At 38.3% G+C, this 230,686-nt stretch carries 246 protein-coding genes, 1 other RNA gene, 1 pseudogene and 2 riboswitches (2 of these 250 cut by a window edge); of the genes and pseudogenes, 183 read left to right on the top strand and 65 right to left on the bottom strand.

Annotation, left to right across the window (positions count from 1 at the left end; all coding sequences use genetic code 11):
* Positions 1 to 945, bottom strand: the 5' portion of a protein-coding gene (locus tag MKY07_RS05690; protein WP_339264057.1) for a 4-hydroxy-3-methylbut-2-enyl diphosphate reductase. Its footprint begins 24 nt before the window's first position; 945 of the gene's 969 nt are visible here — the first part of the coding sequence; its start codon is at positions 943 to 945; its stop codon lies beyond the left edge, outside the window.
* Between the two features lie 196 nt (positions 946 to 1,141).
* On the opposite strand from MKY07_RS05690, the gene MKY07_RS05695 reads away from it, so the two are divergent.
* Together MKY07_RS05695 and MKY07_RS05700 are read left to right on the top strand one after the other, a co-directional pair.
* The gene (locus tag MKY07_RS05695; RefSeq protein ID WP_339264058.1) at positions 1,142 to 1,420 is read left to right on the top strand and encodes a DUF1450 domain-containing protein; all 279 of its coding nucleotides are present in this window, start codon (positions 1,142 to 1,144) and stop codon (positions 1,418 to 1,420) included.
* Positions 1,421 to 1,530: 110 nt separating this feature from the next.
* The gene (locus tag MKY07_RS05700; protein WP_014824394.1) at positions 1,531 to 2,403 is read left to right on the top strand and encodes an SDR family oxidoreductase; all 873 of its coding nucleotides are present in this window, start codon (positions 1,531 to 1,533) and stop codon (positions 2,401 to 2,403) included.
* A gap of 132 nt (positions 2,404 to 2,535) precedes the next feature.
* Here MKY07_RS05700 and vrrA read toward each other — a convergent pair whose 3' ends face one another.
* Positions 2,536 to 3,060 carry a VrrA/YqfQ family protein gene (gene vrrA, locus MKY07_RS05705; RefSeq protein WP_014824393.1) on the bottom strand — a complete coding sequence of 175 codons (525 nt, stop codon included), beginning with the start codon at positions 3,058 to 3,060 and terminating at the stop codon, positions 2,536 to 2,538.
* A 158-nt stretch (positions 3,061 to 3,218) separates the two neighbouring features.
* Between vrrA and MKY07_RS05710 the strand changes: the two genes are divergently transcribed.
* The 4 genes from MKY07_RS05710 to MKY07_RS05725 all read left to right on the top strand — a co-directional run bounded on the left by MKY07_RS05710 (position 3,219) and on the right by MKY07_RS05725 (position 7,662).
* Positions 3,219 to 4,529: a DEAD/DEAH box helicase gene (locus tag MKY07_RS05710; protein ID WP_008408017.1), complete on the top strand. Its 1,311-nt coding sequence runs from the start codon at positions 3,219 to 3,221 to the stop codon at positions 4,527 to 4,529.
* A gap of 69 nt (positions 4,530 to 4,598) precedes the next feature.
* Positions 4,599 to 5,486: a deoxyribonuclease IV gene (locus tag MKY07_RS05715; RefSeq protein ID WP_008408018.1), complete on the top strand. Its 888-nt coding sequence runs from the start codon at positions 4,599 to 4,601 to the stop codon at positions 5,484 to 5,486.
* Positions 5,487 to 5,612: 126 nt separating this feature from the next.
* Positions 5,613 to 7,031 carry a D-alanyl-D-alanine carboxypeptidase/D-alanyl-D-alanine-endopeptidase gene (gene dacB, locus MKY07_RS05720; RefSeq protein WP_339264059.1) on the top strand — a complete coding sequence of 473 codons (1,419 nt, stop codon included), beginning with the start codon at positions 5,613 to 5,615 and terminating at the stop codon, positions 7,029 to 7,031.
* A gap of 13 nt (positions 7,032 to 7,044) precedes the next feature.
* Positions 7,045 to 7,662, top strand: a complete 618-nt coding sequence (locus tag MKY07_RS05725) for a pyroglutamyl-peptidase I (protein WP_339264060.1) — start codon at positions 7,045 to 7,047, stop codon at positions 7,660 to 7,662.
* A 130-nt stretch (positions 7,663 to 7,792) separates the two neighbouring features.
* Here the strand turns inward: MKY07_RS05725 and MKY07_RS05730 are convergent, their stop codons facing one another.
* Positions 7,793 to 8,026, bottom strand: a complete 234-nt coding sequence (locus MKY07_RS05730) for a hypothetical protein (RefSeq protein ID WP_008408021.1) — start codon at positions 8,024 to 8,026, stop codon at positions 7,793 to 7,795.
* Positions 8,027 to 8,322: 296 nt separating this feature from the next.
* Between MKY07_RS05730 and MKY07_RS05735 the strand changes: the two genes are divergently transcribed.
* From MKY07_RS05735 to MKY07_RS05790, 12 genes are all read left to right on the top strand, one after another.
* Positions 8,323 to 9,069 carry a metal ABC transporter ATP-binding protein gene (locus MKY07_RS05735; protein WP_008408022.1) on the top strand — a complete coding sequence of 249 codons (747 nt, stop codon included), beginning with the start codon at positions 8,323 to 8,325 and terminating at the stop codon, positions 9,067 to 9,069.
* 15 nt (positions 9,070 to 9,084) lie between these two features.
* Positions 9,085 to 9,951, top strand: coding sequence for a metal ABC transporter permease (locus MKY07_RS05740; RefSeq protein ID WP_008408024.1), 867 nt, complete (start codon positions 9,085 to 9,087; stop codon positions 9,949 to 9,951).
* Positions 9,948 to 10,358, top strand: a complete 411-nt coding sequence (locus MKY07_RS05745) for a Fur family transcriptional regulator (protein WP_014824390.1) — start codon at positions 9,948 to 9,950, stop codon at positions 10,356 to 10,358. The genes MKY07_RS05740 and MKY07_RS05745 overlap by 4 nt, the downstream gene beginning before the upstream one ends.
* Positions 10,359 to 10,409: 51 nt before the next feature.
* A riboswitch (cobalamin riboswitch) is annotated at positions 10,410 to 10,592 on the top strand.
* A 159-nt stretch (positions 10,593 to 10,751) separates the two neighbouring features.
* Positions 10,752 to 11,309, top strand: coding sequence for a hypothetical protein (locus MKY07_RS05750; protein ID WP_339264061.1), 558 nt, complete (start codon positions 10,752 to 10,754; stop codon positions 11,307 to 11,309).
* Positions 11,299 to 12,252 carry an ABC transporter substrate-binding protein gene (locus MKY07_RS05755; protein ID WP_339264062.1) on the top strand — a complete coding sequence of 318 codons (954 nt, stop codon included), beginning with the start codon at positions 11,299 to 11,301 and terminating at the stop codon, positions 12,250 to 12,252. Before MKY07_RS05750 ends, MKY07_RS05755 begins: the two co-directional genes overlap by 11 nt.
* A 198-nt stretch (positions 12,253 to 12,450) precedes the next feature.
* Complete coding sequence (locus MKY07_RS05760) at positions 12,451 to 12,993, top strand: bifunctional adenosylcobinamide kinase/adenosylcobinamide-phosphate guanylyltransferase (protein ID WP_339264063.1); 543 nt, start codon at positions 12,451 to 12,453, stop codon at positions 12,991 to 12,993.
* A gap of 12 nt (positions 12,994 to 13,005) precedes the next feature.
* Entirely contained in the window at positions 13,006 to 13,779 is a 774-nt protein-coding gene (cobS, locus tag MKY07_RS05765; RefSeq protein WP_339264064.1) for an adenosylcobinamide-GDP ribazoletransferase, read from the top strand.
* Positions 13,752 to 14,357, top strand: coding sequence for a histidine phosphatase family protein (locus MKY07_RS05770; RefSeq protein WP_339264065.1), 606 nt, complete (start codon positions 13,752 to 13,754; stop codon positions 14,355 to 14,357). Before cobS ends, MKY07_RS05770 begins: the two co-directional genes overlap by 28 nt.
* The gene (locus tag MKY07_RS05775; RefSeq protein ID WP_065217003.1) at positions 14,300 to 14,728 is read left to right on the top strand and encodes a bifunctional adenosylcobinamide kinase/adenosylcobinamide-phosphate guanylyltransferase; all 429 of its coding nucleotides are present in this window, start codon (positions 14,300 to 14,302) and stop codon (positions 14,726 to 14,728) included. The genes MKY07_RS05770 and MKY07_RS05775 overlap by 58 nt, the downstream gene beginning before the upstream one ends.
* Positions 14,715 to 15,209, top strand: a complete 495-nt coding sequence (locus MKY07_RS05780; protein WP_339264066.1) for an ECF transporter S component — start codon at positions 14,715 to 14,717, stop codon at positions 15,207 to 15,209. The genes MKY07_RS05775 and MKY07_RS05780 overlap by 14 nt, the downstream gene beginning before the upstream one ends.
* Positions 15,206 to 15,880 carry a hypothetical protein gene (locus MKY07_RS05785; RefSeq protein ID WP_065217001.1) on the top strand — a complete coding sequence of 225 codons (675 nt, stop codon included), beginning with the start codon at positions 15,206 to 15,208 and terminating at the stop codon, positions 15,878 to 15,880. Before MKY07_RS05780 ends, MKY07_RS05785 begins: the two co-directional genes overlap by 4 nt.
* A gap of 142 nt (positions 15,881 to 16,022) precedes the next feature.
* Positions 16,023 to 17,093 carry a branched-chain amino acid aminotransferase gene (locus MKY07_RS05790; RefSeq protein WP_339264067.1) on the top strand — a complete coding sequence of 357 codons (1,071 nt, stop codon included), beginning with the start codon at positions 16,023 to 16,025 and terminating at the stop codon, positions 17,091 to 17,093.
* A 58-nt stretch (positions 17,094 to 17,151) separates the two neighbouring features.
* Here the strand turns inward: MKY07_RS05790 and MKY07_RS05795 are convergent, their stop codons facing one another.
* The 3 genes from MKY07_RS05795 to MKY07_RS05805 all read right to left on the bottom strand — a co-directional run bounded on the left by MKY07_RS05795 (position 17,152) and on the right by MKY07_RS05805 (position 20,806).
* Positions 17,152 to 18,690: a flotillin family protein gene (locus tag MKY07_RS05795; RefSeq protein ID WP_014824381.1), complete on the bottom strand. Its 1,539-nt coding sequence runs from the start codon at positions 18,688 to 18,690 to the stop codon at positions 17,152 to 17,154.
* A gap of 18 nt (positions 18,691 to 18,708) precedes the next feature.
* Positions 18,709 to 19,239 carry a hypothetical protein gene (locus MKY07_RS05800; protein ID WP_339264068.1) on the bottom strand — a complete coding sequence of 177 codons (531 nt, stop codon included), beginning with the start codon at positions 19,237 to 19,239 and terminating at the stop codon, positions 18,709 to 18,711.
* 124 nt (positions 19,240 to 19,363) lie between these two features.
* Positions 19,364 to 20,806: a bifunctional UDP-sugar hydrolase/5'-nucleotidase gene (locus tag MKY07_RS05805; protein WP_339264069.1), complete on the bottom strand. Its 1,443-nt coding sequence runs from the start codon at positions 20,804 to 20,806 to the stop codon at positions 19,364 to 19,366.
* 120 nt (positions 20,807 to 20,926) lie between these two features.
* On the opposite strand from MKY07_RS05805, the gene MKY07_RS05810 reads away from it, so the two are divergent.
* From MKY07_RS05810 to MKY07_RS05820, 3 genes are all read left to right on the top strand, one after another.
* Complete coding sequence (locus tag MKY07_RS05810) at positions 20,927 to 21,259, top strand: heme oxygenase (RefSeq protein ID WP_008408043.1); 333 nt, start codon at positions 20,927 to 20,929, stop codon at positions 21,257 to 21,259.
* Between the two features lie 120 nt (positions 21,260 to 21,379).
* Positions 21,380 to 22,081 (top strand): O-linked GlcNAc transferase, encoded by a 702-nt coding sequence (locus MKY07_RS05815; RefSeq protein ID WP_339264070.1) that lies wholly within the window; start codon positions 21,380 to 21,382, stop codon positions 22,079 to 22,081.
* A gap of 28 nt (positions 22,082 to 22,109) precedes the next feature.
* The gene (locus tag MKY07_RS05820; RefSeq protein WP_339264071.1) at positions 22,110 to 22,541 is read left to right on the top strand and encodes an iron ABC transporter substrate-binding protein; all 432 of its coding nucleotides are present in this window, start codon (positions 22,110 to 22,112) and stop codon (positions 22,539 to 22,541) included.
* 527 nt (positions 22,542 to 23,068) lie between these two features.
* Here the strand turns inward: MKY07_RS05820 and MKY07_RS05825 are convergent.
* The 8 genes from MKY07_RS05825 to MKY07_RS05860 all read right to left on the bottom strand — a co-directional run bounded on the left by MKY07_RS05825 (position 23,069) and on the right by MKY07_RS05860 (position 28,126).
* Positions 23,069 to 23,959, bottom strand: coding sequence for an IS3 family transposase (locus tag MKY07_RS05825; protein WP_339263328.1), 891 nt, complete (start codon positions 23,957 to 23,959; stop codon positions 23,069 to 23,071).
* Complete coding sequence (locus tag MKY07_RS05830; protein ID WP_014822792.1) at positions 23,956 to 24,258, bottom strand: transposase; 303 nt, start codon at positions 24,256 to 24,258, stop codon at positions 23,956 to 23,958. Before MKY07_RS05830 ends, MKY07_RS05825 begins: the two co-directional genes overlap by 4 nt.
* A gap of 162 nt (positions 24,259 to 24,420) precedes the next feature.
* A complete protein-coding gene (locus MKY07_RS05835) occupies positions 24,421 to 24,735 on the bottom strand; it encodes a hypothetical protein (protein ID WP_008408046.1) in 315 nt (104 codons plus the stop codon).
* Between the two features lie 12 nt (positions 24,736 to 24,747).
* A complete protein-coding gene (locus MKY07_RS05840) occupies positions 24,748 to 25,377 on the bottom strand; it encodes a response regulator transcription factor (protein ID WP_065216994.1) in 630 nt (209 codons plus the stop codon).
* The gene (locus tag MKY07_RS05845) at positions 25,370 to 26,395 is read right to left on the bottom strand and encodes a sensor histidine kinase (RefSeq protein ID WP_065216993.1); all 1,026 of its coding nucleotides are present in this window, start codon (positions 26,393 to 26,395) and stop codon (positions 25,370 to 25,372) included. Before MKY07_RS05845 ends, MKY07_RS05840 begins: the two co-directional genes overlap by 8 nt.
* Complete coding sequence (liaF, locus tag MKY07_RS05850; RefSeq protein ID WP_008408058.1) at positions 26,392 to 27,066, bottom strand: cell wall-active antibiotics response protein LiaF; 675 nt, start codon at positions 27,064 to 27,066, stop codon at positions 26,392 to 26,394. Before liaF ends, MKY07_RS05845 begins: the two co-directional genes overlap by 4 nt.
* Positions 27,067 to 27,133: 67 nt before the next feature.
* Positions 27,134 to 27,760, bottom strand: a complete 627-nt coding sequence (locus tag MKY07_RS05855; protein WP_065216992.1) for a PspA/IM30 family protein — start codon at positions 27,758 to 27,760, stop codon at positions 27,134 to 27,136.
* 12 nt (positions 27,761 to 27,772) lie between these two features.
* Positions 27,773 to 28,126, bottom strand: coding sequence for a hypothetical protein (locus MKY07_RS05860; RefSeq protein ID WP_008408060.1), 354 nt, complete (start codon positions 28,124 to 28,126; stop codon positions 27,773 to 27,775).
* A 237-nt stretch (positions 28,127 to 28,363) separates the two neighbouring features.
* Here MKY07_RS05860 and MKY07_RS05865 point away from each other — a divergent pair, with 237 nt between their 5' ends.
* From MKY07_RS05865 to MKY07_RS05880, 4 genes are all read left to right on the top strand, one after another.
* The gene (locus tag MKY07_RS05865) at positions 28,364 to 28,585 is read left to right on the top strand and encodes a YneF family protein (protein WP_008408061.1); all 222 of its coding nucleotides are present in this window, start codon (positions 28,364 to 28,366) and stop codon (positions 28,583 to 28,585) included.
* A 145-nt stretch (positions 28,586 to 28,730) separates the two neighbouring features.
* The gene (locus tag MKY07_RS05870) at positions 28,731 to 29,204 is read left to right on the top strand and encodes an S-ribosylhomocysteine lyase (RefSeq protein WP_065216991.1); all 474 of its coding nucleotides are present in this window, start codon (positions 28,731 to 28,733) and stop codon (positions 29,202 to 29,204) included.
* 387 nt (positions 29,205 to 29,591) lie between these two features.
* Positions 29,592 to 30,089 (top strand): GrpB family protein, encoded by a 498-nt coding sequence (locus MKY07_RS05875; RefSeq protein ID WP_014824373.1) that lies wholly within the window; start codon positions 29,592 to 29,594, stop codon positions 30,087 to 30,089.
* Between the two features lie 604 nt (positions 30,090 to 30,693).
* Positions 30,694 to 30,978, top strand: coding sequence for a hypothetical protein (locus MKY07_RS05880; RefSeq protein WP_014824371.1), 285 nt, complete (start codon positions 30,694 to 30,696; stop codon positions 30,976 to 30,978).
* A 205-nt stretch (positions 30,979 to 31,183) separates the two neighbouring features.
* On the opposite strand, the gene gshAB is transcribed toward MKY07_RS05880, so the two are convergent.
* The 4 genes from gshAB to gfa form a co-directional block, all read right to left on the bottom strand.
* Positions 31,184 to 33,451: a bifunctional glutamate--cysteine ligase GshA/glutathione synthetase GshB gene (gene gshAB, locus MKY07_RS05885; protein WP_014824370.1), complete on the bottom strand. Its 2,268-nt coding sequence runs from the start codon at positions 33,449 to 33,451 to the stop codon at positions 31,184 to 31,186.
* A 110-nt stretch (positions 33,452 to 33,561) separates the two neighbouring features.
* Positions 33,562 to 34,395, bottom strand: coding sequence for an S-formylglutathione hydrolase (gene fghA / locus MKY07_RS05890; protein ID WP_065216990.1), 834 nt, complete (start codon positions 34,393 to 34,395; stop codon positions 33,562 to 33,564).
* A gap of 5 nt (positions 34,396 to 34,400) precedes the next feature.
* Entirely contained in the window at positions 34,401 to 35,516 is a 1,116-nt protein-coding gene (locus MKY07_RS05895) for an S-(hydroxymethyl)glutathione dehydrogenase/class III alcohol dehydrogenase (protein ID WP_014824368.1), read from the bottom strand.
* 218 nt (positions 35,517 to 35,734) lie between these two features.
* The gene (gene gfa, locus MKY07_RS05900) at positions 35,735 to 36,313 is read right to left on the bottom strand and encodes an S-(hydroxymethyl)glutathione synthase (protein WP_014824367.1); all 579 of its coding nucleotides are present in this window, start codon (positions 36,311 to 36,313) and stop codon (positions 35,735 to 35,737) included.
* A 124-nt stretch (positions 36,314 to 36,437) separates the two neighbouring features.
* Here gfa and MKY07_RS05905 point away from each other — a divergent pair, with 124 nt between their 5' ends.
* The 9 genes and pseudogenes from MKY07_RS05905 to MKY07_RS05945 all read left to right on the top strand — a co-directional run bounded on the left by MKY07_RS05905 (position 36,438) and on the right by MKY07_RS05945 (position 46,429).
* Entirely contained in the window at positions 36,438 to 36,800 is a 363-nt protein-coding gene (locus MKY07_RS05905) for a helix-turn-helix domain-containing protein (protein WP_014824366.1), read from the top strand.
* A 793-nt stretch (positions 36,801 to 37,593) separates the two neighbouring features.
* Positions 37,594 to 39,075, top strand: coding sequence for a spore germination protein (locus MKY07_RS05910; protein WP_014824365.1), 1,482 nt, complete (start codon positions 37,594 to 37,596; stop codon positions 39,073 to 39,075).
* A 4-nt stretch (positions 39,076 to 39,079) separates the two neighbouring features.
* Positions 39,080 to 40,192, top strand: coding sequence for a GerAB/ArcD/ProY family transporter (locus MKY07_RS05915; protein ID WP_065216989.1), 1,113 nt, complete (start codon positions 39,080 to 39,082; stop codon positions 40,190 to 40,192).
* A gap of 5 nt (positions 40,193 to 40,197) precedes the next feature.
* Entirely contained in the window at positions 40,198 to 41,286 is a 1,089-nt protein-coding gene (locus tag MKY07_RS05920; RefSeq protein WP_014824363.1) for a Ger(x)C family spore germination protein, read from the top strand.
* Between the two features lie 422 nt (positions 41,287 to 41,708).
* Entirely contained in the window at positions 41,709 to 42,269 is a 561-nt protein-coding gene (locus MKY07_RS05925; protein ID WP_339262563.1) for a helix-turn-helix domain-containing protein, read from the top strand.
* Positions 42,230 to 43,096 (top strand): annotated as a pseudogene (locus MKY07_RS05930) (IS3 family transposase); the annotation flags it as partial. The gene MKY07_RS05925 and the pseudogene MKY07_RS05930, both read left to right, overlap by 40 nt.
* A 619-nt stretch (positions 43,097 to 43,715) precedes the next feature.
* A complete protein-coding gene (locus MKY07_RS05935; RefSeq protein WP_041865902.1) occupies positions 43,716 to 44,039 on the top strand; it encodes a metalloregulator ArsR/SmtB family transcription factor in 324 nt (107 codons plus the stop codon).
* 19 nt (positions 44,040 to 44,058) lie between these two features.
* On the top strand, positions 44,059 to 45,024 hold the full coding sequence (locus tag MKY07_RS05940; protein WP_014824361.1) for a TIGR03571 family LLM class oxidoreductase: 966 nt from the start codon (positions 44,059 to 44,061) through the stop codon (positions 45,022 to 45,024).
* Positions 45,025 to 45,403: 379 nt separating this feature from the next.
* Positions 45,404 to 46,429, top strand: a complete 1,026-nt coding sequence (locus MKY07_RS05945) for an LLM class flavin-dependent oxidoreductase (RefSeq protein ID WP_014824360.1) — start codon at positions 45,404 to 45,406, stop codon at positions 46,427 to 46,429.
* A gap of 969 nt (positions 46,430 to 47,398) precedes the next feature.
* On the opposite strand, the gene MKY07_RS05950 is transcribed toward MKY07_RS05945, so the two are convergent.
* Together MKY07_RS05950 and MKY07_RS05955 are read right to left on the bottom strand one after the other, a co-directional pair.
* Complete coding sequence (locus MKY07_RS05950; RefSeq protein WP_197494740.1) at positions 47,399 to 47,728, bottom strand: hypothetical protein; 330 nt, start codon at positions 47,726 to 47,728, stop codon at positions 47,399 to 47,401.
* 624 nt (positions 47,729 to 48,352) lie between these two features.
* A complete protein-coding gene (locus tag MKY07_RS05955) occupies positions 48,353 to 49,306 on the bottom strand; it encodes an alpha/beta hydrolase (protein ID WP_008408063.1) in 954 nt (317 codons plus the stop codon).
* 172 nt (positions 49,307 to 49,478) lie between these two features.
* Between MKY07_RS05955 and MKY07_RS05960 the strand changes: the two genes are divergently transcribed.
* Together MKY07_RS05960 and MKY07_RS05965 are read left to right on the top strand one after the other, a co-directional pair.
* Positions 49,479 to 50,657 (top strand): acetyl-CoA C-acetyltransferase, encoded by a 1,179-nt coding sequence (locus tag MKY07_RS05960; RefSeq protein WP_014824358.1) that lies wholly within the window; start codon positions 49,479 to 49,481, stop codon positions 50,655 to 50,657.
* Between the two features lie 21 nt (positions 50,658 to 50,678).
* Positions 50,679 to 50,933 (top strand): YqkE family protein, encoded by a 255-nt coding sequence (locus MKY07_RS05965; RefSeq protein WP_014824357.1) that lies wholly within the window; start codon positions 50,679 to 50,681, stop codon positions 50,931 to 50,933.
* Between the two features lie 357 nt (positions 50,934 to 51,290).
* Here MKY07_RS05965 and MKY07_RS05970 read toward each other — a convergent pair whose 3' ends face one another.
* Together MKY07_RS05970 and MKY07_RS05975 are read right to left on the bottom strand one after the other, a co-directional pair.
* Positions 51,291 to 51,770, bottom strand: coding sequence for a VanZ family protein (locus MKY07_RS05970; protein WP_065216987.1), 480 nt, complete (start codon positions 51,768 to 51,770; stop codon positions 51,291 to 51,293).
* Positions 51,767 to 52,657: an aldo/keto reductase gene (locus MKY07_RS05975; protein WP_014824355.1), complete on the bottom strand. Its 891-nt coding sequence runs from the start codon at positions 52,655 to 52,657 to the stop codon at positions 51,767 to 51,769. Before MKY07_RS05975 ends, MKY07_RS05970 begins: the two co-directional genes overlap by 4 nt.
* Before the next feature lie 88 nt (positions 52,658 to 52,745).
* On the opposite strand from MKY07_RS05975, the gene MKY07_RS05980 reads away from it, so the two are divergent.
* The 3 genes from MKY07_RS05980 to MKY07_RS05990 all read left to right on the top strand — a co-directional run bounded on the left by MKY07_RS05980 (position 52,746) and on the right by MKY07_RS05990 (position 54,399).
* A complete protein-coding gene (locus tag MKY07_RS05980) occupies positions 52,746 to 53,291 on the top strand; it encodes an NUDIX hydrolase (RefSeq protein ID WP_014824354.1) in 546 nt (181 codons plus the stop codon).
* Positions 53,292 to 53,357: 66 nt separating this feature from the next.
* Positions 53,358 to 53,867, top strand: coding sequence for a hypothetical protein (locus MKY07_RS05985; protein WP_008408069.1), 510 nt, complete (start codon positions 53,358 to 53,360; stop codon positions 53,865 to 53,867).
* 64 nt (positions 53,868 to 53,931) lie between these two features.
* Positions 53,932 to 54,399, top strand: coding sequence for a Fur family transcriptional regulator (locus tag MKY07_RS05990; RefSeq protein ID WP_008408071.1), 468 nt, complete (start codon positions 53,932 to 53,934; stop codon positions 54,397 to 54,399).
* Between the two features lie 452 nt (positions 54,400 to 54,851).
* Here MKY07_RS05990 and MKY07_RS05995 read toward each other — a convergent pair whose 3' ends face one another.
* The 3 genes from MKY07_RS05995 to MKY07_RS06005 all read right to left on the bottom strand — a co-directional run bounded on the left by MKY07_RS05995 (position 54,852) and on the right by MKY07_RS06005 (position 57,081).
* Positions 54,852 to 55,196 (bottom strand): general stress protein, encoded by a 345-nt coding sequence (locus tag MKY07_RS05995; protein ID WP_008408074.1) that lies wholly within the window; start codon positions 55,194 to 55,196, stop codon positions 54,852 to 54,854.
* Between the two features lie 136 nt (positions 55,197 to 55,332).
* Positions 55,333 to 56,649: a hemolysin family protein gene (locus MKY07_RS06000; protein WP_339264075.1), complete on the bottom strand. Its 1,317-nt coding sequence runs from the start codon at positions 56,647 to 56,649 to the stop codon at positions 55,333 to 55,335.
* Between the two features lie 36 nt (positions 56,650 to 56,685).
* Positions 56,686 to 57,081 (bottom strand): MerR family transcriptional regulator, encoded by a 396-nt coding sequence (locus MKY07_RS06005; RefSeq protein ID WP_306460343.1) that lies wholly within the window; start codon positions 57,079 to 57,081, stop codon positions 56,686 to 56,688.
* A gap of 190 nt (positions 57,082 to 57,271) precedes the next feature.
* Between MKY07_RS06005 and xerD the strand changes: the two genes are divergently transcribed.
* The 10 genes from xerD to MKY07_RS06055 all read left to right on the top strand — a co-directional run bounded on the left by xerD (position 57,272) and on the right by MKY07_RS06055 (position 68,022).
* Positions 57,272 to 58,174, top strand: coding sequence for a site-specific tyrosine recombinase XerD (xerD, locus tag MKY07_RS06010; RefSeq protein WP_014824352.1), 903 nt, complete (start codon positions 57,272 to 57,274; stop codon positions 58,172 to 58,174).
* 141 nt (positions 58,175 to 58,315) lie between these two features.
* Positions 58,316 to 59,494, top strand: coding sequence for a phosphopentomutase (deoB, locus tag MKY07_RS06015; RefSeq protein ID WP_014824351.1), 1,179 nt, complete (start codon positions 58,316 to 58,318; stop codon positions 59,492 to 59,494).
* A 14-nt stretch (positions 59,495 to 59,508) separates the two neighbouring features.
* A complete protein-coding gene (locus MKY07_RS06020) occupies positions 59,509 to 60,813 on the top strand; it encodes a pyrimidine-nucleoside phosphorylase (protein WP_339264077.1) in 1,305 nt (434 codons plus the stop codon).
* A gap of 152 nt (positions 60,814 to 60,965) precedes the next feature.
* On the top strand, positions 60,966 to 62,738 hold the full coding sequence (gene sulP, locus MKY07_RS06025; protein ID WP_339264078.1) for a sulfate permease: 1,773 nt from the start codon (positions 60,966 to 60,968) through the stop codon (positions 62,736 to 62,738).
* A 232-nt stretch (positions 62,739 to 62,970) separates the two neighbouring features.
* Positions 62,971 to 63,333 carry an anti-sigma F factor antagonist gene (spoIIAA, locus tag MKY07_RS06030; RefSeq protein WP_008408083.1) on the top strand — a complete coding sequence of 121 codons (363 nt, stop codon included), beginning with the start codon at positions 62,971 to 62,973 and terminating at the stop codon, positions 63,331 to 63,333.
* Positions 63,318 to 63,758 carry an anti-sigma F factor gene (spoIIAB, locus tag MKY07_RS06035; RefSeq protein WP_008408084.1) on the top strand — a complete coding sequence of 147 codons (441 nt, stop codon included), beginning with the start codon at positions 63,318 to 63,320 and terminating at the stop codon, positions 63,756 to 63,758. Before spoIIAA ends, spoIIAB begins: the two co-directional genes overlap by 16 nt.
* Before the next feature lie 12 nt (positions 63,759 to 63,770).
* Positions 63,771 to 64,538 carry a SigF/SigG family RNA polymerase sporulation sigma factor gene (locus tag MKY07_RS06040; RefSeq protein WP_008408085.1) on the top strand — a complete coding sequence of 256 codons (768 nt, stop codon included), beginning with the start codon at positions 63,771 to 63,773 and terminating at the stop codon, positions 64,536 to 64,538.
* 61 nt (positions 64,539 to 64,599) lie between these two features.
* Positions 64,600 to 66,045: a spore germination protein gene (locus MKY07_RS06045; protein WP_087618244.1), complete on the top strand. Its 1,446-nt coding sequence runs from the start codon at positions 64,600 to 64,602 to the stop codon at positions 66,043 to 66,045.
* A gap of 103 nt (positions 66,046 to 66,148) precedes the next feature.
* Positions 66,149 to 67,468 carry a diaminopimelate decarboxylase gene (lysA, locus tag MKY07_RS06050; RefSeq protein ID WP_014824349.1) on the top strand — a complete coding sequence of 440 codons (1,320 nt, stop codon included), beginning with the start codon at positions 66,149 to 66,151 and terminating at the stop codon, positions 67,466 to 67,468.
* Between the two features lie 194 nt (positions 67,469 to 67,662).
* Entirely contained in the window at positions 67,663 to 68,022 is a 360-nt protein-coding gene (locus tag MKY07_RS06055) for a GNAT family N-acetyltransferase (protein ID WP_008408093.1), read from the top strand.
* Position 68,023: 1 nt separating this feature from the next.
* Here MKY07_RS06055 and MKY07_RS06060 read toward each other — a convergent pair whose 3' ends face one another.
* Positions 68,024 to 68,524 carry a DUF309 domain-containing protein gene (locus tag MKY07_RS06060; protein ID WP_339264079.1) on the bottom strand — a complete coding sequence of 167 codons (501 nt, stop codon included), beginning with the start codon at positions 68,522 to 68,524 and terminating at the stop codon, positions 68,024 to 68,026.
* Between the two features lie 148 nt (positions 68,525 to 68,672).
* Here MKY07_RS06060 and MKY07_RS06065 point away from each other — a divergent pair, with 148 nt between their 5' ends.
* From MKY07_RS06065 to brnQ, 13 genes are all read left to right on the top strand, one after another.
* A complete protein-coding gene (locus tag MKY07_RS06065; RefSeq protein ID WP_014824347.1) occupies positions 68,673 to 69,455 on the top strand; it encodes a segregation/condensation protein A in 783 nt (260 codons plus the stop codon).
* Positions 69,424 to 70,011: an SMC-Scp complex subunit ScpB gene (scpB, locus tag MKY07_RS06070; RefSeq protein ID WP_173364559.1), complete on the top strand. Its 588-nt coding sequence runs from the start codon at positions 69,424 to 69,426 to the stop codon at positions 70,009 to 70,011. Before MKY07_RS06065 ends, scpB begins: the two co-directional genes overlap by 32 nt.
* Positions 70,012 to 70,023: 12 nt before the next feature.
* Entirely contained in the window at positions 70,024 to 70,998 is a 975-nt protein-coding gene (locus tag MKY07_RS06075) for a D-alanyl-D-alanine carboxypeptidase family protein (protein ID WP_008408099.1), read from the top strand.
* Between the two features lie 361 nt (positions 70,999 to 71,359).
* Positions 71,360 to 72,103, top strand: a complete 744-nt coding sequence (locus MKY07_RS06080; protein WP_014824344.1) for a pseudouridine synthase — start codon at positions 71,360 to 71,362, stop codon at positions 72,101 to 72,103.
* Between the two features lie 106 nt (positions 72,104 to 72,209).
* A complete protein-coding gene (gene resA / locus MKY07_RS06085; RefSeq protein WP_008408103.1) occupies positions 72,210 to 72,743 on the top strand; it encodes a thiol-disulfide oxidoreductase ResA in 534 nt (177 codons plus the stop codon).
* A gap of 13 nt (positions 72,744 to 72,756) precedes the next feature.
* Positions 72,757 to 74,415: a cytochrome c biogenesis protein ResB gene (locus MKY07_RS06090; RefSeq protein WP_065216982.1), complete on the top strand. Its 1,659-nt coding sequence runs from the start codon at positions 72,757 to 72,759 to the stop codon at positions 74,413 to 74,415.
* Positions 74,412 to 75,596: a c-type cytochrome biogenesis protein CcsB gene (gene ccsB, locus MKY07_RS06095; protein WP_008408105.1), complete on the top strand. Its 1,185-nt coding sequence runs from the start codon at positions 74,412 to 74,414 to the stop codon at positions 75,594 to 75,596. The genes MKY07_RS06090 and ccsB overlap by 4 nt, the downstream gene beginning before the upstream one ends.
* 188 nt (positions 75,597 to 75,784) lie before the next feature.
* The gene (locus MKY07_RS06100) at positions 75,785 to 76,501 is read left to right on the top strand and encodes a response regulator transcription factor (protein WP_014824342.1); all 717 of its coding nucleotides are present in this window, start codon (positions 75,785 to 75,787) and stop codon (positions 76,499 to 76,501) included.
* Complete coding sequence (locus MKY07_RS06105; RefSeq protein ID WP_014824341.1) at positions 76,494 to 78,272, top strand: ATP-binding protein; 1,779 nt, start codon at positions 76,494 to 76,496, stop codon at positions 78,270 to 78,272. The genes MKY07_RS06100 and MKY07_RS06105 overlap by 8 nt, the downstream gene beginning before the upstream one ends.
* 162 nt (positions 78,273 to 78,434) lie before the next feature.
* Entirely contained in the window at positions 78,435 to 78,968 is a 534-nt protein-coding gene (locus MKY07_RS06110; RefSeq protein WP_065216981.1) for an RNA polymerase sigma factor SigX, read from the top strand.
* Positions 78,965 to 80,188 (top strand): hypothetical protein, encoded by a 1,224-nt coding sequence (locus tag MKY07_RS06115; protein ID WP_339264080.1) that lies wholly within the window; start codon positions 78,965 to 78,967, stop codon positions 80,186 to 80,188. The genes MKY07_RS06110 and MKY07_RS06115 overlap by 4 nt, the downstream gene beginning before the upstream one ends.
* Positions 80,189 to 80,292: 104 nt before the next feature.
* Positions 80,293 to 80,466, top strand: a riboswitch (FMN riboswitch).
* Positions 80,467 to 80,710: 244 nt separating this feature from the next.
* Positions 80,711 to 81,286, top strand: coding sequence for an ECF transporter S component (locus MKY07_RS06120; RefSeq protein ID WP_014824338.1), 576 nt, complete (start codon positions 80,711 to 80,713; stop codon positions 81,284 to 81,286).
* 177 nt (positions 81,287 to 81,463) lie between these two features.
* Positions 81,464 to 82,816 carry a branched-chain amino acid transport system II carrier protein gene (gene brnQ, locus MKY07_RS06125; RefSeq protein WP_339264082.1) on the top strand — a complete coding sequence of 451 codons (1,353 nt, stop codon included), beginning with the start codon at positions 81,464 to 81,466 and terminating at the stop codon, positions 82,814 to 82,816.
* A gap of 52 nt (positions 82,817 to 82,868) precedes the next feature.
* Here the strand turns inward: brnQ and MKY07_RS06130 are convergent, their stop codons facing one another.
* Positions 82,869 to 83,726, bottom strand: a complete 858-nt coding sequence (locus tag MKY07_RS06130) for a YitT family protein (protein ID WP_014824336.1) — start codon at positions 83,724 to 83,726, stop codon at positions 82,869 to 82,871.
* Between the two features lie 306 nt (positions 83,727 to 84,032).
* Between MKY07_RS06130 and MKY07_RS06135 the strand changes: the two genes are divergently transcribed.
* Both MKY07_RS06135 and glnA read left to right on the top strand, forming a co-directional pair.
* On the top strand, positions 84,033 to 84,428 hold the full coding sequence (locus tag MKY07_RS06135) for a MerR family transcriptional regulator (RefSeq protein ID WP_008408113.1): 396 nt from the start codon (positions 84,033 to 84,035) through the stop codon (positions 84,426 to 84,428).
* A gap of 40 nt (positions 84,429 to 84,468) precedes the next feature.
* A complete protein-coding gene (gene glnA, locus MKY07_RS06140; RefSeq protein ID WP_173364558.1) occupies positions 84,469 to 85,815 on the top strand; it encodes a type I glutamate--ammonia ligase in 1,347 nt (448 codons plus the stop codon).
* Here the strand turns inward: glnA and MKY07_RS06145 are convergent.
* The 5 genes from MKY07_RS06145 to MKY07_RS06165 form a co-directional block, all read right to left on the bottom strand.
* Positions 85,812 to 86,246 (bottom strand): hypothetical protein, encoded by a 435-nt coding sequence (locus MKY07_RS06145; protein WP_339264084.1) that lies wholly within the window; start codon positions 86,244 to 86,246, stop codon positions 85,812 to 85,814. The two genes, glnA and MKY07_RS06145, sit on opposite strands and share 4 nt — an antisense overlap.
* A 132-nt stretch (positions 86,247 to 86,378) precedes the next feature.
* Entirely contained in the window at positions 86,379 to 86,792 is a 414-nt protein-coding gene (locus tag MKY07_RS06150) for an ImmA/IrrE family metallo-endopeptidase (protein ID WP_339264085.1), read from the bottom strand.
* Between the two features lie 86 nt (positions 86,793 to 86,878).
* Complete coding sequence (locus tag MKY07_RS06155; RefSeq protein ID WP_339264087.1) at positions 86,879 to 87,637, bottom strand: hypothetical protein; 759 nt, start codon at positions 87,635 to 87,637, stop codon at positions 86,879 to 86,881.
* Positions 87,638 to 87,928: 291 nt separating this feature from the next.
* On the bottom strand, positions 87,929 to 89,194 hold the full coding sequence (locus MKY07_RS06160) for a hypothetical protein (protein WP_339264089.1): 1,266 nt from the start codon (positions 89,192 to 89,194) through the stop codon (positions 87,929 to 87,931).
* Positions 89,195 to 89,432: 238 nt separating this feature from the next.
* Positions 89,433 to 89,798: a helix-turn-helix domain-containing protein gene (locus tag MKY07_RS06165; RefSeq protein ID WP_339264091.1), complete on the bottom strand. Its 366-nt coding sequence runs from the start codon at positions 89,796 to 89,798 to the stop codon at positions 89,433 to 89,435.
* Between the two features lie 178 nt (positions 89,799 to 89,976).
* Between MKY07_RS06165 and MKY07_RS06170 the strand changes: the two genes are divergently transcribed.
* The 14 genes from MKY07_RS06170 to MKY07_RS06235 all read left to right on the top strand — a co-directional run bounded on the left by MKY07_RS06170 (position 89,977) and on the right by MKY07_RS06235 (position 98,751).
* Positions 89,977 to 90,207, top strand: a complete 231-nt coding sequence (locus tag MKY07_RS06170; protein ID WP_339264092.1) for an XRE family transcriptional regulator — start codon at positions 89,977 to 89,979, stop codon at positions 90,205 to 90,207.
* 30 nt (positions 90,208 to 90,237) lie between these two features.
* Complete coding sequence (locus tag MKY07_RS06175) at positions 90,238 to 90,501, top strand: group-specific protein (RefSeq protein ID WP_339264093.1); 264 nt, start codon at positions 90,238 to 90,240, stop codon at positions 90,499 to 90,501.
* Between the two features lie 109 nt (positions 90,502 to 90,610).
* Complete coding sequence (locus MKY07_RS06180) at positions 90,611 to 90,892, top strand: helix-turn-helix transcriptional regulator (protein WP_339264095.1); 282 nt, start codon at positions 90,611 to 90,613, stop codon at positions 90,890 to 90,892.
* A 147-nt stretch (positions 90,893 to 91,039) separates the two neighbouring features.
* Positions 91,040 to 91,243, top strand: coding sequence for a hypothetical protein (locus MKY07_RS06185; RefSeq protein WP_339264097.1), 204 nt, complete (start codon positions 91,040 to 91,042; stop codon positions 91,241 to 91,243).
* Positions 91,244 to 91,308: 65 nt separating this feature from the next.
* Entirely contained in the window at positions 91,309 to 91,959 is a 651-nt protein-coding gene (locus MKY07_RS06190) for an ORF6N domain-containing protein (RefSeq protein ID WP_339264099.1), read from the top strand.
* Positions 91,956 to 92,765 (top strand): conserved phage C-terminal domain-containing protein, encoded by an 810-nt coding sequence (locus MKY07_RS06195; RefSeq protein WP_339264101.1) that lies wholly within the window; start codon positions 91,956 to 91,958, stop codon positions 92,763 to 92,765. Before MKY07_RS06190 ends, MKY07_RS06195 begins: the two co-directional genes overlap by 4 nt.
* Positions 92,762 to 94,042 (top strand): replicative DNA helicase, encoded by a 1,281-nt coding sequence (locus tag MKY07_RS06200; protein WP_339264103.1) that lies wholly within the window; start codon positions 92,762 to 92,764, stop codon positions 94,040 to 94,042. The genes MKY07_RS06195 and MKY07_RS06200 overlap by 4 nt, the downstream gene beginning before the upstream one ends.
* Positions 94,039 to 94,536 carry a hypothetical protein gene (locus MKY07_RS06205; RefSeq protein ID WP_339264105.1) on the top strand — a complete coding sequence of 166 codons (498 nt, stop codon included), beginning with the start codon at positions 94,039 to 94,041 and terminating at the stop codon, positions 94,534 to 94,536. The genes MKY07_RS06200 and MKY07_RS06205 overlap by 4 nt, the downstream gene beginning before the upstream one ends.
* A complete protein-coding gene (locus MKY07_RS06210; RefSeq protein WP_339264107.1) occupies positions 94,529 to 94,651 on the top strand; it encodes a hypothetical protein in 123 nt (40 codons plus the stop codon). The genes MKY07_RS06205 and MKY07_RS06210 overlap by 8 nt, the downstream gene beginning before the upstream one ends.
* Before the next feature lie 75 nt (positions 94,652 to 94,726).
* Positions 94,727 to 94,954, top strand: a complete 228-nt coding sequence (locus MKY07_RS06215) for a hypothetical protein (protein WP_339264109.1) — start codon at positions 94,727 to 94,729, stop codon at positions 94,952 to 94,954.
* Entirely contained in the window at positions 94,951 to 95,190 is a 240-nt protein-coding gene (locus tag MKY07_RS06220; protein ID WP_339264110.1) for a hypothetical protein, read from the top strand. Before MKY07_RS06215 ends, MKY07_RS06220 begins: the two co-directional genes overlap by 4 nt.
* Positions 95,191 to 95,948: 758 nt before the next feature.
* Positions 95,949 to 96,146: an XtrA/YqaO family protein gene (locus MKY07_RS06225; protein ID WP_339264112.1), complete on the top strand. Its 198-nt coding sequence runs from the start codon at positions 95,949 to 95,951 to the stop codon at positions 96,144 to 96,146.
* A 286-nt stretch (positions 96,147 to 96,432) separates the two neighbouring features.
* A complete protein-coding gene (locus MKY07_RS06230; RefSeq protein ID WP_339264114.1) occupies positions 96,433 to 97,650 on the top strand; it encodes a Fic family protein in 1,218 nt (405 codons plus the stop codon).
* 690 nt (positions 97,651 to 98,340) lie between these two features.
* Positions 98,341 to 98,751, top strand: a complete 411-nt coding sequence (locus MKY07_RS06235; protein ID WP_339264116.1) for a VOC family protein — start codon at positions 98,341 to 98,343, stop codon at positions 98,749 to 98,751.
* Positions 98,752 to 98,885: 134 nt separating this feature from the next.
* Here MKY07_RS06235 and MKY07_RS06240 read toward each other — a convergent pair whose 3' ends face one another.
* A complete protein-coding gene (locus MKY07_RS06240) occupies positions 98,886 to 99,062 on the bottom strand; it encodes an aspartyl-phosphate phosphatase Spo0E family protein (protein ID WP_014824333.1) in 177 nt (58 codons plus the stop codon).
* A 375-nt stretch (positions 99,063 to 99,437) separates the two neighbouring features.
* Here MKY07_RS06240 and MKY07_RS06245 point away from each other — a divergent pair, with 375 nt between their 5' ends.
* The 3 genes from MKY07_RS06245 to MKY07_RS06255 are packed head-to-tail and all read left to right on the top strand — an operon-like array spanning position 99,438 to position 102,705.
* On the top strand, positions 99,438 to 100,553 hold the full coding sequence (locus MKY07_RS06245) for an ABC transporter (protein WP_339264117.1): 1,116 nt from the start codon (positions 99,438 to 99,440) through the stop codon (positions 100,551 to 100,553).
* A gap of 10 nt (positions 100,554 to 100,563) precedes the next feature.
* Positions 100,564 to 101,778: an ABC transporter permease gene (locus tag MKY07_RS06250; protein WP_339264119.1), complete on the top strand. Its 1,215-nt coding sequence runs from the start codon at positions 100,564 to 100,566 to the stop codon at positions 101,776 to 101,778.
* Positions 101,779 to 101,793: 15 nt separating this feature from the next.
* Complete coding sequence (locus MKY07_RS06255; RefSeq protein WP_339264120.1) at positions 101,794 to 102,705, top strand: ABC transporter ATP-binding protein; 912 nt, start codon at positions 101,794 to 101,796, stop codon at positions 102,703 to 102,705.
* Between the two features lie 102 nt (positions 102,706 to 102,807).
* On the opposite strand, the gene MKY07_RS06260 is transcribed toward MKY07_RS06255, so the two are convergent.
* The gene (locus MKY07_RS06260; RefSeq protein ID WP_339264121.1) at positions 102,808 to 104,052 is read right to left on the bottom strand and encodes an MFS transporter; all 1,245 of its coding nucleotides are present in this window, start codon (positions 104,050 to 104,052) and stop codon (positions 102,808 to 102,810) included.
* Positions 104,053 to 104,117: 65 nt separating this feature from the next.
* Positions 104,118 to 104,855: an SDR family NAD(P)-dependent oxidoreductase gene (locus MKY07_RS06265; protein WP_339264122.1), complete on the bottom strand. Its 738-nt coding sequence runs from the start codon at positions 104,853 to 104,855 to the stop codon at positions 104,118 to 104,120.
* Positions 104,856 to 104,990: 135 nt separating this feature from the next.
* Between MKY07_RS06265 and MKY07_RS06270 the strand changes: the two genes are divergently transcribed.
* Positions 104,991 to 105,872, top strand: a complete 882-nt coding sequence (locus MKY07_RS06270; RefSeq protein WP_339264123.1) for a LysR family transcriptional regulator — start codon at positions 104,991 to 104,993, stop codon at positions 105,870 to 105,872.
* A 517-nt stretch (positions 105,873 to 106,389) separates the two neighbouring features.
* Here the strand turns inward: MKY07_RS06270 and MKY07_RS06275 are convergent.
* Complete coding sequence (locus MKY07_RS06275; RefSeq protein WP_008404968.1) at positions 106,390 to 106,899, bottom strand: DUF3231 family protein; 510 nt, start codon at positions 106,897 to 106,899, stop codon at positions 106,390 to 106,392.
* Between the two features lie 318 nt (positions 106,900 to 107,217).
* On the bottom strand, positions 107,218 to 107,721 hold the full coding sequence (locus MKY07_RS06280; protein WP_008404966.1) for a CarD family transcriptional regulator: 504 nt from the start codon (positions 107,719 to 107,721) through the stop codon (positions 107,218 to 107,220).
* A gap of 173 nt (positions 107,722 to 107,894) precedes the next feature.
* Here MKY07_RS06280 and MKY07_RS06285 point away from each other — a divergent pair, with 173 nt between their 5' ends.
* Positions 107,895 to 108,308 (top strand): MarR family winged helix-turn-helix transcriptional regulator, encoded by a 414-nt coding sequence (locus MKY07_RS06285; protein WP_008404964.1) that lies wholly within the window; start codon positions 107,895 to 107,897, stop codon positions 108,306 to 108,308.
* A gap of 84 nt (positions 108,309 to 108,392) precedes the next feature.
* Here the strand turns inward: MKY07_RS06285 and MKY07_RS06290 are convergent, their stop codons facing one another.
* A complete protein-coding gene (locus MKY07_RS06290; protein ID WP_008404962.1) occupies positions 108,393 to 108,956 on the bottom strand; it encodes a nitroreductase family protein in 564 nt (187 codons plus the stop codon).
* A 359-nt stretch (positions 108,957 to 109,315) separates the two neighbouring features.
* On the opposite strand from MKY07_RS06290, the gene MKY07_RS06295 reads away from it, so the two are divergent.
* The gene (locus MKY07_RS06295) at positions 109,316 to 109,516 is read left to right on the top strand and encodes a cold-shock protein (protein WP_008404960.1); all 201 of its coding nucleotides are present in this window, start codon (positions 109,316 to 109,318) and stop codon (positions 109,514 to 109,516) included.
* A 390-nt stretch (positions 109,517 to 109,906) separates the two neighbouring features.
* Here the strand turns inward: MKY07_RS06295 and MKY07_RS06300 are convergent, their stop codons facing one another.
* Positions 109,907 to 110,182 (bottom strand): hypothetical protein, encoded by a 276-nt coding sequence (locus MKY07_RS06300; RefSeq protein WP_014824327.1) that lies wholly within the window; start codon positions 110,180 to 110,182, stop codon positions 109,907 to 109,909.
* Between the two features lie 217 nt (positions 110,183 to 110,399).
* Between MKY07_RS06300 and MKY07_RS06305 the strand changes: the two genes are divergently transcribed.
* A complete protein-coding gene (locus tag MKY07_RS06305) occupies positions 110,400 to 111,110 on the top strand; it encodes a DUF421 domain-containing protein (protein ID WP_339264124.1) in 711 nt (236 codons plus the stop codon).
* A gap of 197 nt (positions 111,111 to 111,307) precedes the next feature.
* Here MKY07_RS06305 and MKY07_RS06310 read toward each other — a convergent pair whose 3' ends face one another.
* The 6 genes from MKY07_RS06310 to MKY07_RS06335 all read right to left on the bottom strand — a co-directional run bounded on the left by MKY07_RS06310 (position 111,308) and on the right by MKY07_RS06335 (position 114,828).
* Entirely contained in the window at positions 111,308 to 111,826 is a 519-nt protein-coding gene (locus MKY07_RS06310; protein ID WP_014824325.1) for a YusW family protein, read from the bottom strand.
* A gap of 360 nt (positions 111,827 to 112,186) precedes the next feature.
* Positions 112,187 to 112,366, bottom strand: a complete 180-nt coding sequence (locus MKY07_RS06315; protein WP_008404951.1) for a hypothetical protein — start codon at positions 112,364 to 112,366, stop codon at positions 112,187 to 112,189.
* A gap of 221 nt (positions 112,367 to 112,587) precedes the next feature.
* Positions 112,588 to 113,286: a glycerophosphodiester phosphodiesterase gene (locus tag MKY07_RS06320; protein ID WP_339264125.1), complete on the bottom strand. Its 699-nt coding sequence runs from the start codon at positions 113,284 to 113,286 to the stop codon at positions 112,588 to 112,590.
* A 14-nt stretch (positions 113,287 to 113,300) separates the two neighbouring features.
* Positions 113,301 to 113,576 carry an excalibur calcium-binding domain-containing protein gene (locus MKY07_RS06325; RefSeq protein ID WP_065216968.1) on the bottom strand — a complete coding sequence of 92 codons (276 nt, stop codon included), beginning with the start codon at positions 113,574 to 113,576 and terminating at the stop codon, positions 113,301 to 113,303.
* Positions 113,577 to 113,663: 87 nt separating this feature from the next.
* Positions 113,664 to 114,443: an SDR family oxidoreductase gene (locus MKY07_RS06330; protein WP_269454591.1), complete on the bottom strand. Its 780-nt coding sequence runs from the start codon at positions 114,441 to 114,443 to the stop codon at positions 113,664 to 113,666.
* A 136-nt stretch (positions 114,444 to 114,579) separates the two neighbouring features.
* Positions 114,580 to 114,828 (bottom strand): ferredoxin, encoded by a 249-nt coding sequence (locus MKY07_RS06335; RefSeq protein WP_008404945.1) that lies wholly within the window; start codon positions 114,826 to 114,828, stop codon positions 114,580 to 114,582.
* Between the two features lie 102 nt (positions 114,829 to 114,930).
* Here MKY07_RS06335 and MKY07_RS06340 point away from each other — a divergent pair, with 102 nt between their 5' ends.
* From MKY07_RS06340 to MKY07_RS06550, 43 genes are all read left to right on the top strand, one after another.
* Positions 114,931 to 115,971 (top strand): helix-turn-helix domain-containing protein, encoded by a 1,041-nt coding sequence (locus MKY07_RS06340; protein ID WP_339264126.1) that lies wholly within the window; start codon positions 114,931 to 114,933, stop codon positions 115,969 to 115,971.
* On the top strand, positions 115,968 to 117,413 hold the full coding sequence (locus tag MKY07_RS06345; protein WP_339264127.1) for a RecQ family ATP-dependent DNA helicase: 1,446 nt from the start codon (positions 115,968 to 115,970) through the stop codon (positions 117,411 to 117,413). The genes MKY07_RS06340 and MKY07_RS06345 overlap by 4 nt, the downstream gene beginning before the upstream one ends.
* Before the next feature lie 81 nt (positions 117,414 to 117,494).
* Positions 117,495 to 118,205 (top strand): LysM peptidoglycan-binding domain-containing protein, encoded by a 711-nt coding sequence (locus tag MKY07_RS06350; RefSeq protein ID WP_339264128.1) that lies wholly within the window; start codon positions 117,495 to 117,497, stop codon positions 118,203 to 118,205.
* A gap of 180 nt (positions 118,206 to 118,385) precedes the next feature.
* Positions 118,386 to 119,144, top strand: coding sequence for a metallophosphoesterase family protein (locus MKY07_RS06355; RefSeq protein ID WP_339264129.1), 759 nt, complete (start codon positions 118,386 to 118,388; stop codon positions 119,142 to 119,144).
* Positions 119,145 to 119,185: 41 nt separating this feature from the next.
* Positions 119,186 to 120,151: a YpdA family putative bacillithiol disulfide reductase gene (locus MKY07_RS06360; RefSeq protein ID WP_339264130.1), complete on the top strand. Its 966-nt coding sequence runs from the start codon at positions 119,186 to 119,188 to the stop codon at positions 120,149 to 120,151.
* A gap of 12 nt (positions 120,152 to 120,163) precedes the next feature.
* Positions 120,164 to 121,129: an asparaginase gene (locus tag MKY07_RS06365; protein WP_008404935.1), complete on the top strand. Its 966-nt coding sequence runs from the start codon at positions 120,164 to 120,166 to the stop codon at positions 121,127 to 121,129.
* A 127-nt stretch (positions 121,130 to 121,256) separates the two neighbouring features.
* Positions 121,257 to 121,928: a glutamic-type intramembrane protease PrsW gene (prsW, locus tag MKY07_RS06370; protein WP_014824315.1), complete on the top strand. Its 672-nt coding sequence runs from the start codon at positions 121,257 to 121,259 to the stop codon at positions 121,926 to 121,928.
* 218 nt (positions 121,929 to 122,146) lie between these two features.
* Positions 122,147 to 122,935, top strand: a complete 789-nt coding sequence (sleB, locus tag MKY07_RS06375) for a spore cortex-lytic enzyme (protein WP_008404932.1) — start codon at positions 122,147 to 122,149, stop codon at positions 122,933 to 122,935.
* Between the two features lie 14 nt (positions 122,936 to 122,949).
* Positions 122,950 to 124,233, top strand: coding sequence for a PepSY1/2 domain-containing protein (locus MKY07_RS06380; RefSeq protein ID WP_339264131.1), 1,284 nt, complete (start codon positions 122,950 to 122,952; stop codon positions 124,231 to 124,233).
* A 108-nt stretch (positions 124,234 to 124,341) separates the two neighbouring features.
* The gene (locus MKY07_RS06385) at positions 124,342 to 124,995 is read left to right on the top strand and encodes a flagellar brake domain-containing protein (RefSeq protein WP_008404930.1); all 654 of its coding nucleotides are present in this window, start codon (positions 124,342 to 124,344) and stop codon (positions 124,993 to 124,995) included.
* A 176-nt stretch (positions 124,996 to 125,171) separates the two neighbouring features.
* The gene (gene cmk, locus MKY07_RS06390; RefSeq protein ID WP_008404929.1) at positions 125,172 to 125,846 is read left to right on the top strand and encodes a (d)CMP kinase; all 675 of its coding nucleotides are present in this window, start codon (positions 125,172 to 125,174) and stop codon (positions 125,844 to 125,846) included.
* 115 nt (positions 125,847 to 125,961) lie between these two features.
* Positions 125,962 to 127,104 (top strand): 30S ribosomal protein S1, encoded by a 1,143-nt coding sequence (rpsA, locus tag MKY07_RS06395; protein WP_008404928.1) that lies wholly within the window; start codon positions 125,962 to 125,964, stop codon positions 127,102 to 127,104.
* A 34-nt stretch (positions 127,105 to 127,138) separates the two neighbouring features.
* The gene (locus tag MKY07_RS06400) at positions 127,139 to 127,351 is read left to right on the top strand and encodes a hypothetical protein (RefSeq protein WP_339264132.1); all 213 of its coding nucleotides are present in this window, start codon (positions 127,139 to 127,141) and stop codon (positions 127,349 to 127,351) included.
* A 135-nt stretch (positions 127,352 to 127,486) separates the two neighbouring features.
* Positions 127,487 to 128,797, top strand: coding sequence for a ribosome biogenesis GTPase Der (gene der / locus MKY07_RS06405; protein ID WP_008404927.1), 1,311 nt, complete (start codon positions 127,487 to 127,489; stop codon positions 128,795 to 128,797).
* A 113-nt stretch (positions 128,798 to 128,910) separates the two neighbouring features.
* The gene (locus MKY07_RS06410; protein WP_008404925.1) at positions 128,911 to 129,924 is read left to right on the top strand and encodes an NAD(P)H-dependent glycerol-3-phosphate dehydrogenase; all 1,014 of its coding nucleotides are present in this window, start codon (positions 128,911 to 128,913) and stop codon (positions 129,922 to 129,924) included.
* A gap of 143 nt (positions 129,925 to 130,067) precedes the next feature.
* The gene (locus MKY07_RS06415; protein ID WP_148271517.1) at positions 130,068 to 130,337 is read left to right on the top strand and encodes a DUF2768 domain-containing protein; all 270 of its coding nucleotides are present in this window, start codon (positions 130,068 to 130,070) and stop codon (positions 130,335 to 130,337) included.
* Between the two features lie 20 nt (positions 130,338 to 130,357).
* A complete protein-coding gene (locus MKY07_RS06420; RefSeq protein WP_008404923.1) occupies positions 130,358 to 131,080 on the top strand; it encodes a hypothetical protein in 723 nt (240 codons plus the stop codon).
* A gap of 97 nt (positions 131,081 to 131,177) precedes the next feature.
* A complete protein-coding gene (gene spoIVA / locus MKY07_RS06425) occupies positions 131,178 to 132,692 on the top strand; it encodes a stage IV sporulation protein A (protein ID WP_008404922.1) in 1,515 nt (504 codons plus the stop codon).
* A 199-nt stretch (positions 132,693 to 132,891) separates the two neighbouring features.
* The gene (locus tag MKY07_RS06430; protein WP_004232618.1) at positions 132,892 to 133,164 is read left to right on the top strand and encodes an HU family DNA-binding protein; all 273 of its coding nucleotides are present in this window, start codon (positions 132,892 to 132,894) and stop codon (positions 133,162 to 133,164) included.
* Between the two features lie 465 nt (positions 133,165 to 133,629).
* Positions 133,630 to 134,199, top strand: coding sequence for a GTP cyclohydrolase I FolE (gene folE / locus MKY07_RS06435; RefSeq protein WP_014824310.1), 570 nt, complete (start codon positions 133,630 to 133,632; stop codon positions 134,197 to 134,199).
* Positions 134,200 to 134,254: 55 nt separating this feature from the next.
* Positions 134,255 to 134,470 (top strand): trp RNA-binding attenuation protein MtrB, encoded by a 216-nt coding sequence (mtrB, locus tag MKY07_RS06440; RefSeq protein ID WP_008404919.1) that lies wholly within the window; start codon positions 134,255 to 134,257, stop codon positions 134,468 to 134,470.
* Between the two features lie 69 nt (positions 134,471 to 134,539).
* Entirely contained in the window at positions 134,540 to 135,280 is a 741-nt protein-coding gene (locus MKY07_RS06445) for a heptaprenyl diphosphate synthase component 1 (protein WP_339264135.1), read from the top strand.
* A gap of 25 nt (positions 135,281 to 135,305) precedes the next feature.
* Positions 135,306 to 136,007: a demethylmenaquinone methyltransferase gene (locus tag MKY07_RS06450; protein ID WP_087618202.1), complete on the top strand. Its 702-nt coding sequence runs from the start codon at positions 135,306 to 135,308 to the stop codon at positions 136,005 to 136,007.
* Between the two features lie 22 nt (positions 136,008 to 136,029).
* Entirely contained in the window at positions 136,030 to 137,004 is a 975-nt protein-coding gene (gene hepT, locus MKY07_RS06455; protein WP_008404916.1) for a heptaprenyl diphosphate synthase component II, read from the top strand.
* 291 nt (positions 137,005 to 137,295) lie between these two features.
* Entirely contained in the window at positions 137,296 to 137,715 is a 420-nt protein-coding gene (ndk, locus tag MKY07_RS06460; RefSeq protein ID WP_008404915.1) for a nucleoside-diphosphate kinase, read from the top strand.
* Positions 137,716 to 137,868: 153 nt separating this feature from the next.
* On the top strand, positions 137,869 to 138,084 hold the full coding sequence (locus tag MKY07_RS06465; RefSeq protein ID WP_008404914.1) for a hypothetical protein: 216 nt from the start codon (positions 137,869 to 137,871) through the stop codon (positions 138,082 to 138,084).
* Positions 138,085 to 138,123: 39 nt separating this feature from the next.
* Positions 138,124 to 138,345: a hypothetical protein gene (locus tag MKY07_RS06470; protein WP_014824306.1), complete on the top strand. Its 222-nt coding sequence runs from the start codon at positions 138,124 to 138,126 to the stop codon at positions 138,343 to 138,345.
* Between the two features lie 21 nt (positions 138,346 to 138,366).
* The gene (locus MKY07_RS06475) at positions 138,367 to 138,606 is read left to right on the top strand and encodes a hypothetical protein (RefSeq protein ID WP_008404912.1); all 240 of its coding nucleotides are present in this window, start codon (positions 138,367 to 138,369) and stop codon (positions 138,604 to 138,606) included.
* Positions 138,607 to 138,686: 80 nt separating this feature from the next.
* Positions 138,687 to 139,457, top strand: a complete 771-nt coding sequence (locus MKY07_RS06480) for a CheR family methyltransferase (RefSeq protein ID WP_014824305.1) — start codon at positions 138,687 to 138,689, stop codon at positions 139,455 to 139,457.
* A 265-nt stretch (positions 139,458 to 139,722) separates the two neighbouring features.
* Positions 139,723 to 140,904, top strand: a complete 1,182-nt coding sequence (gene aroC, locus MKY07_RS06485; protein WP_008404909.1) for a chorismate synthase — start codon at positions 139,723 to 139,725, stop codon at positions 140,902 to 140,904.
* A gap of 1 nt (position 140,905) precedes the next feature.
* Entirely contained in the window at positions 140,906 to 141,991 is a 1,086-nt protein-coding gene (gene aroB / locus MKY07_RS06490; RefSeq protein WP_065216959.1) for a 3-dehydroquinate synthase, read from the top strand.
* 2 nt (positions 141,992 to 141,993) lie between these two features.
* On the top strand, positions 141,994 to 142,356 hold the full coding sequence (gene aroH / locus MKY07_RS06495; protein ID WP_008404905.1) for a chorismate mutase: 363 nt from the start codon (positions 141,994 to 141,996) through the stop codon (positions 142,354 to 142,356).
* 25 nt (positions 142,357 to 142,381) lie between these two features.
* A complete protein-coding gene (gene hisC, locus MKY07_RS06500; protein WP_008404904.1) occupies positions 142,382 to 143,482 on the top strand; it encodes a histidinol-phosphate transaminase in 1,101 nt (366 codons plus the stop codon).
* Positions 143,479 to 144,576 carry a prephenate dehydrogenase gene (locus MKY07_RS06505; RefSeq protein WP_065216958.1) on the top strand — a complete coding sequence of 366 codons (1,098 nt, stop codon included), beginning with the start codon at positions 143,479 to 143,481 and terminating at the stop codon, positions 144,574 to 144,576. Before hisC ends, MKY07_RS06505 begins: the two co-directional genes overlap by 4 nt.
* Before the next feature lie 12 nt (positions 144,577 to 144,588).
* Positions 144,589 to 145,875 (top strand): 3-phosphoshikimate 1-carboxyvinyltransferase, encoded by a 1,287-nt coding sequence (gene aroA, locus MKY07_RS06510; RefSeq protein WP_339264137.1) that lies wholly within the window; start codon positions 144,589 to 144,591, stop codon positions 145,873 to 145,875.
* 153 nt (positions 145,876 to 146,028) lie between these two features.
* A complete protein-coding gene (locus MKY07_RS06515) occupies positions 146,029 to 147,273 on the top strand; it encodes a tetratricopeptide repeat protein (RefSeq protein ID WP_339264140.1) in 1,245 nt (414 codons plus the stop codon).
* A 15-nt stretch (positions 147,274 to 147,288) separates the two neighbouring features.
* Positions 147,289 to 147,837, top strand: a complete 549-nt coding sequence (locus MKY07_RS06520) for a ReoY family proteolytic degradation factor (RefSeq protein WP_014824302.1) — start codon at positions 147,289 to 147,291, stop codon at positions 147,835 to 147,837.
* 70 nt (positions 147,838 to 147,907) lie between these two features.
* On the top strand, positions 147,908 to 148,351 hold the full coding sequence (locus tag MKY07_RS06525; RefSeq protein WP_008404894.1) for a YpiF family protein: 444 nt from the start codon (positions 147,908 to 147,910) through the stop codon (positions 148,349 to 148,351).
* 175 nt (positions 148,352 to 148,526) lie between these two features.
* Entirely contained in the window at positions 148,527 to 149,033 is a 507-nt protein-coding gene (locus MKY07_RS06530) for a ubiquinol-cytochrome c reductase iron-sulfur subunit (RefSeq protein WP_008404893.1), read from the top strand.
* 22 nt (positions 149,034 to 149,055) lie between these two features.
* Positions 149,056 to 149,730, top strand: a complete 675-nt coding sequence (locus MKY07_RS06535; RefSeq protein WP_008404891.1) for a cytochrome b6 — start codon at positions 149,056 to 149,058, stop codon at positions 149,728 to 149,730.
* Positions 149,731 to 149,769: 39 nt separating this feature from the next.
* Positions 149,770 to 150,564, top strand: coding sequence for a menaquinol-cytochrome c reductase cytochrome b/c subunit (locus MKY07_RS06540; protein ID WP_008404890.1), 795 nt, complete (start codon positions 149,770 to 149,772; stop codon positions 150,562 to 150,564).
* 181 nt (positions 150,565 to 150,745) lie between these two features.
* Positions 150,746 to 151,345, top strand: coding sequence for a DUF1405 domain-containing protein (locus tag MKY07_RS06545; RefSeq protein ID WP_041865769.1), 600 nt, complete (start codon positions 150,746 to 150,748; stop codon positions 151,343 to 151,345).
* 49 nt (positions 151,346 to 151,394) lie between these two features.
* Entirely contained in the window at positions 151,395 to 152,075 is a 681-nt protein-coding gene (locus MKY07_RS06550) for a zinc metallopeptidase (RefSeq protein WP_008404887.1), read from the top strand.
* Between the two features lie 134 nt (positions 152,076 to 152,209).
* On the opposite strand, the gene MKY07_RS06555 is transcribed toward MKY07_RS06550, so the two are convergent.
* Positions 152,210 to 153,076 carry a YitT family protein gene (locus MKY07_RS06555; RefSeq protein ID WP_008404884.1) on the bottom strand — a complete coding sequence of 289 codons (867 nt, stop codon included), beginning with the start codon at positions 153,074 to 153,076 and terminating at the stop codon, positions 152,210 to 152,212.
* A 188-nt stretch (positions 153,077 to 153,264) separates the two neighbouring features.
* Here MKY07_RS06555 and dapB point away from each other — a divergent pair, with 188 nt between their 5' ends.
* The 20 genes from dapB to MKY07_RS06655 all read left to right on the top strand — a co-directional run bounded on the left by dapB (position 153,265) and on the right by MKY07_RS06655 (position 172,540).
* Positions 153,265 to 154,062 carry a 4-hydroxy-tetrahydrodipicolinate reductase gene (gene dapB / locus MKY07_RS06560; protein ID WP_339264141.1) on the top strand — a complete coding sequence of 266 codons (798 nt, stop codon included), beginning with the start codon at positions 153,265 to 153,267 and terminating at the stop codon, positions 154,060 to 154,062.
* A gap of 16 nt (positions 154,063 to 154,078) precedes the next feature.
* Positions 154,079 to 154,483 (top strand): methylglyoxal synthase, encoded by a 405-nt coding sequence (gene mgsA, locus MKY07_RS06565; RefSeq protein ID WP_014824300.1) that lies wholly within the window; start codon positions 154,079 to 154,081, stop codon positions 154,481 to 154,483.
* Positions 154,484 to 154,567: 84 nt separating this feature from the next.
* Positions 154,568 to 155,740, top strand: a complete 1,173-nt coding sequence (gene bshA, locus MKY07_RS06570; RefSeq protein ID WP_008404880.1) for an N-acetyl-alpha-D-glucosaminyl L-malate synthase BshA — start codon at positions 154,568 to 154,570, stop codon at positions 155,738 to 155,740.
* A complete protein-coding gene (locus tag MKY07_RS06575; RefSeq protein WP_339264143.1) occupies positions 155,700 to 156,869 on the top strand; it encodes a CCA tRNA nucleotidyltransferase in 1,170 nt (389 codons plus the stop codon). Before bshA ends, MKY07_RS06575 begins: the two co-directional genes overlap by 41 nt.
* Positions 156,847 to 157,833: a biotin--[acetyl-CoA-carboxylase] ligase gene (locus MKY07_RS06580; RefSeq protein ID WP_339264144.1), complete on the top strand. Its 987-nt coding sequence runs from the start codon at positions 156,847 to 156,849 to the stop codon at positions 157,831 to 157,833. Before MKY07_RS06575 ends, MKY07_RS06580 begins: the two co-directional genes overlap by 23 nt.
* Positions 157,834 to 158,146: 313 nt before the next feature.
* On the top strand, positions 158,147 to 158,983 hold the full coding sequence (gene panB, locus MKY07_RS06585) for a 3-methyl-2-oxobutanoate hydroxymethyltransferase (RefSeq protein WP_008404877.1): 837 nt from the start codon (positions 158,147 to 158,149) through the stop codon (positions 158,981 to 158,983).
* The gene (panC, locus tag MKY07_RS06590; protein ID WP_008404876.1) at positions 158,983 to 159,846 is read left to right on the top strand and encodes a pantoate--beta-alanine ligase; all 864 of its coding nucleotides are present in this window, start codon (positions 158,983 to 158,985) and stop codon (positions 159,844 to 159,846) included. Before panB ends, panC begins: the two co-directional genes overlap by 1 nt.
* Positions 159,839 to 160,222 carry an aspartate 1-decarboxylase gene (gene panD / locus MKY07_RS06595; RefSeq protein ID WP_339264146.1) on the top strand — a complete coding sequence of 128 codons (384 nt, stop codon included), beginning with the start codon at positions 159,839 to 159,841 and terminating at the stop codon, positions 160,220 to 160,222. The genes panC and panD overlap by 8 nt, the downstream gene beginning before the upstream one ends.
* A 193-nt stretch (positions 160,223 to 160,415) precedes the next feature.
* The gene (locus MKY07_RS06600) at positions 160,416 to 160,994 is read left to right on the top strand and encodes a 3D domain-containing protein (RefSeq protein ID WP_061550133.1); all 579 of its coding nucleotides are present in this window, start codon (positions 160,416 to 160,418) and stop codon (positions 160,992 to 160,994) included.
* A gap of 137 nt (positions 160,995 to 161,131) precedes the next feature.
* Entirely contained in the window at positions 161,132 to 162,469 is a 1,338-nt protein-coding gene (gene lpdA, locus MKY07_RS06605; RefSeq protein ID WP_339264148.1) for a dihydrolipoyl dehydrogenase, read from the top strand.
* Positions 162,470 to 162,582: 113 nt separating this feature from the next.
* Complete coding sequence (locus tag MKY07_RS06610; RefSeq protein WP_065216953.1) at positions 162,583 to 162,921, top strand: transketolase; 339 nt, start codon at positions 162,583 to 162,585, stop codon at positions 162,919 to 162,921.
* A 167-nt stretch (positions 162,922 to 163,088) separates the two neighbouring features.
* Positions 163,089 to 164,237, top strand: a complete 1,149-nt coding sequence (locus MKY07_RS06615; RefSeq protein WP_014824291.1) for a cation:proton antiporter — start codon at positions 163,089 to 163,091, stop codon at positions 164,235 to 164,237.
* Between the two features lie 236 nt (positions 164,238 to 164,473).
* Positions 164,474 to 164,671 (top strand): phosphomannomutase, encoded by a 198-nt coding sequence (locus tag MKY07_RS06620; protein ID WP_339264149.1) that lies wholly within the window; start codon positions 164,474 to 164,476, stop codon positions 164,669 to 164,671.
* 153 nt (positions 164,672 to 164,824) lie between these two features.
* Positions 164,825 to 167,605: an ATP-dependent DNA helicase DinG gene (gene dinG, locus MKY07_RS06625; RefSeq protein WP_065216951.1), complete on the top strand. Its 2,781-nt coding sequence runs from the start codon at positions 164,825 to 164,827 to the stop codon at positions 167,603 to 167,605.
* 76 nt (positions 167,606 to 167,681) lie between these two features.
* On the top strand, positions 167,682 to 168,164 hold the full coding sequence (locus MKY07_RS06630) for a DUF5590 domain-containing protein (protein WP_008404867.1): 483 nt from the start codon (positions 167,682 to 167,684) through the stop codon (positions 168,162 to 168,164).
* 13 nt (positions 168,165 to 168,177) lie between these two features.
* Positions 168,178 to 169,371 (top strand): pyridoxal phosphate-dependent aminotransferase, encoded by a 1,194-nt coding sequence (locus MKY07_RS06635; RefSeq protein ID WP_339264150.1) that lies wholly within the window; start codon positions 168,178 to 168,180, stop codon positions 169,369 to 169,371.
* Positions 169,372 to 169,403: 32 nt separating this feature from the next.
* On the top strand, positions 169,404 to 170,699 hold the full coding sequence (gene asnS / locus MKY07_RS06640; RefSeq protein WP_087618179.1) for an asparagine--tRNA ligase: 1,296 nt from the start codon (positions 169,404 to 169,406) through the stop codon (positions 170,697 to 170,699).
* A gap of 84 nt (positions 170,700 to 170,783) precedes the next feature.
* Positions 170,784 to 171,515, top strand: a complete 732-nt coding sequence (locus MKY07_RS06645; RefSeq protein ID WP_339264152.1) for a DnaD domain-containing protein — start codon at positions 170,784 to 170,786, stop codon at positions 171,513 to 171,515.
* An 18-nt stretch (positions 171,516 to 171,533) separates the two neighbouring features.
* Complete coding sequence (gene nth / locus MKY07_RS06650) at positions 171,534 to 172,193, top strand: endonuclease III (protein WP_339264153.1); 660 nt, start codon at positions 171,534 to 171,536, stop codon at positions 172,191 to 172,193.
* On the top strand, positions 172,190 to 172,540 hold the full coding sequence (locus MKY07_RS06655) for a YpoC family protein (RefSeq protein WP_008404857.1): 351 nt from the start codon (positions 172,190 to 172,192) through the stop codon (positions 172,538 to 172,540). The genes nth and MKY07_RS06655 overlap by 4 nt, the downstream gene beginning before the upstream one ends.
* A 98-nt stretch (positions 172,541 to 172,638) precedes the next feature.
* Here MKY07_RS06655 and MKY07_RS06660 read toward each other — a convergent pair whose 3' ends face one another.
* Together MKY07_RS06660 and recU are read right to left on the bottom strand one after the other, a co-directional pair.
* A complete protein-coding gene (locus MKY07_RS06660) occupies positions 172,639 to 175,326 on the bottom strand; it encodes a PBP1A family penicillin-binding protein (RefSeq protein WP_339264154.1) in 2,688 nt (895 codons plus the stop codon).
* Positions 175,313 to 175,996: a Holliday junction resolvase RecU gene (gene recU / locus MKY07_RS06665; protein WP_339264155.1), complete on the bottom strand. Its 684-nt coding sequence runs from the start codon at positions 175,994 to 175,996 to the stop codon at positions 175,313 to 175,315. The genes MKY07_RS06660 and recU overlap by 14 nt, the downstream gene beginning before the upstream one ends.
* Positions 175,997 to 176,177: 181 nt before the next feature.
* Here recU and MKY07_RS06670 point away from each other — a divergent pair, with 181 nt between their 5' ends.
* From MKY07_RS06670 to MKY07_RS06725, 12 genes are all read left to right on the top strand, one after another.
* On the top strand, positions 176,178 to 176,408 hold the full coding sequence (locus MKY07_RS06670) for a hypothetical protein (protein WP_008404851.1): 231 nt from the start codon (positions 176,178 to 176,180) through the stop codon (positions 176,406 to 176,408).
* A 98-nt stretch (positions 176,409 to 176,506) separates the two neighbouring features.
* On the top strand, positions 176,507 to 176,872 hold the full coding sequence (locus MKY07_RS06675) for a YppE family protein (RefSeq protein ID WP_008404849.1): 366 nt from the start codon (positions 176,507 to 176,509) through the stop codon (positions 176,870 to 176,872).
* Complete coding sequence (locus MKY07_RS06680; protein WP_008404848.1) at positions 176,865 to 179,141, top strand: DEAD/DEAH box helicase; 2,277 nt, start codon at positions 176,865 to 176,867, stop codon at positions 179,139 to 179,141. Before MKY07_RS06675 ends, MKY07_RS06680 begins: the two co-directional genes overlap by 8 nt.
* Positions 179,142 to 179,145: 4 nt before the next feature.
* Positions 179,146 to 180,408 carry a ribonuclease H-like domain-containing protein gene (locus tag MKY07_RS06685; protein WP_339264156.1) on the top strand — a complete coding sequence of 421 codons (1,263 nt, stop codon included), beginning with the start codon at positions 179,146 to 179,148 and terminating at the stop codon, positions 180,406 to 180,408.
* Between the two features lie 100 nt (positions 180,409 to 180,508).
* Positions 180,509 to 180,808: a cell division regulator GpsB gene (gene gpsB, locus MKY07_RS06690; RefSeq protein ID WP_008404845.1), complete on the top strand. Its 300-nt coding sequence runs from the start codon at positions 180,509 to 180,511 to the stop codon at positions 180,806 to 180,808.
* 63 nt (positions 180,809 to 180,871) lie between these two features.
* Positions 180,872 to 181,254: RNase P RNA component class B (gene rnpB, locus MKY07_RS06695), an RNA gene on the top strand.
* A gap of 196 nt (positions 181,255 to 181,450) precedes the next feature.
* The gene (locus tag MKY07_RS06700; protein WP_339264158.1) at positions 181,451 to 181,900 is read left to right on the top strand and encodes a PAS domain S-box protein; all 450 of its coding nucleotides are present in this window, start codon (positions 181,451 to 181,453) and stop codon (positions 181,898 to 181,900) included.
* A complete protein-coding gene (locus MKY07_RS06705; RefSeq protein ID WP_339264160.1) occupies positions 181,878 to 183,200 on the top strand; it encodes a bifunctional diguanylate cyclase/phosphodiesterase in 1,323 nt (440 codons plus the stop codon). The genes MKY07_RS06700 and MKY07_RS06705 overlap by 23 nt, the downstream gene beginning before the upstream one ends.
* A 4-nt stretch (positions 183,201 to 183,204) precedes the next feature.
* On the top strand, positions 183,205 to 184,344 hold the full coding sequence (locus MKY07_RS06710) for a class I SAM-dependent RNA methyltransferase (protein ID WP_008404842.1): 1,140 nt from the start codon (positions 183,205 to 183,207) through the stop codon (positions 184,342 to 184,344).
* 184 nt (positions 184,345 to 184,528) lie between these two features.
* Positions 184,529 to 186,430 carry an ATP-dependent DNA helicase gene (locus MKY07_RS06715; protein ID WP_014824282.1) on the top strand — a complete coding sequence of 634 codons (1,902 nt, stop codon included), beginning with the start codon at positions 184,529 to 184,531 and terminating at the stop codon, positions 186,428 to 186,430.
* A 244-nt stretch (positions 186,431 to 186,674) separates the two neighbouring features.
* Entirely contained in the window at positions 186,675 to 186,977 is a 303-nt protein-coding gene (locus MKY07_RS06720; RefSeq protein ID WP_014822792.1) for a transposase, read from the top strand.
* Positions 186,974 to 187,864 (top strand): IS3 family transposase, encoded by an 891-nt coding sequence (locus tag MKY07_RS06725; RefSeq protein WP_311774937.1) that lies wholly within the window; start codon positions 186,974 to 186,976, stop codon positions 187,862 to 187,864. Before MKY07_RS06720 ends, MKY07_RS06725 begins: the two co-directional genes overlap by 4 nt.
* A 222-nt stretch (positions 187,865 to 188,086) precedes the next feature.
* Here the strand turns inward: MKY07_RS06725 and MKY07_RS06730 are convergent, their stop codons facing one another.
* From MKY07_RS06730 to MKY07_RS06740, 3 genes are all read right to left on the bottom strand, one after another.
* Positions 188,087 to 188,551, bottom strand: coding sequence for a chemotaxis protein CheX (locus MKY07_RS06730; protein ID WP_008404839.1), 465 nt, complete (start codon positions 188,549 to 188,551; stop codon positions 188,087 to 188,089).
* Positions 188,552 to 188,862: 311 nt separating this feature from the next.
* Complete coding sequence (locus MKY07_RS06735) at positions 188,863 to 189,315, bottom strand: NUDIX hydrolase (RefSeq protein ID WP_339264163.1); 453 nt, start codon at positions 189,313 to 189,315, stop codon at positions 188,863 to 188,865.
* A 72-nt stretch (positions 189,316 to 189,387) separates the two neighbouring features.
* On the bottom strand, positions 189,388 to 190,377 hold the full coding sequence (locus MKY07_RS06740; protein WP_339264164.1) for a S66 peptidase family protein: 990 nt from the start codon (positions 190,375 to 190,377) through the stop codon (positions 189,388 to 189,390).
* Positions 190,378 to 190,522: 145 nt separating this feature from the next.
* Between MKY07_RS06740 and glsA the strand changes: the two genes are divergently transcribed.
* The gene (gene glsA / locus MKY07_RS06745) at positions 190,523 to 191,443 is read left to right on the top strand and encodes a glutaminase A (RefSeq protein WP_339264165.1); all 921 of its coding nucleotides are present in this window, start codon (positions 190,523 to 190,525) and stop codon (positions 191,441 to 191,443) included.
* Positions 191,444 to 191,495: 52 nt separating this feature from the next.
* Here the strand turns inward: glsA and abc-f (MKY07_RS06750) are convergent, their stop codons facing one another.
* Positions 191,496 to 192,956, bottom strand: a complete 1,461-nt coding sequence (gene abc-f, locus MKY07_RS06750) for an ABC-F type ribosomal protection protein (RefSeq protein ID WP_339264166.1) — start codon at positions 192,954 to 192,956, stop codon at positions 191,496 to 191,498.
* A 475-nt stretch (positions 192,957 to 193,431) separates the two neighbouring features.
* On the opposite strand from abc-f (MKY07_RS06750), the gene MKY07_RS06755 reads away from it, so the two are divergent.
* The 4 genes from MKY07_RS06755 (at position 193,432) to MKY07_RS06770 (ending at position 196,038) form a co-directional block, all read left to right on the top strand.
* Positions 193,432 to 194,169, top strand: a complete 738-nt coding sequence (locus MKY07_RS06755; protein WP_339264167.1) for a DUF2087 domain-containing protein — start codon at positions 193,432 to 193,434, stop codon at positions 194,167 to 194,169.
* Between the two features lie 11 nt (positions 194,170 to 194,180).
* The gene (locus MKY07_RS06760; protein ID WP_339264168.1) at positions 194,181 to 194,528 is read left to right on the top strand and encodes a DUF6176 family protein; all 348 of its coding nucleotides are present in this window, start codon (positions 194,181 to 194,183) and stop codon (positions 194,526 to 194,528) included.
* Positions 194,529 to 194,750: 222 nt separating this feature from the next.
* Positions 194,751 to 195,800: a YeeE/YedE family protein gene (locus MKY07_RS06765; RefSeq protein ID WP_339264169.1), complete on the top strand. Its 1,050-nt coding sequence runs from the start codon at positions 194,751 to 194,753 to the stop codon at positions 195,798 to 195,800.
* A 13-nt stretch (positions 195,801 to 195,813) separates the two neighbouring features.
* A complete protein-coding gene (locus tag MKY07_RS06770; protein ID WP_008404823.1) occupies positions 195,814 to 196,038 on the top strand; it encodes a sulfurtransferase TusA family protein in 225 nt (74 codons plus the stop codon).
* A 460-nt stretch (positions 196,039 to 196,498) separates the two neighbouring features.
* Here MKY07_RS06770 and MKY07_RS06775 read toward each other — a convergent pair whose 3' ends face one another.
* Positions 196,499 to 197,413, bottom strand: a complete 915-nt coding sequence (locus tag MKY07_RS06775; protein ID WP_339264170.1) for a LysR family transcriptional regulator — start codon at positions 197,411 to 197,413, stop codon at positions 196,499 to 196,501.
* A gap of 189 nt (positions 197,414 to 197,602) precedes the next feature.
* Here MKY07_RS06775 and MKY07_RS06780 point away from each other — a divergent pair, with 189 nt between their 5' ends.
* Positions 197,603 to 199,522, top strand: coding sequence for a penicillin-binding transpeptidase domain-containing protein (locus MKY07_RS06780; protein ID WP_339264171.1), 1,920 nt, complete (start codon positions 197,603 to 197,605; stop codon positions 199,520 to 199,522).
* Between the two features lie 77 nt (positions 199,523 to 199,599).
* On the opposite strand, the gene MKY07_RS06785 is transcribed toward MKY07_RS06780, so the two are convergent.
* Both MKY07_RS06785 and MKY07_RS06790 read right to left on the bottom strand, forming a co-directional pair.
* Complete coding sequence (locus MKY07_RS06785; RefSeq protein ID WP_339264172.1) at positions 199,600 to 200,325, bottom strand: metal-binding protein ZinT; 726 nt, start codon at positions 200,323 to 200,325, stop codon at positions 199,600 to 199,602.
* A 95-nt stretch (positions 200,326 to 200,420) separates the two neighbouring features.
* The gene (locus tag MKY07_RS06790; RefSeq protein WP_065217188.1) at positions 200,421 to 201,431 is read right to left on the bottom strand and encodes a DUF2332 domain-containing protein; all 1,011 of its coding nucleotides are present in this window, start codon (positions 201,429 to 201,431) and stop codon (positions 200,421 to 200,423) included.
* Positions 201,432 to 201,542: 111 nt separating this feature from the next.
* Here MKY07_RS06790 and MKY07_RS06795 point away from each other — a divergent pair, with 111 nt between their 5' ends.
* The gene (locus MKY07_RS06795; RefSeq protein WP_339264174.1) at positions 201,543 to 202,427 is read left to right on the top strand and encodes a LysR family transcriptional regulator; all 885 of its coding nucleotides are present in this window, start codon (positions 201,543 to 201,545) and stop codon (positions 202,425 to 202,427) included.
* 256 nt (positions 202,428 to 202,683) lie between these two features.
* Here MKY07_RS06795 and MKY07_RS06800 read toward each other — a convergent pair whose 3' ends face one another.
* Complete coding sequence (locus tag MKY07_RS06800; protein WP_339264175.1) at positions 202,684 to 203,145, bottom strand: DUF2691 family protein; 462 nt, start codon at positions 203,143 to 203,145, stop codon at positions 202,684 to 202,686.
* A 334-nt stretch (positions 203,146 to 203,479) separates the two neighbouring features.
* Between MKY07_RS06800 and MKY07_RS06805 the strand changes: the two genes are divergently transcribed.
* The 5 genes from MKY07_RS06805 (at position 203,480) to MKY07_RS06825 (ending at position 210,902) form a co-directional block, all read left to right on the top strand.
* A complete protein-coding gene (locus MKY07_RS06805; RefSeq protein WP_014824269.1) occupies positions 203,480 to 207,091 on the top strand; it encodes a dynamin family protein in 3,612 nt (1,203 codons plus the stop codon).
* A gap of 14 nt (positions 207,092 to 207,105) precedes the next feature.
* On the top strand, positions 207,106 to 207,906 hold the full coding sequence (locus tag MKY07_RS06810; RefSeq protein WP_339264176.1) for a sulfurtransferase: 801 nt from the start codon (positions 207,106 to 207,108) through the stop codon (positions 207,904 to 207,906).
* A 143-nt stretch (positions 207,907 to 208,049) separates the two neighbouring features.
* Positions 208,050 to 208,856 carry an MBL fold metallo-hydrolase gene (locus MKY07_RS06815; RefSeq protein WP_014824268.1) on the top strand — a complete coding sequence of 269 codons (807 nt, stop codon included), beginning with the start codon at positions 208,050 to 208,052 and terminating at the stop codon, positions 208,854 to 208,856.
* A gap of 391 nt (positions 208,857 to 209,247) precedes the next feature.
* Positions 209,248 to 209,868 (top strand): DUF47 family protein, encoded by a 621-nt coding sequence (locus MKY07_RS06820; RefSeq protein WP_008404805.1) that lies wholly within the window; start codon positions 209,248 to 209,250, stop codon positions 209,866 to 209,868.
* 17 nt (positions 209,869 to 209,885) lie between these two features.
* Positions 209,886 to 210,902, top strand: coding sequence for an inorganic phosphate transporter (locus tag MKY07_RS06825; protein ID WP_008404804.1), 1,017 nt, complete (start codon positions 209,886 to 209,888; stop codon positions 210,900 to 210,902).
* Here MKY07_RS06825 and MKY07_RS06830 read toward each other — a convergent pair.
* A complete protein-coding gene (locus tag MKY07_RS06830; RefSeq protein ID WP_339264178.1) occupies positions 210,882 to 211,124 on the bottom strand; it encodes a hypothetical protein in 243 nt (80 codons plus the stop codon). The genes MKY07_RS06825 and MKY07_RS06830 overlap by 21 nt on opposite strands.
* A 75-nt stretch (positions 211,125 to 211,199) precedes the next feature.
* Positions 211,200 to 212,015, bottom strand: a complete 816-nt coding sequence (locus MKY07_RS06835) for a serine protease (RefSeq protein ID WP_339264179.1) — start codon at positions 212,013 to 212,015, stop codon at positions 211,200 to 211,202.
* A gap of 389 nt (positions 212,016 to 212,404) precedes the next feature.
* Here MKY07_RS06835 and MKY07_RS06840 point away from each other — a divergent pair, with 389 nt between their 5' ends.
* The gene (locus MKY07_RS06840; protein ID WP_339264180.1) at positions 212,405 to 213,619 is read left to right on the top strand and encodes a malic enzyme-like NAD(P)-binding protein; all 1,215 of its coding nucleotides are present in this window, start codon (positions 212,405 to 212,407) and stop codon (positions 213,617 to 213,619) included.
* Between the two features lie 103 nt (positions 213,620 to 213,722).
* Here MKY07_RS06840 and pepF read toward each other — a convergent pair whose 3' ends face one another.
* Positions 213,723 to 215,528 (bottom strand): oligoendopeptidase F, encoded by a 1,806-nt coding sequence (gene pepF, locus MKY07_RS06845; RefSeq protein ID WP_065217182.1) that lies wholly within the window; start codon positions 215,526 to 215,528, stop codon positions 213,723 to 213,725.
* A 155-nt stretch (positions 215,529 to 215,683) separates the two neighbouring features.
* On the opposite strand from pepF, the gene MKY07_RS06850 reads away from it, so the two are divergent.
* Positions 215,684 to 216,544, top strand: a complete 861-nt coding sequence (locus MKY07_RS06850) for a patatin family protein (protein ID WP_041865898.1) — start codon at positions 215,684 to 215,686, stop codon at positions 216,542 to 216,544.
* 172 nt (positions 216,545 to 216,716) lie between these two features.
* Positions 216,717 to 217,856, top strand: a complete 1,140-nt coding sequence (locus tag MKY07_RS06855; protein WP_008404798.1) for a cation:proton antiporter — start codon at positions 216,717 to 216,719, stop codon at positions 217,854 to 217,856.
* A gap of 130 nt (positions 217,857 to 217,986) precedes the next feature.
* Here the strand turns inward: MKY07_RS06855 and MKY07_RS06860 are convergent, their stop codons facing one another.
* The 4 genes from MKY07_RS06860 to MKY07_RS06875 all read right to left on the bottom strand — a co-directional run bounded on the left by MKY07_RS06860 (position 217,987) and on the right by MKY07_RS06875 (position 221,625).
* On the bottom strand, positions 217,987 to 218,700 hold the full coding sequence (locus MKY07_RS06860) for a DUF2812 domain-containing protein (RefSeq protein ID WP_339264181.1): 714 nt from the start codon (positions 218,698 to 218,700) through the stop codon (positions 217,987 to 217,989).
* Positions 218,697 to 219,011, bottom strand: a complete 315-nt coding sequence (locus MKY07_RS06865) for a helix-turn-helix transcriptional regulator (protein ID WP_339264182.1) — start codon at positions 219,009 to 219,011, stop codon at positions 218,697 to 218,699. The genes MKY07_RS06860 and MKY07_RS06865 overlap by 4 nt, the downstream gene beginning before the upstream one ends.
* Positions 219,012 to 219,388: 377 nt before the next feature.
* Entirely contained in the window at positions 219,389 to 220,771 is a 1,383-nt protein-coding gene (gene nhaC / locus MKY07_RS06870; RefSeq protein WP_065217180.1) for a Na+/H+ antiporter NhaC, read from the bottom strand.
* 167 nt (positions 220,772 to 220,938) lie between these two features.
* Positions 220,939 to 221,625: a phosphoribosylaminoimidazolesuccinocarboxamide synthase gene (locus tag MKY07_RS06875; RefSeq protein WP_008404790.1), complete on the bottom strand. Its 687-nt coding sequence runs from the start codon at positions 221,623 to 221,625 to the stop codon at positions 220,939 to 220,941.
* 176 nt (positions 221,626 to 221,801) lie between these two features.
* Between MKY07_RS06875 and MKY07_RS06880 the strand changes: the two genes are divergently transcribed.
* Positions 221,802 to 222,224, top strand: a complete 423-nt coding sequence (locus MKY07_RS06880; protein ID WP_008404789.1) for a universal stress protein — start codon at positions 221,802 to 221,804, stop codon at positions 222,222 to 222,224.
* 53 nt (positions 222,225 to 222,277) lie between these two features.
* Here MKY07_RS06880 and gdhA read toward each other — a convergent pair whose 3' ends face one another.
* Positions 222,278 to 223,645, bottom strand: a complete 1,368-nt coding sequence (gdhA, locus tag MKY07_RS06885; protein WP_008404788.1) for an NADP-specific glutamate dehydrogenase — start codon at positions 223,643 to 223,645, stop codon at positions 222,278 to 222,280.
* Between the two features lie 171 nt (positions 223,646 to 223,816).
* Between gdhA and MKY07_RS06890 the strand changes: the two genes are divergently transcribed.
* The 3 genes from MKY07_RS06890 to MKY07_RS06900 are packed head-to-tail and all read left to right on the top strand — an operon-like array spanning position 223,817 to position 225,969.
* Entirely contained in the window at positions 223,817 to 224,275 is a 459-nt protein-coding gene (locus MKY07_RS06890; RefSeq protein ID WP_339264622.1) for a DUF188 domain-containing protein, read from the top strand.
* Positions 224,276 to 225,604 (top strand): D-serine ammonia-lyase, encoded by a 1,329-nt coding sequence (locus tag MKY07_RS06895; RefSeq protein ID WP_339264183.1) that lies wholly within the window; start codon positions 224,276 to 224,278, stop codon positions 225,602 to 225,604.
* 14 nt (positions 225,605 to 225,618) lie between these two features.
* Positions 225,619 to 225,969, top strand: a complete 351-nt coding sequence (locus MKY07_RS06900) for a DUF4181 domain-containing protein (RefSeq protein ID WP_008404785.1) — start codon at positions 225,619 to 225,621, stop codon at positions 225,967 to 225,969.
* Positions 225,970 to 226,011: 42 nt separating this feature from the next.
* Here MKY07_RS06900 and MKY07_RS06905 read toward each other — a convergent pair whose 3' ends face one another.
* Positions 226,012 to 226,833 carry a squalene/phytoene synthase family protein gene (locus tag MKY07_RS06905; RefSeq protein WP_339264184.1) on the bottom strand — a complete coding sequence of 274 codons (822 nt, stop codon included), beginning with the start codon at positions 226,831 to 226,833 and terminating at the stop codon, positions 226,012 to 226,014.
* A gap of 365 nt (positions 226,834 to 227,198) precedes the next feature.
* On the opposite strand from MKY07_RS06905, the gene MKY07_RS06910 reads away from it, so the two are divergent.
* From MKY07_RS06910 to MKY07_RS06925, 4 genes are all read left to right on the top strand, one after another.
* On the top strand, positions 227,199 to 227,330 hold the full coding sequence (locus MKY07_RS06910) for an RAxF-45 family protein (RefSeq protein WP_008404783.1): 132 nt from the start codon (positions 227,199 to 227,201) through the stop codon (positions 227,328 to 227,330).
* Between the two features lie 97 nt (positions 227,331 to 227,427).
* Entirely contained in the window at positions 227,428 to 229,041 is a 1,614-nt protein-coding gene (abc-f, locus tag MKY07_RS06915; protein WP_339264185.1) for an ABC-F type ribosomal protection protein, read from the top strand.
* Positions 229,038 to 229,478, top strand: coding sequence for an ASCH domain-containing protein (locus tag MKY07_RS06920; RefSeq protein WP_339264186.1), 441 nt, complete (start codon positions 229,038 to 229,040; stop codon positions 229,476 to 229,478). Before abc-f (MKY07_RS06915) ends, MKY07_RS06920 begins: the two co-directional genes overlap by 4 nt.
* Before the next feature lie 226 nt (positions 229,479 to 229,704).
* Positions 229,705 to 230,686, top strand: partial view of an LTA synthase family protein gene (locus MKY07_RS06925; RefSeq protein ID WP_339264187.1) — the 5' portion only. Its footprint extends 920 nt past the window's final position; the window shows 982 of its 1,902 coding nt (coding positions 1–982); the start codon lies at positions 229,705 to 229,707; its stop codon lies beyond the right edge, outside the window.

Below are 230,686 nucleotides of genomic sequence, written 5' to 3' on the forward strand. Positions count from 1 at the left end.
TGGTTTTGGAGCTTTAATTTTCGGTAAAATTTTGTCCAAAGTTACGGAGCGTACGATTTCATGTGTTTCAGGATCATTTTTGTCGAACTTTTCCAAGAATGAAATGACTTCCTTAACGATTGGTGTCGGTGTTGAAGCACCTGCTGTTACTGCTACTGTTTCAACGTTTTCCAGCCATTCAATTTGCAGCTCTGAAATATCTGAAATGCGGTAAGATGGTGTTCCGGCAATTTCTACTGATACTTGTGTTAAACGGTTCGAGTTGTTCGATTTTGGATCGCCTACAACGATTAATAAATCGGAAGCACCGGCCTGTTCAGCTACTGCTTCTTGACGGACTTGTGTCGCCAGGCAAATTTCTTTATGCACTTCGACATGCGGGAATTTTTCTTTTAAACTATCCATCAGAAAAGCGACATCCCATTGACTCATCGTCGTTTGGTTTGTTACGAGAATTTTTTCGTTTTCAAAAGCAAGATTATCGATATCGTTCATCGATTGAACTAGGTGAACATGGTCTGGTGCAACACCGATTGCGCCTTCCGGTTCAGGATGTCCCTTTTTACCGATATAAATAATATCGTAGCCTTCTGCTGTTTTTTCGCGGATTAAGTCATGTGTCACCGTAACGTCCGGGCAAGTCGCGTCAATTGATACGAGTCCTTTACGTTTAGCGATTTCACGGATTTCAGGTGATACACCGTGTGCCGTGAAAATAACTGTGCCTTGCTCTACCTGTTCAATTATTTCTTTACGGTTGTCGCCATCAAGTGTAATGATGCCATCTTGTTCAAATGCATCTGTAACATGTTTATTGTGTACAATCATACCTAAAATGTAGATTGGTCTTGGTAATGTAGGATCAAGTGCAGCATTGCGTGCAATGACCATAGCGTCTACTACCCCATAGCAGTATCCACGCGGATTAATTTTAACAACTTTCATTTATACGTAACTCCTTTCAAAGCCCTGTAATTTCATTATATAGGACGTGTATGCTTTATTCAAAGTTCGCTTACTGAAATCTCTAGTAAATTCGATGGAAATGTCGCGATATTGCGAAGTAATCGCATAAGTACAGAATTTTGTGAACGTTTGCTATAATAGCAGAAATAAATAAAACGTAAAGTGGGGAAATGGGATGGCGTTTTCTTTTTTTAAGAGGAATAAATCAGTAGCTTTAAAAAATCAGGTGGAGTTTTGCATGACGAATTTATCGCTCGGCGCAGCAGATGTATATGATGTGCTGCTGGAGCGGGAAGATATTGAATTAACGGAGTCCGGCTGTACTTCAAACTGTGAAATTTGCGAATGTCATCTATTTGCGATTGTAAATGGTGAACTGATCAAAGCAGAAGATGCCGAAACACTCCTACAAAATGTGGTAAATGAGCTGAAAGAAAATTCAGTCTTGTTTTAAATTGCCTTGCCGGGGAAAAATATTACATAAATAGTTTTATGTGAACGGAACAATCGAAAACTTTTCACTAAAACTTTATAACAATATTTCAATAGAGGAGTGTTTCTTTCATGACAAACGTTGAAAATAAACAAGTTGGCGGTACACCCGCACAAACTCAGCCATCACAACCTGGAATCGAAAGCAAAATGAACCCATTACCAACACAGCCTTATGAATATTCGGGAAGCGATAAGTTAAAAGGCAAAGTGGCAATTATTACTGGCGGTGATTCAGGAATTGGCCGAGCGGTTGCCATTGCCTACGCAAAAGAAGGGGCAAATCTTGTTATAAACTATTTGGAAAAAGAGCAATCCGATGCAGAAGAAACGAAACAACTGGTTGAAAAAGAAGGCGTTCAGGCGATTCTTGTTGAAGGTGATATCGGTGATTATGAAACAAGTAAAAAACTTGTAAAGACAGCACTTGACCATTTCCAGCAAATTAATATTGTCGTAAATAATGCAGCGGTACAATATCCTGTCGATTCATTTTTAGATATTACGGTCGAACAATGGGACAAAACATTCCGTACAAATTTGGATGGTATTTTTTATTTATGCAAAGAAGCTGTTCCGCATTTGGGGCAGGGAGATTCTATTATATGTACGACATCGGTCAATGCCTACCGAGGCCATTCGATTTTAATTGATTATACATCGACAAAAGGTGCGATTGTGGGCTTTGTCAGAAGTTTAGCACAAAATATAGCTGATCGAGGAATCCGCGTAAATATGGTCGCACCAGGACCGATTTGGACACCATTAATTCCTTCTACATTCGATGCGGATCAAGTAGCGGAATTCGGTACTGAAACACCATTAAAACGCCCAGGACAGCCGAGTGAGCTTGCTGGGGCATATGTGCTGCTGGCATCTCAGGACGGAACATATATTACCGGCCAATGTATCCATGTAAATGGCGGCGGCACTATGTGCTCATAAGCATGATCCAAGGAGTATATTGATTCAGTAAGTATACACGGTTAAAAATAGAAAGCTACTCCATTACGCATATGAGAGGACTCGTAATAGAAACGAATCTGCACTTATTTGCTTGGGGTAGCTTTTATTTTGTTATTCAAATGGAGGCTGAAATATCTTCGGTAATGATGGTTTTGTCGTAATTTTCTCCTCAACTGGCTCCTGTTCTCGCCGGTTGCCTCGTGGATTTCCTCTTTCTCTCACTCTTTCTCTCTCTCTTGGCCGTTCCTGCGGCATTGAAACAGTAGAAGACTCCAGCGGGTCGGAAGTTTCTTTAAATCCTTTATATAAACGCCATAAAGCGGGCAGATTTTTAAACATTGGGGCTGCCTGCTGAATATATGGTGTGAACTTTTGGGCATTACTAAATAAAGAGTTTGCTCCTGATAAAAACCCTTCGAGCTTCGGTGCACCTGCTGCACCTTGCACAGCTGCCTGAGGTGGAATTGGCATTTGGTTCATAAATTGACTAGCTCCAGGAATAGCTCCTATTCCAGGAATCGGACCTCCTCCTGGACTCGGGCCTCGCATCATGTATGGTGCATACATTGGAAAACGTGGTGCAACCGGCATTTGATTCATCATTCCTTGAGGTGGAAAGTAATAAGGTGGGCGCATAATAAACTCCTTTCTAAAAATCGACATGATATTTCAATTTTCTTTCATAAATTCGTCCCAACAGTTTGACGTTGAAACTATTTACCGTTATGATATGCAGATGGTCACTTAAATGTACGAATTATGGTACAATAGGAAAGATGTAAGGAGGTACGTGAATGTCAAAATATACTGATTATCAATTCAAGCCATTTTTGCAGGACGCCATTGCAAAGCTTGGATTTACAGAGCCGACACCCATTCAAAAAGAAATGATTCCACTCGTATTAAAAGGTAAGAGTGCAATCGGACAAGCTCATACAGGAACAGGAAAAACACATAGTTTTTTATTGCCGATCGTAGAGCGTATTGTAGAAGAAAAACAAGAAGTACAGGCGGTTATCACGTCGCCGACACGAGAACTGGCACAACAAATTTTTGATGCGTTAAACCAGCTTGTTGAAGGAACGGAAATTTCAACAAAATTATTTATAGGCGGTACGGACAAACAACGTACAATCGACCGATTAAAAACACAGCCTCAAATCGTTGTAGGTACACCAGGTCGTATTAAAGATTTGGTGAAAGAAAATGCATTGCTTGTTCACACTGCGCCGATTTTAGTTGTCGATGAAGCAGATCTGGCATTTGACATGGGCTTCATTGAAGATATTGACGGCTTTGCGTCGCATATGCCTGAAAAGCTTGAAATGTTCGTGTTCTCAGCGACAATTCCAGAAAAATTAAAACCATTCTTAAAGAAATACATGGATTCACCGATCCATATTCATATGAATGATAAACGTCCGGTGGCGGAAGGCATTGACTTTGTATTAGTACCTGTACGTTCGAAGGCACGTAATACACGTTTACTTGAAGTAATTAAGGGAATCAATCCATTCCTTGCTGTTATTTTCTGTAACACACGTAAAAATGCAGAATCGGTAGCGAGCTTTTTAGCAGAACAAGGTATCCGTGCAGGACAAATCCACGGAGATTTAAGTCCGCGTGACCGTAAAAAGATGATGAAGCAAGTACGTGATCTTGAGTTCCAATATATCGTAGCAACAGATTTAGCTGCACGTGGTATTGATATTCAAGGGATTTCGCATGTTATCAACTATGAAATTCCGGAAGATCTTGAGTTCTTCATTCACCGTGTTGGTCGTACAGCACGTGCCGGCTCAAAAGGAACAGCTATTACGTTATTCCAGCCGGAAGATGAGGATGCAGTAGTACGCATCGAAAAAATGGGGATTCCATTTGTACAAAAAGATATTAAAAATGGCGAATGGTCTGACTTAAAAGACCGTCACCAGCGTGCAAGCCGTAAAGGTGAGCGTAAAGAAGATGAAATCGATGCAAAAGCCAAAGCCCTAGTACGTAAGCCGAAGAAAGTTAAACCAGGCTATAAACGTAATATGAAGTGGGAAATGGAAAAAGTGAAAAAACGCGAACGCCGTATTAAAGCGCGCCGCAACAATAACTAATTACACAAGGGGCTGCTTAGAATGATTTTTCTATGCAGCCTGTTTATTCGTTAAATGGAGGAAAGTAGAATGTTATTAGGTTCACATGTTTCGATGAGCGGAAAAAAAATGCTGCTAGGTGCCAGCGAAGAAGCATTAAGCTATGGTGCCAATACTTTTATGATCTATACAGGCGCACCTCAAAATACGCGCAGAAAGCCGATTGAAGAGCTGAATATTATGAAGGGCCTGCTCCATATGAAAGAGAACGGACTATCCAACATTGTTGTCCATGCACCGTATATTATCAATTTAGGGAATACGACAAAACCGGAAACTTTTGAGCTTGGCGTAAACTTTTTGCAGGAAGAAATTAAACGTACTGCTGCATTGGAAGCGACACAAATCGTACTGCATCCTGGTGCGCATGTCGGTGCAGGTGTTGATGCGGGTATTGAACGGATTGTAGAAGGTTTAAATGAAGTGCTGACACAGGACTACCCAGTACAGATCGCATTGGAAACGATGGCGGGCAAAGGCACTGAAATCGGTCGTACATTTGAAGAATTGGCACGTATTATCGATGGTGTGACAAACAATGAGCGCCTGTCGATTTGTATGGACACATGCCATATTCATGACGCCGGCTACGACGTTACAGGTGACTTTGACGGAGTGTTAAATGAATTTGATAAAGTCATCGGGTTGGATCGTTTAAAAGTACTGCACATTAATGATTCAAAAAATGTGCGCGGTGCTGGAAAAGACCGTCATGAAAATATCGGTTTTGGTGAAATCGGTTTTGAGGCAATGCACTATATTGTTCATCATCCACAGTTAATGCATTTACCGAAAATACTGGAAACACCATTTGTCGGTCCGGATGCAAAAAACAAAAAAGCGCCATATTTACATGAAATTGCGATGCTTCGCAATAGTGAATTCCAGCCAGCATTAATTGATGCAATGCGCGAATAATAAGAATAAGTAAAACATACTTGGCACAAATTTGATGCAAAGTATGTTTTTTTGCGTTTTTTATGACATAATTTGTTATAATGAGTTAACTGTAAATTAGCAATATTCAAAAGGAGGTATCAGTTGATGAAAAAAATATTTCAGCTCGTCATTTTGTTAGCGTTATTCTTTTCATTGCCTATTCAAAGTTTCGCATCGATTAATGGTGCGGTTACAACACATTTAGGGAAAAGTAATGCAGCAGTGACGATTCGTGACGCAGAGAGCGGGAAAATCGTCTATTCCCAAAACGGGGACAAACTGATGCGACCGGCTTCCAATATGAAATTAGTTTCCGGTGCTGCAGCATTGTCGATTTTAGGCGAGGACTATCGTTTTAAAACAAATTTATATATCGATGGAATTATTGTCAACGATACATTAAATGGAAATGTTTACATAAAAGGCAGTGGCGATCCGACATTAAAAAAAGATGACTTTTTAGAGTTTGCAAAAGAATTGAAGCGCATTGGCATTCGTACAATCAATGGTCATTTAATCGGTGATGATACAGCATTTACCGGCAGTACATTGCCACCGGGTGTTCTAAAGTCGGATGAGACGTATTACTTCGGTGCGCGTACTGCTGCGATTACGATGTCACAAAACAATGACTTTGATGCGAGTACAGTCATTATTACTGCAAAGCCTGGTAAAGTTGGAGCAAAACCGAGCTATTCGATTGAACCGAATTTAAGCGGTATGGTCATTTCCAACCAAGCAAAAACAGTTAGTAAAGGAAGTCGTAATACAATCACAATCAAGCGTGCCTACAATACAAACCGTATTATCATTTCCGGAAACCTGCCACAAGGGAGCAGTAAGAAGGAATGGGTAACATTGCAGGACCCGTCGAAAAACACAATGCAGGCAATTAAGCAGACGCTGCAAGGGACAGGTTTAAAATTTGTGAAGAGTTCGAAAGTGGAATTAGGAAAAGTTCCGCAAAAGGCAACATTGCTTTACACGAATGAATCACGCACGTTGGCAGCCATTTTCCCGGCATTTATGAAACTGAGCAACAACAGTATTGCCGATATTCTTGTAAAGGCAATGGGTAAGCAGCAGCTAGGTGAAGGCAGTACGAACAAAGGTGCCACGTTACTGAAAAAGTACAGTGCTTCATTGGATATTCCTGTGAACAACTGGCGTTTTGCAGATGGTTCTGGATTGTCCAATTCAAACCGTGTAACGTCAAACGGACTTTCGCAGTTATTGTACAAAGTTCAAAAAGAATCTTATTTCGGTACATTTTTTGATTCGTTGCCAGTCGCCGGCAATAAAGATCGCATGGTCGGCGGTACATTAAAAAGCCGTTTAACAAACAGTGCTTTGCAAAATAGAATTTATGCAAAAACAGGCTATATCCCGAATGTATATACATTATCAGGTTATATGAAAGGCCAAAGCGGAAAACAATATATCTTCTCGATCCTACTGGAAAATAAATCAAGTGGAAATGTATATATTGACCGTACAATGGCAGCGCTTGTAAAAAACTTATAGAGGGGCAAGACAGATGGAGAAATTACTTTTAACAGGATTTGAACCGTTTTTATCAAATCCGATCAACCCTACAATGGAAGTGGTACAGGCACTGAACGGAAAATCAATCGGTCAGTATGAAATTGTTGGCCATGTATTGTCTGTCGATTTTGCAAAAGCACCGGAACAGTTTTTGGCACTGGTCGAAGAAGTAAAGCCGACGATTATCGTTTCATTAGGCTTAGCGGCGGGCATTACGAAAATTTCTCCGGAACGTGTTGCATTGAATGTAAAAGATGGGGAAAAGGACAATGCAGGGAATGCATTTGAGGATGCACCGATCAAAGAAGATGGGGATGTTGCGTATTTGTCGACATTGCCGATCCGTAAAATTGTCCACCGTTTAAATTCTGCAGGTTATCCGACAGCAATATCCAATTCTGCCGGAACATATTTATGTAATAATATTATGTATGAAGGTTTGTACTACGCTGCAAAGAATGAAGCAATCCGAGCTGCAGGATTTATTCATATACCTGCATCATTCGAGCTGGCGATCGAACACGGCCGGATTCCGGGCTGGTCAATGCGTGATTTAACAGCGGCCATTGAACTGGCACTCGATGTATGTGTAGGTAAGAATGCTGGATAAGGCATTTAAAGTAATGGGAAAATAATAAGACAAAAAAATCAGCCGTGTTGCGGCTGATTTTTGTTTTTATAAGTTTGGAAAATAATTTACGGAGCATTACAAAAAAATGTGTTCTGAAAAACCGTTTAAATTACAAACCGACTAACTTCATTAATTTTTTATAACGTCTATCCCCAAGCAGCTTCTGAATTTTTTTTAAAACTTCTTTTGGAACGCCGGTAAGAGCCCAGCTGATATTGGCATGCTTCAGAATTTTTTGCAGCTTCTGAACTTCTTCTATGCTCAATTCAAGTCCCTGCTGTTTGGCGAAATCCTGCAGTTGCCTGTCATTCATTCCTTTTAAGTTATCAAGCCATTGTAGCATTTGAATTATCTTCATCCTTTCAAGTTTATCCCGCATTAACGGGTAATAATTCATCTGCCTCTAAAGCGTAGCGGCAGAGCCAAGACTCCCGCCTCTAAACCTAATCAGATCGAAAAGGATAGGCGGGAGGTCAACTACCCGTAAAAGCCCGATTGGTTAAACTAACTTTCAGTGGGGGATGAAAAAAATCCCCACTGATTGAAGTTCAACCTTAATCCCTTTACATAAACAAAAAACTGCATTATACTAACTTGATGTAAATCGTAATGATTTTGAATTAGAAAGAAGCGAACGAAATGAAAAAACCATTGATAGAATTGAAGGATGTTTCCTTTCAATATGAATACACACAAGCATTGAAAAATATTTCACTACGTGTCAATGAAGGCGATTTTTTAGCATTAATTGGGCAAAACGGCTCCGGTAAATCGACACTTTTGAAATTGATTTTAGGACTGTTAAAGCCTATGTCAGGGGAAATTAAATTATTTGGCGAACAAGCAAGCCATTTTAAACACCGCGAATGGATTGGCTATGTTTCTCAAAAATCCAATGCCTTTAACTCGGGGTTTCCTGCAACGGTCGAAGAAGTCGTGAAAAGTGGTTTATCGCAAAAGGTAGGGCTGTTTAAACGCTATCCAAAAGATGCGGATATTTTAGTGAAAAGTGCTTTAAAAGATGTCGGCATGGATAAATTTCTAAAACGGAATATTGGACAGCTTTCCGGCGGGCAGCAGCAGCGTGTGTTCATTGCACGTGCTTTAGTATCCGATCCGAAGCTTCTTATTTTGGATGAACCGACAGTCGGAATTGACCGAGAAAATGTGCAGGCATTCTATGATATGCTCGCACATTTAAATAAGCATCACAATATGACGATGATTTTAGTTACACATGATGTGGACACGGTTTCGGATCGTGTCAGTCATGTAGCGTGCTTAAATCAGTCGATTCATTTCCACGGGTACAAAAATGATTTTGATACGATTTCGGAAGAACAGATTGCTAGCTGGAACGGCCACTCTGTTCGAAAGATTCACTAAGAGGAGCAGGCCGTTATGATAGAAGCTATATTAAACTATGAATTTTTGCAAAATGCCTTTTTCTCAGGGCTTGTTATTGGAGTAATTGCACCATTGCTTGGTGTATTTATCGTAGTAAGACGTTTATCGCTAATTGCGGATGCACTGTCGCATGTAACACTGGCGGGGATTGCCGGGAGCCTGTACTTGAGCCAATCGTTTGCAGCGCTGGCTTTGCTGAATCCGATTTATTTAGGGATTATCGCATCTGTAAGTGGTTCGATCTTAATTGAACGATTACGCCGACTATATAAACATTATGAAGAACTTGCAATACCAATTATTATGTCGGGCGGAATCGGTGTGAGTGCCATTTTAATATCACTTGCAAGCGGATTTAATACCGATTTAATGAGCTATTTATTTGGCTCTGTATCGGCTGTATCACGTCAGGATCTATATGTTGTGCTGGCAATTGCAGTCGTAGTTGTATTATTTTTAGTTTTATTTTTTAAAGAGCTTTTCGTATTGTCATTCGATGAGGAATATGCGAAAGCGAGCGGTTTACCTGCGAAATGGATTCATTTATTGTTCATGATCGTTGTCGCACTCGTTATCGCAGCAAGTATGCGTATTGTCGGGATTTTGCTTGTTTCAAGCTTAATGACATTGCCGGTAGCTGCAGCGATGCGTTTAGCTCGCGGTTTTAAAGAGGCGATTATTTTAGCGATTGTATTTGGAGAGCTGGCAGTAGTAATCGGACTCATTTCTGCATTTTACCTGAACTTGGCACCGGGTGGAACAATTGTTGTCACATCTATTTTGATCTTGCTATTAGTAATTTTAATCAAAAAGCTTGTTTTGAAATTCACAATTAAATCGGAAGGGGAAGAGATACTGTGAATGCAGCGCGCGCGTGGGAAATATTAAAGGATAATGGCTATAAAAAGACGGATAAACGAGAGTTGATTTTGGGTATGTTTGCAGCTACAGACAAATATTTGACTGCCCGTGATTTGTTATCAGTATTGAAAAAAGATTTCCCTGGGATGAGTTTCGATACAATTTACCGTAACCTCGCTACTTTCGTGGAGCTTGATATTCTAGAAGAAACAGAATTAAACGGTGAGCGTAACTTCCGTATGCATTGTGAGTCGGATCATCATCACCACCATTTTATTTGCCGTGATTGCGGGAATGTAAAGGAACTGTCTGTTTGCCCGATGGAAATGCTCGGTGAAAAGCTGCCGGGTTATGCTGTAGAAGCACACAAATTTGAGATTTATGGCAAATGTCCGGATTGTTTGTAAATTTCCATTGCATATTTCTGTTAATATGCTAAAGTGATTAAGACAAATTGAATAAATTTGCAGGAAAAAGATGCATTATGCATAAATGGGAATTCGGTGTAAATCCGAAGCTATTTCCGTAACTGTAAGCGTTGATGAAAATAAGTGTGAGACCACTGCTAATATAGCGGGAAGGTACTTATGAGTAAAGTGAAACGCAGAGCCAGGAGACCAATCTTTTTCTTATCGTAACATCCCTCTTCGGAATTAAAGAGAATGTACGGCAGTCACTGATCGAATGAGCATCCTTTTGCAGCACTCTTTTTTGATTTTTGAAGCCATCCATTTTCTTGGGTGGCTTTTTTTCGTACACTCGTAATTTCGTGAGGCACTACTTGAAGTGAGGAGAATTTTATGAAAAAGGATATCCGTTTTTCCTGTTATCCGTTTATGAGGGAAAAATCATGCTGCGTCGACTATGAAATCCGCACCGATTCTTTAACAACGCGAATCGGTACAGTCTTTCCGACGTTAGTTGATGATGCTTCCGGTCAGCTCGTTTTGGAAGATTTGAGGAGAATCCAACCGTTAGCTTATCATGTCAATGGTTCGGTAAGAGGTAAATTAGCCATTACATTTGAGGATTTGCAATGGCTAAGCGATCGATACGATTTTTATGTAAGTGAAGTTGGAGAAGCGATTCAGCAGTTTGTACTGCCACAAGGAATCGAAAGTGCAGCAAGACTGCATATTTGCCGCAGTGAGGCGAAAAAGTCTTACAGGGCATTACATAAAGTGAGCGAGGAAAGAGAAGTGGATGAAATTTTGTTTGATTTTCTCGGGCTGCTTGCCAATGTGTTTTTTGTCATGGCGGTCTATATGAATCAGCAGCATCAACAAGAGGAAATTCCATTTATCTCAAAATCTTATCCGACGAAAAAGAAAAAAGGGGTTACAACAAATGAAATTTAAGAACAAATGGATCGTTGCTTTAGCGGCAACATTCTTATTAGCAGCATGCGGATCAAATGATGAAAAGTCTGAAAATGATGTGAAAAAAGAAGAGCAGGCCGGTTCGAAAAGTGAAGGTGTACCGTATACAGTTGTTGATGATCGTGGTGTTGAAGTAACATTCGATGAAGTACCGGAAACGATTATTTCCCTGCAGCCTAGCAATACAGAAATTTTGTTTGAGCTGGGTGTCGGTGAACAAATTATCGGGGCAACAGAATATGATACATATCCGGAAGCCGCACAAAAAATTGAACGTGTGTCGACTTCTACTGTCATCGATGCAGAGCGAATTCTGGAATTGGATCCGGATGTCGTAGTTGCCTATACAATTGGGGAGGAAGCACAAATTGCCCAATTGGAAGATGCAGGTTTGAAAGTATTTGTAATTGCTTCGGCTGCGACATTTGATGATGTTTATACGGATATTATCCAACTGTCCGAAGTAATGGATGTAAAAGAAAAAGGCGAAGAAATTGTAGCCGACATTAAAGCACAAATCAAAACAGTACAAGAAAAAACAGCGACAATTGATACGAAGAAAAAAGCATATTATGAAGTTTCGCCAGCTCCGGATCTTTGGACTACCGGCAGCAGTACGTTCCAGCAGGAAATAATGGATCACGCCAATGTTGAAAATATTTTTGCTGATCAGACGAGCTGGATTAGTGTGACGGAAGAAGATGTCATTACTCGTAATCCTGAAATTATTATTACACCGGCAACCTATATGGAAAATGCAGTTGACGAGATTCTAGGACGCACAGGTTGGGATAAAATACAGGCAGTTTCAGAAAAGGCAGTTTATCTGGTCGATGGAGATATTATGTCCCGTCCTGGACCGCGTATTGGTGAAGCCGTTGAAATTATGGCACAATCAGTATACCCGGAACTATTTAAATAAGTATAGAATAGAAGGACATGCCTAAGTTTAGGCATGTCTTTTTCAATTAACTTCATTCAGCGGATATCGCTGAATGAAATTAATTGGCTTCCGGCGGATGTCACGACTTCGGCGATGAATTCTTTGCGCTTCAGCGCAAAGCCGAATACGGACGCAATTACGCCTCGGCGTAATTGATAAATATAAGGGGGGATACGATTGATTTTTATAACCGGTGGTGTGCGCAGCGGCAAAAGTGCTTTTGCAGAAAAATTTGCTAGGCAGTTAGGTGAAGAAAAGACGCTCTACTATGTCGCGACAGGTGTATCCTTTGATGAGGAAATGGAAAAACGAATTATCCGCCATCAGCAAGACCGCGAAAATCAGAACGCCCATTGGAACACAGTGGAAATGCAAGTACAGATTCCTTTTACGATCGAGCAGCTTTCAAATAATGATGTTGTGCTTTTTGAATGTGTGACAACATGGCTTTCGAATGTACTGTATACATATGAACAAAAAAATGAAAATAGCGAGTACATCGATAATTGTATCGAATCACTGCAAAAGCAATTGCTAACATGGCGGAAGCAAGGTGCTACAATAATAGTTGTATCAAATGAAGTGCTGGATGAACTGCCATCACAGTATGATGAGGTAAATTTGTATCGCAAATTGTTAGGTGAGCTTCATCAATGGATTGTCCAAAATAGTGATGAAGCATATGAAGTACAATTTCAGCTTGTACAGCGTTGGAAGTAAGGAGGAACCAAGTTGAAAAATAGTTTGAGCGGTTTTTTGTTAGCTTGGCAATTTTTTTCGGCAGTGCCGATAAAAAAACAGCTGGATATGAATGCCAAGTCTGTTACATGGATGTATGGATTTTTACCGATTGTCGGTTTACTTATCGGGTCCATCATTAGTAGTGGTGTATTTATACTATCTCGCTATAGTGAGGTTTCAGAGTTGCTGTTGGCGATTTTGATTGTGATCGGATTCATCGTTCTGACAGGTGGACTGCATTTAGACGGCTGGATCGATATGAGCGATGCGTTCTTTTCCTATGGAGAAAAAGAGAAACGGCTGGAGATATTAGATGATCCGCGAACAGGCGCATTTGGGGTACTTAGTGTTTTTGGTTTACTTGTATTAAAAATCGGCGTTATTTATGAAATGTTGACGTATGGGCAATTGGCGATTGTGCCATATTTAATCTTTATTCCTTTTATAGCGCGAATGGGGATGCTGCTCTATTTTGTAACGATGCAGCCGGCAAAAGAAAAGGGGCTCGCTGCTTATTTTAAAGGGATTGTCATTCGAAATAAGCTTGTTTTTTTAATTGTTTTTCAAAGTATTCTAGCATTTGTAAGCTGGTTTTACATTGGCGCACTCAGCTTATTTATTTTAGTTGTCGTGATGCTGGTAGCCGTTGTTTTTTACCGGAATTGGTCAAGGAAACATTTCGGCGGTGTAACAGGCGATTTGCTCGGTGCGCTCGGTGAAGGATTGGAGGTTGTCCTATGGCTCACGATATTACTGTGCATTTAATCAGGCACGAAAAAACGAAAGCAAATACAGAACGGAAATATATTGGCTGGACAGATGAGCCGATACTGAAAAAAGTGGAAGCCAAGATCGATCTACAGCCAGGTATCGTTTATGGGAGCGATTTACGGAGATGCCGTGAAACTTCACAATGTTATTTTCCGAATGCCGAATTTATCGCTTCCCGAAACTTGCGTGAGCTGCATTTTGGGGACTTTGAAATGTGTACATATGAACAATTGCAGCATAATGGAATATACCGGGCTTGGATTGATGACCCGATTAATCATCCGATTCCAAACGGTGAAACCTTTTTCCAGTTCAAGCAGCGTGTATTGAAAGGCTTTCGTGAAATTGTAAATGAAAAGAAAGAATATACGCTGATCGTACACGGAGGAGTGATTCGGTTATTACTTGCCGTTTACGGGGTGAAAGCGAAATTCTTTCAGCAAACAGTGGCCAATCATCGAACGATTTATACACTTGGCTGGAATACGATAGAGGAACTCATAGGAGGTGCGAGATGTACGTTATACTCGGAGGCGCACATAACGGTAAACGAAAATATGCAGAAAAAGTGATCGCGCAGTTACCGGCAAAAGAACTGATTATTTATGAAGGATACTTACCACAACCGGAAGAAATAAAAGAAAACGAGCGTTACATCGTAAGCAATTTTGAACAGATGATTTTACCGTATCTTCATGAATCCGAAGAAAAGGTAGCACAGCAAATTTTCGGACAGATTATGCAAATTGCTGAACAGGCAGAACTGATCTGTATTTTTACAGATACGAGCCGCGGTGTTGTCCCGCTTGAAAAAGAAGCACGGCAATTAAGAGATACTTGCGGTCGGCTATACCAGAAGCTTTGCAATGAAGCACAGACGGTCATTCGTGTATGGTATGGCATACCACAAATTTTAAAAGGAGATTCTCATGAACAAAACTAAATTACGTTTAATTATTTTAACAGCATTAATTGCGGCTATTTGTGTGATTGGCAGTTTTATTAAAGTGCCGGTAGGGGTCGTGGCATCAGCTGCACTCGATTCTGCTCCGGCTTTAATTAGTGCAATCTTTCTACCGCCAGTCTTTGCAGGCGCGGCAGGAGCACTCGGGCATGTCGCGACAGGATTTACATCCGGTTTCCCGCTAGGCATTTTACATCTTTTAATTGCGGCGGAAATGTTTGTGATTGTTGCGATCTTTGCAGTTATGCATCAAAAAGGCCTTCATATTTTAAAATGGATATTTGTCATTATCGCAAATGGTATTATTGCACCGATTCCATTTTATTTTCTTATTTCTACGGCATTTTACATCGGCTCGATTGCCTCATTAACAATTGCGACAGCTGTAAACTGCCTTATCGCAATACTTGTCATGCCTGTATTGAAAACAGTCGTACAGCGAGTAGGGGTTAATGTATGAGAAACTCGATAGAAGTAAACGGGTTAGTCGTTTCGATTGATAATTCGGGTTGTATCGGCACAAAAGAGCACGATATTGTACAGGTACCAAATGAAGTGACCGCCTATTTTACAGCACGTACTGCTATTTTAGAGCAACTATGCGCGGGTGCCATCCCGGTTCAATTATTAATGGCCAATTTCTCGGGCGATGATGTATGGTCAGAGTATGAGCAAGGGTTTAAAAGAGCATTTTCCGAAATGGGGTTGGAAATGCCTCCTTTAATGGGCTCGAGTGAAACGAATTTTCAGTCGCTTCAGTCGGCGGTCTCTCTTACGATGCTTGGAAAAAAACAATTCGAACGGAATACGAATCGTTGTGAGTTTTATGTTATCGGCGAACCGCTTGTTGGAAATGATGTGATAGAAAATCCACATAAAATTGCACAGTTAAATGAGGTGTATGAAGGACTGATCAATGGCATCATCCAAGCAATATGGCCAACAGGTTCTAAAGGGGTTGGGGCAGAAATTACACGTTTTGCCGGGGAAAGTTATACAACCGATGTCAATTTAACCAGTTCGGCAGGTCCATCATGTGCGGTTTTGGCTGCTGTGAAAAACGAACATGAAGAAACGTTCTTACATAGTATAACAGCACCTGTTAGAAAACTTATAAAAGCAAAAGAGTGATTGGGTAGAAATTTGCTCGAAAACTAATAAAACTGCTAGAATAAAATATTTTTTGACGGAAATTAAAAAATACTAAATTTTCTAAAAATAACATGGTATGATATAGTGTATCAACTTAAAATTAGTTAAGGAGCATGAGATTATGACAACATACCAAATTACAACTGAGTTATCAACAAATAGAAAAGAAAAAACACCTGCAGAACAGCTTGGTTTTGGTAAGATTTTTACTGACCATATGTTTGTTATGGATTATGAAGATGGAAAAGGATGGCATAATGCGACAATTACACCATATGCTCCGATTACATTAAGTCCTGCTGCGATGGTATTCCACTATGGACAAGCGGTATTTGAAGGTTTAAAAGCATATATGACAGAAGATGGGGAAGTCCAGTTATTTCGCCCGGACCGAAACTTCCAACGTTTAAATACTTCTAATGCACGTCTTTGCATTCCACCGATTGACGAGGATTTTGCATTAGAAGCATTAAAAGAGTTAATTCGAGTAGACCGTGAGTGGGTTCCGACATCACCAGGTACTTCTCTTTATATTCGACCATTTATTATTGCAACAGAGAGCTATTTAGGTGTAAATCCTGCGAAAAGCTATAAATTTATGATTATTATGTCACCGGTTGGCTCTTATTATAAAGAAGGCATTAATCCAGTCAAAATTTTAGTCGAACAGCAATACGTGCGTGCCGTAGTTGGCGGTACAGGTGAAGCGAAAACTGCCGGCAACTATGCTTCGAGCTTAAAAGGGTCAGAAATTGCTGCACAACAAGGCTATTCTCAAACATTATGGCTGGACGGGAAAGAAAATAAATACGTAGAAGAAGTCGGCAGTATGAACATCTTCTTTAAAATTTCAGGAAAAGTAATTACGCCTGCATTAAACGGCAGTATTTTACCAGGGATTACACGCGATTCGATGATTGAAGTATTAAAATCAAAAAATATCCCGATTGAAGAGCGAGCAATTGCCTTTGAAGAAGTTGTGGAAGCTGCTAAAAACGGCACATTGGAAGAGGCGTTCGGTACAGGAACTGCCGCTGTAATTTCGCCGGTAGGGGAGCTGAAATGGATGGATGATGTCATTTCTGTCAACAATGGCCAAATCGGTGAAGTAACACAAATGCTTTACGATACATTAACAGGCATCCAGTACGGTAAAGTTGCAGATACATTTGGCTGGACGGTTAAAATTTAATAAAAGAAAATACAGCATTTTCCTTTATGGAAGAATGCTGTATTTTTTATTGAACACCTTATTTTTCAAGTACTTCTTCAACTCTTGAGAAGTCTTCGCGAGGAATTATTGCCGATTTTTCAAATGCATTTTTTCCGACGTATGTTTCGATTAGTTCTTTTACATCAATACCGGAAGATGCTTTTAATGTTTCCTGCAAGCCAGCCATTAAATCCGTCGCATAGCCCGTCACTTTACCAGCACCGCCGTTTGTACCGCCTCCTGTATCAACAACTGTAATCTTGTCGATATTCGAAAGTGGACTAGCAACTTGTTTTGCGTATTCTGGTAACATTTTAACAATCATATCAAGGACAGCTGCCTGACCGTACTGTTCAAACGCTTCCGCAATTTTCTCTTTCGCTTCCGCTTCCGCAAGACCACGTAGACGGATAATTTCTGCTTCAGCCGTACCTTGTGCACGCTCTGCATCTGCTTTCGCAAGACCATCTAAACGAATGCGCTCTGCTTCAGCTTGTGCCTGTGCTTCAATACGGTATTTCTCCGCATCTGCCTGCGCAAGCTCTTTACGTTTTTGTGCTTCGGCATTTTGTTCGATCGCATAACGATCAGCATCTGCCTTTTTCTTCACTTCTGAATCGTATTGCTTTTCGCGACGCAGAATTTCTTTTTCTTCTAATTCGATTTGCTTTTGACGCTCAATAATTCGTACTTGCATTTCCTGTTCCGTTACTTCCTGTTTAGCACGTGCAGATTCCAATTCGTACGCCTGATCGGCACGGGCTTTTGCAATGTCCTGCTCGCGGCGGTATTCTGCCACTTTTAACTGATTATTTTTCTCGGCTTCTGCAATCTCAGTAGCGCGCTCTAATTCGGCCTGTTGCGCTTCCTGAGCTGCTTGAGCACGTTTAATACGTGTTTCTTTATCTGCTTCAGCAGTTGCGATATCGGCATCACGTTTCACTTGAGCGATTCGTGGTTTACCTAGAGAGTCCAAATAGCCGTTTTTATCGCGCACATCTTTAATTGTAAATGATACAATGATCAAGCCCATTTTCGCTAAATCCTGGGATGCGACACGTTGTACTTCCTGCGAGAATTTATCACGGTTTTTATAGATTTCTTCTACCGTCATCGAACCTAAAATCGAACGTAAGTGACCTTCCAGTACTTCGCGTGCTTCACTTTCGCGTTCCTGTTTATCTTTTCCTAAAAATTGCTCGGCCGCTGTTGCAATTTCCGAAATTGAGCCACCTATTTTAATGATTGCTGTTCCATCTGCCATTACAGGAACGCCTTGTTCTGTATAAACTTCCGGAGTCGTTACTTCTAATTTACTTGAAAGTAGACTTAATGGTTTTGCCTGCTGGAAAACCGGGAATACAAATGTACCACCACCGCGGATAATTTTAATACGATTTCCTGAATCGTCGGTATGTACATTTTTGCTGCCTAAATAACTACCTGTTACGATTAATGCTTCATCCGGACCAGCTGTGCGATATTTCATAATATAGACGGCTACAAGAGCGACAATTAGAAATACGACTACCCCAACTGCTATTAAAATTCCAGATATACCTGCTAAACCTGACATAAAAATTCCTCCCTGTTTCTAAAAATGAATTTCTTCTTTCTCATAAATCGCGACCATTGCTGTACCATCACGCATCTCAATAATTAAAACCTGTGTGTCATACGGTATCTCTACTTTATGATAACTTGCTGCACGCTTTGATATAATGCCGTTTGCCGTTTCAATCACCATTTCCCCGAAACCATCAAGAGGAACGGGAACAATCACTTTTCCTGTCTGACCTTCAAGCGATTCATCTGTATAGGCAAGGGACACTTCCGCTGAACGTAAAGGAACGAGCAGGAAAAAATAGAGAAGCGCTGTCAATAAACTTGCAATTAAAAGAGCAATGATGAATATGATGAAACTTGTTAATCCTGTAAACTGTTCCAGCAAGTAACCCGCAGCCGAAGTGAATGTAATAAACGATAGGATTACAGCTGGGTCAAAAAATGGCGTTCCATCGATGGACACATCTGCAATATCTGCAAAAAATAAGTAAAGAATAGTGCAACACCCGATAACGATTAAGATGAATAAATAAATGGTTTCAATGGAATAACCAAACAAGTTGCCACCTCCTTCATGCTATTTATATAAATTTACGGATGAATTGGGAAAAAGTTTCAATTTTTTCGAAAAATAAAAAATGTATGCCAATTTAAGTGATTGACATACATAATGCGCAGATCATTTACTTCATTTGGAACTCATTTTTAATCTGAGTCGTTAGCGGACTGGTTTGTTCTATGTAATCCATCATTAAATCGGGAATGAATTTATCCGCTTCTCGAATAGGCTGTTTTTGAAACATCGGCAACTGGTGCGCCCCTGTAGCACGGTAACTATTGACGGCAACTTCAAAGATCTCATTATCCTGAATGGGATTTCCTTCAAAAGTCAGCTTTGTGACGCGTTGACCTGTTTGTTGGCGTAAATCAATTGTATAATCAATGCCGCCCCACAGATCGTAAATATACGGCTGAGGCTCCGGATAGTACACAGCCATACTAAAATCGATTTCCCCTTGATCATTTAGCGCAAAGACGGCTGCACTTTGTTCAATCGCCCGGCGGATTTCAGCGCCTGTCATTTGGATGACGAGCAGTCGGTTTGCCCGGGGGAGGTTATGTAAAACATCTTCACGGGTTATTCTCTGAGGTAAGCCCCCTTGTGAATGGTAGGGCAGTTCAATAACAGAAATTTGGGCACCGGTGTAGTGAAGCTGCATATCATGTAGCATTTGTGTATATGCGGTCATTTTTGTTCGGGGCGTAAAAAAGTCTGCATAGGTCAGCGCTTTATCCGCTGTTCCGATTTGTTGCTTTTTCCAGGCATCAAATTGGGGAAAAGACTGTATTTTTAATGTGGAATCAACTTGGACGATAGATGGTTCAAAGGAAAATGTACCATCTTCCACAGTGACATCGATTTGCGCAAAGCAATGTGCATTTGCTCCAGGTTGAACAACACCGACACCATTTTGTACTGTGGCAATTTCCAAATGCTGATGTCCTGTAATAAATAGATCAATGCCTTCTATTTCTTGAAGCATACGATAGCCTTCATTTTCGCCTTGTTCCAGATCTATTAGGTGACCGCTATGAAGATCACGTTCAAAACCGCCGTGATAGCTTAAAATGACAAGCTGTGCTTGTTCAATTTCGCGGACGTGCTTAACGTTTTTTTTCGCACATTCAAATGCGTTTTCGAAGTGCAGATGCTTTGTCGATTCACATTCATCCCAGTTTTTTGTGAAATGAGTTGTGATCCCTATGACAGCAATACGTAGCCCGTTTATTTCCTTAATAACATATGGTTTGGCAAACCCCGGGATATTTGCGGCAATCCAAGGAAAACTGCATGCATCACGGATCGATTGTATTTTTTCGGAAGAATAGTTGAATTCATGATTCCCGAAAACTGCGACATCATAGCCGAGTTTGTTCGCAAGTTCGATTTGCGGGTGCTGTTTTTCGACAATATAATCATAATAATAGCTTAAATGACTGCCCTGCAAAAAATCGCCATTATCGATTAACAGCGCGGGCTGTCTAGCAGCAATCATTTGCGCAAGCTGTGAAAAACGTTCTGTATGTCCATGAATATCGCTCGTCGCAATAATAGTAAATTTCATTGAGATAACTTCCTTAATATTTGATTTTCCTTATTATAGCGTGAATAATTGCGCAACAGTTCTGAAAGTGCTTAAATAAATATATAAGCAGTTAACGCTAAATTATAGGAGTTGGTAATCATGATTACTGTAACAAACCGTATCCAAGTAAAAAAAGGTTTTGCCGAAAAAATGGCCCCACAATTTGTACAACCAGGTCCATTACAGGAATTTGAAGGTTTCCAAAAAGTAGAAGTATTAGTTTCAACGCAATTTGAAGAATATGATGAAATGAGCGTTGTTATGTACTGGGATTCAAAAGAAAACTTTGCTGTATGGCGTGAAAGTGATGCATTCAAACAATCTCATAAACGTCCATCTGAAGGTGAAGGCGGCGGCCACCACCAAGGTGAGTCACCAATGCTAGGTTCACAAATCGTGATTGCCGAAGTAGCAGGCACAATCTCAAAATAGTTCAAAGGGGTGTCCTAATGTTTTCGTTAGGACACCTTTATTACTATACATACTTTTGAATGAAATACATATTATCGATGCATTCACAAATAGTGAATGAAAAACAGAAGGGTGTTTTAAATGTCGAACATGGAGCAGTATTTTTATGACGGGCAGTTTTTGAAATGCTATGAAGAAGCGAAACGCCAATCACACAGCGGCGAAAATGAACAGGCAACTCAATTTTTAAAAGTCTTCGAAAAATACGAGTATGAAAAATTTCCGAAACCGACCGTACAGATTTCGCAAAGTGTCGAACGTGCGAATGAAAGCTATCCTGAAAATGATGAGCTTGAGCAATTGCGGGCAATCAAGGATGAACAGCAGTTTTCAGCAAAAGTCAAACAGCTTGAAGATGATGCACGAACAGCCGATGCGGAACGGAAAGCGCAGTCGTTTTATGTACAGGGGCATCTTTTTTTAATGGCGCACCATTATGATGAAAGTGTGCACTGCTTTATGGAAGCGGTGAAGCATCATCCGAACAAGGCGTTGTATTACGGGATAGCTGGACAGACGATGAACCGTTTTAACTGGTCGCCGTTTGATGTGATGGTCTATATTGAGCGGGCGATCGAGCTAGATCCCGCAAATGCAAGATGGTACTGGAATAAGGCGCTCGTGTTAACACAGCTTTACAAAGATTTGAATGCCGAGCCGTTTTTGGAAAATGCTTTGATTGCCATTGAAAAGGCAATCGAGACATGCCGCGAAGATCAAACATCGCTGCGTTCAGGCATCGACACAACATTGGAAAATTTGAAAGAATATCTTTTCAATTAAATAAGGACCGGCAGATGGAGGAAAAAGCATGAAGTTTTTATCTTGGAAAGGTATTTCGATCTACTTAACAATCATTCTATTTTTACTCATTTTTATTCAGATTCTGGACTGGAATAAAGGGAATGTTAAAGAGGCCCAATATGCAGTAGAACTGGAAAAAGCGTATATAGATCTGGTCGATTTTCAGACGTATATTTTGAACGATGAAGTGCAGATCGATGACAACAAGAATGTGTTGACGATGTATGAAAAAAACTTTCAATATCAGCTAAGCATGTTCATTGATATTTTCGGTAATAAAAAAGTGGATGATTTAAACCTATTTGATTCCTATAAACAAATCGATGAGGCATTATCATCATTTTATGAAGCGGAAAATGCGGAACAGCAGGGACATGCACATGAACAGTTAATCGATGCGAAACATGCACTGTTTACTATATTGAATGATTTGAAATAATATGGTCTGGGGCTCACGAACGCTTTGCAAGGAAGCGGGGCGTGGGCTTTTTTTAGCTGAAGTATTCATTAATACTACGGACGCTAATAAAACGCCGAAAGTTCTAATATCCATGCTGGAAGTTCTAATAAAACCGAAAAAGTTCTAATATATGGGCGATTTTCAAATATATGATGCGGTTTTTCTAATAAGTGTATCCGATTTTCTAATAAACCGAAAAAAGTTCTAATATAACAATGCCGGGGCATTCCATAGCTCCCCCGAAACCCTATAAAAACCAGTTCTAAGGCCAAAAACACCCGATTTTCTAATAAAGCCATCAGAAGTTCTAATATATCACTCCCATCTTCTAATAAACCGAAAAAAGTTCTAATAAATCAACGAAAGGAGTACTCTATCTGGTCTTCCGTCAATATTTCGGACAAACGTTAAGAGACTTTTTTTGCTACCGCCCTTCGGTTGCTCTGCTTTTCATCCCTCCATGCCCAGACCTGGGCATGGAGGGATGAAAACCCTGTAAGAGAACTTTATGAGACATTTTGACAAACTGACTCCTGTTGATTTCTCTCAAATTGGTTTGGTGATAAATAACCGATTGTTGAATGACGTCGTCGTTCATTGTAAAAGTTTACGATATATGACTCCACGCTCTTTCGTGCTTCTTTTTTGGATTCGAAACGGTGACGATAGATCCATTCTTTTTTGATTGTGGCGTGGAAGGATTCAATACACGCATTGTCATAGGGATCTCCTTTACGACTCATGCTAATTTTAATCCCATGTTCTTTTAAAGTGCTTGTATAGCTTGTGGCACAATATTGTGCGCCTCGATCTGAATGATGAACTAATCCCTTCTCGGGTTTTCGAACTGCTAAAGCATGCTTCAAGGCTTGATCTACTAATGTTTCTTCCATATGATCTGCGATGGCCCAGCCGACGATTTTACGAGAATATAAATCCATGATTGACGCAAGATACACCCACCCCTCCAGTGTTCGGATATAAGTTATATCTGCGACCCATACTTTATTTTTCTCTTTTACTTGAAATTGACGTTTGACTAGATTCGGATAAATAAATTGATGGTGATTGGAATCCGTTGTTCGTTGAACAGTTCTCGGGATTATGGCACTTAACCCAAGGTTTCGCATCATATTCGCAATTTTCTTTTGCGAACAGACATAACCTAAACTCGCTAAGTCTTGCGCAATTCGAGGGCTACCGTATGTACCAAAACTCCTCGCATACGATCGATGAATCTGATGGGCAATTTCTGTATCACGTACTTCTTTTTCCGATAAGGGCTGTATCTGTTTTTTACGCCAATCATAATAACCGCTTTTTGAAACCATCAATACTTTACACATCATCGCAATGCCAAAGTCGTTTTTATGCTTTTCAATGAATGCATAAATCACTCGGGGTTTTTCGCGAAGATGTGCATAGCCTTTTTTAGAATTTCATTCTCTTCTTCCAAATCACGTAACTTCTTATCAAACGCTGCCTGCAACTTATCTACTTCGCTAGAAGTAAAGTATCGTGTGACATCCTGATTTTTCGATTCACGATAATCTTTAATCCATTTATGGATCGTTGAAGACCCAATTTCAAACTTAAATGCCAGATCTGAAACTTTTGCGCCATCTTCTAAAACAGACTTTAAAATGTATTCTTTTGTTTGTGCGTCTAATCGCTTACGAGTTTGTTTTTCTTTCATCGGTTCCACGTCCTTTTTTAGATATCTTAATCTTAAAGTGTCTCTTAAGACGTGTCCATTTTTTATACTAACCTCAATCCCTCCTTAAAGCCCCTGCCACCCCCAAAAAAACCGCCCCAAAAGTTATCAACTAACCTTCAGGGCAGCTTCAGCCATTCGCTACTATTTCTTCTTTTTATCCTTCACAAACGCAAACACGATTAATCCTAACTGAATCACAACGATTGCGATAAAAATGTAAAAGTTTTTCGAAGAACTTGCTAAATTTAGTTCATCTGCCAAAATTCCTGCAATCGACTGCAATTGTGCACTTAATAAAATAATGAGTGCACCAATAAATAACATGATCTTAGGATTGATACTAAAGCCCAGCAGCACGATAATGAACAACGCTGAGAAAATCAGCAATAGGGTGAACAGGGGGTCAAGTAATGTGAGTGTCCCGTCTTTTGCAAAGTTTTCGTACGTAAATGTCATGAATAATTCTCCTTACTTTACTAATCCATTTTGAAATGCATAGACGACAGCCTGTGTCCGGTCCTGCACTTCGAGTTTACTTAAAATGTTGCTGACATGGGTTTTGACCGTTTTTAATGCGATAAACAGTTCTTCCGCGATTTCCTGATTGGCAAGGCCGCGAGCCATACATAATAGGACTTCCATTTCCCGGTCTGTTAAATGGTTATGCAGGGCAGGGGCGGTACCGCGCATACGTGCCATTACCCGAGTCGTTGCTTCCGGCTCAAGAACCGTTTCTCCGTCCATCGTTTTCCGGATTGCGTCGGCAATTTGTTTGGCGTTGCTCGTTTTCAGTATATAGCTGACAGCACCTGCTTCAAGGGCAGGGTATAATTTATCGTCATCGATAAAACTTGTGACAATCATTACTTTTGCTTGCGGCCATTGTGCCAGAATTTCTGCAGTCGCTTCAGCACCCGTTTTAATCGGCATCACATTATCCATCAGCACAATATCCGGCTTCAATGCCAACACTTTTTCAATCGCTTCCTCGCCGTTTGTCGCTTCACCGATGACTTCGATATCGGGTTGTGCCGATAAATAGGCAGCAACACCGATTCGAACCATTTCGTGATCATCTACTATGACAACTTTAATCATTCATTTGTTCCTCCTTTTTGAGCGGAACTTTCACCTCGACTATTGTTCCTTCATCCGGTACAGAGACAATCTTATACGTACAGCCAATTTCGACAGCGCGTTCGGCAATATTGCGCAGCCCGTAAGAAGTCGTTTTATCTCCCTCCAAATTAAAGCCAAGGCCATTATCCTGAATGCGCAAAATCGCAAGCTGATCACGTGCGATTAATAACAGCTCGACTTCAGTTGCTTTTGCATGCCGTAAAGTATTTGATAAAGCTTCTTGGGCAATACGGAATAAATGATCTTCCTCCGCTTTCGATAATCCGATTTCTTCAATCTGGTAATCAATATTGAAATACACTTTTTCCTGTAATTCTACAATCAGATCTTCTAAACCTTCTGCCAAGCTTTTATTATGCAATGCGACAGGTCGCAAGTGAAGGAGAAGGGCGCGCATTTCGAGCTGTGCCTGCTGGACGATTTTTTCCACCTGTTTGAGCTGCTTTTGTGCAAGATCATCTTGACGCTGTTCTGTAAGCGCGGAGAGAAGCATGGATGCCGCAAACAGCTGTTGGGAAACAGAATCATGCAGTTCCCGTGCAAGACGCTGACGTTCTGCAAGGAGCCGCTCCTGGACGATGGCGTCATTTGTTTCCACTTTTTCATTGGAAAGTCGCTGTAAAGATGTCCGCTGTGTTTCAATTAATTCGTTCGTTTCGCGCAAGGCCTTTTTTAACGAACCATTTGCTTTCTTGAATTTTTGTGCAAAATCAGGCTCAGCTACTTTTTTCACAATGCGGGTCATCTGATTTTCTTTTATTTTTAAAGAAATCGATATCCATAAAGAAATAAAGAAGCTGGTCGTTGTTGCGGTAATGGCGATCACAGCGACAATCGGTATTGAATACTCACCGCTTTCCCATAAAAAACGCCAAGTCTCTTCCTGCGGCTGACCGAGCAGGAAAACAAAAATATTCAGAGCAAATGTCGCAAAAACCATCATCAAAATAAAAAATCGTATTATAAATGCAATCATCCGCGCTGCACCTCCACATCACCAATCCACGATGTCACATAAAGGACAAGGACACGTTTTGCATCCATTTCTCCATCCTCAAAATGGAGCTGTTCATTAATACACTGCTTTGGCGCATAGTGCAGGCATGCTGCTTCACCATATAAAGTGGAATAATGAAGCTGAATCGTCACTTCATAAGGTACGATAACCCGTACTTTTCCAAGAGATTGATGGATCACTATAATTGATTTCCCGTTTGGTAAAATGGTTTCGGTCGTATCGATAGTAATATCTCCGATAAAGCGTTGAATATGAATATCCTTCCAATGATAGCTTTCTGTCGGAGCACCCGTTGTTCCGATTAATATATTTTGATTGGATGTATTGGCAAGCTGACTTTTGATTTCCATCACTTGCTCTTTTTTCGTTAAGTATTGGTATAAAATAAAGACAAGCACACCAATGATTAAAAGGCGCAATGTCCAAATATTAATTATGGCAAAGAATAATAGAACGAGTCCCGTCCATAATAAGTAACGTTTCTTCTTTTTAAAGCTGAAAAAGAGAAACAGTGCACCTAAAATCAGTATAAACACGGTGCCATTATTGAAAAGAGTTAATTCGATTAATACGACAAGTGCCATACTCATCGCGATAATTGCAAGCTGATCAGACGTGATTTTCGGCATAGTGCCTCCCCCTATAACGTACAAAATGGAGAAAGCACGATGCCTTCTCCTTTAACGCATTATATCATTATTTTTGCTGTTCTATGAGCTTTTGTTCTTTTTCAAGCTGTGCCAATCGAGCTTCAAAAGTAGTTATTTCATATTTACGCTCAATATTTTGTGATAATTCATCAATATAAGTTGATAGTTCATCGAAATTACCGGCATTGTCCGATGTAAGAACTTTATCCATCTGGTGGTTGGCACGCACAACATTTTCCTTGCCCATCAGCTGAAGTTGGCGCACTTTCATGTCTTTAATTTTATGTTTCATCGTTTCGAATTTGCGTTCCAGTGCAAAGTATTCAGTATTGGCCGCATCAATGCTTGCAAGAAGGGCATGCTTTCTGGCAGTGTAAGCTGTGACTTCTTCCTGTGCAAACGCAATCAGTTCAGCCTCTTCTGTCGAAAGTGCCAATTGAAGCTGTTTTTCACGCTTCTCAAGCATTTCGATTGTTTGGGAAAGCTGCAGTTCCAGTTCTTTTTTAAGCTGTGCCTGACGTGAAAGTAATTTACCTGTTTCTTCCGTTTGTTTTTCTGCTTCACGAATATAGTGGTTAAGCATTTTAATCGGGTTTTTGTCCACCTTTTTGTCAAACATATCATGTAAATCTGCCTGAATTGAATACTTAAATTTTGTAAATAAATTTTTCATTGTCCATCGCTCCTATTTATTTAAATTTGCCCATTCACGTTCAAAGTTTGTAAATGGATCTTCTTCCTCTTTTTTGCCTGGTAAAAATTCAATCTTTTCGTTTTTACGTGCTTTATAAAGATAAAACAATACGCCGATCGCAGCTAAACCGATAAAGCCTGGAATGTTTGATAATGCACTTACTAAACCGGCTAAAGCGACAACGAGGCTCATTACTTTTCCGAAAGTTGATTTACTTTCTGTGTAATAGTGCAGACCCGCTGCTAAAAGTGCTCCTGAGATTAATAAGCCGGCTACCGGTGCGAGCAGGCAAAGTGCGATGATCGCTGTGATAAAAGCCGCTGAATATAAGAAAAACTTTTTCATTATGTGTTCCTCCTTGTAGTTGATATGTTCATGTTACCGTGGATTTAAAAATCCGATAACGACCTGTTACTGTATTTTCATCTAGGTCTCGAGGCTGAGATGGACTCAGACGGCTATTTGCATGACTTAACTTCTGTCAGGAGAAGTTAAAATATATAGAAACGTAATAACTTTTATTGTATAATGCTTGTTGGAGAGTTTTTCTCGGTACATAAGTAGTGGAGGAGGTTGGACAAAATGGCTTTATGGTTAGGTATTACACTTATCGTCGTAGCTTTAATCGGGGGCGTGGCAATTGGGTTCTACGCAGCTCGTCAATATATGATGAAGTATCTAAAAGAAAACCCGCCAATTAATGAACAAATGATTCGCGTGATGATGGCACAAATGGGACGTAAACCGTCTGAAAAACAAGTGCGTCAAATGATGGCACAAATGAACAAGTTCCAAGATAAATAATAAAAAGTTGGACTACCTTTCGCATTCTATTGAGTGATGAAGGTAGTTTTTATTTCTTCTAAAACAAAATTCAGAATATTTTGTTGAAAAGAAAAATAATCTAGTCTATCCTTATATAGATTGTAAGTATTGGAGGGACAAATAAATGGCAACAGAAAAAACGAATGTAGAGAGCTTTGATTTAGACCATACGATAGTGGTTGCACCGTATGTACGGTTAGCAGGCACAAAAGAAGGGGCAAAGGGCGATGTCGTGACAAAATATGATATCCGGTTCAAGCAGCCGAATAAAGAACATATGGAAATGCCGGCACTTCATTCACTGGAGCATTTAATGGCAGACCGTATCCGCAATCATAGTGACGCAGTTGTTGATATCTCGCCAATGGGCTGTCAAACAGGCTTTTATGTCTCCTTTATGAACTATGATGACTACGAAGGTGTGTTGTCGATTTTGGAAAAGACTGTTCAGGATGTGTTGGCGGCGACTGCTGTACCTGCCTGCAATGAAGTACAATGCGGTTGGGCGGCAAGCCATAGTTTAGAAGGTGCACAGCAGTTGGCCAAAGAATTTTTAGCAAAACGCGATGAATGGCATATCGTTTTTAATAATGAATAGGTAATGTGAAGTGCCCTCAGATAATTTTTATTAAAAGTCAAGTTTTAATTATTTATACGTGTTTTAACAACAATAGAATATAATGTTACACATTATGAATATTCAAGACGGAATCCAACAGGGTTTCGTCTTTTTATTTTATTAGCACTTAGTAAATGGTGAAATTTTGTAGTTAGATAGAGAGTTTATTTTATTGTGGTTTTATAAGAAGATTGTTCATTTTATAAATTTCGATTATCATGAATTCCTTCTTATTCGACAATCGGACCATTTAATGGAATAACACCTTAAAAGGAATTCAGATATTTATGTTAAGATTTATGAAAGATTGTAAAAAATGCACTTAAGCTAACGGGGAAGGTTATTAAAGCAGAAAGGGGAATAACGATGGAAATAGTTAATTTCTTCTATAATAAATCACTTTACGAAAAAGCAGAGGTAACTTTTTTTATACACAAAGCATTAATTGAAGAGCTACTACCTGAATCTGATGTGCAGCATGTTGGTAGTACAGCTATTCCAAATAGTATTACAAAAGGAGATTTAGATATTCAAGTAAGAGTTAAAGCCAACATTTTTCCTAAAGCCGTTAAAGAACTTGCAAAGTTATATGAATTAAATGAGGGTAGTGTGAAAACTGAAACCTTTAGAGCCTTTAAGGATGATTCGACTGTACCTCCAGTGGGTGTTCAATTAACAGTCATAAATTCGGAATTTGATTTCTTTTGGAAGTTTCGCGATGTCTTACTAATGAATGCAAATTACCGAAAGGAATATGATAATTTAAAAAGGAAATACAAGGGAATGGAAATGGAAGATTACAGAGAAGCCAAGAATAAGTTCTTCGAAAAAATGATGGCTACTCTAGAATATAAAAATATTTAAAAAGGGGTTTTATGCTTTCTTGAACTAAAAAGGGCTATCCTTTAATAAGGTTAAATAAAAATGATTTTCTGTTAAGTGAAAATAAAGTTATTCCATTAAAGGGCCAGATTGTGGAATAACTACTTTGAAGAGAATATGTTACTTAAAGCGTATAATAAGGTAAGTTGAATTAGAGAGAAATCTTTGTTCTAATACTAATTAGATTTTATGTAGGTGGAAATCTTGAAAAGAAATGAATTAAAACACTTTTTATTAGGTGGTTATACAATTGGTTTTATTGTGGGATGGTTGGTAGTTCTTATATCTGTTATTAATCCCACTTTTAATTTAAGCTTTTCCTTTAAAAGTATCTTCTGTATTCTAGTGGTTTTACCCATATTATATTGGACGTATCGTTACTCAGGGATGGTTTTCAATGATCAAACAATGAAAGTAAAGTTGATATATTCTTTTGTATTATTTTTAGGTTTTTGTTTTGGAATATTCTTTACAGAATTGCTTTTAAATTAATAATAAAACTCAAAATTCAGATTATTGTAAATCAGTTTAAGTAGACGTCAATTCCACAATTAGGTGCAGTCCTGTAAGAAGGTAGGAGAAAATTTTGTCTAAAATGAATAGAAAAGTGTTCAAATTCAATCAAGAAGATATTTTAGAAATATTAACTGAGCATATTGCTGAAGAAAATGGTTTTGATACCTGGCAGTCAAAGGCCATATTGTTAGGTTTGCCAGATAAAGATATAAGGCTAATTGCTATTATAGGTGAAGATGACGACGATGATATAAGTGACATTGATTTGCACGAAATAGACATGAATATGGATTACAATGGTTCACATTCAGAAATAGATGAGGGATTTTATTTTAATCCTAATGATAAAAAATAAATAATTGTCTTATTAAACAATCGGGCGCGTTTATGGAGTAACGAAATGATCAAACTTTATTTCAAAGCTACATTTTGATCGGTATAATGAAAAATATAAATAGAAAAGGGGCTGTCCAACTTAGACGCCCCTTTTCTATTTTTATTTTTCAATCTTCATATAAATTAACCATCATTACACTATGATTATAGCTTCTTGTAATTCATCAATATGACTGTAATAGTTCGGGGAATAAATAGTGTATGATATGCATAGTTAAACGTCGTGATTTACCTTTATATGGATAAATGTGCATATACATGGATGGGTTAAAGTTCGCTTCAATAATTCCATAAGCATTTTTATTAGCAGCAGGAATTTCGGTATTTTCAATAATCAAATCAATACCGCAAATTTTAACTCCAAGCGCAGCTACCGCATCCACTGCTACTTTTTTATAATCATCAGGAATTTGATCTGTCACATCAATCGAATCTCCTCCTGTACTAATATTCGAGTTTTCACGCAAATAGATAATTTCATCATTCTTTGGAATTGAATCCATTCGGTATCCTTGAGCTTTTAGCATAAGGTTCTCCAATTCACCTAATTGTATGGTTTCTAAAGGGGTTCTATGGTCTTTACCTCTTAATATGTCACGATTCTTTTGCATAACTAACTCTTCGATTGTATGTTTACCGTCACCTTTAATATTCGCAGGAACTCTTAATAAAACAGCCTGAACTTGATCATTTAATACAAAAAATCGATATTCTGTTCCATTCAGAAACTCTTCTACTAATATGGAAGAGTCTTCTTGGAATGCCAGTGTAATAGCCTTTTGATAATATTCGTAATTGGCACCTTCTTTGAAAATCGATATTCCTAATCCATAGTTTGTTGTTTTTGGCTTCACAACAAAAGGTTTAGTGGAAAAGAGATCATAGGCACGTAAAGCCTGTTCAATCGTATGAAACTCCTCACCTTTTGGCACACGGAATCCATGTTGTTGAAGAATTTTTTTTGTTACTGTTTTATTTTCCATAATTAAAGTGGATATATAAGTATCTTTACTTGTCATATTACCATTTTTCACATATTCAACATGATCTTTTAATTTCAGCTTCAAAAATTGATCTTGTCGATCCAAAATTTCCACTTGGATTCCTTGTTGAATTGCATCAAACATTAAAATCTGAGTAGACAATTCCATGTCAGTAAATCCTGTTAATTGATAGGGCTTATCCCATGATTTTTTGTAATTTTCTTTAGCAATCAACTTTGCCACTTGACCTTGACTATTTTTTTCACTTTCTTTATAAAGTCTTCCAGCTAAAGTCTTGCTTGGGTCCATTATCATTTCCCTCAGATGAGAAAATAGCGTTTTGTAAGTTTCCAAATTTAAAATTGCTGCTAAACTTTCCATTTCATCAATCATATTTTTAGCTTCTATTTCAAATTGTGTATGCTCTAATGGGTGCTCAAGAGCCACTATATCATTGTGAATATTCCCCATTTTTACCCATTCATCGCAATCTTTCTCTTCATCTTTCCATAGTAAATAAATTAAGAAAAGATGGAGAAATTCTGCTTGTTCATAGCTAATTCCATACGCTTCAAATGGATTTAAATCTATATTTCGCAATTCAATATAACTAATGCCGTGATTTTCTAGGTCGGAAACATGATGACCACCTCTTAAACGGACAGGTGAATAAAATTCTCTCTCTGTTGAAAGAAGTCCCTTTTCTACCATCAAGGAAAGATCTGATACATATCTCTGTATACTACTATATGAAACTTGAACATCGTCTGAATTTGTATAACCATATTTACTACTTCTAATACTTCTTACTACACCTTTCAACGAATCTTCTTTAAAAAAATTCTTTTCACTACTAGGAGAAGCTCCATAAAAGTAAGTGACTAACCATCGATAGTGTAAATAGTTTCTTGTAGCTTTTAGATAAATCTCTGTTTTAAAATGCTGATAATCTTTAATCTCTGATTGTGCGTTAAATAGGGAGTGGATTAACTCATCTCCAAATTCAAAGTTAAAATGTACACCGCAAAGCATTTGTTTACGACGACCATAAGAATTTGATAAATATTGACGATATCGAACCTTTTCTTCTCTTTTTAATTTCGCAATTACAATTTCTTCTTCTTTCTCTGGTAGCTGTGGTGGCATACTTAAAGGCCAAAGCATTTCATTCTCACCCATAGAACGATAAGCAACATCATGAATCGCTGCCAAGTAATCAAATAGTTCCTCTAGTGTTTCGGTAACAGGTGTGATTATTTCCAACTGTAATTCTGAAAAATCTCGCTGAATATACGGATGATCATCTCGCATTGAAATACTCTTAGGATGATCTGTCTTAGCTAAATTCCCTAACAAATCAACACGTTTACTTTCTTTTTCAATCCCATATCGAGCTTTTAATAAGTATGGTTTAACACGTTCATCGACTAACATTTTTTTATAATCCACTTTAACGATACCCCCATCATTTTTTAGTTAATAACTATAGAAATATAACAAGATGTAGCCATCGAAAAATATCCACATTTAATTATAATGTGGATATTTTTCAAAAAAGGTTATCTTAAATACTTCATATGAAAGGCGAAATGTTCCTCTAAGAAAGTAGTAATGAAGAAATAGCTATGATCATAGCCCTCCATTTTCTTGTAATTTACTATTTTATTATTTTCCTGAGCAATCTTTAGGAATAACGTTTCGTCTAATTGTTCTGAATAAAACTCATCTTGAGTTCCTTGCGTAATGAGAATAGGTGGCGTACCGATTTCTTTGATTAGTTCTGAAGCATCCCATGGTTTCCAAATAGCTTGATCTTCACCTAAATATGCTGAGAAGGCTTTAATTCCCCATGGGACTTGGCTTGGACTTAATATTGGTGAAAAAGCAGAAATCGCTTTGAATCTTTCTGTATTTTTTAACCCAATTACTAAAGCACCATGACCGCCCATAGAGTGTCCCATAATACTTTCTTCACCAGAAAAATGAGGAACTAAAGATATCGCTATTTGTGTTAATTCATCTACAATATATGAATACATCTTATAGTGCTTTGACCATGGTTCTTGTGTAGCATTAACATAGAAGCCGGCACCTTGACCGAGGTCATAGCCTGCATCATTTGCTATATGCTCTCCACGTGGTGAAGTATCTGGAATCATAACAGCAACTTGATATTTTTCAGCCAATCTTTGGAACCCACTTTTTTGACTAAAATTATCATCTGTACATGTTAAGCCAGATAACCACCAAATAAGAGGGATTTTTTTCTCTTCTTTATTGGATGGTAAGAATATACTAAATGTCATATCACATTGTAAGGTTTTTGAATAATGGCGGTACTTATATTGTTCTCCGCCGAAAGAGCGATGTTTTTCAATAAGTTTAAAACTCACTTTTCTCACTCTCCATATGTTAACATTGTACGGATAGACTCACCCTTATGAAGCAACTCAAATGCCTCATTGATGTCTGTAAAGTTTAAATGGTGTGTGATAAATGAATCGATATCGATTTTACCGTTCATATAATCTTCAACCATTCCTGGAAGTTGTGTTCTTCCTTTTACGCCACCAAAGGCAGAACCACGCCATACTCGACCTGTTACTAATTGGAATGGGCGAGTATGAATTTCTTTACCAGCGCCAGCTACACCGATAATAACACTTTCGCCCCAACCTTTATGACATGCTTCCAAAGCTGATTTCATTACTTCTACATTACCAATGCATTCGAAACTGTAATCTACGCCTCCATCCGTCATTTCAACAATGACTTCTTGAATTGGTTTATCAAATTTAGAAGGATTTACAAAATCAGTTGCGCCCATTTTTTTCGCTAATTCAAATTTATCCTCATTTAAGTCTACAGCAATAATTCGGCTTGCTTTTGCTTGAACCAATCCTTGAATAGCAGCTAAGCCAATGGCACCTAAACCAAAGACGGCTGTCACAGCTCCTTCTTCTACTTTTGCAGTGTTGTGTACGGCACCAATCCCTGTAGTCACGCCACAACCAAATAGTCCAACTTTATCAAGTGGCGCTTCTTTGTCAATTTTCGCCAAAGAGATTTCGGGAACGACTGTATATTCACTAAATGTACTTGTGCCCATGTAATGATAAATAGGCTCTCCATTATAAGAAAAGCGAGTTGTCCCATCAGGCATTAAACCTTTACCTTGCGTTTCTCGTACGGCACTACATAAGTTTGTTTTGCCAGAACGACAGAATTTACATTCTCCACATTCAGCCGTGTATAGTGGAATAACATGATCTCCCGGTTTTACTAAAGTCACTTCATCTCCTACAGCAACGACCACGCCAGCACCTTCATGACCTAGTACGGCAGGAAATACGCCCTCTGGATCATTACCTGATAAGGTAAAAGCATCTGTATGACAGACAGAAGTATACAGAATTTTTACTAATACCTCTTTCGCTTTTGGCTCTTCTACATCGATTTCTACAATTTGAAGTGGTTCTCCTGGATTAAATGCAACAGCAGCTCTACTTTTCAAATGAATCCCTTCTTTCTGTTTTTCTATTTCTTACATTCCTCATAATTACATACCACCACATACAATACAATACTGACTTTTTTGTCGCTATAGACATAAATTTATATCGAACACCATTTAGAAAGATGGGGCAATTTATATCTATAAAATGGGGTGAAAAATACCTCATTCAGAAATATTCATTTTCTGAATGAGGTACTTCTAATATTTACTATGGTCTAATCTCTGTATGTCCCTTTTAATTTAGCTGTTTGGATTGAAAGCACATCCATTAACTCAGGTGACAAAGAATCATAGGTAGGTAAACCTATATTGTGTAAAGCATTTCTAACATCATTCATTTTTGAAGCTGGTGTTCCTGTCTCAATTACAGAAGAAACAAATGCTGCAAATTGAGGCACCGACCAGCCATTTTCATTAGATAATTCTGTGTGTACAAAATCTAATCCATAAAATGCATGGTCTTCATTTTCAATTCTTCCAAATAAATGGGTACCGCAATCTTTACAAGCATGGCGTTGAATTACTGCTGATTCATCAATCACTTTTAATTTATCCTCATTGCTTAGTACCTTAACATTATCTTTACCTACAACGGCAACAAGTGAGAAAATAGCTCCCTCTGGTTTCCAGCATTTAGAACAACCACATGCATGGTTATGCATTGTTTGGGCTGTCACCGCTACTTCTACAGGGTTATTTTCACATAAGCATTTTAATGTTCCACCAGAAAAATTTGAGTCTTCTTGATAGTGATATTCGTTATCTAATCTTGGATGAAGTGAAACTTTTGTCATAAAATAATATACCTTCTTTCTGTTTTTAATTGTTTACACCACTAAGATTACTCTCTATAATAAATATTACAATACTGACGTATTTGTCATTATAAACTTTTTTACAGAAGGGACCACAAATTTTATGGTTATTCATTATAAAGATAAGGAATTTTTCACTGGGAAAGATTTAGCTCTATCCGTAATAGGAGGTCGGTGGAAAATATCTATTATATGGTGTTTGTTGAATCAATCCCCATTGAGATTAAGTGAAATACAAAAAAAGCTTCCTGATGTGAATCAACGCATGTTAATTAGACAATTAAGAGAATTAGAAGACGATAAAATAATTACCAGATGTATTTATCCAGTAGTCCCTCCAAAGGTTGATTATAAACTTAGTGAAATTGGACATCGTTTAGAACACGTAGTAACTGCCATATGTGATTGGGGAGATAGTTTTAGTGAGTTTGTAGACAACACAACTGATAAGGAACCGGAGGAATGAAGCTAATGGTAATCTAAATCAGTTCTAATATGAGATATTTTGGACATATAAGAACAAGCATTTTAAATGCTAAATTTTGTACCTTTTGTTATCAATGTATCGAAACATATAAATGAGCGAAACCACAAAATGCTGTTATATAGCATTTTGTGGTTTTTGAATTAAAAAATATTCTCTAGTATATCGGTTCATTCTGAATGCATGTTAAAATGTGGTCTTTAAATAAAGATTGATAATTTATAATTAAGTTCGATCATTTATAAAAAAGTTTGATAAAAAACCTGTATGGAATGCAGTTTTCAACAATCGGGCCATATTATTGAATAACATTCATAATATGTAATATTCCGCGTTTCACAAGGTATAAACCGTCACAGCGGCAGTAGTGTACCGCCATCCATATAAGACATATAAGGAAGACCATTGTTGAGGCAACAGTTCTCCCTGTTTTCTCACTTGATATAAACAATATGTAATATATTTCCGAAAAATCGTTATTCAACTTAAATTGTTTTAAATCCTGCTATATCTTTGTTATTCATATCAATTTTAACTCCAGGGCTAGTAGATTCATGTTTTGGACAAAAAAGAGCATCCAAAGCTACAGTTAGCTTTTGACACTTCCTTATTATAACAATCTATTAAGATGAAGAAGGCCTAATCTATTATGAATTGCCTTTGTTCCTCTAAGGTCTTATGCTCCTCTACGTATTATGTATATTTTAAAATTAAATGGCTAATAATGTGTATAAATATGGAATATTTAAGTGCGACTAGAGATTAGAGGGGTAGGATGTACGTGTTTTGGAAAAAAAAACAAATTGAAAGTAAGCTTGTTGCTCAATCAATAACTGAATCAGAATTATCGATAGAAGCTCTGAAAAAAAGCCTCGTTCAAATGGATGATGCAGAATTTGTGGAATTTGACATTTCCGATATTCGAAAAATTCATCTTGTTTATATACGAACTCTCATTGATCAAGAAAAATTAAATGAAAGCATTATAAAACCTTTAACTAATTGTTCCAAACCGTCTATTCAAGATTGCATTGTGAATTCCTCAATTATTCACATTCCTATTTTTATAGAGGCAATAAAACAGTTGTTTTCAGGGTCCATTTTGTTATTTGATTCTTCGCAAAACCTTTGGTTAGCTGTGCCATTAAAAAATCCTCTTGGACGTGCCATTGAAACTTCCGAAACTGAAACCATCCTGTTCGGAGCAAAGGACAGCTTTAGTGAACAAGTGGAACAAAATATTACGCTTATTCGAAGACGACTCCCCATACATGAACTGAAAGCAGAGAAGTTTATTGTCGGTTCTATGAGTGAGACAAGTGTTGTTTTAATGTACATAGAGGGGCTGACTAATCCAGATTTTGTTTCAACAGTCAAAGAGAAGATTTCTGAAATTAATTTTGATCTCTTCTTTGACTCCTCTCAAGTTGCGGCATTCATGGAGGAACATCAAAACAGTATTTTTCCTCAGTTTCAGCAAACTGACCGGCCTGATGTAGTTGCTTATTCTCTGGGATTAGGAAAAATCACCCTTCTGGTAGATAATACACCATTTGCTCTTGTTGCACCCATTACTTTTTTCCATTTGTTCCAATCACCCGAGGACTATATTAATCGATGGGTAGTTGCCAGTTTTTTGCGCATCATCCGATATGTCAGTTTTGTTCTGTCAATCACATTGATTCCTTTCTATGTGGCATTGACAACTCATCACTATCAAATGATTCCTTTACAAACCCTTCTGGTCTTGGTCGACTCAAGGAGCAAGCTTCCTTTCACTCCTTTTTGGGAAGCATTTATCATGTTAATTTTTATTGAAATCATAAGAGAAGCAAGTTTAAGGATGCCTACAAAAACAGGTCAAACACTTGGGGTTATTGGTGGTATTGTAGTTGGTCAAGCGGCTGTTGAGGCTGGATTCGCTAGCAACGTATTAATTGTCATGGTTGGGATCTCGACGATAGCTTCCTTTCTTATTCCCAATTACCTTATGACAAAAGCAAATTCATTAATGCAATTGATGCTTCTTGTTTTTTCTTCTTTATTTGGGTTAATTGGGATTGCACTAGGAATTATTGCTATTTTAGCCCATCTTAATAGCTTGTCATCAATCAAGCAACCCTATTTTTCACCAGTTTCCCCTTTCTTTAGAAAGGATTGGATTGACTTATTCATTCGAGGACCATTAGTCAAAATGTTGGAACGTCCAGAGCATCTTAAACCTCTAAAACTGAAGAGATATAAAACTAGGAGATGACTTGATGGAAACCCACCAATTATTTGAAAAGAATGTAACCTATAATGGGCTCTATGCCATGTTGTTGGTAAATCGCCTCCAAATGCTATACTTTTTTCTTATTATGCCAAATATCTTGATCAATCCATATATGATTTGGGTGCTTATAGCTGTCGGGATATTATCCCAACTAAACCTTCTTCTTTTATCTAAGTGGCTTTCATCCCGATTATCTAGCAATGGATATAATGGATTTGTCCAATTGTTTGGAAAAAAACTGGTACGGTTTCTCTCTTTCATCGGATTGTTCTTTATTCTACTTAAACTTTCCGTCATAACCTTAGGATTCAGCGAAATTGTTCAAACATTTATGCTTCCATCAACAGATACAAATTTTCTTGTCTTTTTTATTTTGTTGTTCTGTTTTTATGTCGCAGCTAAGGGCATTGAACATACCATTCGTTTTGTGTTAATTTCTTTTTTCAGTACATTTTGGATGATTACATTTTTCGTTTTTTTCTTCTTTCCTCCAATAGCTCAACTCAGTGATTTGTATCCACTTATTCCAATGGAGTGGAAAGTAGAAAATTGGAAGGCTTTTTTTTTAATTTTGTCTTCCTATTCTGGTCCGGAATTTCTGGTATTTTTGGGACCATGGCTTAAAACAAACAATAAAACCTTTCGCTATTTGTCATACGGTAACGCTCTCACCGTTGTAGAGTATGTATTCCTATTTATAGCATCCCTACTTTATTTCGGTTCTAATTATTTAAGTAAAAGTCAATATCCAATTATTAATATGGCCCGTTATTTTCAAAACCCAGTGTTTGAACGAATTGATATGATCATGCTTTCCTTTGAATTATTTAACTTAGTTTTTGCGGTTTCTCTATTTCTACTATTGTTTTATGGAGCATCTAAAATAGCTTTTGGTAAAATGAGCAAGCCGTCCAGTGGAAAAGGTTTATTATTCAGTGTATTCCTTATTTTTATCGGCATGGTTCTTTTGAATGAATTATTTTGGAAACCCTGGGAGAAGCAGAACTTTTTACTTAATCTTCAAATTATAGCTGGAAGCCTAAGCTATTTTCTTGTTCCACTTGTTATTGTTTTAGTAATGAAAAAAAAGGGGGGTTAAAAAACATGTGTCTATATAAAAAGATATTTAAAAGATCGACACTCCTTTTTATGACAATTTGGTTAGCTGGCTGTGCCCCTTTTACCGAAAATAACCTTATTGAAGAGATTTCTCCCATTACTTTTTTGTCAATTAGTAAGGGGGATAATGGGAAATTAAAAGTTAGTACAATTTTGCCTTCTCTAAGTAAAAAAAATAAGAATGTTATGTCGCAAGAAGTCAGCTTATTAAAGGAGGGAGTACAGAAGTACAACTTAAACTTCTACCAGGAAGTTAAATCCGGACAAATGCGGATGCTGTTAATTAGTGATGAACTTGCAAAAGAGGGGATTATGTCCATTATAAATGTAATATTGACTGATCCGGATATTCCTTTGAGAATTTATTTAGTTATCGTAAAAGGAAATTTCGAAAAATACTTAGAAAGTCAATTGGACAAAGATGAAAACTTTGATTACTCGTTTTATCGAATGCTGAAGCATTATGAGGAAAAAAGTCAAGGAGAATTAACTGTCATTAATCTTCATCAATTTAAGCATTTGCTCTATTCTCCTTATTCAGATCCTTTCTTGCCTGTATTCAAAATACAAGAGGATGGGGTCAACTATGAAGGTACAGCCTTGTTTCAAGATGACAAGCTAGTTGAAACTATTTCATCTTTTGATGATCGTATCTTCCAGTTGATAAACAACAATCACTACTTAGACATTTTACCGATTTCAGAATTTGAAGTTGTACTGGGTCATGTTAGATCTAAAATAATAGTAGATATCGATAGCAGCTACTCTACAATGACCTATACCTTGAATATAGACACTAGGATTGAGGAATACCGGGGAGAGAAACAATTATTTGACCCAAAGGAGTTAGAAAATATGAAAGAAGATATCGAAACCCATCTTGAAAAACAAACACATGAACTATTTAAAAACATGCAAGAATTGAGAGTGGATCCATTACAGCTTGGCGTAAAAACAAAAAGACCATTCTCAAAACCAATGGAAGAAAAAAAATGGATTGAATTGTTTGAGGAGATGGACATTAAAGTAAAATACAATATAAATATTGATCCTTTGACGGATGCAAATTCATAAAGGTAAAACCTTTAATTTTTCCTATTGAATAACTTATAACGTAAACAAAATGCCCTAGAATCTAACGATTTTAGGGCATTTTATTTACAATCTATCACTTTTTGTAATTTGAATAAAGTTTTAATTTCTTGTTTTGAATACTTAAATAACTGGTCGTATGTGAAAAAGCTCGCATAATTTACCAAGTTATTAATAATGTATATCGGAAAGTCCTCGCTAAGCAGTTAAATTGATATTTGAGATGTTAGAAGACACTGTCATTATTCTCGATAAGTATAAACCGAGGAAAAATAATTTCCAATAACTAACTTGAGTAAGGACGATACAAAATTTGTGTATATCTTTTATTTAAGCAATCGGGCGCGATTCGGTGCTGCACCCCAAAAGTTAGAGTAAAAAACTAACCTTTGGGGTGATTTTTTATGACTAAATTTAATGAAGAATTTAAATTGATGGTGGTTCAAGAATATTTAAGTGGCTCACTAGGATATCGAGCGATCGCGAAGAAATATGCAGTCGGTGCTACACCGTTAAGGAAATGGGTACGTGCTTATAAAGAGTTTGGATGTAGTGGCCTATCTGTTAAGAAAACGAAGCAGTTTTATTCTGTTCAATTTAAATTAGATGTATTAAGCTATATGAAACGAACAGGTGCTTCCCATCAAGATACTGCGATTCATTTTAACTTGAATGATCCAACTTTAGTTGCTAGTTGGTATCATCGGTTTTTAAAAGAAGGGATAGAGGGCCTGCAAAGAAAACCAAAGGGGCGCCCATCCATGTCTAAGAAACAAAAATCAACAGTGAATAACCAAGAAAAAACAATGTCACGTGAGGAGCAGCTAGAACGCGAAAATGAACTGCTTCGTTTAGAGGTAGCTTATTTAAAAAAGTTGAAGGCTTTTCGGGAGAATCCAGATGCCTTCCTCGAAAAGCACAAGCTGCCATCGCATTCGAACTTAAACAAGAAGGATTTCGATTAAAAGATATTTTAAAACAAGTGGATATTCCTGAAGCAACGTATCATTATCATATCAAACTGATGAGGCAAAAAGATCCAGATTTAGAGTGGAAAGCCTTGATTTTAGAGACTTTTGAACAACATAAGGGGCGATATGGCTACCGCCGAATTCATGCGGAATTAAGAGTGCAAGGACACATAATTAATCATAAAAAGGTACAACGAATTATGAAAAACCTAGGGTTGAAATGTGTAAAATTCATACGTAAATCACGCTATAAATCCTACAAAGGAACAGTTGGAAAAGTCGCTAAAAACCTTTTGAATCGTAGATTCAGAACGTCATATGCCCTTCAAAAATTGGTGACTGATGTAACTGAATTTAAATGTACAGATGATGAAAAATTATATTTAAGTCCGATCATGGATTTATTTAATGGTGAAATTATTGGGTTTAGTATGTCAAAACGGCCGAGCCTAGATTTTGTGTTAAATTCACTTAGACAAGCACTACCAATTATTCAAAAGCGCGCAGAATATCGGACAACAATTCATTCCGATCAAGGCTGGCACTACCAACACAATACATGGGTGAGAACATTAAGACAGAACAGGATTTTTCAAAGTATGTCTCGTAAAGCAACATGCGCCGACAATGCGGCCATGGAGAACTTCTTTAGCTTACTAAAACAGGAAATGTATTATGGAGAACAAATCATCTCTTATGAAGCATTACAAAAGAAAATAAATGAGTATATCCATTATTATAATAATGTTCGTATTAAACAAAAACTGGCCGGCATGAGTCCGGTAAATTACCGAAAACATGCCAGCCAATTAGCAGCATAATAAAAACTCTAACTTTAAGGGGTCACTACCTTCTTCCATAAGAAGATCGCGTTTTTCTGTTATAGGGCCAGATTATTGAATAACACTTGATCGATAAGAAATATGTTCTACAAGTTTTTATGCAAATTTATGAATAAGCTCTGCTAGGATGAATGCAGCTATTTCAACTGTTTATGCTACCTGTATAAAAATTTGTATAAATAAAGTTACTCTAAAAAGAGACTAACGCTGTTACATCAAAGTTAGTCTTTTTATTTGTACTCCAAAACTTTGATTTGGGAACGTTATTATATTGTAACTCCAAGCAACTCAAGATTTATTTAAATTATAATTCATTTTAATTTTTGAAAGCAATCGATGAAAGAAATAAAGTTCCCCAAACGTCGTTTGGTAGCATTAATTATTGCCCAACCCTAAGCTGATTTGTTTAGTTCCTTTAAAACCGTTTCCTAGGCCTGTCTAAAGCATAAAATTTGATTTTGGGTATAAAGGAAATTAATATATAGAAATATCGGAAAGTATCGATATTCTTTCGTTCGATTAATTTATACGCATTCCAAGCAAAATAGATACTAATAAAATCAGAAAGAGGCGGGCAGCGTTGAATCGTGAATCAAATCTGATAAATGACGAACAGGCAGTTGAAATATTCAAGGCTCTGTCAAATCAAATAAGAGTAAATATTCTGCTAATGTTGAAAGAACCTGATAATAATTTTTCTCCGCAGGCCCATGTCATCAAAGAAAAGGGCTTTGATGGCGGGGTTTGTGTTAGTGATATTCACAGCAAAGTAGGATTATCACAGTCCACTACCTCCCAGTATTTATCTATCCTATTGCAAAGCGGACTGGTGGAAATGAAACGAATCGGACAATGGACTTATTATCGACGGAATGAGGAAACGATTAAACAGTTTGAAAAGTATATAAGCTTAAAAATATAACCTTTAAGGAGGACCAAGAGTGAGTTTTCAACATCATCATGCCTATAATAGCATGTACCAGAAAGACAAAATGACACTCGGATTTGTCCTTCCGACTGCCAGGATGTCTAAAAATCCAATTATGGAAAATCAGCTGGAGCTGGCCCGTAAAATTGAGGAATATGGCTTTGCTTCATTATGGCTCCGTGATATTACAATACAGAATTTGAATGTTGATGATAACGGCCAAATGTACGATTTATGGATTTATTTAACGTATCTTGCAGCCTATACGAAGCACATTGCGTTAGTGACAGGAAGTGTAGTTCTCCCTTTGCGCCACCCCGTCAGGGTAGCCAAGGAAGCTGCATCAATCGATCGATTATTTCCAGGTCGATTGATTATGGGAGTGGCATCAGGGGACAGGGAAAAAGATTTTACAGCTTTAGGGATATCTAAGCAAGAAAGTGGTCAACTATTTAAGGGAAATTTCGAAATTCTCGAACGTCTGTTAAAGGAGGATCAACCGACAATCCACACCCCCGCTGGACTGATCGATGGCACAGATATGAGGTTATTCCCAAAGCCTGTATCTTCGATTCCGACCATGGTGACCGGATTTAGCAATCAATCTATAAATTGGATAGCCGGGAATGGTGATGGGTGGCTTCAATACCCAAGAAGCATTATTCAACAGGCACAGCTTATCCAGGATTATCGTGCTTTAACTGAAGTTCATGCTCCGGGAGAGTTTAAACCCTTCTCTCAAAGCTTGTTTATCAATTTATTGGAAAATCCCGATGAAATGCCAGTCTCCATACCCTTAGGCTATTCCGTGGGAAGAAACCGTTTAATTGATCTGCTTCATCAATTTCACGAGATTGGTGTCAACCATTTGGCGTTTGTTCTTTATTTTTCCAAGCGCCCTCCAGAGGAAGTAATCCAGGAACTTGGAGAATTTGTTTTACCCCACTTTCCAACCCATAAAGGTGCTGGCCAGCTTTAATTAAATTGTATAAAAGGAGGATGAATGATGACAAAGAAAATAGAACTTTCAGTACTAGATTCCTCCCCCTATTGTCGGGGGGATCAGCCGAACTTTCCCTTTAAAACACGCTTAATCTAGCAAAGAAAACAGAGCAGTGGGGATATAAACGGTTTTGGCTTGCTGAACATCATAATTGGGCAGGAATGGCGAGCTCAATTTTTGCTCAAGCTGCATTAAATTAAACAGTGTCTAGTCTAATAAAGGATGTATTTTCTGCAGATATTAAATCAGTTAAATCAATGTGATTTAGATTTAGGCAATAAAAGAAGACAAAGAATACAACCTGTAAATTCATTTATAGGATTGAAACGAAATTTTAAAGGAAGAAGATGAGCATATGCCTGAAAATGATACAAAACAAATTACGGAAATTCCATTCTCGGTCCTGGATCTGTCTCCAATTACAGATGGAAGTACGCCGGCAGACTCTTTTCGCAATACTTTGGAGCTAGCCCAGCTCGCTGAAAAGCTGGGGTATAACCGATATTGGCTCGCTGAGCATCATAATATGCCGTTTATTGCCAGCTCTGCAACATCGGTAGTCATTTCCCATGTTGCAGCAGGTACATCAAAAATCCGGGTAGGTTCAGGCGGTATTATGCTGCCGAATCATGCACCTCTTGTTATTGCTGAGCAATTTGGGACTCTGGAAACATTATTTCCAGGACGTATTGATCTTGGCTTGGGCCGTGCACCAGGCACTGATCAGCTTACTGCACGTGCATTAAGACGGGACTTGAGAAGTTCAGGAGAAGATTTCCCTGAGCAGCTGGCTGAGCTCCGGAATTACTTTGCCCCTTCCCTGGCACAAGGACATAATCATGTTAAAGCAATTCCGGGTGAGGGATTGAACATACCTATTTGGCTGTTAGGTTCGAGCGGATACAGTGCCCAGCTGGCGGGAGAGCTTGGACTGCCGTTTGCATTTGCGAGCCATTTCTCGCCGCATAACACACTGCCGGCTATCCAGCTGTACCGCCGTTCGTTTAAGCCTTCTAAAATTCTGGATAAGCCGCATGCAATGGTAGGACTAAACATCATTGCGGCCGATACAGATCAGGAAGCTGAGCGGCTCGCTACAACTTTGCAACAGCAGTTCTTGAATTTGATGCGCGGGAAGGAAGTCCCATTGCAGCCGCCAGTGGATAATATTAATAGTTTAGCGAGAGACTATGAAATAGCTGCCCTTGAGAATCAATTAGGAACTTCGATTGTCGGCAGTCCTTTAACCGTAAAAGAAAAGCTGGAAAAATTTCTGGATGAAAGTCAAGCCGATGAAATCATGGCAATCGCCCAGGTTTACGATCATAAGGCACGCCTCCATTCCTATGAAATATTGGCAGAAATTACTCAGCTAAAATAGGTCAAAACTGGCCGATCCTTATGGCAAGCTTTTAAGGTATTCTGTAATTTTTTTGTATAGAATATAAAAAAGTTCTTGTCAAAGAAATTTTGTAGTCTATGTAAACCATTTGCAAAACCCTTTAACAAACTTGATGTAAACAAAAGGAGAAAAAAAGATGAATCCAAAATGATCAAAGAGAACTGGCTATTTCTGATAAAATGTGGGAGTACTATACTGGCATCCCTGGCTGGCTTCCTATTATATATGGAGTTTACTTTTCTAATCCCATCTCTGCTTCCTTGAATTGTTCTACAAAAAATGGGAATCGTGATGATAATTGTCCTTGCTCAGCAAGTATAAAAATATAGTTTATACTAAAAAAGGCGGAACATTTTAAAGGGAAACCATCTTAGTGGTTTCCCTTCTTTATTGAGTATTAGAGTAAAATCTGATGCCACCCTTATGCAACAATTGGGCGCTTTTCTTGAATGAACTGCACCCCAAATGTTAGACACAAATCTATCATTTGGAGGTGCTTTTTATATGACAAGGATTACTTTTGAACAAAAACTGGATACGATTTATCGTGTTGAAAAAGGTGATGAAGGTATTACTTCAATTGCTAAATCACTTAATTTTACTAATACTGAATTGATACATTTCTGGATTGGAAAATATCATCTTCATGGACCAGAATCCTTAAAAAAGAGCTATACACGTTATTCTGTTGAAGATAAACTATATATACTCAATTATATGAACGAGAATAGGTTGTCTGATATAGAGACTGCAGTTCATTTTAATTTACCTACTCCAGGTACAATAAGAAAGTGGCGAATTAGTCTTCAAAACGTAAGTGTAGATACCCTAGTTCTTAAGGAAAAGGGGCATAAAAAGTTACTATACGGATACTGTTTTAACCGTATCATAGATTTGTATAATGATTTTAATGCTGATAAAAATCGACTGATTGTGTTAGGACTCTTGTTAGTTAAATTTACAAAACGAAAGGTGTCTTGTGTCTTTATCACGAATCTTACACTTCATTTCATGCATCAAATAATCTTCAACCACAACACGTATTTTCTCTTCTGAATCATTCCATTGCACTCTGTTTCCTTGATAGTTACTTTCTTTCTCCAACCATTTAAAAAACGGAAGGAAACAATTCAAATATGATATTGCAGAGCTTTTATCAATTCTCCCTAAACAATCATGATAATAATCCGTCAAAGGAATAAATGGCTGGTTATCTTTAAAGACAAGTAACTGATATTTACTCTCAATATGCTTCGGACAATACTCAAACCAATACAATTATTCTCCCCCCTTATATAAGAATGTATGTTCCTACATTAATATCTTTCTTAGTCATTGTAAAGTGTTTAACCTTTTAACAAATGTACATGAAAAAGTTAATAAAAATAAAAAGCACATTACTAAAATTGCTATAATAATGTGCATTTTTATTTAATGTGTAACATTTTAAAAGAAACACTACTGAATAAGATTTAATGTACCATTACTTGTACTTAATCTTACAGAGTATGGGGGCTTTTTTGTTTGGGCGGGGGATGAATAAGGGGAATTAGTTCCCGTCCCTCAACTAAGTGAGGTTGGGACAGAAGTAGAAATTTCATTAAATAAGGAGAAAATCCTTATTAAGAAACGGATACTTTATAAAATTGATTGGAATGGAGGGCGAGTGTTCGTGCTGACGGTTTCACCTTTCGCACTGTGAAAACATTAGCTGACGGCTACGCCTTTCGCTACAAGCAAGCTTCCTGCGGGAATAGCACGACGCCTGAGACTACAGGCTCAGGCCGTGCCCGCGGAAAGCGTCCCGGAATGGAAATCAATTTTTAAGCATAGCAAAAACTTGCCACTTTTCTATTGGAGAAAAGTGGCAAGTTTGAATTATGTCCCAAATTCTTATTACCTTTATAGTAAAGAATCCGTTATATTGCGGTATGCCGGTACATAGTCGTGCAAGAACTTGGCAACCGTTTGCTCATAATCACCTGGGTTATCATTGAATGATTTCGCATGCTCTCCTTTTTCAAACAGTTTCAGCATTTTAGGTTCAGGTTTTTGTTCGTACAGTTCTTCGGTCATAGAGGAAGGAATGAAATCATCCGGTGTACTGTGAATAAAGAGGACAGGTTTTTGAATGTGTTTCACTGCATCAATCGGCATCACTTCTTTAACAGAATAGCCATCGCGAATCCGCATGAAAAAGTCGGCAAAAGGGAGTGTATATTTCGAATCAATTGGTACAACACTTTCAAAAATCCGCTTTAATAGTTCTGGGAAGTTTGAAAAAGCACAGTCGGAAACATAGAAATCTGCATTATCGGCCAGTGTACCTGCATAGAGCAGGGTTGTAGCCGCACCCATTGATTCCCCGTGAATACCTAGCAGGGCGTCTTCACCGGTAATAGTTCGGATTGTCTCGACTGCTGCCTGTAAATCGTATTTTTCATAATGGCCGTAACTTGTTGTTTTCCCTTGTGATTCTCCGTGACGGCGATGATCGTACACAAATGCATTAAAACCTAGCCGTTCAAACATACGGGCATATCGCATTGAGTTGATTTTATTTTCTGTGACACCATGACAGATAATCACTGTATTTTTCGTTTCCAGAGGTTTTAAATAGATGCCGCTTATTGTATAGCCATTTGGAGAATCGATCGTTAAAATTTCTTTTGGACAGCCTTCATACCATGCTTCGTCAAAGCGTTTTGCCGCAATTTCACGTTCACGGATGAAAGCATCGTCCTTTTTCTTTATATACATAATGTGATTTGTCATCACGACACCAGTGATCGTTGTAGCAGCTGCCAGCAGCGTGGTTACAATACTGCCAGATAAAAACAGTGTACGTTTTTTCATGAAAATCACTCCTTAATTAATTTAATATTCGATGAATTATTGTGATAAATCAACTAATATGTATCTATTTACTATTGGAAACTTTTGTGTGAAAAATACGAAATATTTGATAAAATCTTTGTAAGCTCATTTGCTCACAAAGGGACCATTCACAATAAAGGGGGATATATTCATGACAGAAGTTGTAATAGTAAGTGCAGTACGTACGCCAATTGGTGCTTTTCAGGGGGCATTAAAAGATATTTCAGCTCCGACTTTAGGGAGTATCGTAATAAAAGAAGCGTTAAATCGGGTTCAATTAGATCCGACGACAGTTGATGAGGTGATTATGGGGAATGTTCTCGCAGCAGGTTTAGGTCAAAACCCGGCAAGACAGGCAAGTATTCAGGCTGGTCTTCCATACACCGTTCCAGCGATGACAATTAATAAAGTATGTGGTTCAGGCTTAAAGGCCGTTCATTTAGCAGCACAAGCAATCATTGCCGGGGATGCAGATGTTGTTGTCGCTGGAGGCTTTGAAAATATGAGTCAAGCACCATATATTATGCGAAATGCAAGAGAAGGTTTCCGCATGGGCGATCAAAAAATTGTCGATACATTAATTCAGGATGGCTTATGGTGTGCATTTAATGATTATCATATGGGGATCACTGCTGAAAACCTGTGTGATCAATATAACATTTCGCGTCAGGAACAGGATGAATTTGCAGCACGATCACAGGCTCGTGCATCTGAGGCGATTTCTGCAAATAAATTTGCTGAAGAAATTGTACCGGTAGAAATTCCTCAACGTAAAGGGGATCCGATTCTATTTACACAAGATGAATATGTGAAACATGGAACAACAGCAGAAAAATTAAGCGGATTACGACCTGCTTTCAAGAAAGAAGGTTCGGTTACTGCAGGGAACGCTTCAGGTATTAACGACGGAGCTGCAGCGGTTGTTGTTATGTCAAAGCAGCGGGCTTTTGAATTAGGCCTTACACCACTGGCTACAATCGTCGCAAATGCGAGCGCTGGGGTTGATCCTTCTGTGATGGGGATCGGACCGGTAACAGCGGTCAAAAAAGTCTTGGCGAAAGCGAATGTAACATTGGATGAAATGGATTTAATTGAAGCGAATGAAGCGTTTGCAGCACAGGCGATTGCAGTTGATCGCGAATTGGCGTTCAATCATGATAAACTAAATGTAAATGGCGGGGCAATTGCTCTTGGTCACCCAATTGGGGCAAGCGGAACACGTATTTTAGTTACTTTGTTACATGAAATGCAAAAACAAGATGCAAAATTAGGTCTTGCAACTTTATGTATTGGTGGGGGACAGGGTGTTGCAACAATTGTACAACGCTAAAATTAATTGTAGGTGAAAATAATGGCAAAAAAGAAACAGCAAAGAACGACGAATGAATTCGAGCTTCCAAAGGATAAGGCGGTAACATTGGCCGATCAGCTAGGCGGCGATGTATTGGCCAAGCTAAAGGCAGCGAAGCAGGAAATGGTGGCAGACGAAAAGGCGAAAGAGGAAGAACGTCTGGCAAAAGCAGCATTCGAACGCAAACAACGCGAAAAAAATATGAGCTTTGAAGAACTGTTAAATCAATACGGTGATAAAGGTTCAAAATTTTAACGGTTATCCGAAACGGCCCGATAGAAGCTTAATATATTTGTAAGATGTTGAGAAAGAACAAAGATTTTATTAGATAAGGAGATAATCCTTATTAAGAAACGGATATTTTATAAAATTGATTGGAATGGAGGGCGAGTGTAGCTGACGGCTACGCCTTTCGCTACAAGCAAAGCTTCCTGCGGGAATAGCGTGACGCCTGAGACTAGGAACAAAAGCTAAGAACGCCACCTCCTGTGGCAACGCTTTTGTGACCAACATCCTGTTGGCCTCACGCCCGCGGAAAGCGTCCCGGAATGGAAATCAATTTTTAAGCACAGCAAAAAGCCATTTTTCTCCCGGAGAAAAATGGCTTTTTGGTTATGTCCTACCCTCTTTTTTGAATACAATAAGAATGAGTTTTGCGCATGCTAACAATGTCAACGCGCCACATGCATCGAGGACGACATCTTCGACGAGGCCGCTGCGTCCCGTAATCGTACTTTGGCGGTATTCATCGAGACTTGCGATCAGTACGGTAGTAATAAAGGCAAGCAATGCTGCAAAGCGCCATTTCAGTTTCCGATACAAAATATAGACTGTAACCGCTAATAAACCGTAGCCGAAAAAATGCGTTGCTTTCCGAATAAGAAATTCAAGGAATTGAAAGTAGCCGCGAGTTTCGACTGATATAATTTTTCCCCAATAAGGAATTTCAAATTGACTTAACCATGCTTCAAATGGCTTGTCTTTTAAAAGGTCTTTTAACGCCGGAATAATCGTTTGCTGTTCATAGCTCATATTGGACATGACAATGACCACCATTACCCCGACAATGACGAGAGCGATCCATTTTTTCATCTATGCTCAGTGTAACGGTCGGTTTTCGTCCATTTGTCGATCTCCGAAATATTTTGCAGCAATTGCGCTTTTTCATAGGCATCCAGATTTTGTTTCAGTTGTGTAAGTGTACGCGCACCGATGACTGTTGAAGCAACCGTTGGATATTGTAAATTGAAAGCGAGGGCTGCTGCATGAACATCGCCGAATTGCTGTTCGATTTTCTGCAATACATCGTTTGCATCCGCTTCATCGTAACTCATAAAGGGCTTTAAGCGTGTGCGCCATTCATTTGTCAGCAAGCCTTTTGCAATTGATCCGCGTGTTACGACAGAAGCGCCAGTCTGTTGAATCGAATCGAAGAATTCACTTGCACGTTCATCAAAAATATTAAACTGCATCATATTGCTGATTGCATCACTGTTTTGCAGAAATGGCATGAACACATTCGGCCGGATGGAGGAAATGCCATATTCGCGAATAAGTCCTTCTTTTTTCAGGCTTTCAAATGTGTCGGTAATTTCTTCCCAGTTATCTTCAGTCGTTCCTCCATGTAGCTGGTAAAGGTCCAGGTAATCGGTCTGTAGACGCTGCAGACTGTCACGTAAAGCTTTATTAATATAATTTGCGGACGTATCCCAGCCCCATCCTTCCTTTCCTTCTTCCCAACGATTTCCGACTTTTGATGCCAGGTAAATATTGTGGCGGTGTTGTTTCAGTGCAGTGCCAACAACTTTTTCATTTTCTCCTTTATTATACAGGTCTGCGGTATCAAAATAATTAATGCCTGCATCAATTGCAGCATGAATGACCTCTTCTGCTTCTGCTGGATTTGGAGGTAATGACATACAGCCTAGACTAATTTCAGAAATATGAAGATTGCTTGTACCTAATTGTCGTTTTTTCATCTTAATTTCCTCCCTGGTTCAATATTTTAGAAAAGCTCTTACTAATGGTACAATGAATATAAGCAAGAGAACAAGTGGAGGCATGGTCATGAAAAAATTTGAAGAAAAAACAATTCAATCCCAACCCATTTATTCCGGGAAGGTTATTTCATTAAAAGTAGACGATGTATCGCTTCCGAACGGTGAAACAGGGAAGCGCGAAATTATTAATCATCCAGGTGCAGTTGCAGTAATTGCCATCACAGAAAACAATAAAATTTTACTTGTGGAGCAATACCGTAAAGCTCTTGAACGTTCCATTATAGAGATTCCTGCCGGTAAGCTGGAAAAAGGGGAGGAGCCTATTGTAACGGCTCGCCGTGAGCTGGAGGAAGAAACGGGGTATACGTCTGATCATTTCGAATTTGTTCAGGCTTTCGCAACTTCACCGGGATTTGCGGATGAAATTATTCATATTTACGTAGCCGAAAAGTTAAAAAAATTAGACATTCCGGTTGATTTGGATGAAGATGAATTTGTAGAGTTAATGGAAGTATCGCTGGAAGAAGCTGAAGCGATGGTTGCGGACGGCCGTATTTACGATGCCAAAACGGCTTTTGCGATTTTATGGTTGAAGTTAAAAATGAATATTTAAATCAATAATTGTTTACGCATAAGGACAATTTATGTGCATAAGTTGTATGGACAAGGAGGCGTCCAAATGCGTAAATATCTATATATTCAATATACTTCGATGATTGTCGTATGTTTCATTTGTGGTGTGGTATGTTATCAGTTATTCGATATTGGACAAGTGCAGCAAATTATTAAATATAGTGATCGTAGACTGCTCCAAATGGAAAAACCTGAATTGCTTTGGAGTGTAGTTCCTTTCATAGTTGCCTTAAGTATTGTATTATTCTTTTCGACACATAAATATTTGCCGCGTATCGGCCTTATTTTTATTGCGATTAAAGTAACATTTTTAGGCTTTAGCTCGGTCTATTTACTCGTACAGCATGAATCTATTAAACTCTATGCATTTTGGTGGTTTCCGTTTCAGTTAATATATTGTGTATTGTTAATTATGCTTTACCAAATAACAACTAAAACTACGAATAGACGAGCATTGAAAACGGTGATGCCATGGAAAAAGGTAATTTTCCTTATAGTGGTGATGATAATTGTTTTTGCAGTCGAATATTTAGCAATTACTTATTTATTTAAATAATCATTATCTTGTAATGAGATTTACTCATTTGGTATAATGAAAAGAGTTTAGGAGGGCGTCACATATGGAGAGCCGTATTGATCGAATTAAAAAGCAACTGCATAGTGCGAGCTATAAGCTGACGCCACAGCGAGAAGCAACAGTAGCGGTTTTATTGGAGCATGAGGAAGATCATTTAAGTGCTGAGGATGTTTACTTATTAGTAAAAGAAAAGGCACCAGAGATTGGACTAGCTACTGTATACCGTACACTGGAGCTTTTAACAGAGCTGAAAATTGTCGATAAAATTAATTTTGGTGATGGTGTATCCCGTTATGATTTACGTCAAGAGGGCGCGAAGCATTTCCATCATCATTTAGTTTGTATCGAATGTGGCGCAGTAGATGAAATTCAAGAAGATTTACTAGAAGATGTAGAAGAAATTGTGGAGAAACGTTGGAACTTTATTATCAAAGATCACCGTCTGACATTCCATGGCATCTGCTGGCGTTGTCATGACAATAATGACAACTCTGGAGACAGCGATGCATAATCTATAATCAAAAAAAGAGCAGTGTATATAGCTGTTCTTTTTTTGTGTGTAAAAATAGAATTGAAGAATTCTATGTTCACTGGCTCGTTCGTGGAATAGACAAGAGAAATCCAATTAGTTCTCAGCAGACAGTAAAAAAGAGGTTGAGACAGAAGAAGAAATTTCATTAACTAAGGAGAAAAACCTTATTAAAAAACGGATATTTTATAAAATTGTTTGGAATGAAGGGCGACTCCTGCGGGAATAGCGTGACGCCTGAGACTAGGAACAAAAGCTAAGAACGCCACGTCCTGTGGCAACGCTTTTGTGACCAACATCCTGTTGGCCTCACGCCCGCGGAAAGCGTCCCGGAATGGAAATCAATTTTTAACGCTCAGCAAAAAAATGCCATTTTTCTCTCAGAGAAAAATGGCATTTCTGGGTTAAGTCCCAACCTCTTTTAATATTTTTATTTATTTCCCAGGATGATGGGCAACAATCAGGACCTTACCGGCATCCAGATCATTCTTTGCTGATGCATGTTCACTTTCGCCTACACCAATATCAGCAAGCTGGTGATGCAGATCTTCAGGAGTACTTTGGAAGAAGTTTTTGATTGATGCCAGGAATCCTTTGTCATCTTCCGTTGTTTCAGGCGTTTTGCTTGCATCCACATTGAAAAAGTCTGCAATGTCTTCTGCACGCTTGTTGCTGTTTGCGAAAACATGAATATGATCGCGATCATAGCCCTCGGTAATAAATGATTCGATTACTGATTTTGCTTGCACACCGTTTTCTACTGATTTGATAATTGCCATATATATACACTCTCCTTTTGTATGAATACTTATTGTATTCCCGAAGCTCTTACAATTAAAACGTTACGAGATTCATACTGTCGTATTAAACTTTCAGGAGAATGTGCATACAGATGAAAATTATCTTGTATACAGGTTACTGTTCAATAAGATCATGCACTTTTTTGATCTCTAAAAATTGTAGCTGATGACCATCAATTTCATGGATCTTAAATGCATAGTTTTCAAATATAAATGTATCTTCAATATTCAGGTCAGGCATGTTTGTGAAGTACCAGCCGCCGATTGTATCTACATTTGCGTCTTCGATGTCCAGAAAGAGCAATTTAGAAATATCTTCAAGCAATACTTTCGAGTAGACTAAATAATGGTCTTCACCGATTTTCCGAATATCTGAAACTTCATCATCGTCAAACTCATCACGGATTTCACCAACAAGTTCTTCCAATATATCTTCAACGGTAATCATGCCGCTCGTACCACCGTATTCATCGAGCAAAATGGCAATGTGAATACGTTTTTTCTGCATAATCTGAAGTAAACTTTGAATAGGCGTTGTTTCAATTGTATGGATAACTGGATTGATGAAGTCTTCAAGCTTAAATGTTACCGGGTCAATCCTGTTATTCATACCAAGTGTTAAAAAATCTTTAATATTTAAAAAACCTAATATATTATCGCGGTCCCCATTGTAAACCGGGTAGCGGGTATAGCGTTCCTCTGAAACTTGTGTTAACACTTCCTCGAATGTTGCAGTTACATCGAAACCGATAATATCTGTTCGGGGAACCATAATTTCACGTGCGATTTTATCGTCGAATTCAAACACATTGTTTACATATTTTAATTCATTGACATTAATCTCGCCGGATTTGTAGCTCTCCGATAGAAGCAGGCGCAATTCCTCTTCAGTATGTGAGAGTTCATGTTCGCTCGCTGGTCGCATACCGAACAATTTTAATAATAAACGTGCAGAACCATTTAATAGCCAGATTAAAGGGAACATAAGCTTATAGAATAATTGAATAGGCTTTGCGAATGCCAGTGTAATAGCTTCTGCTCTTTGAATAGCAATCGTTTTAGGTGCAAGTTCACCTACTACTACGTGGAAGAATGTCGCTAAAAAGAATGCGCCACCTAATGTAAACCAATGAATATATTCTGTGCCAATTCCGATCGATTCGAACAGTGGGTGAAGTATAAACTCAAATGTGGATTCACCGACCATACCGATTCCTAGTGCTGTTACCGTAATACCTAATTGACAGGCCGATAAATATTCATCAAGGTGGGTTGTTACATTTTTAGCTGAAATGGAACCGGCTTTACCTTCAGCTACAAGTTGGTCAATACGGGATTGACGTACTTTTACGATCGCAAATTCCGTTGCAACGAAAAAGGCAGTAAAAGCGATTAAAACCGAGAAAATAATTAAGTTAATGATTGTGGTCAAACGAGCGTCCTACTCACGAAGTAGAACGTTCACCTCCTAGTTATTTAAAATTAATAATAGTGATTGCATGAGTGCAACACTTTCAGGCGACACTTTTTTTCGAAGCTTCTGCCGCTCTTTGTCATCTAAATGCTCCATTAATACCGTTACATCATGTTCAAGCTTACGCATTTGCAATCGAATATCCTGAATATCAATTTCTTCGGGTTCTTCTTTAGAAGGGCCAAGTAAGCTGTGAATCTCTTCAAGGCATTTGCCAAGCTTCTTCTGCTCTTCAATCCAGTGTATACGCTCAATCATCTCTTTATCATAATAGCGATAATTGGATGCCGAACGTTCAACTTTTAGAAGGCCCAAATTCGTATAATAATCAATAGTTCGTTTTGTTACACCTGTTGCTGCAGCAAGCTCTCCGATTTTTAGTTTGTCGATCCCAAATTATCACCTCTATCTGTCACGTTTTACTTTCAAGAATACCGCAAATAGTACATTTTGTAAATGGAAGCTATTACATATGAACAGTGTGTTTTGTTGAAAGAATGGATCATCGAAGGATAAAACAACACTTCAATTGTACGAAAATGGTAATATAGATGTATAGAATGCAAGAGGGGCGATTTTTATGCAAGCTTTAAAAGATTCAATAGAAGATTATCTACATTTTATTAAAGTGGAACGGCAGCTTTCTGATAATACACTACAATCCTATAAGCGTGATTTAGTCGCATATGCCCGTCACATCCATTATGAACAGCAGATTATGGAATTTGATAACGTTATGCGCGAACATATTTTGCTTTATTTGGACAGCTTACGTTCTGTAGGGAAGTCATCGAAGACGATTTCAAGACAAATTTCATCGATTCGCTCCTTTCATCAGTTTTTATTGAGGGAAAAGGTGACAAATCAAGATCCTACCGTTCATTTGGAAATGCCTAAAAAAGAACTGTCCTTACCAAAAGTATTATCAATAGAAGAGATTGATGCACTTTTGACAGCACCGTCCGTTGAAAAACCACAGGGCACGCGGGATATAGCGATTTTGGAAATGATGTATGGTTCCGGTATGCGTATAAGTGAACTGATTGACCTGAACTTGGAGGATGTTCATTTGACGATGGGCTTTGTCCGTGTGTTTGGTAAAGGCGGTAAAGAGCGGATTATTCCACTCGGTCGAAGTGCGATTCAGGCATGTATCAATTATTTGGAACAGGCGCGGCCTCAGCTTTTAGGTGATGCATTAAAAAATGATGCGTTTTTCATTACACAGAGAGGGAAAAGATTCACAAGACAAGGCTGCTGGAAGATCATTAAAGAGCATGCAGCAACAGCAGGTATTTCCAAAGAGATTACACCGCATGTTCTGCGTCATTCCTTTGCGACACATCTGATAGAAAACGGGGCAGATCTACGTGCAGTACAGGAGCTTTTAGGACACGCAGATATATCGACGACCCAGATTTATACACATGTAAGCAAAACTCGTTTATCGGAAGTATATAAACAATTCCATCCGCGTGCTTAAAAACGGCATAAACGCGTAAGACTAATGGGAAGCTTACTTTTTTCTATTAAAAATAATTCTTTCTGAAATCGGATGTCTGACCTTTACTTTATTTAGACGTTTTATGTAAAATAGAATGAAAGAAGAGGAGTTGAAAGCATTATGCAACCGTTTAAAAAAATACATGTAATTGTAATGGACTCTGTTGGTATCGGTGAAGCACCGGATGCCGATAAATTTGGCGATGCTGGCTCAAATACATTAGGACATATCGCAGAAAAAATGAATGGCTTAAATATGCCGAATATGGAGAAATTGGGTTTATCGAATATTCGTGAACTTAAAGGGATTAATAAGACTGAAGAACCGGCTGCATTTTACGGCATGATGCAAGAAGCATCTGTTGGTAAAGATACAATGACGGGTCACTGGGAGATTATGGGGCTTAACATCGATACGCCGTTTAAAGTATATCCTGAAGGCTTTCCTGAAGAACTGATTTCTAAGTTGGAAGCTGCAACTGGCCGCAAAGTGCTTTGTAATTTACCGTACAGTGGAACCGCTGTCATTGACGATTACGGTCCGGAACATATGGAAACAGGTGCAATTATTGTGTATACATCGGCAGACCCGGTTATGCAAATTGCAGCACATGAAGAAATTATTCCAGTAGAAGAACTTTATAAAATTTGTGAAATTGCACGTGAACTAACGTTGGATGCTGAATTTTTAGTAGGTCGTGTCATTGCCCGTCCATTCGTTGGCCAACCAGGCAATTTTACGCGTACATCAAACCGTCATGACTATGCATTAACGCCATTTGGACGCACAACAATGGCTGAAATGAAGGACTCGAATCTTGATGTCATTGCAATCGGTAAAATCTCGGACATCTTTAATGGTGACGGGGTAACAGAAGCGATCCGTACGAAAGACAACACGGACGGTATGGATAAGATGGCGGAAGTTGTTCGTCGTGATTTCCATGGCATTAGCTTCTTGAACCTAGTGGACTTCGATGCGAATTTTGGACACCGACGTGATCCAATTGGCTATGGTCAAGCATTGGAAGAATTTGACCGTCGTTTACCGGAAGTTCTGGATGCTTTGTCAGCAGATGATTTGCTGATTATTACGGCAGATCACGGGAACGACCCGACATTCCCTGGTACAGACCATACACGTGAATACGTACCATTAATTGTTTACTCACCGCGCTTTACAGCTGGGGCAGAATTAGAGTTACGTGAAACATTTGCGGATATTGCAGCAACAATTGCAGATAATTTTAATATTGCGGCACCGCAGTTCGGAAAAAGCTTTTTAGCAGAGCTGAAATAAGGAGGATTTTCCACATGAGAATGGTAGATATTATTGAAAAAAAACGTAACGGCGAAGAGTTGACAACTGCTGAAATTCGCTTCTTTGTAGAAGGATATACGGATGGCACGATTCCTGATTATCAGGCAAGTGCGTTATGTATGGCTATTTACTTTCAGGATATGACAGATCGCGAACGCGCGGATTTAACAATGGCAATGGTTGAGTCTGGTGATCAAATAGACCTTTCTTCAATTGCTGGTGTAAAAGTAGACAAGCATTCAACAGGCGGAGTTGGCGATACAACGACATTACCATTAACTGCAATGGTAGCAGCTGTCGGTGTTCCGGTAGCAAAAATGAGTGGTCGCGGTTTAGGTCATACAGGCGGTACGATCGATAAGCTTGAGGCAATTGAAGGTTTCCACGTTGAGTTATCAAGTGAAGAGTTTTCAAAACAGGTAAATGATATCGGAATGGCTGTTATTGGTCAATCAGGCAACTTAACACCAGCAGATAAAAAGCTTTATGCGCTACGTGACGTTACAGGAACAGTTTCAAGCATTCCGCTAATTGCCGGTTCAATCATGTCGAAGAAAATTGCTGCAGGTGCAGATGCGATTGTCCTCGATGTTAAAACTGGTGACGGCGCATTTATGAAAACAGTTGAAGATTCAATTAAATTGGCTGAAGCGATGGTGAAAATCGGAAACAGCGTTGGTCGTAAAACAATGGCGATTATTTCAGATATGAGTCAACCTTTAGGATATGCAATCGGAAATGCCCTTGAAGTTCAGGAAGCAATCGATACATTAAAAGGTAAAGGTCCAGCTGATTTAAATGAACTTTGCTATACATTAGGCTCTCAAATGGTTGTTGTTGGCGGAAAAGCAAAAACAATCGAAGAAGCTCGAAAAATGTTGGAAGAAGTTGTTGCAACCGGAGCAGCATTGGAAGTACTGAAAAAATTCATCACTGCTCAAGGTGGGGATGCTTCAGTCGTTGATGACCCATCTCGTTTACCTCAGGCTAAATTCAAATTTGATGTGCCGGCGAAACAGGCGGGCTATATTTCAAAAATTGAAGCGGATGATATCGGAACAGCTGCAATGCTTCTTGGCGCAGGTCGAGCTACGAAAGAATCTGAAATTGACTTAGCGGTAGGACTTGTCCTACATAAAAAAGTAGGCGATGAAGTCAAAGAAGGCGAATCGCTTATGACAATTCATGCTAATACAGAAAATGTCGACGCAGTATTGGAAAAGATTTATGCACATATATTCATTTCTGCAGAAAAAGTCGAAGCTCCAAAATTAATCGAAGCAATTATTACACAATAACAAAAATTTTGAGTCTTTCACAGTCCGGGATGGATTGTGGAAGACTTTTTTGTCCTTTAAATATTCTACAAATATGTTAAACTAAGAGTTGTATTACTGCTTAAGGTAATAAAAATTCTGCTTTATGAATATTTATAAGAAGAAGGGATACTATGAGAGTTAAGTGGTATGGAAGGTTTGAAGGCTATTCATTTGCCCATTTCAAAAAGGATCTGTTATCTGGAACGATTGTCGGGATTATTGCTGTACCGTTAGCGATGAGTTTTGCTATAGCTTCTGGGGTCAAACCGGAATATGGAATTTACACAGCAATTATCGCAGGGATTTTAATTTCCTTACTAGGGGGTTCAAAATTTCAGATCGGCGGTCCGACAGGTGCGTTCGTTCCGATTTTGCTTGGGATTGTACTCGTTTACGGGTATGAAAACTTGCTCATCGCAGGTTTGATGGCAGGGATTATGCTGTTGCTGATGGGGATTTTTAAGTTGGGTTCACTGATTAAATTTATCCCGAGACCGGTTACTGTCGGTTTTACTGCCGGAATTGCCGTCATTATTTTTACTGGACAAATCGGAAATTTTTTAGGATTAACGAATATGGAGCAGCATGAGAAGTTCCATATGAACGTTTATGAAATCGCTTCCAATATTGATACCGTTAATTTTTATAGTTTACTTGTTGCAATGGTAAGTTTCGCATTGATACTTATGGCACCGAAAGTTTTACCGAAAGTACCGGGTGCTCTTATAGGAATTATTGTGTCATCCGTTGTGACGGTTCTTTTTTTACAGGGGCATGTTGCAACAATTGGCTCCACGTATGGTGCAATACCGAATACACTGCCACAATTCCACATACCGGAAGTTACATTTGAACGTATTTACATGCTTATCGGACCAGCATTTGTTATTGCAATGCTCGGTGGGATTGAATCACTGTTATCAGCGGTTGTTGCAGATGGGATGACGAACAGCAAACATAACAGTAACCGGGAATTGATCGGGCAGGGGGTTGCCAATATTGTTACACCGTTTTTTGGAGGGATACCTGCTACCGGGGCCATTGCCCGAACAGCTACGAATATTAAATCCGGTGCCGTGTCGCCATTGTCAGGGGTAATCCATGGGATCTTCGTTTTAATCACACTATTGTTGCTCGCACCATTAGCGGTACATATTCCACTTGCGAGTTTAGCGCCTGTCCTCATGATGGTCGCCTGGAATATGAGCGAACGACACCATTTCGTACACATATTGAAATTAAAATCCGGTGATTCGCTTGTACTATGTATTACCTTTTTATTGACAGTATTTATGAGTTTAACGGTTGCCGTAATGGCCGGACTTATTTTGGCGGTGATTCTTTTTGCGAAAAGTATGAGCGATAGCCTTACTGTTTCCAAAGTGCTGCCGAACTTGAAGAACGACAATGGAAAGGTGCAGCCTCTCGTCGTAGCGGATTTACATGAGTGTCCACAAATCAGTATATATACAATAGAAGGTCCTCTTTTCTTTGGCGCTGCCGAAAAGTTTGAACAGACGATGCTGAAGACGATACAGGAAAATCCGAAAGTATTTATCCTCCGTATGCGAAAAGTGCCGTATATCGATTCGACAGGGGAAGAATATTTCCGCAATATCCTTCAAAATATAAAGGCATCTGGCGGAATCGTTTTCTTAACAAATGTTCAGCCAGGATTAGAGCAAATGCTTAAACGAAGCGGATTGTATAATTTAATGGAAGAAGAACATTTTTATCATACGACAAATGAGGCGATTTCAGCAGCATTCCAGTATATCCAGCTAAATAAATGTATTGGATGCACTCATTATGAGTTAGAGGAATGCCGGTTGCTGTCTAATGGAGTGCCCCTGCCAGAGCAGCAATTGCTTGTACAGAAGAAATTGACCGAAGCAACAATATAGCGTGTATAAAATAATGAAAAAGCACAAATAATAAGAGACTGAATGGAAAGCTAAAAACTTTCTGTTCAGTCTCTTTTTTCATGTTTGAAATGATTAAAAATAGAACGCGCTACCTATACTGAATTTAGTTGTCGCAGGAGCACTACTTTTAACGAATGAGCACTAGTTTTGTCAGTTAGATAGGATAATTTCTGAACTTGCCGAATTTGCATGCAAGAAGGAGGCGATGTAGGTGAACTTTAATTTAACGATGTATCCAAATGATGTATTGATTGTCCAACTATTTGGCGAACTGGATCATCATGAAACAGAAAAAGTGAGAACACATATATCGAAAGCTATTTTACAAGGAAATGTAAAATTACTCGTTTGGAATTTAGAGCATTTGCATTTTATGGACAGTTCCGGAATTGGTTTAGTGCTTGGGAGAATGCGAGAACTCCGAGCTGTCGATGGACAAACAATTTTGTTAAATCCGTCAAAAACGATGCAGAAAATATTCCAGTATTCCGGTTTAGGAAATCTTATACAATTTGCATCTGAACAGCAAGTTATTTCACACAGCGAGGGGGATTGTCAATGGATAACGAAATGACGCTAACTTTTTTGGCGCGCAGTGAAAATGAAGGGTTGGCACGTATTGCCGTTACAAGCTTTATGGCACAACTCGATCCGACAATTGAAGAGCTATCGGAATGTAAAACAATCGTATCAGAAGCTGTATCGAATGCCATCATCCATGGTTATGCCGATAATCCGCATGGCATTATTACGGTTTATGCGGTTCGTTACGGTTCGGAAGTAAGTGTGACAATTAAAGATGAAGGTTGCGGAATTGAAGATATTGAACAGGCACGTGAGCCATTATTTACAACAAAGCCGGATCTAGAGCGTTCCGGAATGGGCTTTACAATTATGGAAAGTTTTTCGGATTTCCTGCAAGTAGAATCCGTACTAGGAAAAGGTACAGTCGTAACATTCACAAAACAAATTTTGCCAATAGGGACACTCGTGACATAACGAAATAAGGGGATGGGGAACATCGAGCAGTCATCTGAAACGTTATTAACGCAAGCTTATATGCGTGAACTAATCGCAAAATCACAACAAGGCGATCAAGTTGCGAGAAAAACGATGATTGAAGGAAATACTAGACTTGTTTGGTCTATCGTTCAACGCTTTGCATCAAGGGGTGTTGAACTGGAAGATTTGTTTCAAATTGGCTGTATTGGCTTAATGAAATCGGTTGATAAATTCGACTTGTCCTATGAAGTGAAATTTTCCACATATGCAGTGCCAATGATTATTGGGGAGATTCAACGTTTTTTAAGAGATGACGGTATGGTAAAGGTTAGTCGTTCTATCCGAGAGTTGAATTATAAAATTCGCCATGCGACAGATGACTATTTAAAAACGAATGAAAAACCTCCATCTGTTGCACAATTGGCTGAAATATTGCAAGTGTCACAAGAAGATATTTTATTGGCAACTGATGCGATGCGTGATCCGGCGAGTTTGCATGATCAGCTATTTGAAAATGATGGAGATTCCATAACGTTAATGGATCAGATGCGGGACGATAAGTCTGAGCTTGCATTTGATTATGTTCCATTGAAAGACATGTTGAAGAGACTTGGAAAACGGGAACAGTCAATCATTTATTTCCGCTATTACTTGGATTTAACGCAAACGGAAATTGCTGATCGTCTCGGTATTTCACAAGTACAAGTATCACGATTGGAAAAGAAAATACTAGCTCAGTTGAAATCATGGATGGATCAGTCTACATTAAGCAGATAAGTTAAGTGACCCGCAATTACTCCATGGTGTATTAGACTAAAAATGAATAAGCGGTGAAAAAATGACAAATCAGCTTTTTACATCAATGAAAATTGCAGAAGGATTTTTTAATTCACAATTTGAACCAGATAAAAATTTTGATTTATGTATTAAAGAAATTATGATCAAAAATTTGCCGACATTAACGGTATATGTGAGCGGGCTCGTAAATGGAGACAGTTTGACAGAAATTCTTTCGGAATTACAGCGTGACAATGAGGAAGAAGAAATTCTGGATGAACAGGACTATTTTCACGCCCACTTCAATTATTATGGGGTAGATTTAGCGAAATCGATTGATGACTTTATGCTCGGCGTATTAAGTGGCCGGGTAGGCTTTGTAACGAAGAGCGGTTATTGTTATTTGGCGGAATTCCGAAATTATCCTGGTCGGAATCCGGAAGAGCCGGATAATGAAAAGGTTATTCGTGGTTCGCGCGATGGTTTTGCCGAAAATATTATTTTGAACACGGCATTAGTTCGTCGACGAATTCGAAGTGAAAAGCTGCGATTTCAAATGCACCATGTAACGACCTATAGTCAAACAGATGTCGTTCTTTCCTATATGAGTGATTTAGTCAATGATAAGCATCTTAGTTGGCTTGTTGAACGACTTCAGCAAATTAGGCATGATGGGTTAACGATGAGTGACAAATCGCTGGAGGAATGGCTGTTTAAACAGAAATATCACCCGTTGCCTTTTGTGCGTTATACGGAGCGACCCGATATTGTAGCCGCGCATATTTTAGAAGGACATATTGCAATTATGGTTGATACATCACCTTCCGTCATGCTCGTCCCTGTAACAATGTTCCATTTGCTTCAGCATGCGGAAGAATATCGACAGGCACCGCTAGTCGGGACGATGATGCGGTTCCTTCGTTTTGGAGCGGTCATTTTAAGCTTTCTATTACTTCCTTTCTGGTATTTACTCGTTACACATCCGGAACTACTCCCCGATAAGTTAGCGTTTATCGGGATAAATGAAAAAGGTGAAATTCCTATATTTCTGCAAATATTGATTGCCGATATAGGAATTGAATATTTGCGGATCGCTGCGATTCATACACCGACACCGTTATCGACTGCAATGGGTTTAATCGCCGGTATTATCATCGGACAAATTGCAATCGACGTTGGATTATTTTCGAGTGAAATTGTATTATATACAGCAATCACCGCAATTTTTACGTTTGCTATTCCGAACTACGAATTGAGTATTTCGGTGAAGGTATTCCGTTTGATGTTATTAAGTGCGACGGCGTTATTTGGTATCAATGGATTCTTTATTGGCGGGTTCCTGATTTTTACGTACTTATGCTCATTAAAGCCGATGAATGTTCCGTATTTATGGCCTCTTGTTCCGTTTTTCCCAAAGGCGTTTGCACGTGTCATTATTCGGACACCAATGTCGGAGGATGCGCCAAGACCATTTATAGTGAACGCAAAAAAGCGAAAACGTGTATAAACATGAATTGCATCACTTTGACACCTATGTTAAAGTTCTCATATAATATTTTGTGATTTTTGAGAATATTAGCGAGGATTAGCTAAAGTCAGGGGAGAATACGATGCATTTATATGGAACACAGCAAATTAATGAACTCGGTCATTTAACAATTGGCGGAGTAGATACAATTGAGTTAGCAAAACAATACGGAACACCGTTATTCGTTTATGATACAGCACTGATTCGTAAACGTTCACGCGGCTTCATCGATACATTTGAGCAATTAGGTGTAAAAGCACAAGTTGCCTATGCTTCAAAAGCATTCGCCTGTGTTGCTGCATATCAATTGGCTGCGCAGGAAAACCTGTCGCTGGATGTTGTATCGGGCGGAGAACTCTATACAGCGATTAAAGCTGGTTTCCCGGCAGACCGCATTCATTTCCATGGCAATAATAAATCGATTGCTGAACTTGAATTGGCGTTTGAAACGGGGATCGGTTGTATTGTAGTCGATAACTTTTATGAAATTTCGTTAATTAAAGAAATCGCACAGCAGAAAAATCAAAAAATGAAAATCTTATTACGTGTGACACCAGGTGTTGAAGCACATACACATGATTTTATTACTACAGGTCAAGCTGATTCTAAATTTGGCTTTGACTTAAATAATGGACAAGCTGATGAGGCATTTAAGCAAGTAGTAAACGATGAACATATCGAACTATTAGGTTTACATTGCCACATCGGCTCTCAAATTTTTGAAACAGAAGGCTTTAGTTTGGCAGCGGGCAAAGTAATGCAAAAAATGGGTGCATGGAAAGAACAGCATGGATTTGTTGCACAAGTACTGAATCTTGGCGGTGGCTTCGGAATCCGTTATACAGAAGAAGATAAGCCTTTAGAACCACATGAATACGTGGCGGATATGATTCGCACAGTTCAGGATGAAAGTAAAAAGCTGAATTTAGCGATGCCGGAAATTTGGATTGAGCCAGGCCGTTCTTTAGTTGGAGATGCAGGTACATCACTGTACACAATCGGTTCTCAGAAAACGGTTCCAAATGTGCGTGACTATATTGCTGTCGATGGCGGAATGAGCGATAATATTCGACCAGCACTTTACGATGCGAAATATGAAGCGATTATTGCCAATAAAGCAAATGACCCAAAAACAAGTACATACACTGTTGCAGGTAAGCTATGTGAGTCAGGAGATAAGTTAATTATTGATGCGTCTTTACAAAATGCACATACCGGGGATATTTTAGCGATGTTCTGTACAGGAGCATACGGTTATTCCATGGCATCAAACTATAACCGTGTTCCAAGACCGGCAGTTGTATTCGTTGAAAACGGAGAGCACCAATTAGCAATTAAACGTGAAAGCTATGAAGACTTAGTGGTAAATGATTTGCCGTTAACATTAACAAAGGGTGAATAGTCGTTGAAATTATCCAAGCAAGCTAAATGGGGTTTCGGTCTATTAATTGGAATTGTGATTTGGTCGCTCTTGTTCATCTACATTATTAGTCCGCTAATTTACAAATTTTCAAACTGAACGTTGGAAAATTGTGTTATTGCATTTCAGTCAATCTTTTGATAGGATTTGCAATGGTAGAATTGAGGGAATGTAAAATGTTAGTTCGATATAAAAAAGCACTTGAAAAAATTGCAATGGGATTAATTTCGTTAATGCCACAAGAAAAAGATATTAAACGCTTAATGGAAACCATTCAACAATATGAACAAAACGAAAATTGGACACTCTTCTTATGGAAAGATGGCGAAGAATATGTAGGGGCTATAGGAATTGCAGAGGAAAATGATGCTGCAATCGTTCAACATATTACAGTCATCCCATCGTATCGCGGGGAAGGTGTTGCATTAAAAATGTTACACGAACTGCGGAATATGGGGTATGAGCATATTCAAGCGAATGAAGATACAAGTGCATTTGTCCAAAAGTGTATACCTATATTAAAAGAAGTCGACTAATTTACTGTCGACTTCTTTTTTTTAATTCTCTTGCTTCAAGTATTTCTGTACGGTCCCGAAGCATATGTTTATTGAAAATAAAGTGTGAATCCATAAGAGGAATCGTCTTTATTCTTTGCTGTACCAATTCTTGCAGCTGCCGATCTGTAATAGGGAGTTTGAAATGTTTAAATGATTCATTTTCCTGTATTTTTCGGTGCTGATTTTTCATTATCAGGAGCAGTTGTTTTAAATCAATAAACTCGAAAAATTCACTATTGCGATTGAGCTCAAAATTAAGAATGGCTTTCTCTATTATGCGTGCAGCGCCAGTTACGTTTGACCGCCGCCAATGGTACATACCTGTCGCAAGCTGGACATAGCCTACTAGCGGATGAAGCTTTTCTTTTGGTGCAAATTCCTTCCAATATTCTTCTAAAACTTCATGGCATTCAAAATAGTCATTATTGCCGTTGAAATAGGCGCAATAATCGATAAATAGTGGATGAAACAAAGGATGCATTGTTGTCCCCTTTCCTCTATACTAATTAAATAGGTTCTGCTATATTTTGTTGAATTTTGACGAATAAAGTAACTAGCAAAACGTAAAATTAATCATAGCGCGAATTAGATGCTAATGATAATTTCCGATTAACGATAGGTGGTATTTTATGTCTTACGAAGTGAAACTAGACGCCTTTAGTGGGCCACTAGATTTATTATTGCATTTAATTCATCGTTTGGAAATTGATATATATGATATTCCAATGGCGGAATTAACGGAACAGTATATTGATCACATCCATGCGATGCAAACATTGGAACTGAATGAAGCGAGCGAATATTTAGTAATGGCCGCAACATTATTGGCGATTAAAAGCCGTATGCTCATTCCGATTAATGAAAATGAAATCGATGCAGAGGAGCTCGAAATTGATGAGGTCGATCCACGGGAAGAGCTTGTTGCACGTTTAATCGAATATAAAAAATATAAAGAAGCAGCTGTCCAACTTCAGGAATTGGAAACAGAACGTGGGCAAGTGTTCACGAAAGCGCCAGCGGACTTGTCGGAATTTATGCCGGAAGAACAATTAGCGCTTTTTGATCAAAATGTAAATGTTTACGATATGTTAAGTGCGTTTCAAAAACTAATGCGTCGTAAACAATTGAAAAAACCGTTGTCAACGCGTATCGCAAGACAGGAAATTTCAGTGAAGGAACAAATGCGTTCCGTTGTAAACATTTTAAAAAATGCAGGCGGAAGAGTGATGTTCTCGCAATTATTTGAAGCAGAGGATAAGCCAATGCTTGTTTTGACTTTTTTAACATTACTGGAATTAATGAAGCGCCAAGTGATTTTTGTCGAACAACAAAACAACTTCGATGATTTATCCGTATTATTGACAAAGGAGGAGATCAATGATGAATACGAACAACTTACTGAGCCGAATTGAAGCACTGTTATTCGTAGCTGGTGATGAAGGTATGACCGTTAAACAACTGGCACAATATATAGAAGTAGAGCCAATGGATATTGAAGCAGGATTAAGCGAACTCCTGTCTCATTACAATGAGGAGGAAATGCGGGGGATTACATTAAAACAACTTGCCGGTACATATCAGTTAACAACAAAACCGGAAGTAACCGACACGTTAAAAAAATTAATTGAAAACCCGACAAATCAAGTATTAACCGCTGCTTCATTAGAGGTTCTGGCAATTATAGCGTATAAGCAGCCGATTACGCGCGCGGAAGTGGAAGATCTGCGCGGGGTGAAAAGCGAACGTCCGATTGCAACACTTGTTTCAAGGGCGCTTGTACAGGAAGTTGGCAGAGCGGAAGGAACAGGACGGGCAATCTTATATGGGACGACAAAAGAGTTTCTGAATTATTTTGGGTTAAAAAACATTAAAGAATTGCCGCCGTTACCGGAAGAAGTCGATCAGGAAGATGATCAGCCGACAGATTTATTTTTAACGAAGTTCCAGGAAACATTTAACCAAAATTAAAGGAGTGGCCTGTTGAAAAAGTGGTTTGTTTCTATTGTTGTAATGTTCGTATTTTTGAGTGGTTCGTCACAAATTCAGGCGGCGTCTAATAGCTATGTTGTTATCGACGCGGAAAATGGGCGGACATTAATGGGCGTGAATGAACATGCACGCCTTCCGATCGCCAGCCTCACAAAAATCTGGACTGCCCTAGTTGTTTTGGAAAATAGTGAGCTTACCGATGAAGTGGTTATTTCGAAGGAAGCCTCACTTGTGGAAGGCTCATCGATATATTTACTGGAAAACGAGACATATACGATTGATTACTTGCTTCATGGTTTAATGATGCAATCAGGGAATGATGCCGCTACTGCGCTGGCAGAGCATATTGGCGGATCTGTAGAAGGTTTTGTTCAGCTTATGAACGAAAAGGCCGAGCTTTATCAATTGCATGAAACAACTTTTACAAATCCTACAGGGCTGCACAATGAGGCCCATCTATCCTCTGCCTACGATACGGCAAAAATGCTGCAAATTGCGATGATGAATCCACAGTTCAGAAAAATTGCATCTACTCAAAATTTTTCGGATGGTAGGCAGTGGAAAAATAAACATCGACTTATGCATGAAAAGATAGGCGCCATTGCAGGAAAAACAGGCTACACAAAAGTGGCTGGACGAACATTGGCAACTTTCTTTGAACGGGAACAAAAATCATTTGTTGTCGTTACTATTAATGAAGGAAATGATTGGAATATCCACCGTAACTTGGCGGATTTTATCGACAATAATTTTGAGCAACAAACGATTGTGAAAAAAGGGAAGTATAATGCGAATGGATTGGCCATCGAGTTAGATGAACCGTTCCAAATGCTGCTTCATAAGAAAGAACGGCCGAATTTTGAGCATATTGTTAAAGTTTCACGGCTGAAAGGGTCAAATCGAGGGGTTTGGCTTTTATACGCAGATGAAATGCTCGTATCATCAAAACTTGTTACAGTAAAATAATCCGAAAAGTGAAATATCTTTAACTTCAGGATTGAAGTTAAGCCTCCGGCGGATGTCTTGGATTAAAAAAGGAGTTTTAAAAAAGGAAGCAAGCTTAAAAGCGTCGTATCTTGCGACAACAGCTGACTGACCCACATCTTGTGAGCCTCAAAGCCCAGTCCGGACGCAATTACACCAAGGCATAATTGATTAAGTTCTGAAAGTATGACATAATTTTTATTCGTTAAGGATTTATTTTCGCTCGTAATTGTGGATTGCAGCAATGATATTTAAAATTTAACAGAGCAGTAAACGAAAAGTGCAAAGGCGAATGCTGAAGAAGTATGCGTCTTTGCAGTTTATCAATCAATGAGGTGAACTTATGGAAAGATTACAAAAAGTGATTGCCTATGCAGGCGTTGCATCACGACGTAAAGCAGAGCAATTAATCGTAGAAGGTAAAGTAAAAGTAAATGGAGTCGTAGTAAAAGAGCTTGGAACAAAAGTATCCAACTCGGACACGATTGAAGTAGAAGGCGTAAAACTTGAAAAAGAAGATAAAGTATATTTCTTACTATATAAACCACGTGCCTATATTTCGGCAGTTACTGATGATAAAGGGCGAAAAACGGTTACAGACATTTTTAAAAAGCATGTTCATCAGCGTATTTTCCCGGTAGGGCGTTTAGATTATGATACGACAGGGTTATTGCTTTTAACGAATGACGGCGAGTTTTCAAACTTAATGACGCATCCAAAATTCAAAATCGACAAAACGTATATTGCGCGTGTTAAAGGAATTCCTACAAAGCAAGGTTTAATGAAACTGCAAAGCGGGATTAAGCTGGAGGACGGTAAAACGGCTCCTGCAAAAGTAAGCATGACTAGCTTTGATGAGAAGGCCGGTAAAGCAATTTGTGAGATTACCATCCATGAAGGGCGAAATCGCCAAGTCCGCCGTATGTTTGAAGCAATCGGTACACCTGTCGTGAAATTAAAACGCGAGCGCTTTGCATTTTTGGATTTAACAGGTCTTAGTCCAGGAGAATACCGTCAGCTGACTAAACATGAAGTAAAACTACTTCGTGTATTAGCGGAGACAGGTAAAGTTGATTATAACAATTAATTGTTTATGATATTCATAAGCCCTTCTGAAAGAAAAGAATTTAAATTTTGTAATAATTTGCTATAATAGGCAACAGTACTTGCTGAAGTGGAAGGGGGTTTTTTATTTGGAAAAAAAGAAACAACGTTCTGTGACTCGCGGCATCATTTTAACCATTTTAGCAATCGCAATCGGATATACAGTTTACGCTGCCGTAACGAAAGATAAAATAAATATTGTACAAGCCGGGGCACAGGCGCCTGATTTTGAAGTAGTAGATTTACAAGGGGAAAAACATAGATTGAAAGACTACGAAGGAAAGGGTGTCGTACTGAATTTCTGGGGTACATGGTGTGAGCCATGTGAACGAGAATTCCCTGCAATGACGCGTCAATATGCGGAATTTAAGGGCCAGGATGTTCAAATTATTGCCGTTAACTTCGCACAGTCTGAATTTGAAGTGAAAAAATATGTGGCGAATATGGGGATGACGTTCCCGGTTGCGATCGATAAAACGAAAAGTGTTTTCACTGCCTATAATATTGGACCCCTGCCTACATCAATTTTCATTAAACCCGACGGTACAATAGACCGTATTATTACTGGAGAAATGACCGAGAAGGAAATTGTGCAATATATGGAGTCAATCAAGCCGGAATAGGAGTTTTTACGCAATGAATAAACTACTTTGTGAATGCGGGCATGAAAATCCTGAAGGTACAACGCTCTGCCAAAAATGCGGTTCTCCATTATCCGCAGAAGAAAAAAGCAAAAAAATTGCAGATATGCGGTACGAAGGGACAGCCATACGTTCAAAAACTTATAACAAGTCAATTATTGATAAGATTTGGAATTTTTTCTCAAGTGTGAAAGTCGGAATTACGCTCATTATTATCAATTTAATAGCAGCATCAATTGGTACAATCCTGCCTCAGGAGTTTTACATAAGCGTAGCGACTGACGCTGAGAAGGAAAAGTACTATTCGGATGTTTATGGATGGTTCGGTGAAATATACTACGCGTTAGGTTTATCGGATCTTTATTCATCCTTATGGTTCCAATTACTTGTATTAATGTTAGGTGTGTCCATTATTATTGCAAGTATAGATAGAGGTATTCCATTACATAAATCTTTAAAAAACCAACGAGTTAAACGACATTCAAACTTTATGAAGCGTCAGCGAATTATTGGTGAGGGGAAACCAACTGAAACGCCCGATCAAACGCTTCAGCTCGTTGAACAATCTTTAAAAAATTTGAAATACAATGTTCGACGTGAAGACGATTCCATTTTAGCAGAACGCGGGCGTTTTTCGCGCTATGGTGCATACGTAAACCATGTTGGATTAATTGTCTTTATAATTGGGGTCATGCTCCATTTAGTCCCGGGCATGTACGTTGATGAATCGATGTGGCTTCGTGAAGGGGAGACGCGTGCCGTACCGGGGATGGACGGATATTTCCTGAAGAATGATAAATTTATTTTGGAGACTTACGATAATGTTCCGCAGGGCGAGCAGATCAAACAAGGGGTCAATGTAGTCGCAAAAAATTACCAGACAGACGTGACATTGTATAAACAGCAGGAAAATAGCGTACCAGGACAGGCGGAAAACCTGGAAAAAGTGAAGCAATACGGAATTCAGGTGAACCATCCGCTCAAGCATGAGGGCTATGCATTTTATCAGATGGATTTCCGATTAAATGAGATTAAAACAATGGTTTTTGATTTAATCAATAAGGAAACAGAACAATCGCTAGGCCAATTAAGCATTGATTTAACGAACCCGCAGGAAGTATATACGCTTGAAAATGGGGCACAGGTCGAATTAATGGGTTTTTATCCGGACTTTTCAGGTTTTGAAGATGGAGTACCGCAAACTGCTACCCAAACACCGAATAATCCGGCATTTATTTTTAAAATGACTACCCCTGAAACACCAGATGGTGAGACAAGCTTTGTTGCGATCCAGCAAACACTGGAGCCAGAAGGTGACAATATTTATAAAATGAAGTTTTCGAATGTGGAAACGCGACATATGTCGGGTTTAACGATCCGTTATGACCGGACAATCCCTATTTTAATTGTAGGGGGCATTATCTTTATGATTGGCGTTGTAATCGGTTCCTATTGGAATCATCGCCGTATATGGATTGAACAGTTGGCTGATGGAACAATACGCATGGCAGCACATACGAATAAAAACTGGTTTAGTATGAAAAAAGATTTAGATGCATTAACGAAGCATGCTCATTTACCACAATACGTAGATCAACAGGAAATAGAAAACAACGAACATGTTGAAACAGAAAAGGATGGTAAAACCTTATGAGTTTAATCGATTTAAGCGGTTATTTACTGTATGCGGCATTTATTAGTTATTTGGTAGGGACATTTTTATTTGCAGGCGCAATTAAAGTGAAAAATGACACAGCAGCAGCTCGGGCAGATAAATACGGTAAAATTGCCCTTGTTGTTACAATTATCGGTTTTGTTGCGCAGTTAGGTTATTTTATTACACGTTGGATTTATACAGGACATGCACCGGTTAGTAATATGTTTGAATTTACGACAGCATTCGGTATGTTCATCGTTCTATCCTTTATCGTTATTTACTTTACGTATAAAGTTGCAGCATTAGGGGTTATTGCTTTACCAATTGCATTATTGATTATTGCATATGCCTCTATGTTCCCGACAGAGGTAAGTCCATTAGTACCGTCACTGCAAAGTCATTGGCTGACGATCCATGTTACAACTGCAGCGTTAGGGCAATCGATTTTTGGGATTAGTGCGGTAGCAGGACTTATTTATTTGCTGAGAAATGTGAATATGGACGAGCGCTCAAAAGAAAGTTTTTGGCTGGAAGCAGTCATGTTCTGCTGTGTATTAGTTGTAGGATTCGTTGCGGCAACGGTTACATTTAATGCAATGGATTATGAAGCGAAGTATGAATATGTTGATACATTGGATCAGGTCAGTACTTCAACGTATTTGATGCCGGCTATTTTCGGTATGAATGAGTATGTGGAGCTGTCTGAAGACCGTATGACACCGATATTTGAGTTACCGGCATTGATCGATGCACGGAAACTCACAACTGTTTTTTGGTCTGCTCTATTCGGTACAATTATTTATATACTCATTCGACTAATCTTTAGAAGAAAGATAGCGAAAATGTTTCAGCCATTAGTTAAACGGGTGAACTCGACGCTGATGGACGAAATTGCCTACCGTTCGATTTTAATTGCTTTTCCGATTTTTACATTAGGCGCACTTATTTTTGCGATGATCTGGGCACAGGAAGCATGGGGACGATTTTGGGGCTGGGATCCGAAAGAAGTATGGGCCCTTATTACATGGCTGTTCTATGCAGCATTTTTACACCTGCGTCTGTCAAAAGGCTGGGAAGGAAAAAAGAGTGCTTGGCTAACGGTAATTGGTTTTCTAATCATCTTATTCAATTTAGTCGTTGTAAATCTTGTTATTGCAGGATTACACTCTTATGCATAATGTGACAATAACTGCTTTTCAACCTATCGTTAAAGCAATTATAATAGTTTCCAATTCTATACAAAATAATTAATAAACAGTCATAAAGTTCGAAAAGTTCAATCACAATGATTGGGCTTTTCTTTTCAATCGTTCACTAAAAAGGTACAATAGAGAAGAGAAATAGAGTTTTGAAAGGGGCAACACCAGTGTCTGAAAATATTTCTGTGTTGATAGTGGATGACGAGGATCGAATTCGTCGTTTGTTAAAAATGTATTTAGAGCGTGAGGGCTATTTAGTAGAAGAAGCGGAAAATGGAGAACAAGCACTTTCGATGGCACTTGAAAAAGATTATCATTGTATTTTGTTGGATATTATGATGCCTGAAAAAGATGGTTTGGAAGTTTGTGCTGAACTGCGCGAAAAGAAAACAACGCCTATTATATTGTTGACGGCAAAAGGTGAAGAAGCAAACCGTGTACAAGGATTTGAGCTTGGTGCGGATGATTATATTGTGAAACCATTTAGTCCGCGAGAAGTCGTGTTGCGTGTAAAAGCAATATTACGACGTTCAGCAGTATTTTCACCTGTTTCAAATTCTTCATCATCTAAAGATCTAGTTGTGTTCCCGCATTTAACAATTGATCATGATGCACATCGTGTGACAGCAGATGGAACGGAAGTAAATTTAACACCGAAAGAATACGAATTATTATACTTTTTGGCGAAATCACCCGATAAAGTTTTCGACCGTGAGCAATTATTAAAAGAAGTTTGGCATTATGATTTCTTTGGTGATCTACGCACAGTTGATACACATGTAAAGCGCCTGCGTGAAAAACTGAACCGTGTCTCTGAAAATGCAGCGAAAATGATTGTAACGGTTTGGGGAGTAGGCTATAAATTCGAGGTCGTAAATGATTAGAATAGCAACAAGTATTGTCGGGAAGCTATGGGGAACCATTTTGCTTCTCGTTTCATTTGTCCTGTTTATTTTCACCATTTTCATGTTGGAGTTTCTTGAAAACTATCATAACGAGCAGTCCGAGGCTTCATTAAGGCAAACAGCTGCAGCTATTGCGAGCATTATCGATGAGGAAGAAATCGATGATAAGCAGTTTGCGATTATTTCGGAATTATTAACGGAAACAACAAATGTACTTATCGCCAAAAATTCAGATGAAATATTGTATGCAAGACAAGAAGGAATCAATAAAGAAGAAATTCAGCAAAAAATCATAAGCAGTAAAGCATTTGAAGAAGTATATGCATCATCAGAGCCGATTGTAGAGGAACTGAAGCTGCCTTCAAATCGGGAAGAAGATGCGAGCGACACCAATTATATTGTATTAGGTTTCCCGCTGAAAAGTGTTGAAGACTTACATGGGGCCGTTTTTATATACAAAAATCCCGATGCGTTACACCAGACAAGTAATGAAACAACGAAAATTGTTGTTATAGCTGCAGCCATAGCATTTATATTGACGACAATTTTTGCATTTTTCCTATCTTCTAAAATAACGCTTCCATTGCGTAAAATGAGAGAGCATGCATTCGAATTGGCAAAGGGACGTTTCGATTCTAAAATTGAAACGAAGCAAAATGATGAAATTGGTCAGCTTGCCGTTGCGTTTAACCAGATGGGTCGCCAATTGAAGCATCATTTGGAAGTGATCAACCAGGAAAAAGAACAATTATCGAGTATTTTAACATCGATGACCGATTCCGTTATTACATTTAATCGTGATAAAACGATTTTAGTGAGCAATCCTCCTGCAGAGCGGCTACTGCAAAAATGGTTCGTCGAAAAAGGATTGGACAGCTCCAAGCCGATACCTGATGAACTTTACCAAATGCTTGATCATGTTTTGAATTTTGAAGATCAGCTGGACGAAGAGTTTGAAATGGGAAAATCCTATTACAGTATAACGATTAGTCCGCTGTACAGCAGGGACTCCATTCGTGGTGCAGTCGCTGTTATACGAGATAAAACCGAGGAAACAAAACTGGAAAAGCTGAAATCGGATTTTATCGCCAATGTTTCACATGAACTTCGGACACCAATCGCGATGCTACAAGGCTATTCAGAGGCGATTATTGATGGGGTTGTGACAACAGAGGAAGAACGTATAGATATGATCCGTGTAATATATGATGAATCACAGCGTATGAGTCGTCTTGTAACAGATTTACTTGACTTGGCGCGGATGGAATCGGGACATATGACCCTGTATAAGGAAGAAGTACCATTAGTTACAGTTATTGAAAGAATGACACATAAGTTTGACCAAACAGCGAAAGAAAAGCATGTGCAACTGCAGATTGAAACAGATTTTTCGGACGAAACGCTTATTTCGATTGATGAGGACCGCATCGAGCAAGTGTTAACGAACTTAATTGATAATGCGATTCGCCATACACCAGCCGATGGATCCGTGACTGTTTCAATGATAAATGAGCAAAATTACGCAAAAATTCAAGTAAGCGATACAGGGCAAGGCATTCCTCAAGATGATTTGCCATATGTATTCGAACGGTTCTACAAAGCTGATAAAGCACGTACTCGCTCAAAAGGCGGAACGGGCTTAGGTCTGGCCATTACGAAAAATATTGTGGAAGCACATAACGGAAGAATTTCTGTTGATAGTGTCGAACAGCAAGGTACAACCTTTACATTTTACTTGCCATTACCTTAAAAAAATGGGGTAATGGAATAATGAGTATGAAAAAGTTTATCATTTTGAATCGCTCAAAGTGATAAACTTTTCTTTTTAATTGACTAGTTCGTTTATAAACGGATGATTATTGTAACTTTTTTGTTTCGAAAACGACAAATTACGTGAATGGAGGTGGGATGGGTGCAGCAATCCATTTTCCATCGATTATACGATACGTATCATCAGGATGTTTTTAATTTTTTGTTCTACTTAGTAAAAGACCGTACCACAGCTGAGGATCTTGCCCATGAAGTGTATGTTCGTGTATTAAAATCATACGACCGTTTCGAAGGGAAAAGCTCTGAAAAGACCTGGCTGTTTTCAATAGCAAAAAATGTAGCGATCGATCATTTTAGAAAAAAACAAGTACGTGATAAGCATGCATTTACAGCATTTGATTGGGAGACAGAGCAACTCGTAAGCCCAATCCCTTCACCTGAACAATTTACCGAATTAAATGATCAGCTCCATCAATTATTGGTTGCATTGGAAGAATGTTCAGGAGATCAGAAAATGGTTATTATTATGCGATTTATTCAAGAACTGTCCATCCAGGAAACAGCTGAAATTTTAGGGTGGACGCCCGGCAAAGTTAAAACGACACAGCACCGTGCTTTAAAGAATCTGCGGCTGCTATTGGAAGCGCAAGAAGGAAGGGAGGCGAATCCATTATGAAAAAGGAGCATTGGGATGAAAAAGAGATTGAACTTTTTCTGAAAAAAGCACCGAAAGTAACCGATCATCGTTCAAAAGATGAGGTATTTAATCGATTAAAGGATGATGGAGCATTTAATGAAGATCCGCCTCATATACAGCAAAACAATCAAAAAGGCATCCGTTGGACACCGTTATTCGTTTCGATTGCATCAATATTTATTATTGTTTTAATCAGCGCACAATTTATAGGGAATAATGAGTCCGTCACAATGCAAAATGAAACATTTGACATTCAGACTCCAGAAACGGAAGAAAATATGACGATGAGTGCAAAAGAAGATGCGTCTACACAAAATGAGCGCTCCATGATTAATAGTTTTACGACGGAAGCTCAACCGGAGCAAACGTTAGTTTATGAAAATGAGCTTGCCGACAACACATTATTAGAAATTGGTCTTGCAGGGGATGATGCAGAAAGCGTACCAGTGAGCATATTGATTCCAAATGAAGTTGTTGCCGAAAAAACAGGTACAGAAAATCCGTCAAAGCTGGAACTTTATAATACATTCAGTCCGTTGCTTGATGAACAGTCGCTCGGGTTTAATGAATATCATCCTTACAAGGGTGAATTGCGAGAAGAAGGGAACACGCTAGTTCACATATTGCCGGAGGGTCACCAATATGATGCAGGAACAGCTTCCTTATCGAATTATCTTGGTTCACTTGTCGATACTTTCAGTGATGCATATACGGAAGTGCAAATAGAAAATATCTCCGGAAAACCAATTTACTTCGATCATATTGGCGATGTAAATGAGCCGTTTCTATTAAATGATGAGAACGCTCAATATAATTATTTTATGTATCAGATGCGCAATGGGGCGGTATATTTAAGTCCGAATTTCCGAATGAGCTTTACAAATGTCGAAGAAGCAATCAAAAATATGACGGTGGAAGCGAACGATATATATAGAACGGTTATATTGCCAGGTGTATATTTAAAAGTTGAAGACGCTGAATCAGTCGTTACGATTACATTTGAAGAGCCTTTAAACTTGGAGAATTACGAGCCTGCACAAGCAATGCGAATGATTGAAGGGTTAATAATGACAGCGGCAAGTTTTGATAAACAAGTCAAATTCGAAAATATTGTACAGGAACAATGGGGCGGTTTTGATTTCACAAAACCAGTGGAGAAGCCGATTGCTGCAAATCGTATCCATTATGAATTTCAATAATCCAAATTAATTTACTAGGAATTGTAAGCAATGGGCTTTACAATTCCTTTTTTTTATATATAATAAGAATTGTAGCAAGGTAATTGTTACATAATTTCATATTGATTCATCTTCGGGGCAGGGTGTAACTCCCGACCGGCGGTAATAAAAGTGATAACCTCTGACCATTTACTTGGAGGAAGTTATGTCAAACTTTTCGAGCCCGCGAGCCACTTTTGTGTGCAGGATTTGGTGCAATTCCAAAGCCGACAGTATAGTCTGGATGGGAGAAGGTGAAGGTACGGTCGTCATTTTTTTGAAAATGCCGTGCTTTGCAGTACTTATTTTCAAGTTCCTTATTTGTTGCGGAATATTTTTTCGTATACAAAAATCAGGAATTGCTGCAAATGCACTGATAGACCCTTTATTTAAGTGTGCCTATTTCTCCCTTATGCTCTATTTGAGTATAAGGGTTTTTTCATGAAATGATTTGATACGTCCTTTCTTCTTGCGAGATGGAATCAGCAAAGAGGAGAGATTTATATGCAAAAAAGAAGTTTAAAGTTACGATCATTCGTAACAATCGCAATGCTGAGTGGAGTTTCATTTGTTCTAATGTTGTTAAACTTCCCACTACCATGGTTCCCAGTGTTTTTACAAATTGATTTCAGTGATGTGCCAGCATTGATTGCGGCAATTACAATGGGTCCTGTTGCGGGTATTCTAGTTGAACTTGTCAAAAATGTGCTTGACTGGATTTACACAGGGGCTCCTGAAGGGATTCCGGTAGGTCATATGGCAAACTTTGCTACAGGTGTATTATTCATTTTACCAGCTTACTATATTTATAAAAAATTCCCTTCTGCAAAAGGGTTAATGACAGGCTTAGTGGTTTCTACGGTTGTTATGTCACTAGGAATGGCAGCATTAAATTATGTGGCGTTCTTACCGCTGTATACGTACTTACTAGGCTTCGAATATAATATGTACGAAACGATCGTACTGGGTATTTTACCATTTAATATTGTTAAAGGAATTATGATGATTGTTGTCGTGACGATGCTTTACCGTACAATGCGTGTATGGATTGAAAATCAGCGCCGACAATATTTGGCTTAATTAAATAATAAAATTTGGAGCGATGTCGTAAAAGTGTTAACTTTATGACACCGCTCCTTTTATATTTACTATTACTATTGTCATTCTGTTATAGGGCTGATATGATATTGTACATTGTTAAGAAAATTAGGACGTTTCATTAAAACACCATGAAATGACATCTTGGGAGAGAATATGATGGACAAAAAAATACCATTTTCAACCTATGCAGTAATCGGAACGATGCTGTTTGGTATGTTTTTTGGAGCGGGAAATTTAATATTTCCGATTCAAATGGGGCAATTGGCAGGAACGAATTATTGGTTTGCGCTAATTGGCTTTTTAGTTACGGCAATTGGTTTGCCGTTTTTAGGAATTCTGGCAATCGGATTGTCGGGAAGTAATGGATTGCGTGATTTGGCAAGTAAAGTACATCCGGTGTTTGGATTGTTTTTTGCATTGGCTTTATATTTAACAATCGGGCCGTTTTTTGCAATTCCACGTACAGCAACCGTACCGTTTGTCGTTGGATTTGAACCGTTTATCGATCCTTCACAGGCAACATTGTGGCTAGCGGTATTCAGTTTTATTTTCTTCACGATAGTTTTTTACTTTTCGTTAAATCCGGCGAAAATAATGGACATTATCGGAAAATACTTAACGCCAGCCTTTTTAATATTTTTATTTGTATTAATCGGAATTAGTCTATTTTCTCCGATGGGGAAATTTGTTGAGCCTGCTGGGGCTTATATTAACGAGGCGTTTATGACAGGATTTAAAGAAGGCTATAATACGATGGATGCACTTGCTTCACTTGCGTTCGGTATTGTAGTCATCCATGCGATTAAACGGACAGGTATTACAGATAAAAAAGAAATTGCAAAAGCGACTTGGAAATCGGGTATTTTTGCAATGGCATTAATGATGCTAATATACGGTCTGATTGCTTACATGGGAGCATCAAGTGTAACCGCTATTGGTACATTTGAAAATGGCGGGCAAATTTTTGCGGCTGTAGCTGATCATTACTTCGGCTCATACGGTGCGATTTTGTTGGCGATTATTATTGTACTTGCATGTTTGAAAACAAGTATTGGGCTCATTACTTCATGCAGTGAGTTTTTCCATGAAGTGTTTCCGAAAATCAGCTATAAGACATTTGTAGTGATGCTATGTGCTGTTTCTTTTATCATTGCGAACTTTGGGTTAACGAATATTATTACATATGCGGTTCCGGTGTTGATGTTCCTTTACCCGCTGGCAATTGTGTTAATAATCCTGGCACTTTTAGGACCGTTGTTTCACTATAAAAAACCTGTATTTACAGGTGCGATTGTGCTGGTATTCTTTATTAGTATAATTGATGGATACAATGCATTGATCGGTAGTATACCGGCATTTGAAGTAAGTTTGTTGTCATCTATTTCAACGATCTATGCGGACTACTTGCCGCTTTATTCAATTGGCTTAGGATGGATTGTACCGGCTGTAGTTGGAGCTGTTATCGGATTATGTATTCCGAATCGCAGCGGTGAAGTAAATACGAATTAAAAAAATGGGTGTGTAAGAGGAAAAATTTCCTTTTACACACCCGTTTTCTGTTTTAGTGGATATTTTGCTTTTTGAAGTTTCCGCCTTTAACTTCGACTACTTCGTACACCGTCACAAAGGCATTCGGATCGATTTCACGAATGATTCCTTTTATTTTGCTTTCCTCCATTCGGTTAATTACACAAGTGATTTCTTGGAATTCCTGATGCGAGTAAGCACCGTATACCGTATTGAATGTGGCGCTTCGTCCTAAGCGGTCCCGGATCGTTTCGACCATTTTAAGTGGCTCGTTCGTAATAATTTTGTATGTTTTAGAGCCGCTTAGTCCTTCTTCTACAATTATGATAACTTTCGATGCAATATAGTACGCAATTGCTGATAGCAAGGCACCTTTGAATCCGAAAACAAACGAAACGATAATGAAAACGAAAAAGTTTAAAAATAGAATGAGATCACTTGTACCAAAAGGGAGTTTTCTGGAAAGTAACACAGCAAGCATGTCTATCCCGTCGAGAGCCCCACCATTGCGGAGTGCTAAACCCATACCGATACCTAAAATGATCCCCCCTACAACTGTAATAAGCAACGCATCGCCAGTAATGATTGTTGGTACATGGTGCATAAGCGAAGTACCGATTGCTAATGATGCAATCCCGATAACAGAATTGATAGCAAATGTTTTTCCGATTTGTTTATATCCTAAATAAATAAACGGGATGTTTAGTAAGGCGATCAGCAGGCCTAATGATATTGGCGTTAGCTGAGAAATAACGATACTAATCCCCGTAATTCCGCCATCCGATACGTTATTTGGTATTAATACTGCTTCTAATCCATAAGCGGCGATTAAACCGCCAATAATAACAATGATTTTTTGTCCGATTGACTTTGCGATGTCTTGCTTCGACATAAAATTCCCCCTCAATTTGCATGGTAATAATTATACATGAATTTCGGCCAGATGACTTTTCAACGAGTAAATTAACCAACTTTTTTGCAAAAAAAATAGCATCAATGTATATAGTAATGAAATTTTACGTCATTTAATTACGGGATATGTACTGAAACGTAACATGGATTATAAAACCATTTAAGGGAATGTTCGAATTATGCGATAAGATCGTTCTAAAAAACGTATGTTAGTTTTTATAACATTGAATTGACAAGGGATATTACATTGGTTTAAAGTAAATGGTAAGAAGAGGGAGGCGAGATAATGAGTCGAGAGTTTCGAAGAGCTATGCCGTTACTGCCGATTAGCATGGTTATGCAATTGACAGAATTAACGGCCAGACAAATTCGCTATTATGAGGAACATGAACTAATCGTCCCTGCCAGATCAGAAGGGAATCGCCGGATGTTTTCTCTTGATGATATTGATGCATTGCTGGAAATAAGAGAGTTACTTGACCAGGGCATTAATATGGCGGGTGTCAAAAAGGTATTTGCAATGAGATCGAAAGAGTATGTAAAGAAACCTGACGTAGTACGCGTGACAGATACAGAATTGCGGACTATATTGCGTGAAGAAATGCTGCAGGCACAGCGCATGCAAAAAACATCGCTACGTCAAGGCGATTTATCGCGTTTCTTTCAATATAAAACTGAGTAGGACCAACTAAAAAGGAGAGTGTTGAAGTATGGCAAATGTAATGGTGAATGGAACAAGCAAAGCAACGAAAGAAAGCATTAAGAAAATTGTAGCAGATAAAAATGTTAAATTTATTCGTCTGCAATTTACCGATATTTTAGGAACAATTAAAAACGTTGAAATTCCGGTAAGTCAGTTAGACAAAGCACTGGATAACAAAATGATGTTTGACGGTTCTTCAATTGAAGGCTTCGTACGTATTGAAGAATCTGACATGTATTTGCGCCCGGACCTAGATACATTTATGATTTTCCCATGGACTGCAGAAAAAGGGAAAGTAGCCCGACTAATTTGTGACATCGCCCGTCCGGACGGCTCTCCTTTTGAAGGGGATCCTCGCTCTAACTTAAAAAGAATGTTAAAAGAAATGGAGGAATTAGGTTTTACAAGCTTTAACTTAGGACCTGAACCAGAATTCTTCTTATTTAAATTAGATGAAAAAGGCAACCCGACATTAGAGTTGAACGATGATGGTGGCTACTTCGACTTGGCACCGACAGATTTAGGGGAAAACTGCCGCCGCGATATCGTATTGGAATTGGAGGAAATGGGCTTTGAAATTGAAGCATCGCACCATGAAGTTGCTCCGGGTCAACACGAAATTGACTTCAAATATGCCAACGCGGTGGAAGCATGCGATAACATCCAAACATTCAAATTAGTAGTAAAAACAATTGCGCGTAAACATGGCTTACATGCGACATTTATGCCAAAACCATTATTCGGCGTGAACGGTTCAGGAATGCATTTCAACTTATCATTATTCCAAGGAAGCAAAAATGCGTTTTGGGATGAAGGGGAAGACTTACAGTTATCAAAAACGGCAAAACATTTCTTAGCAGGTGTATTAAAGCATGTTCAAGGATTTACAGCGGTGACGAATCCGACTGTCAACTCATACAAACGTTTAGTACCTGGCTACGAAGCACCTTGTTATGTGGCATGGTCACCAAAAAACCGTTCACCATTAGTACGTATTCCGGAATCTCGCGGTCTATCAACTCGTATTGAATTACGCTCAGTTGACCCATCTGCAAACCCTTACTTAGCAATGGCTGTTATTTTGGCTGCAGGATTGGATGGCGTAAAAAATGAAATCGAGCCACCAGCACCGGTTGACCGTAACATTTATGTGATGAATGCTGAAGAGCGTGCAGCTTATGGTATTGCAAGTTTACCAGGTTCATTGGATGCTGCATTAAGTACTTTAGCGAAAGATGAAGTAATCATCGATGCGTTAGGTGAACATATTTATGCAAACTTTAAAGAAGCAAAAGAAGTGGAGTTTGATATGTTCCGCACAACCGTTACTCAGTGGGAACGTGACCAATATATGAAGATGTACTAAGAGGGAAGCGTTGGGGCTGTTGGCTCCAACGCTTTTTTTGTTTTTACTGTCCACAAGCTGATTTTTCCTTGTCCACATTTGCCCACAAACTTTTTTATTACTAAGCCATTGGACAAATTTCCTGTAAGTACATATCTCCAAAAGCAAGGCCTGCATGATCGCGGAATTGTATTGCGGTATGTTTTATAAGTATTGGGCTTCAATTTATCTTTTACATAATTCTCAAGCCACATCTCTCCAAATACTTTAAAAAGCATTTTACCACCATAATGTTCGTTATTTTTTAATTCAACTTCTTTCTCCATGGCTGCTTTGCGAGCTTCTGGTTTCGAATGAAAGCCACTTTCCGAATACTCCGTCCACTCATCATTAAATCCTTTTACACGTATACGATAGGACCAATACTTGCCACGTTTGCGGAATGACGCCATACTACCATCTCCTTTACAAATTAAGCTTATATGTATTTCACTCATTAGAGAATCGAATTGGATATTCCAATTTGGCATATAATTTGTGTTGTGTTAAGTAATGCTGCAGTCGTTTCAATGCAAATTCATATTCTACATTGAAAAGTTTTTGTATTTCGTGACCGTCAAAAAATGTAAATCATAAATAGGTAAACGATCAAGCATGAAAGTAGGGATCGCTGCATGGTACATAAAACTGTTTGCCTTTGCTTCCTGGTACTCACGAAAGCTTGTAGGAATTTTGCTTTGGATGCCGGTATGAAATAGAACATGGGCGAGTTCGTGACAAAACTCCTGCCATTGTTGCTGAGGGGTTAGGGTTTCTTTTAATAATATAAATCCTTTATTGCCTGTAAAAAGAGCTTGGCTATCATCTGGCCAGTAAAACACATAAATCCCAAGTTGTTCGGCAATCGCTCGGAATTTTAGCTCCTGTGGCTTTGTAATGCCGATTTTCTCATAGAAGTTTTTGACGTAATCTTCGGTGTGCGTGTAATGCTGTGCCATCTAATCATCTCCAGTAAAACAAAGTAAGAACAAATGTTCGTAATTTAGTATATAATAAAACTCCACTATTTGGTAGTGGAGTTTTATTATTGAATATCACCGAATTTCTCTATTAATAGCTTTTCATGTCTACTGAATTCATTACTTGTTATTACACCTGCATTATGTAATTGGCAAAGTGAAGTATGAAGATTTTGGTTAAAAGGTACTGTAGCTTTTTCAAAACCAAAATCATCATTTGTTTCATGAAACAAACAATTATATTTTTGTTTCAATAATGTATAGAAATTATTAGTTTCTAAGCTTTTTAATTCTTTTAAAGTAAAACCAAGAATGATTGTTTCATCAGATAAAAACATTTTTCTTCTCTTTCCCTCACCAAGAGTCCACATATTTTTCCCTCGTCTAGAAAATGTCTTAATAGATGAAAATATTCCAGTACTACATTTGTTTCTTCTTAGTAATTCATTAAGATCTGCTACATCTCTTACAGAAATAGAATCTTTATGATTTTTAGATTCACAAATTATTTTATTACCTAAATGTTCCTTGATTAAAGCAGGTCGGAAAAAATCATTAAATGTAATTATATGATCGAACTGATTTCCGTTTAATATCACATTACTTTCAACCTCTGCGAAATTGAATTTTGAATAAATAAACGTCATTAAAGTTTCTAAAGAATTTCCTTTTAATTGTTTATTATTACTTTTAATCGAACTTTCTACATCTATTATAAGTTTGTTAAATTCGGGAAGTTCAGTATCCGTAAATGGAGACCAAAAAAAGCTGTCATCTGCATTATTAATAAAATCAATAATTTCTACATAATTATCAGGATTCAAACTATATCCTCCTTATTTAGAGGCAAAGTTTTAAAGAATACTTTTGTATTTTCAAAATTATATGTGCCATCACATCTTAAACATTGATATTTTTTATTATTTACGAAAGAAGCAAGTTTTTCTTGACTGTTAAAGCTAATGCTATGGGTCTCTTGGGTCTCTTCGTTACCCGTACAATCAATAACAAAAAATGGGGTAATTAATTTTCTATTAGATAGTTTGACTAATATCCCCTTTATGGAATCTAACTCAATATCTAATTCAAAAGCCAGATAACTAGGAGTTATAGTACTATTGGGAGGTATTATTGTTATTAATTCGTCCAACTGTTTCAGAAGGTTGGACGATAGCTTTAGATTCATCTCTTGATCTATACTTTTTAAGCTCGGATAATACATTATCTACAACCTCCTTTTTAGTTGTTTTATTTGATGTGTTTTTTAAGCACACATAATTATGTTCCTGAAAAATTTTATATGGATAACTTACTGATTCAAAGTTGTATATAATCCCTAGCCCAGAAGTTTGAGAGTTTGTAAGCATCATTTTGATAATTCTACGTGATTCATTAAATTCTATAGAATGTTCTTTGTTATTAGCAGTATAATTTGTTGTCCCTTTTTCTGAGAAATGCCAATAAATTTCAAAAGGTACATTATCACGGTGTGTATTATAACCATAAGCTAAAACAAGTTCATTTTCAATTAGCTCTTGTAACTCTTTTTTTACACGATTTCGAACACTTAGTTGTTTAAAAGCTTCATCTAGCTTTTGAAAACTATCTAAAAGGTTTGATATTTCAGTGGTAGTAATTTCCTTTGATTTCTGAGAAATTATATCATTGTGGTGATTATAATAATCATTAGTTATATGATGTAAGGTTTTTAATAACCACTTAGGTTGATTGAAATCTAGGTTACCTAATTTTATCTTTATAGATGAAGTTAGTATCGAAATAACAGTATCATATGCTCCTCTTTTTATATTTATGTTATTGAAAGTAACAATATTTGTTAAGGGAGGGAGAGACCAAATTAATTGATTTGTGTTTGCTAATACCCATGCATAGCAAAAATATTGTTCATTAATGAAAGTTGTTTCATTATCTTTAATGATAATTTTCTTTACAGGTACGATAAAAGTCATCAAAGTTTCATTTATACTTTTTTTATAATGAACTAATTCAATATTATTTAAATTAGATTTATTATAATCAAACAGATTTACTGTGTTAGATTTCAAATTTTTTTCTGTAAAAAATTTCTTGACTTGTGTTTGGGTAGCTTTACTTTCTGAAAGCTCAAATATAAATATATGATTGTCCCTGTTTAAAAAGTGATGAGAGCACCATTCATAATAATAATTTAAGTTTATAGTACCATTCATTAATTGATGTAATACATGTTGAGCTTTTATAGTTAAATTTTTCCCTTCAATTTTTAACTTAAAAGCACATTCTAAATCATCATAATTAGCTGTTTTCGCATTTAATGTTAATGCAGATAAATTGTCCTGTTGAGAATCAGTTAAGTCCAAGTATTTATCAATAGTATTCATGAAATTTTTCCTCCGAATTTATAGTAAGAAATTTAGTGAAAAAGAGATAAATAATATTTTGTTCTTTTAGGAGCGACAATCATTATAGTTTTACCTGGAAATGACTGGCGAACTATTTATTAATACCCATTAAATAGTTGTATTTTCCTGAGCACATTATACTACTTAGAAGCCAAAAAAAATTAGCCTTTCATTTATTTAATTTTGAAACAAATAGGCTGCCAGTTGACTGGTGAGCCTATTTGTTTTTTTCTGCTTTAATCATTTCCCAAATGGTACGTAACTTTCGAAGCTCTTCTTCATCTGATTTAGGGAGCTCCTTATACCAAACACCAAGCTCGGGATCATTAATAAATGCTTGGAACTCTTGTTCATCTTTTTCATGTGTTGAAAGTGCAGTGGTGTCTGTGCGGCCAAGAAGGTAATCTGTACTGACATCAAAGAAATCAGCTATCAATTGTAGGGTATCGTAATCAGGTTTTCGATCTCCACTTTCATATCTTGATAACACTGTATTGGAAACGCCAATTTTCTTAGCGAATTCAATTTGAGAAATGTTATTACGTTCACGTAAATATTTTATACGATAGCCTAATGACTCCAAATAATTCACCATCTTTAATTTTTTATTATTTAATATTAATTATTAGTTTAATATTACCATTTACCACAACGGTAAAAAATATAGTTACCAAAAAGGTAAAAATATATTGACTTTGCCAAATCGGTAATTTATATTTAAGTTAAAGTTACCGATAAGGTAATTGCGGGAGGTGTGTAATATGAAAAAACCTTTGGTAGTTAATCTTGATTTAATTAAACAAAAAAGAAGCAATAAGGATATCTCTATTGAAGAGATGTCAAAGTTCATGGGATATAAGGGTTATCAAGGTTACTACTATAAAGAAAATGGAATTCGGAAAATGAGTGCAGATGATATTGCAAAAATTAGTGCTATCTTATCTATTCCAATTAACGAGCTTTTTTTGAAATTTAAATTACCAAATCGGTAATTTTTATTGGTAAAGGAGGAGAGTGAAGCTATGTTCCAAATCGATAATAACTACGTAAAAGAAGTTTTTCGTCAGGAAGTTCGTAAAAAAATTGAGAACATTAGTCACACTACAATGTACTGGGATATGAAGGAACTTTGCAGACAGGTGAGCCTTAGCGAAACTACGGTTAAGGAAACCTTCTTTTACGAAGAAGGCTTTCCAAAATTCCGAGTCGGTATAAAGTGGCTTATTAATGCAAAACTCGCAGAGGAATTTCTTGCGAAGTGGTCAAGCCAGCAGCCTAACCATTAAGTGGGGTTAGTTGTGTAATTGTTGCTGTGTATTTCTTCTATATAAAAATTTTATACCAATTCATTCCATTTTAAAATTCCAATACGGAATATGAAAGGTGGTGAAATCGATGAATGTAAAGCTAGGTGCGTTATTAAAGGCATGCCGACAAAAAGCGGATATTTCGCAGTTTGAAATGGCAGCAAATATGAACCGATCTCAATCATGCATAAGCAAATTCGAAAATGATGAAAAGGTACCGGATGCTTATACACTGATGCAATGGGGCCAGCTCACGAACTGCTCGGAAGTTATTGTTGCATTCTTATATGGAATGGATGGGATTACGATTATTCAACAGTTGCTACCTATTATTGGAGCAATTGCAATGTGGACTGTAAGACTAATTTAAAGGAGTGTATTTCTTTTGGAACTATTAAAGAAAAACATAAAAAAGCCCAAGCGATCTAAAGAATCACTTGAGCGATATACTGAAAACTTTGGCGAGTCCTTCAGTAAATATTTATGTACTTCCATTATAACATATGGAGGAATGAAAATGGAAAAATTACAGCAATTTTTAGTGGACGAACAGGAAGTATTAGCAGACTTCTTATTAGATATGGAAAGTACAGAGGACAACAAGGAGTACGCGAGAGCTGCTGCTTTATGGTCGATGCAATCGGCGCGTGTTGGAGCGATTAAGGATGTACTGACTTTACTAGGTTATGGGTTGGATGAGGAACAAGGAGAACAATTATAACTCATTGAAGGTGTGCGACAAAATGTCGCCACCTTAGCTAATCCATATTTGAAAGGAGTTTAACCATGACACTACAAATCATTGAACGTGAAGGCAAACGTGTACTAATGACATCGCAAATTGCAGAAGCGTTTGGGGCCGATACCAAAACAGTGAATCGTAATTTTCAACGAAACCAGGAGCGATTTGTCCAAGGACTACATTTTTACGCTTTGACAGGAGAAGCATTAAAGCATTTTAAAGGCGAGCGACAAAATGACGCCACCCTTAAATTTGCATCTAACTTGTATTTATGGACAGAGGAAGGTGCGTTTATGCTAGCTAAGTCACTCAATAATGACAAGGCATGGCATGCTTATAATTTGCTCGTCAGTCAATATTTCCAGATGACGAAGCAACTTGCACAAGATCCTACAGCTAATGAATTGTCATATAATCCAGAAAGATTTATGGCATTGGAGCAACGTGTAAAAGAAATTGAACTACAGCTGCTGCTAGTCACGCTTCACACATGGGAACAGAAAAGACTGCAAAAAGCAATTAATGAACGTGTGTATGAATTGTGTGATGTGAAAGCGCGTCGCCCAGCTTATTTTAGCGAGTTATACCGAGCGATTAAAAAACGGTACCATGTGGACTCTTATCGGGATGTACCACAGTGTCAGCTACAAGATGCGCTGCTATTTGTTCAAAATTGGGGAGGTATACAAACATGAATCTATTAACCAATGAGCCTCCGTTACAAGTTTTGCCTAGTCTTGCAAAAAAGGTTGGGTTAAACGAGGCAATTTTTTTACAGCAACTGCATTTCAGGCTGCTCATTTCAACACAAGTACGTGACGGTCACAAATGGATTTATAAGTCATTGTGTGAGTGGAATGAGGAATTTCCGTTCTGGAGCTATGACACTTTAAAGCGCATTGTCTCAAAACTCGAAAAAGAGGGCTATATCGTTACGACAAATGCTTACAACAAACTCAAGATGGACAAGACCAAATGGTACCGAGTGGAGTACTCGAAAACGTTGATTTCACCGATAGGGCAAAATGCACTCTCGAATGGGGCAAGTTGCACTGATGGAACAGGGCAAAATGCACCGTTGGAAGAGGGCAGATTGCACCCATCTGATGAGGGCAATTTGCACCCAGCAATACCTAAAGACATTAAGACTAATAAAAACAATATTGTCGAGAAACTCGAAGTTGCAGATGAAATCATTGATTACTTAAATGTAAAAGCAAACAAAAATTATCGAGCTTCCACACCGGCAACGAAACGCTTGATCAGTGGCCGACTTGCAGACGGGTATGTACTGGAAGACTTTAAGCGCGTAATCGATTTAAAGGTTTCTCAATGGCTAAACGATGCTTACTGGAGCAAGTATCTTAGACCCGATACATTGTTCAACGCAACGAAATTCGAAGCCTACTTGAACGAAGCGCCAGTTAAACAACGGCAGACGGTAAAGAGCACATATCAGCCACCACAATTAGATTTTAGCAAGGGGGAAAACTTCGGATGATCATGGAACAAACAATCAGCTTGGAACTAGCGGAAAAAAGTATTTTAGGCTCAATGCTTGCTGAAAATTACTTGATTTTAGATAGCACAGTGAAGCTAGAACATTTCAGCTTAACACATCACCAAGCAATTTATAGTGCCATGCTGGAACTTGCAAGAGCCAATAAAAGCATCGATTACATCACATTACTAAGCGTACGAGAACCAATCGAACTAGGTGGAGCAAACTATATTGTTGACTTAAAAAACTATGCGAACCCTACGAAATTTAACGAATATGCAGAAATACTATTTGGTCATTGGCAGCACGTGACGAAGCAACAAATCTTGGCCCAAGCCCAGCAGGAGAATTGGCCGATTGAACAAATTCAAACCCAGCTTGATGCGATTACCGACAGTGATAGCTTGCAGGAGACAAGCATTACAAATGCTCTTGTGGAAGCTGCCAATCGTCCGTATGAACCGGAAAGCGCAAAAATAGGCATTAATTCCGAGTTGAGGGACTTTGACCGGATGACAAACGGCTTTCAGGATGGCGACTTGTTCATAATTGCTGCCCGTCCATCGATGGGGAAAACGGACACCATGAACCACTTTGCAGTACATGCAGGATTCCAAGGGTACTTGCCCATTATCTTTTCGTTGGAAATGAAAAAGGAACTGCTTATTGATCGTATGATTGCAACAACAGGCAATATTAACCGATTGTATTTACGTGATCCATATGCCACAATGTCGGATGCACAAAAAGCGAAATGGACACAGGCAATCGGATTGCTTAATAACGCAAAGATTCAAATCGATGATCGCCCAGCAATGACCGTACCGCAAATTAGAGCAACAGCACGGAAGCTCATTAAGCAGTTCCCGAATCGCAAGCCGTTAATATTAATCGACTACCTGCAAATCATTCGGGCCAATAACTTAAAGGACAATCAAACCCAGCAAGTCGCACAGATTAGCCGTGACTTAAAGCAAATGGCACGTGAATTTAATTGTCCTGTTGTATGTCTGTCACAGTTAAATCGTAGCGTGGAGCAACGCCAGGACAAGCGCCCGGTAATGGGTGATATTCGGGATTCAGGAAACATCGAACAGGATGCCGATGTAATTGCCTTCCTGTACCGTGATGACTGCTACGACAAAGAATCCGAGTCCAAGAACTTGCTAGAAATCATTATTGCGAAACATCGAAATGGACCGACTGGAACTGTACCGATCGCTTATGTAAAAGAGACAGGTCGTTTATTAAACCTTGATTGGCAACAACCGAAATGACAGCCATTACGGTTAAGGAGCTGTTGGAATATGCCATTGAAGGAGAGCACCGTGTGCTGGCACATACGATTTATTGGAGCATGACAACACAAGGGAGTGCGTTGACGGATGATTCACAAAAGTTATTGGATTTACCATTTGATCGTGACCACATTAGTCAGCTTGTTCAACAAAATATTTTAGGTATGGGGCAAATTAAACTTTACGTTGTGAAAGTAAAAGCCGATTTATTCGCCTTCTACTTTGCACGCAATGCCCTGGAAGCAAGCGCTTATCATAGTCGTTTATTTTTCCAAAAAGCTACGAGCATTGTTGATGCTGAGCGATTGCTATATAAGTACATGTATTTGGTCGATATCGATAAGCAAATGATGTTAATTGACTTTCGAAAAGAGTTGCTGCAGTTTCCGGCCTACCTTGGCCACGCCAAAGCAAATGACCATAAATTGTACCGTTTAGATCAGCAGCAGAAAGGAATGAATCAAGTTGTCTAAAGCCCAGCGTGAAGAAATTATTACGGTTCTGATGATGCGTAGAAATTACTCTTTAGAATTTTTGGATAGTTGTACAGATGAAGTGTTGTTAAAACTGTATGAGCGAGAAGCTTAATTTTTTTTAGAGTTAGATGTAAATATTTTTCATTTGAGGAGTCAACTCTATGAGATACCGAAAGGTGGAATTGAAATGTTGAATATGAATCTATTTGAAGAGATCGGTGTTGAATCAGATCCGATTTATCAAAAAATAGCGAAACTCCAAACAGGCGATGTCATTGAAATCGATGGCATCCAGATTCGCCGTCATAAATTTTATGAAATTGAAAATGAGTATGAGCACACACCTTTTCAAACATTAATCAGCTGTTATCGCCATGTGAGCGATCTGATTGTAAAGCAGGTGGCAACAGCATGAAGAAACTGGTGCAGCAACAACGCCATTTATTGCTCAAGCGTTTGGATGTGCTCTCGCCTCAATTAAAAATCGAGGTCGATTCTCTAAGAGCCGACGAAATTCTGCAGGAAATGCATAACATCGGAAATTTGCTTCAAGAGCTTGTGAATATACCAGTAGCTAACCATCCTTTTACACTTGATCCAGAATTTAAAGAACACGGGAAAACAGGCTATCAAGCAAAAATTGCAAAGTGAAAGGAGTACAATGAAAAAGCTTAGGATTTTTATAGATTGGATTGTTTATTTTGCAGATCGGATTATTAAGTAATTGAACTATTATATGTAGGAAGGGGAGTGTACGAAATGATGTTAGGGAAAATTAGCGTTGTAAGTGGACAAATAGCTTATTCTCGTTTAACTAGTAAAATGTCAGAAATTGAATATACTTAGGCGAAGGCTCATGTTTGAATGCACATGCTGAACGAAAGTCAAAATCCGAAGGAATGGCTAAAACCTAATAGCAAAGGTACGAAAGTCAACTTCCATTATATAGCATCCCAAGAAGAATACGAAAAAGGATTAGTAGATCTTAAGTGCTGCTTAACGGAAATAAATGTTCGTTTTGATTTGGATTACAAATTGAGAAAAGAAGGAAGTGTATGAATTGTGTGGTAGAAGAAGTGTCTTTCTTGGCTATACTGCCATGAATACCTGGTAGGAGGCACAATGATTTGTTATTTCTAATGGCTTTTGTTATACAAATTGTTATTTTTGGTTTAATCGTGTTATCGCTTTTTATAGTAAATGGATATAAGTTCTAAAACCCATAAAAAAAGACCTGAAATTCCAGTCCCAAGTCAGCAAAAATATACGTGATTATTATAGCACGTATGTCCGGTATATGCAGGTGTTTTGATATAATAAAGATAAAAAAAGCTACGGGTGCAACCGTAGCTTGGATTTAGAACAGCCCTTTGATTTGTACAATATTATTATATCAGAGAGGTGTCGAATTGAGAATTAAAAATTTGGAAATTAATAGCGAAGGGCTCCTGTCGGTTGATATAAAGGAGTTGCCTGAGAGCTGTGTCATCATTTTGTCGAATGGAATAGCAAAGTTTTCAGAACTACCAGCATTTGCTGAGACAAAAATAGTAACTCATCAAGGGCGAGTGAAAAGAATTCGTTGGGATGAGGTAGAAGAATTTTGATATTAGATGAGGTAAAAAATTTTATTAAATAGAACGCAAAATTCAATTATAAATAGAAATAAAAAATGAATTGTTCTTCTAAGTTCAAGGCATACTTTTTAGATATAGAAAATATATTTTTCTTATATACGAAAAAATAAACTTTCACAGAAAATACGAATATAAATGAAAAATTAAAATGTATAAAAATCAATAAGTAACATATTATATAATATTGATAATTAAATTAGACAAAACGTTACCTATATGTCAAAATTGGATTAAAGTGATACATAGGAGTGGTGATATGGAACCTTTATACAAAGTTTTTAATAAATATGATAATAAAACTTTTGAAGAAACTTCTAGAATAAGGCAAATCTCGCCATCAATTCAAAAATGCGGATTAATTATAAAACCTTTAAATAGCTTTAAAAGCCATGAGTTGTACTATATACCTTCAGTTGAAATGCTTAAGTTAACTGAAGAAATATTTGAAATTGATCAAAAAATTAGTGAAGAATTTAATTCACTTCCTCACGTAGCAAAAAAAAGATACATTATAGAATCAATTGTGGATGAGTTACAAAATACAAATGAAATCGAAGGGGTTAGGAGTAGTAGAGAAGAAATTGTTAGAAGTGCTAGAGCTTTAACAAACAATACGAATGAAAAAGAAAGATTTTCAAGTATGGTCGCATCCTATGCCAAACTAACTTCAAATGAATTAACAAAAATTAATAATCCAGAAGATATAAGAAAAATTTATGATTACCTTCTTGAAGGAGAAATTGAAAAGAATGAATTGCCTGATGGTAAAATATTTAGAAAAGATCAATGTGTAGTATATAAAAAAAGTGGGACCTTAAAGGAAATTCATAAGGGCGTCTATCCAGAAGAAAAAATAATCGAACATATAGTTAAATTGATTGAATTTGTCAATTCAGATTCTCATTCGTTACTAATCAAAATTGCAATAGCTCATTACTATTTTGGTTATATCCATCCTTTTTATGATGGTAACGGAAGGATATCAAGATTTGTAAGTAGTATGTACCTTAAAGGAAAATTTTCACCAATAACGAGTCTTTCGTTATCTAGAGGTTGCAATAAATTTGTTGAAAAATATTTAACAGCATTTGAAAATACTAATAAGTCAAGTAATCGTGGTGAAATGAATCAATTTATAGTATCTTTCTTAGAAATAATTAAGGATACTCAACTTGAAATGTTGGAAGAGATTAAAGAAAAAGTATATTTATTAGAGCAATTCATTGAACATATGGAAAATGATGAAATTGTTACTGAACTTTCTGAATTTGAACAAAATGTGATTTATGTATTAGGACAGAATTTATTGTTCTCATCTGATAAAGGTTTAACAGCGAAAGAACTTCATACAATATTTAATGAAAAATCAATCCAAAGCTTTAGAAGAATACTAAATCACCTTGAAGGATTGGGTATCGTTGGCGTTATTGGTGAAAAACCTAAAATTTACTATATAAGCGATGACTTTTTTTAATAAGTTCAACCAGCCATCTGGAGGACAACAATAGATTGCAGTGTGCAGCTGCATCTTTTGTTGTCCTTTTTATTTTGATGAAAAATGGAGGAAATCAAAATGAACACAAGAATTATTCAAAGAGTAGACGAAAAATTAACTCGCAAGGCAGTAGAAGAAAAAATGGATACGATCTTCGAATAATTTTATTTGGCCAGCCATTGCCTTCTTTTTTCCGAATCCGGCCATACTAATTGTTTCTTCTATTGTATTCAAAATATCATCTCCTCATTTACATTTTATTGGTAGAAGATAAATTAAACAATAGTATAAATAAGAAGGTTTATGTTGTATAAATACTTGTATAATTTTTGCCCACAAATGATTTTCTGCTTTGCCCACAAATTGCCCACAAACTTATAACTTTCTACAGTGTATTATAATGAACGAACTTCTCAAAACATTGATTTATCAACATTCCTAGTGAACTGAATTACCACCTATTATATAGGGACAGAATCCGTACAACCGTTACACAGTGGGAACGCGACCAATATTTGAAGATGTACTAAGAGAAAAGCGTCGGGGCTGTATGCTCCAACGCGTTTTTCATATTAACAGATATACGATATGTAGGATCTTGATTTCATCCGTATGTTGTAGAGTATTTTTCTCCTTTTCTATCTAAAATGGAAGAAGGAGGGGATGTAAATGAAACAGTGGACAGAAACATTACATGTAGCACAATTTCGTATCGCACGGCCAACTGATCAATTAGAACAAATCGAACGTTTTTACTGTGAAGGTCTTGGTCTTAAGAAGCTTGGTGGCTTTAAAGGGCATCGTGGATATACCGGCATCATGATTGGCTTACCGGATGCATCGTATCATTTGGAATTTACTGAGCATGTTGATGGAAGTCCATGTACTGCGCCAACGGAAGATAATTTGCTCGTTTTTTTTATGCCTAATGTCAAACAAATTCAAACTGTACAGTCTCGACTCGCTAATATGGGATACGATGAAGTTCCACCGGAAAATCCGTATTGGGCAGAAAAAGGTGTGACGATTGCGGATCCGGATGGTTGGCGTATTGTATTGATGAACACGGACGGTATTTAATTGTGTATATACAAAAATTTAATAAAAAGAAAGCGTTGGGGCTTATGCTCCAACGCTTTTTTAATAACAAAACATAAATACGGCAGGTCTACGTACAGAACCTGAGCGACATTATTTATGTATTCTCTCTATTGTTATGCAGCAGTATCCGAATACTTATTAAGTAATTCGTCTAACTCTTGACTGCAATGTACTACTTCAGGGTGTGTGAATCCTAGATCATTTGCTTTTTTGTACATGTCTTTTCTTTTAGATTCAATTCTTATTCTCAATCTTAGTCTAAATATTTTTTTGAAAAATAAAAATCTCATTGCTAAATTTATATTCCTTTCTGAAGTTTTACGATGTTTTACTATTTTTGAGTTAAATAAAACAGCGCTTATTCATCGTAACTTATTACAAAATAATACAGTGTCGAAACATGTTAGAAACAAAAAGTTCACAATTTTGTAAAAAACAGGTGTATTATATAAAAATAATTTTATCTCATATTGACTTCAGTTATGAAACGAAATAGTTAAAGGAGAGTAGTGAATTTAGAAGGGTTTTCTTCCTTTTTATTGAAAAATTACCTTTTAGTTTGAAAATTATTAATTGATAGATTATTCTAATAAAGTACCTGTTTTTGAACTTTAGGTTTGTAAACGTTTTCAATGTCGATATATAGAAGGGGAGGGAGATTATCTATGTTGCAGGCGTTAAAAGTAGGGTTATTAATCGAACGCTCCAACCGAAAAAATATTGTCGCGTTACTTGCAGTGATCGTCATTGTGTTCGGCTGTATGTTTTTTATTAAAGCACAGTCAGTAGGGGATCAGCTCAATGAAAAAAGGGGCGACTACTATAGTTCGCGTGCTGTATTATCCAAGTTCCAAGTGCAGGATGCCTCAAGGGACGGGGATGGCAGTGAATTATTTAAAAATCTGACACAGCAAAAAAGTGCCGTCGCTTTACAAATTGCCTCATTAACTGTAGAAAATTATCCGATGTATTATGAGGCGTCCTACCGTATTGCAGAACTGCGTCAACAAGCTTTTGATATGGAAGAGTATGAAAAAGTGGAGGATTTACTGCCTTCCAAGTTCCAAAATTCATTAAACTATTTATATTTTAAAACGATGTACGAATCGGGCAAAAATACGATTAGCGATTTATCTCATTACATACCATTTTTATTGTATTTCTTTAGTTTAGTAGGTGTTGGCTGGTACATATTCATGAGCTTCTATACGAGCTCGATTTTGCTGGATGATTTTGAGCATTCAAGTATTATTAAAGGCTATCCTGTTCGTTTTGACCAATATATGATATCCAAATGTATCATTGCCTTTTTATATGTTGTTGCATTTATTGTACTCATCTTTATTAGTGCGTCGCCATTGTTATTTAATGGTTTGGGAGATAGTTCCGCAAAAGTAGCTGTTTATTTAGGTGAGCCGGCATTAATTTCAAGTGTGTACTATATTGTACTATGTATTGTCTACATGATCGTCAGCTCGATATTTGTAATGCTCTTATCAATTATTTTAAATGTTCTGCTGAAAAATATGTATTTAACATTGTTTGTTCATTTTATTCTATTCTTTTTACCTATTATTTTCCCTTCAATTATTAGTATGTTCCCGTACAATCCGTTCCATTTTATGAACTTCAATGAAATTTTAAATGGAATGCCGTTAGATTTAGTACGTCCTGTGGATGTAACGATGAATTTTGGATTACTGATTATGAGTATTTGTATTTTAATCATGTTATTCGTCATTAAAACATTCTTCTCTACAGGAAAAATTAAAAGGGCCTAGGGGGAAAGAAATGTACGGATATTTTAAATTTGAACTGAAACAGTTTTTTACGAATAAGAAAAACTTGGCGATCTATTTTCTACTGGCATTTGCTGCGATATTTTATGCATTTAAAATCGCACCTGCCTATGATCCGATTGAAAAGGTCGATCGGGAGGAAATTGAAGCCCGCTATTTAACGCGTCAGGAATTTATTGATGATTTAAGTAAGAGGGATTTATGGGAAGTACATCCGACATCAGTTAAAGCATATTATGATTTTGCTGATATCAACCCGCTGGATAAGGCAAGAATGGATGCCCTTGATGCAAATGATCTGAAAAAGTATGCGGAAGTAACAAGCGCCTGGTATGTTCAAATGAACTATTTGACTTTTTATAATGAACAACTTTTCTATAATGACCGATATTATGTGGCAGACAGGGAATTTGCAAATGTTGAAGGTGCTTTAAATGCGATGGATCAACATTACCGGTACGGTGCTTTTGATGAGGCGAATTACGAGTTGTCGATTGGTGTTTTTGAACAACGTACGGCATTGCAGACGTTTGAGCGACTTCTGAAAGGCCCGCTTCCTTTAATATTAATTATTTGTACCTTATTACTGGCGATCGATATTGTGACGAAGGATCGTCGTCACCCGTCGCTGTTAAAAGGTTTTCCGATTGCCGACTGGAAGAAGCTGCTCGTAAAAATATGTGTTGCTTTTATCGGCAGTATTACATTATTTGTTCCTTTACTTATTGGTTTTATGATAATCGGGGCTCAATCAGGTTTCGGCCATCTTAAACTGCCATCACCCGAGTATGCTTTTAATTTCTTGCAATGGGGGAATGAGAGTTTAGCTAATATGATGACATTAGGTATGTTTTTGGGTCGGTCTTTATCATTACTGCTTGTATGGTTCATTGTCATTATCAATGTAGTTATTTTAAGCAGTGTACTGTTCCGCCAAGAAATGGTGAACTTGGCGGCCGGACTATTAGTCATTTTTGGCGAAAAGTTTTATCTAAGCCGCGGTATCGGGTATTTTTGGGGAGTGGAAAAAGTTCCTACAACGTATATCCATGTCGGAAAAGTTGTGTCTAGTTATCAGAACTATTATTTAGGAAGTGAGAATGTAGATTATCAATACGGCCTGCTGTTATTGTCAATATGCGCAGTTGTCCTATTGGTCATTACGCTGCTCATTTCATTTAATAAACGTTTTAAGCTTATAAAATAAAGGGGGGGACAACGAATGATTGCTATTGAAAATATTACCGTTCAATTTGCTGAAAAGAAAGTACTCAACGATATTTCAATCAAGTTTGGACAGGGCGAGATGATCGGGCTAGTTGCACCAAACGGAACCGGAAAATCCACTTTGATGAATGTCATAATGAACTATTTGCCGCCAACAAGCGGGAAAGTATCGTTTAACGGTAATCTTAGCTATTCGAGTAAATCAAACGAGGTGAAAATTCACGAGTTTGTGTCGATGATGCCGGATCAAAGTGATTTATATAACCATTTAAGCGGTCGTGCCCATTTAAAAATGTTCGCAACGATGTGGAAGTCCGATCCGAAAATGATCGACGAAACAATTGAAGCGCTGAATATGGGCCATTATGTAAATAAAAAAACGGGTACTTATTCACTCGGTATGCGTCAGCGTCTTTGTTTTGCAATGCAAATTGTAGCAAATACAGACATTATGATGATGGACGAAGTAATGAACGGGCTCGACCCGAATAATATTGAAATCATTTCTAAGATTTTAATGAAGAAAAAGGCCGAGGGGAAAATGATCATTATTGCTTCGCACTTGCTCGATAATCTGGAAAAGTACGCCGACCGGATTTTCCTGTTCAATGGAGGCAAATTGGTCGATACGAATGAAATTATTGAAGGGTTCAGCCAGGCGAAAATTAAAACAGTACGGGTAAAAAATATGGAGGAATCCGTTAAAGCGCTGCTAAAGGAGAAATATCCGCTAATTGAGCAGCAAACACTCGTTACAGATATGACACTGCTGCATCTTCCTAGTTCGGAACCGATGCTGTTAAGCGAGCTAACTGAATTTTTGGTGGATAACAATGTAATGGATTTTGCATTTGGCAAAGTGACATTGAATGATTTATATGCGCTTTACTATCATGAAGTTGTATAATAAAAAGCCTTCGTCAATCAATTTTGACGAAGGCTTTATTTATAACGAACACAAGTTTGAATGGTATGCTTGTAAGTTATTAAAGAGTAGAAATTTTACTTTTTAAACATTTAATTTTTTCTTCCAGTTCAATGAGAAGATACTTGAAGAAATAACAACTACAAATAACGTAATTACCGTAATAAATACGATGTAGTAAGAACCAGTTGTATCGAAAATATAACTGAATAAAGTAGTACCGACTGCAACACCTAATGTAGAAGCAGACATGATTGTAGTATAAATGGATGCATAGTCTCTACCGCCAAATACTTCACGAATAACCATTGGAGGTAAAAGGGTAGACCCTGAGAAACCGATACCGAATAATAATGCACCTAAATACACCATAGCGATGCCGAATGAATCAGAGAACAGTAGCGCAATCGTACCTAAAATACCACTGCCGATACCAGTCAACAATGCTAATTTAACGCCAAATTTATCGTTAACCGCACCGATCAGAAACTTCCCGCCTGTTTGACCGATCGTTACACATGTAACACCTGTAGCGGCCATTGCAGCAGAGAAACCAACTGATTGGATAAAGTTTGGTACGTGGAAGCCAACTGTAGATGCTAAACCAAATAAACCTGTAAATCCTAAAATTAAATAGAATGGAATTGTTTTGATGGCAACGTTTTTCATTACCCCAGTTTCAGGTTGTGCTTGTACAGCAACTTTATTTGTTGTTTCTTCAGCTCCATAAGGCTGTTTATTCATATCTTCTGGTTTTGAACGAATAACGAATAATGTAAATGGCAAAATTAATAGGGCGATACATACACCTAAAATCATGTATGTTGGACGCCAGCCGATTGATTCGATTAACGCACCAGTGATTTGAGCGAAAATCGCACCACCAATACCCATGAAGGCCATCGCAAAACCTAATGCTGTACCGGCTTTTGCTTTAAACCAATTGTTGATTAGTAATGGAATCGTACCATAAATCAGGAATGTACTACCGATACCAAGTGCAACACCTGAGATGTAGAAATTCCAGGCAGATGTATAGAAGCCCATTAATCCGAATGCGAGTGCATTTATAATACCAGCTATTGTTAAAATATAACGAACATCGAATTTATTTAAAAACTTCCCTGCAAACGGTAAGAAAATTGTTACTGTTAAATACATAATTGAAGTATACAAACTAATATCAGAAACACCAACACCGAAATCTTGTGCTACAGCGCGATATAATAGACCAGCACAGCTTACGATAATACCGACACTTGCCGCATAAATTGCAGCACTTGCGATCATGATCCACCAGGCATAGTGCATTTTCCCTTGTTTTTCCATGTTATCTCCTTTTTTATATCGGAGAAGCAGATGAATGCTTCTCCTCATAATTTATGCAAAATAATTTATTGAATTGTGAAACCGCCATCAATTGTTACCGCAGTACCGCTCATGAATTTCGCTTCATCAGATGCTAAAAATACAGCTAAGTCTGCTACTTCTTCAACTTGACCGAATGTACGTGTCGGTACAGCTTCTTTAGAAAGACCAGCTAAAACGTCTTTTACTAAAGGCGTTTCAATTGTACCCGGGCAAATTGCGTTGATTTTAATCCCGTAGCGAGCGTATTCGCTAGATAAATGTTTTGTATAACCAATTGCACCGTGTTTAGAAGCTGTGTATGCTGCTCCACCTTTACCTGCAACTAAACCGGCAACAGAACAAATGTTTACGATTGCGCCAGTTTGACGCTCGATCATGCTTGGTAATACAGCGTTACAGAATTCGAACATGCTTGTTAAATTAATATCAATTAAAAATTTCCATTGATCTAATGTAGTTTCAAGCGATTTTTGATATTTGTCGAATACACCGGCATTGTTAACTAGCACATCAACTGGACCGAAAGTTTCTTCCGTCACTTTGATACAGTTTAAAATATCCTCTGTTTTCATGACATTTACTGATACAGCGATTGCTTCGCCACCAGCTGCTTTAATTTCTTCTGCAACTGTTTGTGCACCCTCAAAGTTTAAGTCTGCAACAACGACTTTTGCACCTTCTTTTGCAAACCGAATTGCTTCGCCTTGACCCATTCCGGAGGCTGCTCCTGTAATAATGGCAACTTTATTTTGTAAACGCATAGTAGATCTCTCCTTAAATCAATTTTTAATAATTGCTTGTGCGCAATTTATATCTTAAACTTAGGACATATATAATTAAAAATACTTATTTTTTATTTTGATATAACTTAAAGTTATTAAGAGGAGGTGATTTGAATGGATTTAGTAAAACTGCGCTATTTTTATGAAACAGCCAAAGTGCAAAATATGTCGCATGCTGCAAAAGAACTTTTGATTTCACAACCGGCATTAAGTAAGGCAATTGCCCAGCTGGAAGAAGAATTGGAGATGGATCTTTTTTACCGAAACGGCAAACGTATTACACTAAATTCAAATGGTGAGTTTTTATTTAAACGAGCGGAGCGGATTTTTGCTGAAATACTGGATCTGGAGAGAGGTCTACGTGAATTTCGTGAGCAGGGGAATGGGGAACTGTCCATTGTTACAACGTTACCTTATACATTCACGAATATATTGAATGAGTTTTTGAATTTCTATCCAACCATAAAATACAAGCAAGTACCTTTATCGAAGGATAATCTTGAACAATTTATTGAATATGGAAAGTTTGATTTGTGCATCACAACGGAGAAGTTGAACCATCCGAATGTAGAGTGGCTTCCATTGTTCAACGAAGAAATATTTTTAACGGTACCTTCGACATACCCGGAAGCTAAATTGGCGTCGGTTCATCTTTCCGAATTGCGTTCTTTACCATTCATTGGTCTGACTGCTGAATACCGTTTCCGTCAACTGACGGATAATTTTTGCCAGGAGAACGGTTATACACCTGAATACCAAGTGGAAGTAGAAGAAGCAACGACAATATTACAGCTTGTAAAAAATGGTCGTGGAGCTGCCTTTACACCTGAAACGTCGATGAATATGTATGATGATAAAATCAAGCATGTTCGCATTGAAAATGGGGAATTTACTCGAACGATTGGATTATTAAAACATAAATATACTTATGCTACAGCCATTTCTAAAGCATTTATCCAGCATTGCTATGATTATTTCGAGAATACACATAAATAACACGATAAAAGACGAATTCCCCGCCTATTGAACATAGACGGGGACATTTAAATATTAGGGGGGAGTTGATTGTTTTGTCGAACAATGTATTGTAATAGTTTAGTAGTCATTCGTTGAGCAGAACTTAATAAACTATAATTCGTCCAAATTTCTTCCAAGAAATTTGATGGTTCTGAATTTTATAGTTGGAGGCTGTAAAATCCAGTAGTAGACTAAGTAAAAGTCCTGAATTAGAAAAATCATAATTTAAATTCGATTATTTGTGCTGCAAAATTAATCTTTTGCACAAGTAAAATATACACGCATTTCTATATCATTAAAAATACTTATTTTTTATTCTGATATAACTTATGGTTATTAAGAGCCTGCTACTTAAAAGCAAAACGCCATTTCTTTAATAAGAAATGGCGTTAATGATTGTATGGTGAATGGGGATCTGTATCACAGTGCAATATAATATTTAGTAAAAAAATATCTATTCGAGTAGAATATATTGTGCACTAATTACTTTCTTTCATTAATGCAACGGATGGTGCAGATGCAATGGTGGTGGGATTAGCCAGCCTTTTGCTTTGTTTAAGCGTAATAACTTTGCCCCAAGCTGTGCCTTTGCTGTATGGAATTGACCATACATCATTCCGATATCTTCTCGCATTGTCATACCCATAGCCTGACTGCAAGCAACTAAACCGGCAGCGACATCTACAGATAATGCGGCACTAATTTCAGGATCATTGAATCTTGCTCCTGGCGGGATATTTTCGATTCGTGCTTCAGGACGTTCCGGTGGTGCAGGAGGAAGTCCAACTCCATTTAATTTAAGAATTTTTTCTAATTGCTTAACTTCATCTCTTGCAAATTGGATAAAGTCTTCAATTATTTTTTTCAAGTCCTGGTCACCGGCATGATTATAAAAAGTCTGATACCCTGCAATCATACTGTAACCTGCAGCCAAACTTGTCCAAATGTTAAAAACTTCTCCATAATGTAACGGTTCGTCTTTTGGGTTACCCGTTAATATTCCCATCATTACACTTCCTTTCAAAATTAGGTGAATTTCATACAACGGTAGTATGAGCATTAAAAGTGTTTTAATTCATTTATAAATGAAAAAAATATGATTGCAGCACCTGTTTTTGGATAACAAAGGAAGTGAACAAATAATCGAAAAAATTCACCTAATGAATAAAAAGTGAATTGAAAATAAGACGCTTGCATTAAAATAGCAATCGCCTTAGTTGAATGTGTTTTTTATGTATAAAGTGGTAAATCAATCCGTAACGAGTATTGTTGAAGTAAACGGAATTTACTTCAACTCGTTAATAAGGAAAGCTGATTTTGACAATCAGGTAGTAGGTCCTTGAACTCTTTTGTAAATTTCCTTTTCAATCGTATCTTTTGGCTTTTTAAGCGCGATTTCCAGGACATCTAATATAATCGTTGAGAGTTGTTGTAAAATTTGTGAATCTTGGGATGTTATTTTTTTCTCGTCTTTTTGTAATTCTAAATCTTTTCTTAGGAGAGTATTCATTAACTGGGCAGCTTCTAGATGATTGTTCGCACTTAAAATTTCTGCGTGATTTCTTTGACGGTTTGTGCTGCGGTCATTCCATTCGCTTGGTTCATTTGAGAAACAATCCATAATTTGAACTGCTTCATCATAGCTCAATATTTTTTCAAGTTGTGAGTTTTTACTTTCAACTGGATGATATAGTGTTACTCCCGGTCTAATTTTTGATTGCATAACATAGTAAAGCATAGGTTCTCCTGTGAAGTTTTGTTCTACAATGCCCTCAATCTGGCAAATACCATGGGATTTATAAAACGTTAAGTCACCAATTTTATACATATATACGCCTCCGGAAAAAGTTATAAATTTAATTTTAAAGTAATTTTGCATTTAAGTCAACTAAGTTGACTTAAATGTCCTATTAGTATCGTGAACTTGAATTAATATTTTTCCTTTAGTATGATGCTTGAGAATATTTAAGAATTATGTTGATAGAAAGAAGGGAAAAAGCCATGATTGACTTTATAGAATTATTGTATCGCCAACATAAACATTTGCGCCAAATGGCTGAAATGATGTGGAATGAAAATAATGACCTTCATATAACGAGTTCGGAATGGTTTGTACTGAAAAACATATATGAGGGCTATGTAACAGTACCTGAATTAGTTAAACAATTGGACATTTCAAAGCAAGGGGTTCATAAATTTGTGACTTCCTTACAAGAAAAGGAATTAATTACGACCGAATTAATAAAAGGGTCGAAAGTTCAAAAGATGGCTCATTTGACCGAAAAGGGAATCATTATTTTTAATGAAAGCAAAAAGATGGAGCTGGAAATAGAAAAGATGGTAAGAGATACAATCGGGGATAAAGAATATGAAATGCTGCTGGAAATGCTCAAAAAGCCGCTCTTGAAAATTTAAATGCGATACTTTCAAAATGAAGACAACAGAAAACCGCACGAAAGAGTACTTCCTTCATGCGGTTACTTCAATACATTTTATTACTTATTTAAACGAACCCTCAAATACAATTTCATTTAATGGGCGTCGGCCTGACGGTGTCTCACGTGCCTGTAATTCAGGAGAGAGCATTTCTTTATCGCCTTTGTAACCAATAGCAATTGCTAAATGCACATCAAACGTATCCGGAATGTTAAACGCTTCTTTTGCCACATCTTTATAAATACCGCTCATTGGATGAGTGATTAATCCTTCTTTAGCTGCCTGAAGTGACAGGAAGCCCCATGCTGTACCTGAATCAAACTCATGTGAACCTTTTGTATTGTCTGAAACGACTAATACTAAAACGGGTGCACGTTTTGCCCATACTAAGTTACCTTCCATTAATACAGGGTGGAATTTTGCTAAATCCTCTTCTGTTTTCGCTACGATAAAACGCCAAGGTTGGTTATTGCCTGCTGAAGGAGCCCAACGAGCTGCTTCAAATAAACGGTTTAATACATCTTCTGCAACAGGTGTGTCTGCGTAGGCGCGCGGTGACCAACGATTTAAAAATACTTCAGAAATGTCGTGCTCCGCAGTTCGAAATTCTTTTGCTTGTAATACCATGAAAAAAATCCTCCTAGTTCTATGTAATACATCTCCTATATTAACCAACGCGAAAATATAATTGCAAATAAAATGCTTACAAAAAGTAAGTAAATAATCATTAGTTAGTAATTGAGAATTATTAATGGAAATCCAGGTCATCTATTGTAAGAAAGGCAGAAGCAGATAAAGTTGTTTTTAATAGTAGACAAATGCAATTTTTTGCTATATACTAAGGTCAATGAGATAGTTACAAGACATTAAATTCACCTATTACAAAAAGTATTCGTGGTTTAGTTGGTACTTTTTGTAATATGTGAATTTTTTTCTTTTGGAAGAATTGCGATCTTATTAAATTTAATTAATTGGAGGTCATTTAAATGACACAAGGTACAGTAAAATGGTTTAACTCAGAAAAAGGTTTCGGTTTCATCGAAGTTGAAGGCGGTTCTGACGTATTCGCTCACTTCTCAGCTATTCAAGGCGACGGTTTCAAAACTCTTGAAGAAGGTCAAAAAGTTGAGTTTTCAGTAGAAGACGGTCAACGTGGACCACAAGCTACAAACATCGTAAAACTTTAATTTTAATGATGTAATCATAAAAGAGGGATCCTTACATTAGGATTCCTCTTTTTTTGTATATTTTTATTTAAAATTTTGCAGATGAAATTGGAACTGCTATTTATCGTATCTATAAGTAGTAAGGATTTACAATTTATCTTATTTCACCGGGAATTTAACGGCAAGTTAGAATGATAAATACGACTTTGACGATAAAATGGCGAGAGTTGATGGGGGAGGGTTATGGAAATTCCGAGGTTTTTACATTACCCGCGTAGTAATTGAAGTATGACGGATTGTCAGCCATATGCCTTTTCGTGGTTCATTAGCTTTAGTAGTTGAAACAGAATGTTAAGAAAATCGAATTCAGAAGAAAAGCCACTTTCTAAAAGAAAGTGGCCTCTTGTTTACTTAGTCTGCTTCAATTCGTATCGCATCAATTTTTTGACAGTCTACGATAAGTGTTGAACCGCGTTCAGTTATTGGATCAATAAATATTGCACAGCAGTTATTGTTGTCAAATCTTTTAAAAACGACATCTTCTAATATTTGTCCGCCTGATAAGAAAACGTCAACTTCTGTCCCTTTTCTTAATTCTCTTAATAGGTCACAGATACAACCTTTACAACGATTCTTATTATTGTTAGAACTTAATTCACTTGTACATTTGCTACAATTACAACCCATTTGTAACACCCTTTTCTTATCTGAATTTGTAAGGCTAGCCTTACATTATTAGAATATGATATGGAAATGAAACGAACTAGGTAACGTAACTAGTGAGAAAATAGAACATTTGATAAAAAACATCTTAACCGAGCAAATAAGAACCTTTCCAAAAAATAAAGGTTTAGAAAAAAAGGGGATGGTAAAACCTATATTAAAAAGTTAAATGAGGTATAAAATGCTTGAACATTTTGAGATAATTTTGAGGTCGTTTACTTCTTTCGGACTGTTACTAGTAGGGACACGAATACTAGGTAAACAAACGATTTCCCAAATGACCATGTTTGATTTTGTTGCAACAATTTCTTTAGGAGCTATATCGGCGAACTTAGCCTTTAATACATCTTTAAAGGTTTCTCATACTATCTTAGCATTTGTCATTTATGTCTTTATAATATTTATGATTGCTCTCATTTCTCTAAAAAGTAAAAAAGGCAGAAAGTTCTTAGCTGGTGATCCTACAATAGTTATTGAAAACGGAAAAATACTTGAGAAGAATATGAATAAGATGCGCTATACGTTAGATTATTTAAATCAACAATTAAGAGAAAAGGATGTCTTTAATATCGAAGAAGTATTATTTGCAATTATAGAGACAAATGGGACATTAACAGTATTAAAAAAGCCTCAATTTAGAAATGTCAATAAACAAGATTTAATGATACCGATAACCCCTGAATTTAATTTACCAATTGAACTAATTATGGATGGAGAAGTAATGAAACAGAATTTAGATCAGAATAACTTAACCGAACAATGGTTGCATTCTGAATTAAAGCAACGTAACTTGGTTCAAAGTAATGTATTATACGCAGTATTATCCGGTAATGGAAATATGTATATTGATACATATGAGAATCATATTCATTCTCCAATTGATAAAGAATAAATGATTAACCATTTGTTTTAGAGGGAAATTGGAGGCATTGGCTTCTGAAAAGAGGTAATTAAGAATTTCAGTAAAAGGGACATTGAAGTGGCGAGGACATAACTAATTTCAGTTCACAAAAAATCGAAATTGCACCATGCAATTTCGATTTTATGCTTAATAGTGAAGAGTTCTATAGTATAGCCTTCTTAGTACAATTATTTATTATGATGATAATGTTTTTCTTCACCGTTTTGGAATTTTACTTCAAGTTCAAATGACTGATAATTCTCATCTAGAGCAAATGCCTTTAGAACTTCTTTACGAACATCCTCATCACTGGTATTTTTATCAAATGTAAGTTGTTTTAATGCATCGGCAAAATTGTCGTAGGCTTTATCGCCATTATATTTAACACCATTAAGATCATCATCTAGTTCAGCATAAATATTGTTTCCATCGTTTTCATATTCAACATCGTATGATTTATGGTCTGCATATTCTACGTCTAAATCAAAATCAGTAAAAGTATAATTTACATCTGCAACTTTTATTCCAGTCCGTTCATCTTCTTCATTTTCTGTATTATTTGTAGCATTATTATTCGTTGTTTCATCAACCACACTATTATTTCCTGTAACTTCTTTATCCTTATCTACATTTGCATCTTCATTGTTACAGGCATACAATAATCCCAATAATAATGGCATTGTAAGAATTCCTTTAAATACTTTCATTAAACTCTCTCCTTTAAAAGTGTCATTAATAACTACTATTAAAAGAGAGTATTCCCAAATTAAAATGATCTATCCATGTTTACTTCAATTAAAAAAGCCTTCTTGCCGAATTTTTCGAGAATACCTTTCAAAATGTAAATTCAGAACTATGCCACATTTATTGAATTTAAAGTTAAGGGCACCGGTCAAATAGTAAATCTACACAAAACAAAAGAAATAAAAATTAATGAAATTAAGTCTTAACTCAGACATTATAGAGTACATAGAAAAATAAAAATAAGCCTTCCACTAAATTGCGGAAGGCTTATTTTTATTTTAGGGTACAAAAGAGTATGTACCGTGTATTAACTTTAAAATAGTCTAGCCCACTAAGTTATGCTTAACTACTTCATACGCTTGGCAAATATTTTTATAAGAATCTTTATGCTGAGCAATCATTTCAACTGCAATTTCATATAAGTCAGAAGAGTCTGTTGTGACTAAATCATTAAGTAAAGCTGCTTCCATTTTTTCTACAAATGACAGAATTTCCGTATTCATAATTTCATCTCCGAATCGTTAGTTGTTACTATAAATATACAGTAAACAGACGTCTGACTTCAAAGGAGATGGGAGTGAAAACGAGTAAAACTTTTAAAGTTTGACGATAAAATGAACTTCACGATTTTTAGCTCTTTGAAAGCGTTTTTCTAATAATAATCTAAATATTTACATAAAAACCTGTTTTCAGAAGAATTTCTCTGAAACAGGTTTTAGTTATTTTATAGGTTTACTACGTCAGAAAAAACAGCATCGATGCCGAGTGATTCCATTTGCCGGGCTATTGCGCCATCATTTACTGTATAAGCTCGGACGATTATCCCGTTCTTAACGGCTTGCTGAACAATGGATCGCATCCCGTAATAATAGGGGATATGTATAGCATCAGTATTGAACTTCTTTATATATTCCTCTAAGTTCATAATAAGCGAAGCAAATAGCAATGCGGTTTTCACATTAGGCATGATTTGCTGGAAGCGTGCAATGCTTTCATGATTAAAGGAAGAAATAATGACCCGATCTACTAAATCAAAGGCATGTATTTCATTTGCAATGAGCGCTTCAATGCCTGGATATTCAAAAATGTCTGACTTAATCTCAATATTGATCTGGAAAGGGGTCGCTTTGAAAACTGTCAGTACTTCCGCCAATGTAGGTATTTTTTGACCCGCAAATTCCGGAGCAAACCATAAGCCATAATCGAATGTTCGCAATTCCTCCAGCGTCATATCTTTCACAAAGCCTTTCCCCGTTGAAGTCCGGTTGATTGATTCATCATGAATGACGACTAACTGGTTGTCCTTTGTTAAATGGACATCAAATTCAACTCCCCAAATATTCAACTTTGCGGCTTCCAGAAAAGCGATCATCGTATTTTCCGGATATTTGGCACTGTAACCACGGTGAGCGAGAATTTTCATCTATTTCACAACTCCTATTTTTCGCAAGCAATGCCGTCATTATCGCGGTCACTTTTCTCGTTTAATTTATAAAGTTCGGCTGATACGAATGGTTTATATTTTGTTTTTCCGCCTTTGTTCGTTGTTTTTGCGTCTTTTGATACGCCGCCTTTGTAAACTTTGTTTAATTCTGTGCAATTTTTATAAGCGACTGCTTTTACTTTTGCAGCTCCTTCTACTTCCATTGTCGAAAACGAGAAACTTATTATTAAAACAGTACCCATTAACAATGCGGAAATATACTTTTTCATTGGAAAAAACCTCCCAAACCTTTATTTTCCAATATTTTACCATAGAAAAAAGCGAATTCACAAGGGAGGTAGTGAATTCGCTCAGGACTAACCCATAATATTATAACCGCTATCGATATAAATCGTTTCGCCAGTCACACCGCGGGATAGATGGCTTAACATCACGATCGTCATGTCAGCAACTTCTTCCTGGTTTGTGTTGCGTTTTAACGGAGATGTTTCTTCGATTTTGTGCAGGATCTGATTGAAACTTGGCACACCTTTTGCTGCCAATGTCCGGATAGCACCAGCTGAAATCGCATTTACACGAATATTTTCTGCACCAACATCCGCTGCCAAATAGCGCATCGATGCTTCGAGTGCTGCTTTAGCAACGCCCATTACATTGTAGCCATCAAGCACACGCTGTGCACCTAAATAAGACATCGTTACGATAGAGCCGCCTTCTGTCATATAAGGTTTTGCAGCTTTTGTTACAGCAATCAGCGAATAAGCACTTGTATCTTGTGCAAAGGCATAGCCATCACGAGTTGTTTCGACGAATCGGTTGTGCAGGTCTTCGGCATGTGCGAAGGCTACAGAGTGGATAATGCCATGAATTACTTTAAATTGCTCACCAATTTGATTGAATGCTTTTTCAATGCTTTCGTCGCTGTTTACGTCACACTCAATAACTGTTGCATTATGATCTTCGTAATTTGTTAAAAGCTTTTCGATTTTTCCTTTTGAACGTTCTTTCCGATATGTGAAAATTACATTTGCTCCAACATCAAATAATCGCTTTGCGATGCCCCAAGCAATACTGCGCTCATTGGCAACACCCATTACGACAATATTTTTCCCTTTTAATTGTAATAAATCCATAATGACACCCCTAAAATAGTTAGTTAATATTAGTACCTACTACTAATATTAACTATAACATCTCAATTCTAGATGCGCAATGAGAAAAATAGGGCAAAATAAAAAACGATCCTTGAAAAAGAATCGTTTCGTTTATAAACTATTCGAATTTTAGCGAGTCGCCGTCGAATGTTTCATCTGCAACTTTAATAGAATCTGTTGGACAGCCTTCAAATGCATCTTGCATATCTTCTAGTAGATCTTCTGGAACTTCAGCAGTACCCATGTTATCATCTAAAATAACGAAAGCGATTCCTTCATCATCATAATCATAAATATCTGGTGCAGCAGCGCCACAAGCGCCACAAGCGATACAAGTATCTTTATCTACGATAGTATATTTTGGCATTGTTACCTCTCCTTTATCCGTTCGTTTCCATAAAGCTCTTACTTATTCTAATGCTGTTTTCAGTACTTTTCAACCTAATACTACTAAAATGGGGGATTTGATATGCTAATCCAACAAATTCTTTTAAAAATTTTACATACTTTTCAACAGGAACGTACTGTTTCCGCCGCCTATCATCTACTGAAGGGTAAGCGGTCGGGTCAGACAATTCATGATGTAGGGCTCTTTAATTTATATTCCTACTTTGGGCTGCTCCCAAAACTAGCCCGTCATAAATTTGATGAGCAAATTGATCTCATGTTTGCCAAGAGTATTATTATAATAGAAGAAAACGGTTTTTATACAATGACTGAACAAGGAAAACAACTTGCGGTACAACCGCTGTCTCTTTCTTTTGATGGCTGGCATTACCGTGGCAATGAACATGTGTTTTTCGGCAGACTTGCGCTTATTATCCAAAGCCTGTCACACCAGCAGCATCATAAAAAGGCATTTATACCGATCGAAAAGAACGAACAGACACAGCAATGGGTACGCCAGTTTTTAGTACGCCACCACTATCAGAACGGCATGCTGCAACAGGCGGTTTACAGCGAAATGACGGCGAGTTTGTCCAAAAGCGCAATAGAAGAAAATATGAAAGATATACTCATGTATCGACTGACAGGCTATAATGAACCCGGATTTACGTGGCAACAACTTGCTTTTGGCTATAACATGCAGGAAATGGATGTTCAGCTGCATTATATAAGTGCATTGCATACTTGGTTAAATGAGTTGTACCGTGAAAAATCACAATACCCACTATTAAATGAAATCATGCAAAATATACGAGTGGAAGTAGTATTGACTGCTTCGACCAACTCAACCGCCCAGTTATACAGAGCGGGTAGAACATTGGAAGAAATCAGTCATATTCGACGATTGAAAATGAGTACGATTGAAGATCATATTGTCGAGCTTGCGATGAATGAACCGAACTTTTCAATCGAACCATTTGTAACAAATGAAGAACAGAAACAAATTTTGGATGCAGTCGAAAATTACGATACGAAACGATTAAAAACATTAAAGGAATTACTACCGCAACTCAGCTATTTTCAATTGCGGCTAACGTTGGCGAAAGGAGCGTCCCCTACATGAAATTACAAAGTGCCTTAAAGCAATATTTCGGATATGATGCATTCCGGCCAGGGCAAGAAGAGATTATAAGAAATATTATGGATGGCAAAGATGTTGTTGCCATTTTACCGACCGGCATGGGGAAGTCTCTATGTTACCAACTGCCGGGCTATTTATTTGAAAAACCGGTACTTATTGTGTCGCCGCTTTTATCGCTCATGCAAGACCAGGTCGATCAGCTAAAGCAAATGGGGGAAAAACGGGTTGTTGCATTAAATTCATTTCTAACGGTGGACCAGAAAAGATATGCACTTCACTTTTTGGACGAGTACCGGTTTATTTTCGCTTCTCCCGAAATGCTATTGCAGCCTCAAGTGAAGGCGCGGGTTCAGGAGATGGAACTTTCGTTGATTGTTGCAGATGAAGCACATTGTATTTCACAGTGGGGTTTTGATTTTCGTCCGGACTATTTACGGATTGGCGAAATATTATCGGAAACGAACCGTCCCCCTATACTCGCGTTATCTGCCACAGCAACAGATACCGTATTAGAAGATATCCAATCCTATCTGAAAATGAAATCACCTTTTCACTACGTACACGCTGTAAACAGGGAAAATATTCATTTAGTAAAAAAGTTATTTTCAGAGCGTGAAGAAAAGATTGAATGGATTATTGAACATGTGAAAAATACAGCCGGTCCAGGCATCATTTATACACAATCCCGCTCAAAAGCAGAAGCAATCAGTTTACAGCTTTTACAGCAAAATATTTCAGCGGCCGCTTATCATGCCGGTAAGGAAGCACAGGACCGTCAGTTTATACAGCAACAATTTTTAGCGGGACATCTTGAATGGATTGTTGCGACAAATGCATTTGGTATGGGTGTCCATAAAGAGAACGTCCGTCAAGTCATTCATGAAACAATGCCTGCAACGTTGTCGAACTATATGCAGGAAATTGGCCGGGCGGGTCGAGATGGCAAGAAAGCAGTTGCCTTTTTGTTATATTGTGAGGGAGATGAGCAATTTGCAAAGTTTATTGCGTCAGAAGATTTGCCGAAAAATATACATGTAGACCGATTTACTGAAGTGATAGCCACTGGGGAACAGCCGCAGTCATTGCTTGCAAATGGTGAAATGTCAGAAGTGGTTTTCCGTGTATTAAGTTATTGGCTGGCACGTGAATCAGCTGAGGAAGTAAAGAGCCGGATGATGAATTTACAGATAAAGAAATATGAAGAAGTTCAGCTCGTATTAAAGCTTATTAAACATTCGGATTGTATGCGTAAGCAAGTAGTTCAACACTTTGGTCAACAATTAACAAAGCAGCAGGAATATTGTTGTTCCAACTGCGGAATTGAAATTTCTGAACTTGTGGAAGAGAGAGATATTTCAAAAACTATGATTAAAATGACAAATTGGCAACATCGCCTCAAGAAAATATTGTTAATAAACTCTTAATCTACTATCGAACCGTTTACTTTTATGTAGAAATTGGTCATAATAAAGTTATAATTTTTAGTAGTTGGAGGGGTGCAGGCCATGACAAAAGAAGATTACCGGGAAAAGGTAGAGGAGCATCGTCAAGAGATTGACCTACATAACGAGTCAGGTACAAAAATGTCACGTGTTAGCCGACATCGAAAGAAAAGCGGAAAAAAACAAACAAACCCAATGATGACGGTTTTAACAGTTGTCTTAATTTTTATTCCTTTAGTTATTTTAGCTTATGTGTGGTTGATCTATGAACCGAACACATCTGCAAGTGAAAACGTAAATGCGGATAAGAAGGATGACTTAGTAGTGGAGATTCAAAAGCAGGATCCGAAAACACAGCCATCTGCTACTAACGATGACGAAGAAAAAGAAGAAAAAAAGGATGACAATACAGCCGAAGTGGATGAGGCGAAAGCGGAAAAAGAAAAATTAGCTGCTGAAGAAGCGAAAAAAGCGGAAGCACGAATCGCAAAAGAAAAAGCGGCAAAAGAAGCAGAGGAAATAAAAAAGGCGGAAGAAGCACAGAAAGTAGCAGCAGCTAAAGCTAAAGAGCAGGAAGCGAAGAAAAAAGCGGCTCAGGAAGCGGCTAAAGCACAGCAAAAAACACATACTGTACAATCGACTGACAATTTATACCGTATTGCATTAAAGTACTACGGCAATGGTAGTCCTGAATATGTTAATAAAATAAAAGCTGCCAACAATTTATCATCCGACAGTATTGCAACGGGGCAGGTTTTAGTAATTGTTCCATAATTTTTTCTATCTTGTATAACGACTAGTAAAAAGACGAACCGTTCCGGCTCTCGTCTTTTTCTTTATGAAGGAAATTTATTATTTTAGCAAACTTTATAAAGACTATGCTAAATTAATGGTTATCAAAACGTTAAAGAAGGCTATTGTATAATTAGTCTTTTTTGAATTGGAGGACCGTGTATGGTCATAATAAGTATTATTGGAATCGCATGTATTTTAGTGCTTCTCTATATGTATAAAGAAGGGCATGAAAACAATATCCGCTCACACGAAGTGAAGGCAACAGGCGACAGTGAAACAATCAACCTTTTTTTCATATCGGATACACATGCGCGCAAAATTAATGAGGCAATGATTGATTCGATTGATCAAAAGATACAGGCTGTCCTTATAGGAGGAGATTTTGTCGATCGCCGGACTTCTGAAGAAACGGTACTTCACAATATCCGTACGCTCAAAAAACTGGGCCCTACCTATTTTATATGGGGAAATAATGATATCGAATTCGGCGAACAAAAGCTGCGACAGCTACTTGCAGACCATCATATTCGTATTATAGAGAATGGGACAGTCAAGCTGGAAAGTAAAAATGATGTGTTAGTCAGCGCGGTCTCATATCGTCCGGGAGAACAAAATATCCAGCGTGCAATTGAGCAATGTGAAGAAAAGAATACCGTTTTCATTGCACATAACCCGGAGTTGTTCGGCAAAGTACATAAGCAGTTTCAGCCACTGCTCAGTATTGGAGCACATTTACATGGAGGGCAAATCCGCCTTGGGAAATTTGGATTGCAGCCACACGGATATTTTAAGAAAATCAAAAACCGCTATGAACTTGTCAGCAATGGGTATGGTACGACTCTTGTCCCGTTGCGCCTCTGTGCTAAACCGGAAAGTCATCTTATTACAATTAAATTTGAACAAGGGGAATTGGAATAGTAAATAGCGATCTATAGGAATTGGAATAAGGAGATGTTAGTATGCAAAAGGTAGAAGCGATCATTGTTGGTGGAGGTCCTTGTGGATTATCTGCAGCGATTGAACTACAAAATATCGGATTGACCCCAGTCATTATCGAAAAAGGTAATATTGTCAATGCGATATACAATTATCCGACACATCAAACTTTTTTTAGTACGAGTGAAAAACTGGCTATCGGTGATGTACCGTTTATTATTGAACAACGAAAACCAAAACGCAATCAGGCGCTTGTCTATTATCGTGAAGTGGTGAAGGCAAAAAAACTTCTTGTGAACCGTTTTGAAAAAGTGGAAAGTGTTAAAAAGGTGGATGGTATATTCAATGTCAAGACAGACAAAGACAGCTATGAAACACCGTATGTAGTCATTGCAACAGGCTATTACGATCATCCAAATTATTTGCATATACCTGGAGAAAGTTTGCCGAAAGTTCATCATTATTTTAAAGAAGGACACCCGTTTTTTGATTTGAATGTGTTAGTAATCGGCGGGAAAAACTCTGCAATTGATGCGGCATTGGAACTCAATAAAGCAGGTGCACATGTGACGGTAATCTATCGGGGCAATGATTATTCTGCCAGCATTAAGCCATGGGTATTGCCGGAATTTATAGGTCTTGTCCGAGAAGGAGAAATTACGATGCACTTTAATACAGAAGTGAAAGAAATTAGAGAAAACAAAGTCATTGTCGAAATAGCCGGCCAAAAAGAAACAATTGATAATGATATCGTATTTGCAATGACCGGTTATCATCCTGACCACCGCTTCATCCGTGAAATGGGCGTCGAAATTGATGAACAAACAGGAAGACCGACATTCGATCCCGAAACAATGGAAACAAATGTACAAAATTTATTTATTGCCGGTGTCATCGCTGCAGGAAATAATGCAAATGAAATCTTTATAGAAAATGGTCGCTTTCATGGGAATTTGATTGCTCAAAAAATTGCTCGTCAAACTACATAAGGGGTGAATATTGTGAAGAAAAAAGTAGTGCTTATTACGACAGGCGGAACGATTGCGAGTACTCGCAATAATAAAAACAAACTCGAGTCCGGCAAACTGGATGGCCAAGCCATTTTATCAATGTGCCAGCTGGAAAATGAGATGGATATTGAATTGATTGATCTCTATCAAATCCCATCGATGCATATGACATTTGAAAATTTAAATTTACTGAATCAAACGATTAAAAATGTTTTTAATGATCAATCGGTGAGCGGAATTGTCATTACGCATGGTACAGACAGCTTAGAGGAGACAGCCTACTTTTTAGAGCTGACAATTCATGATGAACGTCCAATTATTGTAACAGGCTCACAAAAATCACCTGGCGATATTGGTACAGATGTTTATTCCAATCTGCGTAATTCATTATTGGTTGCTTCAAATGAAGAAGCAAAAAATATAGGGGTTTGCGTCGTCTTTAATGAAAAGATCATTCATTCCAAATACGTAAAGAAGATGCACTCATCAAGTATTAACGGCTTTGGGGCAATTGGCTATGGCATGCTTGGATTTATCGATAACGACGAGGTAATTATATACCAGAAGCCAACCCATAAAGAAGTATATGAAATAAAAGAAAGCTATCCTGCTGTCGAGATTGTATTTGCCTATCTTGGAGCAAGTTCTATTATTTTGGATGCCCTTTACGAAGCAAATGTTGAAGGTGTCGTGCTTGTCGGTGCCGGTCGAGGTCAAGTTGCCCCAAAAATGATGGGCGCGATCGAAAAGCTATGCCAAAAAGGAACGAAAGTTGTATTGACGACATCGACAGAAGAAGGGCGTGTTTTCCCGACTTATGATTATTACAGTAGTGCGAATTATTTGAAGGATGCCGGTGTCATTATGGGCGGGGATTTTGATCCGAAAAAAGCACGCCTCAAGCTCCTGTTAATGATTGCAAACGGTAATAAGAACTTTGATACATTTATGCATTAACAATAAAAACTCGGTGTGAAAGTAGCCGAGTTTTTATATTTTCTATACAAAAAATGGGTATGCTACACTGCATTGAAAAAAATAGTGCTATACTAATAAGAGCCTAGAATCGAAAGGAGCCGGCATGATGTTTATACTTTTATCAGCAGCGATTGCGCCGGGTTTAGCCCTTTTAAGCTACTTTTATTTACGCAATGAGATGGATACCGAGCCACGGCGTACATTAATGCATTCCTTCATATATGGCGGGGTTATTACATTCCCCGTTTTATTTATACAGTTCGTTATAAAAGAAGAACAGACATTTTCGAATCCATTCTTTATCAATGCCGTATTTACCAGTTCGATAGAAGAATTTGTGAAATGGCTCATTATTCTTGCCGTAATCTTACGCCATATTGAGTTTGATGATCCTTATGACGGTATTTTGTATGGGGCAGCTGTTTCATTAGGCTTTGCTACTGTGGAAAACGTTCTCTACTTACTATCTTTCGGAATAGATCAAGCTTTTATGCGTGCGTTATTGCCGGTATCGAGTCATGCACTGTTCGGTGTAGTCATGGGTTACTATTACGGAAAAGGGAAGTTTTCAAGTGAAGAAATACAGAAGAGGTATATCGCCCTTGCACTCTTTGCACCTGTTGGACTTCATATTATCTATAATTCGATATTAATGTTAGAAGAATACTTTTTGTATGCGATGTTGCCGTTTATGCTGTTCTTATGGACATTTGCTCTGCGCAAAGTAAAGCAGGCACACGAACATCTAATTGAACATTTATCCCGCAGTAACGGGTAGTAATTTATCTGTCTCGAAATTGAAGTTTCACTTTATCCTATAGCAATCATTTATTAAAGGTTTGTTACAAATGTTTTTGTAGCAAACCTTTTTCTATGTGAAAAATCTTATTAGCAAACGAAAAACGAGTAAAGAAAATATTTTCAATAGACTTAAAAATCAACTTTACAATGTATAAACTTTTCAAATTTCTCCATCCTACTGAAAAAGGAGTGGAAATGTCAGTGAAAAAAATCGTCTTGTTCGTATTCATTATATCAAGTAGTTTTGTAAGTCATACATTTGCATTTTCAGGTCAGGATGTGCAACGGGGTGCATTTGGTGACGATGTAATCGAGTTACAGGCACGACTTCAATATTTAAGTTACTATAATGGAAAAATTGACGGGAAATTTGGTTACGGAACGTATTGGGCGCTTCGTAATTTTCAGGAGCAGTACGGGCTACCTGTAGACGGAATTGCCGGAAGGTCGACGAAGGAAAAGCTTGAAAATAATTCGGATTTTGATAAAGCATGGGTTCATAAACAAATCAATGCAGGGAACAGCTTTACGTATTACGGCGGAATAGCATTGGAAAACCAGGTGAAAAAAGGCGGAAATGGCGGTACAAGTGCAAATAATACAACCTCCATGCAGCTGCCGCCAGGCTATACAGAACAGGACTTGCAAATTTTAGCGAATGCAGTGTATGGGGAAGCGCGAGGCGAGCCGTATGAAGGACAAGTTGCTGTTGCAGCTGTAATTTTGAATCGTTTGGAATCCCCTGAATTTCCTGATACGATTTCGGAAATTATTTTCCAGCCGTTAGCTTTCACAGCGGTTGCGGACGGTCAGATTTGGCTTACTCCAAATGAACGTGCCAAACAGGCAGTACTGGATGCGATCAACGGCTGGGACCCATCCGAGAATGCATTGTATTATTTTAATCCTGTTACAGCGACGAGTAAATGGATTTGGTCGAGACCTCAAATCAAACAAATTGGTGAGCATATTTTCTGCTTATAGGCGGGGGTAAAAACATGAAAAAATTTGCATATTTATTAGGTTTATTTGTTGTTATATTAGCCTTTGTATCCTTTGATTTATTTACACAGAATAAAGATTTGGAGCGAGCTGTTTATGCTACCCAATCAAGGGATCTCTCGGCAGCGACTGAAAAGTTATCGACATTGCATACAACAGTGGAACAATCTTTACTCTTTAAGGATGAAAAAGCATTAAATAATGAATTGGATTCCATTTGGCGGATGAGCAGTGATTTAAGAAAAACTGTTGCGAATTTGCCGATCCAGGCAGAAGTTCAAAATGAATGGATGCGTTATTTAGGGAAAATCGGTGATAATGCAAAACAAGCGGCTGCTACGGGAGACTACGAAAACTGGCGCAATAAAATGGGAACGGTTGCTTCCAATTTACATTCTTTCGCAGAGGAATGGAATATTGCCACAGTCGCATTTTATGTAAATGATGGTAATTTAAAAAAATGGTCAACGAATCAAACGACCAATCTTAAAGATTCACCATTTATGAACGTATCAAAACAATTGAAAACATATAATGAAACCGATTTTCCATTAACGGCGAGTGAATCGGACTATGAAAAAAAGCGTGAATTACAGCATTTAAAAGATAAAAAAATTACGAAAAACGAAGCCATTCAAAAATTTAAAAACTTCTTCCCGAATATCGACGATTCGATTGTAACGGTTACGAAAAGCAGTGATGATGCACCATACCCGTTCTATCATATTCAATTTATCCATGGTTCCAAAATCGGGTATGCCGACATAACTGAAAGTGGAGGCCATCTTCTTTCGTTCCTGCTTGAACGACCGGTTAAAAAGGATGCGCGTTCACATGAAGAAATTTTAAATACGGCAAAAAGTTTTATGAATAAAGTGGGATACACTGATGTGAAGCTTTCCGAATCACGAGAAAATCATGAAGCATGGCATCTCGTATTTACAAGAGTGCATGGAGATGATGAAGCTTTAATTTACCCGGATAGTATTCAAGTGAAAATTGCGAAGGATAACGCGGAGATTTTAGGTGTCAATGCAATGGAATATATTCAGGAAGAAAAAATTAAAGAACAAAGCGAAGTACCGATAGATTGGGATAAATTTTTTGCTGATCATGTAGGTGTTGAACAAGTGCAAAAAATTTATACAGGCAATGGAAATCTGGAACTTCGTAAATGTTATGAGGTTATTGCAAGGCTCGACAATAAGACACAGGATACGTATCGTGTTGTAATCGATGCGGAAACACATGAAGTAATTAAAAATGAAAAAGTGTTTTAGTACCTTGAATCAGGTGCGAGGTCCAGTGAAATTAATTGTAAAAATATAGCTATATTTACATTCCCATGAGATAATAAAGTATGAATAATTTCTTATGGGGAGAGGCAAATGGAACTAAAAATTGGAACGCAACTAACGCTGGAGCCAACCTATACGGAAAGGGTCGAAAAATTTAAATGTCGTGTTGTCGATCGACAGGACAATATGATTTTTATCGATTATCCAATTAATACGGCAACTAAAAAAATTGCTTTTTTAATTGATGGCGCACAATTCCGTGCAACATTCAGTACGGAAAAAAAAGAAAGCTACTGCTTTAATACGGAAGTTTTAGGACGTAAAGGCGGCAATGTTCAGATGATACTGCTTGCATGTCCACCTGCTGAAGAATTTATTAAAATTCAGCGTCGCGAATATGTTCGTGTGGAAACACCTGTAGATATTGCAATTGAACATGAAGGACAGAAATTTCAGCTTGCAGCTGAAGACATTAGCGCTGGAGGGTCATTGATTCATATTAAGTCACCGGTCAATTTTACTGAAGGTGATACAGTCAAGGCTTTTGTCGTCCTGCCATTTATAAATGGTGAAATTCGATATGTAGAAACAGATGCGAGAGTAGTGAACGTGTTCAATCGTAATGAAATGATGATGGCTTCATTGAATTTCACGGATACGGATGATTATGATAAGCAGCAAATTGTCCGTTTTTGCTTCGAACGACAAGTAATGATCCGCAAGAAAGAAATGAATGAATTATAAGCGAGAGGTCTAAAAAGTATCATACTTTTTAGACCTTTTTAAATAAGTAAAACTAATGTGACGGAAGTTGATCCGGTATGTATGGAGGAGCAGCTTTTTTCAAAAAAATATAGCGTAAAGAAGGTAAAAATTTTTTCGGTTATGATACAATAGCAACGGAAAGTAGGGAATTAATTATGATGAAAAAAATTCAAATTGCAATTGATGGTCCTGCAGGTGCGGGGAAAAGTACCATTGCAAAAATTGTAGCCGAAGCACTTCGATTTACATATATCGACACAGGTGCAATGTATCGGGCAGTGACGTATAAAGCGATGAAAGAAAACATACAATTACATGACGCAGAAGCGATTGAAAAAATGCTGCAGCAAACGGCGATTACATTACAACCGTCTGAGCAGGGACAACTCGTTTTTGTGGATGGACAAGATGTGTCACAGGCTATACGTTCAAATGAAGTTACAGCAAATGTTTCAGAAGTTGCGGCACACGCGAATATTCGTGAAATTCTCGTAGCGATGCAGCAAAAGCTGGCTGCTGATGGCGGCGTTGTAATGGATGGACGAGATATTGCGACACATGTACTCAAAGATGCAGAGCTTAAAATCTACATGTCTGCAACAGTTGAGGAACGTGCACATCGACGCTTCCTTGATAATGAACGCCGCGGTATTCCTTCAACAATCGAATCATTACAGAAGGAAATTGCTTTACGGGACAAGCTTGATAGTGAACGTGAAGCCTCACCGCTCATCCAAGCAGAAGATGCTTTATTTTTAGATACGACGAATTTATCAATTGATGAAGCGGCACAGGAAATTTTGAAATTAGCGCAGCAAAAAATGCAGTAACCGCTATTAAAAAATGAAGCTAACGTACGAAATTTCTGAAAATAAAGGGTTATTTTTTGTCTTTGTAGAACTTATCGAATAAAATAAAAGTGGAATACGCGAAGGAGGGCTACATATGTCTGAGGAAATGAATTTAGGGTCAAACCAAAAATTTCAAGAAGGAGATATTGTGAAAGGTGTTGCTGAACAGGTTGAAGAGAAGTCAGTAACGGTTTCGGTCGAGGGGGCACCATTCGACGGGATTATACCTATTAGCGAACTTTCAAGCTTACACATTGAAAAAGCTTCTGATATAGTTTCAGTTGGCGATCAGCTAGAGCTTATGATTACGAAAGTTGAAGAAGAGAATTTTGTATTATCGAAACGCAAAGTAGATGCACTACATGCGTGGGATGATTTAAAAGCGAAATTCGAATCTGGTGAAGTATTCGAAGCAGAAGTGAAAGATGTAGTGAAAGGCGGACTTGTCGTCGATTTAGGCGTACGCGGTTTCGTTCCGGCTTCACTCGTTGAAGATTATTTTGTCGAAGATTTTGAGGATTACAAAGGCAAAACATTACGTTTAAAAATTACAGAGTTAGATAAAGAAAAAGGCAGACTCATTTTATCTCATCGTGCAGTACTGGATGAAGAAAAAGCGTCGAAAAAGCAACAAGTGATTCAAAACATCCATCAGGGTGATATGCTTGAAGGTACAGTTCAGCGCTTGGCAAAATTCGGTGCGTTCATTGATTTGGGCGGCATTGATGGATTAGTCCATATTTCACAAGTAGCGCATGAACATGTTGAAGATATTTCGACGGTATTACAGGAAGGACAATCCGTAACTGTAAAAGTGCTTTCAGTGGATATTCCGAATGAACGTGTTTCATTATCGATCAAAGATACGTTGCCTGGTCCTTGGACAGACATTGAAGAGAAGGCTTCAAAAGGCGCAATTTTAACAGGTACTGTAAAACGTCTTGTTACATTCGGCGCGTTTGTAGAAGTATTCCCTGGAGTAGAAGGACTTGTTCATATTTCTCAAATTTCCCACAAGCATATTACGACACCACATGAAGTTTTAAAAGACGGTCAAGAGGTGGAAGTAAAAGTACTTGAGGTAAATGAGGCGGAAAAACGACTTGCACTGAGCATTAAAGCATTGCAGGAAGATTCAGCGAGTGACGAGGATTTCGATTATGAACTGCCGGAAGAAAATAAAGGCTTCTCATTCAGCGATGTCATCGGTGATCAGCTAAAAGGATTTAAAAAATAATAAAATCAAAACCGCCCGTGTAAGGATTCCTTATATGGGCGGTTTTTTGCTGGGGAAATCTATTGGTATAGCTGTAAGGCGAATTTTATTAGAACGATCTATTAGTTTATTGGAAAAAGAAAATGATATTTTAGAAGAACTGCAAGCATTATTTGAACAAGTGGCATTCATTTTAGAACTTTCGGGAAATATATTAGAAAGCTGGCTACTTATTCGAACAAATAAAAATATATTAGATAATTCTTGAGTATTTTAGAAAATCACGCGCCTCGAAAAGTTTGTCGATAAATCGAAATCGATTTTGAATGTTGTGAAAAAATGATATAATAGTCAAATTCGTGTATAATACGGAAAGACAAGAGTTTGGAAGGATGAAGTACAGATGACAAAACCAGTAATCGCCATCGTAGGACGTCCGAACGTAGGTAAATCGACAATTTTTAACAGAATTGTTGGAGAACGTGTATCGATCGTGGAAGATATCCCAGGTGTAACACGTGACCGTATTTATAGTTCGGCTGATTGGCTAGCACATGAATTTAATATTATCGACACTGGTGGTATTGAAATTGGAGACGAGCCGTTTTTAGAGCAAATTCGCCAACAAGCGGAAATTGCGATTGATGAGGCGGACGTTATTATTTTCATGACTAATGGACGTGAAGGTGTTACGGCTGCAGATGAGCAAGTAGCAAAAATTTTATATAAAACAAAAAAACCGGTTGTCTTGGCAATTAATAAAATCGACAACCCGGATATGCGTCATATGATTTATGACTTCTATTCATTAGGTTTCGGTGAGCCTTGGCCAATTTCAGGTTCGCACGGATTAGGCTTAGGGGATTTATTGGATGAATGTGCGAAACATTTCCCGCAGCCGGATGAAGAGCAATATGATGATGATACGATTAAATTCTCTTTAATCGGGCGTCCGAATGTTGGGAAATCTTCACTTGTGAATGCCTTTTTAGGTCAGGACCGCGTTATTGTAAGTGAAATTCAAGGGACAACTCGTGATGCAATCGACTCTCCGTACTCATATGATGGACAAGATTATGTCATTATTGATACAGCGGGTATGCGTAAAAAAGGGAAAGTCTATGAATCAACAGAAAAGTATTCGGTACTACGTGCACTGCGCGCAATCGAACGTTCAGACGTTGTTTTAGTTGTTCTGAATGCAGATGAAGGCATTCAGGAACAGGATAAAAAAATCGCTGGCTATGCACATGAAGCTGGTAAAGCAGTCATTATTGTTGTAAACAAATGGGATGCGATTGAAAAAGACGAGAAAACGATGAATATCTTTACAGAACAAATTCGTGAGCATTTCCTGTTTTTAGATTATGCACCAATCGTGTTTGTATCTGCTAAAACAAAACAGCGTGTACACAATATTTTACCGATTATTAAGCGTGTTAGTGAAAACCACGCAATGCGTATTCAATCATCAATTTTAAATGAAGTAATTGAAGATTCGATCGCACGTAATCCTGCACCAACAGACAAAGGGCGTCGTTTACGTATTTACTACGCAACACAAGTGGCGATTAAACCACCGACATTCGTTGTATTCGTAAATGAACCGGAAATGATGCACTTCTCATACGAGCGCTTTTTAGAAAACCGTATCCGAGAGACTTTCGACTTTGAAGGAACTCCGATACGCTTAATTACACGTGCTCGTGACTAAATCAATAAAAAGAGCGCTAGTTTATGTAAATGAACTAGCGTTTTTGTTCATAATAGGGTTTGACTTGAAGGATAAATTTTAAATGACTTTAAGTGAAATTGGGGGTTTTTTTAATGGAAAATGTAGTAGTTTTAGGAGCCGGTTCCTGGGGAACGGCACTGGCCGTTGTTTTAGCTGAAAACGGCCATAATACGTTAATTTGGTCGCATCGCGAAGATCAGGCATCTGAGATTAATGAACAGCATACAAATAAAAAATATTTGCCGAATACGATATTGCCAAGTAATTTAAAGGCGACTTCAAATTTAGAAGAGGCAGCGCAACACGGTTCTACGATTGTTATGGCAGTACCGACAAAAGGGATTCGCGAAGTTTGCGGCAACATTTCGGAGTATTTAACTGAAAAAGCATTATTTGTCCATGTATCTAAAGGGATTGAGCCGGATACATTAATGCGTATCTCAGAGCTGATGAAAGAAAGCCTTGCTGAAAATGCGGTAAGTGATATCGTTGTTTTATCTGGTCCTTCTCACGCGGAGGAAGTCGTTTTGAAACACCCGACTACGGTAACTGCTGCTTGCGAAAACTTAGAAGCTGCAGAAAAAGTGCAGGATTTATTTATGAATCAATATTTGCGTGTTTACACGAATGATGATGTAATTGGTGTTGAAATTGGCGGGGCACTTAAAAATGTTATTGCGCTTGCTGCAGGGATGACGGATGGACTTGATTTCGGTGATAACGCAAAGGCTGCCCTGATTACACGCGGTCTCGCAGAAATTACGCGGCTAGGTGTTAAAATGGGGGGCAACCCATTTACGTTTGCTGGACTGACTGGGATGGGCGATTTAATTGTTACATGTACAAGTGTCCATTCCCGAAACTGGCGCGCGGGCAATATGCTCGGAAAAGGAATGAAGCTTGAGCAAGTACTGGATGAGATGGGAATGGTTGTCGAAGGTGTACGGACAACGAAGGCGACATATCAGCTCTCAAAAAAATACGATGTTTCTATGCCAATTACATCAGCTCTATATGATGTGCTGTTCAATAATATGGAACCGAGAGCATTGGTTGAATCATTAATGCTGCGGACGAAAAAAAGCGAAATTGATGAGATGAGCTGAACTAGTATATTTTTCAGGATTTCCAATTAATTTAATAATTTGTCACAAATAAGGAGGGATACTTGTATGCCTCCTGTTTTTTTTTACCTGAAAAGGCTATAATTATTAGCGGTATCAACAATAAATGGAAAGGCGGTTTTAATGTGCAACACAATCTGCAGCTCATGAATCCACTATCAAATTTACTTTTAAATTCTGCACGTGGCCCATTAGCGAGTATGCATGCGTTAGATGTTATGTGGATTTCTTTTTATTCGATTGGTTTACTGTTAGTATCAATTCTCATTATTACAGCAGTCCGTAAGTGGGTACATAATATGGTTTTGTCATTTTTAATGAAATTAGTAGCTTATGTCATGTTTTTTATCGGCACATTGTTAATGGTTCTTGTCGTGCTTACATGGCCGAACTAATATAGGAGGAAATACATAATATGAGATCATCAAAATGGTTTGTTCTATTGTCGTTGGTCATTTTAGTGTTGACCGGCTGCGGCTCACCGACAAACTTTGACCAGTCCAGTTTAAGGCCGGATGTCGATATGCTTGCCAGCGTACAGCGTGCGGTCAATGAATATCGCGAAGATACAGGGGTTCTTCCGATTAAAACTCGTGACCAGGATACAGACATCTTCATTAAATACTTAATCGACTTTGAAAAGCTTGTTCCAAAATATATTGGCTCCCCTCCTGCAAATTCCTATGAAAAGGGCGGTATTTTTCAATATATTATTTGGGATCCGGAAGAAAATCCAACAGTAAAGCTCGTCGATTTACGCACACCGGAACGTATTCGCGAAATTAATATCCGCTTCAAAGGAACAACATATCCGCAATTCAAAGATAAAATAGTTGAGCATGTCTACACGGTTAACTTTAAGAATATTGGCTATGAAGAAGATATAACTGTACAAAGTCCTTATTCGAACAATCAGCTGCCGATTGTCGTATCTGCTGAAGGGGACTTGTATGTCGATTATTCAATCGATTTATATACGTATATGAAAGACAATAATATAACAGCGGAGCCGGGAGAAGACATTCGCGAAATCTTGGTGGAAAACTTCCCGGTCGTTCCAGCTTACTCATTGCCGTACACGGTAGATGAAAACAATGAGCCTGTCATTATGTATGATCCGACGAAAAAAGAAAATTAAACAAAAAAAGGTGTGTAAAAAGTTAAATCTTTCTGCACACCTTTTTCATATTTAAAAATGTCAGTACATATAGTGTTTTGATAATGAATACTTCTAATTGGAGAAGATTACGGTATATAAAGGAGGCAATACAATTAGCGAGCATATTTTTCAGCAATTGGCAGAGCGTACGAATGGTGATCTTTATATCGGCGTTGTAGGACCGGTTAGGGTAGGGAAATCGACGTTTGTTAAAAAGGTAATGGAAGGCGTGATTTTACCTAATATCGAAAATGCCGAGGACCGCATGCGAGCGATGGATGAACTTCCTCAAAGCTCACCTGGACCTACAATTATGACGGCTGAGCCAAAGTTTGTCCCAGCACAGGGAACTACGGTTGCCTTTGGGGAAAGTGCAATACCGTTTCGCGTTAGAATGGTAGATTGTGTTGGCTATGTGATTGATGGCGCAAAAGGCTATGAAGATGAGTCAGGACCGAAGTATGTGCAAACACCTTGGCATAATGAAGCAATAGCGTTTCAAGAGGCTGCTAAAATCGGTACGGATAAAGTAATTCGGGATCATGCCAATATCGGGATTGTTGTGACAACAGATGGAACAGTAAACGGCATGTCACGAGCGGCCGTAGAAAAAGCGGAACAGCAAATTATTGAGCAGCTTACAGAGATTGGAAAGCCTTTCGTTATTGTTCTCAATAGTACGACACCGCATTCTACTGAAACACTACATTTACAGAATGCCCTGGCACAAAAATATGATGTTCCTGTTATTCCGACAGCCATTCAACATATGCAGTTGAACGATGTGATGCTTATTTTGCAAGAAGCGTTATTTGAGTTTAATGTGAATGAAATTCAAGTTGAAAAACCGGATTGGTTGGATGTTTTAGATGATACTCACCATTTAAATGAAACATTGGCATTTGCAACGGCGCAATTACAAGATGATGCAATGAAAATCCGTGATGTGGAAGCAGCAAGTCAACTGCTTCGCGAAATTGATTTTGTAGAAAGTTGTACCGTTGAAAATATTGATGCTGGACAGGGGATTGCGACATTACGTGTCAACATTCACAACGATTACTATAAGGAAGCATGTACAGAATGGCTTGAAAAACCAGTCGATACAAAGAAAGAGTGGCTCCTATTTATTAAGGAAGCTTCAGAAGCAAAAGCGGCACAGCGAAGATTCCGCGATGCGATTGAACAAGCGAAGGAACACGGCTATGGTGTCACATTGCCTGCGATGGATGAATTTGATCCGAGCGAGCCGGAGCTGATTGAGCAAAACAATTTCTATGGTGTTCGTATGAAGGCGAAAGCTCCTTCTTATCATATTATTCGAATTGATATGGAAGCGGAATTCTCGCCGTTGATCGGATCTGAATTCCACAGTCAGCACCTGCTGAAAGACTTGCAGCATGCTTATGAATTTGACCGTCAGGCATTATGGCAAACACAATTATTCGGAACACCGCTCCATGAAGTATTGACGGAAAGTATTCGTTTCAAAATGAAAAGTGTTCCGACACATGCGAAAAACAGAATGCGCCTCATGCTGGAAAGATTAATAAATGAAGGCGAAAGAGGTTTAATCACGTTTATTATCTAACATACTAATTGAATAGGAAGTACTTACAATTACAGGGCGGTTCACTTTTATAGGTGAATTGTCCTGTAATTTTAGTTTTTTTTCAAAAAATGATGAAATATATGCAAAACATGAAGGAATTCAGTTGCGTCGCGGTTTTCTGTATGTTAATCTTTTTACAGGATTTAGATTCATGACCCTTTGAGAGGAGGTGAATGGTGTGAATAAAACAGAATTAGTAAACTCTGTTGCTGAAGCTGCAGGTCTTTCTAAAAAAGACGCTTCTAAAGCAGTTGAAGCTGTATTTGATACAATTCAAGATGCTCTTGCAAAGGGTGACAAAGTACAATTAATCGGTTTTGGTAACTTTGAAGTTCGTGAGCGTGCAGCACGTAAAGGTCGTAACCCACAAACGGGTAAGGAAATCGAAATTGCTGCTTCTAAAGTACCTGCTTTCAAGCCAGGTAAAGCACTTAAGGACGCTGTAAAATAATTCAGTTTCTCGAGGTACATAGAGCAGCTCTCAGTCTAACTGAGAGCTGCTCTTTTTTACGTCTAGGCTCAAGCGCCAGCTCCTCGGCCATTTCGGTCCCTCGGGCAAAAGTGGTGAAGCGTTTACTTTTGCGTCGGGCCCTCCAATGTCTGTCGGAGCTGAACGGGCGCTTTAGCGCTTTTGTTCATTTCAGTTGTTTTTACCTAACTATGCTAAAAATAGTATAACTGTTTTGAACTTATGAGCTTAATGTGCTACGATTCAAGAGTGTATTTAACCTTTTTCGCTTAGGTATGAACAAATAGTGAAAAATTTAATATAGATTAAAAATTAATTTTCCCGCAATTAACGGGTACTTAGCTTGTGTTTCTTCTAATCCGTAGGGGAAAACCTTACTGATTGAAGTTTCACTTTATATAAATTTATACATAATAAACGTTTTGGTTTGTAGGAGGAATTTGTTTCATGTCAAATGTCGATTTAAATAAGATAGAAGAAGCAGTAAAGATGATTTTGGAAGCAGTTGGGGAAGATGTGACGCGTGAAGGATTACTGGATACACCAAAACGTGTTTCGAAAATGTATGCGGAAATGTTCAGCGGTTTACAAGAAGATCCGCGTGATTATTTCAGTACAGTGTTCCATGAAGATCATGAAGAACTAGTTTTAGTGAAAGATATTCCATTTTTTTCAATGTGTGAACATCATTTAGTTCCTTTTTACGGAACAGCCCATATTGCCTACATACCTAAAGACGGAAAAGTTGCAGGTTTAAGTAAACTTGGACGCTGCCTTGAATCAGTAGCACGCCGTCCACAACTTCAAGAACGTATTACTTCAACTGTAGCGGATACAATTATGGAAATGCTGAATCCAAAAGGCGTTTATGTTGTAGTGGAAGCAGAACATATGTGTATGACGATGCGCGGATTAAAAAAACCGGGCGCTAAAACAGTTACGGCTGTAGCGCGAGGTATTTATGAACAGGATGCAGTAAAGCGCAATGAAGTGAATACATTCATCCAAATGAAATAATAATAACAAATATGGTATTATAGACAAAGAAATTAACATGTGGGGAGATTGTATAATGGGACAATCAGAATATATTATTATTGAAGCAGAAGAAGATGGTGTACATGTTATTGGTTTAACACGAGGGACAGATACTAAATTCCACCATTCAGAAAAGCTGGATGCTGGTGAAGTTATGATCGCCCAGTTTACTGAACATACATCGGCAATGAAAATTCGCGGTAAAGCTAAAATTCACTCTGCACACGGTACGGTTCAAAGTAAAAAATAGCATATCGTAATTTTTAGGCAAATATAAAATCGTACTTATGCTTTATAACATTGAAATGGAGTAATTTCTATGAATGCAACATCTATTACACAATCGGTTCAGACGCTAAAATCTAATATTCTTCAGCATGTTCATCATAGAGCATTACTTCAAAACGTTGGACAACCGACTTTACAAGAAGAACAGCTGTTTTTCATCCAGCTTCCTTTTTTAAATGGCGCTCTTATGAACGATGAACATCAAATAAGCGCAGTTACAGTTGGGATTGTACATGCTTCACTGACAGAGCACGAAAAAGTGAAGGAAGTGGAAGCGACGAGCAAGGAACAGCAGCTGCTTGTTCTTTCCGGTGATTATTATAGTGGTCGGTATTATCAGTTACTCGCACAATCAGGGAATATTTCTTTAATCCAAAAGCTGTCGGAAGGAATCGTAAATCGTTGTGAGCACCAAATACGTGTTTATGAAGCGCAAAAACGGTCATTTGAACAGTGGATTGAAAGTTTGATGGTGATTGAAAGCGAATTGATTGCCCAATATTATGATGTATATGGTTTCGCATCTTATGCAGAATTGATGAAACGAACGTTAACATATATTCGTTTGAAAAAAGAGCTGGATTTATTGAAAAAAGAACAGCCTTGTTTTTTATATAAGGTGTTTGCAGCTGATTCAATTATGATGGACTCTATTATTGAAGCCTTACAGGATCATTTATATGACATGGAGCGACAATTGAGAGAAGACTTGACGAATATCGATTTAAAAGATGAATTAAAACATTCCATTGAGCAATACATCACTTTTTAGTGAGTTTAGAAAGGTCTTGAAAAAAATGGCGAAATCCAAAGAACAACATGTTCATGAAGTGTTTGAAAACATTTCAGAGAGCTACGATAAAATGAACTCGGTCATTAGCTTCCAAATGCATGTTGGATGGCGTGAAGATACGATGAAACGTATGGCAGTAAAAAAAGGTTCGAAATGTCTTGATGTTTGCTGCGGTACAGCTGATTGGACAATGGCTTTATCGAAAGCAGTCGGTGAAGAAGGGGTAGTAAAAGGGCTGGATTTCAGTGAGAATATGCTGAAGGTCGGCAAGCAGAAAACTGAGAATATCCCGAATATCGAGCTGATTCATGGAAATGCAATGGAACTACCATTTGAAGATAATACATTTGATTACGTGACGATTGGTTTTGGCTTACGAAATGTACCGGACTATATGCAAGTATTGCGTGAAATGAATCGGGTTGTTAAACCAGGCGGAATGGTCGTATGTCTGGAAACTTCTCAATCCGAAATTCCGGTATACCGCCAACTTTTCCGTTTTTACTTTAATCATATTATGCCGCTGTTCGGAAAGATTTTTGCGAAAAGCTATAAAGAATATTCATGGCTGCAAAAGTCTGCGAATGATTTTCCAGGCATGAAAAAATTAGCGCAAATGTTCCGGGAAGCCGGTTATGAAAATGTCACATATAAACCATATAGCGGTGGGGCAGCAGCTATGCACATGGGTTTTAAGAAGAAATAAAAGTGGGAGTAGGTTTTGACGCGTGGAAAAGATGAAAATCAAAATGCTATATGCCGATATTAAATCAGATATAGAAGTCATCGAAAACGAATTGGAACAAGCGTTGAATTCATCTTCACACTTATTGAATGATGCCTCAGTTCATTTACTGCAAGCTGGTGGAAAACGTATTCGACCAGTATTTACGTTACTAAGTGCCAAGTTTGGTGACTATAATATTGACCGAATGAAAAACATTGCCGTTCCCCTGGAATTGATTCATATGGGTTCATTGGTGCATGATGATGTCATTGACAATTCAGATATGCGCCGTGGCCGGGAGACGGTGAAAGCACAGTGGAACAACCGTGTGGCGATGTATACAGGAAATTTTATATTTGCACGTGCATTACAATATGTAACAAGCATTGAAAATCCAAGAGCCCATCAAATATTAGCTAAAACAATGGTTGAGCTAGTAAATGGTGAAGTCATTCAAATTGAGGATAAGTTTCGTTTAGATCAAAGCTTGAAAGATTACTTCCGACGTATTAAACGTAAAACGGCTTTATTGATTGAATCGAGTTGTGAGCTTGGGGCAGTCGTAAGTGGTGCCGATGAAAAAACAGCAAGGCATTTAAAACGTTACGGTTATTTTGTAGGAATGAGCTTTCAAATAGTAGATGATATATTAGATTTTACAGCGACAGACAAGCAGCTCGGGAAACCGGCTGGCAGTGATTTAATGAACGGGAATGTCACATTGCCGATATTGTTGATGAAAGATGATCCACAGCTTGCCCCTTATTTGACGAAAGTGGCAGTAGCTGGATTAACAGAAGAAGAGCGCCAAAATATGCTGGCCCTTGTTCGTAACTCGGAAGCGATAAAAGAAGCAACCCATATTAGTAATTTGTATTTAAAAAAGGCTTTAAAAGAAATCGAGGCATTGCCGAAGCACCCAATGAAGAAAAAACTGCGTGATATTGCGCTGTTTATGGGGAAGAGAAAATCTTAAAAATTTAGTCAATTGATAGAATCATCATAAGTTGGTGATGGCAAAATTTAATATCAACGCAAGTTGATTGGAATGGAGGGGAGGCGACTCCTGCGGGAATAGCGTGACGCCTGAGACTACAGGCTCAGGCCACGCCCGCGGAAAGCGTCCGACCCGCAATGGAAATCAACCTATGTTATTGAATGAACCAATTTATGGGCAAATCTAATATTTGTTGCAGTATGAGTAGGATTTTGGTAATATTTATCGGTAGGTGTAAAACCTTTTACTCAAATTTAAGGAGTGTTTATAATGGCAATCGAAAAAACTTTTTTAATGGTTAAACCAGACGGCGTAGAACGTCAAGTAATCGGAGATATCGTTGACCGTTTTGAGCGTCGCGGTTTCGTAATGCGCGGAGCAAAATTAATGGTACCAACTCGTGATTTAGCTGAAAAACACTATGCAGAGCACGCTGAGCGTCCTTTCTTCGGTGAATTAGTAGACTTCATCACTTCAGGCCCAGTATTCGGTATGGTTTGGGAAGGCGAAAACGTTATCCAATTATCTCGTATCATGATGGGTGCTACAAAGCCAGAAGAATCAGCTCCTGGTACAATCCGCGGTGACTACGCTGTAACTTTATCACACAACGTAATCCACGGTTCTGACTCTTTAGCTTCTGCTGAACGTGAAATCGGTTTATGGTTCCCAGAAGGAATCGCTGAATAATAAAACTAACAAAAAGCTACCACTTTTAAGTGGTAGCTTTTTTTATATGGAACAGGAAAAACATGGACTATTAATGGTATAATAAATCGGAATAATGAAACTATTTTTGGAATACATACGTATAAAAAGTACTGATAGATTAGGGGGATGTATATGTGGGTTTTGGCCGTTATTTCAGTTATGGCAGTAGGGGCGATTGCAGTCATCACCGATGCGCGCAATGAAAGTAAACGGATTGAAGTAAATAAATTAACGAAAGAAATTGAGCTGGAACAATTACGTCTTGAAAATTACGATAAAGAAACAGAAAAAATGCGACTGGAATTGGAACATTCAAAGCAAATATTGTTGGAGCATAACCAAAAGTAATTATTCTACTAATTTAACTATTCATAAGGGGTGACATCCATGTTCTGGGCAATGATTACAATAATCGCTGTAGTAGGGATATTAACAGACACGTATACGAAAAATAAAAATATAGAGCTAAAGCGTCTCGATAAAGAAATCAAACTTGAAAAACTTAGACTCGAAACTTACGATAAAGAAACAGCGAAGATGCAGCTTGAATTGGAACAGACAAAGCAATTACTGCTTGAAACACAATTAACAGATCGATCAGAAAAGTAAAATAATAATTAGAGGAGCGTAATGAAACGTATGGAAGATATTATTATTATATGTATTATTTTCGGGTCAGGGGCTTTGATTGCATTAACCGCAATACTGACAGCACATAAACGATCGAGTATGAAACTGCAAATTAGAATGTTGGAGAAAGAGGCCGAACTTGAACAGATTCGTTTGCAGAGCTACCATTCTGAAACGGAAAAGATGAAGCTGGAACTTGAACAATCGAAACAACTTTTGCTGGAAAGACACATTGATTAACGTTTATGGGCGAAATCTGTTTCGAGTTCTGAAATTTTCAGCTATAATAGGCATACGTTAGATGAGGGGAAAGATGAATAATGTCAGATTATGTACAATTTATTGATGGCATTAAGCGCAAAACGGGCATTGATTTAGCCCTTTATAAAGAAGCGCAAATGAAACGTCGGTTAACATCATTATATGAAAAAAAGGGATATCGGGACTTTGTTGATTTTTATAATGCATTGATAAAAGACCGTGAACTGATGAATGAATTTTTGGATCGCATGACAATAAACGTTTCAGAGTTTTACCGGAACGGAAAACGGTGGGAAGTATTACAAAATAAAATTTTCCCTTTACTGCTGCAATCTAACAAACGTCTGAAAATATGGAGCGCTGCTTGTTCAACTGGAGAAGAGCCGTATAGTTTGGCGATGGTGTTGTCCCACCACTTACCGTTATCCCAAGTGAATATACTGGCAACGGATTTGGATGAAAATGTTATCCAAAAAGCGAAGTTGGGTCTTTACCCGGAACGGTCTCTTGCAGAAGTGCCAAAACCTGTTCAGTCAAAGTATTTTACCCAAGAAGGTCCGTTTTACAAAGTGAAAGATGAGATTAAGCGTACGGTTAATTTTAAGAAACATAATTTACTAAATGATCCTTATGAATCGAATTTTGATTTGATTGTTTGCCGGAATGTAATGATTTATTTCACTGAAGAAGCGAAAGATCAGATCTATGCAAACTTCAGTAAAGCATTGCGTCCAGGTGGCATTTTATTTGTTGGGTCAACAGAGCAGATATTTAATCCTGCAAAATATGATTTTGAAGTTGAAGATACATTTTTTTACCGTAAAAAATAATAGTACAATAATAGATGCTCTGTCGAACGTAGAAGCTTAAGTTGAGATATACTTTAAAAAGCTATATATGAATGCGCTTTTCGGATAATAGAGCGAAAAGCGTATTTTTGTTTCTTTCTGCTGATAAATGTGGCGTTTTTTAGTTGGAACGTTCAGAATATTCTAAAATAGCTTGTTTAATAGCGGAAACAGTACTGTTATTTAATTTGAAATATGTTATAGTGAAAAATACATACTTTAGCGAGTTGAAGGGAGAAAGTGTTTAATGCGTTATTTAACAGCAGGTGAGTCACACGGACCACAATTAACAACAATTATCGAGGGGTTGCCTTCATTACTTCCAGTAACAGCAGAAAAAATAAATTATGATTTAAAACGTCGTCAAGGTGGTCACGGTCGTGGTCGTCGCATGCAAATTGAGACAGATACAGTGGAAATTGTATCAGGAGTCCGTCACGGGCAAACATTAGGCTCACCAGTCGCATTAGTCGTAACAAATGATGACTGGAAACACTGGACAAAAATTATGGGTGCGGCCGAGTTGCCGGAAGATATCGATCCATCTGAAATTAAACGTCAAATTTCACGTCCACGTCCAGGTCACGCTGATCTAGTCGGAGGAATGAAATACGGTCACCGTGATCTACGGAATGTACTGGAGCGTTCAAGTGCACGTGAAACAACAGTACGTGTTGCAGTTGGTTCTGTGGCGAAAGCGTTGTTAAACGAGCTTGGGATTTCGATTGTTTCTCATGTTACGGAAATTGTAGGTATTAAAGCAGACAGCAGTTTATTAGAAGGAAAAACAGCAGATGAAATCCGTGCAATTATTGAAAATGACCCATGTTACTGTATCGATCCGGAAGCTTCGGCAAAAATGGTTACAGCTATTGATGAAGCGAAGAAGGCTGGGGATTCAATCGGCGGTGTTGTAGAAGTCATTGTAGAAGGCTTACCTGCTGGAATCGGTTCTTATGTACATTATGATCGTAAGTTGGATGCAAAGCTGGCATCAGCAATGTTGAGTATTAATGCATTTAAAGGTGTCGAGTTTGGGATCGGTTTTGAAATGGCACGCAAAAAAGGATCGGAAGTACACGATGAAATTTTATGGGATGAAGAAAAAGGCTATACGCGAGCAACAAATCGTTTAGGTGGTTTGGAAGGTGGAATGACGACAGGAATGCCGATTGTCGTACGTGGTGTGATGAAGCCAATTCCAACATTATATAAACCGTTGCAAAGTGTGGACATTGAAACGAAAGAGCCGTTTAAAGCAAGTGTCGAGCGTTCTGACAGCTGTGCAGTACCTGCAGCATCAATCGTTGCGGAACATGTTATTGCCTGGGAAATCGCAAATGCAATTGTTGAGCAGTTCCATAGTGACCAATTACCACAATTAAAGGCGCAGTTGGATGAAATGCGTCAGTACACGAAGGAGTATTAATATGGAGATTCCGGTAAAAACTCCTTCACACTCATATGCTGTAACGATTGGGAAAGGGATATTACGTGAAGCTTTAACAGCACAACATGACTTGTTTACTAAAGCCGATAAAATCATCGTATTGACAGACGAAAATGTTTGGACAGCACAGCAAAGCTATTTTGAAGCGAATTTCCCTTATATATTCGAAGTACATGTCATGCCTGCAGGGGAAAAGTGTAAAAGCTTTGAAAACTACAATGAGGTCCAAACATATTTACTTAAGCAAAAGTGTACTAGAAAATCACTCATTATTGCGTTCGGCGGTGGTGCAGTCGGTGATTTGGCCGGTTTTGTTGCAGCCACTTATATGCGGGGTATTCCGTTTATCCAAGTGCCGACAACAATTTTGGCGCATGATTCAGCTGTTGGCGGAAAGACAGCCATCAATCATGAATTAGGGAAAAATATGATCGGTGCATTTTACCAGCCGGAAGCCGTAATTTTCGATATAACATTCTTACATAGCCTATCCGAAAAAGAAGTGCGCTCAGGGATGGCAGAAGTAATTAAGCATGCTCTGATTTCCGATGCACAATGGGTAGAAGAGCTGCTGGAAGGTGATCATGTTACGGAACTTCCGGAAGATCTATTGGCGAATTATTTGGCGCATGGCATTCAAGTGAAAGCGACTATTGTTGAGCAGGATGAAACAGAACAGTCTGTCAGAAAGTATCTTAACTTAGGCCATACTTACGGACATGCAATTGAAGCAGCTGCAGGCTATGGACGTGTCGCCCATGGAGAAGCTGTCATGATCGGCCTTATTTTTTCACTTTTATTAAGTGAGAAATTCGGAAAAGTAAATCATCAATTTACAAAGCGCTTTTTACATTTTGCTATGGAAAATGGCTATCCGTTTGAAGCTGTTCGGGAATTTACTTTTGAACAACTGACTGAATATTTACTGAAAGATAAAAAAGCAGACTACGGTCAATTGCAGTTCGTACTGCTTGAAACGATCGGACAGCCATTTGTCCAAAAAGTTGAACTTGAACAATGCAGAGAAATTGATCGTCAACTAAGAGCATTATTAGCGGAGGTGTAGCAATGATTCGTGGAATTCGCGGCGCAATTACGATTGTGGAAGATAAAGCTGAGTATGTATGGGGAGAAACGGCAAGACTTGTGAAAGAAGTTGCTAAACAAAATAAGATTGAACCGGAAGATATTGCCTCTGTGACAATTTCTACAACACCGGATATTCATTCTGCCTTTCCTGCCAAATCGGTACGGACGATGCCAGGATGGCAGTATGTGCCGATAATGTGTATGCATGAAATGGATGTGCCGGGTGCATTGCCATTATGTATTCGAGTATTACTACATGTAAATACGGATACGCCGCAAAAAGAAATCCATCATGTATATTTAGAAGATGCGGTAAAGTTAAGACCAGATTTAGTGAAATAATTGCAAGTTAGAGGAGACGTTGAAGATGAAGTGGAAACAACAGTTATTTGGAATGAAAGCTTACCAACCGGGTAAACCAATCGAGGAAGTAAAGAAGCTTTTCGGTTTAGATGAAGTCGTGAAGCTTGCTTCAAATGAAAATCCCTTTGGCAGCTCACCAAAAGTAAAACAATTTTTACAAAAAGATGAGTCCAATCATGCAATTTATCCAGATGGCTATGCACAAAGCTTACGTACATCGTTGGCGAATTTTTATGGTGTTGCAGAAAATGAACTTATTTTAGGGAATGGATCAGATGACTTAATCGCAATCATTACCCGGGCATTACTTTATCCGGGTGTGAATACAGTCATGGCAGACCTGTCATTTTCTCAATACTGGCATAATGCTGAGATTGAAGGAGCAGAAGTGCGTAAAGTACCATTGAAAAACGGTGTCCATGATTTAGAAGCAATGCTAGAAGCAATTGATGAAAAAACATCAGTTGTTTGGGTATGTAATCCGAACAATCCGACAGGTACAATCGTATCGGATGACACATTAAGTGCCTTCTTGGCAAAAGTGCCTAAGGATGTTTTTGTAGTATTGGATGAAGCATATGTGGAATACATTAACGATGCCTCTTATAAAGATACATTGCATTATTTCCGTGACTACCCGAACTTAATTTTACTGCGCACATTCTCAAAAGCGTATGGATTGGCATCTTTCCGTGTCGGTTACGGGATTGCGCAGGCTGATATTATTGCGAAGCTTGATCCTGTGCGTGCGCCGTTCAACAATACAATCCTAAGTCAGCAAGTTGCGCAAATCGCTCTTCAGGACCAGGAATACATTGCCAGCTGCCGTGAAGCAAATGAAATCGGCAAAAAGCAGTTTGTAGAGTTCTGCAAGCAGCACGGATTAAATTATTTCCCTTCTCAAACAAACTTTGTGATGTTTGAAGTGAAGGCTCCAAGTAATGTAGTTTTTGAAGAAATGATGAAGCGCGGATTTATTATCCGAAGCGGTGCGGCACTAGGATTGGAAGGGTATATTCGGGTGACAATCGGTACGGAAGCTCAAAATGCGAGATTTTTACAATTGCTTGGAGAAGTCTTAAATGAGCAAGGAGTACTTGCATGACACGAAATGTCTTCGTAATCGGACTAGGGTTAATTGGTGGATCTGTAGCGATGGCTCTGCAGAAGGCACCACATACAAAAGTGTTCGGCTATGATGCTCATGAACAAACGCGACAATTAGCAGACACATTACAGGTCGTTCATGAAGTAGTTAAAAATCCTGCAGAGTTTGCAAAAGAAGCAGACGTAATTATATTCGGTACACCGGTAAATATCACACTCGATTTTATGGACCAGTTAAAGTCATGGGAATTAAAACGCAATGTCATTATTACAGATACAGGCAGTACGAAAGCAAAAATAATGGAAAAAGCATTAGAGCTGAGACAAATGGGCATTACATTTATCGGGGGGCACCCAATGGCAGGTTCCCATAAAAGCGGTATTACAGCAGCGAAGCCGTATTTACTGGAAAATGCCTACTATATGCTGACTCCTCATGAAGGAGAAGAACTTGAAAAGCTTGCGGCACTGGACGACCTGCTAAAATTTACGCTCGGTAAAATGGTCGTTGTCGATGCAAAGGTACATGATCATATGACGGCTGTTGTCAGCCATTTCCCTCATATTATCGCAGCATCTTTAGTACATCAGCTAAATAGTGAAAAAAAGACGTATCCGATGACCTCTTCGTTAGCTGCCGGGGGTTTCCGTGATATTACACGTATTGCTTCCTCGAACCCTGCTTTATGGCGTGACATTACAATGCAAAACAAGCAGGAACTAGTCGATCAGCTTGATAATTGGCTTACAGAAATGCAGAGGGTACGCAATTTATTAGCTGAAGGTGATGCGAAAGCAATCGAAAATTACTTCAGTGAAGCGCGTGATGTCCGGGACAGCTTGCCGGTTGCAAACGGTGCCTTATATATGCCGTATGATTTATATGTCGATATCCCGGATTATCCAGGGGTCATTTCAGAAGTGACAGGCTTATTGGCAGAAAATAATATTAGTATTACAAATATTCGTATCGTTGAAACACGTGTCGATGTTTTCGGTATTTTAGTCATTAGTTTCCAGACAAACGAAGACCGGGAACGTGCTGCAAAATGCATTGAGCACAAGGCGAAGTTCGATACTTATATTTCTTAAAGGGGGGTTCATATGAGTACAACATTACAATACAGTCAACCGTCATTACGGGGAGATATTACAGTACCAGGTGATAAATCTGTCTCGCATCGGTCGGTTATGTTCGGCTCCATTGCAGAAGGAAAAACGACTGTCAGCGGCTTCTTATTAGGAGAAGATTGTCTGCGTACAATTGACTGCTTCCAAAAGCTTGGGGTAGACATTGAAGTGAACGGGACAGATGTAACGATAAACAGTCCAGGAATCGACGGTTGGACAGAACCGAAAGAAGTGCTTTACACAGGAAATTCCGGTACGACAACGCGTTTAATGTTAGGACTGTTATCCGGCACGAAATTACATACAATCATGACAGGTGACGCATCGATTGGTAAGCGTCCAATGCGCCGTGTTGCAGATCCATTGCGCTTAATGGGTGCGCAAATAGCCGGACGAGACAATGGTCAGTATACTCCACTTGCCATTCAGGGTGGACCCTTAAAAGCAATAGACTACAAAATGCCTGTTGCAAGTGCCCAGGTGAAATCAGCTATTTTACTTGCCGGTATCCGTGCAGAAGGTACAACGGTTGTCCATGAGGAAGAGATTTCACGTGACCATACAGAACGTATGCTGCGACAGTTCGGTGCAACAGTAACAGTTGAAGATGGTGTCGTGTCACTGCAGGGCGGCCAAACACTGACGGGGACACATGTAAATGTGCCTGGCGATATTTCCTCGGCAGCATTTTTCCTTGTTGCTGGTGCCATTGCGAAAAACAGCAAAATTGTTCTGAAAAACGTGGGTGTCAATGAGACGCGTGACGGCATTTTGGAAGTGCTTCAAAAGATGGGTGCGAAAATGTCGGTTGCTATCGATGATGAGAATGCGGCAGAACCAACTGCCACAATCACGATAGAAACTTCCGATCTAAAAGGAACGACAGTGGAAGGGGCTATTATTCCACGCTTAATCGATGAAATTCCAATTATTGCGCTGCTTGCCACACAAGCAGCCGGTAAAACGATTATTAAAGACGCGGAAGAACTTAAAGTGAAAGAAACAAACCGTATTGATGCCGTTGTCAATGAGTTAAAGAAGCTGGGAGCAAATATTGAAGCAACAGATGACGGTATGGTAATCGAAGGCCCAACACCTTTACATGGCGGAAGTTTAAGAACATATGGTGATCATCGAATAGGGATGATGGGTGCAATCGCTGCCCTTATTGCGGACGGAAAAGTGGAATTGGATGATGCGGACTGTATCGCTGTTTCCTACCCAACTTTTTTTGATCATATCAATAATATTTTAAAATAATGATTTGCGGAGATGTAAAAAGAACTCACTTTTTACATCTCCTTTTCACTTTGCCAAGATGAATTTTATAAAACATCCAGATTCTTTTTCTTGTGATGCATTGCTTCGTCATGTAGCATAATATTGAGAACAAAAGAAAAAGGTGAACTACACATGGAACTATTACTACAAGCGATTCAAGAAGGAAATTTAGAGGAGATTAACCGACTTCTTGAATCTTTTTTAATGGATGCTGAACCCGCAGCACAATATGAAGTAGCTGAAGCACTTATGCATTACGGATTTTTAAATGAAGCAGACCGCGTATTTGAGCATTTGCAATTTTTATTTCCTGAGGAAGCGCAAATTTCAATCGACCGAGCAAGTGTGCTAATTGAGCTAGGTGAAGAGGATAATGCCCTTGATTTATTAATGGGAATTGCCGATGATGCACCAGAATATCCTCAAGCATTGTTAGTATTGGCGGACTATTATCAGATGCAGGGATTATTTGAAGTGGCGGAACAACGAATTAATGATGCGCTGCAAATTTTACCCCATGAACCTTTACTGCAATTTGCCAAAGCGGAATTATTATTTGAAACAGGACGTTTTACTGAGGCTGTTCGAATTTATGAGGAGCTTTATGCAATCGATAAAAAGTTTGCCGGTATAATTTTAGCCCAACGTCTTGCGGAAGTTTACCGTGCAGGTGCAGGTTATGAAACGGCCCTCGATTATTATATGGAAGCACTTGAAGAAGAAGTTACAGCAGATTTACTGTTTGGCTCGGCCTATGCAGCCTTCCAGACGGAAAAATATGAGCTTGCTATAAAACAATTGGAAGATTTAAAAGAGTTGGACCCTGACTATTTCGCTGCTTATTTACTGCTGGCGGAAAGTTATGCAATGCTCGAGGATAATGAGCGTGCTTTAAAAGTGATTAAAGAAGGTCTTAAACGAGATGAATACGATAAATCCCTCTATTTATTTGCGGGGAAAATGGCGATAAAAAATGGCAAACAACAAGAAGCGGTAGAGTTTTTAAGTGAGGCTATTGCCTTGGATCCAGAATATATGGAAGCAATTTTAGTATTAATGTCTGTTTACAATACGAAACAACGTTATGAAGAAATTATTTCACTATATGAACAGTTGCATCAAAATGAGTTCGAATGGGTCGCTTTATATCCATTTGTGGCCAATGCTTATAATGAAGAAGAACTGTTCGAAAAAGCATACGAAATTTATAAAGAGGCATATAATGAATTTAACGATGATGTTGAATTTTTAGAGAAGTACTTCCTGTTTTTAGTTGAGGACGGCAAGCGTGATGAAGCAAAACAAATTGCAGAGCGACTTGTCCAATTACAGCCTTCTGAACAGCAATGGACTGATTTATTAGAACGCTTTGAGTAAAGGGAGGATTGCATGTTGACATATTCCGTACCACTGAATGACAAAAAGTTGTTTATCAGGTGGTTTTTGAAAAATTTCCAGTTAAAAAGACGTGAAGGTGTATGGATTTTAAATTACTTACTAAGTAATGATGACTTGTTGAAAAACGTTCACTTTGTTGATGAAGCACATTATTGCCCGCGTTCCATTGTTATGTCGACAATTGAGACGACGAGCATCCCATTCCGATTTTATAAAGAAAATATTATGACATCCGATGCTGAAAAAGCATTCCATGATTTACGTATTAATGCTCATGAAGCAATTTATTTTCAGTTGAATTTTCCTAGTGTACCGCCTGATCCTCTGTATTTGGCGGTACTGGAGGAGAATCCTTATGTACCTGCTGATATCTTTATCAGTGAAAAAGACCGTCTAGCAGCAGAGCGTTTGCTGGAAAATAGTGTTCTAGAGTTCCAGGAACAGCAATTATTGAAAGAAATTGATGAAGCGCTGGATTCGGGAAATAAAGAGCGTTTTTTCGAGTTATCTAATTTATTGCAGGCATTAAAGCATACGAAGTAATTTTGAACTTTATAAAAAAATTACTTCTTTCCTATTTTCAGAAGTTTTATATGTACTAGGAGGAAAGAATATGAACTTTATTGTAAAAGATGTAGAGCAATTTCAGGCACAAAAGCAGTTTATAGATACGGCGATTGTCCCGCTCGTACATTTGGATTTTTCGGATCAAGGAATGAAGCAGAGCAGTTCTGCTTCAGAATATTTAATGACGTTGACGAATTTCATAGAACAGCAGTTTAAAGGTCGTCTTTTATTATTCCCCCCCTTTTCATATACGATGGGATCCAAGTCAGATACAATGCCAGCTACATTGGAAAAAGAACTGAAGGAAGCAGGTTTTAAAGCAGTGGTCTTTATTACCTGTGACCATTCATGGACTGAATATAAAGAATATTTAAATATTATTTGGCTTCCAGCTATCCCGCTTGAGTCCATGGATCAAGCCGTTAAGCAGCGAATTTTGGAAGATCAGTTAAAACAAGTTATCCCAACTTTTACGAAAATATGGATTTAACGAGCAATTATCTGCAACATTTGTTTCATTAAATGTTCACAAACTACACTTTTGGAAATGAATGCTATATTGACCAACTTATTCAGTTGATATATCATAGATATGTCCTAGTTATTTACTATTTTAAAAAGTATATGTCCGTTGGACTGACCTTTTAGTAAGAGGGGGGAAAAGGATGAGTAGGAATCGAGTTACAAGACGTCAATTTTTAACTTATACAATTACTGGTGTAGGTGGATTTATGGCGGCAGGAATGTTAATGCCAATGGTACGTTTTGCTATTGACCCAATTCTTCAGTCAAAAGAAGATGGAGATTTTGTACAAACAAGCAAAAAAATTGCCGAAATTACAGAAGTTCCAGTTAAAGTGGACTTCTCGTATGAACAGACGGATGGTTGGTACAAATCAGAAGTAGCAGATGCTGCTTGGGTTTACAAAGAAGGTGACGAAATCATCGCAATCTCACCTGTATGTAAGCATTTAGGGTGTACTGTAAACTGGGAAGGTAATCCAGAACACGCAAATCAGTTCTTCTGTGCATGTCATGCGGGACGTTATGAAAAAACAGGTGTAAACGTCAAAGGTACACCACCTCTTGGACCACTGGATATGTATGAAGTGTCAGAAAATGATGGTTTCTTAATGCTTGGGAAAAAAATCGCTAACACACACAGTAAATAAATAAGTTAGGGGGTACGACACAGTGCTAAATAAAATTTATGATTGGGTCGATGAACGTTTAGATATTACTCCTATTTGGCGTGATATTGCCGACCATGAAGTGCCAGAGCACGTTAACCCTGCCCATCACTTTTCAGCATTCGTTTACTGTTTCGGGGGATTAACATTCTTTATTACAGTAATTCAAATTCTATCAGGTATGTTCTTAACGATGTATTATGTACCAGATGTAGAGAATGCTTGGAAATCAGTTTACTATTTACAAAACGAAGTAGCATTCGGTGAAATCGTTCGTGGTATGCACCATTGGGGGGCATCTTTAGTAATTGTCATGATGTTCTTACATACACTTCGTGTATTTTTCACAGGTTCATATAAAAAACCGCGTGAATTAAACTGGTTAGTTGGTGTAGGTATCTTTGCCATTATGTTAGGTTTAGGTTTCACAGGTTATTTATTACCATGGGATATGAAAGCATTATTCGCAACTAAAGTAGGTATCGAAATTGCTGCATCTGTTCCGTTTTTAGGTGAAACGATAAAAATATTATTAGCTGGGGATTCCACGATTATCGGGGCGCAAACATTAACTCGTTTCTTTGCAATTCATGTATTCTTCTTACCAGCAGCGTTATTTGCTTTATTGGCAGTTCACTTTATTATGATCCGCCGCCAAGGTATTTCAGGACCTCTATGATCCGAAACTAATTGTACTATTTTTTAAGGAGGGGACACTATGCAACGCGGAAAAGGTATGAAGTTCGTAGGTGATTCACGTGTAAAAGCGAATAACCGTATGCCGAACGTGCCAAAAGATTATTCCGAGTATCCGGGGAAAACAGAAGCTTTCTGGCCTGACTTCTTATTAAAAGAATGGATGGTTGGTGCAGTTTTCTTAATCGGTTATTTATTATTAACTGTCGCACATCCTTCACCACTTGAAGGTCCGGCAGATCCAACAAATGCATCGTATATACCGTTACCAGACTGGTACTTCCTATCAATGTACCAACTATTAAAATACTCTTATGCATCTGGTCCATATAACGTAATTGGCGCGATGGTCATTCCAGGTATTGCATTTGGTTCATTAGCATTGATACCATTTTTAGATAGAACACCTGAACGTCGACCATTTAAACGACCATTACCGACAGCATTTATGTTGTTGGCAATAGCAGCACTTATTTATACAACATGGGAATCTGTTCAGGCTACTAACTGGGAAGCAGTTCATGCTCAAGGTGAAATTACGGATAAACATTTAGGATTGCTTCCGGATGTTGAAGTAGATGAAACGTCCGAAGGTTATGAAATCTATCAGGCCCAAGCTTCATGTATTGGGTGTCATGGTGGAGACCTGGCAGGAGTATCCGGCCCAATGCTTCTCGGCAATGAGTTAACAGCTGAAGAAGTTCAAGAAGTAATTGTGAACGGACGTGGCGGTATGCCTGCCGGAGCATTTACAGGAACAGACGAAGAACTTCAAGTTTTAGCCGAATTTATTGCAGGATTAAAAGAAGCTGAATAATTTTTACACTGGGGAGTCAGAATATTGACTCTCTTTTTAATTTTCATTTAGTTGCAATGTTATAGTGAGCGCTTGCGTATCAATTGAGAACATATATAATTAAAGACGTACAATATTTAGTTTAGTTGCACAGAATACATAATACGGAATGATGAAGAATGAAGGAGAAAAAGGTGAACAAATGAAAGCATATATGATGCAATTATGGTACGTGTTAAACCATCGTGCCTTTTTAACCTTACTGCTTATTATTAACTTGCTTGGTACGATTTACGGCTATTACTGGTACCGAGGGCAGTTGGCAGTAACAGAACCGATTTACTATATATTCGTACCGGATTCGCCCACCGCAAGCTTATTTTTCTGTTTTGCCATTATTGGTTGGCTGATCGGCAGAAATTTTAAATTAATCGAAGTTCTTGCCTTTATCACCTTAATTAAATATGGATTATGGGCAGTTGCGATGAATCTTCTAACATTTGCGGAGAATGGACAGTTGGGAATGGATGGTTGGATGCTCGTGGCCTCACATTTTTTGATGGCTGTACAGGCTGTTCTTTATTTACCGAATTATCGATTTAAAATGTGGCACGTGATGGTTGCGGCCATTTGGACATTGCATAACGATATAATCGATTATTTATTTGGGCAAATGCCATTTTACCGAGTCATTTATCAGTATCCGAGCGAGATTGGGTACTTCACTTTTTGGCTTTCTGTGGCCTGCATAATCTTTGCTTTTCTCGAAAGTCGTAAGCGTGAATATTTGCAACAAGACTAGATAGCCTTTAAAATTAAACAATAGAAAGAGATAGAAAGGGAGTTCGATAATGGGATTGTATATCATTTATTTTATCATCATTTTGCTGTTACCGTTGTATGCGCAAATGAAGGTAAAGAGTACGTACAAAAAATTTGCTCAAGTTTCAGCTGAAAAAGGGATGACAGGTGCTCAAGTAGCACGTTATATTTTAGATCAACATGGTTTAACAGATGTTCGTGTAGTTCCGACTCAAGGCTATTTAGCTGACCACTATAATCCTGCAACTAAAACGGTTGCCTTGTCTGAAGACAACTACTATAATTCTTCAATCGCCGGTACAGCTGTAGCGGCGCACGAAGTCGGTCATGCAATGCAACATGCGGAGGCTTATTCGTTTTTAACATTACGTTCGAAATTAGTGCCAGTAGCTAATATTTCATCGAATATGTCTTGGATTTTTGTAATGATCGGTATTTTTGCTTCATCTTCAGGTTTCCTGTTACTGGGTATTGCTTTATTATTAGCAGGTGTTGTATTCCAAGTTGTAACATTACCGGTTGAGTTCGATGCATCAAAACGTGCGATGAATGAAGTTGTTTCTTTAGGTATTATTAACAATACTGAAGAACGCTCAGCACGCAAAGTTTTAAATGCAGCGGCAATGACATACGTGGCAGCAGCAGCTGTAGCAGTAATGGAGCTATTACGTTTAATCCTGATTTACACTGGTATGACTTCGGAAGATTAATCATTAACGTAAAAAAGTTAGAAAAAAAGAAAAAAGTCATTTTCTCATTAGGGAAAATGACTTTTTCTTTTGATAATTATTTAAACATTAACCTAAGTATGTCCACTTAAATCAATGGACTTTATAAGAAAGGCCTAATGGATAGGCTGCTTTTTATCATCCAGTGTGAAGCCTTCTCCTGTTACATCGCGAACATCCATGACGGAAACAAATGCATGTGGATCAACGCCGTGGACGATGTTTTTTAACCGGACGAGTTCGTTTCGGCCGATGACACAGTACAGAACATCGCGATGCTCTTTTGTAAAATGCCCATGTCCGTCAAAAACGGTTACGCCGCGGTCCATGTTATTTGTAATTAAGTTTGCGATTTCATCAGACTTAACCGAAATGATAAACGCGCCTTTTGCTGAATAGGCACCTTCCTGCACTAAATCGATGACACGACCGCCTACATAAACGGCTACTAATGTATACATCATCGAGCGGGCATCCAAAAACGTCATCCAGGAAAGGATTATGACAAAGAAATCAAAGCCGAACATCGTTTTACCCATACTCCAACCAAGATATTTATTTGCCAGACGGGCTAAAATATCGACCCCGCCAGTTGTCCCTCCGAATCGGAACACAATCCCTAAACCGATTCCGACAAATACCCCTGCAAACAACGATACAAGGAATAAATCATCCTGCAAGTTCATATCGACTTCGTAAATTTGAAAGATTTTTAAGAATACTGATACGCTAAGTGTACCGATGATCGTATAGATAAATGATTTTTTCCCTAGTAAACGCCAGCCTAGAATAAACATTGGAATATTTAATAGTAAATTCATTAATGCTGGGTCCCAATTTAGTGTAAAATATAAAATAAGTGTAATACCACTAAATCCACCTTCACCCAGTTGGTTTTGCATATTAAAGTGGACAAAACCGAAACTGAATATTGCGGATCCTATCAGAATTCCGATGATATTCTGTATTTTTATTCCTTGCATAGTAAACCTCCTAAAATCGGTTGAGTAAGAATATATGTGTTGGAGCAGAAAAAAGGTTACATTGTTTATTATGTTTGATTTTGTTGCATTTGACAACAATATGGATAAACGGTTGAATGACGCAACATATTACTCAAAATAAATAAACAAGGATAAAGCAACTAAAAGTAAAAAGGAGTTATTTTAGTATGACAATTAGAGTAGCAATTGCCGGTGCACGAGGCAAAATGGGTACAGAAGCAGTACATACAATCATGAATAATGACGGGATGGAACTTGTGTCAGCACTCGACTATAAAGAGGTCGGTACATCGCTGGGCCTACTTGAAGAGTTTCCGAATCATTATGAAGTTCCGATTTATACAAATTTTGTTGAGCTTGTGCGTGAGACAAAGCCGGATGTGCTTTTGGATTTAACAAATCCGCTTTGTGTTTATGAACGAACAAAACAGGCACTACTACATAATATACGTCCAGTTGTAGGGACGACAGGTTTTACCGAAGAACAACTTAAAGAACTGCAGCAAATGGCAACCGAAAGACAATTAGGCTGTATTATTGCGCCAAACTTCGCGATTGGTGCAATATTAATGATGAAATTTGCCAAAGATGCCGCAAAATATTTCCCGGATGTGGAAATTATCGAAATGCATCATGATCAAAAGCTTGATGCGCCATCTGGTACCGGCATTAAAACAGCGCAAATGATCAGTGAAGTACGAAAGGCGAAAAAGCAAGGGCATCCAGATGAAAAAGAAACACATACTGGTGCAAGAGGCGCAAACTATGACGGAATGCACATCCATTCAGTAAGACTTCCAGGTTTAGTAGCGCACCAGCAAGTACTGTTTGGCAGCACAGGTGAATTATTAACGATTCGTCATGATTCTTTAAATCGCGGAAGCTTTATGAGCGGTGTTACATTTAGTATTGAAGAGGTAATGAAAACCAATACATTAATCTATGGATTAGAGAACATCATTTAGAAATGAGTTGATAATAATGAAAATTGCATTAATAGCACATGATCGGAAAAAGGATAATTTAATTCAGTTTGCGATTGCTTATCGCGGTATTTTGAAAGAGCATGATCTATATGCGACCGGCACTACGGGTACAATGATTGAAGCCGAAACAGCACTTCCGATTACGAAGTTTCGCTCAGGTCCACTTGGGGGAGATCAGCAAATTGGTGCGATGATCGCCAATAATGATATGGATATGGTATTTTTCTTCCGAGATCCATTGACAGCGCAGCCGCATGAACCGGATGTTATGGCGTTAGTGCGGTTATGCGACTTGTATCATATACCGCTTGCGACAAATATGGGGACAGCGGAAATTTTATTAAAAGGGCTTCAGGAAGGTTTTGTTGACTGGCGTATTTTAGAAGAGCGCAGAAAATAAAGAGCCAGTCAATTTTACTTTATAAATGTGTTAAATCATTTTGAAGAAAGTTAAAATCGTATTGTTGAAAGGATGGGGAGCCGAATGAAGAAATTAAAAATTGGTATTACATGTTACCCGACAGTGGGAGGCTCGGGTGTAATTGCAACAGAGCTAGGTAAAATGTTGGCAGAACGAGGACATGAAATTCACTTTATTACATCAAGTGTGCCATTTCGACTTAATAAAATTTATTCAAACGTCTTTTTCCACGAGGTTGAAGTGAATAATTATTCGGTATTTCAATACCCACCATACGATATTGCATTAGCAAGTAAAATGGCTGATGTTATAAAAGAGGAAAAACTCGATTTATTACATGTTCATTATGCGATTCCTCATGCGGTTTGTGCGGTATTGGCCCGTCATATGAGCGGCGAGAACTTTGGTATTGTCACAACACTTCACGGAACAGATATTTCTGTTTTGGGAGAAGATTCTACGCTGGCGCAGGCAATCAAGTATGGAATTGATTGTTCGGATGCAGTGACGACTGTTTCGGAATCGTTAAAACAGCAGACGTATGCTTTAATCGATACGAAAAAACCGATTGAGACAATTTATAACTTCGTCGATGAGGATGTATTTAAGCCAGTGGACCCTGGCAATCTAAAAGAGCAATTTGGTATTTTGCCGCATGAAAAAGTAATTATCCATGTGTCGAATTTCCGTAAAATAAAAAATCTGCCGGATGTAGTCGAGTCATTTCTGAAGATTCGTGAGCGTATTCCGGCGAAATTATTATTAGTCGGGGATGGCCCGGAAAAGCATCGTGTCACAGATATGGTTAAAGATTCACCTTATACGGATGATGTTTTGTTTTTAGGTAAGCAGGAAAACATTACAGAGCTTTTTGCAATCAGTGATTTAAAGTTATTGCTTTCAGAAAAAGAATCGTTCGGGCTCGTATTATTGGAAGCGATGGCATGCGGTGTACCAGGTATCGGTACTGCAATCGGAGGGATTCCTGAAGTGATCAATGATGGTGTGAACGGCTATTTGGTGCCACTTGGTGATACCCAGGCTGTCGCGGATTATGCGGTCGAACTGCTGCAGGATGAAGAAAAACATCAAGCTTTCAAAGAAGCCGCACTACAATCAGTACGCGAACAGTTCCATCAAACAAAAATGGTTGAACAATATGAACGGATATATGAAAGTGTGGTTGAAAAAAAGAATGATTCCGCAACAATGGCAAGCGGCAAAGGAAGTCATTAAAAAGATTGAACATGCCGGCTTTGAAGCTTTTATTGTAGGTGGAGCGGTACGTGATTATTATTTGAAAAAGGAAAATAATGATGTCGATATCGCAACGAGTGCAATGCCTGAAGAAATTCAAACGATCTTTTCACAAACAATTGATGTTGGAATCGCTCACGGAACGGTCATTGTACTGGACTGTGGAGAGCCAATCGAAGTGACAACTTACCGGACAGAGTCTACTTACAGTGATCATCGTCGTCCGGATACTGTCGAATTTGTTCGTAATTTACAAGAAGATTTAAAACGCCGGGATTTTACAATGAATGCGATGGCACTTAGCCAATCGGGAGAGTACATCGATTATTACAATGGCCGCCAACATATCGATAGCAAAGTTATTTGTGCGGTAGGTGAGCCGGATCAGCGTTTTGAAGAAGATGCTCTCCGAATGCTGCGTGCTCTCCGATTTGCTGCACAGCTTCACTTCTCAATCGAGGAAAATACATTCGAAGCAATCCGAAAAAAAGCAGCTTCAATTGAGTATGTTGCAATCGAGCGCATTCAAGTTGAACTTTCAAAGATTTTTATATCTGCTCATGCGTCATTCGGCATTGATTACATGGAAAAAACGACATTGGGCGATTACTTGCATGGCAATTTTACTGCTTCTAATTGGACACATTATTATTCGGAAGATCGCCAAGTTGGGTGGGCATATTTTTGTTTAGTAAACGGCAGCGATTTATCGTTGCTTACGAAGTATCGCTGTTCAAATAAGGATAAGCTTTTCGTAAAAACAGTTTTGGCTGCTTATGAAAGCTTACGCAATGGGATGAGCCTTGTTGATTTGTTAAGCTACGATACAATCGTTCTTAAAACGTCCTTCCAGTTTACTATTTGGCAAAATTGTAAACTGGAATTGAGTTATGAAGAATTAGTGGGCAGAAAAAATGGATTGCCAATTCAGCATGTAAATGAGCTTGCGATTACAGGAAAAGACTTGTTGGACTGGTCCTCAAAAAAGCGCGGCAGTTGGATTAAACAGACATTAGATGCAGCAGTAGAAGCGGTCTTAAATGAGGAAGTACAAAATGATAAACAACAATTAAAGGAATGGTTTTATGCATTTCACGATGAAGGATGAAATTTTGAAACGGTTTTTGACTGCGGAAGGAGAACCGATTTCCGGCCAAGTGTTGGCGGATGAGCTGAATGTGTCTCGAACTGCTATATGGAAACATATGCAAACATTGAAGCAGGAAGGCTATGAGTTTGAAACAGTAAAAAAACGCGGGTATAAACTTCTATCTGTACCGGATAAAGTGGATATGGGACAATTGCAGCAATTTTTGACGACGGAACGTTATGGTCGCCAAGTACATTATTATGAAAAGGTTGAGTCGACACAGCTTGTTGCGCATGAACTTATCCGAGCTGGTGCACCGGATGGCACGGTTGTCATCGCTGAGCATCAAACAGCAGGGCGAGGGCGGATGATGCGTGAATGGGAATCTACAGAAGGGCAAGGGATTTGGATGACGGTCATCATTCGTCCGGATGTTGCCCCGCACCAAGCCCCTCAATTTACCCTAGTCACTGCTGTAGCCATTGTTGAAGCGATGAAATCCAGTTTTAAAAATTTCACTCCTGAAATCAAATGGCCGAATGATATTTTAATTAACGGCAAAAAAACAACGGGAATTTTGACTGAAATGGTAGCTGAGGCTGATCGTATCCAGGCATTGTTAATTGGTATAGGCATCAATGTCAACCAGAAGATAGATGATTTTCCTGAACAGTTACAAACGATTGCTACTTCGATTGCGATTGAAGAAGGAGAACCGATTGAACGTGTACATTTCGTCGCCAATGTGCTTGAATCTTTGGAGAAATACAGTGATGAATACGTGAAAAATGGCTTCGGTCAAATAAAACAGCTATGGGAACAGTCTTCGGGGACAATCGGAAAGCGTGTAAAAGCAACGACACTGCGGGAAGTTGTTGAAGGGGAAGCTGTCAGTATCACTGAGAGCGGTGTCCTGGAAATTCGTCAAGCGAACGGGGAAATTAAAGGCATTTACTCTGCGGATATTGAACTTTTACCGTAAAAGCTAAGTAGAAATATTATTTCCATTAATTATTTATTCTGTACGTTTTCTTGCAAACTTGTTATAGTAGCTTTAGGACAGTATCTTAATAGAACTGTACCTGCAACTGCTAGTCAACATTTAAAAAATCTGCTTTGATCTACACAAGACAGAGACGGAAGAAAACTCGCATAAATGAATTCATTTTATACTTGTCGTTGGATTATTTCCATTTTAAGTATGGAATGTATTGAATTTACGTATGGTACTACCCTTCTGTCTAATTTTAGATAGAAGGGTATTTTTGTTTTCTTTCCACTTAAGGAGGAAGAACATGAAAACAACAGCACAGTTTTTAAAAATGAAAGAGCAAGGCGAGAAAATTGTCATGATTACCGCTTATGATTATCCGGCAGCGAAATTTTCAGAAGCGGCAGGTGTTGATATGATTCTTGTCGGGGATTCCCTCGGGATGGTCGTATTGGGCTATGAATCCACAATGCGTGTGACAGTAGAAGATATGATCCACCATAGTAAAGCGGTTCGCCGTGGTGCACCGGATACCTTTATCGTAGTCGATATGCCTTTCGGTTCTTATCACGGAGATATCAATGAAACATTGAAAACAGCTGTGAAAATGATGCAGGAAACGAATGCGAATGCCCTCAAAGTTGAAGGTGCAGATGAAATCGTACCTGTTATTAAGAAATTAACGAATGCTGGTATCCCGGTAGTTGCACATTTAGGCTTACTACCACAATCGGCTGGTGTACTTGGCGGTTATAAAGTGCAAGGCAAAACAGCTGAGCAAGCAGAAAAGTTAATAAAGGATGCTTTACTCGTTGAACAAGCAGGCGCATGTGCCGTCGTACTTGAATGTATTCCGCATCAGTTGACGGAAGCTGTATCGCAAAAATTAACGATTCCGACGATTGGCATCGGTGCAGGTGTAAAAGCGGATGGCCAAGTACTTGTATTCCATGATTTATTGCAATACGGAAAACATCACATACCAAAATTTGTTGAAGCATTTGCACGAGTAGGTGATGAGGTGGAGAAGGGGATTACAAGTTATACAAACGCAGTAAAATCAGGTGCTTTCCCGACATTACAACAAAGTTTCACAATGAAAGAAACGGAGCTAATCGAGCTTTACGGAGGCGTAAAATAATGAATGTATTAACAACAATTGCCCAGCTGCGTGAAGTAGTTAAAACGGCAAAATACAACCGGCAGTCAATTGGTCTTGTTCCGACAATGGGCTATTTACATGAAGGGCATCTAACATTGGCAGCACATGCACGCAGCGAAAATGAGCTTGTCATCATGAGCATATTCGTCAATCCAACACAATTTGGTCCAAATGAAGATTTTGAATCATATCCAAGAGATTTACCGCGTGATACAGAACTGGCAAAATCGGCAGGGGTAGATTATATATTTGCACCCTCTGTAGAGGAAATGTATCCGCACGATGGAGGAATCACTATTCGAGCAGGACGTCAGGCACATATTTTATGCGGGGCGACCCGACCTGGTCATTTTGACGGAGTTTTGCAAGTTGTAGCGAAGCTCTTTAATTTAGTGCAGCCGGACCGTGCTTATTTCGGACAAAAGGATGCCCAGCAAGTGGCAATCATTCAAACAATGGTGCGCGATTACAATTTTCCGGTAACGATCCGTGTTGTTCCGGTTATACGTGAAGAGGATGGTTTAGCCAAATCAAGCCGCAATATTTATTTGTCTGCTGAAGAGCGTTCACAGGCACCTGCAATACAGCAGGGGCTCCAACTGGCAAAAAGGGAACTGTTGGAATCCGGAAGTGTGGAATCCGCCATTTCACTGGCTAAGAAAATAATACATGACAACACGGATGGCCACGTTGATTATTTGATGATATTATCCTACCCGGATTTACAGGAAGTCGATGATCAGACTGATCAAATCGTTGTTGCAGCTGCCGTTCATATTGGTGAAACACGTTTAATTGATAATTTAATTTTTTCGTTAAAAGGGGAAATAATCCATGTTTAGAATGATGATGAACAGTAAAATCCACCGTGCCCAAGTGACACAGGCAGATTTAAATTATGTTGGTTCCATTACAATTGATGAAGATATTTTGGATGCAGTTGAGATGCTGCCGAATGAAAAAGTCCATATTGTCAATAACAACAACGGTGCGCGCTTTGAAACATATATTATTGCCGGGGAACGTGGTTCAGGCGTTATATGCGTAAATGGAGCAGCGGCACGTCTTGTTCAAAAAGGTGATATTGTCATCATCATTTCTTACGTGTATGTGGATAATAAAGAAGTTGCCGAACATACCCCAACTGTGGCCATTATGGGGGAAAGCAATACAATTAAAGAAATAATCGCATACGAACCGGAAGCAACAATTTTGTAAATGAACATATGAAAAGCTGTCATGGATTATTCCTATATGACAGCTTTTTTTATATTACATTTTTGGTTTGAAAAGGATATTTTTGTAATTTTTATATTATCTCCCTGTAATCTTTTTGAAATATAAAATGTGTAGACTTGGATTTAGCTTTATTTTACAAAATAGACAAAAGATACAGGGGGAAATAATTAGTATGTTTCAAAATAAACTATTATTTAGCTTTGCCTTCTTTATGGTCACTACCTTATTTTTCGCGAGCGGAGCAATCGCAGCTACGCATACAGTGAAGAAAGGGGAAGAATTGGATGAAATTGCAGATCTTTATGACACATCAGTATATACATTGCTAGAACTAAATGAGGTTGAAGATATTGAAGAAGTTACGGAAGGTTTCGTGCTGAAATTACCGGACCATATTCAAAATAAAAAAGTACCGGCTGAAAAAGAGAAAAAAAAGGAAACGATTGAGGACTATGAGGTTGTCAAAACATTAACTGTTGAAGCAAGTGCTTTTACAGCCTATTGCAAAGGGTGTTCGGGAAAGACGGCATCCGGAATTGACTTGAAGAAAAACCCGGATATAAAACTAATCGCAGTCGATCCAAAGGTGATTCCGCTTGGTACAAAAGTATGGGTGGAAGGATATGGGGTAGCGGTTGCCGGTGATACGGGCGGTTCGATTAAAGGAAATCGTATTGATGTATTTGTCAAAACAAAAAAAATAGCCCTTAATTGGGGACGTAAAAATGTGGAAATTAAAGTATTGAAGTAATGGATGAAAAAGCGGCGGGTGCAGTTGGCACTTCGCTGCTTTTTATTGACCGAATATTTCGAATAAAATAAAAATAGGTATACGATTTGTTGCATTACCTGAACTGTAATGCTAATGTGAAAAATGAGGTGGTATATATGGAAAACTTTGATTTAGCTGTTATTGGTGCGGGTCCCGGTGGATATGTTGCAGCAATTCATGCGGCAAAAAGCGGGCTGAAAGTAGCGCTTGTAGAAAAAGATAAAGTCGGCGGGGCATGTTATAATGTCGGCTGTATTCCATCGAAAATTATGCTTGAGCATAGCAAATTGGTACAGGAAATTCGGCGCGGGACGGATTGGGGTGTGACAGTACCGACGATTAATATTGATTTTCCGAAGTTAATGCAGCGAAAAGATCGAGTTGTTGACGAACTATTATCAAATATTGAAACGTTTATCGAAAATGCGCAGATTACAATGTATCGGGGGAAAGCGACTGTAACCGCAGAACGAAAAGTGATCATCGGTAATCAGGCATTTACAGCAGATCATGTCATTTTAGCAACAGGCAGCCGCCCATTTGTTCCGCCATTTAAAGGGCTTGAAAATGCAAATTATCATACAACCGATACGTTTTTTTCGATCCAGGAGCTGCCGAAACAATTAACAATTATCGGAGGCGGGGTCATTGCAATTGAAATGGCATTTGCGCTAGCGCCAATGGGAACAAAAGTAACCGTATTAAACCATAGTAAAGATATATTGCAAACAGAAGAACCAGATGCACGACCGATTATTAAAGAAAAAATGAAACAACTGGGAATCGAACTTGTGACAGACTTTACATTCGAAGAAATTTATGCTGACTATGTTCAAACATCAATCGGAAATTTCCCGTTCGAAAATTTACTGTTTGCGACAGGGCGCCGTCCAAACACTGAAATCGCGGAAGTGCTGGAAATGCAAATGGATGGTCGTTTAATCAAAGTAAATAACCATTATGAAACGAGTATTCCCGGTATTTTTGCGATAGGGGATTTAGTTGGCGGATTCCAGCTTGCCCACTCTGCAAGCGCAGAAGGGGTACATGCGGTGGATTATATTTTAGGGAAGCACCCGAAAGTGATTAATCAGCAGGAAATCCCGCGATGCGTTTATACGCATCCTGAAATTGCAACATTTGGCATGCTGGAGCATGAAGCACCTGCAGATAGTATTGTTACGAAGATGTATTTACCTACAAATCCTAAAGCACTGCTTGAAGGTAATACACAGGGCTTTATGAAGTTTGTAGCGAGTCCTGAAGGCGATATTTACGGGGCATGTGTCGTTGGTGATGGAGCGACAGAAATGATTAACTCCATGCTGGCAGCAAAAGTATTGGGAGGATCAGTAAAAGATCTGGCAAGACTCATTTTCCCGCATCCGACAGTGAGTGAACATGTTGGAGATGCGGCACGTTCGGTTTTCGGAAAAGCAATTCATGCAAAATAACCTGATGCTACGGTGCAGATAACAGGCTCCGTAGCTTTTTTCAATCCAATTTCTTTTTTATTGTGCTGAATTCTACTATACTTGTTGTATACAATTCCAACATGAGGTGACATATGGAAAATCAGTCAATGGAGCTTGTAGAAAAAGAAGTGGAAAACACATTATATCAATGTATTGATTTTAATATAGAAGAAAACTATATAGCGATGGGACAAGAGTTTGCAAAAGTGCTTGCACTTTTGCAGGAACATAGGCTTATTAGTCCGGCTTTACAAGTAATTATTGCTCCGGAACAATGTCTGACGGAAACACGGATATTGCTCGAAAGTCTGCAGGAAGCGCAAAGAAGGCATGCTTCACGGAGAAAGCTGCTGACACATCGCCATATTTTAAATGTTTGGTTAAGAAAAAATCAATATTTTCAACGAGAGGTATTGCCGGGGTTTTTCTAATCTATCTTTTTGTTATTGAATAAGGAATATTCAGATAATGATAAAATATTATTGCTTTTTCCTTTTTTATTGTTTAAAATAAAACTAATCTTATATGAAGCGAGGCATGGTGGAGTCAGTCAAAACTGGCGGCACCATGCCTTTTTCTATAGTAAAAGGGGGATATTATGTTTATTTTTCAAATAGTTATCGTACTATTGGCAACAAAAATAGCAGGGCATTTTACAGTGCGACTAGGACAACCTTCAGTACTGGGGAAAATCCTGATCGGTATTATTATCGGTCCTGCTATGCTTGGCTGGATTACTGACAGTGAAGTGATGCAAACATTCAGTCAGATAGGGGTTATTCTATTAATGTTTTTAGCCGGCTTAGAAACCGATTTGGAAGATTTAAATGCAAATATGAAAGGGGCAATTTTTGTTGCAATTGGCGGGGTAATTTTACCGATTGCTATGAGTTATCCGCTAGCATTGGCATTTGGACTTACACAAGGTCAGGCAATTTTCATCGGACTAACATTAGCTGCTACATCAGTTAGTATTTCAGTTCAAACATTAAGCGAAATCGGTTGGCTGAAGAGTAAAGAAGGGTCTACATTATTAGGTGCTGCTGTACTGGATGATATTATCGTCGTAGTATTAATCGCAATTGCAATGAGTTTCCTTGTAGGGGATGATGTTTCAATTCCAGTATTAATCGGCGGAAAAGTATTCTTCTTTGTTTTATTATTTGTTGTAATGAGATGGGTTATTCCACCGTTCCTAAAAGCGTTCAGCCGTCTGAAAGTTACGGAGGCACTGTTAAGCGGAGCGCTTATTGCATGTTTTGCGTTAGCATACATAGGTGAGCATTATTTTGGTATCGCTACAATTATCGGAGCATTCTTTATCGGTATTGCGATCGGACGCACTCCATATAAAGAGACAGTCGAGCATAAAGTTGAACCAATTGCGAGCGGAATTTTTGTGCCGTTCTTCTTCGTTAGTATCGGATTATCTGTTACATTTGATGGGATTACAGAGAATATTTGGTTTTTGGTGATCTTCTCAATCGTTGCAATTTTATCTAAGCTGATCGGATCTGGTATTGGTGCGAAATTGGCAGGCTTTAGCTGGAAATCTTCTGCAGGTATCGGTGCAGGGATGATTTCTCGTGGTGAAGTTGCATTGATTCTTGCGGGTATGGGTTTATCAAGTGGTTTACTGCCGGCGGAAGATTATACGCCAATGGTAATCGTAATTATTATTACAACATTAGTTACACCACCAATGTTAAAAGGAATTTTCGGAAATCGTTCAAATTTAATGGATTAATCTAGTTGAAAGAATTCTTAATTTGTTGTATTCTATGTTTTAGGTGCCAAAACCTCTGTGAAGATTTAGTCTTCACAACAAAAGCCTCCACTAACAGCACGGATTTGCTGGGAAGCTTTTGAATTGTGCAGGGAGATGAGCCCCTGCACACCTATACATAGTATATTAACCTAGTGTTGTCCTTGAGGCGGCACTAGGTTTTTTTTGCCTAAGAAAATATGAAAAGTAATACGTTAGTGGCAAAAGTGAAACTGCGTGTAATTTTTATTAGAACAATTGAGCTTATATTAGAATACTTGAGATGGATATTAGATGAACTTGAAATGATTTTAGAACAATTTGGATGTTTATTCGAACAGTTGGCGGTTATATTTGAAAACCGTAATTTTATTAGAACAAATAAAAATTTATTAGATGATTTTAAAATATATTAGAACATTTAGAACGTTCATATATCGGCATCGGCTCTATATTTACGATGGCAGCATTCTACCGCCACGTTCATCCGTTCTATCCAATTACATGACCTCATCGCCTCCAGTATGATAAAATGCCGTTATATTACTTGAACTGTGAGTTGAAGAAAAATGAAGGAAAGTCAAAAGTATGCGATTGTCGACATAGAAACTACAGGACATTCTCCTGCAAGCGGCGACCGTATGATACAAATTGCGATCGTTATTATGCAAGGATGGGAAATCGTAAAAAAATATTCTACATTTATCAATCCGGGAAAACCGATCCCGTTATTTATACAGGATTTAACTAATATTACAGACGAAGATGTAAAAGATGCTTTACCATTTGAGGCGTATGCGGATTATATTTACGAGCTGCTGGAAGGGGCAGTATTTGTTGCCCATAATACCGATTTTGACTTGAACTTTTTACAGGCAGAATTTAACCGTGCAGGCCTATCGAAATGGCACGGCAAGAAAATTGACACTGTCGAACTAACAAAAATTTTGTTTCCGATGTCGCTAAGCTACAAATTATCGGATTTAGCGAACGATTTTAATATTCTGCTGCAAAGTGCACACCGAGCGGATGATGATGCACTCGCAACAGCTTACCTGCTTAAACATTGTTGGGAAGAGCTGTTAACATTGCCGCTCGTTACTTTGGAACAATTGCATAAACGTTCTTTCCGTTTGAGAACAGATTTGGCCCAGCTGTTTTTTGACGCGCTTGTCATCAAACGCAACAAAGCAATAACGGATGAAGGGCATGTCTTTTACCGTAAAATCGCAATTCGCAAAATGGCACCAACGCCAAAGAGCGATGGGGATAAACTTGTTTATCCGCAGACGACTGATGAAAAAATGACTTTATTATTAAATGGAATTCCCGATTTTGAAGAGCGCCCGCAGCAGTTTCAAATGATGGACAGCATTTGGCATGCACTCAACACAAATGCGGAGCACGTTATCGAAGCATCAACGGGCATCGGAAAAACGATGGGCTATTTAGTGCCATCGATTTATTATGCTAAGAAAACAAATCGGAAAATAGGAATTAGTACGTATACTTCTCATTTGCTTGATCAGCTTATGCAAAACGATATTCCGATATTGGAACAGGCACTTGGCCAGCCGATTAAAATGGCTTTATTAAAAGGGATGAATCACTATATCGACGTTGAAAAGTTCGAGAAAGAGCTAAAAACCCAGGATGAATCCTATGATCAGACTTTTACAGTACTGCAAACACTGATCTGGCTGGCGAAAACGGAGACTGGTGATTTAAGTGAGCTGAATGTGTCAGGCGGCGGTCAGCTGCTCCTTGATAAAATCCGAAAGAGCGCATTGCCGAAAACGACAATGCCGCTCTATGATTTTTACTCACGGGCAATTCAAAATAGTCATCAGGCAGACATTATTGTGACAAATCATGCAATGCTGCTAAGTGATCTGGTTCGCAATGAGCAGATTTTTAATTCATTAGGCGGATGGATAATTGATGAAGCGCATCAGTTTATTCAGGCTGCAATCAATCAGCATGAAAAAATCTTTACTTATATGAATTGGAAATATTTATTTGGACAAATTGGTATACAGGAAGATGAACAGCTGTTTTATAAAATTCGTCGGGTTGCAATTAAGAAACAGCTGCTGAATTATCAAACACTGGATCAGCTGGAAAAGCGCTATATTCAAATGGTCAATGCGTTTGATACAGCAATGGCGGCATTGCTTCGAGAAGTGAAGGTTGCAAATCACCAGTCTAAACAACAGAAAATTGAAGTCTTCATTTCTGAATTGCAGTTGGGGCGTGAAGTTTTAATAAAAGTTTCGCTCACTGTGCAGCAATGGGTGGATGAGGCGACCGAGCTTATACGGAAGTTCACTTCTAGTGTGGAGGAGCTTGCACCAGAGCATGAATATTTAATTGAGCAATGGCAGTATATCGTCAATGAGTTTACGATTAAAATTGCAGAATGGGATGATGTATTTTTAAGCCAGGATCCCGACTATTCATGCTGGCTGGAATTGGACCAGCGCAGTGTTCCGGGAAGTATCCAGCTTTATAAAAAACCGATCGAAGTGACATCGACGATTGGGAAACTTTTTGATCCAATCCGTGAAAAAAGCGGCATTGTCTGGACATCCGGAACGTTAACAGTGCCAAGTAATGAGCGTTTTATTACGAACCAGCTGGGAATCGATCCGTCGATTCCAATTGAAAAGCTCCATGCTGACCCGAGTTATTATGACGGGGCGGAAGTGTATATTGTCAATGACATGCCGGACATTCAGGCCGTTTCACAATCCGAATATATTGAAGAGGTCGCGCATGCGGTCACAAATACAGTGCGAATGACGAATGGTAGATGTTTTGTTTTATTCACATCTCAGGACATGCTGCGTAAAACGGTCAATCTAATACAGGAAAGTGAATTGTTAAGTGACTATATGATTTTTGCACAAGGTGTCACATCCGGAAGCCGTATGCGCTTATTAAAGTCTTTCCAAAAGTTTAATCATTCCGTATTATTTGGAACGAACAGTTTTTGGGAAGGGGTCGATGTGCCGGGTGACGGTTTGTCTGCAGTTATTGTCGTGCGGCTGCCGTTTTCTTCTCCGGAAGAGCCTGCATTTAAAGCGCGGGCCAATTATTTAACACAGCAAGGACGCAATTCCTTTACAGAGCTTTCGCTGCCTGATGCTATTATCCGGTTCAAACAAGGGTTCGGCCGGTTAATTCGTTCCAGCCATGATAAAGGGGTGTTTATCGTTTTGGATCGCCGGATTGAAACAAAATCATACGGACAGCAGTTTATCGAGTCATTACCGCCAATTTCTATACAAAAACTGCCTCTACACAGTATGGTACAAAGCTTAGGAAATTGGTATAATGAAAAACGATGAGGAAGGAAAGCAGGTTGACAAAAATGAAACAAAATTTTAAACAACATTCAAATACATCGGAATGCAAGGTGCAGTTATGAAAAACTGGATTATCTTTTCGGTTGTCTTTATTTTATCTTTGTCGCTTGTTATTTCAGTGTTCGTATTTTGGAAAGCCAATGCACCGTTTAGTGAAATAGAACAAAAGGCGGAAAGTTTTGCGCTGGATACGAAAGCACTTGCTGTTGTTGATGATTCCTATGTTTACAATGGGAATAAGCCATATGTCACTGTTTTCGGAGTGGATGAGTATGGGAAGGAAAAAGCAGTCTTCGTCCCAATGAGTTTAGATGAGAATTCAATGCAAGAAGTATTTTTAGCGGATGGCATTACAGAAGAACAGGCGTTGTCTGTTTTTCAGGATGATACTGCCGTGAAAGAGATTCTTCATATGAAGTTAGGATTCGAGGAGCCGGGTCCAGTATGGGAAATTACCTATAAAAGTGAATCCGGCAGCTTGAATTATGTCTATCTTCTATTTGAAGACGGGCAATGGTGGAAACGCATATTGAATTTGTAGAGGAGAGAGCAACATGAAACAATTGTTGGCAAATCGTGTAAAAACTTTAACACCATCTTCTACTTTAGCGATTACAGCTAAAGCGAAAGAGTTAAAGGAGCAAGGTATTGATGTAATTGGTTTAGGTGCAGGGGAGCCTGACTTTAATACACCGGAGAATATTTTAAATGCAGCAAAAAAATCGATGGATGCTGGTCTGACAAAATATACACCGGCTGGAGGGTTGCCTGCTTTAAAGAAAGCAATTATTGATAAATTGGCTCGTGACAATAACCTTACATACAAAGCAAATGAGATTATCGTTGGTGTCGGAGCAAAACACGTTCTGTATACATTGTTCCAGGTTATTTTAAATGAGGGCGATGAAGTAATTATCCCGATTCCTTACTGGGTATCTTATCCTGAACAAGTGAAGCTTGCTGGCGGTGTACCCGTATATGTAGAAGGAACACAGGAACAAAACTTTAAAATTACAGCACAGCAATTACGTAATGCTGTTACAGAAAAAACAAAAGCTGTAATTATAAACTCGCCATCCAATCCTTCTGGTATGATTTATACGAAGGAAGAATTGGCAGAGCTTGCACAAGTGGCAGAAGAAATGGATATTTTAATCGTTTCAGATGAAATTTATGAAAAGCTTGTTTACAATGGAGTAGAGCATTATTCAATTGCGGAAGTTTCAGACGCAGTGAAAGCACGTACAATTGTTGTGAACGGTGTTGCAAAATCTCACTCTATGACAGGATGGCGCATTGGCTATGCAGCTGGTGATGCGACAATCATTAAAGCGATGACGGATTTAGCCTCTCACTCTACTTCAAATGCTACAACTACAGCTCAATATGCAACGATTGAAGCATATAACGGCTCACAGGATACAGTAGAAAAGATGAGACAAGCGTTTGAATCACGTTTAGAGGCGATTTTCCCGAAATTAGCAGCAATTCCCGGCGTAAAAGTATTAAAGCCACAGGGTGCTTTCTACCTATTGCCGGATGTTTCAGAAACAGCCGAAAAAACAGGTTACACTTCAGTGGATGATTTTGTATCGGCACTATTAACAGAAGCAAATGTTGCGGTCATTCCAGGTTCAGGATTTGGTGCACCCGCGACAATACGCTTATCGTATGCGACATCTTTAGAACTATTAGAAGAGGCAGTTCGCCGAATCGATGCATTTGTTAAAGCAAAATGGCAAGATTAAGCGAGCCTGCAACTTAAGCTTTGGAGGACTTTATGAAAAAAATTATGATTAAAGATATGCCAAATCATATTGGCGAAACAGTAAAAATTGGTACATGGTTAGCTAACAAACGTTCTAGCGGTAAATTGGCTTTCCTTCAGTTACGTGATGGCTCAGGCTTCGCACAAGGTGTAGTCGTGAAAGAAGAAGTAGGCGAAGAACTGTTTGCAGTAGCTAAAGGCATGACACAGGAAACGTCAATGTATGTTATTGGTGAAGTTAAAGCAGACGAGCGTTCTTCTTTCGGTGCTGAGTTAAATGTTACAGGTATCGAAGTAATCAGTCCTGCTAAAGACTACCCAATTACACCAAAAGAACATGGTACAGAATTTTTAATGGACAACCGTCACTTATGGTTACGTTCTCGTAAACAACATGCGATCATGAAAGTACGAAACGAAATTATTCGTGCGACATATGAATTTTTCAATGAAAATGGCTTTACAAAAATGGACCCGCCAATTTTAACAGGTTCTTCACCTGAAGGGACATCAGAGCTGTTCCATACGAAATATTTCGATGAAGATGCATTCCTTTCTCAATCAGGTCAGCTTTACATGGAAGCTGCTGCAATGGCATTAGGAAAAGTATTCTCGTTCGGTCCTACATTCCGTGCAGAAAAATCAAAAACGCGTCGTCACTTAATCGAGTTCTGGATGATCGAGCCTGAAATGGCATTTGTCGAACATGATGAAAGCTTGGAAGTACAGGAGCAATATGTATCACATATCGTGCAATCTGTTCTGAAAAACTGTAAGCTTGATTTAGAGCGTCTAGGCCGTGATACATCTAAACTTGAAAACGTGAAAGCACCATTCCCGCGTATTTCTTATGATGAAGCGATCGAGTTTTTACATGAGCAAGGCTTTGATGATATTCAGTGGGGTGATGATTTCGGTGCACCACACGAAACAGCAATTGCCAACCATTATGACAAACCAGTATTTATTACATGCTACCCAATCGGTATTAAACCGTTCTACATGCAGCCACACCCAGAACGCGATGATGTTGTTTTATGTGCAGACTTAATCGCTCCGGAAGGCTATGGTGAGATTATCGGTGGTTCTGAACGTATTTATGATTATGAATTAATGAAGTCACGTTTAGAAGAACATAACTTATCAATGGATGCATATGCATGGTATTTAGATTTATGTAAACAAGGTGCAGTACCTCACTCAGGCTTCGGCTTAGGGTTAGAGCGTACAGTTGCATGGATTTCCGGAACAGAGCATATCCGTGAATCCATCCCGTTCCCACGTTTATTAAACCGTTTATATCCATAATTAATTTTAATTTATAAAACGAGAAGACGTCCGGAATTTTGCCGGGCGTTTTCTCGTTACGAGCGCACAAAGGGGGATTCAACTATGTCTAAAAATTTTAATCGAATCCGCGTTTGGACGGAGCAATTGCAAATTACTATTCCACAATTATTTTTTAAACATTATAGCGAACTAAATATACAAGATGACGAAGCATTAATTATTCTGCATTTACTAACGTTCGAACAGGAAGGAATCGACTTTCCGACACCAAATGATTTAATACAGCGGACCAATTTCCAATTGACGGCTATTTCTCAAATAATACAACGCTTAATGCAAAAAGGCTTTGTCGAAATTTCTCAAAGTACTGATGAATCTGGACGCCTTGCCGAGAAATATTCAATTTATCCTTTATGGGAACGACTATTGGATTTGCTGCAGTCAAAAGAACAACAACAGGTTTCAACTGCCAACAAAATGGATGAGGCAAAAATTTTCCAGCTGTTTGAACAAGAGCTGGGACGCCTGCTTTCACCAATGGAAATCGAAACAATCGGTATGTGGATGGACTTGGACCAACATAGTCCTGAAATCATAAAAGCCGCATTAAAAGAAGCGGTACTGGCTGATAAAGTGAACTTACGCTATATTGACCGTATTTTGATCGAGTGGAAGAAACGTAACATTAAGACACTCGCACAAATTGAAAAGCATAGTGAGCAATACCGGAAAAATACGATGACAGCATCACCGATTCAACCGGTACATCAGCAAGAAGCGGTTCAGAAAACGGAGAAAGTTTCTTTCTATAACTGGTTAGAGGAGCGAGAATAGGAGGACATTCAACTTAATATGATAACAAAAGCAAAATGGAATCACTTTCTAGATGAGATGGATCACATGTATCCCGATGCACATTGTGAATTAGTGCATGACAATCCGTTTGAGTTGACGATTGCAACATTATTATCTGCACAATGTACGGATGTCCTCGTCAATAAAGTGACGAAACAACTCTTTCAAAAATATAAAACACCACAGGATTATTTAAATGTGTCACTTGAGGAACTACAGAATGATATTCGTTCAATTGGACTTTACCGAAACAAAGCAAAAAATATTCAATTACTATGTGCACGTCTGATAAATGAATATGGTGGAGAAGTTCCGGCATCCCGTGAAGAGCTAGTCACATTGCCAGGTGTAGGCCGTAAAACAGCAAATGTCGTATTGTCGGTTGCATTTGATATACCTGCGATGGCTGTCGATACACATGTAGAGCGTGTCTCGAAGCGATTAGGACTTTGTCGATGGAAAGACAGTGTATTGGAAGTAGAAGAAACAATTATGAAAAAAACACCGATTGAACGATGGAGCCGTGCACACCATCAAATTATTTTCTTTGGTCGCTATCATTGTAAAGCGCAAAATCCGGGTTGCGGAACATGTCCGTTACTGGATGACTGTAGGGAAGGGCAGAAGCGTTTGAAAAAAGGTTTGGTAAAAATATGATGATTTCAGTACAACAAGAGGCAATTTCAAAAGAAGTGGTGGACGCGTGGTATAGTGAGTGGGAGACAATGCGTGAGACGATTCATGCAGCCCATGAACGACGTGATGGATCAGCACAGCAATTCATGGTGGAAGGTATCGAACATTTCGAACAGTTTATTGTGGGCGGTTCAATTACAGAAACACCGTTTTCAGTGCAAAGCGAGTATGAGCTCATGCCAATCAATGGGATGGAACGTCTGCAGTTTATTAAAGCACGCCCTGGGCAATATGCATGTTATCGTCAATTGGACGAACTTTATAAAGAAACAAAAAAGCGCTGTGCAAGACTGAGAATGAAAAAGTAAACTAACCTGAAAATTTCTTCGCTTATTTCATGAATTTCCAATTATATAGAAAAAAACATCAATTTTTCCCGTAATGAGAAAAATTGATGTTTTTTATTTTAATCGCCTTCTGAGTCTTCAGGTCTTGTTTCGCCGCCTGAAGCGGGTGGGCTAGGCTGGTTCGGTGCTGGTGGTTCAGGATTGGATTCATCTGGCTCTACCGTATTATCGTTGCCATTTCCATTGCCGTTATTTCCGTTACCGTTCCCATTATTTCCATTACCGTTACCGTTGTTTCCGTTGCCATTTCCATTATTCCCATTGTTGTTCCCATTACCCGGCTGTTCAGGTTGTTCAGCTTCGTTCGGATCTTCAATGGAGTCATTCGGATCTTCAGGTTCTGTTACCTGGTCACCTTCCACGAATAATGCAACGCTTGCCGGATCACTTCGTAAATCACCTGAAATCGCTGTAACTGTAAATGTATACTCTTTACCGCGTTCGATGTTCGGCACTTGAATTGCGGTTGCGCTTGTCGTAGAAATGACCGTTGCCGGACCGCCATCAACTTTCATCGATACTTCAAATGTAACGGGATCCGTTTCTTCGCCGGAACCGTCCAGTGACGAATGTGACCATGTAACATCGGCCAGTTGTGCTGCATCATTGTATGATGCTTGTAAACTACTAGGTGAATCTAAAGTTTGAGGGACAAATTCCTCTGTATATTCAGTTGGCTCCGTTCCTTTAACGAAAAGCTCTGTTGTCTTTTGTGTAGCAGGTGTATATTCATTTGCCAGTTTTAAAGGATTCGATCCGATTACAATCGAAGCCGATACAACGCTGCTTGGCTGTTTAAATGATGATGACGGGTTATGCTGATTTAAATCCGTCATGATCGATTTGAACAATGTTTGTGGCAACCAGCGCTCTTCCCATGTTGTAATGGCATCTTTACGCTGTGAATAACCGCCCCAAATAGCGATTGAGTAGTTTGTTGTATACCCGGCAAACCATGTATCCGGTACTGAGCCACTCTTTAAATTGAACTTTTCAAATTCATCTGAGCCATAGTTTGTTGTACCTGTTTTACCGGCGATATCAACGCCTGATACCATCGCACGTGTCGCAGAGGCATTGCGTTTGTTACTAACTACATCACGTAAAATATCCGTTACCATATAAGCGGTATAATCACTCATTGCTTTTTTGGACTCCGGTTTAAACGATTTTGATGTTTTTCCATCACGGAAAACAATCTTAGTAATGGCATGCGGACTATTATAAGTACCGTTGTTGCCGAATGCTGCATAAGAAGCGGCCATTTGGACAGGAGAAATATTGACGCGTCCTCCACCTAAAGCCTCGGATTCTGTTAATCCGCTTGACTCAATACCTAAATTGCCTAAAAACTCTTTAGCACGTTCCGGACCTACTTCACGGAAAGTCTTCACTGCCGGAATATTTCGTGATGTATAGAGTGCTTCACGTACTGTCATCGTACCTAAATAGCGGCCGTCCCAGTTTCCGATAACTTGATCTGAACCGGAATACGTAATTTTTTCATCGACCGTTGTTTGACCAGTTGACCATTTTAAATATTCAATGGCAGGACCATAATCAATTAAAGGTTTTAAAGTCGAACCAGGCTGGCGGGTTGTCATATCGTAGGCGAAGTTATAGTTAAATTCACCTGTATAATTGCGTCCGCCGCCAATTGCACGAATTTCACCTGTTGGTGTATCGATGACTGCAACACCGGCCTGTATCTCTTCAGTAGGGAAGTTGCTGTCATTGTTCATCATATCTTCCACAATCGTCTGTGCTTTCGGGTCTAGCGTTGTATATACTTTGACCCCTTCGGAAGTCAATTCGCTATCACCATTTTTTTCAAGTTCTGCTAACACAACATCCAAAAATGCAGGATATTTAGTAGTATTATTTGCTACACGCTCTTCTTCAGGAATGAGACCGCCTGTAATAGGTTCCTTTTTTGCTTTTTCTGCGTCAGCTTCATTAATTTTGCCGTGCTGAACCATTAAGCCTAAAACGATGTTACGACGTTTTTTTGCACGGTCCGGCTTTTTGTATGGATTATAGTTGTTCGGACTTTGCGGCATCCCTGCTAATTGAGCTGATTCAGCCAATGTTAATTCACTTAGTTCTTTTCCGTAAAATTCTTTTGCGGCTGTACCAAAACCGTGAATTCTACCTGACATTAGGATTTTATTAAAGTACATTTCAAAAATTTCTTCTTTACTATATTGACGTTCCAGCTTAATTGCGAGCCAAGCCTCCTGTGCTTTACGCTCCAGCTTTTTCTCATTTGTAAAGAATGAGTTTTTTACAACTTGCTGTGTAATTGTACTCGCACCTTGTGCACCAAATCCATCGCGGAAGTTGGCAAGTACAGCACCGCCAAGACGCCACAGGTCAACACCGAAATGTTCAAAGAATCGTGCATCTTCTGTTGCGATAATCGCGTCAATCATTTGCTGTGGAATATCTTCGTACTTTACATAATTTCGTTTTTCTGCACCAATTGTTGCAAAAAGTTCTCCATTTATATCATAAAACTCCGACGAAATCGGATCCTTTAATGCATCTTCATCCAGTTCAGGTGCTTTGCTGACATAGTAGCCAAATAATGCAGCACCACTTAGGAAACCAATTACCCCAATTAAAACGATTGCTAAAACAATGCGCTTAATCCATTTTCCTGCAGAAGTTTTCGGTTTTCTGGATTTTTTATTTTTTTGTTGACGTTCGCGCTTAATTTGTTCGCGTGTTTTTCTATTTTCCGTCACGTTGTTTCTCCTCACTTTCACAAACATTGTAGTTTGCGATTAACTTTTTTACCGCCTGTAAATAATCGAGCCTTGGTACATAACCTTCGGAAATTTCGATGGCATCCTGCTCAAAAACGGCGATTGGTATGGATTTCCTTCCACCTTCACCCATTGCTGAAAACCATTTTGCCACAACATGATACGAAATGACAAAGTTACGGTTTAACGTGCTGAATCGTACAATGAAAAATGCAACTCCTCGCTGGTTTGTCACGGAATGCATATGATCCATTTGGTGAGGGTGAATGTTTTTTAATGGAAAGGATGTTTTACTATCCGTTTCTTTTGCTTCAAAGTCAATGTAATATCCATTCCATACGCCATTATAATCCGTCGTTGAAGGTGTGCGGAAATAAGCCTCTTTAATAACCGCTGCACTTCTTGCCGGATAATCTACTTTGACGATTTGTATAGGAACAGGTTTCTTGTGTATATTTGCCATATTCCTATGTAAATAAAACATATTTGTTTCATTTAGGTCATCTTCTAAGCTTTTTCCACGGTTACTGTAATTGACGGCTCTTTTATTTTTTTCTTTTGCAACCGATTGAGAATTGGCGGATTCCTTTTTTGTCTCAATCTTTGGCGCACTTTCGTAGAGTTTACCGTTTGGATAACGAATCACCATGGAATCACCTTCTTTCCTGGAAGAAATAATACTTTAATAGTGTATCACAAACAATGTACCCGTTAATAATTTTGTAAAAGCTATGCAAAATATAACTTCTTTTAGCGAATGGACACTATTTTTGCCACATGACAAGGATTCCGTAAAAAAAGAAAGAATCATTGTGAAAAGGGGGCATTATATGTCGAAATTATCACGCTTAATCGAACAAGTTGAAATGGCACAAACATTATTATCTTTGCAAATGGAACGCGAGCAATTAAGAATGAAAGTGGAGCATTTAACCAATCTACTCTCAGTTTATCAAAAAGTTAGCTTAGCAGAAACAAAGAGTCAAGTAAAGAATGCCTGTTCGCATATAAGTAGTACAAACGATGAGAATTTGATACACTTAAGAACAAATATACTTTAGCCTGAATGGGCAAAGACTATTAAAATATTGTTTAGCAGCGAACTACAGTAATTTCCGCTGCAAGGCTAAAACAGATGAAATCATTCGAGGTGCACTTTATGCAATTAATAGATAAAACATACCAATTAATAGAAGAATGTGATGCGTGTTTACATCGTTTTCAGGAAATGCGACGTTTAGACAAGGAGCCGGACTTCTTTCAAGAGGTCAAGCCACATGTCGATGAAGTCCATACACGTATTCACGAATGGCAGCAGCAGTCGACAAATTGGATAAAAAGTACGTACCCAAAAAATTTATATGTACAACAAATTGACCACGCAGCCGATGCGATGGAACAATTTGTTGTACAGTCTTTCTTTAAAGGAACGAGCAAAAAACGGTTTATTCAATCGATCCAATCTGCCCAATATACATTGAAGCTACTCGCAACGAAGATTGAGGAAGGTGAAGACGGTGCTTAGTAAGAAAAGAACCATTTCGCAGCTTGTCGACGAGTGGCAATATGACGGGGAAATGAAGCAAAATATTGTCGCCATGCATACGATCGATGAAAAACAGGCCCAGTATGCAGACTTTCCGCCCAATCTACACCCATCGATTATTAAAGCATTGCATGGGCGCGGCATTGAGCAGCTTTATATCCATCAGCGTCAAGCATTCGACTACGCACAACAGCTAAAGCATTTTACTGCGATTACACCGACTGCTTCGGGGAAATCGTATTGCTACCATTTGCCAGTTTTACAGCAAATTTTAGAAGATCGCTCAAGTCGCGCCATTTATTTGTTTCCTACTAAGGCGCTTGCACAGGATCAGAAATCAGATCTTAATGAACTGATTGAACTGATGGATGAGGATATATTAAGTTACACATATGATGGAGATACAGCACCAGGCATTCGCCAAAAAATTCGAAAAGCCGGTCATATCGTCATGACAAATCCGGATATGCTGCATTCAGGCATTTTACCGCACCATACGAAATGGGTATCCCTTTTTGAAAACTTAAAGTATATCGTCATTGATGAGCTGCATACGTATAAAGGCGTGTTCGGTTCACATGTCGCGCATGTTATAAGAAGACTTCAGCGCATTTGCGAATTTTATGGAAGCAATCCGATTTTTATTTGTACGAGTGCCACGATCAAAAACCCTAAAGAATTAGCAGAAAGCCTGACAAATAGTAAGCATGAGCTAATCGAGCAGTCAGGTGCACCTGTAGGAAAGAAAACATTTGTTTTTTACAACCCGCCGATCGTCCATCCGACATTTGGCGTTAGACGCAGTGCCGTGCTCGAAGTACGCGATATTTCAAAGCGCTTGTTTGAAGCGGGTATTCAAACGATTATTTTTGCAAAGTCAAGAGTTCGTGTGGAAATGCTCGTTACGTATTTAAAAACATTAACAGCAAAGAAAATTATGGATGAATCCATTCAAGGCTATCGTGGCGGTTATTTACCGAGTGAACGGCGAGAAATCGAGAAAGGCTTGCGGACTGGGTCGATTCAAATGGTGGTCAGTACGAATGCACTTGAATTGGGTGTCGATATCGGCCAATTACAGGCATGTATTATGACCGGTTACCCCGGGAATATTGCGAGTGCCTGGCAGCAAGCGGGTAGGGCAGGAAGACGTCAAGATGAGGCGCTCATTGTGTATGTTGCGCAATCGACGGCATTGGACCAATATGTTGTCCAAAATCCTAGCTATCTATTAGGAAGTTCACCAGAAGAAGCACGTATTAACCCGGAAAACCTGTTAATTTTAATGGAGCATTTAAAATGTGCTGCGTTTGAACTGCCATTCTCGATGGAAGATACGTACGGAGAATATGAAGTTCAGGAACTATTAGCCTATTTAGAAGAAGAAGGCGTGCTTGTGCGTACGAGTACGAAATGGCATTGGATGAGCGACCGTTTCCCGGCTCATGAAATTTCGCTGCGATCTGCGGCACAGGAAAATGTCGTCATTATCGATATTTCAACACCTGCCAATACGAAAGTAATCGGGGAAATGGATACGTACAGTGCGATGACTCTTTTACATGAAGAAGCCATCTATTTGCACCAGGGGATTCAGTTCCAAGTTGAAAAGCTGGATTGGGAAGAGAAAAAGGCATTCGTTCGTGAAGTGGATGTCGACTATTTTACAGATGCGAATTTGGCTGTCGAGCTGAAAGTGCTGAGTGAAGATAAATCGGCACCATTTAAAAACTCGACAGTAAGTTACGGAGATGTAAGTATTCTGGCCATTCCTACTATATTTAAGAAAATCCGTTTTAATACACATGATAATATCGGATCCGGTCCGATTTCGATTCCTCCGATGGAAATGCATACAAATGCGACATGGATGAGCTTTGACTTACCGGCTAATTGGACAGAAGAGCAGCTGACCGATGCACTGACAGGGGCTGCCTATGCAATGGGGAGCTTTATCCCTCTATTTATCCATTGTGACCGGTCGGATGTGTCGGTTGTCCCGCAGGTAAAAGCGATTCATAATGAAAAGCCGACATTGTTTATTTATGACAGTTATCCCGGTGGAATCGGCTTGAGTGAACGTGTATACGATGTATTGCTGTCGCTGCTTGAAAGAACAGCGCAGCATGTGGAGAACTGTCCGTGCCAGCAAGGTTGTCCTTCATGCATTGGTGCGCAGGATAGTTTAGGTGAAAACAAAAAACAAGTAATGAAAGTGCTAAATATTTTAATAAACGAAATGATGTGAGAACATGTCGTATGAAAATAAACTATTGCAAATGAAAAAACTGCTTGGTAAAAAAACGGAGCAAAAAAAAGAAAAGCCAAAATTCATAAAACCTGAACCGCCTTTATATAGCGAGCAGTGGCAACAGGCAGGGCTTGAACGGGTAGATAATGAATTCGGTATGCTTTTTAAACGGGAAGTGCATTATCCTTTCGATTATCAGCACGGTGATTACAAGCTTGGGGAATTTTTTCATTCCTTAAAACGCTGGAAGTTCGAAGCCGAAGATCATCCGTTCGCCATAAGCGGTAATGAAACGATAGTGTTTTTTGATACAGAAACAACCGGTTTAAAAGGTGCGGGTACCCACATATTTCTGCTCGGTTTTTTGGAGGCGGATGATGAAGGTTTTACGCTAACACAGTATGTATTGGCGGATCCTTCGAATGAAGCGGCACTTCTTTTTGAATCAAAGCTATGGCAACGAAATGTTACGATTGTTTCCTATAACGGAAAAAGCTTCGACTGGCCGCAGCTTCAAGTGCGCTGGACGTTGAATCAGCAATTTTTACCGCCTTTGAAATCACAGCGGCAAATTGATTTGCTGCATAGTACGAAACGTCTTTGGAAAGATGATTTATCGCGTATGAAGCTTACCCAAGTGGAACAGGACAAGCTCGGATTTTACCGAAAAGGAGATATACCAGGTCATTTAGCACCGATAATTTATTTTGATGCGGTAAAAAGCGGGAATGCGGAAACGTTAATGAAAGTACTGTTGCATAATGAATGGGATTTACTGTCGCTGATCACTTTGTATATTCATTCAACGAATTTATTGTTCGATGATATATCAACAGAATCGGCGACAACGTATACGAATATCGGAAAATGGTTTGGCGATTTAAAAAAGCGGCAAACTAGTACGGAAATACTTCAGGCAGTGACGGCACATTTCGAAACAAAAGATACCGGTTATGCGCATTTTTATTTAGCGTATGAACTGAAGCGCATTGGAGAAACAGATCTGGCAATCCAATCGTTTCAAACAGCTCTTCCGGCAATCCCGGTCAGAAAACAGCTGCTGGCATACGAACAGCTAGCCATTCTATATGAACATAAAGTAAAGGACTACGAGCAGGCATACAATTATACAAAAATAGGGAATAATCTACTTCCTGATATCCCGTTTCAAAAAGAAACCCATCTTCAAAATCAGCAAAAGAATTGGCAGAAAAGGCTTAGTCGTTTGGCCAATAAAAGAAATAAAAATTTTTTCGACAAATAATGAAAAATTTTTCGACAACTAGAACATATGTAGTCGTCCCATTTGTCAGACCTATGCTATAATAAATCAAAGAAGTAGCGTGATGGAAGGACGAGGAATAATGGATATTAAATTAACAGCTGACCATATATTGGAAAAAGAATTCAAAAAGAGTATGAAAGGTTATAACATTGACGAAGTGGATCAATTTTTGGATGTAATTCGCGAAGATTATGACACATTTACTGCAAAAATTGCTTCTTTAGAAGAGGAGAACGAGCGCTTAAAGCAAGAGCTGGCAAACTCAAGCCGCAAATCGGCGGTAGCTCCTGCTCCAACAGCAAATAGTACAAACTTCGATATTTTAAAGCGACTTTCAAACTTGGAGAAGCATGTTTTTGGGAGTAAGCTTTACGAATAGTTAAACTATTCATGGGAATATTGTTTTTTTTCTATTATTGCAGTATACTTTATTCATACATCAATATTCGAGTAATCGCTGCGATTTCTATATCGTAGAGGAAAGTCCATGCTCACACGGTGCTGCGATGCCCGTAGTGTTCGTGCTTACTGAAAAAATAAGGTAAGGCAAGAGAATTTCTCTTGACGGCGGAAGGAACTCCTAAGTCTTTTAGATATGGACAAAACTTCCTGAAAGTGCCACAGTGACGGAGCTTATAGTGAAAGCTATAAGGTGGAACGAGGTAAACCCCATGAGTGAGAAACCCAAATTATGGTAGGGGCACTCTCCTGAAGGAATTGAACGGATGGAGGGACGGTCAGCATGGCCGTAGATAGATGATTACTACCTAGTCGTACGAGGCGCAAGCTGTTTGAGTACTTAGGAACAAAACATGGCTTATTGATTATTGATGCTTTTTTCTGAACATATAAAAGGGCTCTCCATTCTTTTGTGGAGAGCCTTTCTTAGTAGGAAAAATTATTATAATATTAAAAATGAAGGCTCATGACGGGCGATTACGGATTAAAATCTTTAAAACAACACTTATTTCTGCCGGAGTGAATATATATAAAATTGTTTTTTATTTAAGGGTGATATTTCTTGAGCGAATTGAAGTCTAATAGATCCATCATGCAAGAACTGGCACTGTCTCAGTTCCCAAAAGAATTAATCGAAAGAGTTTTTGAAAATATTGCGGAAGGTATAATGATTACCGATCGGTATAGAAGAATTTTATCGATTAATGTTGCTTTTGAATTTGTAACAGGCTTTAAATTAGAAGAGGTACAAGGGGAAAAACCATCTATTTTGCAGTCTGGTGTGCATGACAGAGCTTTTTATATAGATATGTGGAAACAAATTGGCAAGACAGGTATATGGCAAGGCGAAATTTGGAATAGACGCAAAACAGGTGAATTATACCCGGAGTGGCTGACAATACTAGCGATTAAAGATGAGGCAGGGAAAATCACAAATTACTGCGGCATTTTTACTGATTTGTCGGAACGTAAAATCGTGGAAGACGAACTTGAAAAAAAGATCTCTTCATGATTCATTAACTGAAGTCTGCAACCGTTTTGCCTATATTGAACGTATGAAAGCATTGCTGGAAGTGACAGAAAACCAGATGATGCCGATACAGCATGCCGTTCTTTTTATAGATTTAGACCGTTTTAAGCAAGTAAATGACATGCTCGGACATGCCATTGGTGATCAGTTATTGATAGAGGTATCCAAACGTGTAAAGGCATTAGTGAAAAACAAGGATATTTTAGCGCGCTTTGGCGGAGATGAATTTGTCATTACATTAGCAAATATCCAGCATCCACGGGAAGCTGCAAAATTTGCGGAACAGGTACTCAGAGTTTTTGAAGCGCCGATTAAAGTTCATGATCAGGATGTCTATATATCGACAAGTATGGGAATCAGTATTTATCCGGCAGACGGTACGACAACAGAACAGCTGTTGAATCGTGCAGATCGTGCTATGTCATTTTCAAAAGATAATGGGCGTAATTGCTATTCGTTTTACTTTGACGAGTTGGAAACGGATTCGAATCGAGTGCTGACACTTGATAGTGAGTTACGTAAAGCGATTGAAAACAGAGAATTTACGCTTGCCTACCAGCCGAAAATTAGTACAGAAAAAAACGAAATTGTCGGGATTGAAGCATTGGTACGATGGAACAGTGAGAAACTTGGCTTTGTATCACCTGCTGAATTTATCGAACATGCCGAAGAGTCGGGTTTAATTATCCCATTGAGCGAGCTTATTTTTGAGCTTGCATGTGAAGGCTATCATCAGCTTGTTTCTGCTGGTTATCCGAATGTTCCGATCGCAGTAAATGTTTCCAGCATCCACTTTCAGCAACAAAGCTTTTTGGATTCGGTTCAGACAATTTTAGAGCGTAATAATACTTCGGCCCAAAGTTTTGAAATCGAAGTGACAGAGCGGACAGTGATGAACAGTGCGCAGGAGACCGTGAGTAAATTAGTAAAGCTGAGGCAGTTAGGTTTTAAGCTTTCAATTGACGACTTCGGGACGGGGTATTCTTCGTTAAGTTACTTGGTACGGTTCCCGCTCGATGTGCTGAAGATTGACCGCAGCTTCATTCAGCATATTTGCTCGCTTGATGATAAGCAGGCAATTGTCGATGCGATTATTCAAATGGCGCATCGCCTGAAAATGAAAGTAGTGGCAGAAGGTGTGGAAACTAGCCAGCAAGTCGAACTGCTTAAATCGATGGGCTGTGATTATATTCAAGGGTATTACTACAGTAAACCTTTGCCTATGGAAGAATTAATTGACTTTATCCATTTTTGGGAAGTCGAGCATCAAGGAAGGATTTAGACGCATGACAAAATTTAATTTAGTTGCAACAGCTGCGATGGGCCTAGAGGCAATTGTAGCAGAAGAAGTACGTGAATTAGGATATGAAACACGTGTTGATAACGGGAAAGTATATTTTGAAGGGGATGAGATGGCGATTGCACGCACGAATCTATGGCTACGAGTAGCAGACCGTGTGAAAATCGTCGTTGCCCAATTCCCTGCTAAAACTTTTGACCAGTTATTTGAAGGCGTAAAAGCGGTTCAATGGGAAAAATACTTACCGGTGGATGCAAATTTCCCGGTATCAGGAAAATCGGTAAAATCGACATTGTTCAGTGTACCGGATTGTCAGGCAATCACGAAAAAAGCAATTGTTGAACGAATGAAACTTGCATATAAACGTTTAGGATTTTTAGATGAGTCCGGCCCGACATTTAAAATCGAAATTTCGATTTTAAAAGATATGGCAACATTAACGATCGATACATCCGGGGTCGGGTTGCATAAGCGCGGATACCGCACGACTCAAGGTGAAGCACCATTAAAAGAAACACTTGCAGCAGCTTTAGTAAAAATTTCAAAATGGTCACCAAGCCGTCCGTTCGTAGATCCTTTCTGTGGTTCAGGAACGATTGCATTGGAAGCGGCTATGATTGGCCAAAATATTGCACCGGGTTATAATCGTGAATTTATTTCGGAATCATGGCCATGGATGAAGCAGGATATTTGGGATAAAGCGCGTGATGAAGCGGATTCTTTAGCGAATTATGATCAGGAATTAACGATAATCGGTACAGATATCGATCATAAAATGGTTGCCATTGCGCAAGAAAATGCACTTGAAGCAGGCTTTGGCGATTTATTGACATTCAAGCAAATGCAGGCGACAGATTTCACAACGAAGCTGACAGACGGGGTTATTGTTACAAACCCACCATATGGTGAGCGTATCGGTGAAGTGGAAGAAATCGAAAAAATGCTGCGCCAGTTTGGACAAGTTATGCAAAATTACCCTACATGGTCAGTGTATATGCTGTCATCAATGGAAGACTTCGAAGTACATTACGGTAAAAAAGCGACGAAAAAGCGTAAATTATTCAACGGATTCATCCGCACAGATTTATACCAGTATTGGGGTCAAAAATCTAAGCGCGAAAATTAATAACGAAGAGCGTGTCCGAAAAGACATTTCGGAGAACGCTCTTTTTGTTGCATATTATTAGTCTTTTTTATGTAAATCGTTGTATAATGATGAGTACAGAATTTTTAATATAAATTGTAAAATGTTAGTATTTGCGGGAGAAATTGTAGATTTCTTCCGCCTCATATTGAGGGGGAACATCCATTTGAGAAAATCTTTACCTTTTGAACTTTCAAGAGAAAAAACTTTCTTTGATTCGTTAGGTGATTGGCTCGGTGACGTATTATATGATGAGCTACCAGAACGAGGATTTGAATGCCGTGACGAACAAATATTCATGGCCTACCAAATAGAGCAAGCTTTAAAAGAAAAGAATGTATTATTTGCGGAAGCGGGTGTAGGAACAGGAAAAACAATTGCCTACTTATTACCGGCCGTATCATATGCGCGTTATACAGGAAAACCGGCATTAATTGCCTGTGCTGATGAAACTTTAATCGACCAGCTCGTAAAAGAGGGCGGCGATATTCATAAACTTCGTGATGTATTAGGACTTGATATCGATGTCCGTCTTGCAAAATCACGTGACCAATATTTATGTTTAAAGCGTTTTGAAGAAGCGGAAAAAACTGAAACGGAAGATTGGATTGATGATATTGCGTTTTCAATTCCGGATGGTGTGTATGCACAAGGCAGTATGATTGCGGTGCAGCCATACGGGGAGCGCTCGGATTATCCGTTAGTGACAGATGAAGACTGGGAGAAAGTAAACTACAATTCAATTATGCAATGTGCGGTTTGTGATTTACGTAATCGATGCGGTCAAACATTGCATCGTGCCCATTACCGTAAATCGACGGACCTTATTATTTGCTCGCAGGATTTCTTAATGGAACATTTGGCGACTAAGGAATCACGTGAGCGTGAAGGACAATTGCCGTTATTACCGGAAGTTTCAATGATGGTGCTTGATGAAGGACATTTACTTGAATATGCAGCTCAAAAGGCATTAACGTATAAAGTTCAGGCTTATACGATTGTCGAGTTATTGGAACGATTAATGGTAGATGGTGTCCGTGAACGTACTTTATATGCGATGGAACATTTACAAGATCACCATGAACTGTTTTTTGACCAGTTGCGTGAAGATGTCATTAAGTCAGAAGAAGAACGTAAACGTATTGTGAAATCAGAGCGATTGATCCAGTTGGGCGAACAGGTTATTGCAAATGTCGACCAATTGCTGGAAGAATTCGTTTTTGAATCGGAACTCTATATGATTCCTGAATATGAGCTGAATATGGCAGAAGAATTTTTAGAGCATTATGTTGCGGCAATTCGTATATTTGTTGCACAAGGTGATGCTGTTGATTGGCTGGAGGACACGGATGGCGAAGAGACGCTCGTCATTATGCCGCGCCTAATTACCGATGTCCTTTCCGAAACATTATTCTCGAAAAAAATGCCAATCGTGTTCTCATCGGCTACACTTTCGGTGAATAAAGATTTCAGCTATATCGCATCAAGCTTAGGCATCGAACAATACCAAAGCTTCAGTGTCCCATCACCGTTTGATTACGAAGAAGTAATGAAGATTTATTTACATGAACTTTCTCAATCTGAAAAAACTGCAAAAGTAGAGCAGCTTTTAAAAGATGATAAACAAACGTTAATTTTATTTAAATCAAAACAGGCAATGAATCACTTTAAATCAAATGTAGGTTTAATGGAGCGATTGAATATCGCATTTGAAGGCGACCGTGAGCTTTCTGCAATCGTCCGTGAGTTCCAAAACGGTGAAGTGAAAACATTATGTTCCTATCATTTATGGGAAGGCTTGGATTTACCGGAAGAAGCGTTAACGCGTGTTATTATTTTCGACTTGCCATTCCCGCCGCATGATCCATTGTTTGATGCAAAACGTTCATTTGCACAAAATCCTTTTGAAGAAGTGGAGTTACCATTCATGCAGCTTCGACTTCAACAAGGAATGGGCCGTTTAATTCGTACATCGAATGACCATGGTGACATTCATATTTTATTAAATAATGAAGAAGTAAAAGTGAAACCAAACTTTGTAGACATTTTGGCAGTAGAGCCACAATAGTATTACTTAACCCGTTCGTTTATTCGAACGGGTTTTTTGTTTGTTAATTTCTTGGGTGGCCGTTTTTCTAATAAACGTAATGGGTGTTCTAATATAATGCTGATTTTCTAAAAAGCAGATCATATTTTCTAAAATGGGTTCGACAAGTTCAAATAAACTAGTGAATTGTGAGGTTAGTATAAAAAATGGACACGTCTTAAGAGACACTTTAAGATTAAGATATCTAAAAAAGGACGTGGAACCGATGAAAGAAAAACAAACTCGAAAGCGATTAGACGCACAAACAAAAGAATACATTTTAAAGTCTGTTTTAGAAGATGGCGCAAAAGTTTCAGATCTGGCATTTAAGTTTGAAATTGGGTCTTCAACGATCCATAAATGGATTAAAGATTATCGTGAATCGAAAAATCAGGATGTCACACGATACTTTACTTCTAGCGAAGTAGATAAGTTGCAGGCAGCGTTTGATAAGAAGTTACGTGATTTGGAAGAAGAGAATGAAATTCTAAAAAAGGCTATGCACATCTTCGCGAAAAACCCCGAGTGATTTATGCATTCATTGAAAAGCATAAAAACGACTTTGGCATTGCGATGATGTGTAAAGTATTGATGGTTTCAAAAAGCGGTTATTATGATTGGCGTAAAAAACAGATACAGCCCTTATCGGAAAAAGAAGTACGTGATACAGAAATTGCCCATCAGATTCATCGATCGTATGCGAGGAGTTTTGGTACATACGGTAGCCCTCGAATTGCGCAAGACTTAGCGAGTTTAGGTTATGTCTGTTCGCAAAAGAAAATTGCGAATATGATGCGAAACCTTGGGTTAAGTGCCGTAATCCCGAAAACTGTTCAACGAACAACGGATTCCAATCACCATCAATTTATTTATCCGAATCTAGTCAAACGTCAATTTCAAGTTAAAGAGAAAAATAAAGTATGGGTCGCAGATATAACTTATATCCGAACACTGGAGGGGTGGGTGTATCTTGCGTCCATCATGGATTTATATTCTCGTAAAATTGTCGGCTGGGCCATCGCAGATCATATGGAAGAAACATTAGTAGATCAAGCCTTGAAGCATGCATTAGCAGTTCGAAAACCCGAGAAGGGATTAGTTCATCATTCAGATCGAGGCGCACAATATTGTGCCACAAGCTATACAAGCACTTTAAAAGAACATGGGATTAAAATTAGCATGAGTCGTAAAGGAAATCCCTATGACAATGCGTGTATTGAATCCTTCCACGCCACAATCAAAAAAGAATGGATCTATCGTCACCGTTTCGAATCCAAAAAAGAAGCACGAAAGAGCGTGGAGTCATATATCGTAAACTTTTACAATGAACGACGACGTCATTCAACAATCGGTTATTTATCACCAAACCAATTTGAGAGAAATCAACAGGATTCTGTTTGTCAAAATGCCTCATAAAGTTCTCTTACAGGGTTTTCATCCCTCCATGCCCAGGTCTGGGCATGGAGGGATGAAAAGCAGAGCAACCGAAGGGCGGTAGCAAAAAAAGTCTCTTAACGTTTGTCCGAAATATTGACGGAAGACCAATTGTTCTGATAAAGTATAGAGATGTTCTAATAGACTTAAATTTCTTCAAATAAAAAACCTTTCATTGAAATAGTCAACAAAAGGTAATATTAATTACTCGTCTTCTTCAGTATCGATTGTATAGAGAATAACAAAATCTCCAATACCTTCTATTGTTGCGGGTATTTTAAATGCTTGCTTAAAGCCATATAATTTCGTATGTCCAACCATCACGGTAGGTGGCGTAATATCAAGCTCCAAATCATGTTGGACCGTGTATGTACATAAATTACCGGCAATCATATTGCCGAGTTCCCCTGTAAAAGATTCCAGCATAGCACCTTCCAAAGGCATTCCGAACATTGCAGAGCCGAGTGAACTAAATTTTTCCGGTGTACCATCAATGATAATGCGTCCTTTAATATCACCAACTAATCCTATTAGCACACCCATCTCAAGTTGTTCATACGGTTCATTTATGATGGAAGGAGATTTTACATCTATAATCATAGGTAATATAGTTTTTAGTGAATTTATTGTCCCGTTTAAAATAGTTTGAATATGCGTCGAATTACTCAATATTTATTTCTCCTTCCTAGACTTTTAATTCATATTAACATGTGGCTTCGGTATATGTATAGAACAAATTTAAAAGAGACTGTATTGACAGACAATTTCAGAGCATATATAATGAAAATGATAATTATTATCAGTGAATAGGGCGGTGTTTAAAATGTTGTATACTTTTATTGGGGCAACAGTAATCGTTTATGTAGCAATTGGAAACTATGTATTAAAAAATGTAGCGAATTAGAAAGTAAATATTAAAAATTATTCATCGCATTGTCACATAGACAATGCGATTTTTATGTGGAAGCTAAACATTTAGGTCAATTAATAGTTTCCAAATATTTTTGGATTACTATTTGATCGGGAGGGCTGATTTTTTCAGGCAGAGCACTGAAGGGGAAAAATTTTAAATCTATTGCTTCATCTGAATCAAAACGTAATGTACCGGAATAATCATCACAAATATATGTTGTTGCAACTATATATACTTCATCTCCATGTGGATATTGATAGTATAATTCTTTGCCGGAGAATATACCAAACTGTTGTAGACTATGTGCTGTAAGTCCAGTTTCCTCGTACATTTCTCGTATAGCGACTTCTTCCAATGTTTCACCTAATTCCATTGATCCACCTGCAAGTCCCCAGCATCCATTATCCTTACGAAGCTGCATTAGTAATTGCCTTTGTTTATTTAAAATAATCACGCAGGCACCCACCATAATAATAGGTGTAGTGCCAATTTTTTTGCGTAGATTCATTATATAGCTCATTGAAATTCTCCCACTTCCATTGGTTATTTTTACAATAAACGTTTCATACACAAAATAGGTTGCGTTAATTTACTAAAGCCAATGTTCAATACAGGTAATCGTTTGAGTGATTGTATCGAGACATATTTTTTTGCCGATTGCTAAAGGAAACATCGGATGGGTATGGGCACAGTCGACATCGGCAAGTATAGGAATTATTTTTCCATCCAACTGTTCCAATAACAGATCAAGCGGCTGTTTACCGGTTCCTTCATCATCAAAGAGCTCATGTTTCCCGAGGATTATACCTCCAACTTTGTCAAAGATCCCGTGCAGTTTCAACATGGCCAAATTCTTTTCTACAGTTGACGCACTCTTTAAAGAATCCTCAATCAATAAAATATCGCCGTTTTTAATAACAGGAAAATAAGGTGTCCCGATGAAGCCATACATTGTATTATTATTGCCGCCAATTAGTCGTCCTTCGACAACACCTTCATGAAAGCTAATCCATTTATTTGAATAGAGTGTTTTTGGCTTCTCATAAGTTAGCCAGTTTATCATTTCATCTGACCAGACAGGTGACATTGGAATCGTATACTGAACGCTTGGTTGAGAAAAATAGTGTTTGAAATAATTGTAAGTTTCATGGACAAGCGGCTCAAATTCGCCAAATGACGGGATGAGTGCAGGGCCATAATATGTAGGTATATTTGTTTTTGCGAAAAGGGCCAATAGAATTGCAGTAGTATCAGAGTATCCGATCACAATTTTCGGATTATTTTTAAACGCTTCGTAATCGATATAGGGGAGCAGGCTATTTGAATTTGTCCCACCGATTGAGGACATGATCATTTTAATCGAAGGATCTCTTAGTAGTTGATTGAATTCTTCAGCTCGTTCTTTTGGCGTACCTGACCGATAACCATCTTGTTTACCTGTTAGATTTCCCTCTATAATATGAAATCCTTTTGCCTGTAAAAATTCTTTACCGCGATCGTAGCGTAATTTTGCGGTAGAGGTTGCCGGGACAGAAGATGAAAAAATACCAATTTTATCTCCTCGTTGCAATGGTTGAAACATACAATCACCTATCTTTGCTAATTTATAGTTTTCGATATATGTTAAAATTATACAATATATTCGAATGGAAAAAAGGAAATAATAAATATAGCGTATATGATAGAAAATAGGGAGGTGAGCAGCTAGTTACAGCAACTAGTGTCCAATGAATAAATTACAAATGATTTATGAACAGGCAAAGCAAAGGACAGATAATGGTCAGGTCGCATCTTATATACCGGCGCTTGCTGCAGCAAATGGTGATTTATTTGCTGTAAGTTTACTAAGTGCAGAACATGAAATCGAATTAGGGGATTGTACAGAAACTTTTACGCTTCAAAGTGTCGTGAAAGTAATCAGTTTTATGGTTGCTGCTAATTATCACGGGATAGAGGAAATCATGCACTATGTTGATGTGGAGCCGACAGGAGATTCATTTAATTCGATCGTCCGCCTGGAGAGCCATAATAATAAGCCGTTCAATCCGATGATTAATGCAGGAGCAATAACAATTGCCTCGTTACTTCCAGGTGAGACAATGTTCGAAAAAGTGAAATCTGTGACGACTTTTTTAGAACAAATTATCGGAAAGAAAGTGCATATTAATAATGAAGTGTATTTTTCGGAATACCAGTCCGCTGATTATAACCGCGCAATCGCCTATATATTACAGGCGAACGGTTTTTTGAAATCCGATGTGGAAGAAGCGCTTCAAGTGTATTTACAGCTTTGCTCGATTTCAGTAGATGTATCGGATTTAGCGAAATTAGCATTTTATTTTGCGACAAATGGAAAAGAAAGTGAAGCTATTTGCAATAAGGGAGTCATTAATATTGCGAAAGCATTAATGATTACATGCGGAATGTACAATGCGTCCGGAAAATTTGCGGCATTCATTGGATTACCAGCCAAAAGCGGAGTATCCGGTGCAATTATTGCCGTTGTGCGTAATGCAGAAATTGAACAGCTGCAAGGGCCAATTGGAATCGGCATCTATGGACCCGCAATTGATCAAGTCGGCAATAGTGTGGCGGGCATCGAGTTTCTGATGCATCTGTCAAAGGAATATGATTTGTTTTGTTTATAGTACAAAAAGGAACATTCCATCATAATAGATGAAGGAATGTTCCTTTCTTAATTTAATGATAAGGGATGAGCTCAATAACTTTCGTTGCTGTATTTTTTACGAATGTTGCATCATGCTCCACGAATAATAAAGTCGGTTTAAAGTGAGCGATCATTTTCTCGATTTGTTGCTGGTTAAAGACGTCCAAATAGTTGAGCGGTTCGTCCCAAATATAAAATTCAGCTTCGAGTCCGAGCGACCTTGAAAATTCGACTTTCTTTTGCTGACCCATGCTCATCTTTTCAATAGGCACCTGAAAAACATCACGGTTAAATCCGAAAATACGTAAATTGTTCAAAAATAAGGTGTAGTCGATTTCATGATCCGAAGCAAAATCCTTTAATATCCCCCGGTTATCCTCATAATTTTGGCGAATTATACTTGTGCTCAACCCTTGCGGCATCAGTATTTCGCCATTAGCGGTACCGGAAAATGTTCCTTGTAAAAATTGAACAAGTGATGTTTTCCCGCTGCCGTTCGGTCCGACAATAGCAACTTGCTCTCCTTGGAATAGTTCAAAGGAAATAGGATGGAACAGCGGTTGGTCACTGTAACTTAACGTAAAGTTTTTCATTCGAAGCACAGGATTCCGATGCTTATATTGACAGTTAATCGTCAAATCGCTTACCGTCTCGATATTTTTTAACAGTTTCGTTTTATCTTCAATTTTCTCCTGTGTCCGTTTTTCAATCGCCTTTGCCCGTTTATTCATGCGCTTTGCAATGGCATTCCCAAATGGATCATTGCCAGAAGGTTTTTCGCGTTGCGCGGCCCAGTTCGATTTTTCCCGCGCCGTTTTTTGCAGGCGATTTATTTCAGCATTTAATGAGCGATTTTGCTCTAGTTCAAACTCATCCTGCAGCTTTTTTTCCTGTTCATAGATGGAGAAATTCCCTTTGTATAGGCTCAGCCGGCTTTTTTCAATCGCCAAAATATGCGTCACTACTTCATTGATAAAATGCCGGTCATGACTGACGACAATAAAGCCTTTTTTCTTTTTCAAATAGTTTGCCACAATGGATCGGCCTATCGTATCCAGGTGATTCGTCGGTTCATCGAGCAGCAAAAAACGGTTTTCTCCACAAAAGACGGCCGCAAGCATTACTTTCGTTTGTTCACCGCCTGATAATTGCTCAAAGGGCGCCCATAGCAACGATTGATCAAGCGACAAAAGCCGACATTCCCGCTCTAGCTTCCATAGCTCTACAGGCATTACTTCATCAATTGCGTAATACGTACTAACTTTTGAATTACGAATGGCAAGGGGAAAATATTGAAATTCTTCGTCGCTCGTAACCGTTCCGCTGTAAGGTAATTTGTTTTGCAGTAACCGCAATAAAGTTGTTTTTCCACGACCATTGCGTCCTATTAGTCCGAGTTTCCAGGAATTATCGATCGTTATATTAATGTTGTTAAATAATGGTTCATCCAGCAAGTCATAGCTGAACGATACGTTTTTCATTTCTATCGGCATATATGCATACCCCCAAATGTTGATTTGAAAGTATACGCATTCACAAAGATATCGATATATAAAAAATCCTTCTGAAAAAGTCAGAAGGATTAGTATTCATACGTAAATAAGCCTTTAAGTTCGCTAAAGGAAGTATAAATGGGCAGACTAATCCTATTTTATGTGAAAATGCGTATACATTTTACGTGTAAAATAGAATTATTTATCCATCAGCCATTCAACTTCCTTTCCAGTAAATTACTAGTAGTATGGCATAGATTGATTGGAATTTCAACCCTCTTTATTTCTGTAACAAATAACTCCAGAGTGCATTGACCTCCGAAAAACCTGTCTTGAAGCAAATTGGCTTTACTTCAAGGATACAATAAATCCGATTTTCCGCGAAGAAAATGAAAAAGGTGAATTAGTTATATTTAATAAACAAAAAATAAAAATGTTTACAAATACAATAACATATATTATAAATGTTACAGAGGTGATATTTTTGGAAATTCAAAATATTTCAACGGAAGCACTTATAAAAGGATATGAAATGAAACAGGAACGATATCAATGTTTGTTTTGTGGAGAATCCTATCATTTGGATGAAGTTTTTCCTTACGACGAACGTTTTCTAACAGCGGAAGGCATGATTAAAAAGCATATTGAGCGTGCACATATTTCATCATTTCACGCTTTGCTTGCTTTAGATAAAAAAGTAAGCGGATTGTCAGATGTTCAAATTGAAATGATGCAGCATTTTTTCGAAGGCAAAACAGATCAGGAAATTGTAAATGATAGCAATGTTTCAAGTGTATCAACAGTTCGCCAGCATCGGTTTAAACTTCGCGAAAAGGAAAAACAGGCAAAAATTTTTGTTGCACTTATGCAGTTAATGAAAAACCCTGAACATTATCAGATTCATAAAGGAGCGAGGCAAGTGGACGAACGTTACAGTATTGAACAGAAGGAACGAGAAAAAGTGCTGACTACCTATTTTAAAAACGGATTGGACGCCGGGATTGAGACAATTCCAAGTAAGGAAAAGAAAAAGCTTATTATCCTGCAGCATATTTTAAAGCGTTTTGAAGAGGGTAAACATTACCATGAAAAAGAGGTAAATGAAATTTTAAAGACTGTTCATGATGATTTTGTATCGCTGCGCCGTCATCTGATTGAGTACGGCTTTATGGAGCGCAATGACGACGGTTCGGAGTATTGGGTGAAAAAATAGGGGGGCACGAGATGAAGGTGGAGTTGACACGATATCGTGTGAAAGAAGGGAAAACTTCCAAAGTTATGGAATGGCTTGATTTTTTAAACAATCATATGGAAGATGTACTCGTAACACTGGAGGGGGAAAAGATGTTTGTGGAAACAATTTTTCATGAACATTTGAATGGTGAAGAATATTTATACTGGTATTCTGTGCAAGGAAACGGTGGATTGGATGTAGAAGATTCCGCACATTGGATCGATAAAAAACATCTGGAATACTGGGATGAATGTATCGATGAAAGTTTTGGTTCGGTTGATTTAACAACAAAAGTTGTAATGATTCCTGAAAAAGTTCGGGCTAGTATGAACGATTAACGAAGCCGTTACTCATGATTTCAGGAAAAGGAACTTTAAAATAGAAGTGATTGTTGTTGAATATCCTTTAATAAAAATCGTTCATTTCTGTCCTTTAAACAAGAAAACCGACTAAAACTATATGATTATCTTAATATCAATCAAAATACTTGTATTATAGTAGTATTATATTATATTATATCCCTATTGATAAACTTGGTTTTATAAATAGGAGGAATTATTTTGTTGCAAATGGCAATTACGGGTATCCTTTGTGGTGCTCTATTAGGTTTTGTGATGCAACGTGGACGCTTCTGTTTAACAGGTGGTTTCCGAGATATGTACATCGCAAAAGATAATCGTATGTTTTATGCTTTACTAGTAGCCATTGCAGTTCAAGCGGTAGGTGTATTCCTACTGATTGAGGCAGGGGCGTTTGAATATACAGCAGGTCAGTTCCCATTATGGGCAACGATAGCAGGCGCATTTATTTTCGGTATCGGGATTATTTTTGCAGGCGGTTGTGCTACAGGTACTTGGTATCGTGCAGGTGAAGGCTTAATCGGAAGTTGGATCGCCTTAGCATTTTACATGTTGATGGCAGCTATTATGAAGTCAGGTCCATTAGCACAATTTACAGTTGATGCACGTACACCGGTAGTAGGTACTGATTCAATTGCCGATACATTTGGCATTAATGTCTGGTTTTTAGTCATTCCATTTGTTGCATTGGTGGCGTTCATTGTTTACCGTGAATTACGCAAACCACGTGTGAAAATTCCAGGCTTGAAACCTAAGAAAACAGGCTTGGCACATATTTTATTTGAAAAACGCTGGAATCCGTATGTGACAGCAATTTTAATCGGTTTGATCGCAACATTGGCATGGCCTTTAAGTGCCGCATCAGGACGTATTTTCGGTTTAGGGATTACAACACCTTCAGCGAACATTCTGCAGTTTTTAGTAACTGGGGATTTAGATATCATTAACTGGGGTGTATTCCTTGTAATGGGTATTTTATTCGGTTCATACTTTGCTGCTAAAATGAGCGGTGAATTCCGTTTACGTACACCCGATACAAAAACAGTTGTACGAAGCTCTGGCGGCGGTATTTTAATGGGATTCGGCGCAAGTCTTGCAGGCGGCTGTTCAATCGGGAACGGTCTTGTTATGACAGCTATGATGACTTGGTCGGGTTGGGTAGCTTTAGTATTCATGATTTTGGGGACATGGACAGCATCGTACTTCGTATTTGTGCGTCCATCAAAAAAACGTGCAGTAGCGCGTGCTTAAGGAGAGAATTAATATGAAAAAAACATTAGAAGTTTTAGGGATGGTTTGTCCGTTTCCGTTAATCGAAGCAAAAGAAGCAATTAAAGAATTAAACACAGGCGATGAGCTGGAAGTGCAATTCGACTGTACTCAAGGCACGGAATCAATTCCACGCTGGGCAGCAGAAGACGGTCATGAAGTGACAAACTACGAGCAGTTAGGCGAAGCTTCTTGGACAATTACAATTAAGAAAAAATAATTTTAAGACTGTGGGGCAGCATCTCGATTTTTGAGGTGCTGCTTTTTTTTATTCGGTTAGGGAGGAGCGGGGGATTAGTTGGCTTTGGTTTTTTATTAGAACAATAGGGATGTTTATTAGAAAAAGTCGGAGTGATATAAGAAAATCTACCATAGAGGTTAGAAAAAAAGCGTGCCGACTACTATTTTTCGGCGGGTGCGATAGAAAAGTACTTGGCTTGGGATTTTATTAGAACAAAATAGCGGTTATTAGAAAAAGTCGAAGAGATTTTAGAAAATCCCAAGGTGATATTAGAACATCCGAACACTTATTAGAAGAACCGGGTGATATTTTAGAAAATCGGCATTTTATTAGAACAAATAAAAATATATTAGAAGATTTCCAAATATATTAGAAAACCGCCCAACTACAGCCGCTCTCCGCTCTTAATAAAAGACAAAAGGGACTACCGAATAGCCCCTTACAATGAATTGGCGGAAAAAGACAACTGATAATTTGTCAGCGCAGGTTCCAATAAATCAAGAAATGCTTTAAAAGCAGGAGATTGCAGGCGCTCCTTTTGATAGATCAGCAATGTTTCTCTTTCCAGTAAAGGATGCTGAATGATATGAGCTTGCAGTTTATCCGACACATGAAGGTCAAACAATGTTTTGGCTACAATCGTTCCACCAAGACCTTGCTCGACAAATTGAAAAATAGCGGGAATGCTCGATGTTTCAAACTTCGGCTCAATCGTTAACTTGTCCGATTTAGCCGCTGCATTTAAAATTCGCCGGCACAGGTGAGCATTTGGAAACAAAACAAGTGGTTCGTTTAGAATGTCACGCAATTGTACGGGTTCATGTTGTGCAGCGTTGTCTTTGCTTTCTATATAACAGAACTGTTCAGTGTATAAAGGGATTTCCACAAACTGCTCATCGTAGTTTTCAATCAGTGGTGAAAACGAAAAGCCGATATCGATTTTATTGTTCTTCAATAATGTATGAATATCTTCACCGGAAGTAACGGTTACTTGTATATGCGGAAATTTATGCATGAACTTTAATACTAAATCTGACACAATATTGGTCAATTCACCGGGCAATGCGCCAATACGAAGAATCCCTTTTTCAAGTGAAGCCAATTGCTGCATTTGTATTTTCGTCGTATGCAATGTTTGAAAGATTGTTTGTGCTTGGCGGTAAAGGATCTGACCAGCTTCCGTAAGGGTGATTTTCTTGCCGATCCGGTGAAACAATGGGGTATTTACTTCATTTTCGAGCACTTTAATTTGTTGACTTAAAGTTGGCTGTGCAATATTAAGCCGTTCAGCTGCTCTTGTGAATTGCATCTCTTCACATAACATTAAAAAATACTCTAACTGTCGTAATTCCATTAAGAACGCCTCACTTTATTATAGTTATAAACTATCATATATATGTATTTTATAAGATATATCTATTGTAAATTATATATAGATAAATAGAAAGATGAGTATTTTAAATTTTTCTAAGTAACGGTTTCACTTATTGTTGCTTGAATAGAAATTCGCTTTTATTCATAACGTGAATATTGAGGTGATTTTTTGAAGTGGATTTCAACTATTTCTAAAAATAGATTGAGGTTAATCTTTGCGGCTTTTATACTTTTCGGCGTTATCGTTTTTATAAGACTGTTTTATGTGCAGGTTATTCAGCATGATAAACTAACTGAACTTGCAAAAACGAATTGGGATCGGGAAATTCCGTTTACTTCAGAACGGGGAGAAATTACGGACCGTAACGGTGAAGTTATTGTTACAAACGAATTGGCTCCAACACTGTATTTCATGCCAACACAGAATGATAATATCGAAGAAGCTGCAAATCAAATTGCAGATGTGCTAAATTTGGATGCAAAAAGATTATTCGAAAAAATGAATTCTAAAAGTTACCTGGTCAAACTTGCACCAGAAGCGAAAAATATTTCATACGAACAGGCGGTTAAAATTCAGGAATTGAAAATTGACGGACTCTATAGTGGTGTAGATTATGACAGGAGTTATCCGTACGGTAACTTGTTATCCCGACTAGTCGGATTTACTGGATATGATTCACAAGGACTTGCAGGAATTGAATATCAATATGATAAACTATTAACTTCAAAAGATGCAGCGATCAAGTTATTTACGGATGCAAAAGGGAAGGCATTACCCCATGTGAATGATGAATGGCGAGAAGGGAAGCAAGGAGCAACGGTAGGTTTAACAATTGATTTAGAAGTTCAGAAAGTAATAGAACGGGAACTGTCACAAGCTATGACAAAATATAATGCGGAACAGGCACTAGCTATTGCGATGAATCCCAAAACTGGTGAAATTTTAGCACTTTCTTCATATCCTACATACGATCCATCAAAGTTTGAAGAAGTAGAATCATCCATTTACAATCGAAATTTGCCGGTATGGATGACTTATGAGCCAGGGTCAACCTTTAAGATTATAACATTGAGTGCCGCTGTTGAAGAAAATGTAGTGGATCTGGAAAAGGATACTTATTTTGATAAAGGTTACACAATGGTGGAAGGTGTGAGACTTCGCTGTTGGAAACGCGATGGTCATGGAGAGGAAACGTTTTTACAAGTCGTGGAAAATTCCTGTAATCCAGGATTTATCGAGCTTGGGCAACGAGTAGGTGCTGACAAGTTAATGAAGTATATCAAGAATTTTGGGTTCGGTAAAACAACAGGTTCTAATATTGCCGGAGAAGCGTCTGGTATTTTATTTTCTGAAGAGGCATTTGGACCAGTTGAACATGCCACCACTTCTTTTGGGCAAGGTATTTCGGTGACACCAATTCAACAAGTTCAAGCAGTTGCTGCTGCGGTAAATGGTGGAAAACTGTTTACACCGTATGTTGTTTCGAAAGTTTATAATCCGGAAAGTGGAGAAGTGGTTATCGAAAATAAACCGAACTTAAAACGTAATGTGGTTAGTGAGGAAACTTCTAAAATAGTAAGAGATGCGCTGGAGTCTGTTGTAGCAAATGGGTCAGGGAGAGCTGCATACCGGGATGGACTTCGAATCGGAGGGAAGACGGGAACTGCTCAAAAAGTCGAAAATGGACGTTATAAAGATGGGGACTATATTGTATCATTTATTGGTTTCGCACCAGCAAATGATCCGGAAGTTGTCGTATATGTTGCGGTTGATAGTCCAAAAGGAGAATTGGTATTCGGCAGTACAATTGTAGCGCCGATTGTTGGACAGATTATTGAAGATATTGCACCTATTTTGGGAATAGTAAAAGATCGGGAAGGTCAATTAGAAAAGCAATATCGTTGGGGTGATAAAATTACAGAGCGTGTACCTGATTTAGTAGGTGTACCAGTTAATGAAATTATGGAGTTGGAATATCCTTATCAGGTCGAAGTACATGGTGAAGGTGAGACAGTAAAAGCGCAGTTACCGGAGCCTGAAAGTGTATTGGAGCTGGATGGCACTCTTCATCTTTATTTAGAAAAATAGATAGATAAATTTATTGAAAACAACCATTTCCTCAAAGGGCAAATGGTTGTTTTTTTGCTGATTTCTAATGAACTATATTAGTGGGCTATCATCTCGTGTGCAATCTCATGGCCATCCAATTGCGAAGGGTAATAGGTTGGCCAATTCGTTACTTCCTTTAATAAGGCTTCACGGTCATTACCCCAGTAGATGTGGTAATGCCCCGATTTTTGAGGCGCAATAATATGATCACTGAACTGAATATAAGCAGGTACTCCTTTTTCATCTCCCACATGTTTAAAAATAAACCGGACTCCGCGATTACCTTTTTCATACGTTAAAATTTCAAATCCATCATATTTATATTCTCCTTTGTGGGCGTGACCGTGATCATAAAATGTAACAAAATTATCCTCTATTACAATACGGTCGGTAGTTGTTTTATAGCCTATTTCATAATAATCTTTAAACTCCTCAAAGCTTTTGCTGCCATCCTGGGAAGCCTTATGTTCAAATACTTCATCTAATGTGCCATCCTGCAAATAAGGATAGACCGATTGCCAGTCACCGGCCCAATCGCTTAATGGACGATCTTGTACTTGTTCATCTTCGAAATAGCCGTTGTAAATTTCTTTTTGTTCCTCGTCGGATTCATGCTGATGTTCATGGTCATGCTCGTGTTCTTGTTGATTTTCATGTTCTTTTACAGCTTCTCCCTTTACTTCAATAGAAGCCTTATTTTCCTTTTCGTCGGAACTTTCTGCACAACCTACCAGCATGAAGCTAAATGCCAGCATACTTAACCAATTTAATTTCCTTTTCATAACTTACCTCCTAAATAGTAACTGTTACGATTTATAATATTATATAGTTGACCCTTGCTTGTCAATGGTAATCGTAATAATTACTATTTAAGGTTTTAATTCCAGCTGAAAAACTTCCCATGCCCGTCTGTATCTTTTAGTGATTTGACGGTTTGAATTACACCACCGGCAATGTAATCCACATATAAATCAGCATCATCCATATTGTTATAAATGTGATAAATGCTTTGAATATGGCTTAGTTGCTGCAGCATTGTCAGCAATTCCGTTTTTAATTTTGCGGGAAACTGATTTGCCACATGTGTGTGGAAAATAATAATCTGGCTACCTTTAAATTCATGAGTATCAAATAAAGGGGGAATAAGCTCTCTAAAATCACCAGTTAGTAAAAGCTTTGAATATTGCCGGTGAATCGCCCTTGCTTTCTCTAAATTTTCTTTCCGTATAATTTGTTCAGGCCAAATTAAACTTTTCAGCCATAAATATTCTTCGGAATCTTGTAAATCTATAATATTTAAATCGATTCCAATGCGGTATAAAATGTCCAAGTTTTTTACAGAAGTTATAGAAGTGCCGTAGTTTTTAGCAAAAAGAGTGAGAGGGCTATTTTCATTACCAAATGAGATCTGCGGTTCTTGTTCGATTTCATACCGATACCCGTCTAAATTAAGCAAAAGTCCTGCACTTGTACCGATTTCCAATAATGTTAACGGAAGTTCCACTTCTTTGGCTATTTCCGAGAAAATCGGGAAAAGATAGCTGGCCCGCTGTACTTCATTTGTTTGAACGGATTTTGTATGAAACAACTGCAACAGTTCATCTGAATGTGTTAAACAGAAATCGATGAGTAATTGAAAGCTTGCTTCCAAATCCACTTCGAAAGGACTTTCGAATATTCGTTTCAAAGGGGTTTCTTTTTGTACTGATAAATACTGCACAGACCCGAAAAATAAATTAGGCTTTGGCTGCGTCTCCGGAATATGCATAATGAGATTTAATAGTTGCTCATTTGTCATAATCCTTTTACACCAATATTCGTAAAGTTGACTATTGTTTTTGGCTTCATGGCTGGCGAAACGTCCGAAAGCGGCGACTAGTTTTTCCATTTGAAACACCTCATTTCGTGTATTGCTTACAGTGTATAATAGACTTACAATTAACGGAATTAATGAATTTTAATGTATTTGATTATTAATCTTAATAAGAGGGTGATGAACATGGATATCAAGTGGCTAAAAACATTTATAGCAGTTGTCGAAGAAGGGAGCTTTCGAGCAGCAGCAGAAAAACTGTTTATTTCTCAACCAAGTATCACTGTACATATGAAGTTATTGGAGGAGCATTTACGGGTTCAATTGTTTCACCGGGAACATACAAAGGTTAAGGTATCTGCAATTGGCGAAAAATATTATCCTATGGCCAAAAAACTTGTGGCTCAAATAGAAGCGAGTACAAAAGAAATTCACCTTGAAACACTAAATCCGGCTGTTCCATTAATAATTTCAGTTTCACCCGCCTTGCTGTATACGAATCTATTAGATCGAATACATGATTTTATTGAATTGCATCAACAATACATTGTAGAAATTGTTATGGAAGATCAGGTACAGTTAGAAAGTGCAATAAAAGGACAACAAATAGATGTAGCACTAGGTTTACACAAATTTATTTCTAAAGAGTTTCATTCGGAGCGTATTGACCGTTCACCATTAAGACTGGTATATTCTTCTAAATTACAGCTCATGGAAAAGCAGTTGGATTTACAGCTTAAAGCACTTTTTAATGAGCATCCGCTTTATATAGGTTATTTAAATGAACATATTCCTGTAGTTGAATGGTTAAATAACGAGTACGAGATAAAGAAATTCAACAAAATAAAGGATGTTATTTTTGCTATAAAATTAATTAAGGAAGGTTTAGGTATCGGGCTATTGCCTGAAAGTTTAATTTCAGAGAAAATTGAAGCGGATTTATTAAGGGTAGTGGATATAGGTCCGATCGGGACTATTAATCCAGTTGATATTTATATGAGCCACTTAAGAAATTCTATTAAAATTATTCCTTTGACGAGTTTTATCCGAAATAGTTTACTGGAAAATTGAGGAGAGGGGAGCATAGTTTGTTTTTTAAAAAAATGACAGACATTGAAAAAAGAAATAGTAAAAAAGCTGCGCAGTTTGGATTTTTCTTTTATTAGGTTACCCTACTTGCACATTCTATCTATTCATACATAAACAATGCTGTTTTAAATAGTTCATTTTATATTTTAATGGCGGGACTGGTCATCTTTTTTATTTGTGAATTTATATTTAATAAAAAAAGGTAAAACAAATAGAAATTATGGCGTCACATATTTATTTAAAATGAGGTCAATGTTGTACGAAGGTCATTCTCATCCGTAATGTACACTATATTTTCGTACCTATTCTGAACCGCTTTTCTGTAAATCCGTTCAGTTACATGTTGATCTTTTACATAGATCGTTACATAGGCACTATCAACAATTAAAAGAACGATTTCACACTGGCAATTAAGGAACTCTTCATATGTAGCAATGTCCTGCACATGTAATTTATCTTTAAATGCTTTTAAGTCTGCAAATAGTACATAATAGTCTTTTACGGAAATTCGGGTATATAGTTCTTCACCGGTATATATACAAGGCTGCGGGAACATGGCCTCATCCAACTGATTATTTTCAATATAATATGCTTCTTCGGCTTCTGATTTCCAAAAGTAATCCCTTATGTCGATAGCTTCTAAAATTTCATATAAATATCGGCCATGCCGGTTCGGTATCTCAAAGGATAAACCTCTCATTGCTTCGTCATCTCCTACTTCTCAATTGTTTAAATAAGTCCCCCATTTACTGCTCCAATCTTTTTATTTTCTCATTATACTGATATTATGTTGGGTAATGATGAGTTTTTGTGATTTTTAATAAAACGGACATGATGATACGTTTAATTGAGTATAATAACCTGGTTATTCCGAAATACCAATTCAATTAAGGAAAAGTCAATATTTAACGAAAATATGCACAAAACAATAATTTTAAAAAAATACTAGCCGATTTTATTGACTGGGCATGGTACTATAGAAATGTGACGAATTTAAGGCAAAAAGATATAAATTGATATAAAGGGGTCGTAATATGACGATGTTTGACGAGAAAATTCAGGGATTGTTACAGCAATCGGCATTACAATACATAATTTATAAAGAAAATGAAGATACAGAACGAATTGAAAAGCTCCATCTGTTTGCACGAAAGCTTTTACAAAAGGAATTTGTCATCGGTTTTGCCGGTCACTTTTCCGCGGGTAAATCGAGTATGATCAATGCGCTGTCGGGGGAAAACATTTTAGCGACAAGCCCAATTCCGACAAGTGCGAACATTGTTAAAGTGCACAAATCGGATGAAGATTTTGCGATTCTTTATTTGCATAATGAAAAGCCGGTAAAGTTTGAAGCGGGCTATGATATTAAACAAGTAAAAGAATTGAGCAAAAACGGCGAATTGGTATCACAAATTGAAATCGGACATAGTACTTCAAGCTTGCCTGAAGGGGTAACTGTTATGGATACTCCGGGTGTTGATTCAACGGACGATGCACATGCGATGAGTACGGAGTCTGCCTTGCATATTGCCGATATGGTGTTCTACACAATGGACTACAATCATGTGCAATCTGAGCTGAACTTCCAATTTACAAAACAGTTGATGAAATACAATCCGAATGTGTATTTAATCGTCAATCAAATTGACAAGCACCGTGAAGCGGAACTTTCGTTTGAAGATTTCAAGCAATCCGTTCATAACTCATTTGCGGCATGGGGTGTTTACCCGAAAAATATTTTCTTCACATCATTACGTGAAAAAGAGCTTCCGAACAATGATTTTGATCAAGTGAAAAAAATCGTTATGGATTCGATGAATGACTGGCAGGAACAGCTGATTTTAACAGCAGAAAATACACTGACAAAGCTGCAGCACGAGCATGAAGCGTATTTGGAAGAGGAGAAGCAAGACCGCTTCACAACATATGCTGAACTCGTTTCTGAAGATGACTGGCAGCACCGTGATGATATTTTAGAGCAATATGAAAAACTGACGCGTCAAACAGAACTTTTCTCGTTTGATGTATTTGATATGCAGTTTGATGAAAAACGTAAAGACTTGCTTGCAAATGCTGCAATTATGCCGGCGGATGTCCGTGATAAACTGCGTGCCTATTTAGAAAGTCAACAAGATGACTTTAAAGTAGGCGGACTGTTTACTGCGAAAAAGAAAACAGCGGAAGAGAAAGCACGTCGTCAGGAAGATGCATATGCAGGCTTTAACCATGTTGTCCAATCACAAATTACAGGTCATATTAAAGCATTGATGAAGCAAGCGTTAAAAGATGTCGGTGCATTGAATGACGAACGGGCAGCAAGTATTGATAAGAAGGAATTTAATTTCCCGTTCTCGATTATTGAAGAACAAGTTCAAAAAAGCGCGGTTATTACAGGAGATGCGGTACTAAACTTTGCGAATCGAGTTTCTGAGGCGACAAAACGATACTTTGTCCAAACAACAGATGCATGGAAACTTGAACAAAAAGAAACATTGGAGCAAGTAGCGCGTGAAGCGGCAGCGCCTGTTAAACTGAAAATTAATGCAATGTCCGAAAAAGTGAATGCGCTTCAGCATATTATGCAAATCGAGAAATTCCAGGTGTTCAACAACACATTAATGAAACAAGTTTCCAATGAAATTCGCGCAGAATCCAAAATTTATTTGGAAAATTGGAAGCGTGAACATGAGCAGGCATTGAAAGATATTCGTCCCTTTGATGAATCGATGCTGCAGTTAAAAAATCAGGAAACAGAAATTGCTGCTGAACAAACAGAGGAAAAAGCGGGAACAGGATTAAATGTTGACACGGTAACGGAAAAAGCATTGAAAACAGCGCATATTATTAAAGATGTACAAGGCTTTAAAGAAGTATCGAGCTTCCTGACAAAAAAAGTGGAACGTCTGCAAAAACGTGACTTTACGATTGCCTTATTCGGTGCATTCAGTGCGGGTAAATCAAGCTTTTCGAATGCTTTGATGGGAGAGCGTGTATTACCTGTATCACCAAACCCGACGACAGCGGCAATCAATAAAATTCGTCCTGTCACACCGGAACATCCGCACGAAACAGCAGATGTTCATCTGAAAAATGAAGCACAGCTACTTGAAGATATTCAAGGCTCATATGCAGCAATTGGCATCCAAGTATCATCTTTGAAAGAAGCGTATGATCGTGCAGAAGAAGGATTGGCTGTTCCATTAACAGATGAGCGCCTGAATGTTCATAAATCCTTTATCCGTGCTTATTCGGAAGGTTATGAAACATTCATTACAAAACTTGGAACGACATTACGGGTTAATCGTCATGATTTTGAAAAATACGTGGCGCAGGAAAACCGTTCTTGTTTCGTAGACAATATTGATTTCTACTTTGATTCACCACTTACGCGTATGGGTGTAACGTTAGTAGATACACCAGGTGCAGACTCGATCAACGCACGCCATACAGGTGTAGCGTTCGATTACATTCGAAATGCCGATGCCATTCTTTTCATAACATACTACAACCATGCATTTGCAAAAGCGGACCGTGAGTTCTTGATCCAATTAGGTCGTGTTAAAGATGCGTTTGAACTGGATAAAATGTTCTTTATCGTGAATGCCATTGACTTAGCTTCGACAATGGAAGAAGAGGAAGAAGTAAAAGGCTATGTTCGTTCAGAACTTCAACGCTTCGGTATCCGTTTCCCGAGACTTTACGGAGTATCAAGTTTACTGGCATTAAAAGAAAAGCAGGATCAGCTCGAACATCAGTCGGGTATGGCACCATTTGAAGATGCATTCCACCACTTCCTAAATGACGAACTGATGGGTATTGCGGTTCAGGCATTACAAGAAGAAGTGGATAAAACAGAAGCACGCCTGAATGATTTAATTACACAAACAGAAGAAAACTTGAAACGTAAAGATGAACGACTTGAAGAATTGGCTCATTTGGAAAAGCTAGTACGTTCCAAATTCCAGACAACCCAAACAGCGATGATTGAAAGTGAGACAAAGCAAGAACTGGATGAACTGTTATATTACGTACTGCAACGTGTGTACTACCGCTATCCGGACTTCTACCGTGAAAGCTACAATCCGTCCACTTTTGCGCAAATGCCGGCACAGCAAGCATTGCAAACTGCATTAAAAGAAGTGCTGCAGGCGTTAAGCTTCGACTTCGCTCAGGAGTTGCGGGTAACGAATTTCCGTTTAGCACAATTTGTCGAGAAGAAAATGAAAGAACTGTTCAAAGAGGAAGCGCGTGAATTAAAAGAACTAAACCCAAGCTTCGCGTTTTTAAGCTATGAATCAAAAGAACCTGAAATTTTGGATTTTACAGGTCCATTTTCAGATCCGGCACCATATGAAGTGGTAAAATCCCACTTTAAAAATGTAAAAGCATTCTTTGAAAAGAATGAAAAAGAGCAATTGCGTGATGCGCTGGAGCAACTAACAAAACCAAATGCGCAAAACTATCTGGATATGGAAAAAGCTAAAATAATGGAGTGGGCAGCAAGCCATATCGCCATTGAAGCAGAAGGATTGCGCCAGCATATGCTTGAACAGGCAGTCGAGCAGATTGAGACAGAACGTTTATTACTTCAGGAAGAAAGTCGCTTAGCTGTTTGGAAGGATATTTACGCGCAACTACAAGCGTAAGGAGGATCTTTTTAATGACGAATATTTTTGTGACCGCAAATCGAATGGAAAGAACAGGTCGGTTGATCGATACAAGATTTGATATGAGCAATGTAGAGTCAGGCAGAAAGATGTATGAAGAGAGCCATATTGAAGGGGCGATATACTGGGATTTAAATACCGATCTGTCGGATTTATCGAAACAAGAAGGGCGACATCCGCTTCCTGAGAAGGAGCAGCTTCAGGCTTTGTTTGAAAAGCACGGTTTAAATTACAATGATGCCATCTATATTTACGATCAAGGGGCGGCAGCAAGTGCAACACGCGCCTGGTGGATATTGCATTATGCAGGCTTCAAACATGCCTATGTCGTTAATTGCGGTTTTGAAGCACTGAAGGAAGCAGGATTCCCTGTAACGACAGAAGTACCTGTATTTAAGGAAAGTAATCTTGATATACAGTGGAATGATGATATTTTATTAAAACGTCAGGATATTATGCATATTATTGAAGGCAAGCGAAAAGCGACATTAATTGATGCCCGCGCACCGGAGCGTTACCGTGGTGAAACAGAGCCGTTTGATAAAGTGGCAGGACATATCCCAACAGCAAAAAACTATGATTGGGAACAGTTGCGTAATGGCTCTGAATTGGTAATTACGTCTTCTCTCCTCAAGGAAGTTCCAAAAGATGAGGAAGTAGTTGTGTACTGCGGGTCAGGTGTTACTGCTACACCGGTATATACAGTATTAAAGGAAGCAGGCTATCAAAATATAAAAATTTATATGGCAGGCTATAGTGATTGGGTACATCATCACTCTGTCGAAAAAGGTTGACACTGCTTAACAGGCCGTTATGTAAACAAGTTTTACATAACGGCTTTTTGTCGTACAAAAATTTAACAAAGAGTTGGGTCTAATTTCCAATATTTGTGATAAAGTGGTATTGTAGAAAAATAACGGTCAAAGGAGTGAGAAATGTGTTATTTAAGAAAAAAATAGAGCTGAGCGAAAAGAACGGCGTGAAAATGATCAATGGATCTGTCCAGTTTCAAGCGGTTTATTTAAATGTACATTGTTTTGAAGTGGACGGTATCCTAATTGATACAGGTTCTGCATCGCTTCTTAAGCAGTTTAAGCCCTTTTTTGAACAGATGGACGTTGACCGGATTATGTTGACTCATTATCATGAAGATCACTCCGGAGGCGCTCATTTTTTACAAAAAGCATATAAATTGCCGATATTTATGCATCCGCTCAACATAGAAGAATGTAGGAAGAAGGCAAGCTATCCTTTATATCGTAAGCTTTTCTGGGGGGCAAGGCTGCCGTTTCTTGCACAGCCTGTCGGAGATTCTTTTTCATCTAGAACGACGAATTGGAAAGTGATTGAAACTCCCGGACATACAGAAGACCATGTTGCCTATTTGAATGAATCGACAGGTCAACTCTTTACAGGTGATCTGTATGTGACACCGAAAACAAAAGTCGTCCTGCGTGAAGAAAGTATTCCTCAAATTATCCGATCGCTGGAGAAAGTATTAACGTATGACTTTCTTGAAGTGTATTGTAATCATGCGGGATATATCGAAAACGGAAGAGAGGCTTTAATGCGAAAACTTCATTACTTAAAAGAGCTAAGTTATAAAATAGAAATGATGAACGAAGAAGGCTTGACCACTTCTGAAATTACAGCACAGCTTTTCAGTAAAAAGTATCCGATTACAAAACTGTCTTTAGGTGAATGGGACGCAGCTCATATCGTATCTTCTGTCCTAAACAAATAAGGAAATAGGATCATCGTCTAGTAAGTAGAAACTTACTAGGCTTTTTTTAATGAAAATTGAGGGTGAAAAAATAACTTTTATGAAACTTAAAATTTACATTAGCTTTACAATTAACATGACATAAAATTGGGTACTGAAGAATAAAAGTGAAATTTTATTAGCAATGCTGTCGAAAGTGCCGGAAAAAGGCACTATATTAATAAATTTCGGTTAGTTTCAGAATATTTCATTAAATATCGACTGAATTTAACCGGATATGTTAAAAAAGTTATGTTTCACAATTGTAAAGCTTTTGTAAATAACATAAATTAATGTTGAAGATATTGAAAAATCGGTGTTATGATAACCTAGGTTTTAATTTACAAACTTCATTTTAGGAGGATTTTATTCGATGTTCAACTCAAAAAAACCAGATCCATTTTTTGAAGGATTATTAAATATTGCAAAAAATGTACAACAAGGTGCCAACTATGCAAAAGAATCGACAATTACTACAGTATCAGAACTGAAACAAATTCAGATTAAAATGAAATCATATGAAACAGCGGGAGACAAGCTGATCCATGAATTAATCGTTAAATTAAACGATTCGTTTATGACTCCTATTGAGCGTGAAGATATTTTATCATTAGCCATTAAATTGGATGATATTCTGGATGGCATCGAAAATACAATTGCCCACTTTGAAATGTACTCATTTACAGAAGTAAATCAGTATATGCGCGACTTCGTAGACTATATCGCTAAATCATCAGATGAAGCTGTAAAGGCGATGGAATTATTAAATAAAAAAGACTTAATCGGTATGCGTCAACATGCCATCCTAATCAAGGACTATGAGCGTGAATGTGATGAAATTTTCCGTAAATCCATTACTGAACTATTCCAGATTGAGAAAGATCCAATTCGCTTAATTATCTTTAAAGATTTATATGAGCAGTTAGAAGAAATTGCAGACTACTGCCAAAATGTAGCGAATACAATCGAATCGATTATTATGCGAAATGCATAATGAAAAAGGAGTAAATTATGGATACGCTATTAATCATTACCGTACTCGTTGTCATCTTTGCGCTGGCATTCGACTTTATTAACGGTTTCCATGATACAGCGAATGCAATCGCCACATCTGTATCGACACGTGCATTAAAACCTCGTGTAGCTGTTCTGTTAGCGGCAGTGATGAACTTCGTAGGTGCGATGACGTTCGTAGGTGTAGCAAAAGCTGTAGCATCTGGAATTGTGGACCCGTTCTCTTTAAACGCATTTGAAGGGGATACAACAGGGTCTGTAGTAATATTGGCAGCATTATGTTCTGCCATCACATGGAACTTATTAACTTGGTATTTCGGTATTCCATCAAGTTCTTCCCATACACTGATCGGCTCAATTGCTGGTGCAGCAGTTGCCTCTGCAGGTATGAATATTTTAAACTATGAAGGCTTCTTTAAAATTTTACAGGCGTTAATTATTTCGCCGATTTTAGCATTGACTCTTGGTTTTATCGTCATGAAACTATTCAAATTTATTTTCCACCGTTCACCATTATATGGGACAACGAAAGCATTCCGATTAACGCAAATCGGTACGGCGGCATTACAATCGTTTACACATGGTACGAACGATGCTCAAAAAGCGATGGGTATTATTACAATGGCTTTAATCGCTGCAAACTGGCAATCGACTGATGAAGTTCAGGATTGGGTACGTTTTGCCTGTGCACTTGCGATGGGTCTAGGAACGTCAGTAGGCGGATATAAAATCATTAAAACAGTCGGCGGTAAAATTATGAAAATCCGTCCGGTTAACGGGGTAGCGGCTGACTTAACTTCTGCATCAATTATTTTTGGTGCTACAGTCATCGCATTACCAGTTTCGACAACACATGTAATTTCTTCTGCAATTATGGGTGTTGGTGCAGCTCAACGTGTGAAAGGTGTTAAATGGGGAATGGCGCGTAAAATTGTAATCACGTGGTTTATCACATTGCCAATTTCCGCATTAATGGCCGCATTATTCTACTTCTTAATTAGCCTGATTTTCTAATTTTAAAACGGCGCTCAATGATCGAAATTGAGCAGCCGTTTTTTGCTGTTTTGGTGAGGTGGCATTTTCTAATAAACTTGCAGGATGTGCTAATATAAAGCGAAAAGTTCTAATATAACACGGAGTTTCTAATAAAAGGAACGTTTGTTCTGATATGAGCGATTGATCTTCTGATAAACGATATGAAAGTTCTAAAATAGTATCCAACTCTTCTAATATCATTCACAAAAGTTCTAATATACTGAACTGCCCCACGATGGTTCCGAAACCTTTAAGCTGAGTGATCGATTTTCCTTATCACTTCAAATAAGCGTGAAACAGCTCATGCACATTTTCAATCGGGATAAACAATCCCACTTTCCCGTGACCTTCACGAGTACCTGTTGCAAACACAATGCCGATTACATGTCCGTTTTCATTGATGACCGGGCTACCGCTGTTTCCGCGATAAACAGGAGCATCCATCATAATGATGTCGGGCTGGATGTCAGCAGCAGTCGTATAGCCAATAACCGTTCCTTTATTTGCAATCCCGCTAAATGCAAGCGGATTGCCGATAAAATAGACAGGCTCATTTTTACGGAATTCGCTCGATGGGGAAAGTGACAGAAATGGCAAGTTTTCCGCATCCACTTTCAACAGTGCTAGATCATATTCTTCATATGATTCAACTATTTCAGCTTTATAGAGTGAGTCATCAGGAAAGACAACGGTAATCGTCAATGCATCCTCAGTGACATGATCATTCGTAATTATGTAGCCATTATCCGATACCGCAAATCCTGTTCCTTTTCCGGAGTCGGTATCAATTGTGACAACAGATTGTTTATATGTTTGGATATTTTCCTGATTTGATAATTGTGCCGATACTTTTAAAAATTCGATGGCAGGAATGGAATACACATTGAAAATCACAGCAAACGTGCTAAAAGCTAATGTTAATGCCATCAGCCATACTACAATCCGAACAAATGGTTTTTGCTTTTTCGGTTTTTTCGGCTGTGGGTTTAACCGTTCCTCTCGTGCTTTTGCAAGCGCCTTTTCCTGTTCTTCCAAAACAAGTTCCAAAAATTCTTCTTCTGTCAGTTCCTCGGTATGTGTTTTTTCTGTCATTGTGTTCCCTCCGTTATGTATAAGTGTAACAAATGTACGCGGAAATGGAGACAAAAAGTGCTGTTCAAATTTTTTTTTGGAAAGTTTGTGAAGTGTTTCATATTACTAAATTGAAAATACTTCGTGCAATTCATCACATACTTCACCTTGATAAAGCGCGGTTTTGAAAATGACAGCCCTTACATTTATTATTCTATAATAATTGATTGTGTTTAAAATCACAAGTTAAATAAGCGTTTGCTAATTGCTATAAACGTTGTTATATCAATGTTTATAGAGTATTTTAAGAACTTATTATAAATTTCAAAAGCTATTGTTGACAAAATAAAAGGTAGAGGTTAACATTCGTAATTACAAAGGACTTCAAAAATTAGAAGGAGATGGTAATTATGGATTTAATGAAAAAGTCGCTTGAAATGCACGAACATTTTGGAGGGAAAATGGAAATTCGTGCAAAAGTTCCGGTTCAGGATAAATATGATTTGAGTTTAGCTTATTCACCGGGTGTCGCCGCCCCTTGTCTTGCAATTGAGCAGAATCCTTCCACGGTGTATGACTATACGATGAAAGGAAATTTAGTAGCGGTTATTACAGACGGAACCGCGGTTTTAGGATTAGGGGATATTGGACCGGAAGCTGCCTTACCGGTAATGGAAGGGAAGGCGTTATTATTAAAGCGCTTTGCAAATGTTGATGCGGTGCCGGTATGCTTAAATACTAAAAACGTAGACGAGATTGTCAATATTGTAAAAGCGATTTCACCGACATATGGTGCGATCAACTTGGAGGATATTTCAGCACCACGCTGTTTTGAAATTGAAGACCGACTGCGTGCTGAATGTTCAATTCCTGTATTTCATGATGACCAGCACGGAACAGCAATTGTCGTAGGGGCAGGTTTAATTAATGCGGTGAAACTTGTGAAAAAAGACGTCGCGAAATTAAAGGTTGTCATAAACGGAGCTGGAGCTGCAGGTATTGCGATTCTCCGTATTCTAATTCAGATGGGTTATACAAATGTCGTAATGTGTGACACGAAGGGCATTATTTATGAAGGCCGTCCTGAAGGTATGAATCCGGTGAAAGAACAGGTCGCTAATTTATCGAATCCGGATCAATTACGTGGCACATTAGATGATGCATTAATAGGGGCAGATGTTTTTATCGGGGTTTCGGCAGCAAATATTTTAACGGAAAAGCATATTAAATCGATGGCTATAGATCCAATTGTCTTTGCATTGGCAAATCCGGATCCTGAAATAACGCCGGATAATGCGAAAAAGTGGGGCGTGAAAATTATCGGTACCGGCCGTTCTGACCATGCTAACCAAGTGAATAATATGTTAGCTTTCCCTGGTATTTTCCGTGGTGCATTGGATGTAAGAGCAACGGATATAAATGAATCGATGAAGCTGGCGGCAGTTGAGGCTATTGCTTCGCTTGTAACGGACGAAGAGCTGAATGAAGATTTCATTATCCCAAGTTCGATGGACGAACGGGTTGCAGGAGTAGTTGCGAAAGCGGTTGGATCAGCTGCAATCGAATCAGGGGTATCTGAATTGTTCCAGCAAGAGAATTTTATCAACACTTCGGTAGCCATATAAAAAGGATGTGCTTGAAAGTAAATTCAGCACACCCTGCAATCTAATATAGTGAGGACGAACAATCAGTGGGATGTAGATAATCTCCACTGATTGTAGGATCACGCTAAACTGTTTGAAGCTCAGAAGTCAGTTGCTCCAATTGCGTAATTAAATCACCGATAAATGCGATTGTGTCACGTAATGGCTGTTCAGTCGTAATATCGACACCGGCCATTTGTGCAAGTTCAACAGGTGTTTTCGTGCCGCCTGCTTTTAATACATCGATCCACTGTTCAACAGCTGCTTCGTCACCGTTTAAAATCCGTTGTGAAACTTGAGTTGAAATAGTTAAACCTGCAGAGTACGTATATGGATATAAGCCCATATAGTAATGTGGCTGACGCATCCATGTCAATTCTGCGCCTTCAGTTACTTCAACTGTATCTCCCCAGAACTGCTCAAGCACCTCACGTTTTAATTCATTTAGTTTAGGTGCATTGACGCTTCCTCCAGCATCGATAATTTCATATACTTTGCGTTGGTAAGCTGCTTCAAGTAAATGTGTCACGAAATTATGGTAGTACGTACGGCTAATAATTGTTGAAATGACCCAACGTTTAAAGCGCGCATCAGTTGAATTTTTTAATAGGTGGTTTGCCATAAGCATTTCATTCATTGTTGATGGAGCTTCAATGAAATAAAGTGATGGTCTTGCATTAAAAATGTTTTGCTCTTCATTTGCCAAATAGAAATGACCGGCATGACCAAGTTCATGGGCTAAAACGAATACTTCATTCATTCGGCTTGTCCAAGAAATCAATACATACGGGTGTACACCATATGGGCTTGAACAGAATGCACCAGTTGATTTTCCGGCATTTTGTGCAAAATCGATCCAACGCTCATCAAAAGAACGATCAATCATATTCGTATAATGCTCGCCCATAATAGATAACCCGTCTTTCATATATTGACGAGATTCTTCCACCGTAATTTTCGGCTCATATGATGGGTCCAATGAAATTTTAAGATCCGCAAATGTCATTTTATCCAACTGATGTGTTTTTTGCAGAAGTTTCGCATAGCGACGCATATGTGGTGCCAGCTCATTCATAATTAAATCGATTTGACGGTTATACATCGAGCGGTCCACTTGCTGTGACTGTAATAATGAATCAAAAATATTGTCGTAGCCACGAAGGTCTGCATCCGTTTTTTCAATCGTCAAGTGTGAATTATATGTTTTGGCAGTCGTATGCTGATAGTCACGCAGTTTTTTTGAAAAGGCTTCAAATGCAGCGCGACGTTTATCCGTGTCTGTTTCAAGCTCCCAATCGCCTTCAAACAAGTTGTAGCTAAGCGGGAATGATTCACCATCTACTTCAAAATTCGGGAACTGCATATCGACTAATTTTGTTGTATTGTAAAGCTCATATGGCGCGTCAAATGTTGCACCGAATGCAGCTAGAGCTTTTTCCGCTTCGGGATGTAATTGATGCGGCTTTTGTACTAATAATTTATTAATAAAGTTAGCGTATTCCGGTTTTGTATTTTGTGCTTCTTTTAAAACGGCTTCGTCCAAGGCAAGCAAATCACTTTTTACAAATGATAGCTTGGTTGCAAGTTTTGCAGCGAAAGAACCGAAGCTAGCAGCACGCATCTGATTTTCGGTGCTCGTCTGATCAACACTATGTGAAAGACTCGCATATGTTCCAATGACCACCATCTTCTCCTGAATTTTTTCCGTTGCCTCAATTGCCTTAATCGCACCTTGTACATCTGTAATTGTCCCTGCGAGTTCAGCCGCAGTTTCCTCTACAAGTTGCCCTAACTCTTCGATTGCCGCTGTGTAGGCCTGTTCTGTAGCAAATAAATCTTCCAAATTCCAAGTTTCTTCAACCGGTACATCACTACGTTTCAACATTGACATAAGTAGCCTCCTAATATTACGATATTCGAAATAAATAATACCATATTTCTGAATATTTTGGAAGTAGCGAAAATTTGATTAAGAAATATTTTTTATATTATTTAAGGCATATAGTAAAATAGAGGAAAGATGGAAATAGGGGAAAGAGTGTGACGATGATGCATGAAGTAAAGGATTGTAGTTTAATACTTGAAGGCGGTACATTTCGAACAGTTTTCACAGCAGGAGTTTTAGATGCTCTAATGGAGGAACAAATAAAGATGCCGTATATTGCAGCGATTTCAGCGGGTGCCATTAACGCGGTGTCCTATATGTCAAATCAGCCTGAACGGACAATGCGTGTGTTAACGACGTATCGCAATGATCCACGCTATATGGGAGCGCGAAATTTCTTAAAAGAAAAAAGTCTTTTTGGATTGGATTTTGCCTATAATATTGTGCCGAATCAGCTTGATTTATTTGATTGGGATGCTTATTACAACTACCCGGGTGAGGTGGAGTTCGGGTTAACGAATGCATATACCGGAAAGGTAGAGTATAAAAGTGCGCATAGTATGACAAAAACATGTGATATACTTCAGGCAACTTGTGCGATTCCAATACTTTTTCCCGAGATTAAAATTGACAATGTTCCGTATTATGATGGGGGACTATCCGATTCGATTCCAATTAAACGTGCCATCGAAAAAGGATATAACAAGCATTTGCTAATTTTGACGAGGGAACCCGGCTATATAAAAAGTGCCTCGAAAACGAATCAGTGGGCAACGAAGCTTTTCCAAAAACGTTACCCAAGACTCGCGGCTGCAATGAGACATCGTGCGGATATGTATAATGAAACAATGCAATATATCGCTCAAAAAGAGACGGATCAGGAAGCATTCATTTTTAAGCCGGACCGCCCAATCAAAAGCTTTGAAAGCAAAGTCGATCAAATGAAAGCCAATTATGCGGTCGGCTATGAACAGGCACAAAAACAAATGCCTGAATTAAAGATGTTTTTGGGGATTGGATAAGGTAGAAATAAGAATACTAGCATAGTTTAATATAGAATATACTTGCAATAGCGAGGGTAATTATATTAAAATAAAGCTAAGAACATTAAATTAAATAATAAGTGCAAGACAAGGTGGAGCCATAGTCAACTATGGCACCGCCTTGTCTTTTTTGCATTGAAAGGGGAAATTTATGTTTATTTTACAAATTGCGTTAGTTTTATTTGCTACGAAGCTCGCTGGAAATCTTGCTGCAAGAATTGGGCAACCATCTGTACTGGGGAAAATAATTGTTGGTATTATTCTCGGTCCAGCCCTTCTTGGTTGGGTTCATGATACTGAACTGTTGACCGTATTTAGTCAAATAGGTGTTTTACTTTTAATGTTTTTAGCTGGTCTTGAAACGGATCTTCAGGAAATGAATAGAAACAAAAAAGCGGCGATTTATGTTGCTTTAGGTGGTATTATCCTGCCGATTATTTTAGGTTATGCAGGTTCACAGTATTACGGAATGTCTGTAGGAGAATCCATTTTTATTGGTTTATTACTTTCTGCTACATCTGTTAGTATTTCGGTACAGGCATTAAGAGAGCTTGGCTGGCTGAATAGTAAAGAAGGGTCAACATTACTCGGTGCGGCCGTATTGGATGATATTGTAGTCGTTATATTAATTGCAATTGCGATGAGTTTCTTTGCCGGTTCTGATACAAATATCGGTGTATTGATCGGTAAGAAAGTATTATTCTTCGCCATCTTGATTGTGCTTGCAAAATGGTTTATCCCACACTTCATTAGAATATTTAAGAAATTTAAAGTTACAGAATCGATATTAAGCGCTGGCCTGATTATTTGTTTTGGCTTGTCATATTTTGCGGAATTCCTAGGTATAGCAGGTATTATTGGTGCTTTCTTTGCGGGGATCGCGATTGCACAAACAGAATTTAAAAATGAAATTGAGCATAAGGTTGAGCCGATTGCATACGGGATTTTTGTTCCATTCTTCTTTGTCAGTATCGGGTTAGCCGTTTCATTCGATGGAATTGGCGATCAAATCGGGTTTATCGTCGTGTTTTCCATTATAGCAGTCGTATCGAAATTTATCGGCTCTGGATTAGGTGCAAAATTAGCCGGATTCAATACGAAATCATCGATGGGTGTTGGTGCTGGAATGGTTTCGCGAGGCGAAGTTGCACTAATATTGGCTGCAATGGGACTTGAAGGTGGCTTGCTGCCGGCTAATTACTATACATCCATTATAATTGTAATTATCGTAACAACAATTGTGACACCACCTCTTTTAAAGGCGATTTTCGGGAAGCGAATTGCAGTTTAGTTTGTAGCATGCTGAAAACTTAGGAAAAAATGAAAAGCAGCAATTTTCTAAAAAGAAAATTGCTGCTTTTCTGCTCTGGGGAGCTTTATTCACTGGATTTTAGTTCTGTCTCAACCGATTCCTTAATATATTATGCTTTCCTGACTTTAATCAGATGATAAAGAGACATTAATAAGGAAATAAACGCTACAAAGACGGTTGCACCAATGACAGCAGCAGCTACAATCTGTACTGCTTTTAAGTCCGATTGTAACAATGCAAAAATCGCAATTAATACTGCGATAGCAGGGATCAACTTCGTAGCTATAACGAAACCGTTTTTGTTTTCTGCTTTCCATTGATTCCCGAATGCAGTCAGTGCAGTCCAGAGTAAAGGGATCGTAATTACGGTAAATAGAAGAGCTAATATAAAGGAAATTGTGTGAATGATGCCAAACGTTTGTTGTGTAATCATCCAAGAAATGATTGTACTCGGAACAAGTATCAACGAAGCAAGTTGTAATGGCTTTACTTGGTTTTTATACTTCTCAATCGTTGTATCACGGTCCGTGTAAATCGGCTTCGTGTTGGGAGCAGCACGAAATAAATGGATATCACCTGCAGAATCCACAAGTGACCAGCCTGCATCTTTGAAAAGTTCAAAGTATTCTTCATCCGTATTTTCCAGTGTTCGATAATCTATACTGTATACATAATCAGCACATTCACCTTTTTCAAGTGTGTAGCCTAAAAATGAAAAACTTCGGACATGCCAACCTTCAAGCGAAAGTTTATGCAATTTTTCCAAATCCTTTTGCTCAGAAAATGCTAATCCACCAGACATCATATACTTCGTTTTTGTCATACTTCATCCTCCATTCCTCTTTCAGCTAACTGAATCATCAGCTTTCTAATTGTTAACTCCTCTTTTAAAACGGTTTTGCCTTTTAGCGTCAGTAAATACACTTTACGCCTTGAATCCGTATCGTCGTATAAATAAATCCAATCATTTTGTAAAAGTTTTTTTATAATCGTGTACATTGAAGCTGGACCGATTGAAATATTCCCTTTTGATGTTTCTTCAATTAAATTCATAATCGCGTATCCGTGTTGGGGCGTTGTTAATGCGGCCATAATATGAAACATTGAATCGGTCAATTGCTCATTGTTTTTCATTATGTCACCTCCTGATATATCATAAAATGATATATATGTCTGAAAACAATATATCACTTTATGATATATATGTAAACAGAATTATCGATTAATTTGGTGGGGGAGTGGGAATGCGGGAAAATTAAAAGAGGGTGGGACATAACCCAAAATTGCCATTTTTCTCTGAGAGAAAAATGGCAATTTTTTGATGAGTTTAAAAATTGATTTCCATTTCGGGACGCTTTCCGCGGGCGTGGCCTGAGCCTGTAGTCTCAGGCGTCACGCTATTCCCGCAGGAGTCGCCCTCCATTCCAATCAATTTTATAAAATATCCGTTTCTTAATAAAGATTAAATACTTATTTAATGGAATTTCTACTTCTGTCCCAACCTCGATCTTTTAATTATTGCTGATTTTCGTAATCGTAATATTCAACCAGCCAAACAAAATCGTAATGACTGGACTTAACAGGCAAAAGAATGCGAACGGTAAATAGTCGATGACAGAAATATTCAATGTAGAAGCAATGAACAGACCGCACACGCTCCATGGAACGAGCGGATTGATGACAGTACCTGCATCCTCAATTGTACGGGCTAAATTTTTCGGATGAAGCTGAACGGCTTTGAATTTTTCCTTAAATGCTTCACCTGTTAATAACAGCGATAAATACTGTTCACCGATTGTAACGTTAATTCCGATTGCTGTAAAAGCTGTTCCCGTAATAACAGATCCGACCGATTTCAACTGGTTTTGAAGCGCCTGCAGCAATGTTTGGATAATACCAAGCGTAAATAGCAGTCCGCCCATAGAAAGGGACAGCACAATCAAAATAATCGTAAACAGCATACTGTTCATTCCGCCTCGAGTCAGTAATGAATCAATTGCGTCGACTCCTGTTTCCATTGAATAGCCGTTATATAAAATTGCAAACAGTTCGCTTAACGGAATCGTACTGTGGAAGTAAGATAACACAATACCGGAAATAGCACTTATCGCTAATGTAGCAAGGCTTGGTAATTTAAAGATCGTGCACACAATAAGAACGACAAGCGGAATGATTGCATACCAGTGAATTAGATTTGTTGCAAGCAGTGTTTCTTTAAAGCTTGTAATAAGCTCTGTGTCCATATGCTGGCTTTTGGGAGAAATCCAGGCATATACGATGAGCGAAATAATAAATGCCGGAATGGTCGTGAACATCATATTTCTAATATGCGTAAACAAGTCAATACCGGCAACAGTCGCCGCCAAGTTCGTCGTATCGGACAACGGTGACATTTTATCTCCGAAAAATGCTCCGGAAACAATCGCTCCTGCAGTAACCGCAAGCGAAGCATCTATAGAACTCGCAACTCCTAGCATTGCAACACCAACTGTTGCAACGGTAGTAAGCGAACTGCCGATTGCTGTGCCGATAATGCTTGTAATAAGGAAGACAACTGCATAAAAAAAGCTCGCAGTAATGATTGAAAGACCTATATACAATAGTGTAGGAATTGTCCCGCTTATTAACCAACTGCTGATTAAAACACCGATCAACAGAAAAATATAAACTGCGCCTATACTTGTTGAAACAGAAGCAATCATACTTTGCTCCATGATTCGGTACGGTACTTTTCGCAGAACACCATACATGATCAGTATAATAATGGCTATGAAAATCGGAATATGCGGAACACTGCCGAGTTTCATAATGCTATAAGAGATGAGTGCAATAATAAATAAAATTAAAATAAGTGCTTCAAAAAAATGTGGTTTTACATGTTGTTTTGCATTCATGATGATTAGACCTCGCTATGTAGTTTCGCGCTTCAACGCGTTGAAGTACAAAAGTAAGTGTAGCATTTTATATAGAAAAAGGGAAGGGGGTAAAAATAAAAGGAACATACCGGATAGTCCGGAATGTCCCTCTAGCGCTTGATGAAAAGCATTAAAAATATTTGAAATTATTCAGCAAGCATAATCTTTTCTAATTGTAATGGTTCAATATATGTATCACCTTGATATGCACGCATATTACCGCCTGAAATTTCATCGATCAGTAAAATTTCACCTGTTTTTGCATCGCGGCCAAATTCCAATTTAATATCATAAAGCGTTAATCCTTTTTTCTCTAACTCAGCCGCAACAAATTTTGAAATTTCGATTGTGCGTTGTTTCAAAATTGCATATTCGTCATGAGTTAAAATACCAAGCATTGCGAGTGCATCTTCTGAAATAGGAGGATCGAGTCGTTCATCGTCTTTAATTGTTACTTCTACAAATGAATCCAAATCCTGACCTTCTGTTGCATAAGCACCATAGCGGCGTAAAAAAGAACCGACTGCTTTAAATCGGCAAATAACTTCCAAACCTTTTCCGAAAACAGTTGCTGGTTTAACCGTCATTGTCGCTTCATCAAAATTTGCCTCTACGTAATGTGTCGGTACATTTAATTGATTTAATTTAGAGTAAAAGAAGGAAGTAAGTTTTAACCCGGCAAGCCCGGCACCATCAATTGTTAAACCGACTGTATTTGCACCTGGATCAAAAACACCATTTTCTCCAGTTACATCATCTTTGAATTTTAATAAAAAAAGTTCATTTTCTAGTTTAAATACATCTTTTGTTTTACCTGTATAAATTAATTCCACGTGAGACACCTCCAATAGTAATTTCAGATTTATTATAACACGAATGATTTTATATTAATAACATAAAAATGTTCGTATTTTGAAGAAAGACGTCTAACCTTATGGGAAGTGTGCCCCTTTGTTTACAATGTAATGGTAACATTTGTTATACTAATTTTAGACAAGGAGTGATTTAGATGCTAAAAACGTATAAAAATATTGTTGTGGCAATAGACTTTTCGGAAAAAGCTAAAGTTGCTTTTGAGCGCGGTATGAACGTTGCTCGATTGACAGATGCCACATTGCATTTAGTAAGTGTAATTGATACACATTCTTTCGGCTCAGTGGAAGCATATGATCTAAAGTATGCAAAGGCTCTAACGGAAAAAACTCTTGATCAGTTAAAGGAATACAAGGTTATAGCAGAGCAAGCCGGCGTTAAAAATGTACAAGTATCAGTTGAAGAAGGGTCGCCGAAAGCAGTATTGACGAACTTGGCCGATACCGATTTGATTATTGTCGGAGCAACTGGTTTAAACCGTGCAGAACGCTTCCTACTCGGCTCTGTATCGGAAAATGTTGTACGCAGCGCCAAATGTGATGTTTTAGTAGTACGTTAAAAAAATAAACCCGCAATACTCCTTAATCGAAGGGAATTGCGGGTTTTTGTTAATTAATAAACGCCTTCTACAAGCATACCGTTCGCTACTTTAATGAAGCCGGCAATGTTTGAACCGACAACTAAATTGCCTTCATAACCGTATTTTTTCGCTGCATCCGAACTTTCTTTAAAAATTGATTTCATAATGCCATGCAGTTTTTCATCTACTTCCTGGAAAGTCCAGTAATTACGGCCGGAATTTTGAGCCATTTCAAGTGCTGACACGGCAACACCACCTGCATTTGCTGCTTTACCAGGACCAAATAATACATCGCTCGCTAAAAACTCATTGATTGCATCTAAATTCGATGGCATATTTGCACCTTCCGCAACGACTTTTACCCCATTTGCAATTAACGTACGAGCCTGATCGCCGTTAATTTCATTTTGTGTTGCACATGGAAGGGCGATATCACATGGAATTGTCCAAATACCGTCACAGCCTTCTGTATAAAGAGCATTTGGACGATAATTTACATATTCTTTAATACGCTTCCCTTCAACTTCTTTTAACTGTTTAACAATTTTTAAATTAATGCCTTCCGGATCGTAAATGTAACCTGAAGAATCTGAGCAGGCCACTACTTTCGCTCCAAAGTGCTGGGCTTTTTCGATTGCATAAATTGCTACATTTCCAGATCCTGAAACGACAACTGTTTTGTTGTTAATTGAAAGTTTTGCTTCACGAAGCATTTCTTCAACAAAGTATACTAAACCGTATCCTGTTGCTTCTGTACGTGCTAATGAACCGCCGTAGCCAGGTTTTTTACCTGTTAATACACCTGCTTCATATGCACCGCGAATTCGCTTGTATTGCCCCCATAAATAGCCGACTTCGCGTGAACCTACACCAATATCTCCGGCCGGAACATCGACATCAGGACCAACATAGCGGTATAATTCTGTCATGAATGCTTGGCAGAAGCGCATAATTTCTGCATTTGATTTACCTTTTGGATTAAAGTCGGAACCGCCTTTACCTCCGCCGATCTGTTGACCAGTTAAAGCGTTTTTGAAAATTTGTTCAAAGGCTAAAAACTTCATAATAGATTCGTTTACAGTAGGATGGAAGCGTAAACCACCTTTATATGGCCCAATAACGTTATTATATTGAACACGGTATCCGCGGTTTACTTGTACTTGGTTTTGATCATCTTGCCAAGCGACACGGAAAGAGATGATTCTGTCGGGCTCAACGATACGTTCTAAAATGTTATGTTGAATGTATTCAGGATGTTGTTCGAATACAGGAACTAGAGAAAGGAAAATTTCTTCCGCTGCTTGTAAGAATTCTAATTGATGTGCGTTCTTAGATTTTAATTTTTCAAACACTCCATCAACATATTGCTGTGCGTTACTCGTTGTTGTCATTGTCGTCATGTCTATACCCCCAAATGGATTAATAAGTATACATTAGTATGAATTATCAAACAATTCAATTATATTTTATGTAACATCACTGTGTGAATTCGATGTTAAAAAAGAGAAAACGTTTTCAAATATTATATCGATATAATGATTTGGAGTTGCTTTTGGAAAGGATGATGAACTATTTTACAACTATTAATTGATGCAGATGCTTGCCCGGTTGTTGATTTAGCGCTGTTTATTTCATCTCGATATGAGATAAGACCAATCTTGTTCTGCGATACATCACATCGAATGGAACGGGAGGGTGCAAAAACAATTATTGTCGACAAGGGACCAGATTCTGTTGATTTTAAGCTCCTCAGTGTCTTAAAGAGAGGAGATCTTGTCATAACAGGAGATTATGGTCTTGCTGCGATGTGTATAGCAAAAGGTGGAATTGTGATCAATCACAACGGGAAAGAACTGACGTCAGACAATATAGATCAACTGTTGGCATTTCGATTTGAAAGTGCGAAAATAAGACGTGCAGGGGGACGTACGAAAGGACCCAAAAAGCGCACGGAAGAAAATAATTTGGCTTTTGAAACAAAATTTCGACAAATTTGTGAACGTGCGATTTTTGAGAAGGAGGAATCATAAATGAATCAGCAAATCTTAAATTTAGACGCATTAAAAGCGCGCTTTCCGTTAATTGAAAAGCTGCAATCCGAACAATACGTATTTTGGGAAAATGAAAATGTAGCGAAAGATAGTCAAGTATCCAAACAAGTAACACTCGATATGATCCAGGACGCAGAAAATAGATTGAAGCGTTTTTCTTCTTATATAAAAGTCGCATTTCCAATCACGAAATTTTCAGACGGTATTATTGAATCGGAATTAAAAGAAATTGCGTCGATGAAAAAACTTATAGAAGGAAGACGCGGTTTTAATATTCCCGGAAAATTAATGCTTAAATGTGATCATGCATTACCGATCGCCGGTTCGATTAAAGCGCGTGGCGGTATATACGAGGTGTTGAGTCATGCCGAAAAGCTGGCAATCGATGCCGGTATGATAACAGAACAAGATGATTACGCAAATTTCCATAGTGAAGAATTCCGTAAATTTTTTAGTCAATATAAAGTAGCGGTCGGGTCAACGGGCAATTTAGGTCTGAGTATCGGTATTATTAGCGCAGAGCTTGGCTTCCAGGTAACGGTGCATATGTCGATAGAGGCAAAGGAATGGAAAAAAGAACTGCTGCGCGAAAAAGGAGTAGAAGTAATCGAATACGAATCTGATTACACGTCTGCCGTGGAAAACGGCCGCCAAGTAGCAGAACAGGATCCAACATGCCATTTCGTTGATGATGAAAATTCCATCGATCTGTTTTTAGGATATTCAGTAGCGGGTCTGCGCCTGAAAGAACAGCTACAGCAAGCAAAAATTACAGTCGATGCAAATCATCCGTTATTTGTTTATCTGCCTTGCGGTGTTGGCGGTGCGCCTGGAGGAATTGCCTATACTTTAAAACAAATTTACGGTGAATATATTCATATTTTCTTTGCAGAACCATTTTCATCACCATGTATGCTTTTAGGATTGATGACCGGTATGCATGACAAAATTAGTGTGAATGATATTGGATTGTCCAATCGGACGGAAGCTGACGGATTGGCAGTAGGGCGGCCTTCACGATTTGTCGGAACATTGATGGAATCCGTTATAAGCGGATGTTATACTGTGGATGACAGCTTTTTATTTAGAAGTTTAAAAGGTATGTTTGAGACGGAAAACATTTTTATGGAACCTTCAGCACATGCGGGAGTTTATGGTCCGATCGAATTAATGATGCAGGGCACTTCATACATTGAAAAGCATGGGCTTACAGATAAAATGGAAAACGCCACACATATTATATGGTCAACAGGCGGCGATTTAGTGCCTGAAGAATTACGACAGCAGTATTTACAAACAGAGATATAGAAGGGAAGTCGCTTGTGTTAATTGTAGTAGTAATCATCGCATTTTTTGGAGCAGGTTTACTCGATTTAAACTTACGTAAAAAATATAACATCCCAAAAAACGAGAAATTTATGGATCAGTATGTGGGGATTTGGCATCTCTTCTTGGAAATCTTCCTATGTTTCATGTTTTTATCGTATGTAACTATTAATCTATTTGACCAAAAAACATTATATTCAGTATTGTTTGCGTTCATTATGATTTTATTTATAGTTCGTGGATTATTGGAGTTTTGGTTAAGAAGAGAAAAGCGTCGTCATATTATTTCATTTACTTATGTAGTGCTTTGTGCAATTTGCAGTATCGCAATTGCCATTATTATGTAAGAAAGAAGTGTGTTGGGGGAGAACCCCTCAACACACTTCTTTTTAGTCTACCTGGATTTCTTCAACTGTCGCTTCAACTTCTGAGCGGGACATTTTTTCTCGTCCTTCTTTCATGGCCTGCAATGTTTTATGCGCCAATGCTAAAGGCAGTCTACAGAATAATTTAATCGAACGTTTATCTAAATCTTTCATATAAAGGTCGGCCTTTGCCAGGTTTTCCTCCGCATAAGCAAATAGTTCAGCACGGGTCCAGCCATCAGGTACGAAGCTGACGCCGCGCTCATCCAAATCTTCCTGCTCATTACGTAGAATGTTTACTGCCTGTAAACCGCGACCATAGCCGATTGCCAGTTCACGGTCTGTTTTCGTGCCCGCACTCCATTCCCAAAGCTCCGAAAGCATGACACCGACTAAACCGGCCACGTAGTAGGTATAGTCGTCCAAGTCTTCTTTCGTATGCACCTGCCAATTTGCGAGCGCCCATTTTGCCATCCCTTCCGCCATCTCACTCGTCGCAGATGTGACAATAGAGAAAGCTCCCTGAGGGCAAACTTCCAGCCAGTCAGCAAGACGAAGTGTCACTTCAGGCATTTTGTCCTTTATAGGTGCCAAGGCATCAAGGTAAGCATTGTTATCGAAGAAAGAGGCTTTCAATAATTCCGCTACTTTTAATAATGTTGCATTTTTCATTTCATTGGAAACATCTTCATGATCTTCAATTTCATCAATCGCTCGCATCGCTAAATAGGCCGAGGCAACCGTTAATTTTAATTCTTTATCTAAAAAAGTAATGGGGATAAAAAATGTACGGCTCGTCTCTTTTAATACGCGCATCGCATCTTTTTGTAAAGCTTTATTCGACATAAGGAAAACTTCCTCCATTCTAAATTACATCCACTTATTATCGTAACGCAAATTTGTAAAAAGGGAAAATAAAAGTTCCGGCTTTTCTTGTTCAAGGGTGTAGGGGGAATAGGGTGGATGTAAAACATCGGGAACCGAAAATGTAACGAATGAAACGGAAAGTAGAAAGTTTGACTGAAAAAGTGGAACATCGCAACCGGAAAGTAGAACGAAATCGTCGGAAAGTAGAAAGTATGGCCTGAAAAGTAGAATCGCCTTTCCGAAAAGGAGAACTCCGCCCCCAAAAAAGCACTCATTTCCAGTATGTACATATTTATTGAAATATGGTAATATTAGAACAATTCAAATGGACGGAGGTGAACGGAATGAAGAAGTTGGCGATTGAGACAGGTGTAAAAGTGGATACAGCTATGTATTTTGCACGTGTCATTACTTTTAAATTTGGGTCTAACGGGATAGGTGTGTCCTTTTTTAGACAATTTAAAAATAATGCGTAGCTAATTAACTTCATTCTTTTCACCAATACTGAAAAGACTGCTCTCGTTAATGAGCAGTCTTTTTGTTTTTTAGCTGCGCCGGTGGAGGCGTAGAAATATGCAGTTAAAAGCAGAAAACATTACGAAAATTATCGGTGGCAACACCATTTTTAAGGATCTTTCTATAGAAGTAAATACAGGTGAACGTATCGCAATTGTCGGTCGAAACGGCAGCGGAAAAACGACATTATTTAAAGTACTGGCAGACATTGAACAGCCGGATGAAGGACGGATCATAAAATCGAAAGGTCAAACAATCGGCTACTTGCATCAAATTCCCCGATACACGGATACATCCGTTTTTGATGTATTGTCGAAAGCATTTGCTGAATTACATCAAATTAAAGACCGTTTAGCTCATTTGGAAAAGCGGATGGCAACTGATTTATCGGAGAAGATTTTAAATCAGTACGGTGAGCTGCAAGAGCACTATTTAGCAAAGGGCGGATACGAAATCGAAGCGAAAATCGCATCGATCGCCAATGGACTCGCGATTACAAAGTTATTAGATCAACCTTTTGATGCGCTGAGCGGTGGAGAAAAAACAAAGGTAATGCTCGCTCAAATTTTATTGCAGCAGCCAGATATTTTGCTGCTGGATGAACCGACAAATCATTTGGATCTTGCTGCAACACAGTGGCTTGAAGATTATTTACAATACTTCAGAGGTACCGTTGTTGTAATCTCGCATGACCGGATGTTTTTAAATAAAATTGTTCAGTATGTGGCAGAAATTGAAGACGGCCAAATTTGGGTAAGTAAGGGTAACTATGATCAGTACATTAATAATAAAGAAGCAAAAATAGCGCAACAGTTTGCGGCATATGAAGAACAGCAAAAAAAGATTCAGAAGATGAAAGAGGCGATTCGCCGATTACGACAATGGGCGAATGAAGCGTCTCCTCCCAATCCTGATTTATACCGTAAAGCGAAAGTAATGGAGAAAATGCTGGCACGAATGGAAATCGTCAAGAAGCCCAAAACCGAGCGCCATATGAATTTACAATTGAAAACCGAAGACCGGACTGGCAAAGAAGTGTTTATGCTGAAAAACATTTCCCATGGGTTTGAACATGACTTTTTATTTATGGATGTTGATTTATCGATACATTTTCAAGATAGGGTAGCGATTGTTGGGAATAACGGTACGGGAAAATCCACGTTATTAAAAATTCTATTAGGGGAAATTGCGCCGGTTGATGGAGAGGCAAGGCAAGGGAGCAATTTAAAGATCGGTTACCTTGCACAGCAGTTTGACCAATTGAACGGCAAGCAGCGTCTTATCGATGCATTCCGAGAGCAGGTGTCATTAACGGAATACGATGCGCGGCATATGCTCGCCAAATTTTTGTTTTACGGTCATGATGTATTTAAAAAAGTGGATCAACTAAGCGGCGGGGAGAAAATGAGGCTTCGACTAGCTCAATTAATGATTCAAAAATGCAATGTTCTCGTTTTGGATGAACCAACGAACCATCTTGATATTGAGTCGAGAGAAGCGCTTGAAGAAGCATTGGAGAACTTTGAAGGAACCATTCTTGCAATTAGCCATGACCGCTATTTTTTGCAAAAACTATTTACGAGAACGGCTTGGCTGGAAAATCAGCAGCTAACCGTTCATGATGGTCCATTTGAATGGGCGCAGTCGAAACAAAAGGAGTTAAGCAAATGAATAATATAGAAGCATTTTGGCAGCAATATTGTGATTCGGAAGGTATGGAAAATATCCGTTATAAAGAAGCATTTCAATTTGGAGAAAAGGTGGATTGGCTTGCAGGACTTGTCGAAGAGGGCACTAAAACCGCAACTTGCTCGAGTTTTCCGTTGTATGAACGAGAAGGGGAAAGTTTACCGGAAATTGGGGACTATCAAATTGTTTTAAACAGTAAGGATGAACCGGTAGCGATCATACAATCCTATTCTATTGAAATATACCCATTCAATGAAGTACCTGTTGATTTTGCTTTGGCAGAAGGAGAAGGTACTTATGAGGAATGGAAGGAAGCACATGTCGCGTTCTTTAGCAAAGAACTCTCAGCGCAAGGTCTGGAATTTTCCGAGGAAATGCTGACTGTTTGTGACCGCTTTAAAAAAGTTTTTCCTAAATAAGATAAGAAAGCTACAATATTTAATAGCTAGACCTAAAAAATGGAGGAATTTGCTTAGGCAGCCTCCATTTTTTTACTGTTTTTGTTCAAGAACAACATCCTGGCAACAATTGCTATCGGCCATCGTTACATAATAGTTGCATAGGTTAATGTTTTTTTGATATATTAAATCTTGTTTTTCTCTATATAAAGGGAAAAATGTTTTGAATAGAAAGAGTGATTACAAGGTGAAAAACTTAGTAAAAAATAAAAGCTTATTAAATAATTTCCTAGCGATTTTCGTTCTGGCCGTTTTAATGCTATGGGCGAAAACTTACATTACACAAGTGACGCAGTTTAAGCTGGGTGTTGAGGGGCCGCTCCAGCAGTTTCTTTTATTGATCAACCCATTGGGATCTGCGCTACTATTTTTATCAGTTGCATTTCTGTTTAAAGGAAAAAGAAAACTGACAGTATTGATCTTTATCTATACGTTGATGACAATTCTTTTATTTGCAAATGCTGTATATTATCGTTTCTTCAGCGATTTTATTACACTACCTACGATATCTCAAACACAAAATTTCGGGGATTTAGGCGGCAGTGTATTAACTTTATTAAAACCTTATGATGTATTATTTTTTGTGGATATTTTCGTGTTGATCTATATTCGTTTTTCAAAAAAAATTAATTTCCAATCCGGCAAAATCGGATTTAAAATGCCGGCAGCAGTTGTGGCTGCGGCAATTATATTGTCTATTGTTAACTTGCAATTAGCGGAAGCAGATCGCCCGGATTTATTGAGCCGAGGCTTTGACCGCAGTTATATTGTAAAATATTTAGGAATGTACAATTATTCAATTTATGATTCTGTTAAAACGTTTGAAGCATCTTCAGAGCGTGCTTCAGCAGACAGCAGTGATATTGCGGAAATAATAAACTATACAAATTCATTTTCATCTCAACCAAACGAGAAGTATTTTGGTAAAGCAAAAGATATGAATGTTATTTATTTACATTTGGAATCTATGCAGTCATTTTTAATTGACTATGAGCTTGATGGCGAACAAGTAACACCGTTTTTAAATTCATTGGTTAAAAATGAAAATACAATGTATTTCGATAACTTTTATCATCAAACAGCGCAGGGCAAAACGTCCGATGCTGAATTTATGTTAGAGAATTCTTTATTCGGATTGCCACAAGGCTCGGCCTTTATAACGAAAGGAC

The sequence above is a fragment of the Solibacillus sp. FSL W7-1472 genome (genome assembly GCF_037969775.1).
GTDB lineage: Bacteria > Bacillota > Bacilli > Bacillales_A > Planococcaceae > Solibacillus > Solibacillus silvestris.

What these genes read in the sequence shown, in the direction of transcription:
- MKY07_RS05695 (WP_339264058.1), top strand. Translation starts at nt 1,142, where the DNA reads ATGGCGTTTTCTTTTTTTAAGAGGAATAAATCAGTAGCTTTAAAAAAT.
- MKY07_RS05700 (WP_014824394.1), top strand. Translation starts at nt 1,531, where the DNA reads ATGACAAACGTTGAAAATAAACAAGTTGGCGGTACACCCGCACAAACT.
- vrrA (WP_014824393.1), bottom strand. Translation starts at nt 3,060, where the DNA reads ATGCGCCCACCTTATTACTTTCCACCTCAAGGAATGATGAATCAAATG.
- MKY07_RS05710 (WP_008408017.1), top strand. Translation starts at nt 3,219, where the DNA reads ATGTCAAAATATACTGATTATCAATTCAAGCCATTTTTGCAGGACGCC.
- MKY07_RS05715 (WP_008408018.1), top strand. Translation starts at nt 4,599, where the DNA reads ATGTTATTAGGTTCACATGTTTCGATGAGCGGAAAAAAAATGCTGCTA.
- dacB (WP_339264059.1), top strand. Translation starts at nt 5,613, where the DNA reads ATGAAAAAAATATTTCAGCTCGTCATTTTGTTAGCGTTATTCTTTTCA.
- MKY07_RS05725 (WP_339264060.1), top strand. Translation starts at nt 7,045, where the DNA reads ATGGAGAAATTACTTTTAACAGGATTTGAACCGTTTTTATCAAATCCG.
- MKY07_RS05730 (WP_008408021.1), bottom strand. Translation starts at nt 8,026, where the DNA reads ATGCTACAATGGCTTGATAACTTAAAAGGAATGAATGACAGGCAACTG.
- MKY07_RS05735 (WP_008408022.1), top strand. Translation starts at nt 8,323, where the DNA reads ATGAAAAAACCATTGATAGAATTGAAGGATGTTTCCTTTCAATATGAA.
- MKY07_RS05740 (WP_008408024.1), top strand. Translation starts at nt 9,085, where the DNA reads ATGATAGAAGCTATATTAAACTATGAATTTTTGCAAAATGCCTTTTTC.
- MKY07_RS05750 (WP_339264061.1), top strand. Translation starts at nt 10,752, where the DNA reads ATGAAAAAGGATATCCGTTTTTCCTGTTATCCGTTTATGAGGGAAAAA.
- MKY07_RS05755 (WP_339264062.1), top strand. Translation starts at nt 11,299, where the DNA reads ATGAAATTTAAGAACAAATGGATCGTTGCTTTAGCGGCAACATTCTTA.
- MKY07_RS05770 (WP_339264065.1), top strand. Translation starts at nt 13,752, where the DNA reads ATGGCTCACGATATTACTGTGCATTTAATCAGGCACGAAAAAACGAAA.
- MKY07_RS05775 (WP_065217003.1), top strand. Translation starts at nt 14,300, where the DNA reads ATGTACGTTATACTCGGAGGCGCACATAACGGTAAACGAAAATATGCA.
- MKY07_RS05780 (WP_339264066.1), top strand. Translation starts at nt 14,715, where the DNA reads ATGAACAAAACTAAATTACGTTTAATTATTTTAACAGCATTAATTGCG.
- MKY07_RS05785 (WP_065217001.1), top strand. Translation starts at nt 15,206, where the DNA reads ATGAGAAACTCGATAGAAGTAAACGGGTTAGTCGTTTCGATTGATAAT.
- MKY07_RS05790 (WP_339264067.1), top strand. Translation starts at nt 16,023, where the DNA reads ATGACAACATACCAAATTACAACTGAGTTATCAACAAATAGAAAAGAA.
- MKY07_RS05795 (WP_014824381.1), bottom strand. Translation starts at nt 18,690, where the DNA reads ATGTCAGGTTTAGCAGGTATATCTGGAATTTTAATAGCAGTTGGGGTA.
- MKY07_RS05805 (WP_339264069.1), bottom strand. Translation starts at nt 20,806, where the DNA reads ATGAAATTTACTATTATTGCGACGAGCGATATTCATGGACATACAGAA.
- MKY07_RS05810 (WP_008408043.1), top strand. Translation starts at nt 20,927, where the DNA reads ATGATTACTGTAACAAACCGTATCCAAGTAAAAAAAGGTTTTGCCGAA.
- MKY07_RS05815 (WP_339264070.1), top strand. Translation starts at nt 21,380, where the DNA reads ATGTCGAACATGGAGCAGTATTTTTATGACGGGCAGTTTTTGAAATGC.
- MKY07_RS05820 (WP_339264071.1), top strand. Translation starts at nt 22,110, where the DNA reads ATGAAGTTTTTATCTTGGAAAGGTATTTCGATCTACTTAACAATCATT.
- MKY07_RS05830 (WP_014822792.1), bottom strand. Translation starts at nt 24,258, where the DNA reads ATGAAAGAAAAACAAACTCGTAAGCGATTAGACGCACAAACAAAAGAA.
- MKY07_RS05835 (WP_008408046.1), bottom strand. Translation starts at nt 24,735, where the DNA reads ATGACATTTACGTACGAAAACTTTGCAAAAGACGGGACACTCACATTA.
- MKY07_RS05840 (WP_065216994.1), bottom strand. Translation starts at nt 25,377, where the DNA reads ATGATTAAAGTTGTCATAGTAGATGATCACGAAATGGTTCGAATCGGT.
- MKY07_RS05845 (WP_065216993.1), bottom strand. Translation starts at nt 26,395, where the DNA reads ATGATTGCATTTATAATACGATTTTTTATTTTGATGATGGTTTTTGCG.
- liaF (WP_008408058.1), bottom strand. Translation starts at nt 27,066, where the DNA reads ATGCCGAAAATCACGTCTGATCAGCTTGCAATTATCGCGATGAGTATG.
- MKY07_RS05855 (WP_065216992.1), bottom strand. Translation starts at nt 27,760, where the DNA reads ATGAAAAATTTATTTACAAAATTTAAGTATTCAATTCAGGCAGATTTA.
- MKY07_RS05860 (WP_008408060.1), bottom strand. Translation starts at nt 28,126, where the DNA reads ATGAAAAAGTTTTTCTTATATTCAGCGGCTTTTATCACAGCGATCATC.
- MKY07_RS05865 (WP_008408061.1), top strand. Translation starts at nt 28,364, where the DNA reads ATGGCTTTATGGTTAGGTATTACACTTATCGTCGTAGCTTTAATCGGG.
- MKY07_RS05870 (WP_065216991.1), top strand. Translation starts at nt 28,731, where the DNA reads ATGGCAACAGAAAAAACGAATGTAGAGAGCTTTGATTTAGACCATACG.
- MKY07_RS05875 (WP_014824373.1), top strand. Translation starts at nt 29,592, where the DNA reads ATGGAAATAGTTAATTTCTTCTATAATAAATCACTTTACGAAAAAGCA.
- gfa (WP_014824367.1), bottom strand. Translation starts at nt 36,313, where the DNA reads ATGACAAAAGTTTCACTTCATCCAAGATTAGATAACGAATATCACTAT.
- MKY07_RS05905 (WP_014824366.1), top strand. Translation starts at nt 36,438, where the DNA reads ATGGTTATTCATTATAAAGATAAGGAATTTTTCACTGGGAAAGATTTA.
- MKY07_RS05910 (WP_014824365.1), top strand. Translation starts at nt 37,594, where the DNA reads ATGTACGTGTTTTGGAAAAAAAAACAAATTGAAAGTAAGCTTGTTGCT.
- MKY07_RS05915 (WP_065216989.1), top strand. Translation starts at nt 39,080, where the DNA reads ATGGAAACCCACCAATTATTTGAAAAGAATGTAACCTATAATGGGCTC.
- MKY07_RS05920 (WP_014824363.1), top strand. Translation starts at nt 40,198, where the DNA reads ATGTGTCTATATAAAAAGATATTTAAAAGATCGACACTCCTTTTTATG.
- MKY07_RS05925 (WP_339262563.1), top strand. Translation starts at nt 41,709, where the DNA reads ATGACTAAATTTAATGAAGAATTTAAATTGATGGTGGTTCAAGAATAT.
- MKY07_RS05945 (WP_014824360.1), top strand. Translation starts at nt 45,404, where the DNA reads ATGCCTGAAAATGATACAAAACAAATTACGGAAATTCCATTCTCGGTC.
- MKY07_RS05955 (WP_008408063.1), bottom strand. Translation starts at nt 49,306, where the DNA reads ATGAAAAAACGTACACTGTTTTTATCTGGCAGTATTGTAACCACGCTG.
- MKY07_RS05960 (WP_014824358.1), top strand. Translation starts at nt 49,479, where the DNA reads ATGACAGAAGTTGTAATAGTAAGTGCAGTACGTACGCCAATTGGTGCT.
- MKY07_RS05965 (WP_014824357.1), top strand. Translation starts at nt 50,679, where the DNA reads ATGGCAAAAAAGAAACAGCAAAGAACGACGAATGAATTCGAGCTTCCA.
- MKY07_RS05970 (WP_065216987.1), bottom strand. Translation starts at nt 51,770, where the DNA reads ATGAAAAAATGGATCGCTCTCGTCATTGTCGGGGTAATGGTGGTCATT.
- MKY07_RS05975 (WP_014824355.1), bottom strand. Translation starts at nt 52,657, where the DNA reads ATGAAAAAACGACAATTAGGTACAAGCAATCTTCATATTTCTGAAATT.
- MKY07_RS05980 (WP_014824354.1), top strand. Translation starts at nt 52,746, where the DNA reads ATGAAAAAATTTGAAGAAAAAACAATTCAATCCCAACCCATTTATTCC.
- MKY07_RS05985 (WP_008408069.1), top strand. Translation starts at nt 53,358, where the DNA reads ATGCGTAAATATCTATATATTCAATATACTTCGATGATTGTCGTATGT.
- MKY07_RS05990 (WP_008408071.1), top strand. Translation starts at nt 53,932, where the DNA reads ATGGAGAGCCGTATTGATCGAATTAAAAAGCAACTGCATAGTGCGAGC.
- MKY07_RS05995 (WP_008408074.1), bottom strand. Translation starts at nt 55,196, where the DNA reads ATGGCAATTATCAAATCAGTAGAAAACGGTGTGCAAGCAAAATCAGTA.
- xerD (WP_014824352.1), top strand. Translation starts at nt 57,272, where the DNA reads ATGCAAGCTTTAAAAGATTCAATAGAAGATTATCTACATTTTATTAAA.
- deoB (WP_014824351.1), top strand. Translation starts at nt 58,316, where the DNA reads ATGCAACCGTTTAAAAAAATACATGTAATTGTAATGGACTCTGTTGGT.
- MKY07_RS06020 (WP_339264077.1), top strand. Translation starts at nt 59,509, where the DNA reads ATGAGAATGGTAGATATTATTGAAAAAAAACGTAACGGCGAAGAGTTG.
- sulP (WP_339264078.1), top strand. Translation starts at nt 60,966, where the DNA reads ATGAGAGTTAAGTGGTATGGAAGGTTTGAAGGCTATTCATTTGCCCAT.
- spoIIAB (WP_008408084.1), top strand. Translation starts at nt 63,318, where the DNA reads ATGGATAACGAAATGACGCTAACTTTTTTGGCGCGCAGTGAAAATGAA.
- MKY07_RS06040 (WP_008408085.1), top strand. Translation starts at nt 63,771, where the DNA reads ATGGGGAACATCGAGCAGTCATCTGAAACGTTATTAACGCAAGCTTAT.
- MKY07_RS06045 (WP_087618244.1), top strand. Translation starts at nt 64,600, where the DNA reads ATGACAAATCAGCTTTTTACATCAATGAAAATTGCAGAAGGATTTTTT.
- lysA (WP_014824349.1), top strand. Translation starts at nt 66,149, where the DNA reads ATGCATTTATATGGAACACAGCAAATTAATGAACTCGGTCATTTAACA.
- MKY07_RS06055 (WP_008408093.1), top strand. Translation starts at nt 67,663, where the DNA reads ATGTTAGTTCGATATAAAAAAGCACTTGAAAAAATTGCAATGGGATTA.
- MKY07_RS06060 (WP_339264079.1), bottom strand. Translation starts at nt 68,524, where the DNA reads ATGCATCCTTTGTTTCATCCACTATTTATCGATTATTGCGCCTATTTC.
- MKY07_RS06065 (WP_014824347.1), top strand. Translation starts at nt 68,673, where the DNA reads ATGTCTTACGAAGTGAAACTAGACGCCTTTAGTGGGCCACTAGATTTA.
- scpB (WP_173364559.1), top strand. Translation starts at nt 69,424, where the DNA reads ATGAATACGAACAACTTACTGAGCCGAATTGAAGCACTGTTATTCGTA.
- MKY07_RS06080 (WP_014824344.1), top strand. Translation starts at nt 71,360, where the DNA reads ATGGAAAGATTACAAAAAGTGATTGCCTATGCAGGCGTTGCATCACGA.
- MKY07_RS06090 (WP_065216982.1), top strand. Translation starts at nt 72,757, where the DNA reads ATGAATAAACTACTTTGTGAATGCGGGCATGAAAATCCTGAAGGTACA.
- ccsB (WP_008408105.1), top strand. Translation starts at nt 74,412, where the DNA reads ATGAGTTTAATCGATTTAAGCGGTTATTTACTGTATGCGGCATTTATT.
- MKY07_RS06105 (WP_014824341.1), top strand. Translation starts at nt 76,494, where the DNA reads ATGATTAGAATAGCAACAAGTATTGTCGGGAAGCTATGGGGAACCATT.
- MKY07_RS06115 (WP_339264080.1), top strand. Translation starts at nt 78,965, where the DNA reads ATGAAAAAGGAGCATTGGGATGAAAAAGAGATTGAACTTTTTCTGAAA.
- MKY07_RS06120 (WP_014824338.1), top strand. Translation starts at nt 80,711, where the DNA reads ATGCAAAAAAGAAGTTTAAAGTTACGATCATTCGTAACAATCGCAATG.
- brnQ (WP_339264082.1), top strand. Translation starts at nt 81,464, where the DNA reads ATGGACAAAAAAATACCATTTTCAACCTATGCAGTAATCGGAACGATG.
- MKY07_RS06130 (WP_014824336.1), bottom strand. Translation starts at nt 83,726, where the DNA reads ATGTCGAAGCAAGACATCGCAAAGTCAATCGGACAAAAAATCATTGTT.
- MKY07_RS06135 (WP_008408113.1), top strand. Translation starts at nt 84,033, where the DNA reads ATGAGTCGAGAGTTTCGAAGAGCTATGCCGTTACTGCCGATTAGCATG.
- glnA (WP_173364558.1), top strand. Translation starts at nt 84,469, where the DNA reads ATGGTGAATGGAACAAGCAAAGCAACGAAAGAAAGCATTAAGAAAATT.
- MKY07_RS06145 (WP_339264084.1), bottom strand. Translation starts at nt 86,246, where the DNA reads ATGGCGTCATTCCGCAAACGTGGCAAGTATTGGTCCTATCGTATACGT.
- MKY07_RS06150 (WP_339264085.1), bottom strand. Translation starts at nt 86,792, where the DNA reads ATGGCACAGCATTACACGCACACCGAAGATTACGTCAAAAACTTCTAT.
- MKY07_RS06160 (WP_339264089.1), bottom strand. Translation starts at nt 89,194, where the DNA reads ATGAATACTATTGATAAATACTTGGACTTAACTGATTCTCAACAGGAC.
- MKY07_RS06170 (WP_339264092.1), top strand. Translation starts at nt 89,977, where the DNA reads ATGAAAAAACCTTTGGTAGTTAATCTTGATTTAATTAAACAAAAAAGA.
- MKY07_RS06175 (WP_339264093.1), top strand. Translation starts at nt 90,238, where the DNA reads ATGTTCCAAATCGATAATAACTACGTAAAAGAAGTTTTTCGTCAGGAA.
- MKY07_RS06180 (WP_339264095.1), top strand. Translation starts at nt 90,611, where the DNA reads ATGAATGTAAAGCTAGGTGCGTTATTAAAGGCATGCCGACAAAAAGCG.
- MKY07_RS06185 (WP_339264097.1), top strand. Translation starts at nt 91,040, where the DNA reads ATGGAAAAATTACAGCAATTTTTAGTGGACGAACAGGAAGTATTAGCA.
- MKY07_RS06190 (WP_339264099.1), top strand. Translation starts at nt 91,309, where the DNA reads ATGACACTACAAATCATTGAACGTGAAGGCAAACGTGTACTAATGACA.
- MKY07_RS06195 (WP_339264101.1), top strand. Translation starts at nt 91,956, where the DNA reads ATGAATCTATTAACCAATGAGCCTCCGTTACAAGTTTTGCCTAGTCTT.
- MKY07_RS06200 (WP_339264103.1), top strand. Translation starts at nt 92,762, where the DNA reads ATGATCATGGAACAAACAATCAGCTTGGAACTAGCGGAAAAAAGTATT.
- MKY07_RS06205 (WP_339264105.1), top strand. Translation starts at nt 94,039, where the DNA reads ATGACAGCCATTACGGTTAAGGAGCTGTTGGAATATGCCATTGAAGGA.
- MKY07_RS06215 (WP_339264109.1), top strand. Translation starts at nt 94,727, where the DNA reads ATGTTGAATATGAATCTATTTGAAGAGATCGGTGTTGAATCAGATCCG.
- MKY07_RS06220 (WP_339264110.1), top strand. Translation starts at nt 94,951, where the DNA reads ATGAAGAAACTGGTGCAGCAACAACGCCATTTATTGCTCAAGCGTTTG.
- MKY07_RS06230 (WP_339264114.1), top strand. Translation starts at nt 96,433, where the DNA reads ATGGAACCTTTATACAAAGTTTTTAATAAATATGATAATAAAACTTTT.
- MKY07_RS06235 (WP_339264116.1), top strand. Translation starts at nt 98,341, where the DNA reads ATGAAACAGTGGACAGAAACATTACATGTAGCACAATTTCGTATCGCA.
- MKY07_RS06240 (WP_014824333.1), bottom strand. Translation starts at nt 99,062, where the DNA reads ATGAGATTTTTATTTTTCAAAAAAATATTTAGACTAAGATTGAGAATA.
- MKY07_RS06245 (WP_339264117.1), top strand. Translation starts at nt 99,438, where the DNA reads ATGTTGCAGGCGTTAAAAGTAGGGTTATTAATCGAACGCTCCAACCGA.
- MKY07_RS06250 (WP_339264119.1), top strand. Translation starts at nt 100,564, where the DNA reads ATGTACGGATATTTTAAATTTGAACTGAAACAGTTTTTTACGAATAAG.
- MKY07_RS06255 (WP_339264120.1), top strand. Translation starts at nt 101,794, where the DNA reads ATGATTGCTATTGAAAATATTACCGTTCAATTTGCTGAAAAGAAAGTA.
- MKY07_RS06260 (WP_339264121.1), bottom strand. Translation starts at nt 104,052, where the DNA reads ATGGAAAAACAAGGGAAAATGCACTATGCCTGGTGGATCATGATCGCA.
- MKY07_RS06265 (WP_339264122.1), bottom strand. Translation starts at nt 104,855, where the DNA reads ATGCGTTTACAAAATAAAGTTGCCATTATTACAGGAGCAGCCTCCGGA.
- MKY07_RS06270 (WP_339264123.1), top strand. Translation starts at nt 104,991, where the DNA reads ATGGATTTAGTAAAACTGCGCTATTTTTATGAAACAGCCAAAGTGCAA.
- MKY07_RS06275 (WP_008404968.1), bottom strand. Translation starts at nt 106,899, where the DNA reads ATGGGAATATTAACGGGTAACCCAAAAGACGAACCGTTACATTATGGA.
- MKY07_RS06280 (WP_008404966.1), bottom strand. Translation starts at nt 107,721, where the DNA reads ATGTATAAAATTGGTGACTTAACGTTTTATAAATCCCATGGTATTTGC.
- MKY07_RS06285 (WP_008404964.1), top strand. Translation starts at nt 107,895, where the DNA reads ATGATTGACTTTATAGAATTATTGTATCGCCAACATAAACATTTGCGC.
- MKY07_RS06290 (WP_008404962.1), bottom strand. Translation starts at nt 108,956, where the DNA reads ATGGTATTACAAGCAAAAGAATTTCGAACTGCGGAGCACGACATTTCT.
- MKY07_RS06295 (WP_008404960.1), top strand. Translation starts at nt 109,316, where the DNA reads ATGACACAAGGTACAGTAAAATGGTTTAACTCAGAAAAAGGTTTCGGT.
- MKY07_RS06300 (WP_014824327.1), bottom strand. Translation starts at nt 110,182, where the DNA reads ATGGGTTGTAATTGTAGCAAATGTACAAGTGAATTAAGTTCTAACAAT.
- MKY07_RS06305 (WP_339264124.1), top strand. Translation starts at nt 110,400, where the DNA reads ATGCTTGAACATTTTGAGATAATTTTGAGGTCGTTTACTTCTTTCGGA.
- MKY07_RS06310 (WP_014824325.1), bottom strand. Translation starts at nt 111,826, where the DNA reads ATGAAAGTATTTAAAGGAATTCTTACAATGCCATTATTATTGGGATTA.
- MKY07_RS06315 (WP_008404951.1), bottom strand. Translation starts at nt 112,366, where the DNA reads ATGAATACGGAAATTCTGTCATTTGTAGAAAAAATGGAAGCAGCTTTA.
- MKY07_RS06320 (WP_339264125.1), bottom strand. Translation starts at nt 113,286, where the DNA reads ATGAAAATTCTCGCTCACCGTGGTTACAGTGCCAAATATCCGGAAAAT.
- MKY07_RS06325 (WP_065216968.1), bottom strand. Translation starts at nt 113,576, where the DNA reads ATGAAAAAGTATATTTCCGCATTGTTAATGGGTACTGTTTTAATAATA.
- MKY07_RS06335 (WP_008404945.1), bottom strand. Translation starts at nt 114,828, where the DNA reads ATGCCAAAATATACTATCGTAGATAAAGATACTTGTATCGCTTGTGGC.
- MKY07_RS06340 (WP_339264126.1), top strand. Translation starts at nt 114,931, where the DNA reads ATGCTAATCCAACAAATTCTTTTAAAAATTTTACATACTTTTCAACAG.
- MKY07_RS06345 (WP_339264127.1), top strand. Translation starts at nt 115,968, where the DNA reads ATGAAATTACAAAGTGCCTTAAAGCAATATTTCGGATATGATGCATTC.
- MKY07_RS06350 (WP_339264128.1), top strand. Translation starts at nt 117,495, where the DNA reads ATGACAAAAGAAGATTACCGGGAAAAGGTAGAGGAGCATCGTCAAGAG.
- MKY07_RS06355 (WP_339264129.1), top strand. Translation starts at nt 118,386, where the DNA reads ATGGTCATAATAAGTATTATTGGAATCGCATGTATTTTAGTGCTTCTC.
- MKY07_RS06360 (WP_339264130.1), top strand. Translation starts at nt 119,186, where the DNA reads ATGCAAAAGGTAGAAGCGATCATTGTTGGTGGAGGTCCTTGTGGATTA.
- prsW (WP_014824315.1), top strand. Translation starts at nt 121,257, where the DNA reads ATGTTTATACTTTTATCAGCAGCGATTGCGCCGGGTTTAGCCCTTTTA.
- sleB (WP_008404932.1), top strand. Translation starts at nt 122,147, where the DNA reads ATGTCAGTGAAAAAAATCGTCTTGTTCGTATTCATTATATCAAGTAGT.
- MKY07_RS06380 (WP_339264131.1), top strand. Translation starts at nt 122,950, where the DNA reads ATGAAAAAATTTGCATATTTATTAGGTTTATTTGTTGTTATATTAGCC.
- MKY07_RS06385 (WP_008404930.1), top strand. Translation starts at nt 124,342, where the DNA reads ATGGAACTAAAAATTGGAACGCAACTAACGCTGGAGCCAACCTATACG.
- cmk (WP_008404929.1), top strand. Translation starts at nt 125,172, where the DNA reads ATGATGAAAAAAATTCAAATTGCAATTGATGGTCCTGCAGGTGCGGGG.
- rpsA (WP_008404928.1), top strand. Translation starts at nt 125,962, where the DNA reads ATGTCTGAGGAAATGAATTTAGGGTCAAACCAAAAATTTCAAGAAGGA.
- MKY07_RS06400 (WP_339264132.1), top strand. Translation starts at nt 127,139, where the DNA reads ATGGGCGGTTTTTTGCTGGGGAAATCTATTGGTATAGCTGTAAGGCGA.
- der (WP_008404927.1), top strand. Translation starts at nt 127,487, where the DNA reads ATGACAAAACCAGTAATCGCCATCGTAGGACGTCCGAACGTAGGTAAA.
- MKY07_RS06410 (WP_008404925.1), top strand. Translation starts at nt 128,911, where the DNA reads ATGGAAAATGTAGTAGTTTTAGGAGCCGGTTCCTGGGGAACGGCACTG.
- MKY07_RS06420 (WP_008404923.1), top strand. Translation starts at nt 130,358, where the DNA reads ATGAGATCATCAAAATGGTTTGTTCTATTGTCGTTGGTCATTTTAGTG.
- folE (WP_014824310.1), top strand. Translation starts at nt 133,630, where the DNA reads ATGTCAAATGTCGATTTAAATAAGATAGAAGAAGCAGTAAAGATGATT.
- mtrB (WP_008404919.1), top strand. Translation starts at nt 134,255, where the DNA reads ATGGGACAATCAGAATATATTATTATTGAAGCAGAAGAAGATGGTGTA.
- MKY07_RS06445 (WP_339264135.1), top strand. Translation starts at nt 134,540, where the DNA reads ATGAATGCAACATCTATTACACAATCGGTTCAGACGCTAAAATCTAAT.
- MKY07_RS06450 (WP_087618202.1), top strand. Translation starts at nt 135,306, where the DNA reads ATGGCGAAATCCAAAGAACAACATGTTCATGAAGTGTTTGAAAACATT.
- ndk (WP_008404915.1), top strand. Translation starts at nt 137,296, where the DNA reads ATGGCAATCGAAAAAACTTTTTTAATGGTTAAACCAGACGGCGTAGAA.
- MKY07_RS06465 (WP_008404914.1), top strand. Translation starts at nt 137,869, where the DNA reads ATGTGGGTTTTGGCCGTTATTTCAGTTATGGCAGTAGGGGCGATTGCA.
- MKY07_RS06470 (WP_014824306.1), top strand. Translation starts at nt 138,124, where the DNA reads ATGTTCTGGGCAATGATTACAATAATCGCTGTAGTAGGGATATTAACA.
- MKY07_RS06475 (WP_008404912.1), top strand. Translation starts at nt 138,367, where the DNA reads ATGAAACGTATGGAAGATATTATTATTATATGTATTATTTTCGGGTCA.
- MKY07_RS06480 (WP_014824305.1), top strand. Translation starts at nt 138,687, where the DNA reads ATGTCAGATTATGTACAATTTATTGATGGCATTAAGCGCAAAACGGGC.
- aroC (WP_008404909.1), top strand. Translation starts at nt 139,723, where the DNA reads ATGCGTTATTTAACAGCAGGTGAGTCACACGGACCACAATTAACAACA.
- aroB (WP_065216959.1), top strand. Translation starts at nt 140,906, where the DNA reads ATGGAGATTCCGGTAAAAACTCCTTCACACTCATATGCTGTAACGATT.
- aroH (WP_008404905.1), top strand. Translation starts at nt 141,994, where the DNA reads ATGATTCGTGGAATTCGCGGCGCAATTACGATTGTGGAAGATAAAGCT.
- hisC (WP_008404904.1), top strand. Translation starts at nt 142,382, where the DNA reads ATGAAGTGGAAACAACAGTTATTTGGAATGAAAGCTTACCAACCGGGT.
- MKY07_RS06505 (WP_065216958.1), top strand. Translation starts at nt 143,479, where the DNA reads ATGACACGAAATGTCTTCGTAATCGGACTAGGGTTAATTGGTGGATCT.
- aroA (WP_339264137.1), top strand. Translation starts at nt 144,589, where the DNA reads ATGAGTACAACATTACAATACAGTCAACCGTCATTACGGGGAGATATT.
- MKY07_RS06515 (WP_339264140.1), top strand. Translation starts at nt 146,029, where the DNA reads ATGGAACTATTACTACAAGCGATTCAAGAAGGAAATTTAGAGGAGATT.
- MKY07_RS06525 (WP_008404894.1), top strand. Translation starts at nt 147,908, where the DNA reads ATGAACTTTATTGTAAAAGATGTAGAGCAATTTCAGGCACAAAAGCAG.
- MKY07_RS06530 (WP_008404893.1), top strand. Translation starts at nt 148,527, where the DNA reads ATGAGTAGGAATCGAGTTACAAGACGTCAATTTTTAACTTATACAATT.
- MKY07_RS06540 (WP_008404890.1), top strand. Translation starts at nt 149,770, where the DNA reads ATGCAACGCGGAAAAGGTATGAAGTTCGTAGGTGATTCACGTGTAAAA.
- MKY07_RS06545 (WP_041865769.1), top strand. Translation starts at nt 150,746, where the DNA reads ATGAAAGCATATATGATGCAATTATGGTACGTGTTAAACCATCGTGCC.
- MKY07_RS06550 (WP_008404887.1), top strand. Translation starts at nt 151,395, where the DNA reads ATGGGATTGTATATCATTTATTTTATCATCATTTTGCTGTTACCGTTG.
- MKY07_RS06555 (WP_008404884.1), bottom strand. Translation starts at nt 153,076, where the DNA reads ATGCAAGGAATAAAAATACAGAATATCATCGGAATTCTGATAGGATCC.
- dapB (WP_339264141.1), top strand. Translation starts at nt 153,265, where the DNA reads ATGACAATTAGAGTAGCAATTGCCGGTGCACGAGGCAAAATGGGTACA.
- mgsA (WP_014824300.1), top strand. Translation starts at nt 154,079, where the DNA reads ATGAAAATTGCATTAATAGCACATGATCGGAAAAAGGATAATTTAATT.
- bshA (WP_008404880.1), top strand. Translation starts at nt 154,568, where the DNA reads ATGAAGAAATTAAAAATTGGTATTACATGTTACCCGACAGTGGGAGGC.
- MKY07_RS06575 (WP_339264143.1), top strand. Translation starts at nt 155,700, where the DNA reads ATGATTCCGCAACAATGGCAAGCGGCAAAGGAAGTCATTAAAAAGATT.
- MKY07_RS06580 (WP_339264144.1), top strand. Translation starts at nt 156,847, where the DNA reads ATGCATTTCACGATGAAGGATGAAATTTTGAAACGGTTTTTGACTGCG.
- panB (WP_008404877.1), top strand. Translation starts at nt 158,147, where the DNA reads ATGAAAACAACAGCACAGTTTTTAAAAATGAAAGAGCAAGGCGAGAAA.
- panC (WP_008404876.1), top strand. Translation starts at nt 158,983, where the DNA reads ATGAATGTATTAACAACAATTGCCCAGCTGCGTGAAGTAGTTAAAACG.
- panD (WP_339264146.1), top strand. Translation starts at nt 159,839, where the DNA reads ATGTTTAGAATGATGATGAACAGTAAAATCCACCGTGCCCAAGTGACA.
- MKY07_RS06600 (WP_061550133.1), top strand. Translation starts at nt 160,416, where the DNA reads ATGTTTCAAAATAAACTATTATTTAGCTTTGCCTTCTTTATGGTCACT.
- lpdA (WP_339264148.1), top strand. Translation starts at nt 161,132, where the DNA reads ATGGAAAACTTTGATTTAGCTGTTATTGGTGCGGGTCCCGGTGGATAT.
- MKY07_RS06610 (WP_065216953.1), top strand. Translation starts at nt 162,583, where the DNA reads ATGGAAAATCAGTCAATGGAGCTTGTAGAAAAAGAAGTGGAAAACACA.
- MKY07_RS06615 (WP_014824291.1), top strand. Translation starts at nt 163,089, where the DNA reads ATGTTTATTTTTCAAATAGTTATCGTACTATTGGCAACAAAAATAGCA.
- dinG (WP_065216951.1), top strand. Translation starts at nt 164,825, where the DNA reads ATGAAGGAAAGTCAAAAGTATGCGATTGTCGACATAGAAACTACAGGA.
- MKY07_RS06630 (WP_008404867.1), top strand. Translation starts at nt 167,682, where the DNA reads ATGAAAAACTGGATTATCTTTTCGGTTGTCTTTATTTTATCTTTGTCG.
- MKY07_RS06635 (WP_339264150.1), top strand. Translation starts at nt 168,178, where the DNA reads ATGAAACAATTGTTGGCAAATCGTGTAAAAACTTTAACACCATCTTCT.
- asnS (WP_087618179.1), top strand. Translation starts at nt 169,404, where the DNA reads ATGAAAAAAATTATGATTAAAGATATGCCAAATCATATTGGCGAAACA.
- MKY07_RS06645 (WP_339264152.1), top strand. Translation starts at nt 170,784, where the DNA reads ATGTCTAAAAATTTTAATCGAATCCGCGTTTGGACGGAGCAATTGCAA.
- nth (WP_339264153.1), top strand. Translation starts at nt 171,534, where the DNA reads ATGATAACAAAAGCAAAATGGAATCACTTTCTAGATGAGATGGATCAC.
- MKY07_RS06655 (WP_008404857.1), top strand. Translation starts at nt 172,190, where the DNA reads ATGATGATTTCAGTACAACAAGAGGCAATTTCAAAAGAAGTGGTGGAC.
- recU (WP_339264155.1), bottom strand. Translation starts at nt 175,996, where the DNA reads ATGGTGATTCGTTATCCAAACGGTAAACTCTACGAAAGTGCGCCAAAG.
- MKY07_RS06670 (WP_008404851.1), top strand. Translation starts at nt 176,178, where the DNA reads ATGTCGAAATTATCACGCTTAATCGAACAAGTTGAAATGGCACAAACA.
- MKY07_RS06675 (WP_008404849.1), top strand. Translation starts at nt 176,507, where the DNA reads ATGCAATTAATAGATAAAACATACCAATTAATAGAAGAATGTGATGCG.
- MKY07_RS06685 (WP_339264156.1), top strand. Translation starts at nt 179,146, where the DNA reads ATGTCGTATGAAAATAAACTATTGCAAATGAAAAAACTGCTTGGTAAA.
- gpsB (WP_008404845.1), top strand. Translation starts at nt 180,509, where the DNA reads ATGGATATTAAATTAACAGCTGACCATATATTGGAAAAAGAATTCAAA.
- MKY07_RS06710 (WP_008404842.1), top strand. Translation starts at nt 183,205, where the DNA reads ATGACAAAATTTAATTTAGTTGCAACAGCTGCGATGGGCCTAGAGGCA.
- MKY07_RS06720 (WP_014822792.1), top strand. Translation starts at nt 186,675, where the DNA reads ATGAAAGAAAAACAAACTCGAAAGCGATTAGACGCACAAACAAAAGAA.
- MKY07_RS06735 (WP_339264163.1), bottom strand. Translation starts at nt 189,315, where the DNA reads ATGAGCTATATAATGAATCTACGCAAAAAAATTGGCACTACACCTATT.
- MKY07_RS06740 (WP_339264164.1), bottom strand. Translation starts at nt 190,377, where the DNA reads ATGTTTCAACCATTGCAACGAGGAGATAAAATTGGTATTTTTTCATCT.
- glsA (WP_339264165.1), top strand. Translation starts at nt 190,523, where the DNA reads ATGAATAAATTACAAATGATTTATGAACAGGCAAAGCAAAGGACAGAT.
- abc-f (WP_339264166.1), bottom strand. Translation starts at nt 192,956, where the DNA reads ATGCCGATAGAAATGAAAAACGTATCGTTCAGCTATGACTTGCTGGAT.
- MKY07_RS06760 (WP_339264168.1), top strand. Translation starts at nt 194,181, where the DNA reads ATGAAGGTGGAGTTGACACGATATCGTGTGAAAGAAGGGAAAACTTCC.
- MKY07_RS06770 (WP_008404823.1), top strand. Translation starts at nt 195,814, where the DNA reads ATGAAAAAAACATTAGAAGTTTTAGGGATGGTTTGTCCGTTTCCGTTA.
- MKY07_RS06775 (WP_339264170.1), bottom strand. Translation starts at nt 197,413, where the DNA reads ATGGAATTACGACAGTTAGAGTATTTTTTAATGTTATGTGAAGAGATG.
- MKY07_RS06785 (WP_339264172.1), bottom strand. Translation starts at nt 200,325, where the DNA reads ATGAAAAGGAAATTAAATTGGTTAAGTATGCTGGCATTTAGCTTCATG.
- MKY07_RS06790 (WP_065217188.1), bottom strand. Translation starts at nt 201,431, where the DNA reads ATGGAAAAACTAGTCGCCGCTTTCGGACGTTTCGCCAGCCATGAAGCC.
- MKY07_RS06795 (WP_339264174.1), top strand. Translation starts at nt 201,543, where the DNA reads ATGGATATCAAGTGGCTAAAAACATTTATAGCAGTTGTCGAAGAAGGG.
- MKY07_RS06800 (WP_339264175.1), bottom strand. Translation starts at nt 203,145, where the DNA reads ATGAGAGGTTTATCCTTTGAGATACCGAACCGGCATGGCCGATATTTA.
- MKY07_RS06805 (WP_014824269.1), top strand. Translation starts at nt 203,480, where the DNA reads ATGACGATGTTTGACGAGAAAATTCAGGGATTGTTACAGCAATCGGCA.
- MKY07_RS06810 (WP_339264176.1), top strand. Translation starts at nt 207,106, where the DNA reads ATGACGAATATTTTTGTGACCGCAAATCGAATGGAAAGAACAGGTCGG.
- MKY07_RS06820 (WP_008404805.1), top strand. Translation starts at nt 209,248, where the DNA reads ATGTTCAACTCAAAAAAACCAGATCCATTTTTTGAAGGATTATTAAAT.
- MKY07_RS06825 (WP_008404804.1), top strand. Translation starts at nt 209,886, where the DNA reads ATGGATACGCTATTAATCATTACCGTACTCGTTGTCATCTTTGCGCTG.
- MKY07_RS06830 (WP_339264178.1), bottom strand. Translation starts at nt 211,124, where the DNA reads ATGATATTAGAAGAGTTGGATACTATTTTAGAACTTTCATATCGTTTA.
- MKY07_RS06835 (WP_339264179.1), bottom strand. Translation starts at nt 212,015, where the DNA reads ATGACAGAAAAAACACATACCGAGGAACTGACAGAAGAAGAATTTTTG.
- MKY07_RS06840 (WP_339264180.1), top strand. Translation starts at nt 212,405, where the DNA reads ATGGATTTAATGAAAAAGTCGCTTGAAATGCACGAACATTTTGGAGGG.
- pepF (WP_065217182.1), bottom strand. Translation starts at nt 215,528, where the DNA reads ATGTCAATGTTGAAACGTAGTGATGTACCGGTTGAAGAAACTTGGAAT.
- MKY07_RS06850 (WP_041865898.1), top strand. Translation starts at nt 215,684, where the DNA reads ATGATGCATGAAGTAAAGGATTGTAGTTTAATACTTGAAGGCGGTACA.
- MKY07_RS06855 (WP_008404798.1), top strand. Translation starts at nt 216,717, where the DNA reads ATGTTTATTTTACAAATTGCGTTAGTTTTATTTGCTACGAAGCTCGCT.
- MKY07_RS06860 (WP_339264181.1), bottom strand. Translation starts at nt 218,700, where the DNA reads ATGACAAAAACGAAGTATATGATGTCTGGTGGATTAGCATTTTCTGAG.
- MKY07_RS06865 (WP_339264182.1), bottom strand. Translation starts at nt 219,011, where the DNA reads ATGAAAAACAATGAGCAATTGACCGATTCAATGTTTCATATTATGGCC.
- nhaC (WP_065217180.1), bottom strand. Translation starts at nt 220,771, where the DNA reads ATGAATGCAAAACAACATGTAAAACCACATTTTTTTGAAGCACTTATT.
- MKY07_RS06880 (WP_008404789.1), top strand. Translation starts at nt 221,802, where the DNA reads ATGCTAAAAACGTATAAAAATATTGTTGTGGCAATAGACTTTTCGGAA.
- gdhA (WP_008404788.1), bottom strand. Translation starts at nt 223,645, where the DNA reads ATGACGACAATGACAACAACGAGTAACGCACAGCAATATGTTGATGGA.
- MKY07_RS06895 (WP_339264183.1), top strand. Translation starts at nt 224,276, where the DNA reads ATGAATCAGCAAATCTTAAATTTAGACGCATTAAAAGCGCGCTTTCCG.
- MKY07_RS06905 (WP_339264184.1), bottom strand. Translation starts at nt 226,833, where the DNA reads ATGTCGAATAAAGCTTTACAAAAAGATGCGATGCGCGTATTAAAAGAG.
- MKY07_RS06910 (WP_008404783.1), top strand. Translation starts at nt 227,199, where the DNA reads ATGAAGAAGTTGGCGATTGAGACAGGTGTAAAAGTGGATACAGCTATG.
- abc-f (WP_339264185.1), top strand. Translation starts at nt 227,428, where the DNA reads ATGCAGTTAAAAGCAGAAAACATTACGAAAATTATCGGTGGCAACACC.
- MKY07_RS06920 (WP_339264186.1), top strand. Translation starts at nt 229,038, where the DNA reads ATGAATAATATAGAAGCATTTTGGCAGCAATATTGTGATTCGGAAGGT.